General features: G+C 73.5%; 196 protein-coding genes and 5 pseudogenes. 85 read left to right on the top strand and 116 right to left on the bottom strand.

Annotation, left to right across the window (positions count from 1 at the left end):
* Positions 1–133, top strand: a pseudogene (locus tag ACZ5WG_RS04390) (IS481 family transposase); the annotation flags it as partial.
* A gap of 24 nt (positions 134–157) precedes the next feature.
* Here ACZ5WG_RS04390 and ACZ5WG_RS04395 read toward each other — a convergent pair.
* The 5 genes from ACZ5WG_RS04395 to ACZ5WG_RS04415 form a co-directional block, all read right to left on the bottom strand.
* The gene (locus tag ACZ5WG_RS04395) at positions 158–1444 is read right to left on the bottom strand and encodes an MFS transporter (protein WP_468720543.1); all 1287 of its coding nucleotides are present in this window, start codon (positions 1442–1444) and stop codon (positions 158–160) included.
* A 96-nt stretch (positions 1445–1540) separates the two neighbouring features.
* Positions 1541–3556, bottom strand: a complete 2016-nt coding sequence (locus tag ACZ5WG_RS04400) for a prolyl oligopeptidase family serine peptidase (RefSeq protein ID WP_468720545.1) — start codon at positions 3554–3556, stop codon at positions 1541–1543.
* A 79-nt stretch (positions 3557–3635) separates the two neighbouring features.
* The gene (locus ACZ5WG_RS04405; RefSeq protein ID WP_468720547.1) at positions 3636–5255 is read right to left on the bottom strand and encodes a glutamate synthase subunit beta; all 1620 of its coding nucleotides are present in this window, start codon (positions 5253–5255) and stop codon (positions 3636–3638) included.
* 44 nt (positions 5256–5299) lie between these two features.
* Entirely contained in the window at positions 5300–6163 is an 864-nt protein-coding gene (locus ACZ5WG_RS04410) for an alpha/beta fold hydrolase (RefSeq protein ID WP_468720549.1), read from the bottom strand.
* Between the two features lie 64 nt (positions 6164–6227).
* The gene (locus ACZ5WG_RS04415) at positions 6228–6707 is read right to left on the bottom strand and encodes a MarR family winged helix-turn-helix transcriptional regulator (RefSeq protein WP_468720551.1); all 480 of its coding nucleotides are present in this window, start codon (positions 6705–6707) and stop codon (positions 6228–6230) included.
* A gap of 59 nt (positions 6708–6766) precedes the next feature.
* On the opposite strand from ACZ5WG_RS04415, the gene ACZ5WG_RS04420 reads away from it, so the two are divergent.
* Complete coding sequence (locus tag ACZ5WG_RS04420) at positions 6767–7615, top strand: alpha/beta fold hydrolase (RefSeq protein ID WP_468720553.1); 849 nt, start codon at positions 6767–6769, stop codon at positions 7613–7615.
* Between the two features lie 12 nt (positions 7616–7627).
* On the opposite strand, the gene ACZ5WG_RS04425 is transcribed toward ACZ5WG_RS04420, so the two are convergent.
* Positions 7628–7915: a DUF6225 family protein gene (locus ACZ5WG_RS04425; RefSeq protein WP_468720555.1), complete on the bottom strand. Its 288-nt coding sequence runs from the start codon at positions 7913–7915 to the stop codon at positions 7628–7630.
* Positions 7916–7989: 74 nt separating this feature from the next.
* Positions 7990–8592 carry a TetR/AcrR family transcriptional regulator gene (locus tag ACZ5WG_RS04430; RefSeq protein ID WP_468720557.1) on the bottom strand — a complete coding sequence of 201 codons (603 nt, stop codon included), beginning with the start codon at positions 8590–8592 and terminating at the stop codon, positions 7990–7992.
* Positions 8593–8715: 123 nt separating this feature from the next.
* On the opposite strand from ACZ5WG_RS04430, the gene ACZ5WG_RS04435 reads away from it, so the two are divergent.
* Positions 8716–10131: an amidase gene (locus ACZ5WG_RS04435; protein WP_468720559.1), complete on the top strand. Its 1416-nt coding sequence runs from the start codon at positions 8716–8718 to the stop codon at positions 10129–10131.
* 58 nt (positions 10132–10189) lie between these two features.
* Here the strand turns inward: ACZ5WG_RS04435 and ACZ5WG_RS04440 are convergent, their stop codons facing one another.
* Positions 10190–11329, bottom strand: coding sequence for a S8 family peptidase (locus ACZ5WG_RS04440; RefSeq protein ID WP_468720560.1), 1140 nt, complete (start codon positions 11327–11329; stop codon positions 10190–10192).
* A gap of 277 nt (positions 11330–11606) precedes the next feature.
* Complete coding sequence (locus tag ACZ5WG_RS04445; protein WP_468720561.1) at positions 11607–12590, bottom strand: aldo/keto reductase; 984 nt, start codon at positions 12588–12590, stop codon at positions 11607–11609.
* A 98-nt stretch (positions 12591–12688) separates the two neighbouring features.
* Here ACZ5WG_RS04445 and ACZ5WG_RS04450 point away from each other — a divergent pair, with 98 nt between their 5' ends.
* A complete protein-coding gene (locus tag ACZ5WG_RS04450; RefSeq protein ID WP_468720562.1) occupies positions 12689–13276 on the top strand; it encodes a TetR/AcrR family transcriptional regulator in 588 nt (195 codons plus the stop codon).
* On the opposite strand, the pseudogene ACZ5WG_RS04455 reads toward ACZ5WG_RS04450, so the two are convergent.
* Positions 13273–14182: pseudogene (locus ACZ5WG_RS04455) on the bottom strand (IS5 family transposase). The gene ACZ5WG_RS04450 and the pseudogene ACZ5WG_RS04455 sit on opposite strands and share 4 nt — an antisense overlap.
* 92 nt (positions 14183–14274) lie before the next feature.
* Between ACZ5WG_RS04455 and ACZ5WG_RS04460 the strand changes: the two are divergent.
* On the top strand, positions 14275–14694 hold the full coding sequence (locus tag ACZ5WG_RS04460; protein ID WP_468720564.1) for a nuclear transport factor 2 family protein: 420 nt from the start codon (positions 14275–14277) through the stop codon (positions 14692–14694).
* Positions 14695–15074: 380 nt separating this feature from the next.
* Here the strand turns inward: ACZ5WG_RS04460 and ACZ5WG_RS04465 are convergent, their stop codons facing one another.
* A complete protein-coding gene (locus ACZ5WG_RS04465; RefSeq protein WP_468720566.1) occupies positions 15075–15665 on the bottom strand; it encodes a TetR/AcrR family transcriptional regulator in 591 nt (196 codons plus the stop codon).
* Positions 15666–15731: 66 nt separating this feature from the next.
* Between ACZ5WG_RS04465 and ACZ5WG_RS04470 the strand changes: the two genes are divergently transcribed.
* Positions 15732–16253, top strand: a complete 522-nt coding sequence (locus ACZ5WG_RS04470; protein ID WP_468720567.1) for a DUF3995 domain-containing protein — start codon at positions 15732–15734, stop codon at positions 16251–16253.
* A gap of 101 nt (positions 16254–16354) precedes the next feature.
* On the opposite strand, the gene ACZ5WG_RS04475 is transcribed toward ACZ5WG_RS04470, so the two are convergent.
* From ACZ5WG_RS04475 to ACZ5WG_RS04490, 4 genes are all read right to left on the bottom strand, one after another.
* Positions 16355–17998: an isovaleryl-CoA dehydrogenase gene (locus ACZ5WG_RS04475; protein WP_468720568.1), complete on the bottom strand. Its 1644-nt coding sequence runs from the start codon at positions 17996–17998 to the stop codon at positions 16355–16357.
* Positions 17982–18596: a TetR/AcrR family transcriptional regulator gene (locus ACZ5WG_RS04480; protein ID WP_468720569.1), complete on the bottom strand. Its 615-nt coding sequence runs from the start codon at positions 18594–18596 to the stop codon at positions 17982–17984. Before ACZ5WG_RS04480 ends, ACZ5WG_RS04475 begins: the two co-directional genes overlap by 17 nt.
* A 103-nt stretch (positions 18597–18699) precedes the next feature.
* On the bottom strand, positions 18700–20022 hold the full coding sequence (locus ACZ5WG_RS04485; protein ID WP_468720570.1) for a cytochrome P450: 1323 nt from the start codon (positions 20020–20022) through the stop codon (positions 18700–18702).
* A 134-nt stretch (positions 20023–20156) separates the two neighbouring features.
* A complete protein-coding gene (locus ACZ5WG_RS04490) occupies positions 20157–21626 on the bottom strand; it encodes an MFS transporter (protein ID WP_468720572.1) in 1470 nt (489 codons plus the stop codon).
* A gap of 100 nt (positions 21627–21726) precedes the next feature.
* Here ACZ5WG_RS04490 and ACZ5WG_RS04495 point away from each other — a divergent pair, with 100 nt between their 5' ends.
* A complete protein-coding gene (locus ACZ5WG_RS04495; protein ID WP_468720574.1) occupies positions 21727–22581 on the top strand; it encodes an MmyB family transcriptional regulator in 855 nt (284 codons plus the stop codon).
* A gap of 28 nt (positions 22582–22609) precedes the next feature.
* Here ACZ5WG_RS04495 and ACZ5WG_RS04500 read toward each other — a convergent pair whose 3' ends face one another.
* Positions 22610–24940 (bottom strand): HelD family protein, encoded by a 2331-nt coding sequence (locus ACZ5WG_RS04500; RefSeq protein ID WP_468721424.1) that lies wholly within the window; start codon positions 24938–24940, stop codon positions 22610–22612.
* 215 nt (positions 24941–25155) lie between these two features.
* On the opposite strand from ACZ5WG_RS04500, the gene ACZ5WG_RS04505 reads away from it, so the two are divergent.
* From ACZ5WG_RS04505 to ACZ5WG_RS04515, 3 genes are all read left to right on the top strand, one after another.
* Positions 25156–25347 (top strand): hypothetical protein, encoded by a 192-nt coding sequence (locus tag ACZ5WG_RS04505; RefSeq protein ID WP_053787543.1) that lies wholly within the window; start codon positions 25156–25158, stop codon positions 25345–25347.
* 216 nt (positions 25348–25563) lie between these two features.
* Complete coding sequence (locus tag ACZ5WG_RS04510; RefSeq protein WP_468720576.1) at positions 25564–26271, top strand: aspartate/glutamate racemase family protein; 708 nt, start codon at positions 25564–25566, stop codon at positions 26269–26271.
* Positions 26272–26299: 28 nt separating this feature from the next.
* The gene (locus ACZ5WG_RS04515; RefSeq protein WP_468720577.1) at positions 26300–27547 is read left to right on the top strand and encodes a low temperature requirement protein A; all 1248 of its coding nucleotides are present in this window, start codon (positions 26300–26302) and stop codon (positions 27545–27547) included.
* A gap of 16 nt (positions 27548–27563) precedes the next feature.
* Here ACZ5WG_RS04515 and ACZ5WG_RS04520 read toward each other — a convergent pair whose 3' ends face one another.
* Together ACZ5WG_RS04520 and ACZ5WG_RS04525 are read right to left on the bottom strand one after the other, a co-directional pair.
* Complete coding sequence (locus ACZ5WG_RS04520) at positions 27564–28355, bottom strand: SGNH/GDSL hydrolase family protein (RefSeq protein ID WP_468720579.1); 792 nt, start codon at positions 28353–28355, stop codon at positions 27564–27566.
* On the bottom strand, positions 28342–28911 hold the full coding sequence (locus tag ACZ5WG_RS04525; RefSeq protein ID WP_468720580.1) for a PadR family transcriptional regulator: 570 nt from the start codon (positions 28909–28911) through the stop codon (positions 28342–28344). The genes ACZ5WG_RS04520 and ACZ5WG_RS04525 overlap by 14 nt, the downstream gene beginning before the upstream one ends.
* 125 nt (positions 28912–29036) lie before the next feature.
* On the opposite strand from ACZ5WG_RS04525, the gene ACZ5WG_RS04530 reads away from it, so the two are divergent.
* The 3 genes from ACZ5WG_RS04530 to ACZ5WG_RS04540 are packed head-to-tail and all read left to right on the top strand — an operon-like array spanning position 29037 to position 30741.
* Positions 29037–29483, top strand: coding sequence for a nuclear transport factor 2 family protein (locus ACZ5WG_RS04530; RefSeq protein WP_468720582.1), 447 nt, complete (start codon positions 29037–29039; stop codon positions 29481–29483).
* Positions 29484–29527: 44 nt separating this feature from the next.
* Positions 29528–29866 (top strand): MazG-like family protein, encoded by a 339-nt coding sequence (locus tag ACZ5WG_RS04535; RefSeq protein ID WP_468720583.1) that lies wholly within the window; start codon positions 29528–29530, stop codon positions 29864–29866.
* The gene (locus tag ACZ5WG_RS04540; protein ID WP_468720584.1) at positions 29863–30741 is read left to right on the top strand and encodes an ATP-grasp domain-containing protein; all 879 of its coding nucleotides are present in this window, start codon (positions 29863–29865) and stop codon (positions 30739–30741) included. Before ACZ5WG_RS04535 ends, ACZ5WG_RS04540 begins: the two co-directional genes overlap by 4 nt.
* On the opposite strand, the gene ACZ5WG_RS04545 is transcribed toward ACZ5WG_RS04540, so the two are convergent.
* Entirely contained in the window at positions 30735–31775 is a 1041-nt protein-coding gene (locus tag ACZ5WG_RS04545; protein ID WP_468720585.1) for an endonuclease/exonuclease/phosphatase family protein, read from the bottom strand. The two genes, ACZ5WG_RS04540 and ACZ5WG_RS04545, sit on opposite strands and share 7 nt — an antisense overlap.
* 124 nt (positions 31776–31899) lie before the next feature.
* Positions 31900–33984 carry a SpoIIE family protein phosphatase gene (locus tag ACZ5WG_RS04550; RefSeq protein WP_468720586.1) on the bottom strand — a complete coding sequence of 695 codons (2085 nt, stop codon included), beginning with the start codon at positions 33982–33984 and terminating at the stop codon, positions 31900–31902.
* Positions 33985–34397: 413 nt separating this feature from the next.
* On the opposite strand from ACZ5WG_RS04550, the gene ACZ5WG_RS04555 reads away from it, so the two are divergent.
* From ACZ5WG_RS04555 to ACZ5WG_RS04570, 4 genes are all read left to right on the top strand, one after another.
* Positions 34398–34763, top strand: a complete 366-nt coding sequence (locus ACZ5WG_RS04555; RefSeq protein ID WP_383511678.1) for a hypothetical protein — start codon at positions 34398–34400, stop codon at positions 34761–34763.
* A gap of 176 nt (positions 34764–34939) precedes the next feature.
* Positions 34940–38815 (top strand): nSTAND1 domain-containing NTPase, encoded by a 3876-nt coding sequence (locus ACZ5WG_RS04560; protein ID WP_468720588.1) that lies wholly within the window; start codon positions 34940–34942, stop codon positions 38813–38815.
* 166 nt (positions 38816–38981) lie between these two features.
* Complete coding sequence (locus ACZ5WG_RS04565; RefSeq protein WP_468720590.1) at positions 38982–39824, top strand: NlpC/P60 family protein; 843 nt, start codon at positions 38982–38984, stop codon at positions 39822–39824.
* Positions 39825–39959: 135 nt separating this feature from the next.
* Entirely contained in the window at positions 39960–41228 is a 1269-nt protein-coding gene (locus ACZ5WG_RS04570) for a serine hydrolase domain-containing protein (RefSeq protein WP_468721425.1), read from the top strand.
* Positions 41229–41293: 65 nt separating this feature from the next.
* Here ACZ5WG_RS04570 and ACZ5WG_RS04575 read toward each other — a convergent pair whose 3' ends face one another.
* The 5 genes from ACZ5WG_RS04575 to ACZ5WG_RS04595 all read right to left on the bottom strand — a co-directional run bounded on the left by ACZ5WG_RS04575 (position 41294) and on the right by ACZ5WG_RS04595 (position 45529).
* The gene (locus tag ACZ5WG_RS04575) at positions 41294–42115 is read right to left on the bottom strand and encodes a hypothetical protein (RefSeq protein WP_468720591.1); all 822 of its coding nucleotides are present in this window, start codon (positions 42113–42115) and stop codon (positions 41294–41296) included.
* Complete coding sequence (locus ACZ5WG_RS04580; protein ID WP_468720592.1) at positions 42099–43025, bottom strand: RNA polymerase sigma factor; 927 nt, start codon at positions 43023–43025, stop codon at positions 42099–42101. Before ACZ5WG_RS04580 ends, ACZ5WG_RS04575 begins: the two co-directional genes overlap by 17 nt.
* The gene (locus tag ACZ5WG_RS04585; RefSeq protein ID WP_468720593.1) at positions 43022–43249 is read right to left on the bottom strand and encodes a hypothetical protein; all 228 of its coding nucleotides are present in this window, start codon (positions 43247–43249) and stop codon (positions 43022–43024) included. The genes ACZ5WG_RS04580 and ACZ5WG_RS04585 overlap by 4 nt, the downstream gene beginning before the upstream one ends.
* Before the next feature lie 170 nt (positions 43250–43419).
* On the bottom strand, positions 43420–44859 hold the full coding sequence (locus ACZ5WG_RS04590) for a sensor histidine kinase (protein WP_468720595.1): 1440 nt from the start codon (positions 44857–44859) through the stop codon (positions 43420–43422).
* Positions 44852–45529: a response regulator transcription factor gene (locus ACZ5WG_RS04595; protein ID WP_468720597.1), complete on the bottom strand. Its 678-nt coding sequence runs from the start codon at positions 45527–45529 to the stop codon at positions 44852–44854. Before ACZ5WG_RS04595 ends, ACZ5WG_RS04590 begins: the two co-directional genes overlap by 8 nt.
* 133 nt (positions 45530–45662) lie before the next feature.
* Between ACZ5WG_RS04595 and ACZ5WG_RS04600 the strand changes: the two genes are divergently transcribed.
* Entirely contained in the window at positions 45663–46301 is a 639-nt protein-coding gene (locus ACZ5WG_RS04600; protein WP_468720599.1) for a hypothetical protein, read from the top strand.
* An 80-nt stretch (positions 46302–46381) separates the two neighbouring features.
* Here ACZ5WG_RS04600 and ACZ5WG_RS04605 read toward each other — a convergent pair whose 3' ends face one another.
* Positions 46382–46858 carry an aldo/keto reductase gene (locus ACZ5WG_RS04605; RefSeq protein WP_468720600.1) on the bottom strand — a complete coding sequence of 159 codons (477 nt, stop codon included), beginning with the start codon at positions 46856–46858 and terminating at the stop codon, positions 46382–46384.
* On the opposite strand from ACZ5WG_RS04605, the gene ACZ5WG_RS04610 reads away from it, so the two are divergent.
* On the top strand, positions 46859–47524 hold the full coding sequence (locus ACZ5WG_RS04610) for a winged helix-turn-helix domain-containing protein (RefSeq protein WP_468720602.1): 666 nt from the start codon (positions 46859–46861) through the stop codon (positions 47522–47524).
* On the opposite strand, the gene cynS is transcribed toward ACZ5WG_RS04610, so the two are convergent.
* Together cynS and ACZ5WG_RS04620 are read right to left on the bottom strand one after the other, a co-directional pair.
* Positions 47521–47991: a cyanase gene (cynS, locus tag ACZ5WG_RS04615; protein ID WP_468720603.1), complete on the bottom strand. Its 471-nt coding sequence runs from the start codon at positions 47989–47991 to the stop codon at positions 47521–47523. The genes ACZ5WG_RS04610 and cynS overlap by 4 nt on opposite strands.
* Before the next feature lie 40 nt (positions 47992–48031).
* Positions 48032–48655: a carbonic anhydrase gene (locus ACZ5WG_RS04620; protein ID WP_468720604.1), complete on the bottom strand. Its 624-nt coding sequence runs from the start codon at positions 48653–48655 to the stop codon at positions 48032–48034.
* 124 nt (positions 48656–48779) lie between these two features.
* On the opposite strand from ACZ5WG_RS04620, the gene cynR reads away from it, so the two are divergent.
* Positions 48780–49667 carry a transcriptional regulator CynR gene (cynR, locus tag ACZ5WG_RS04625; protein ID WP_468720606.1) on the top strand — a complete coding sequence of 296 codons (888 nt, stop codon included), beginning with the start codon at positions 48780–48782 and terminating at the stop codon, positions 49665–49667.
* Positions 49668–49675: 8 nt separating this feature from the next.
* On the opposite strand, the gene ACZ5WG_RS04630 is transcribed toward cynR, so the two are convergent.
* Positions 49676–50374, bottom strand: coding sequence for a hemerythrin domain-containing protein (locus ACZ5WG_RS04630; RefSeq protein ID WP_468720607.1), 699 nt, complete (start codon positions 50372–50374; stop codon positions 49676–49678).
* Positions 50375–50491: 117 nt separating this feature from the next.
* Here ACZ5WG_RS04630 and ACZ5WG_RS04635 point away from each other — a divergent pair, with 117 nt between their 5' ends.
* Both ACZ5WG_RS04635 and ACZ5WG_RS04640 read left to right on the top strand, forming a co-directional pair.
* On the top strand, positions 50492–51235 hold the full coding sequence (locus tag ACZ5WG_RS04635; RefSeq protein ID WP_468720609.1) for an IclR family transcriptional regulator: 744 nt from the start codon (positions 50492–50494) through the stop codon (positions 51233–51235).
* Positions 51236–51338: 103 nt separating this feature from the next.
* Positions 51339–51665, top strand: a complete 327-nt coding sequence (locus ACZ5WG_RS04640) for a putative quinol monooxygenase (RefSeq protein WP_267001586.1) — start codon at positions 51339–51341, stop codon at positions 51663–51665.
* Positions 51666–51710: 45 nt separating this feature from the next.
* Here ACZ5WG_RS04640 and ACZ5WG_RS04645 read toward each other — a convergent pair whose 3' ends face one another.
* Both ACZ5WG_RS04645 and ACZ5WG_RS04650 read right to left on the bottom strand, forming a co-directional pair.
* Entirely contained in the window at positions 51711–53411 is a 1701-nt protein-coding gene (locus ACZ5WG_RS04645) for an AMP-binding protein (protein ID WP_468720610.1), read from the bottom strand.
* A gap of 78 nt (positions 53412–53489) precedes the next feature.
* Complete coding sequence (locus ACZ5WG_RS04650; protein WP_468720612.1) at positions 53490–55322, bottom strand: Ig-like domain-containing protein; 1833 nt, start codon at positions 55320–55322, stop codon at positions 53490–53492.
* A 388-nt stretch (positions 55323–55710) separates the two neighbouring features.
* On the opposite strand from ACZ5WG_RS04650, the gene ACZ5WG_RS04655 reads away from it, so the two are divergent.
* A complete protein-coding gene (locus ACZ5WG_RS04655) occupies positions 55711–57258 on the top strand; it encodes an alpha/beta hydrolase (protein WP_468720614.1) in 1548 nt (515 codons plus the stop codon).
* Positions 57259–57309: 51 nt separating this feature from the next.
* On the opposite strand, the gene ACZ5WG_RS04660 is transcribed toward ACZ5WG_RS04655, so the two are convergent.
* From ACZ5WG_RS04660 to ACZ5WG_RS04675, 4 genes are all read right to left on the bottom strand, one after another.
* On the bottom strand, positions 57310–58002 hold the full coding sequence (locus ACZ5WG_RS04660) for an RraA family protein (protein ID WP_468720616.1): 693 nt from the start codon (positions 58000–58002) through the stop codon (positions 57310–57312).
* 171 nt (positions 58003–58173) lie between these two features.
* Positions 58174–58422 (bottom strand): hypothetical protein, encoded by a 249-nt coding sequence (locus tag ACZ5WG_RS04665; protein ID WP_468720618.1) that lies wholly within the window; start codon positions 58420–58422, stop codon positions 58174–58176.
* Positions 58423–58501: 79 nt separating this feature from the next.
* A complete protein-coding gene (locus ACZ5WG_RS04670) occupies positions 58502–59725 on the bottom strand; it encodes a cytochrome P450 family protein (RefSeq protein ID WP_468720620.1) in 1224 nt (407 codons plus the stop codon).
* A gap of 62 nt (positions 59726–59787) precedes the next feature.
* Positions 59788–60900 carry an alpha/beta hydrolase gene (locus tag ACZ5WG_RS04675; protein ID WP_468720622.1) on the bottom strand — a complete coding sequence of 371 codons (1113 nt, stop codon included), beginning with the start codon at positions 60898–60900 and terminating at the stop codon, positions 59788–59790.
* A 315-nt stretch (positions 60901–61215) separates the two neighbouring features.
* Between ACZ5WG_RS04675 and ACZ5WG_RS04680 the strand changes: the two genes are divergently transcribed.
* Entirely contained in the window at positions 61216–61716 is a 501-nt protein-coding gene (locus tag ACZ5WG_RS04680; RefSeq protein WP_468720624.1) for a hypothetical protein, read from the top strand.
* 55 nt (positions 61717–61771) lie between these two features.
* Here the strand turns inward: ACZ5WG_RS04680 and ddaH are convergent, their stop codons facing one another.
* On the bottom strand, positions 61772–62608 hold the full coding sequence (gene ddaH, locus ACZ5WG_RS04685; RefSeq protein ID WP_468720626.1) for a dimethylargininase: 837 nt from the start codon (positions 62606–62608) through the stop codon (positions 61772–61774).
* A gap of 213 nt (positions 62609–62821) precedes the next feature.
* The gene (locus ACZ5WG_RS04690) at positions 62822–64429 is read right to left on the bottom strand and encodes a phospholipase D-like domain-containing protein (RefSeq protein ID WP_468720628.1); all 1608 of its coding nucleotides are present in this window, start codon (positions 64427–64429) and stop codon (positions 62822–62824) included.
* Positions 64430–64788: 359 nt separating this feature from the next.
* Here ACZ5WG_RS04690 and ACZ5WG_RS04695 point away from each other — a divergent pair, with 359 nt between their 5' ends.
* The gene (locus ACZ5WG_RS04695; RefSeq protein ID WP_468720630.1) at positions 64789–65430 is read left to right on the top strand and encodes an RDD family protein; all 642 of its coding nucleotides are present in this window, start codon (positions 64789–64791) and stop codon (positions 65428–65430) included.
* Positions 65431–65660: 230 nt separating this feature from the next.
* Positions 65661–66302 carry a MerR family transcriptional regulator gene (locus tag ACZ5WG_RS04700; RefSeq protein WP_468720632.1) on the top strand — a complete coding sequence of 214 codons (642 nt, stop codon included), beginning with the start codon at positions 65661–65663 and terminating at the stop codon, positions 66300–66302.
* 71 nt (positions 66303–66373) lie between these two features.
* Here the strand turns inward: ACZ5WG_RS04700 and ACZ5WG_RS04705 are convergent, their stop codons facing one another.
* Positions 66374–69040, bottom strand: a complete 2667-nt coding sequence (locus ACZ5WG_RS04705) for a DUF7824 domain-containing protein (protein ID WP_468720634.1) — start codon at positions 69038–69040, stop codon at positions 66374–66376.
* A 571-nt stretch (positions 69041–69611) separates the two neighbouring features.
* Between ACZ5WG_RS04705 and ACZ5WG_RS04710 the strand changes: the two genes are divergently transcribed.
* Positions 69612–71909 carry an alpha-N-acetylglucosaminidase gene (locus ACZ5WG_RS04710; protein ID WP_468720636.1) on the top strand — a complete coding sequence of 766 codons (2298 nt, stop codon included), beginning with the start codon at positions 69612–69614 and terminating at the stop codon, positions 71907–71909.
* 24 nt (positions 71910–71933) lie between these two features.
* Here the strand turns inward: ACZ5WG_RS04710 and ACZ5WG_RS04715 are convergent, their stop codons facing one another.
* Both ACZ5WG_RS04715 and ACZ5WG_RS04720 read right to left on the bottom strand, forming a co-directional pair.
* Entirely contained in the window at positions 71934–72887 is a 954-nt protein-coding gene (locus tag ACZ5WG_RS04715) for an MASE1 domain-containing protein (protein ID WP_468721427.1), read from the bottom strand.
* A gap of 45 nt (positions 72888–72932) precedes the next feature.
* The gene (locus ACZ5WG_RS04720) at positions 72933–73766 is read right to left on the bottom strand and encodes a PP2C family protein-serine/threonine phosphatase (RefSeq protein ID WP_468720638.1); all 834 of its coding nucleotides are present in this window, start codon (positions 73764–73766) and stop codon (positions 72933–72935) included.
* A gap of 232 nt (positions 73767–73998) precedes the next feature.
* On the opposite strand from ACZ5WG_RS04720, the gene ACZ5WG_RS04725 reads away from it, so the two are divergent.
* Positions 73999–74919, top strand: coding sequence for a MurR/RpiR family transcriptional regulator (locus ACZ5WG_RS04725; RefSeq protein ID WP_383511618.1), 921 nt, complete (start codon positions 73999–74001; stop codon positions 74917–74919).
* A 315-nt stretch (positions 74920–75234) separates the two neighbouring features.
* The gene (locus tag ACZ5WG_RS04730) at positions 75235–75606 is read left to right on the top strand and encodes a hypothetical protein (RefSeq protein WP_468720640.1); all 372 of its coding nucleotides are present in this window, start codon (positions 75235–75237) and stop codon (positions 75604–75606) included.
* Between the two features lie 16 nt (positions 75607–75622).
* On the opposite strand, the gene ACZ5WG_RS04735 is transcribed toward ACZ5WG_RS04730, so the two are convergent.
* The 3 genes from ACZ5WG_RS04735 to ACZ5WG_RS04745 are packed head-to-tail and all read right to left on the bottom strand — an operon-like array spanning position 75623 to position 81962.
* On the bottom strand, positions 75623–76699 hold the full coding sequence (locus ACZ5WG_RS04735) for a trypsin-like serine peptidase (protein WP_468720642.1): 1077 nt from the start codon (positions 76697–76699) through the stop codon (positions 75623–75625).
* Position 76700: 1 nt separating this feature from the next.
* Positions 76701–77855, bottom strand: a complete 1155-nt coding sequence (locus ACZ5WG_RS04740) for a trypsin-like peptidase domain-containing protein (protein ID WP_468720643.1) — start codon at positions 77853–77855, stop codon at positions 76701–76703.
* A gap of 6 nt (positions 77856–77861) precedes the next feature.
* Complete coding sequence (locus tag ACZ5WG_RS04745) at positions 77862–81962, bottom strand: hypothetical protein (protein WP_468720644.1); 4101 nt, start codon at positions 81960–81962, stop codon at positions 77862–77864.
* Positions 81963–82239: 277 nt separating this feature from the next.
* On the opposite strand from ACZ5WG_RS04745, the gene ACZ5WG_RS04750 reads away from it, so the two are divergent.
* The 3 genes from ACZ5WG_RS04750 (at position 82240) to ACZ5WG_RS04760 (ending at position 84610) form a co-directional block, all read left to right on the top strand.
* A complete protein-coding gene (locus tag ACZ5WG_RS04750; RefSeq protein ID WP_468720646.1) occupies positions 82240–83040 on the top strand; it encodes a caspase family protein in 801 nt (266 codons plus the stop codon).
* A gap of 95 nt (positions 83041–83135) precedes the next feature.
* Complete coding sequence (locus ACZ5WG_RS04755; protein WP_468720648.1) at positions 83136–83678, top strand: winged helix-turn-helix transcriptional regulator; 543 nt, start codon at positions 83136–83138, stop codon at positions 83676–83678.
* The gene (locus tag ACZ5WG_RS04760) at positions 83675–84610 is read left to right on the top strand and encodes a 2-dehydropantoate 2-reductase (RefSeq protein WP_468720650.1); all 936 of its coding nucleotides are present in this window, start codon (positions 83675–83677) and stop codon (positions 84608–84610) included. The genes ACZ5WG_RS04755 and ACZ5WG_RS04760 overlap by 4 nt, the downstream gene beginning before the upstream one ends.
* A gap of 113 nt (positions 84611–84723) precedes the next feature.
* Here ACZ5WG_RS04760 and ACZ5WG_RS04765 read toward each other — a convergent pair whose 3' ends face one another.
* On the bottom strand, positions 84724–85362 hold the full coding sequence (locus ACZ5WG_RS04765) for a response regulator transcription factor (RefSeq protein WP_468720651.1): 639 nt from the start codon (positions 85360–85362) through the stop codon (positions 84724–84726).
* Positions 85359–86453: a sensor histidine kinase gene (locus ACZ5WG_RS04770; RefSeq protein WP_468720653.1), complete on the bottom strand. Its 1095-nt coding sequence runs from the start codon at positions 86451–86453 to the stop codon at positions 85359–85361. Before ACZ5WG_RS04770 ends, ACZ5WG_RS04765 begins: the two co-directional genes overlap by 4 nt.
* A gap of 214 nt (positions 86454–86667) precedes the next feature.
* Between ACZ5WG_RS04770 and ACZ5WG_RS04775 the strand changes: the two genes are divergently transcribed.
* The 3 genes from ACZ5WG_RS04775 to ACZ5WG_RS04785 all read left to right on the top strand — a co-directional run bounded on the left by ACZ5WG_RS04775 (position 86668) and on the right by ACZ5WG_RS04785 (position 89437).
* Complete coding sequence (locus ACZ5WG_RS04775; RefSeq protein WP_468720655.1) at positions 86668–87960, top strand: tannase/feruloyl esterase family alpha/beta hydrolase; 1293 nt, start codon at positions 86668–86670, stop codon at positions 87958–87960.
* Between the two features lie 104 nt (positions 87961–88064).
* The gene (locus ACZ5WG_RS04780) at positions 88065–88256 is read left to right on the top strand and encodes a DUF5302 domain-containing protein (protein ID WP_362629783.1); all 192 of its coding nucleotides are present in this window, start codon (positions 88065–88067) and stop codon (positions 88254–88256) included.
* A gap of 296 nt (positions 88257–88552) precedes the next feature.
* Complete coding sequence (locus ACZ5WG_RS04785; RefSeq protein WP_468721428.1) at positions 88553–89437, top strand: glycoside hydrolase family 19 protein; 885 nt, start codon at positions 88553–88555, stop codon at positions 89435–89437.
* A 27-nt stretch (positions 89438–89464) separates the two neighbouring features.
* Here ACZ5WG_RS04785 and ACZ5WG_RS04790 read toward each other — a convergent pair whose 3' ends face one another.
* The 5 genes from ACZ5WG_RS04790 to ACZ5WG_RS04810 all read right to left on the bottom strand — a co-directional run bounded on the left by ACZ5WG_RS04790 (position 89465) and on the right by ACZ5WG_RS04810 (position 100256).
* On the bottom strand, positions 89465–92236 hold the full coding sequence (locus tag ACZ5WG_RS04790; protein ID WP_468720657.1) for a helix-turn-helix transcriptional regulator: 2772 nt from the start codon (positions 92234–92236) through the stop codon (positions 89465–89467).
* Positions 92237–92424: 188 nt separating this feature from the next.
* A complete protein-coding gene (locus ACZ5WG_RS04795) occupies positions 92425–94209 on the bottom strand; it encodes a S8 family peptidase (RefSeq protein WP_468721430.1) in 1785 nt (594 codons plus the stop codon).
* Positions 94210–94820: 611 nt separating this feature from the next.
* Positions 94821–98882 (bottom strand): nSTAND1 domain-containing NTPase, encoded by a 4062-nt coding sequence (locus ACZ5WG_RS04800; protein WP_468720658.1) that lies wholly within the window; start codon positions 98880–98882, stop codon positions 94821–94823.
* 74 nt (positions 98883–98956) lie between these two features.
* Positions 98957–99355: a CU044_2847 family protein gene (locus tag ACZ5WG_RS04805; protein ID WP_468721432.1), complete on the bottom strand. Its 399-nt coding sequence runs from the start codon at positions 99353–99355 to the stop codon at positions 98957–98959.
* Positions 99356–99509: 154 nt separating this feature from the next.
* Positions 99510–100256 carry a DUF1838 family protein gene (locus ACZ5WG_RS04810; RefSeq protein WP_468720660.1) on the bottom strand — a complete coding sequence of 249 codons (747 nt, stop codon included), beginning with the start codon at positions 100254–100256 and terminating at the stop codon, positions 99510–99512.
* A gap of 112 nt (positions 100257–100368) precedes the next feature.
* Between ACZ5WG_RS04810 and ACZ5WG_RS04815 the strand changes: the two genes are divergently transcribed.
* From ACZ5WG_RS04815 to ACZ5WG_RS04855, 9 genes are all read left to right on the top strand, one after another.
* Entirely contained in the window at positions 100369–101361 is a 993-nt protein-coding gene (locus ACZ5WG_RS04815; RefSeq protein ID WP_468720662.1) for a DUF1996 domain-containing protein, read from the top strand.
* A 99-nt stretch (positions 101362–101460) separates the two neighbouring features.
* Positions 101461–102057 (top strand): sigma-70 family RNA polymerase sigma factor, encoded by a 597-nt coding sequence (locus tag ACZ5WG_RS04820; RefSeq protein WP_030295723.1) that lies wholly within the window; start codon positions 101461–101463, stop codon positions 102055–102057.
* Positions 102054–102782, top strand: coding sequence for an anti-sigma factor family protein (locus ACZ5WG_RS04825; RefSeq protein WP_468720664.1), 729 nt, complete (start codon positions 102054–102056; stop codon positions 102780–102782). The genes ACZ5WG_RS04820 and ACZ5WG_RS04825 overlap by 4 nt, the downstream gene beginning before the upstream one ends.
* Positions 102783–102928: 146 nt before the next feature.
* Positions 102929–106300 (top strand): hypothetical protein, encoded by a 3372-nt coding sequence (locus ACZ5WG_RS04830; protein ID WP_468720666.1) that lies wholly within the window; start codon positions 102929–102931, stop codon positions 106298–106300.
* Between the two features lie 130 nt (positions 106301–106430).
* Entirely contained in the window at positions 106431–107393 is a 963-nt protein-coding gene (locus tag ACZ5WG_RS04835; protein WP_468720667.1) for an ATP-grasp domain-containing protein, read from the top strand.
* A complete protein-coding gene (locus tag ACZ5WG_RS04840) occupies positions 107390–108199 on the top strand; it encodes an ATP-grasp domain-containing protein (protein ID WP_468720669.1) in 810 nt (269 codons plus the stop codon). Before ACZ5WG_RS04835 ends, ACZ5WG_RS04840 begins: the two co-directional genes overlap by 4 nt.
* A gap of 339 nt (positions 108200–108538) precedes the next feature.
* Entirely contained in the window at positions 108539–109393 is an 855-nt protein-coding gene (locus ACZ5WG_RS04845; RefSeq protein WP_468720671.1) for a DMT family transporter, read from the top strand.
* Between the two features lie 55 nt (positions 109394–109448).
* Positions 109449–109901, top strand: a complete 453-nt coding sequence (locus ACZ5WG_RS04850; protein WP_468720672.1) for an alcohol dehydrogenase catalytic domain-containing protein — start codon at positions 109449–109451, stop codon at positions 109899–109901.
* Positions 109902–109984: 83 nt separating this feature from the next.
* Entirely contained in the window at positions 109985–110368 is a 384-nt protein-coding gene (locus tag ACZ5WG_RS04855) for a hypothetical protein (protein ID WP_468720674.1), read from the top strand.
* Positions 110369–110375: 7 nt separating this feature from the next.
* Here ACZ5WG_RS04855 and ACZ5WG_RS04860 read toward each other — a convergent pair whose 3' ends face one another.
* The 9 genes and pseudogenes from ACZ5WG_RS04860 to ACZ5WG_RS04900 form a co-directional block, all read right to left on the bottom strand.
* Positions 110376–111209 (bottom strand): PaaX family transcriptional regulator, encoded by an 834-nt coding sequence (locus ACZ5WG_RS04860; protein ID WP_468720675.1) that lies wholly within the window; start codon positions 111207–111209, stop codon positions 110376–110378.
* 60 nt (positions 111210–111269) lie between these two features.
* Positions 111270–111995: a maleate cis-trans isomerase family protein gene (locus ACZ5WG_RS04865; RefSeq protein ID WP_468721433.1), complete on the bottom strand. Its 726-nt coding sequence runs from the start codon at positions 111993–111995 to the stop codon at positions 111270–111272.
* A 91-nt stretch (positions 111996–112086) separates the two neighbouring features.
* Entirely contained in the window at positions 112087–112998 is a 912-nt protein-coding gene (locus ACZ5WG_RS04870) for a fumarylacetoacetate hydrolase family protein (RefSeq protein WP_468720677.1), read from the bottom strand.
* A gap of 17 nt (positions 112999–113015) precedes the next feature.
* The gene (locus ACZ5WG_RS04875) at positions 113016–114152 is read right to left on the bottom strand and encodes a cupin domain-containing protein (protein WP_468720679.1); all 1137 of its coding nucleotides are present in this window, start codon (positions 114150–114152) and stop codon (positions 113016–113018) included.
* Positions 114149–115183, bottom strand: coding sequence for a carbon-nitrogen hydrolase family protein (locus ACZ5WG_RS04880; RefSeq protein ID WP_468720681.1), 1035 nt, complete (start codon positions 115181–115183; stop codon positions 114149–114151). The genes ACZ5WG_RS04875 and ACZ5WG_RS04880 overlap by 4 nt, the downstream gene beginning before the upstream one ends.
* A gap of 10 nt (positions 115184–115193) precedes the next feature.
* On the bottom strand, positions 115194–117497 hold the full coding sequence (locus ACZ5WG_RS04885) for an oxidoreductase (RefSeq protein WP_468720683.1): 2304 nt from the start codon (positions 117495–117497) through the stop codon (positions 115194–115196).
* A 52-nt stretch (positions 117498–117549) separates the two neighbouring features.
* On the bottom strand, positions 117550–117972 hold the full coding sequence (locus ACZ5WG_RS04890; RefSeq protein WP_468721434.1) for an acyl-CoA thioesterase: 423 nt from the start codon (positions 117970–117972) through the stop codon (positions 117550–117552).
* A gap of 198 nt (positions 117973–118170) precedes the next feature.
* Positions 118171–119787 (bottom strand): annotated as a pseudogene (locus ACZ5WG_RS04895) (AMP-binding protein); the annotation flags it as partial.
* A gap of 129 nt (positions 119788–119916) precedes the next feature.
* On the bottom strand, positions 119917–120453 hold the full coding sequence (locus tag ACZ5WG_RS04900) for an ATP-binding protein (RefSeq protein ID WP_468720685.1): 537 nt from the start codon (positions 120451–120453) through the stop codon (positions 119917–119919).
* A gap of 245 nt (positions 120454–120698) precedes the next feature.
* Between ACZ5WG_RS04900 and ACZ5WG_RS04905 the strand changes: the two genes are divergently transcribed.
* Complete coding sequence (locus ACZ5WG_RS04905; RefSeq protein WP_468720686.1) at positions 120699–121661, top strand: alpha/beta hydrolase fold domain-containing protein; 963 nt, start codon at positions 120699–120701, stop codon at positions 121659–121661.
* Between the two features lie 94 nt (positions 121662–121755).
* Positions 121756–122475: a phosphatase PAP2 family protein gene (locus ACZ5WG_RS04910; RefSeq protein WP_468720688.1), complete on the top strand. Its 720-nt coding sequence runs from the start codon at positions 121756–121758 to the stop codon at positions 122473–122475.
* Here ACZ5WG_RS04910 and ACZ5WG_RS04915 read toward each other — a convergent pair.
* The 4 genes from ACZ5WG_RS04915 to ACZ5WG_RS04930 form a co-directional block, all read right to left on the bottom strand.
* Entirely contained in the window at positions 122472–122951 is a 480-nt protein-coding gene (locus ACZ5WG_RS04915; protein ID WP_468720689.1) for a hypothetical protein, read from the bottom strand. The two genes, ACZ5WG_RS04910 and ACZ5WG_RS04915, sit on opposite strands and share 4 nt — an antisense overlap.
* Positions 122952–123200: 249 nt before the next feature.
* Entirely contained in the window at positions 123201–124226 is a 1026-nt protein-coding gene (locus ACZ5WG_RS04920; RefSeq protein ID WP_468720690.1) for a LacI family DNA-binding transcriptional regulator, read from the bottom strand.
* A 59-nt stretch (positions 124227–124285) separates the two neighbouring features.
* Positions 124286–125830 carry a carboxylesterase/lipase family protein gene (locus ACZ5WG_RS04925; protein ID WP_468720692.1) on the bottom strand — a complete coding sequence of 515 codons (1545 nt, stop codon included), beginning with the start codon at positions 125828–125830 and terminating at the stop codon, positions 124286–124288.
* Positions 125831–125974: 144 nt separating this feature from the next.
* The gene (locus ACZ5WG_RS04930) at positions 125975–126706 is read right to left on the bottom strand and encodes a phosphatase PAP2 family protein (RefSeq protein WP_468720694.1); all 732 of its coding nucleotides are present in this window, start codon (positions 126704–126706) and stop codon (positions 125975–125977) included.
* 530 nt (positions 126707–127236) lie between these two features.
* Here ACZ5WG_RS04930 and ACZ5WG_RS04935 point away from each other — a divergent pair.
* The 3 genes from ACZ5WG_RS04935 to ACZ5WG_RS04945 all read left to right on the top strand — a co-directional run bounded on the left by ACZ5WG_RS04935 (position 127237) and on the right by ACZ5WG_RS04945 (position 131173).
* Positions 127237–128484: an MFS transporter gene (locus ACZ5WG_RS04935; protein WP_468720696.1), complete on the top strand. Its 1248-nt coding sequence runs from the start codon at positions 127237–127239 to the stop codon at positions 128482–128484.
* 155 nt (positions 128485–128639) lie between these two features.
* The gene (gene surE, locus ACZ5WG_RS04940) at positions 128640–129566 is read left to right on the top strand and encodes a 5'/3'-nucleotidase SurE (RefSeq protein WP_468720698.1); all 927 of its coding nucleotides are present in this window, start codon (positions 128640–128642) and stop codon (positions 129564–129566) included.
* On the top strand, positions 129563–131173 hold the full coding sequence (locus ACZ5WG_RS04945) for a carboxylesterase/lipase family protein (RefSeq protein ID WP_468720700.1): 1611 nt from the start codon (positions 129563–129565) through the stop codon (positions 131171–131173). The genes surE and ACZ5WG_RS04945 overlap by 4 nt, the downstream gene beginning before the upstream one ends.
* Before the next feature lie 84 nt (positions 131174–131257).
* Here ACZ5WG_RS04945 and ACZ5WG_RS04950 read toward each other — a convergent pair whose 3' ends face one another.
* Positions 131258–132328, bottom strand: a complete 1071-nt coding sequence (locus ACZ5WG_RS04950) for a DUF2330 domain-containing protein (RefSeq protein WP_468720702.1) — start codon at positions 132326–132328, stop codon at positions 131258–131260.
* A 200-nt stretch (positions 132329–132528) separates the two neighbouring features.
* On the opposite strand from ACZ5WG_RS04950, the gene ACZ5WG_RS04955 reads away from it, so the two are divergent.
* On the top strand, positions 132529–133008 hold the full coding sequence (locus ACZ5WG_RS04955; RefSeq protein WP_468720704.1) for a hypothetical protein: 480 nt from the start codon (positions 132529–132531) through the stop codon (positions 133006–133008).
* Here the strand turns inward: ACZ5WG_RS04955 and ACZ5WG_RS04960 are convergent.
* Genes ACZ5WG_RS04960 through ACZ5WG_RS04980 form a run of 5 tightly spaced genes read right to left on the bottom strand, consistent with a single transcriptional unit; the run spans position 132966 to position 137794 of the window.
* Positions 132966–133685: an HAD family hydrolase gene (locus tag ACZ5WG_RS04960; protein ID WP_468720705.1), complete on the bottom strand. Its 720-nt coding sequence runs from the start codon at positions 133683–133685 to the stop codon at positions 132966–132968. The genes ACZ5WG_RS04955 and ACZ5WG_RS04960 overlap by 43 nt on opposite strands.
* The gene (locus tag ACZ5WG_RS04965) at positions 133682–134788 is read right to left on the bottom strand and encodes an ABC transporter ATP-binding protein (protein ID WP_468720707.1); all 1107 of its coding nucleotides are present in this window, start codon (positions 134786–134788) and stop codon (positions 133682–133684) included. Before ACZ5WG_RS04965 ends, ACZ5WG_RS04960 begins: the two co-directional genes overlap by 4 nt.
* Positions 134789–134793: 5 nt before the next feature.
* Entirely contained in the window at positions 134794–135738 is a 945-nt protein-coding gene (locus tag ACZ5WG_RS04970) for an ABC transporter permease (protein WP_468720708.1), read from the bottom strand.
* Positions 135726–136634, bottom strand: a complete 909-nt coding sequence (locus tag ACZ5WG_RS04975; protein WP_468720710.1) for an ABC transporter permease — start codon at positions 136632–136634, stop codon at positions 135726–135728. Before ACZ5WG_RS04975 ends, ACZ5WG_RS04970 begins: the two co-directional genes overlap by 13 nt.
* Positions 136634–137794: an ABC transporter substrate-binding protein gene (locus ACZ5WG_RS04980; RefSeq protein WP_468720712.1), complete on the bottom strand. Its 1161-nt coding sequence runs from the start codon at positions 137792–137794 to the stop codon at positions 136634–136636. The genes ACZ5WG_RS04975 and ACZ5WG_RS04980 overlap by 1 nt, the downstream gene beginning before the upstream one ends.
* A gap of 243 nt (positions 137795–138037) precedes the next feature.
* Here ACZ5WG_RS04980 and ACZ5WG_RS04985 point away from each other — a divergent pair, with 243 nt between their 5' ends.
* Positions 138038–138784 carry a GntR family transcriptional regulator gene (locus ACZ5WG_RS04985; RefSeq protein ID WP_468720714.1) on the top strand — a complete coding sequence of 249 codons (747 nt, stop codon included), beginning with the start codon at positions 138038–138040 and terminating at the stop codon, positions 138782–138784.
* A gap of 4 nt (positions 138785–138788) precedes the next feature.
* Here the strand turns inward: ACZ5WG_RS04985 and ACZ5WG_RS04990 are convergent, their stop codons facing one another.
* Positions 138789–139700 (bottom strand): NAD-dependent epimerase/dehydratase family protein, encoded by a 912-nt coding sequence (locus ACZ5WG_RS04990; protein ID WP_468720715.1) that lies wholly within the window; start codon positions 139698–139700, stop codon positions 138789–138791.
* A gap of 71 nt (positions 139701–139771) precedes the next feature.
* Between ACZ5WG_RS04990 and ACZ5WG_RS04995 the strand changes: the two genes are divergently transcribed.
* On the top strand, positions 139772–140659 hold the full coding sequence (locus ACZ5WG_RS04995) for a LysR family transcriptional regulator (protein WP_468720717.1): 888 nt from the start codon (positions 139772–139774) through the stop codon (positions 140657–140659).
* A gap of 278 nt (positions 140660–140937) precedes the next feature.
* Here ACZ5WG_RS04995 and ACZ5WG_RS05000 read toward each other — a convergent pair whose 3' ends face one another.
* A complete protein-coding gene (locus ACZ5WG_RS05000) occupies positions 140938–141648 on the bottom strand; it encodes an ABC transporter ATP-binding protein (protein ID WP_468720719.1) in 711 nt (236 codons plus the stop codon).
* A gap of 180 nt (positions 141649–141828) precedes the next feature.
* Between ACZ5WG_RS05000 and ACZ5WG_RS05005 the strand changes: the two genes are divergently transcribed.
* From ACZ5WG_RS05005 to ACZ5WG_RS05020, 4 genes are all read left to right on the top strand, one after another.
* On the top strand, positions 141829–145125 hold the full coding sequence (locus ACZ5WG_RS05005; protein WP_468720721.1) for an FtsX-like permease family protein: 3297 nt from the start codon (positions 141829–141831) through the stop codon (positions 145123–145125).
* Positions 145122–147917 carry a hypothetical protein gene (locus tag ACZ5WG_RS05010; RefSeq protein WP_468720723.1) on the top strand — a complete coding sequence of 932 codons (2796 nt, stop codon included), beginning with the start codon at positions 145122–145124 and terminating at the stop codon, positions 147915–147917. Before ACZ5WG_RS05005 ends, ACZ5WG_RS05010 begins: the two co-directional genes overlap by 4 nt.
* Complete coding sequence (locus ACZ5WG_RS05015; protein ID WP_468720725.1) at positions 147914–148882, top strand: ABC transporter ATP-binding protein; 969 nt, start codon at positions 147914–147916, stop codon at positions 148880–148882. The genes ACZ5WG_RS05010 and ACZ5WG_RS05015 overlap by 4 nt, the downstream gene beginning before the upstream one ends.
* Positions 148883–148992: 110 nt before the next feature.
* Positions 148993–150507 (top strand): condensation domain-containing protein, encoded by a 1515-nt coding sequence (locus tag ACZ5WG_RS05020; protein ID WP_468720727.1) that lies wholly within the window; start codon positions 148993–148995, stop codon positions 150505–150507.
* A 19-nt stretch (positions 150508–150526) separates the two neighbouring features.
* Here the strand turns inward: ACZ5WG_RS05020 and ACZ5WG_RS05025 are convergent, their stop codons facing one another.
* Positions 150527–151747 carry an RNA polymerase sigma factor gene (locus ACZ5WG_RS05025; RefSeq protein WP_468721436.1) on the bottom strand — a complete coding sequence of 407 codons (1221 nt, stop codon included), beginning with the start codon at positions 151745–151747 and terminating at the stop codon, positions 150527–150529.
* A 112-nt stretch (positions 151748–151859) separates the two neighbouring features.
* Positions 151860–152219, bottom strand: a complete 360-nt coding sequence (locus ACZ5WG_RS05030) for a YciI family protein (RefSeq protein WP_383511513.1) — start codon at positions 152217–152219, stop codon at positions 151860–151862.
* 257 nt (positions 152220–152476) lie between these two features.
* Here ACZ5WG_RS05030 and ACZ5WG_RS05035 point away from each other — a divergent pair, with 257 nt between their 5' ends.
* On the top strand, positions 152477–152851 hold the full coding sequence (locus ACZ5WG_RS05035) for a DoxX family protein (protein WP_468720728.1): 375 nt from the start codon (positions 152477–152479) through the stop codon (positions 152849–152851).
* Positions 152852–152880: 29 nt separating this feature from the next.
* Here ACZ5WG_RS05035 and ACZ5WG_RS05040 read toward each other — a convergent pair whose 3' ends face one another.
* A complete protein-coding gene (locus tag ACZ5WG_RS05040) occupies positions 152881–153150 on the bottom strand; it encodes a hypothetical protein (protein ID WP_053790086.1) in 270 nt (89 codons plus the stop codon).
* An 11-nt stretch (positions 153151–153161) separates the two neighbouring features.
* The gene (locus tag ACZ5WG_RS05045) at positions 153162–153341 is read right to left on the bottom strand and encodes a hypothetical protein (protein ID WP_468720729.1); all 180 of its coding nucleotides are present in this window, start codon (positions 153339–153341) and stop codon (positions 153162–153164) included.
* Between the two features lie 180 nt (positions 153342–153521).
* Here ACZ5WG_RS05045 and ACZ5WG_RS05050 point away from each other — a divergent pair, with 180 nt between their 5' ends.
* The 3 genes from ACZ5WG_RS05050 (at position 153522) to ACZ5WG_RS05060 (ending at position 155393) form a co-directional block, all read left to right on the top strand.
* Positions 153522–153860 carry a thioredoxin family protein gene (locus ACZ5WG_RS05050; RefSeq protein ID WP_468720730.1) on the top strand — a complete coding sequence of 113 codons (339 nt, stop codon included), beginning with the start codon at positions 153522–153524 and terminating at the stop codon, positions 153858–153860.
* A 136-nt stretch (positions 153861–153996) separates the two neighbouring features.
* Entirely contained in the window at positions 153997–155184 is a 1188-nt protein-coding gene (locus ACZ5WG_RS05055; protein ID WP_468720731.1) for a cytochrome P450, read from the top strand.
* Between the two features lie 5 nt (positions 155185–155189).
* On the top strand, positions 155190–155393 hold the full coding sequence (locus ACZ5WG_RS05060) for a ferredoxin (protein WP_030295656.1): 204 nt from the start codon (positions 155190–155192) through the stop codon (positions 155391–155393).
* Between the two features lie 47 nt (positions 155394–155440).
* On the opposite strand, the gene ACZ5WG_RS05065 is transcribed toward ACZ5WG_RS05060, so the two are convergent.
* On the bottom strand, positions 155441–156439 hold the full coding sequence (locus ACZ5WG_RS05065; protein WP_468720732.1) for a BtrH N-terminal domain-containing protein: 999 nt from the start codon (positions 156437–156439) through the stop codon (positions 155441–155443).
* A 112-nt stretch (positions 156440–156551) separates the two neighbouring features.
* On the opposite strand from ACZ5WG_RS05065, the gene ACZ5WG_RS05070 reads away from it, so the two are divergent.
* Together ACZ5WG_RS05070 and ACZ5WG_RS05075 are read left to right on the top strand one after the other, a co-directional pair.
* Positions 156552–156905 (top strand): DUF1304 domain-containing protein, encoded by a 354-nt coding sequence (locus ACZ5WG_RS05070; RefSeq protein WP_468720734.1) that lies wholly within the window; start codon positions 156552–156554, stop codon positions 156903–156905.
* On the top strand, positions 156902–157492 hold the full coding sequence (locus ACZ5WG_RS05075) for a TetR/AcrR family transcriptional regulator (protein WP_468720735.1): 591 nt from the start codon (positions 156902–156904) through the stop codon (positions 157490–157492). Before ACZ5WG_RS05070 ends, ACZ5WG_RS05075 begins: the two co-directional genes overlap by 4 nt.
* Before the next feature lie 65 nt (positions 157493–157557).
* Here the strand turns inward: ACZ5WG_RS05075 and ACZ5WG_RS05080 are convergent, their stop codons facing one another.
* Together ACZ5WG_RS05080 and ACZ5WG_RS05085 are read right to left on the bottom strand one after the other, a co-directional pair.
* Positions 157558–157764 (bottom strand): cold-shock protein, encoded by a 207-nt coding sequence (locus ACZ5WG_RS05080; protein ID WP_468720736.1) that lies wholly within the window; start codon positions 157762–157764, stop codon positions 157558–157560.
* A 124-nt stretch (positions 157765–157888) separates the two neighbouring features.
* Complete coding sequence (locus ACZ5WG_RS05085) at positions 157889–158257, bottom strand: HGxxPAAW family protein (protein WP_468720738.1); 369 nt, start codon at positions 158255–158257, stop codon at positions 157889–157891.
* Positions 158258–158365: 108 nt separating this feature from the next.
* Between ACZ5WG_RS05085 and ACZ5WG_RS05090 the strand changes: the two genes are divergently transcribed.
* The gene (locus ACZ5WG_RS05090; RefSeq protein ID WP_468720739.1) at positions 158366–158875 is read left to right on the top strand and encodes a MarR family winged helix-turn-helix transcriptional regulator; all 510 of its coding nucleotides are present in this window, start codon (positions 158366–158368) and stop codon (positions 158873–158875) included.
* A gap of 62 nt (positions 158876–158937) precedes the next feature.
* A complete protein-coding gene (locus tag ACZ5WG_RS05095; RefSeq protein WP_468720740.1) occupies positions 158938–160437 on the top strand; it encodes a DEAD/DEAH box helicase in 1500 nt (499 codons plus the stop codon).
* A 79-nt stretch (positions 160438–160516) separates the two neighbouring features.
* Here ACZ5WG_RS05095 and ACZ5WG_RS05100 read toward each other — a convergent pair whose 3' ends face one another.
* The 7 genes from ACZ5WG_RS05100 to ACZ5WG_RS05130 form a co-directional block, all read right to left on the bottom strand.
* On the bottom strand, positions 160517–161461 hold the full coding sequence (locus ACZ5WG_RS05100; protein ID WP_468720742.1) for a class I SAM-dependent methyltransferase: 945 nt from the start codon (positions 161459–161461) through the stop codon (positions 160517–160519).
* A 195-nt stretch (positions 161462–161656) separates the two neighbouring features.
* Positions 161657–162184 (bottom strand): hypothetical protein, encoded by a 528-nt coding sequence (locus tag ACZ5WG_RS05105; RefSeq protein ID WP_468720744.1) that lies wholly within the window; start codon positions 162182–162184, stop codon positions 161657–161659.
* A 72-nt stretch (positions 162185–162256) separates the two neighbouring features.
* Positions 162257–162916, bottom strand: coding sequence for a GNAT family N-acetyltransferase (locus ACZ5WG_RS05110; RefSeq protein ID WP_468720746.1), 660 nt, complete (start codon positions 162914–162916; stop codon positions 162257–162259).
* A gap of 5 nt (positions 162917–162921) precedes the next feature.
* Positions 162922–163656, bottom strand: coding sequence for an SDR family oxidoreductase (locus ACZ5WG_RS05115; RefSeq protein ID WP_468720747.1), 735 nt, complete (start codon positions 163654–163656; stop codon positions 162922–162924).
* Between the two features lie 139 nt (positions 163657–163795).
* Positions 163796–164326: an SRPBCC family protein gene (locus tag ACZ5WG_RS05120; protein WP_468720748.1), complete on the bottom strand. Its 531-nt coding sequence runs from the start codon at positions 164324–164326 to the stop codon at positions 163796–163798.
* Between the two features lie 104 nt (positions 164327–164430).
* The gene (locus ACZ5WG_RS05125; protein WP_468720749.1) at positions 164431–165057 is read right to left on the bottom strand and encodes a hypothetical protein; all 627 of its coding nucleotides are present in this window, start codon (positions 165055–165057) and stop codon (positions 164431–164433) included.
* A gap of 41 nt (positions 165058–165098) precedes the next feature.
* Complete coding sequence (locus ACZ5WG_RS05130; RefSeq protein ID WP_468720751.1) at positions 165099–166112, bottom strand: NUDIX domain-containing protein; 1014 nt, start codon at positions 166110–166112, stop codon at positions 165099–165101.
* Between the two features lie 225 nt (positions 166113–166337).
* Between ACZ5WG_RS05130 and ACZ5WG_RS05135 the strand changes: the two genes are divergently transcribed.
* The 3 genes from ACZ5WG_RS05135 (at position 166338) to ACZ5WG_RS05145 (ending at position 168911) form a co-directional block, all read left to right on the top strand.
* Positions 166338–167582 (top strand): DUF418 domain-containing protein, encoded by a 1245-nt coding sequence (locus ACZ5WG_RS05135; RefSeq protein ID WP_468720753.1) that lies wholly within the window; start codon positions 166338–166340, stop codon positions 167580–167582.
* A 93-nt stretch (positions 167583–167675) separates the two neighbouring features.
* Complete coding sequence (locus ACZ5WG_RS05140; protein WP_468720755.1) at positions 167676–168119, top strand: hypothetical protein; 444 nt, start codon at positions 167676–167678, stop codon at positions 168117–168119.
* 141 nt (positions 168120–168260) lie between these two features.
* Positions 168261–168911, top strand: a complete 651-nt coding sequence (locus tag ACZ5WG_RS05145) for an NAD(P)-dependent oxidoreductase (protein WP_468720757.1) — start codon at positions 168261–168263, stop codon at positions 168909–168911.
* Here the strand turns inward: ACZ5WG_RS05145 and ACZ5WG_RS05150 are convergent.
* The gene (locus tag ACZ5WG_RS05150) at positions 168905–169876 is read right to left on the bottom strand and encodes a helix-turn-helix transcriptional regulator (RefSeq protein WP_468720759.1); all 972 of its coding nucleotides are present in this window, start codon (positions 169874–169876) and stop codon (positions 168905–168907) included. The two genes, ACZ5WG_RS05145 and ACZ5WG_RS05150, sit on opposite strands and share 7 nt — an antisense overlap.
* A 101-nt stretch (positions 169877–169977) precedes the next feature.
* On the opposite strand from ACZ5WG_RS05150, the gene ACZ5WG_RS05155 reads away from it, so the two are divergent.
* From ACZ5WG_RS05155 to ACZ5WG_RS05180, 6 genes and pseudogenes are all read left to right on the top strand, one after another.
* A complete protein-coding gene (locus ACZ5WG_RS05155; protein ID WP_468720761.1) occupies positions 169978–170601 on the top strand; it encodes a TIGR03086 family metal-binding protein in 624 nt (207 codons plus the stop codon).
* A 96-nt stretch (positions 170602–170697) separates the two neighbouring features.
* Positions 170698–172506, top strand: coding sequence for an RNA ligase family protein (locus ACZ5WG_RS05160; RefSeq protein ID WP_468721438.1), 1809 nt, complete (start codon positions 170698–170700; stop codon positions 172504–172506).
* Positions 172506–175484, top strand: a complete 2979-nt coding sequence (locus ACZ5WG_RS05165; RefSeq protein WP_468720763.1) for a poly(A) polymerase — start codon at positions 172506–172508, stop codon at positions 175482–175484. The genes ACZ5WG_RS05160 and ACZ5WG_RS05165 overlap by 1 nt, the downstream gene beginning before the upstream one ends.
* Before the next feature lie 325 nt (positions 175485–175809).
* Positions 175810–177966, top strand: a complete 2157-nt coding sequence (locus tag ACZ5WG_RS05170; protein WP_468720765.1) for a discoidin domain-containing protein — start codon at positions 175810–175812, stop codon at positions 177964–177966.
* Between the two features lie 188 nt (positions 177967–178154).
* Positions 178155–178886, top strand: a pseudogene (locus ACZ5WG_RS05175) (SPFH domain-containing protein); the annotation flags it as partial.
* Positions 178887–179009: 123 nt separating this feature from the next.
* Positions 179010–179786, top strand: a pseudogene (locus ACZ5WG_RS05180) (serine/threonine-protein kinase); the annotation flags it as partial.
* Here the strand turns inward: ACZ5WG_RS05180 and ACZ5WG_RS05185 are convergent.
* The 5 genes from ACZ5WG_RS05185 to ACZ5WG_RS05205 all read right to left on the bottom strand — a co-directional run bounded on the left by ACZ5WG_RS05185 (position 179770) and on the right by ACZ5WG_RS05205 (position 185369).
* The gene (locus ACZ5WG_RS05185; protein ID WP_468721440.1) at positions 179770–180687 is read right to left on the bottom strand and encodes an NADP-dependent oxidoreductase; all 918 of its coding nucleotides are present in this window, start codon (positions 180685–180687) and stop codon (positions 179770–179772) included. The pseudogene ACZ5WG_RS05180 and the gene ACZ5WG_RS05185 sit on opposite strands and share 17 nt — an antisense overlap.
* Before the next feature lie 128 nt (positions 180688–180815).
* Positions 180816–182159: a GH1 family beta-glucosidase gene (locus ACZ5WG_RS05190; protein ID WP_468721441.1), complete on the bottom strand. Its 1344-nt coding sequence runs from the start codon at positions 182157–182159 to the stop codon at positions 180816–180818.
* A gap of 64 nt (positions 182160–182223) precedes the next feature.
* Complete coding sequence (locus ACZ5WG_RS05195) at positions 182224–183090, bottom strand: carbohydrate ABC transporter permease (RefSeq protein ID WP_468720766.1); 867 nt, start codon at positions 183088–183090, stop codon at positions 182224–182226.
* Complete coding sequence (locus ACZ5WG_RS05200; protein ID WP_468720767.1) at positions 183083–184039, bottom strand: carbohydrate ABC transporter permease; 957 nt, start codon at positions 184037–184039, stop codon at positions 183083–183085. The genes ACZ5WG_RS05195 and ACZ5WG_RS05200 overlap by 8 nt, the downstream gene beginning before the upstream one ends.
* A gap of 10 nt (positions 184040–184049) precedes the next feature.
* On the bottom strand, positions 184050–185369 hold the full coding sequence (locus tag ACZ5WG_RS05205) for an ABC transporter substrate-binding protein (protein WP_468720768.1): 1320 nt from the start codon (positions 185367–185369) through the stop codon (positions 184050–184052).
* Positions 185370–185563: 194 nt separating this feature from the next.
* On the opposite strand from ACZ5WG_RS05205, the gene ACZ5WG_RS05210 reads away from it, so the two are divergent.
* Positions 185564–186874, top strand: a complete 1311-nt coding sequence (locus ACZ5WG_RS05210; RefSeq protein ID WP_468720769.1) for an ROK family transcriptional regulator — start codon at positions 185564–185566, stop codon at positions 186872–186874.
* Positions 186875–186877: 3 nt separating this feature from the next.
* Here the strand turns inward: ACZ5WG_RS05210 and ACZ5WG_RS05215 are convergent, their stop codons facing one another.
* Entirely contained in the window at positions 186878–187774 is an 897-nt protein-coding gene (locus tag ACZ5WG_RS05215; RefSeq protein ID WP_468720770.1) for a LysR family transcriptional regulator, read from the bottom strand.
* A 126-nt stretch (positions 187775–187900) separates the two neighbouring features.
* On the opposite strand from ACZ5WG_RS05215, the gene ACZ5WG_RS05220 reads away from it, so the two are divergent.
* Positions 187901–188638: an SDR family oxidoreductase gene (locus ACZ5WG_RS05220; protein WP_468720772.1), complete on the top strand. Its 738-nt coding sequence runs from the start codon at positions 187901–187903 to the stop codon at positions 188636–188638.
* A 124-nt stretch (positions 188639–188762) separates the two neighbouring features.
* Here ACZ5WG_RS05220 and ACZ5WG_RS05225 read toward each other — a convergent pair whose 3' ends face one another.
* The 4 genes from ACZ5WG_RS05225 to ACZ5WG_RS05240 form a co-directional block, all read right to left on the bottom strand.
* Complete coding sequence (locus ACZ5WG_RS05225) at positions 188763–189353, bottom strand: HD domain-containing protein (protein ID WP_468720773.1); 591 nt, start codon at positions 189351–189353, stop codon at positions 188763–188765.
* Between the two features lie 39 nt (positions 189354–189392).
* Positions 189393–190469, bottom strand: coding sequence for an RNA ligase (ATP) (locus tag ACZ5WG_RS05230; RefSeq protein WP_468720774.1), 1077 nt, complete (start codon positions 190467–190469; stop codon positions 189393–189395).
* 405 nt (positions 190470–190874) lie between these two features.
* Positions 190875–191609 (bottom strand): peptidoglycan-binding domain-containing protein, encoded by a 735-nt coding sequence (locus ACZ5WG_RS05235; RefSeq protein WP_468720776.1) that lies wholly within the window; start codon positions 191607–191609, stop codon positions 190875–190877.
* A gap of 343 nt (positions 191610–191952) precedes the next feature.
* Positions 191953–193185: an MFS transporter gene (locus tag ACZ5WG_RS05240; RefSeq protein ID WP_468720778.1), complete on the bottom strand. Its 1233-nt coding sequence runs from the start codon at positions 193183–193185 to the stop codon at positions 191953–191955.
* Positions 193186–193477: 292 nt separating this feature from the next.
* On the opposite strand from ACZ5WG_RS05240, the gene ACZ5WG_RS05245 reads away from it, so the two are divergent.
* Both ACZ5WG_RS05245 and ACZ5WG_RS05250 read left to right on the top strand, forming a co-directional pair.
* Positions 193478–193924, top strand: a complete 447-nt coding sequence (locus ACZ5WG_RS05245; RefSeq protein ID WP_468720779.1) for a hypothetical protein — start codon at positions 193478–193480, stop codon at positions 193922–193924.
* Between the two features lie 62 nt (positions 193925–193986).
* Positions 193987–194826 (top strand): MerR family transcriptional regulator, encoded by an 840-nt coding sequence (locus ACZ5WG_RS05250; protein WP_468720781.1) that lies wholly within the window; start codon positions 193987–193989, stop codon positions 194824–194826.
* Positions 194827–194862: 36 nt separating this feature from the next.
* Here the strand turns inward: ACZ5WG_RS05250 and ACZ5WG_RS05255 are convergent, their stop codons facing one another.
* The gene (locus ACZ5WG_RS05255) at positions 194863–195195 is read right to left on the bottom strand and encodes a hypothetical protein (RefSeq protein ID WP_468720782.1); all 333 of its coding nucleotides are present in this window, start codon (positions 195193–195195) and stop codon (positions 194863–194865) included.
* Positions 195196–195288: 93 nt separating this feature from the next.
* On the opposite strand from ACZ5WG_RS05255, the gene ACZ5WG_RS05260 reads away from it, so the two are divergent.
* Complete coding sequence (locus ACZ5WG_RS05260; protein ID WP_468720784.1) at positions 195289–195756, top strand: hypothetical protein; 468 nt, start codon at positions 195289–195291, stop codon at positions 195754–195756.
* Between the two features lie 201 nt (positions 195757–195957).
* Here ACZ5WG_RS05260 and ACZ5WG_RS05265 read toward each other — a convergent pair whose 3' ends face one another.
* Both ACZ5WG_RS05265 and ACZ5WG_RS05270 read right to left on the bottom strand, forming a co-directional pair.
* Positions 195958–197706, bottom strand: coding sequence for a hypothetical protein (locus ACZ5WG_RS05265; RefSeq protein ID WP_468720786.1), 1749 nt, complete (start codon positions 197704–197706; stop codon positions 195958–195960).
* Positions 197707–197831: 125 nt separating this feature from the next.
* Positions 197832–198812: a helix-turn-helix transcriptional regulator gene (locus ACZ5WG_RS05270; protein WP_468720787.1), complete on the bottom strand. Its 981-nt coding sequence runs from the start codon at positions 198810–198812 to the stop codon at positions 197832–197834.
* Positions 198813–198919: 107 nt separating this feature from the next.
* On the opposite strand from ACZ5WG_RS05270, the gene ACZ5WG_RS05275 reads away from it, so the two are divergent.
* Entirely contained in the window at positions 198920–199336 is a 417-nt protein-coding gene (locus tag ACZ5WG_RS05275) for a DUF3224 domain-containing protein (RefSeq protein WP_468720789.1), read from the top strand.
* 73 nt (positions 199337–199409) lie between these two features.
* On the opposite strand, the gene ACZ5WG_RS05280 is transcribed toward ACZ5WG_RS05275, so the two are convergent.
* A complete protein-coding gene (locus tag ACZ5WG_RS05280) occupies positions 199410–202142 on the bottom strand; it encodes a DNRLRE domain-containing protein (protein ID WP_468720791.1) in 2733 nt (910 codons plus the stop codon).
* A 173-nt stretch (positions 202143–202315) separates the two neighbouring features.
* On the opposite strand from ACZ5WG_RS05280, the gene ACZ5WG_RS05285 reads away from it, so the two are divergent.
* A complete protein-coding gene (locus tag ACZ5WG_RS05285; protein ID WP_468720793.1) occupies positions 202316–202993 on the top strand; it encodes an HAD family hydrolase in 678 nt (225 codons plus the stop codon).
* A gap of 26 nt (positions 202994–203019) precedes the next feature.
* Here the strand turns inward: ACZ5WG_RS05285 and ACZ5WG_RS05290 are convergent, their stop codons facing one another.
* A complete protein-coding gene (locus tag ACZ5WG_RS05290; RefSeq protein ID WP_468720795.1) occupies positions 203020–204930 on the bottom strand; it encodes a glycoside hydrolase family 5 protein in 1911 nt (636 codons plus the stop codon).
* Between the two features lie 287 nt (positions 204931–205217).
* Here ACZ5WG_RS05290 and ACZ5WG_RS05295 point away from each other — a divergent pair, with 287 nt between their 5' ends.
* From ACZ5WG_RS05295 to ACZ5WG_RS05305, 3 genes are all read left to right on the top strand, one after another.
* On the top strand, positions 205218–205520 hold the full coding sequence (locus ACZ5WG_RS05295; protein ID WP_030864982.1) for a hypothetical protein: 303 nt from the start codon (positions 205218–205220) through the stop codon (positions 205518–205520).
* Between the two features lie 224 nt (positions 205521–205744).
* Positions 205745–206206 carry a cyclic nucleotide-binding domain-containing protein gene (locus tag ACZ5WG_RS05300; protein ID WP_468720797.1) on the top strand — a complete coding sequence of 154 codons (462 nt, stop codon included), beginning with the start codon at positions 205745–205747 and terminating at the stop codon, positions 206204–206206.
* 237 nt (positions 206207–206443) lie between these two features.
* Positions 206444–206887 (top strand): subtilase-type protease inhibitor, encoded by a 444-nt coding sequence (locus ACZ5WG_RS05305; RefSeq protein WP_468720799.1) that lies wholly within the window; start codon positions 206444–206446, stop codon positions 206885–206887.
* 114 nt (positions 206888–207001) lie between these two features.
* Here ACZ5WG_RS05305 and ACZ5WG_RS05310 read toward each other — a convergent pair whose 3' ends face one another.
* Both ACZ5WG_RS05310 and ACZ5WG_RS05315 read right to left on the bottom strand, forming a co-directional pair.
* Positions 207002–207862, bottom strand: coding sequence for a GNAT family N-acetyltransferase (locus ACZ5WG_RS05310; RefSeq protein ID WP_468720801.1), 861 nt, complete (start codon positions 207860–207862; stop codon positions 207002–207004).
* Positions 207863–207894: 32 nt separating this feature from the next.
* Positions 207895–208320 carry a hypothetical protein gene (locus tag ACZ5WG_RS05315; protein ID WP_468720803.1) on the bottom strand — a complete coding sequence of 142 codons (426 nt, stop codon included), beginning with the start codon at positions 208318–208320 and terminating at the stop codon, positions 207895–207897.
* A 149-nt stretch (positions 208321–208469) separates the two neighbouring features.
* Between ACZ5WG_RS05315 and ACZ5WG_RS05320 the strand changes: the two genes are divergently transcribed.
* Positions 208470–209210 carry an SIR2 family NAD-dependent protein deacylase gene (locus ACZ5WG_RS05320; RefSeq protein WP_468720805.1) on the top strand — a complete coding sequence of 247 codons (741 nt, stop codon included), beginning with the start codon at positions 208470–208472 and terminating at the stop codon, positions 209208–209210.
* A 37-nt stretch (positions 209211–209247) separates the two neighbouring features.
* Here ACZ5WG_RS05320 and ACZ5WG_RS05325 read toward each other — a convergent pair whose 3' ends face one another.
* From ACZ5WG_RS05325 to ACZ5WG_RS05365, 9 genes are all read right to left on the bottom strand, one after another.
* A complete protein-coding gene (locus ACZ5WG_RS05325; protein WP_468720806.1) occupies positions 209248–209733 on the bottom strand; it encodes a VOC family protein in 486 nt (161 codons plus the stop codon).
* Between the two features lie 158 nt (positions 209734–209891).
* Positions 209892–213470: a bifunctional glycosyltransferase/CDP-glycerol:glycerophosphate glycerophosphotransferase gene (locus ACZ5WG_RS05330; RefSeq protein WP_468720808.1), complete on the bottom strand. Its 3579-nt coding sequence runs from the start codon at positions 213468–213470 to the stop codon at positions 209892–209894.
* A gap of 179 nt (positions 213471–213649) precedes the next feature.
* Positions 213650–214024, bottom strand: a complete 375-nt coding sequence (locus tag ACZ5WG_RS05335; protein ID WP_468720810.1) for a hypothetical protein — start codon at positions 214022–214024, stop codon at positions 213650–213652.
* A 94-nt stretch (positions 214025–214118) separates the two neighbouring features.
* The gene (locus ACZ5WG_RS05340; RefSeq protein ID WP_030295551.1) at positions 214119–214544 is read right to left on the bottom strand and encodes a roadblock/LC7 domain-containing protein; all 426 of its coding nucleotides are present in this window, start codon (positions 214542–214544) and stop codon (positions 214119–214121) included.
* Between the two features lie 80 nt (positions 214545–214624).
* The gene (locus ACZ5WG_RS05345; RefSeq protein WP_468720812.1) at positions 214625–215416 is read right to left on the bottom strand and encodes a transcriptional regulator; all 792 of its coding nucleotides are present in this window, start codon (positions 215414–215416) and stop codon (positions 214625–214627) included.
* A complete protein-coding gene (locus ACZ5WG_RS05350; RefSeq protein WP_468720814.1) occupies positions 215413–215817 on the bottom strand; it encodes a roadblock/LC7 domain-containing protein in 405 nt (134 codons plus the stop codon). Before ACZ5WG_RS05350 ends, ACZ5WG_RS05345 begins: the two co-directional genes overlap by 4 nt.
* A gap of 209 nt (positions 215818–216026) precedes the next feature.
* Entirely contained in the window at positions 216027–216269 is a 243-nt protein-coding gene (locus ACZ5WG_RS05355) for a helix-turn-helix domain-containing protein (RefSeq protein WP_266631971.1), read from the bottom strand.
* Positions 216270–216431: 162 nt separating this feature from the next.
* Positions 216432–217043 (bottom strand): DUF6461 domain-containing protein, encoded by a 612-nt coding sequence (locus ACZ5WG_RS05360; RefSeq protein ID WP_468721443.1) that lies wholly within the window; start codon positions 217041–217043, stop codon positions 216432–216434.
* Positions 217044–217095: 52 nt separating this feature from the next.
* Positions 217096–217668 carry a TetR/AcrR family transcriptional regulator gene (locus ACZ5WG_RS05365; RefSeq protein WP_468720816.1) on the bottom strand — a complete coding sequence of 191 codons (573 nt, stop codon included), beginning with the start codon at positions 217666–217668 and terminating at the stop codon, positions 217096–217098.
* Between the two features lie 139 nt (positions 217669–217807).
* On the opposite strand from ACZ5WG_RS05365, the gene ACZ5WG_RS05370 reads away from it, so the two are divergent.
* Positions 217808–219139, top strand: a complete 1332-nt coding sequence (locus ACZ5WG_RS05370; RefSeq protein ID WP_468720818.1) for a helix-turn-helix domain-containing protein — start codon at positions 217808–217810, stop codon at positions 219137–219139.
* A 2-nt stretch (positions 219140–219141) separates the two neighbouring features.
* Here the strand turns inward: ACZ5WG_RS05370 and ACZ5WG_RS05375 are convergent, their stop codons facing one another.
* The 4 genes from ACZ5WG_RS05375 to ACZ5WG_RS05390 all read right to left on the bottom strand — a co-directional run bounded on the left by ACZ5WG_RS05375 (position 219142) and on the right by ACZ5WG_RS05390 (position 225610).
* The gene (locus ACZ5WG_RS05375) at positions 219142–221094 is read right to left on the bottom strand and encodes an APC family permease (protein WP_468720819.1); all 1953 of its coding nucleotides are present in this window, start codon (positions 221092–221094) and stop codon (positions 219142–219144) included.
* Between the two features lie 51 nt (positions 221095–221145).
* Positions 221146–222684 (bottom strand): helix-turn-helix domain-containing protein, encoded by a 1539-nt coding sequence (locus ACZ5WG_RS05380; RefSeq protein WP_468720821.1) that lies wholly within the window; start codon positions 222682–222684, stop codon positions 221146–221148.
* Between the two features lie 230 nt (positions 222685–222914).
* Positions 222915–223370, bottom strand: coding sequence for a (2Fe-2S)-binding protein (locus tag ACZ5WG_RS05385; protein ID WP_468720823.1), 456 nt, complete (start codon positions 223368–223370; stop codon positions 222915–222917).
* Between the two features lie 29 nt (positions 223371–223399).
* The gene (locus ACZ5WG_RS05390; RefSeq protein ID WP_468720824.1) at positions 223400–225610 is read right to left on the bottom strand and encodes a xanthine dehydrogenase family protein molybdopterin-binding subunit; all 2211 of its coding nucleotides are present in this window, start codon (positions 225608–225610) and stop codon (positions 223400–223402) included.
* Between the last annotated feature and the right edge of the window lie 40 nt (positions 225611–225650).

The following is a 225650-nucleotide window of genomic DNA, read 5'->3' on the forward strand; positions in this document are numbered from 1 at the left end:
CCGCTCAGAACAGGAACGACGCGACGCCTTCCCCAGCTGGCTCCACACCTACAATCACCACCGCGGACACACCGCGCTCGCAGGCAAACCACCCGTCAGCCGCGTCCCCAACCTCACTGGGCAATACAGCTAGCCCGGCCGGCGGCGGCGGCCTGGCTCAGGCCGCCAGCTGGTCCGCGCGCTTCGCTTCGCGGCGCCGCAGCGCGTCCTCGTCCGTGTCCGCGTCGTACGTCACCAGCTTCGGCAGCAGTACGGACAGGGCCGCCACCGCCGCCACGCACATCAGGCCGCCGCTCCAGAACGCCGGCCGGGTGCCCGTCCAGCCCGCCACGCTGCCGGCGCGGACCTGGCCCAGCTGCGGGCCCACGCTGTACGACAGCACCTCGATGCCGGCCAGCCGCCCGCGCAGCTCCTCGGGGATGGTCTGGTTCCAGATCGTCGCCCGGCCCAGGCCGCTCAGCATGTCGCCGGCTCCGGCCACCGCAAGGCAGGCCAGCACGACCCAGATGTCGGTGAACCAGCCGGCCCCCGCGATCGCCGCGCCCCAGACCACGGCTCCGAACACCACGAAGAGGCCGTGCCGCCGCACCCGCGAGGTCCAGCCGCTGGTCATCCCGAGCACCAGGGAGCCCACGGCGCCCGCGGAGTACATCAGGCCCAGCGCCCACACCGCGTCGAGCTCGTCCGCGAGGAAGGGGAAGATCGTGTTCGGGAAGGCGAAGAACATCGCCGCGAGGTCCACCGCGTACGTGCCCAGCAGCACCGGCCGGCTCCACGCGTAGCGCGCCCCCTCGGCGATCCCGCGCAGCGACGGCCGTTCAGCGCCGGGCGACGGCGGCGCCGGGGTCAGCCGGGTGCACAGCACGACGGACAGCACGAAGCCGCAGACGGTGACGGCGTAGGCCGCCGGATAGCCGGCGTAGGCGACGACCAGTCCGGCGAGCGCCGGTCCGGCGATCGCGCCGATCTGGTAGCGCAGCGCGTTGAGCGCGGCGGCCGCGGTCTGCTGCTCGTGCGGCACGATCCGCGCCATCATCGAGTCCAGGGCCGGACGCTGCAGCCCGGCCAGTGCCGATACGCCGGCCGCGACCACGTACAGCGGCCACAGCAGTGGGTTCGGCAGCAGGGCGTTCACGAGCAGGACGAGGGCCAGCACCCCCAGACCGGCCTCGCTCAGCAGGATCATCCGGCGCCGGTCGATCGCGTCGGCGAGGGCCCCGCCGTACAGGCCGAAGACCACCAGCGGGACGAGCTCCACCGCTCCCATCGCGCCGACCGCGAGCGGCGAGTCCGTCAGGTGCTTGATCTGGAGGGGGAGGGCGATCATCGCCATGAAGGACGTGAAGAACGTGACGGCGCCCTGGAAGAAGAGCAGACGGAAATCGCGGCTGGAACGCCACGGGGCGAGGTCGGGAAGCAAGCGGGACGAACGGGTGGTACTCACAACGGATCATCGTGCGTGACCCGCTCGCGCCCGGGCAACGGATTTTCCCGGGCCCGGGCCCGGGCCCGGGCCCGGGCCCGGGCCCGTCGCATCACGTCACGTCGTTCCGGTTCCCAGGTGCTGCCACAGGAAGGTGTACGCGAGCGCGTGGTTGGCGGCGGCCTGTTCGTTGTCGCTGGCTCCGCCGTGACCGCCGCCGGTGTTCTCGTGGAACAGCACCCGGTGGCCCAGTTCCCGCAGCCGGGCGGCCGTCTTGCGGGCGTGGCCCGGGTGGACGCGGTCGTCGCGGGTGGAGGTCATCAGGAGCAGGGGCGGGTACGGCCGGTCCGCGGACAGGTTGTGGTACGGGGAGAGGGCTTCGAGGTGGGGCCGGTCGGCCTCGCTGTCGGGGTCCCCGTACTCGGCGACCCAGGACGCCCCGGCGAGCAGCCGGTGGTAGCGGAGCATGTCGAGCAGGGGCACCTTGGCGACGACCGCGCCGAACAGCTCCGGATAGCCGACGAGCATGGCGCCCATGAGCAGGCCGCCGTTGCTGGCGCCGGTGATGCCGAGCTGCCCGGGGGTGGTGATGCCCCGGGCGGTGAGGTCGGCGGCGACGGCGGCGAAGTCCTCGAAGGCCCGTACCCGGTTCGCGCCGAGGGCGGCCCGGTGCCAGGCGGGGCCGTACTCGGCGCCGCCGCGGATGTTGGCGACCGCGTACGTACCGCCGCGGGCCAGCCAGGCGCGGCCGGTGAGCGGGCTGTAGTACGGGGTCTGCTGGTCCCGGAAGCCGCCGTACCCGTAGAGCAGCGCGGGCCCCGGCCGGTCCCGGCCGGCCGGGCCGACGACGAAGTACGGGACCTGCGTGCCGTCGGCGGAGGTCGCGAAGAACTGCCGGACCGACAGGCCGCGGGCGTCGAAGCGGGCGGGGGCCTGCTTGAGCGGCTCGGTGTCGGCGCCGATGTGCCCGTACGTGAGCGTGGAGGGCTGCAGGAAGCCGTCGACGTTGAGGAAGTACTCGTCGCCGACGTCCGGGTCGGTGTCGGTGACGGTCGCCGAGGACAGCGCCGGCACGTCCGCCAGCGGCCGGCGGCTCCAGCCGTCCGGGCCGGGGGTGAGGACCTCGATGCGGGTCGCGACGTCGGCGAGCGTCTCCAGGATCAGGTGGTGGCGGGTCCAGCTGTGCCCGGCCAGCGCGGTGCGCTCGTCCGGCGCGAACAGCACGTGCGCGGTGCGGTCCCCGGCGAGGAACGCCTCGAAGCCGAAGGCGAGGAGCGAGCCGGCCGGATGCCCCAGCCACGGGGTCTTCGGGGTGACGATCAGCCACTGCCGGTACGCGTACTTCCCGGCGTCGTCCGGCACGTCGATCCTGACGAGCCGGTCGCCGTCGGCGAGGAGGTGGAGCTCGTCGTGGAAGAAGTCGGTGGAGCGGGAGACGAAGTCGCGCTCGTAGCCGGGGGTCGCGTCGTGCCATCCGGAGGCGGACACGTCCCCGGCCTCGGCTTCGAAGACGAGTTCGGCGTCCGCCGGGGCGGTGCCCCTGCGCCAGCGGCGGACCGTACGGGGATAGCCGGAGGCGGTCAGCGAGCCCGGTCCGAAGTCGGTGCCGAGGAAGACGGTGTCCTCGTCGATCCAGCCGATCCGGGTCTTCGCCTCCGCGACCTCGAAGCCGCCGTCGACGAAGGCGCGGTCCTCGAGGTCGAACTCGCGGACCACGACGGCGTCGGAGCCGTCCCGGGACAGCTGGACCAGTGCCCGCCGGTAGTCGGGGTGGCGCACCCGGGCGCCGGCCCACACCCACTCCTCGCCCTCCTGCGCGGCGAGGGCGTCGATGTCGAGGAGCACCTCCCAGGCGGGGTCGTCCTTGCGGTACTGCTCCAGCGTCGTACGCCGCCACACGCCCTTCGGGCGGTCCGCGTCCCGCCAGAAGTTGTAGAGGTGCGCCGCGCGGCGGACGGTGTACGGGATGCGGTCGGCGTCGTCGAGGGCCTCGCGCAGCTCGGCGCGCAGCGCGTCGAAGCGCGGGTCGCCGGTGAGCGCGGCGGCCGTCTCCGCGTTCCGCTCCTCCACCCAGGCCAGCGCGGCCTCGCCCTCGACGTCTTCGAGCCACAGGAAACGATCTTCAACAGTCACCCCATGATTGTGCAGCCCCGCGGGGCCGCCCGGAGCCGCGTCGGGCCAGGGGCCTCCGCCGGGGTCGTGGTGGGGCCCGTCATGCCGACAGCGGACGGTCGTGGGCGCCGACGGGGGCGGGCAGGGCCGTCGAGCCGGTGAGGTAGCGGTCCACGGCCGCGGCGGCCGCCCGGCCCTCCGCGATGGCCCACACCACCAGGGACTGTCCGCGCCCGGCGTCGCCCGCCACGAAGACCCCGTCGGGCCGGCGGCGGGAGGCCCGCTCCGGGGGCTTGCCCCACGCCGGCGGCACGCCCGGGGCCGGCGCCTCGGCCCACGGCGGCGTCCTGACGTGCGGGGCTGCCCCGCCCGGCGGGGATCCGTCCGGGGGCGACGGCGCCGGCTCGCCGAGGGCCGCGAAATCCGCGTCCCGCGCGAAGTTGCCCCGGCCGTCCCGGGTGAGCCCGAGCTGCTCGCCGAGCCCGCAGGCCCGCTCGGGCCCCGAGAAACCGAGCGCCAGCAGGACCAGCCCGGCCTCCAGCACCCGCTCGGTGCCCGGCATGGGCGTCCTCCCCGCGGGCTCGACCGCGGTCAGGTGCAGGGCGCGTACCCGGCCCTGCGCATCGCCCTCGAAGTGCATGGTCGCGCTGGAGAAGACCCGGGGATCGGTGCCGTGACGTCCGCGCGCCTCCTCGTGGGCATGGGAGATCCGGTACACCTGCGGGTGCACCAGCGGCCAGGGCTCGGCGTCGGTACGCTCCGGGCCGGGCTCGGGGCGGATGTCGAGCTGGATCACCGACAGGGCTCCCTGCCGCAGGGCGGTGCCCAGGCAGTCCGAGCCGGTGTCCCCGCCTCCGACGATCACCACGTGCCGGCCCTCGGCCGTGATCCCGGGCGCTGCCAGATCGCCCTCGCCGACCCGGTTGGCGCAGGTCAGGTAGTCCATGGCCTGGTGGATGCCGTGCAGCGCGCGGCCCGGCGCGGCCAGCTCCCGGCGCTCCGCGGCCCCGACGGCGACGACGACCGCGTCATGGCGCCGTCGTATTTCGGCCGCCGATGTCCGGCCGCCGATGTCCGCGTCCGTACGGAAGACGGTGCCCTCGGCCTGCATCTGGGCGATCCGCCGGTCCAGGTGCGCCTTCTCCATCTTGAACGCGGGGATGCCGTAGCGGAGCAGACCGCCGAGGCGGTCGTCCCGCTCGTACACGACGACGGTGTGCCCGGCCCGGGTCAGCTGCTGGGCCGTGGCGAGCCCGGCCGGGCCCGAGCCGATGACGGCGACGGTCTGCCCGCTCAGCCGGCCGGGCGGCGCCGGCGGGGTGTAACCGAGCTCCCAGGCCTGGTCGGCGATGGTCTGCTCGACGTTCTTGATGGTCACCGGGTCGGCGTTGATGGCCAGTACGCAGGCGTCTTCGCAGGGTGCCGGGCAGAGCCGGCCGGTGAACTCGGGGAAGTTGTTGGTGGCGTGCAGCCGCTCGGCCGCGGCCCGCCAGTCACCGTGCGCGGCGTACGCGTTCCACTCGGGGATGAGGTTGCCCAGCGGGCAGCCACCGTGGCAGAAGGGGACGCCGCAGTCCATGCAGCGGTTCGCCTGCTCGGACACCAGGGGCAGCAGCGTCTGCCCGGCGTGCACCTCGCGCCAGTCGCCGAGCCGCTGGTCCGCGGGGCGCGACGGGACGGGGTTCCGGGGGGTCCGGAGGAAGCCGTACGGGTCGGTCATACGCCGCCTCCCTGGTCACAGGCGGATACGGCGGTCAGACCAGGCTACGCCGGGTTCCGGACTGCCGTGGTGGCGAGGAACGCCGTGATGGCCGCCAGGAACCGCTCGGGGTCGTCGAGCCACGGGGCGTGACCGGCTCCGGGCTGGACGACGAGCCGGGCGTGCGGGAACAGACCGGCGTACTCGACGGCGGCGGGCCGCGGCAGCGATACGTCGAACTCGCCCGCGAGGACGAGCACGGGGGCGTCGAGCCCCGCGAGTGCCTTACGGGTGGTGTCGGGGTCGAAGGCGCCCTCGCCGGCGTAGGCGGCCGTGGCCTCGGCGTTCTTCTGGGCCTCGTCGGCGGCGTCGTAGGCGCGGGCCGCGTCGTCCCAGCGGCCGTGGAGGAAGGGGGCGATCGCCTGCCAGCTGTCGGCGGTGCCCCGGCCGGCGACGACGGCTTCGAGGGCGGCGTACGCGTCCGGGTACCAGGGCTCGCCCCGGCGCAGACGGGCGGTCTCGAGCCGGGACTCGCCGGTGATCGTGATGCCGACGGCCATGACGCTCGGGGTGAGCAGGACGAGCTTGCCGACGCGCTCCGGGTGGCGGCCGGCGTACAGCGCCGCAAGGTTCGCGCCGGCCGAGTGCGCGAGCAGGTCCATCCGGTCGAGGCCGAGGTGCGCGCGCAGGGCCTCGACGTCCTCGACCTGCCGGTCACAGCGGTAGGAGCCGGTGTCGGCGGGCACCTCCGAGCGGCCGGTGCCCCGGAGACCGAGCATGATCAGCTTCCGGTGCGCGGAGAGCCCGCCGAGCTCTCCGAGGTAGGCGGAGTCCCGCATCGGCCCGCCGGGGAGGCAGACGAGCGGGGGCCCGTCCCCGAAGACGTGGTAGGCGAGCAGCGTTCCGTCCGGGGCGGTGAAAGTAGGCATGGGCCCAGACCCTGTCAGCGCCCGCGGCACCCGGCAACCGGGTTTCCCCTGCACCCGGCCGTCTTCACCCGGGGGCGGGGCCCTGTTCCGCGCCGGCGGCCGCAACCGCAGCATGCAGGGCCGCAGCCAAGTAGCGCTGCACGACGTCCAGTTCGGCGGGCGTGAAGTCCTCGGCCGCATCGACCAGGCCGCCGATGAGCGGGCCGAAGAAGGACCGGCCGAGCTCGACCGCCTTCGGCTCCACCACCAACAGCACCCGGCGCCGGTCGCGTTCGTCGCGACTGCGGCGGACCAGGCCCAGCCGTTCGAGCCGGTCGAGCAGGGCCGTGGTGCCCGCCGAGTTGAGCCTCAGGGCCTCACCGAGCCGCCCCGGGGTGACGGCCTCACCCGCGCGGCCGGCGTCGAGCAGCCGGATCAGGGCCCGCAGGTCGGTCGGGTGCAGGCCGTTGCGCCCGGCGAACTCGCCGCCGCGCAGGTGGAGTTCCACCGTGACCGCCCGCAGGAGGTGGACCAGCCGCATGGCGGGGGTGTCGTCATCGCTCACTCGGCTAGTATCTCGCCGAGCGAGATAATTGGCCAACGAGACGATGCCCAGGGGCCACCGTGTCCGCATCCCGTCGATTCTTCGCCGCTTACGATGCGCTGCTCGCCCGCTGGCCGGCCGGCACCGCAGAGATCGACGTTCCGACCCCGTACGGCACGACCCGCGTCCATGCGTACGGGCCCGCCGAGGCCGCTCCGCTGCTCCTCCTGCACGGCGGCGGCTCCACCGGCGCCGTGTGGTTCGCCAACGCCGCGGCGCTCGGCGCGCACCACCGGGTGCTCGCCGTCGACATCCTCGGCGACGCCGGCCGCAGCGTGCGCGCGGGCCGCCCGCTGCGCACCACCGCCGACCTCATGGCCTGGCTGGACGCGCTCCTCGACGGCCTCGGCGCCCGGCGCGCCAGCCTGCTGGGCCATTCGTACGGTGCCTGGATCGCCCTGACGTACGCCCTGCACGCGGCGCAGCGGGTCGACCGGCTGGTGCTCCTCGACCCGACCCAGTGCTTCGCCGGCTACCGGCCCGGTTTCCTGCTGCGCTCACTGCCCGTGCTGGTGCGCCCGACGGCGGCGCGCGTGCTCGGCCATCTCGACCGCGAGACGGCCGGTACGGACACGGACCCGGGCTGGAAGCGGCTGTTCGCTTCGGCGGCCTCGGATTTCACGGACCGCAAGCTGATCGTCGGCCGCCGCCCGGACCTCGGGGCGCTCGCCGCCCCGCTGCTGGTCCTCCTCGCAGGCCGCAGCGGTGCCCACGATCCGCAGAAGGTCGCGGCCCGCGCCCGCGAGGCCGTACCGCACGCCCGGATCGAGGTGCTCCCGCACCTCAGCCACTACGCACTGCCCACGGCAGCGCCGGCCCGGACGAACCGCCTGATCTCCGAGTTCCTCACGGCCGCCGACCGGCCTTGAACCGGCCGGGGGTCAGTCCAGGTCGAGGTGGTAGGCCCCGGCCGCGGCGTCGGCGAACAGCGTGAACTGGATCCGGGGGCCCGGCTCGCCGCCGCGGCCGGCCTCTGCCTCGCCCTCGCCGTCGAGGTCCACCTCCACCGGCTCGGCGTCCACGAGGACGTACTCCCCGTAGCCCTCGAAGTCCCCGGGCCCGTCCGCGACACCGATGTGGATCGGCGTCTCGTCGGGCAGCGCTGCCAGTACCTCGCGGAGCCGGCCAGCGGTCCACACCTGCGGATTGTGATCGAACATGTCAGCCATGCCGTGACATTAGAGCGCAAAGGGTGCACCGCGGTCACGGCGCGCCGGAGGGTTTCCCGCATCCGCGACGACCGTCACCCGGAGTGCGTCCAGAGGCCGCCCAGGTGCGCGTGGAGGACGTCCTGCGCCTCGTACGGGGTGAGGTGGCCGATGAGGACGTGTGCGGTGAGGCCGTCCGCGAGGGCGAGGAGGGTACGGGCCTCGCGCTGCGGATCGAGGGGCACGGCGCGGCCCGCATCTTCCGCCGCCTCCGCGATGAGCCGCGTGAACGACTCCTGGAGGGCTGCGTAGTTCGCCTTCAGCGCCCCGGCGAGCGGCTCGCTGACCGCCGCCTGCGCGACGAAGGCCAGCCAGACCCGCGCCTCGGCCCGGTGCTCCTCCCGCAGCAGGGAGATCTCGGTGGCCGCATGGCCCAGGGCGGTGCCGGCCGACTGGGCCGGGCTCCTGACGAGCCGGGCCCGTACCCGCTCGCCGATGCGCTCGCCGACGTACCCGAGGGCGAAGACGAGCATCTCGTCCTTGGTGCGGAAGCACCGCTGCACGGCGCCCATCGACACCTCGGCCCGTGCGGCGACGTCGCGCAGGGTCACGCCTTCGAGCCCGCTTTCGTCGGCGAGGCTGCACACGGCCTCGGCGATGAGGCGGCGTCGGCCCTCGTGGTCCACCTGCCTGGGCATGCCCGGTCCCCTCCCACCCGCTTCTCTGTCGTACGGGCGAGTTTATTCGATGCGATCGCATCGGTTCCGGGCTATCGTTCCGATACAGTTGCATCGGAACGTGGAGGGGAGAGGGTTCACGCCATGCTGGATCCCTTGTGGCAGATGTCGGCCGCCGCGCAGGCGGAGGCGGTGCGCCGCGCGGACGTGTCGGCAGTGGAGCTGGTCGACAGCCACCTGGCGCGCATCGCGGAGGTCAACCCGCAGGTGAACGCGGTCACTCAGCTCTTGGCGGAGCGCGCACGCGCGGCCGCGGCGCACACCGACCGGCTGCGGGCCGAAGGTGCGGCGCTGGGGCCGCTCGCGGGTGTGCCGTTCACGGTGAAGGAGACCACCGCCGTCGAAGGCGTGCCGACCACCTTCGGCACCGCACGCTTCCGCGATCTGGTGGCCCCGGCCGACGCCCCTCCGGTTGCGCGGCTGCGCGCGGCGGGAGCCATCCCGATCGGGCACGGCAACGTACCGACCCTGATCCTGGCCGGGATGCACACCCGCAGCGAGCTGTTCGGCGACACGGTCAACCCGTGGGACCGCAGCCGGACCCCGGGCGGCAGCAGCGGGGGCGATGCGGTGGCCGTCGCCACGGGCATGGCGGCGCTCGGGCTCGGCAACGACTCGGGCGGATCGGTGCGCATCCCGGCCCAGTTCTGCGGCGTGGCGGGGCTGAAGCCGTCCACGGGCCGGTTCCCGGCGGACCACCGCGCATTCGGCCCGGACGACCCCGGCCCGGCCTCCCAGATGCTCGTCACCGACGGACCGCTGGCGCGGTCGGTGGGAGACCTGCGACTGGCGTACGAGGTGCTGGCCGGGACCGATCCGCGTGATCCGCGGGCCGTACCGGTGCCCCTCTACGGGGAGCCGCTGCCCGGGCCGGTGAAGGTCGCCGTGGTGGCGGACCCCGGCGGGCAGGGCGTCCACCAGGCGGTACGCGGGGCCGTGGAGGCCGCTGCCGGCGCACTGCGGGACGCCGGGTACGACGTACGCGAGGTGGCGGACGTACCGCGCATGGCCGAGGCGCTGGAGGCGTACGGCCGGATCACCGTGACCGAGTTCGCCCCGAGCTGGCCGGTGGTGCGCACGCTGCTCGGGCCGGGCGGGGACCGGTACATCGCGATGGCGATGGAGCAGACCCCGCCCGCGAGCGCGGACGAGCTCGTGAAGCTGATGGGCAGTTGGCTGAACATCCGCCGCTCATGGGCCGAATTCCTGGACGAGTACCCCCTGTTGCTCGGCCCGGTGTTCACCGAGCCGCCGGTCGAGCCGGGGCTGGAATCACGTGACAGGGCGGGCCGCGACCGGGTGGGGGCGGGCATGCGCCTGTGCAGCGTGACCAGCTTCGTGGGCGTGCCGGCCGTGGCCGTGCCGACGGGGGTGGCCGACGGGCTGCCGTGCGGGGTCCAGATCGTCGGGCGGGCGTTCCGGGAGGACCTGTGCCTGGACGCCGCGCAGGCGGTCGAGGACCGGCTCGGGGTCCTCACGCCCCTGGACCCGCGCGGGTGAGGCCGGGCCCGGCCCGGGGTGTCAGAGGCCTCCGGTGTGGAGCAGCCGGTTCGGGGTGTCAGAGGCCTCCGGTGTGGAGCAGCCGGTTCGGGGTCTCGGCCGGGACGCCGGTCAGGACGTCGCGTACGGCCTGCTCGGTGAGCCAGGTGCGGACCTGGGCGGGCGTCGCGGTGGGGTGTGCGGAGAGGTAGAGGGCCGCGACGCCGGTGACGTGCGGGGCGGCCCACGAGGTGGCGGTGGCGTCACTGGTGGCCGCGGAGCCGCCCGCGAGCGCGGAGGTGATCTTCTCGGCGGGGGCGTAGAGGTCCACGCAGCGGCCGTACCCGGAGCCGAATCCGCCCCCGTCGGTCCAGTGGCGGTCATCGGCGGTGGCTGCGGCCACGACGATCGCGCCGTGGGCGCCGGCCGGGGAGTGGCCGCAGGCGTCGTCGTTGAAGTTGCCGGCGGCGACGACCGTGGTGATCCCCGCCTCGATCATGTGCTGAACGGCGGTGTCGACGGCCGTGGAGCGGTTCTTGAGGTTGAGGGACATGTTCACCACGGCCGGGCGCTGGGCGTGGGCGGTCACCCATTCCACCGCCTTGACGACGGAGTCCTCCGGCGCGGTACCCGTGCTCGGGGAGGCGTCCTTGGTGTGCGGGCCACTGCCTTCCTCGCACGCGATGCCCTGGACGCGCACGATGCCCGCCTTCGGGGCGACGCCGTACGTGGCGCCGCCGATGATGCCCGCGACGAACGTGCCGTGACCCAGTCCGCCGCCGTCGAAGCAGTCACCGGCGTCCGGATCCCCGACGAAGTCGCCGCCGAGGGCCGCACGGCCGCCGAACTCCGCGTGCTTGACGTCGAGCCCGGTGTCGATCACGTAGACGTGCACGCCGTTGCCGTCGGCGCGCGAGGTGAACTTCCCGTCGAGCGGACGGGTGCGCTGGTCGAGGCGGTCGAGGTTCCACGGAACTCCGGTGCGGACGACGGGCTTCGCCGCTGCCGGGCCCGACGGCGCACCGGACGGCCGGGGACTGCCCGTCGGAACGCCGGTGGGCACCGTCGTACCGGACGGTGCGACGGACGGCGATGCGCCGCCGGCCCCCGCACCACCGCCCGACCCGGGCACCTCCTCCGGGGAACACGCCGAAACGCCCAGTGCCGCCAGTGCCACGACGGCTCCGAGCATCGCCCTTTTGCTGCGCCCGCGTCCCATGACCCACCCCTGTCGCCGTGCGGCACCGCGCCGCCGAGGACGGAGACGCCCGCCCCACCCCCACCGGTTGCCACCCGGCGCGATTCCGTTTCGGCAGTACCGGCCCGCCCCGGGGCCGGCAGTTGCAGCGGCCCGGGGCTCCGGCCGGTGGGCGGGATGCGGGATCCGGGATGCGGGATGCGGGATGCGGGGAGCACTCCGGATCACGGACACGCTCCCGCCCGACGGCGAGGGTCCCCCTGGCATCCGGGCCGCCGTCATCCCAGTCCCCGCAGGTTCACCCGTTCAGGGACTTCATCAGCTCGGGGGCGTAGCGGTCGCCCGAGACGACCCCGTGCGGGGCCACCGCGTCGATGGCGGCCAGGTCCGCGTCCGTGATCGTCACCGCGGTGGCGGCGATGTTCTCCTCCAGGTAGCGGCGGCGCTTCGTGCCCGGGATCGGCACCGCGCCCCGGCGCAGGGTCCAGGCCAGGGCCAGCTGCGAGGGGGTGACTCCCTTTTCCGCGGCGAGGCGGCGGACCCGGTCGACGACGGCCAGGTTGCGGTCGAAGTTCTCGCCCAGGAAGCGGGGGTCCGTACGGCGGAAGTCGTCCGCCGCGAAATCGTCCGGGGTGGTGATCGCGCCCGACAGGAAGCCGCGGCCGAGCGGCGAGTACGCGACGAGCCCGATGCCGAGATCGCGCAGGGTGTCGAGGACTCCGTCGTACTCGATGCCGCGCTCGAAGAGGCTGTACTCGGTCTGTACGGCGGCCAGCGGGTGCACGGCGTGCGCACGGGCGATGGTGGCGGGCGCGGCCTCGCACAGGCCGATGTGGCGGACCTTGCCGGCGGAGACGAGCTCGGCCATGGCCCCGACGCTCTCCTCGATCGGGACGTTCGGGTCGACGCGGTGCAGGTAGTACAGGTCGATGTGGTCGGTGCCGAGGTGGCGCAGGGAGCGGTCGGCCGAGCGGCGGATGTACTCGGGGGTCCCGTTGTAGCCGCGGAACGCGCCCTGGTCGGTGAACTCGACGCCCGTCTTCGTGGCGATCACGGCCGCGTCGCGGCGGCCGGCCAGCGCCTTGCCGAGGAGCTGTTCGTTCAGGAAGGGGCCGTAGCCCTCGGCCGTGTCGAGCAGCGTGACGCCCAGTTCCAGGGCGCGGTCGATGGTGGCCAGGGACTCGGTCTCGTCGGTGGCTCCGTAGTGGGCGCTCATGCCCATCAGGCCGAGGCCTTCGGCGCCGACCTCGAGTCCCTGACCGCCCAGTGCGCGAATCTCCATGGTGCTTCCTCCGTAAGTAACTAACTGGATAGGTTGACTATGCACCCCGCTCGCGCCGCATGTCAATAACCAGATAGTTACTTGCTAGGCTTCGCCCCATGGCACGGGATTCCAGCGCGACCAAGGCACGCCTGCTCGACGCGGCCTTCTCCGAATTCGCCGCGTACGGCATCGCCGGCGCGCGGGTCGACCGCATCGCCGAGGCTGCGCAGGCGAACAAGCGGCTCATCTACGTCTACTACGGCAACAAGGAGCAGCTTTTCGACGCCGTGCTCCGTCGGGCGCTGGAGACGGGTTCGGAGTCCGTCCCGTTCAGCGCCGACGACCTGCCGGGGTACGCGGGCGCCGTCTTCGACCACCTCGTCGCGCAGCCGTCCCTGATGCGGCTCGTGGTGTGGAAGCAGCTGGAGCGGCCCGGCGTCACGGACACGGAGGCGGAGTCCTACCGCGGCAAGATCGCGGTGGTGGAGGAGGCTCAGCAGGCGGGGCGCGTCGACGCCGCGCTGGACGCCGCGGATGTCCTCACGCTCGTGATGGGCCTGTCCCAGGCCTGGTTCGGCGCAGTGGGCGGGCCGGCTGCGGGCGGCTCGGGCACCGGCTGGGCGCCGGAGCGGCTGGCCCGGCACCGCGCGGCGGTGGTCGAGGCCGTACGCCGCATCACGGCGCCGCCGCGGGACCCGGCCTAGGGCCTGTCTGACAAATGATCTTGGGTGGGTGCACGGAGCCAGAGAATGAGTGAGGCGAGGTGGACTCCGGCTTTGTAGCGGTCGGCGAATTTGTCGAAGCGGGTGGCGATCGCGCGGAACTGTTTGAGGCGGTTGAAGCAGCGTTCGACCACATTGCGCGCCTTGTAGAGCTCTCGGTCGAAGGCCGGCGGCCTGCCACCGGTCTGTCCGCGCCGCAGGCGGTTGGCCTTCTGATCCGCCCGCTCCGCGATCACCGCCCGGATACCCCTGCGCCGCAGGGACTGGCGGATCGCCCGGGACGCATACGCCTTGTCCGCGATGACCGCGCCGGGCCTGCGGCGGGGTCGTCCGGCGCCGGCCCGGGGCACCCTCAGCCCCTCCGGGACGGCGTCGAAGACGGTGGAATCGTTGACGTTGCCGGATGTGACGACGACGCCAGGGGCAGGCCGCGGCCATCGCAGGCGAGATGGACCTTGGTGCTCAGCCCACCGCGGGACCGACCGAGCGCCTTGCCAGCCCTCGCGCGTGCCGGATCTTCCAGTTCGTCCCCCGCCGCCGCCCCCTTTTGCGGGCTCCGGCGGCGTGCTGGTGGGCTCGGTGGATCGTGGAGTCGACCGACACCGTCCACTCCACGGTTCCGACGGAGTCGTCCCGGACCTGGACCTGCTTGAGCAGGTCGGCCCAGGTGCCGTCCGCCTCCCAGCGGGCGAACCACTCATAGACCGTCTGCCACGGCCCATAGCGTTCCGGCAGGTCACGCCACGGCGCACCGGTCCGCAACCGCCACAACACCCCGTTGATCACCTGCCGGTGATCCCGCCACGGACGCCCTCGCCCATCAACACCCGGCAGCAGAGGCGCTATCCGCGCCCATGCCGCATCCGTCAGCTCACCACGACCCACCACAAGATCAATTATCGGCGGCGCCAGGGCCCGCCGCTGCTGAAGGCCGCCCGGCCGCCGAGGGCCCACCGGCCGCGACCGTGCATCATGTCGCCATGATCCAGAACGATCGGCACGCGCCCGAGGCGCTCCCGCAGCATCCGGACGTCACCGAGGCGATCGTCCGGGAGCGACGCCTCCACGACCCCTCCGTCCGCCTCTCCGGCCCCCTCGCCGAAGCCCTCTTCGACCCCGATTTCATCGAGGTCGGCGCCTCCGGGCGGCGGTGGACGCATGCGGAGATGGTCGCCGCCCTGCCCACGCTCCACGGCGGCGCCGAGAACAGCACCCCCATCACCGCAGAGCACTTCGAGGGTACGGTCCTCGCCCCCGGGATCGTTCACCTCACCTACGAGACCCGCATCGAGGACCGACAGGCCCGCCGTTCGTCGATCTGGCGCCGCGACGCCGCCGGGGAATTCCGGCTCTACTACCACCAGGCCACGCCGGTGCCGGACGGGACGGCCCGGCCGTAGGGTCCGCCCTGGGGCCTGTCTGCCCCTTCCCTTCGGGTCCGGCTCGCCCGGCCTGATCCGACGCGAATTGTCAGACAGGCCCTAGCGGGCCCATGCCCGTCGCGGCGGCCCCGGGTGCCGTCCGGAGCCGGCTCCGGATCGCGGTGGGCGGCCTTCGCGCGACCGGAGTCGGCCGGTGGGCCCGTCGGCGCGCCGTTCCACCGGAACTCCCCGCCCGGACGGGAGCCACCCCGGCCCCTGCGCACCGCCGACGGCCCCCGCCCCGCAACGAGTCCATCCGTGCAGTGGCGTTGCCCGACCGCGCGGTCGGCTCCGCCCCCGGGGGCGGAGGAACGCCGCGCGTACCCGGCCGTGCCGACGGCGGGGTGCTGCCGGGCGCCCTACGGGGCGGGCGCCTGCGGCGGTGTCAGGATCATGCCGATCAGGTGGTCGAGGGCCGCCTCCGCGCCCGGGGCTTCCGGCAGCGCCTCGGGGGCCGTGTCGGGGGCGGTCCGGCGCAGTTCCAGCCAGCCGAGGTAGGCGGCGTACCCGGCGAGGGCGCGGTGGCGGGACTCCTGCGCCCCGAAGCCCAGTCCCCCGAAGATCTCGGCCAGGAAGTCGAGCCGGGTCCGGGTGACCCGGGCGACGACCTCGGCGACCGCCGGGTGCGCGGTGTGCGCGACGAGGGCCGGTTCCAGCCCGGCGATCTCCTCGGTGCCGAGCGCGACCGCGAACAGTGCCCGCGCCCGCTTCCACGGATCGCCCTCCTGCCGGACAGCGGTGATGACCTCCGCGGTGGCGTGCCGCTCCCACGCCTCCAGGGCCGCCACGAGCAGCGCCTCCCGGTTCTCGAAGTGCCAGTAGAAACTGCCGCGCGAGACCGCGAGTTCGCGGGCCAGTACGTCCACCGCCACCGCAGACAGCCCGCCCCGGGCCAACGCGCGCAGCGCCGCCATCGTCCAGTCGTCCTTGGTGACTCTCCCCTTGGCCATGTTCCGTACAGTACTGTACGGAACATCCATACAGAGGTGTATGGAACTGGGGAGAGGGGTGACGGCATGAGCGCCATGACCAGAGGTGCCGGTACGGCGGAAGACGGGAACGCGGAGGTCCGTACGGAGCGGGCGGGGGCCTCGGTACGCGCTGCGGCGGCGGCCGCGGCCGGGGGGCTGCTCGCGGCGGGGGCCCTGCACGCGGTGTGGGTGTTCTCCCCGTGGCCGCTGGGCTCCCGGGCCGAATTCGCGGCCGTGGTGGTCGGCGTGGAGGAGGCACAGCTGCCGTCCGCGCCGCTGACGCTCGCCGTGGCGGGCCTGCTGGGCGCCGCCGCCGGGCTGGTGGTGACCGGCGCCCGGCCGACGGGCCGGTTCGGCCGGTCGCGGCCCGTGCGGGCCGGGCTGTGGGCGGTGTCCGGAGTACTGGCGGTACGCGGGCTCGGCGGTCTGGCGGCTTCGGGGCTCGGCCTGGGATCCGCGCCGCCCGAGTTCCGCCACTGGGACCTGCTGCTGTACTCCCCGCTGTGCGTCGCACTGGGCGGGCTCACCGGCTACGTGGCCCTGCGCACCCGGCGCCGTCGCACCTGACGGGGGACCGCCCCCGCCACGAACGGCCTGTGGGCAGAGCCTGCCACGTCCGGCAGGACCTGCCCGCGGCCCACACGGCAGCGCCGGTCAGCGCACCGGCCTCAGGCGGCCGACGCGGCCGTGGTCCTGGCTCGGGCGAGGATGGTTTCCGTGTCCACGCCCGTCGGGAGGGTGCCGTACGCACCGCCGTGCTCGCCGCCCAGGCGGGAGGCGCAGAAGGCCTCGGCCACCGCCCCCGGGGCGTGGCGCAGCAGCAGCGACGCCTGGAAGACCAGGGCCATCGTCTCCGTGAGCCGCCGGGCCCTGTACTCGGCTTCGACGGTGTCGGCCAGCTGCTTCTGGAGACCGGCCACCGCCGCGTCCAGATACCGGTCGGCGCCGGCCGCCCGACCGACCTCCTCGAAGAAGGCCTCGACCGTCTCGGGCTGCCGGGCCATGGCCCGCAGCGAGTCCAGGGCGGCGACGTTGCCGGAGCCCTCCCAGATCGACGACAGAGGGGCCTCCCGGTAGAGCCGCGGCATGCCGGAGTCCTCGATGTACCCGTTGCCGCCCAGGCATTCGAGGGCTTCGGCGGCATGCCCGGGGGCGCGCTTGCAGACCCAGTACTTGGTGACGGCCAGCCCCAGCCGGCGCAGCAGCGCCTCGTCCTGGTTGCCCTGGGCGACCCGGTCCGTGGCGCCCGCGAGGCGCAGGGCGACGGCGGTCGCCGCCTCGGATTCGAGGGCGAGGTCCGCGAGGACGTTGCGCATCAGGGGCTGGTCGATCAGCGCCTTGCCGAACGCCCGCCGGTGGGTGGCGTGGTGGACGGCGCGGATGACTCCGAGCCGCATGCCGGACGCCCCGCCGAGCACGCAGTCGAGGCGGGTCATGTTGACCATCTCGATGATGGTCGCGACGCCGCGCCCCTCCTCCCCCACCAGCCAGCCGAAGGCCTCGTCGTACTCGATCTCGGCGGAGGCGTTGGACCGGTTGCCGAGCTTGTCCTTGAGCCGCTGCAGCAGCAGGCGGTTCCGGCTGCCGTCCGGCAGCACCCGCGGCAGCAGGAAGCAGGTCAGCCCTCCCGGAGCCTGCGCCAGGGTCAGGAAGACGTCCGACATGGGCGCGGAGGTGAACCACTTGTGCCCGGTCAGCCGGTAAGTGCCGTCCGGGGCCGGGACCGCCGTCGTGGTGTTGGCGCGTACGTCGGAGCCGCCCTGCTTCTCGGTCATCGACATGCCCGCGATCAGGCCCTGCTTGGTGTCCGGCCGGCGGAGTCCGAAGTCGTACGTGCGGGAGGCGAGCAGCGGCTCCAGCCACCCGGCGAGGTCCGGGGTCGTGCGCAGCGCGGGTACCGCGGCGTAGGTCATGGACACCGGGCAGGAGTGGCCCGCCTCGACCTGGCCCCAGACGAGGAACTTCGCGGCCCGCGCGACATGCGCTCCGGCCCGGTCGTCCGCCCAGGGCGCGGCGTGCAGCCCGTGGGAGACGGCGGTGCCCATCAGCTCGTGCCAGTACGGGTGGAACTCCACCTCGTCGACGCGGTGGCCGTAGCGGTCGTGGGTGCGCAGCACCGGCGGGTTCTCGTTGACCACGCGGCCCCACTCCGCGGCCTGTTCGGTACCGGCGAGGGCGCCGAGGCGGTGGATCTCGGGTAGCGCCCATGCGGCGCCCTCGCGGGCGACCGCCTCCAGCAGTGCCGGGTCGGCGGCCGCGTCGTAACCGTGGTGCGGGGGCACCTGGTTGGTGACCTCATGCGTCTGCGGCATCGTGTCCTCCAAGGGCACGCAGGGTGAAGGTGATCAGGCCGGGGATGACGTCCCCGGGGGCCGCGTCCCCGTCGGCCAGCGGGCCGACGAGTGCTTCGGCGATTGCGCCGACCAGTGCGGCAGCAGTCAACTCGGGCGATTGCGGCGGGAGTTCTCCGGAGGCCACGCCCGCGGCGATCTGTTCGGCGTACACGTCGCGGAACGCCCGGCGGAAGACGAGGCGTTCGGTGTCGACGGCGGGGTCTGCGGGCTCCGCGAGCAGGGCGAAGGCCCGGCGCGGCGCCTGCAGCGCACGGTACGCGAAGGTCTCGACGGCGGCGGCCACCCGCTGCGCCGCGCCGCCCGGGCGGTCCGTCGCAGCGGCCACCGCCTCCAGCTCGCGGGCCACCAAGGTCCGGAAGAGGGCGGCGGCCAGCTCGGACTTCCCGGAGAACGACTGGTACACGCTGCCGGTGGAGATTCCGGCTTCGGCCGCGATCGCGGCGACCGAGCAGCCGCTGTAGCCCTCACGCGAGAGCAGGTGAACGGCGGCCTCGAGCACCTGGTCGCGCCGGGCGTCGAGGCGGGCCTGTACGGCTGGGGGGCGACGGTAGGGCATGGAAGAATTGAAGCACCGATTCACTGCTTCACGCCAGACCCGGCCGCCTCAGGGAGGAGGACAGCCGGGCGTCGCGGGCCGGGCGGGGTACGGAGGAGAGGCTCTACGAGGAGAGGGTCGCCGGGGTGGGGCCGTCGGGGCGGACGGTGATGCTGTACGCGGCCTTCGTGGGGACGGAGTGGAACGCCGGGACGTGGGCGGGCAGCAGGTGTTCGAGGAGGACGGTCGACTCGCGGAGGGCGAACTGCAGGCCGAGGCAGGCGCGCGGGCCGATGCCGAAGGGGAGATAGGCGCCGGGGTGGGTCGGGCGGCCGTCCGGGTTGGTGAAGCGACGGGGGTCGAAGTGCTCGGGGTCCGGCCACAGTTCGGGGTCGCGGTGCGTGAGGTACGGGCAGACCACCACGTCGGAGCCCGCTTCGACGGCGTAGCCGGCCAGGGTGTCCTCCTCGGCGGCGTACCGGGGCAGGATCCAGGCGGACGGGTAGAGCCGGAGGGTCTCGTGGACCAGGGCCTGGACGGCCCGGCGGCGTTCCGCCGAGCCCGGGGCGCCTGCGGCGAGGGCCTGTTCGCGGGCCGCAGGGTGGCGGTCGAGAAGCAGGTAGAGCCAGGTCAGGGTGGTGGCGGTGGTTTCGTGGCCGGCGACGAGCAGCGTGATCAGCTCGTCGCGGATCAGGCGGTCGGTGTACTCGGGGCGCTCGGCGGCCGCGCCGAGCAGGATGTGCAGGAGGCCCGGGCCGTCGGGCCCGGCATCGCCGCCGCGGGCCGCCCCGATGGCGTGGTGCGCGACGGCGTCGATCCTGGCGAGGTCCCCGGCGACGGCGTCCCGGGCGTCGCCGGCGTCGGCCGGCAGCGTCGGCAGGGCGGCCACCACGGTGGCCACGGAGTTCAGTTCGCGCTCGGTGGCGGCGTCGAGGGGATGCCCGGTGAGGGAGCGCCAGATGGTGTCCAGGGCGAAGCTGCGCATCTCCCGGCCGACGTCGAGCGTCTGCCCGGTCCGGGCGTACCCGGCCCAGCGCTCGGCGGTGACCCGGGCCGCCTCCGTGATCCGCTGCTCGTAGCGGCGCATCCCGGTACCGGTGAACTGGGACTGCAGCAGGCGCCGTTGGCGCTTCCAGGCTTCGCCGGTGGCGGCGAGCACGCCGTCACCGATCAGCAGGCGGGCGCGGTGGGAGCGCTTGACGTACCGGTCCGGGTGCAGGGCCAGCACGTGCTGGACCGCCTGGGGGTCGGTGACCAGGACGGTGGGGTCCGGGCCGAGGCGGAACGCGCCGACGCCGCCGAGCCGTTCGCGCACCACGGTCAGCAGATCGACCAGTTCGGCCCGGTCGGAGCGCCACTGCTCCACGAGGCCGGAATCCAGCTCGGGGACCGGCCGACCCGTGCGGGAGGCGTACGGGCGAGGGTCGAAGCCGGCTTCGGTGGCCACGGGTCTTCTCCTGTTCGACCGCTGGTCCTGGTCCCTGACGCAGTGTTGGCATCACGGACTGTACGCGAGCGGACGTGCCCCGTGACAGCCCGCCGCCGAAGCCGGCACCGGCCCGGCCCGGCCCGGCATACGGTTCAGCGCATGATCCGCGGCAGGCGCAGGCTCAGCAGCACCGTCAGAGCGACCATGCCGAGCTGCACCAGCAGCGTGACGGCGAGCGCGTCCCGCATGCCCATCGTCGGGGCGAGCGCCAGGAAGAGGCTGCCCAGGGTCGCGACGCCGAGGGCGAGCGCGGACTGCTGGGTGGTGATCATGACCCCGCCGCCCACACCGGCCCGGTCGGCCGGTACGTCCGAGAGCATCAGCCGCATCAGCACCGGCAGTTGGAGCCCCTGGCCGAGACCGGCGACGGCCACGCCCGGAGCGAGTGCGCCGATCCCGAGGTCCGGCCAGCCGCGCAGGAACGCGAGGAGGATCAGGGCGACGCCGACGGCCTGGAGGACGCCGCCCGCGGTGACGACCCGGCTGCCGAACCGGCCGACCAGCCGCGGCCCGGCGAGGGAAGCCGCGAAGAAGGCCAGCGCCATCGGCACGAGCGCGAGCCCCGCCGCCACCGGCCCCATGCTCAGGCCCTGCTGCAGCACCACCGCGATGACGAACATGAATCCGCTGAAGCCGATCGAGAACGGCACCACCAGGACCAGCCCCCGCCGCAGCGACTGCAGGCGCAGCAGGCTCGGCGGCACGAGCGGGGTGCGTCCGAGCCGGTCGGCGCGGCGCTCGGTCAGGTAGAAGGCCGTGGCGGCGAACGGGAAGACCGCGAGCGACACCCACGTCCACAGCGGCCAGCCGGCGGCCCGGCCCTCGGTCAGCGGCAGCAGCAGGGACATCAGGGACAGGCCGAGCAGCAGCGTCCCCGGGACGTCGACCGAGGCCGGGCGGTCCGAGCGGGTCTCCGGAACGGCCCGGACGGCGAGCACCAGCCCGAGGATCACCACCGGCACGTTGACCAGGAACACCGAGCGCCAGCCGGAGCCGGCGACGTCGGCGGCGACCAGGACGCCGCCCAGGATCTGCCCGGCGACCATGGACAGCCCGGCGGTGGCCCCGTACAGGCTCATCGCCCGCGCCCGGCGCGGGCCCTGCGTGGTGGCCTGGATGGTGGCCAGCACCTGCGGGAGCATCAGCGCGGCCGCCGCGCCCTGTGCCACGCGCGCCCCGACCAGGGTCCAGGCCGTGGGTGCGACGCCGCAGGCGAGCGAGGTGACGCCGAAGGCCGCCATGCCGATCAGGAAGAGCCGGCGCCGTCCGGCCATGTCGCCGAGGCGGCCGCCGAGGACGAGGAGGACGGCGTACGCGACGCCGTAGCCGCCGACGATCAGTTCCAGCGTGGCGGGGCCGGCCGCGAGGTCGCTGTCGATGGCGGGCAGCGCCACGTTGACGATGAAGAAGTCGATCAGGGGCAGGGCCGCGCCCAGCAGCACGGTGAACAGCCCGAGCGGGCCGATCGCCGCGGGGGCGGGCCCAGGGGCCGGACCGGAGGCCGGGCGGCCCGTCGGGGCGGACGGGGAGGGGCGGGGGGTGCGTACGGTTGCTTCACTCACACCGAAACGATCGCCCTCCACTCAGCCTGGTACCAGAGTCTCCTTATCCTGGTACCAGGAGTACCTGGCAACGGGATGGGCGGTGCGGCACCCTGGTTCCATGACCACTGTGGCCCCGGAAAGCGACGTACGCCGGCACGAGCTGGCCGAATTCCTGCGCAGCCGCCGGGAACGGATCACCCCCGAGCAGGTGGGGCTGCCGCGCGGGCGCCGCCGGCGCACCCCGGGGCTGCGCCGCGAGGAGGTCGCGCAGCTCTCCGCCGTCGGTGTCACCTGGTACACCTGGCTGGAGCAGGCCCGCGAGATCCAGGTCTCCCCGCAGGTCCTGGACGCGCTGGCGCGCGCCCTGCTGCTGGACTCCAGTGAGCGTATGCACCTGTTCGCGCTGGCCGGCAGCCTCGATCCGGCCCCGCACGCGCCGTGCCCGAGCGTGACCCCGGCACTGCGGGCGATGCTCGACCGGCTCGGGCCGATCCCGGCATGCATCCAGAACAGCCGGTACGACATCCTCGCGTACAACGCGACGTACGGACGGCTGCTGTGCGACCTGGACGCGCTGCCGCCCGAGGACCGCAACTGCCTGTGGCTGGCCTTCACCAACGCGGACTGGCGGGCCTCCTTCGTCGACGTCGGCGAGGTGAACCGCAACATCGCCGCGAAATTCCGGGCGGCCATGGCGGAGCACCTCGCCGAGCCGGCCTGGAAGGCCCTGCTGGCGCGGCTGGAGGCGGAGTCGGCGGAGTTCCGGGAGGTGTGGGCCCGGCACGAGGTGGTGGGCCAGGGCGGCAGGACGAAGTACATCCGCAATGCGCACGTCGGTCTGCTGCACCTGGAGCACACCAATCTGTGGCTCGGGCCGGCGGCGGGCCCCCGGCTGGTGACGATGGTGCCGGTCGACGAGGAGAGCCGCGCCCGCCTGGAGCAGCTGGAACACCTCGAGCCCGCCATGGCCTGAGGCACCCCGCCGGCCCCGGCGCCCGCGGCTACGGCTGCTCGGCCAGCCCCTCCGGCAGCCGGCCCGTGTGGACCACGCCGAGGGTCTGGGTGGCCCGGGTCAGGGCGACATAGAGGTCGCTCGGCTCGTGGTCCGCGGGCTCCACGACGATCACCGAGTCGAACTCCAGCCCCTTGGCCTGGCGCGGGTCCAGCAGGACGACGGTACGGGTCAGGTCCGGCTCCCCGCCCGCCCGTACGCCGGGCAGCCCGGCCGCCAGCGCCTCGTGGAGCGGACGCGGGGCGATCACGGCCAGCCGGCCGCCCCGGCCCTCGGCCGGGGCGCCGCTGCGCACCGCTTCCGAGACCGTGCGGGCGAGGTCGTCCGTCGCCCGCACCCAGGGCCGCTGCCCCGTGGAGCGCACCGAGCTCGGCGGCTCGAATCCGGGGTGGCGGGCCCGGAGCACGGCGGCCGCGACGTCCATGATCTCCGCGGGCGTACGGTAGTTGACGCCGAGGCGCACCAGCTCGAAGCGGTCCCCGACGTACGGGTCCAGGATCCGCTTCCACGATCCACAGCCGGCCTCGTCGCCGGTCTGGGCCGGGTCGCCCACCAGCGTCATGGAGCGGGTGGGGCAGCGCCGCATCAGCAACCGCCAGGCCATCTCGGACAGTTCCTGCGCCTCGTCCACGATGACGTGCCCGAAGGTCCAGGTGCGGTCGGCGGCGGCCCGCTCGGCCGCACTGCGGTGGTCGGCCTCCTCGTGCCGCTCCGCCATCCGCTCGGCGTCGATGATGTCGTGCGCGGCGAGGAACTCGTTCTCCATGTCCTCGAACTCGTAACTCTCGGACCCCTGCGACAGGTCCAGGACGCCCTGCGCGTACGCGATGCGCTCCTGCCGCTCCCGCTCCTCGGCGGCGCGCTGTGCGCTGTCGTCCACGCCGAGCAGCTCGGCGGCCTCGTCCAGCAGCGGGATGTCGGCGGGCGTCCAGTCGTCCGCCGTGCGCCGGATCAGCTCGGCTTCGTGGGCGGGGAGATGGGTGGGATCGGCGAGGAAGCCGGCGATCAGCTGCCGGGGCGTGAGGGGCGGCCAGAGGCCGTCGATCGCGGCGTGCACCTCGGCGCTGGTGGCGATCTCCTTGCCGAGCTGTGCGATGTCGTCGGGTCCCAGCAGGTTGGGGCCGCCGTACGGATCCGCGCCGAGCCGGTCGGCGAGCTGCTCCGTGAGTGCGTCGATGACGCGGAACGCGAAGTACGGGCGGGCCAGGTTGTGGGGCAGCCCGGTGGCGCGCGCCCGGTCCCGGGCCTCGTGCGCCATGGTCCGGTCCAGCAGCAGGGTGCCGTAGTCGTCGTGGTCGATCTCCACGGCCGGTTCCGGGAGCACCGCGCTGTCCTCGCCGCTGCCCGCGGGTACGGTCTCCGGCAGCGCCTGCCGGTCGCGTACGACGCGCGCGAGGACCTCGGCCATCTCCGCGCGGCCCTTCACGGCGGCGGCGCCGGGCCGGTCGGTTCCGGACGCCCGGACGCCGGGGAACAGCTCGCCGAGGGTGGCGAGCAGGACGCCGGTCTCGCCGAGGGCGGGCAGCACCTCGCCGATGTAGCCGAGGAACGCCGGGTTGGGGCCGACGATCAGCACGCCGCGCTTGGCGAGCAGCTCCCGGTGCTCGTAGAGGAGGTAGGCGGCCCGGTGCAGGGCGACGGCCGTCTTCCCGGTTCCCGGGCCGCCCTCCACCACGAGTACCCCGTGGTGGGGCGAGCGGATGATGTGGTCCTGCTCGGCCTGGATGGTCTGCACGATGTCGTGCATGCGGCCCGTGCGGGCGGCGTCGAGCGCGGCGAGCAGGACGGCGTCCGCGTCGGCCCCCTCGTGGCCCGTGCGCTCGGTGTCGGCGAGGTCGAGGATCTCGTCGTGGAGGGCGGTGACCTCCCGTCCGCGGGTGGTGATGTGGCGGCGTCGGCGCAGGCCCATGGGGAAGTGCCCGGTGGCGAGGTAGAACGGGCGTGCGACCTCGGCCCGCCAGTCGAGGACGAGGGGCGTGCGGTCGGCGTCGTCCTGCCTGATTCCGATACGGCCGATGTGGTGGTCCTCTCCGCCGGAGAACTCGAGCCGGCCGAAACACAGACCGTTCTCGCCCGCGTTCAGTGCGGAAAGCAGACCGGACTGCTCGGCGACGAGAACATCCCGCTCCAGGCGCGCCTGAAGCCCGCTCCCCGTCGCGGCCAGTGCCCGCTGGACGGCATGTTCGGCCTGGTCACGCAGGTCGTCGAGGCGCGCATAGAGCTCGTCGATGAATTGCTGCTCATTACGGAATTCCACGGTTGACAATTCCACTCCCGACCCGATATGATGTCCTCGTAAAGCTTCTTCACGCGCTGCCATCATCAGGGCGTGAAACATCAAATATACGCAGTCGAATACCCCGACCGTCAATTGGTCCCGGGGTATTTTTCGTTTTGCGGGGAGCTGCCGGTGTCGGGGGGATGCCCTGGCGCGGCGGACGGCCGCATGTCACCCGGACGGCTCACCCGTCAGGCTTTCGGCGCCGTGCACTGCTTTGGTGGACACAAGAGCTGTCCACCACATGGAGCACTCTCATGTATGAAATGCAGGTCGGTGAGGCGGCCACAGGGCCTGGCCTCGTATGGCACGTCGTCGCCCGTGACCGCCGGGCCACCCTGTGCGGCCGCCCCCTCCAGCCGGGCGGCAACGCCGAAACGGACCACCACTGCGGGCCATGCATGACGGCCTTCCAAAACGTCATGCGGGAAGGCTCCGCCGAGTCCTGACAGTGGGGGTGATCAACCGCCTACAACCACGCTTCCGCCGGCGGCGCCGGACCGATGGGAGGTCCACGCGCCGGCGGCGGAGGCATCTCCGGTGAACGCCTCGCCCCTGACATCCCAAAGCAATCCTTATGGATACGCAGCTCTGCTACGGTGTCTGCTTATGGATAGGGCGGCGCCGCAGCCGAAGGGCCGCCCGAGCTGCTCAGGGGTGCCGCCATGAAGACGATCGGACTGCTCGGAGGAATGAGCTGGGAGTCGACCGCCGAGTACTACCGGCTGTTGAACGAGCTCACCCGTGAGCGGCTCGGGGGGCTGCATTCGGCCCGCTGCGTGCTGTACTCGGTGGACTTCGCGGAGATCGAGCAGCTGCAGGCCGAGGGGCGGTGGGCGGAGGCCGGCGAGGTGCTGGCCGCAGCGGCCCAGCGGCTGGAAGCCGCCGGTGCGGACCTGGTGCTCATCTGCACGAACACCATGCACAAGGTCGCCGACCGCGTCCAGGCGGGCATCTCGGTCCCCCTGCTGCACCTCGCCGACGCCACCGCCGAAGCCGTGAAGGCGGCGGGCCTGAGCCGGGTCGGCCTCCTGGGAACCGCGTTCACGATGGAGCAGGACTTCTACCGTGGCCGACTCGCGGCGGGCGGACTCGAGGTGTGCGTCCCGGACGCCGGCGGGCGTGCGCTCGTGCACCGGGTGATCTACGAGGAGCTGTGCCTGGGCCTCGTCCGCGAGGAGTCGCGAGCCGCCTACCAGCAGGTCATCAAGGAACTCGTGGCCGCCGGCGCCCAGGGGATCATCCTGGGCTGCACCGAGATCGAGCTGCTCATCGACGCCGAGCACAGCCCCGTACCGGTCTTCCCCACCGCCCGGATCCACGCCGAAGCCGCCGTCGAGGCGGCGCTGTCGACCCCTCGGCCATCGGCTTGACGGCGACCGGTCCGCCGTGGGCCATACCGTGATCTCATACGAGGATGCCGGCCGCGAGGGCGGCGGCACGGACCCGGGCGGACCCATGGGCACACCTCAGACGGGCGCGAACGCGGACCCGGACGGCCACGCGACCGAAGGGCGCCATGCCGACTGGCTGGAACTCTTCTTCGACCTCGTCTTCGTCGCGCTCGCGGCCCAGCTCTCGCACCAGCTGCACGGCGATCCCGGCCTGCGCGACTTCGCCGTGTTCCTGGCGCTCTACTTCCCGCCCTGGTGGTTGTGGATCAACCTCACGGTCTCGGCGAACATCTTCGTGGACAACAGCCCACGCCGCCGGCTGCTCATGCTCTCCGCCATGCTCTGCATCGCCGTCATGGCCGCCTCCGTGCCCGAGGCCGACACGGACCGCGCGTCCGTCTACGCCCTCGGGTACGCCGGCACCCGGCTGGTGCTGCTCGGGCTGTGGTGGCCTGCCACCAAGTACCCCGAGCCCCTGCGCGTCCCGCGCTGGCGCCCCCTGACCTACTGCCTGGCGTCGGGCCTGCTGTGGGCCGCCTCCGCCACGGTACCCACACCCTGGCAGTACGTGGTCTGGGCCGTGCTCATCGCCGCCGAGATGGCGCTGCTCCTGATCGCGCGCGGCCACCGGATGCCCGCCCGCCTGGACACCGGGCACATCGTCGAGCGGGTCGGGCTGTTCGTCATCATCGTGCTCGGCGAATCCGTGATCGCGCTGGTGACCTCCGCCGACCACACCTGGACCCTGCAGGCCGGGGTCGTGGGCGTCCTCGGCTTCGTGCTGCTCGCCGCGCTCTGGTGGTCGTACTTCGACTTCGGCTCGACCTCGGCCGAGCTGATGCTCGGCAAGGCCGACGACCACCAGGCCTACCTCCTCGCCCGCGACATCGGCGGCTTCCTGCACTTCTTCGTGACCGCGGGCGTGCTGTGCATGGCCGCGGGCCTGGCCACCGCCGTCGAAGAGGCCGGCCACGCCCATCTGCCGGCCGGCGCGGTGTGGGCCCTGGCCGGCGGCCTGGCCCTCTACCACGCGGCCCACGCCTGCATCGCGCTGCGCTACGGCCGCCCGCCGGGCTCCGTCGCCGTCTGGGCCGTTCCGGGCATCTGCATCCCGCTGCTCGTCGTCTGGGGCGCCGGTCAGCTCACGCCGTGGCTGGTCGTCCTGCTGCTGGCCGCCGAGGCGATCGTGCACCTGCTGTACGCGCGCAAGATGCTGCGCCACCGCCTCGCGGCGGCAGCCACCCCCGTGCCGTAACCCCCGCCGAAGCGCCCTATGCCAGGCCGGTCGCCGGCTCCACGGGGAGGAGGTCCGGGCGCTTGGCGGTACGGGCGTCGCCGGAGGAGCGGCCGCTCAGGCGGCGGCCCAGCCAGGGCCCCAGGAACGCGGCGGCCCAGCGCAGTTCGGCGAGGACCGTGGGCGGGGCCGCCCGGTCCGGGGGCAGCGGGTGCGTCCAGGAGTCGTCGCTGCCCGGCAGGCCGAGGGCGTGGGCGAGGGAGGCGGCGATCCGCTGGTGTCCGAGCGGGCTGGCATGCAGCCGGTCGGCGCTCCACAGGCGGGGGTCGGTGACCACGGGATGGTGCCCCGTCTCGACGACGACCACGCCGTGGCGGCCGGCGGCCCCGCGGATCCGGTCGTTGAGGGCGCTCACCCGCGGGGTGAGCGGGCGGGCGAGCGGGGTGATCCGCGCGAGGTCCGGGAAGGTCACCGTGGCGACGCGGGCGCCCTGGGCGGTGAGCGCCCCGAACATCGCCTCGAGGTGGCCGGCGACCTCGTCGGCGTCGAACCGCGGCCGCAGCATGTCGTTGACCCCGGCGACCACGGTGGCCAGGTCCGGGCGCAGGGCAAGGGCCGGTGCGAGCTGCTCGGCGCGGACCTGCCCGGCGAGGCGCCCGCGGACGGCAAGGTTGGCGTACCGCAGGCCGGGAGTGTGGAGCGCGAGGTGCTCGGCGAGACGGTCGGCCAGCCCGCGCAGCCCGGTCGTGTCGTCGCCGTCGCCGACGCCCTCGGTCTGACTGTCGCCCAGGGCGACGTAACGCAGGTACTGCTGCTCAGCGCCCGGCACGTGCCGCCTCCCGCTCCCGCAGGACCGCGATCGTACGCGCGCACCAGTCGCGGTTGCCCCGCTCGAAGGCGAGGCCGCGCAGGCAGGTCAGATAGGGGCCGACGCGGTCGCCGTGCAGCAGGAAGTCCTCCTCGGTGCGGTCGCCGCGCATCGTGCGCAGCAGACCGGTGAACAGGTCGGCCTTGGCCTGGGCGAAGGCGGCGCGCTCGGTGAGCTGCGCGATGAGCGTCTCGGTGTCGACGTGGTCGGCGGCCTGGACCTTGACGACCAGGTCGTCGCGGATGGAGGAGGGCTTGGCGGCGGAGGCGGTGAACAGCTCCAGCTCGGCGAGGCCGGCGCCGGTGACGGTGAACAGTCGCTTGTTGGGCCGGGTGTCCTGGACCACTTCCCGGCCCGTGATCAGCCCGTCCTTCTCCAGCCGGGTCAGCTCCGCGTAGAGCTGCTGCGGGAGCGCGTGCCAGAAGTTGGCCACACCGAGGTCGAACGCCTTGGCCAGTTGGTACCCGCTCAGCTCCTCGTCCAGCAGCGCCGCCAGTACGGCGTGGCGCAAAGCCATCGGATCGCCTCCTCCTCGCCCCTGTTTCCTTCGTGGCCCCTGTCCACGGACACCCTCGGCATGATACTCAAGAAACTGACTAATCATATTGATGAGTAGATACAGCCGAGCATCAGGGAGAAGCCGTGACCGCAGCAGACCGCTTCCGCGCCGCCGTCGACAACCGTGACGCCGCCGCCCTGGAGGCCCTGTTCACCGAGGACGTCCGCCTGTACAGCCCCGTGAAGTTCACGCCGTTCGAGGGCCGGCCGATGGTGCTGGGGCTCTTCGGGGTGCTGCTGCGCACCTTCGAGGACTTCCGCTACGTCGGGCAGTACGCCGGCACCGCCGAGACGAGCGTGGACGGCACGGTGTCCCCGTCGGAAGTCCTGCTCTTCCGAGCGACGGTGAACGGCAGGGCGATCCACGGCATCGACCTGCTGCACTACGCCGACGACGGCCGGATCAAGGAGTTCACCGTGATGGTGAGGCCCCAGTCCGCGGTGCACGCCCTGGGCGAGGCCGTACTCGCCGGCCTGGTCGCCGACGGCCTGGCCCCGGCCCCGGCCGAGGGGACGCCCACTCGCCCTTAGGCTCGCCGGGCAGCCAACTCCCGTACGCACACCCGGAGGAACCGGTGGACATCCGCTCGGCCCAGCAGCTCGCCTGGGACAACAAGCTCGCGAAGGGCTTCAACACCACCGACGTGGCACTGGAGTTCGGGCTGCTGACGGCCGAGGTCGGGGAGGCGTTCACCGCCTGGCGCAAGAAGCTGCCCGACTTCGGGGAGGAGCTCGCGGACGTGGTCCTGTACGTCGCGGCCCTCGCCGAGATGAACGGCATCGACCTGGAGTCCGAGGTGGAGCGGAAGCTGGCCAAGAACCGCGACCGCGTCTACGTCCGCGACGAGCGGGGCGTCCTGCACCGTATCGAGGCCCCGGGCGGAGCGGGCGACGAGGCGAGGAGCCACCGGTGACCGCCGCGACGCGAGTGGCGCTGGCCACCTCGGCCATGGGACTGGCCTTCGACGCGGACCTGCCGCTGATGCTCGAAGCGCTGCGCGCCCGCGGGGTCGACGCCGTGGCGGCGCCCTGGGACGCCGCCGGCTTCGAATGGTCGCAGTGCGCCGCCGTGGTCATCAGGTCCACCTGGGACTACGCCGAGCGGTGGCCGGAGTACCTGGCCTGGGCGGACGCGGTGCAGGATGCGACGCGGCTCGACAATCCGGCCGGGCTCGTGCGCTGGAACACCGACAAGCGGTACCTCGGGGAGCTCGCCGGCCGTGGCGTGCCCGTCGTGCCGACCCGGTTCATCGCACCCGGCGAGGCCCTCGCGCTGCCCGAGCACGGCCAGTTCGTCGTCAAACCGGCCGTCTCGGCCGGCGCGCGCGACACCGCGCGGTACGCGGAGCACCATCACGATCTGGCGGCCGGGCACGTCGCGGCGCTGCACGCCGCCGGATCCACCGCGATGGTGCAGCCGTACCTGTCCCGGATCGACGAGGGCGAGCGGGCGCTCGTCTTCCTCGGCGGCGTCTTCAGCCACGCGATGCGCAAGGGCCCGGTGCTGACCGACGTCGGGGTCGTCGACAACGAGCGCGTGCCGCATCCGAACCTGGTGCCGCACCGGCCGTCCGCGGCGGAACTGGCCCTGGCCGGGGCGGCGCTGGCCGCCGTTCCCGGTGCGGAGGACCTGCTGTTCGCGCGGGTCGACATCGCGACGGCGGACGACGGTACGCCGGTCCTGATGGAGGTGGAGCTCGTGGAGCCCAACCTCTTCATGGCCCACAGCGAGCACGGGCTACGGCGCTTCGCGGACCTCGTCCACGAGCGCGCCGCAGCTGATCACTGACGCGCGTCGGAGTCCGGCCCGGAGCCGTGCCACCTGATGCGGGCGGCGACGGGGAGGTGGTCGCTTCCCGTCGCGGGCAGCGCCCGGATCCGGGTGACGGTCGCCGCGCGGGTCATGACCTGGTCGATCCGGGCCACCGGCAGCGCCGCGGGCCAGCTGAAGGCGAAGTCCCGGCTGGGCGGGTCCATCTGCGCGGCGACCGGATCCAGCCCGCGGTCGTCCACCGTGCTGTTGAGGTCCCCGAGCAGGATCAGCGGGTCCGTCCGCTCCGCGGCGAGCGCGGCGCCGAGCAGGGCGGCGCTCTCGTCCCGCCGTACGGAGCCGAACCCGTGCGTCGGGCCGAGGCGCACCGAGGGCAGGTGCGCGACGTACACGGCGACTTCGCCGTTCGGCGTACGGGCGGTGGCCCGCAGTCCGCGGTTCCAGCCCTCCCCCACGCCGGTCGGCCGGATGTCCACCGGCCGCACCTGCGACAGCGGGTGCTTCGACCAGAGGCCGACCGTGCCCTCCACCGCGTGGTACGGATACTCCGGCGCGAGCTCCGCCCCGAACGCCGGCGCGGCGGCCGGCGTCAGCTCCTCCAGGGCGATGAGATCGGCCCGGGTCCCGGCCAGGGCGCGCGCGGTGCCCGCCGGATCGGGGTTCTCGTCGCTGACGTTGTGCTGGACCGCGAGGAGGTCGGGGGCCCGGTCGTCGCCGGGGAGCAGGAAAGCGCCGAAGAGGCCGAGCCAGGCGGCTGCGGGCAGCAGCACTGCGCAGGCGGCCACGGCCGAGCGGCGCAGCAGCGTCAGGGCCAGCAGGACCGGGACGGCCAGGCCGAGCCAGGGGAGGAACGTCTCCAGCAGGCTGCCGGGACGGCCCGCCGTATCGGGCACCGCGCCGTGGAAGACCAGCAGGCAGGCGACGAGGACCGAGAGCCCGGTGAGCACCCGCCCCCGCCCGCGCCACGACCCCTGCCACGACCCCTGCCACCGCCACGGCCACCGCCGTGACCACTGCTTCCCCACGCGCCCTGCTCCCGATCGGCTCGGCATCCCCCCGCATCGTGGCCACTCGCACGACGTCGCACCGTACGACGACGCCGCGCGCGGTGATCCGGTTCCCGCGGCCCTCCGGAACCGGAGCGCCGCCACTCCTTGGCCTGCGCGGGGCGGGCCGTCACCCGGCCGCCGAGCGGCCGGGAACCGCGCTGACCCGGGCCAGGACGAGGACCGTGTCGTCGGTCGCCGTGTCGGGCAGCAGGTTCCCGAGGATGCGGTCGGCCGCCTCCTCCAGCGAGCCCAGGGGCGCGCGCAGCTGCTCGCGCAGCGCGTCCACGCCGGTGTCGATGTCCTGGCCGCGGGCCTCGACGAGGCCGTCGGTGTACAGGGCCACGGTGGCGCCCTCCGGGAGCTCGATCTCGACCGACCGGTACGGTACGCCGCCCACGCCGAGCGGCACCCCGAGCACGTCGCCGACGGTGTGCACCGTCCCGTCCGGGTGGCGTACCAGGGGTGGGAGGTGGCCGGCGTTGGCGATGCGGGCGCGGCCGGTGTGCGGGTCGTAGAGCAGGTACAGGCAGGTCGCCCACTCGATGCCGGCCTCCTGGGCGCAGACGTCGAGTTCTTCGAGCAGCGCTGCGGGCTCCGCGGTGTGCCGGGCGAGCGTCTTCGCGGTGATCCGCAGCCGGCCCATGGCCGCGGCGGCGGGCACGCCGTGTCCCATCACGTCGCCGACGACGAGGGCGACCCGGTCGCCGGACAGGGCGATCGCGTCGTACCAGTCGCCGCCGACCTCGGTGACCCTGCTGCCGGGCAGGTAGCGGTGGCTGATGTCCACGTACGGGCCGCCGGCGGGGGCGCTGGGCAGCAGGGCGCGCTGGAGGGTGAGGGCGATGTCCTGGACCCTGCCGTACAGCCGGGCGTTGTCCAGGCACAGCGCGGCCCGGGAGGCCAGTTCACCGGCGAGGCCGAGGTCCTCTTCGGCGAAGGCCGGGCGGGCGGCGGAGCGGCCGAACATGCTGATGCCCTGCACCGTGCCGCGGGCGATGAGCGGTGCCATGAGGATGCAGGTCAGCCCGCTCTCCAGCAGCAGTCGCGCGCGCTGCTGGTGCACGACGGTCCGGGTCGTGAAGTCCTCGTCGACCGTGAAGCAGAGCGGGCGGCCCGTGCTCAGCATCTGGTGGATGTTGGAGCCCGGCGGGTACGTGACCTTCTCCAGGCCGCTCACGAGTTCGACGGCGGGCTCGGGGAGGGTGGTACCGGAGGCGATCCGGCGGGTGGTCACCGGCAGCGCCGGGTCGAAAGCCTCGGTCTCGTCCATCCACTCCACGAGTTCGACGACGGAGGCGTCGCAGAAGTCCGGGATCACCGAGTCGACCAGCTCCTGTGCGGTGACGTGCAGGTCCAGGGTGGTGCCGATGCGTGCCGAGGCCCGGTCGAGCAGGGCGAGGCGCTGGCGGGCGGCCGTCGCCTCCAGGATGGCCTGCTCCCGGTCGGTCACGTCCAGCAGCAGTCCGCCCGCGCCGCGCCGGGTGTCCCCCGCGCCGCTGAGCGGGAAGAAGCTGACCGAGCGCACCTGGTCGCGGTCGGGGTGGCCCGGTGTGCGCAGCCCGACGAGGGTGCCGATCACCGTCCGGCCCTCCTGGGCCACGGACCGCAGCATGCGCTGGTACTCCCCGCCGTCGGAGGTGATCATGATGTCCGCCATCCGGCGGCCCAGGTGCTCCTCGAGCGGGACCCCGTCCATGTCGGCCAGCGCCTGGTTGAGGTGGACGTAGCGCAGCTCCTCGTCCAGCATGACCAGGCCGATCGGGCAGGTCTCGAAGAGGGAGTCGAGGAAGGACAGGTTGGTCTTCACCCGGTCCAGCTCGTCGCCCCTGCTCGCCAGGCCCATGACCACGGAGCCGCCCGTGGAGCCGGTCATCGGGAAGACCCGGAAGCCGCAGTTGAACACGGAGCCGTCCCGGTGCAGGGCCGGCATCCGTACCCGCCAGTAGCCCAGGGCCCGGGCGCGCTCCACGAGCTGCGCGGCCCCACCGGGACCGTCGCCGGGGGCCGGCTCGGGGAAGAGGACCGCCGCGGGCCGCGACAGCACCGCAGGGGCCTCGTGGCCGAAGAGGTTCTGGGCGCCGGGGCCCCAGTAGCAGACCCGGTCCTCGTCGTCGATGCCGAAGACGGCCACCACCACTTGTTCCAGCAGGGACCCCGGTTCGGACCGAATCGGGCCGGGACCGTCCGCGCCCCCCAGCCGGTCCGATGGCATCGGCAGGCCCCCTTCTGCGCACGGCTCGCACGCGTGGCTGACCGAGCACGCGTGGCGGACACGGGCGCTCCCCTCAATTCTGCCCGCCATCGGGAAGGAGGACATCACGGCGCCGCACGGGAGCGGGCCGGTCGCCCCCGGTGACACCGGCCGCAGGCCTACGCGGGTGCGGGTGCCGCGCGGGTGCGGGTGGGCGGGGCCCCGGGCAGCATCGTGTCCGGGAGGGACGCCCATGACGCACACCGAACCCCGCTCTCCCGAGTTGACCACGGTCTCGCGACCGGGCAGGTCACAGGCGGTTTCCCGGTGGGGCCGCCGATGGGCAACAGGCAACCCGTCGACCCCCGCGGGCAGCCGGGCAAGGCTGATGGCGTCAGCACGTCAGCACCGAGGCAACCCAACAGGGGGACAAGATGCGCAAGATGATCCGCGGCGCCGCCGCGCTCGCCACCGCCGCCGCGGCCGTCGTGGCACTGGGCGGCGCGGCCGACGCCAAGCCTGCCGACGACTGGGCCGGCTGTCCGTACGGGGCGGTCTGCATCTACCCGCAGAACCAGAACCCAGCCGTCAAGCCGAGCCAGATCTTCTACAGCTACGGAGCCCACAACCTGAGCAACCAGTTCGGCAACCACTGGGTCCTCAACAACCAGTACGGCGGAGCCACCGCCAGCCTGTGCACCGGCTACAACGGCGTCGGCTGCGGGTCCCGCATCGCCGAGGGGACGGGCGTCTACGCCGACCTCGGCCCGATCAACTCCATCACCCTCAACCGGCCGTAACCGAGCGGCTGTTCACACATCCTTCCGGATCCGCCGGCCGCGGCGGCTCCGGAAGGCCGCTGTGCTGCGCGTTTTTGCGCCACGCCGGGCGGAACGCGTGCTCCGCCGTCCGACCCCCGCGGTAGCCTGGGACCTTCCATCTCACAACCTGGGCGCGCTGTGCCATGGGGGATGCCGTGGGGGACCCGGACCGCGGACGGAACACCGACCACCAGCACGATTCACCCGAAGCCACCGAGGCCGTCGAGGCCACCGACGGCTCCGGCACGTCCTTTCCCGCCCGGTTGAGGCAGCTGCGGGTGCAGCGCGGCCTGTCGCTGGCCGACCTGGCCCGCAGCACGCACTACAGCAAGGGCTACCTGAGCAAGATCGAGACCGGCGCCAAGCGGGTCACCCGCGATGTCGCGCTGCGCTGCGACCAGGTACTGGAGGCCGGCGGCGCCCTGTTACGGCTGGTCCCGGAGGCGGAAGTCCCCAGGGCCCGGGCGGGATCGGGCACGGGGGGCGGCGCCGACGGTCCGGCCGGGCCTCAGTCGGCCGGCCAGTGCCCCTACCGCGGCCTCGCCGCCTTCACCTCGCGGGACGCGGCCTGGTTCTTCGGCCGCGACCTGGTGACCGCCGCCCTGGTCGAGCGGGTCTTCGAACGGATCGGCAGCGGCCCGCTGATGCTCGTCGGCCGGTCGGGCGCAGGCAAGTCGTCCCTGCTCAGCGCGGGTCTCGTACCGGCCCTGCGGCGCACCGGCGGATTCCCGATGGCGGGCGCCGACGGCTGGCCGGTCGTACGGTTCACACCGACCGCGCATCCGCTCCAGGAGCTGCTGGACCGCACCTCGAAGGTGCTCGGCGGCGATCTCGGCCTCACCGTACGGGAGCTGCGGGACCGGCCGGAACGGCTGCTCGAGGCCGTCGACGACCTGGCGGGCGGCACCGCGGCACCATCCCGGGGGCGCCGGCTCCCCACCGTCCGGCCGGTATTGCTCGTCGACCAGTTCGAGGAACTTTTCACCCTCTGCCCCGACGAGGACGAGCGGCGCGGCTTCGTCCGCGTCCTGTGCGCCCTGGCCGCACCGGGGCCGGGGCCGGCGGCGCACGACCCGGCCGTGGTGGTGCTCGGAGTCCGGGCCGACTTCTCCGGCAACTGCCTGGACCTTCCCGAACTGGCCCCGGTCTTCACCGACGGGCTGTTCGTCCTCCCCCCGATGTCCGTGGCCGAGCTGCGCGAGTCGATCACTCGCCCGGCGGAGCTGGCCGGGCTCACGCTCGAGGCGGGTCTGGTCCCCCTGCTGCTGCGCGACGCGGGCCTGCGGGAGGAGCCCGGGACGCCGGCCCCGGCGGGCGGGCCGGGGGACACGCCGTCCGGTGCGCTGCCGCTGGTGTCCCACGCGCTGATGGCCACCTGGCAGCGGCGCGAGGGGGCCACCCTGACCGTGGCGGGCTACGAGGACACGGGCGGGATCCGGGGCGCGGTCGCGCACACGGCCGAAAGCGCGTTCGCCCGCCTGTACCCGGCCGAGCAGCGGACGATCCGCCGCATCCTGGTGGCGCTGGTCCATGTCGCCGAGGGCACGGGGGCGACGCGGCGGCGGACGGACCGGACCGCGCTGATGGAGCAGCTGGCCGACGCGGACCGGGCCGCGGCGGCCCTCGACGCGTTCGTCCGGGCCCGGCTGATCACGATGGACAGCGACACCGTGGAAATCACCCACGAGGCCCTGCTGCACGCCTGGCCGCGGCTGCGCGGCTGGATCCACGCCGACCGGGACGGGCTGCTGGTCCACCGTCAACTGGCCCAGGCCGCCGAGGAGTGGGAGCGCGAGGGCCGCGATCCGTCCGTCCTGTACCGCGGGACCCGGCTGGAGAGCGCCCGTGCCTGGGCCGACGAGCTCGACGGAAGGAGCCGGCTCAGCCCCCGGGAGGCGGCCTTCCTGCGCGCGAGCCAGGCCGCGGACGACGCCCGGCGCACGCAGGCGAGGCGCCAGGTCCGGCTCCAGCAGCGGATGCTGGCCATGCTGGTCGGCCTGCTGGCCCTGGCCCTGACGGCCGGGGCGCTGGCGTACCAGCAGCGGGCGGGCGCGCTCGGCCAGGAGCGCATCGCCCGTTCGCAGGCCCTCGCCGTGCAGTCCACCTCCCTCGCCGCCGGTCAGCCCGAGGCCTCGATGCGGCTCGCCGAGGAGGCGTACCGCACCGAGGCGACGCCCCAGGCGCGGGGCGCGCTGCTGAGCACGCAGGCCCAGCCGTTCCTCGCCCGCCTGGGCGGGCACAGCGGCCCGGTCAACGCGGTGGCCTTCGCCCCGGGGAACCGGCTGCTGGCGACCGCCGGTTCCGACGGGAAGGTGCTGCTGCGGCGGGTCTCGGACCGGCGGACGACGGTGACCCTGACCGTGCCTGGCCGGGTGCGCGCGGTCGCCTTCGGCCCCGACGGCCGCACCCTCGCGGCGACGTCCACGGACGGTCCGGTACGGCTGTGGGACACGGAGGGACACGAGCTCGCGGTGCTCCCCGCGCAGACGGCGGACGCCCGTGCCGTGGCCTTCGCGCCCGACGGGCACACGCTCGCCGTGGCGGGCGCCGACGGGACGGTCCGGCTGTGGGATCCCGCGGGCGGTGGTGCGGCGGCGGTGCTGGCCGGCCACACGGGGAGGGTCAACGCCCTGGCGTACGCGCCGGACGGCAGGACGCTGGTGTCGGCGGGCGTCGACCAGACCGTGCGGCTGTGGGATCCGGTGGCGGCCCGTCAGCTCGCCGTCCTCGAGGGACACACCGGTGAGGTGCTGGGCGTGGCGTTCGCGCCGGACGGGCGGACGGTGGCCTCCGGGGGCGTCGACCGGACCGTGCGGCTGTGGGACGTGGCCGAAGGCCGTACGACGACGGCGCTGACGGGCCACAACGACGACATCAACGCGGTCGCCTACACCCCGGACGGCGCCACGGTCGTCAGCGCGAGCGGCGACGGCACCACCCGGCTGTGGGACGTGCGCAGCGGCCGGCTCACCTCGACGCTGGCCGGACACACCGACTACGTGCTCGCGGTCGCGGTGGACTCGGGCGGCACGATGCTCGCCACCGCGGCCTTCGACCAGTCGGTGGTGCTGTGGGACCTGCGCGGCCCGGTCCTGACCTCGCGCCCGTTCACGGAGATCTGGCACGCCGCGTACGGCCCGGACGGGAAGCTGCTGGCCACGGCCGACGCCGATCACACGGTGCTGCTGTGGGACGTGGCCGGGCGGCGGGTGGTCGCGACGTTCGCGGGCCACACCGAGACGGTGTTCTCGGTGGCCTTCTCCCCCAACGGGAAGCTCCTGGCGTCGGCGGGCTCCGACGGGACGGTCCGGCTGTGGGACGTGGCCTCGCGTACGGCCCTGGGCACGCTGGCCGGTCACAGCGGGACGGTGTTCGCGGTGGCCTTCTCCCCCGACGGGAGGCTCCTGGCGTCGGCCGGTTCCGACCGTACGGTGCGGCTGTGGGACGTGGCCTCCCGTACGGCCCTGGGCGCGCTCACGGGCCATACCGACTTCGCGAACGACGTGGTGTTCAGCCCGGACGGCCACACCCTGGCGAGCGCCGGCGACGATCTGACGGTACGTCTGTGGGACGTGCCCGGGCGGCGGCCGCTGGCCACGCTCACCGGTCACGCGGGTGCGGTACGGGCCGTCGCCTTCAGCCCGGACGGGCGGACGCTGGCGAGCAGCGGCAACGACGGCACCGTACGGCTGTGGGACGCCCGGCGGTTCGAGGCCGGGGCCGTGCTGGCGGGCCACACCGGCTCCGCCCGCGCCGTCGCGTTCTCCCCCGACGGCCGGACGCTGGCCAGCAGCGGCAACGACCGTACGGTGCGGCTGTGGGACGTGGCCGGGCGGCGGCTGTGGGCCGCCCTGACGGGTCACACCAGCGCGGTGTGGGGCGTGGTCTTCTCGCCCGACGGACGGACGGTGGCCAGCAGCAGCAACGACGGCACGGTGCGGCTGTGGAACCCGGACCTCCGGGCCCGGCTCGCGGAGATCTGCCGGCTGCACGCGGGCGACGGCGCCGCGCGGTGCGCCGAAGAGCCCTGACCGGCGGGGGTTTCCCGGGGGTTTCCCGTTGCCCGTCCGGGTGGTGTGCCGCCGGGACCTCGACGCGGGGAGGCCGCAGCCCGCAGGCTCGTTCCGGCTGCGGCACACGCCAACGGCCTCCCCCGCCACAGCGCTTCCCCACGGCAACGAGAATCGAGGATCCCGCATGCTTCGCCGGTCCGGTCTCATCGGCACACTCATCGCACTCCTGGTCTGCCTCCTGTGGCCCCCTGCCTCGGCCGCAGCCGCCGACAACTCGTGCCGGGTCCTGGCCCCGGGGGCGTCCGCCGCCGCCGAGCGGGCCGTCGGCGCCGCCTGCGCACAAGTCACCGCCGACGTCTGGTACACGTGGGGCGGCGGCCACGGTCCGCAGCCCGGGGCCACGTACGGGCAGGTGGACCCTACAGATCCGGCCAGCGAGCACGATCCCGAGCGGCTCGGCTTCGACTGCTCGGGACTGGTCCGCCACGCCTACGCCGAGGCCACCGGGTCGGACATCCTGAACGGGGTCGCCGGCGCCCAGTACTACACGCACCACGCGGCCGGCCGCTTCAGCGCGGCCCAGGGTCTGGCCCCGCTGCTCCCCGGCGACCTGCTGGTGTGGGGCACCTCCCGGGACCTGCACCACATCGCGATCTACCTGGGCGCCGGCAAGATGGCGGAGGCCCGGCAGTCCGGTACGAAACTGATGGTCAGCGACGTCCGGCTGAACGACGGCTACTACGGGGCGGTGCGGATCGACCCGGGTCCGGTGACCGGGCACGTGTTCCGGACCTGGGGCACCGGTGTCTGGACCAAGGCCCAGCCGTCCACCGCGGCCGCGCGTGTCTACGCCTTCCCGGGGCCGACGACGATCCGCGTCGAGTGCCAGAAGCACGCGGAGAAGGTCACCTCCGACGGCTACACCAACGACGCCTGGTCCTACCTGCCCGACTACAAGGCATGGGTCACCAACATCTACATCCAGGGGCCGGCGTGGCTGGAAAACGTCCCTGCCTGCACGTTCTGAGGCGGCCCGCAGTCGGTCCGCACCCGTCCGGCACGTACGATCGCAGGCCGCGGCCTTGATCACCGCCCGGGGGCGGCGAGTCCACGAACGCGAAACCCTTCCCGTCACTCTGCAGTTGAGGAACAACACGTGCGCCTGCCTCTCGACCGACGCCTGACTCTCAGTGCCACCCTGCTCGCCGTGCTCGCCGGTGTGGTGCCCGCGACCGCCGCCGAGGCAGCGGCGACCCCGTTCTCCGGCCAGGCGGCGCAGACCGCCGCGCCCGCGCCGGTGCCCGATCTCGAGGCCGTGACGCAGGCGTTGAAGAACACCACCGCGGTCGGTGCCCCCGGCGCCATGGTCCGCATCACCGGTTCCGGTGCGCCGCTGACCAGTGCGGTGGGTGTGCAGGACCGGACCACCGGTGCGGCCATGGACCTCAAGGGCCGCTTCCGCATCGGCAGCGTCACCAAGACGTTCTCCAGCGTCGTCCTGCTCCAGCTGGTGGACGAGGGGAAGCTGAGCCTGGACGCCCCGGTCAACCAGTACCTGCCCGGCCTGCTGCCCGACGACCGGATCACGGTGCGTCATCTGCTCACCCACCGCAGCGGGCTGGCCGACTACACGAACGCCATGTTCGACAAGACCGTGCCCGGCTTCGAGGCCGTCCGGAACAAGGTCTTCACCTACCAGGAGCTGGTCCAGCTCTCGCTGCGCGAACCGCGCACGACCGAGCCGGGCGTCTCGTACAAGTACTCCAACACCAACTTCGTGGTCGTCGGCATGCTCATCGAGAAGGCCACCGGGAACGGCGTGGCCAAGGAGTACGAGCGCCGCATCATCAAGCCGCTGAAGCTGAAGAACACCTCGTACGTGCACCCCTCGACCGCGATCAAGGGTGCGCACCTGCACGGCTACCTCCACCCGGACGAGGCCGGGGCGCCGCTGGTCGACTCCACCGAGCAGACGGTGTCCTGGGCACAGTCCGCGGGTGCGATGATCTCGAGCGCCGCCGATCTGAACACCTTCATGTCGGCGCTGCTCGGCGGCAAGCTGCTGGCGCCGCGCATGCTCGACGGCATGCTCACCATGACCCCGACGGACGCCACGAACACCCGGTTCTACGGACTGGGCCTGCGTCGCTACGACCTGTCGTGCGGTACCTCGGTGTACGGGCACACGGGCACGGTCCAGGGCTTCTACACGTACGCCTTCGCCACCCGCGACGGCAAGCGCAGCCTCGCGGCGGTGGCGAACACCTCGAACAAGGGTGAGGCGAACACGGCCCTGGGCGGCACGCTCGAGGGCGCGTTCTGCGGGAAGAAGGCGCCTGCGGCCCCCAAGGCCCAGCGCAGCTTCGCGCTGATCCCGGACCTGACGGCGGCCCCGGCCGAGCAGGACCTCCCGGAGCACGGCTCGCGCTGACCCCGGCAGCCGGTGCCGCTCGGCGGTCCCCTGCCGAGCGGCACCTCTGTTCCGGGCGGTGACGATCAGGTGGCCCGGAGCCTGGGCGGGAGCCGGGGCGAGGTGCGGCGGCCGGGTCGCGCCGGGCGGACGGCGGCCGTCAGGGCACGGATCCGGTCGGTGAAGTCCGGGTCCGGCAGCGGGAGTTCGAGATCGTCGTCGACGTAGCTGACGGCGGCCGAGACGTACTCCATGACGGCCATGACCGTGCTCGAGCCGCGCTTCGGCCCGCCTCCGCTGGGCCGCAGCGCCCGCAGGACGCGCAGGGTGGTGGGCAGGCTCGCATCGGCCGAGAGGTTCCGCTCCGCCCCGTCGAAGACCACGGTGGCGGCGTCCGGCCCGTCCGGCGCGTCCGCCGCGCCGGGCGCATCCGTCGTATCCGGTGAATCCGCCGCGTGCCGGGCGGCGGACGGGGTCGACTGGCGCCGCCACCAGACGGCTTCGTGGTTCTCGCCGAGCGCGAGGTGGTGGAGGTACAGGCAGTACGAGGCGATCGAGTCTCCGGCGCCGGCGGCGTACTGCCACCAGAAGCGGGCGGAGTCCTCGGCGTCGGTGAGCAGCAGGATGCAGCCCAGGACGCGCGCACCGGAGGGCTGGGGCAGCTTGTTCGTGAGGAAGTCGCCCAGCTCGGCGACGGCGGCTCCGGTGACGGCCGTTTCGCACAGCGCCTGGAGGTCGCGCGCGGCTCCCCGCATATCCTTTCTGTGCGGTTCGCCCGCCGCCGCGCCGGAGGCCCGTGCGCCCGCCCGGTGGTGCGGTTCGCCGCCGGTGTCCGCGATGTCGGCGGGGGCGTGCGAGGCGTCGTGGAGACGGGCTCGGGCCAGCAGTTGGTCAATGGTCGAGGTCACCGGAGACCTCCTCTTCGGTGGTGGTGTCCGGGTACAGGGCGGCGTGCAGGTTGCGCTTGGCGTGCCGTGCGGTGGACCGCACGGCGGCGAGGGAGACGCCCAGTTCGTCCGCCGCCCGGTCGTCCTCCAGCCCGCACAGGTACAGCAGGACGATGACGTCCCGCTGGAGCGGGGCCAGTTCTCCGACGGCCCGGAACAGGGCCATGGACTCCGCGACCTGGCCGACCGGGTCCGGGGCGAGGTCCAGGGCCATCGTGTCGAAGGCGGCTTCGACGAGGGAGGGGCGGCCGTTGTCCTTCGGCGCGCGTTCGAGCACGGTCTGGCGCAGGATCGGCCACGCGAACCGCTCGGGGTTCTCGCTGGCGAGTGCGTCGTGCCACAGCATCAGCAGCAGGGTGAACACGTCGTCGACGGCATTGCGGACGAGGCCGGGGCGGCGCAGGAACGCCGAGGCGTAGCAGGTGTAGTGCGGGTGGTGCATCTGCCGGAAGGCCAAGTAGTCCAGGGGGACCGAGGCGGCCCGGGTGCGGTGGCGGGCGCCGCCCTCGTGGAGGCAGTCCTTGATCCACGAGGTGCGTTTGCCGAGATCCCGCGCGGCAAGCACCCAGCGGAGCCGCATCGTGTCGTACGGCACGCCGGGCCGGTCCAGCGCGAGGAGCACCGTACGGACGAAGACCCAGCGGGGATAGCGGCCGACGGCCCGCAGCAGTTCGGAGATGTGCCCCTTGGGCCGGCCGGTGCGCGCCTGGAGCTCGTCCAGGGTCACTCCCCTGCCGTGGATGGCGTCGCGCAGCGGTTCCAGCCAGGCGCGGTGCGCCGCTCCGGTGCCCTCGGCGATGGGACCCAGCGGGCGGCCCGGTTTGCCGCGCCCGCCCTGGGGGACGTCCTGGGGTGCCGAGTGGAGGTTCATCCGCGCGGCTCCTCGTCCCGGTCGGGCACCTGCACGGAGGGCCGCTCGCGGCGGCTCTCCGCGGGTCCCGTGCCCGCCTGCACGATCTGCTGCACGCCCAGCGCGACCGACGGGATGAGTGCGGTGATGGCTGCGACGGGCTGTCCCGCCACCACCATCACCACACTGAATGCGAAGATCGCTAAGAGCGCCACCACGGTGACGATCATCCGGTTGTTCTTCATCGCGCCGTCCTCTGGCTGTGTGCGCCATGGTTGATGTCTGTCCGGGATTCCGGCTCCTGGCGTTGCCGGCGCCCCCCTTCAAGAGCCGAGGGCAAGCATGGAGTGAACAGAGTTGGACAGGTGCGAAAAAAGCAGAACGGGGAACAATCAGAACCGGATACGGGCCCGCTTCAGGCGGAGTCCAGAGGAAGGCGGGCCACCAGCCGTGCGCCGGCCGGGGCGTCCTCGACCGTGAGGGAGCCGCCCAGCCGGGTGGCGATGTCGCGGGCTATGGCCAGGCCGAGGCCCGTGCCTCCCTCGTCGCGGCTGCGGGCGTCGTCGAGGCGGGTGAACCGCTCGAAGACCCGCTCCCGGTCGGCGGCCGGGATGCCCGGCCCGTCGTCGCGCACCTCCAGCACGGCGGTACGCCGGGCCGCGTCGATCCGCAGGAGGAGCCGGACCCGCCGGTCGGCGTGGCGCTGGGCGTTGTCCAGCAGGTTGGTGACGAGCCGGGAGAGCCACAGCGTGCTGCCGCGCACGGTGGCCTCGGGAGCGATGTCCATGTCGACGGGGATCCGGTCCCGCCTGCGCGAGCGGGCCGCCTCGCGGGCGACGTCCGCGAGGTCGACGGCTGCTGCCGGGGGCGGTTCCCCGGTGTCCAGGCGGGCCAGCAGGAGAAGGTCGGCGGCGAGGTCCTGGAGCCGTACGGTGTCCTCCAGGGCCCCGCTGACCAGTTCGCCCCACAGCGCCGGATCGGGGTGGGCCTGGGCTACCTCCAGCTGGGTGCGGAGCACCGTGATCGGGCTGCGCAGCTCGTGCGAGGCGTCGGCGATGAACCGGCGCTGGCGGATCCCGGCGGCTTCCAGCCGGTCCAGCGTGGTGTTCATGGTGACGGCGAGCCGGGCGATCTCGTCCTGGCTGCGCGGTACGGGCACCCGGCGGTGCAGGTCGCGGTCGCTGATCTCGGCGACCTCGGCGCGGATCGCCTCGACGGGGCGCAGCGCCCAGCCGGTCACGCGCCAGGTGACCAGCGCGACGGTGAGCACGAGCAGCGGTACCCCGACGGCCAGCGCGCCGGTGATGACGTCGTCGGCGGCGTCGGCCTGCCGCAGCGAGGTCCCCGCGTAGACGGTGACCAGTCCCTCCCCGGTGACGGTGGTGACCTGGACGACGCGATGGCGGCGGTCGCCGCGGGCCGGGCCCTCCTTCCAAGTGCCGCGGACCGTGCCGGGTTTGCCCGGGCGGGCCGGGGAGAGGGCGGGGCGGCCGGCGAGGTTGGGGCTCGCCGCCAGGACGCGGCCGTCGGCGTCGACGACCTGCAGGAAGTCGGTGTCCCGCCCGGGTGTCAGTACGGTGTCGAGGCGGCCCGCGGCCGCGAGCCCGGCGGTGGAGAGGGCCTGCCGTTCGGCATCGGCCTGGGCGCCCCGCATCAGGTTGCCGTCCAGCATCCCGAGCAGGGCGAAGGAGGCCGCGCCGAGCGCGAGGGCCACCACCGTGGAGGCGCCGAGCGTGGCCCGCGCGCGGACGGAGCTGGGGCGCAGGCGCCGCGCGGTGTCTCGGATCCGGCGGAGGGTGCGTGGGCGGCCTCCGCCGGGGGACGGGGCGGCGGCGCGGTTCACCGGTTCAGCCACCGTCGGCCGCCAGCCGGTAGCCCGCGCCGCGGACGGTCTCCACGGCGGCCCGGCCGAAGGGAGCGTCGATCTTCCGGCGCAGGGCGCTGACGTGGACCTCGACGACGTTCAGGTCGCCCTCGTAGGCGGAGTCCCAGACGTGCTCCAGTATCTCCCGCTTGGGTACGACCTCACCGGCCCGCCGGGCCAGGTACACGAGGACCGCGAACTCGCGCGAGGTCAGCCGGGCTTCGGTACCGGCGCGCGTGCACCGCTGCCCGGCCGGGTCGATCACCAGGTCGCCGAACTCCATGACCTGCGGGCTGCGGCGGCCGGTACGCCGGATGAGGGCACGCAGCCGGGCGACCAGGACCACGTAGGAGAAGGGCTTGGAGAGGAAGTCGTCGGCGCCGGTGTCGAGGGCCTCGGCCTCGTCGTACTCGCCGTCCTTGGCGGTGAGCATCAGGATTCCCGACTCGCAGCCGCTCGCGCGCAGCCGGGCGCAGACCCGGTAGCCGTTGAGCCCGGGCAGCATGATGTCGAGCACGATGGCGTCGTAGTCGTGCTCGCCGGCCAGCCACAGGCCCTGCGGGCCGTCGTGGGCGACGTCCACGGAGAAGCCCTCGGCCTGCAGACCCCGCTGCAGGGCCGCGGCGAGCCGCCGTTCGTCCTCGACCACCAGTACGCGCATGGGGACAAGGTTCTCAGGTCGCTCCGGCGGCTTGCTGAAGAGGTCTTCAGGTGGCTTCAGCGGGGCTTCAGCATCCGGCGCGCAGGATCTGCCGAGCCGGGCAGGGTGCTCGGAGAACGCGAGGAGCATGCCGATGACTCAGTCCAGTCCCCAGCCCCCCGAGCCGCCCGCGGCCCCGGGCGAGGCCAAGGCCGACGCGACCGCGACCGGTACGGCGGCCGGTCGCCGCGGCCGGCTGGTCCGGCTGGCCCGTGAGGGGCGTACGCGATGGGTCGCCCTCGGGCTGGTCGTCCTGATCGGCGGCGGGGCGGCAGCGGTGGCGGCTGCCGAGCACGGCCACCGGGAGCACATGCGGGACGGCTTCGTCGCCAAGGTCCGCGAGCACGGCCGTGCGGGGAAGCCGGCTGAGGGCCCGATGGGCCCGAAGCTGCACAAGGGCGCCGAGCCGGAGGTCGTCGACGGCGACCGCGGCCTCCCGGGCCGTGGACCGGGATCCCGCGGTCCGGGAGGCCGGGTGGACGGGTCCGCCAAGGGCGCCCCGGTGCCGTTGCCCGCGCTGTCGGCGGCCCAGGCCGTCGAGAAGGCGACGGCCGCCGTGGAGGGCGGCAAGCTCGAGTCGCTGCGCGCCGTCGCGCAGCAGGGCGGCGGCAGCGCCTGGCTCGCCGTGGTCCTCGGTCCCGACGGGGTCCGGCACGCCGTGACCCTGGCCGGCGCCGACGGCACGGTCACCGGCAACACCGTTGCCGGAAAGGGACCGCTCGGTCCCCGCTGACCGGGCAACCGGCCGTCCGTTCCGCCCCGGCGGGACGGACGGCGATCCGGCGGTCGCTCTGCCCCGGCGGGTGTCCGCCGTCACGCTCCCTCGGAGTGCAGCGAGTCCAGCACGGCGAGGTCCTCGGCACGGAGGCGCAGGGCGCCGGCGGCCACGTTGGCGGTGAGGTGGTCCGGGTTGCCGGTTCCGGGGATGGCCAGGACGTGCGCTCCGCGGTGCAGGGTCCAGGCCGGCCGGATCTCGGCGGGGCCCACCCCGTGGGCGCGGGCCACGGCGAGCACCTGCGGGTGTTCGGCGCCGCTCGTGCCCGCTTCGCGTCCCGTACCGGCGATCGAGTAGAACGGCACGAACGCCACGCCCTGCTCGCCGCAGGTGCGCAGGAACGCCTCCTGCTCGGGCCGGGCGCCGAGCCCGTACAGGTTCTGTACGCAGACCACCGGCGCGATGGCCCGGACCTCGGCGACCCCGCGCCCGCCGGACCGGCCCCCGCCCTGACGGCGGAGCTGGCCGGGCTCCTGGCCGCTCCCGCCGACCCGGTCCGCCGCAACCTCGACCACTTGCGCTACCACCAGGGCCCGCTCGGCCCCCGGGCACGGGCCCGGCACACGGACCCGCAGGCCCGGCTGCCCCGGCTGGCGGAGGAGCTCGAGGCGTACTGGAAGCTCGCGCTCGCCCCGTACTGGGCCCGGATCCGCTCGGTGCTGGAGGCCGATGTCTTCCACCGGGCCCGGCAGGCGGCCGAGCAGGGCGCCGGCCACGTCATCAACGAGCTGCACAGCGCGGTGCAGTGGGACGACAACGCCCTGCGGCTGGTGCGCCGGACCCGGCCCCTGTCCCGGGAGACGGCGGGCCGGGGGCTGCTGCTGGTTCCCTCGGCCTTCCTCGGGCCCGGCCTGCTGACCCGGATGACGCCGCCGGATCCGCCGCAGCTCGCCTATCCGGCGCGCGGGGTGGGCGCGCTGTGGGCGTCGCGGCCGCCGACCGGGAAGTCCGAGGCCCTTGCCGCCGTGCTCGGCCGTTCGCGGACCCTGCTGCTGACCGAGCTCGAGGCGCCCGCCTCCACCACCGAGCTGGCCCGCCGTACGGGGCTCTCGGCGGCCGGGGTGTCCCGGAACCTGACCGCGCTCCGCGACGCGGGCCTGGTCAGCGCGCACCGGGCGGGCCGCTCGGTGCTGTACGCCCGCACCGCGGTGGCCGAGACGCTCCTCGGCTCCTGCGCCTAGAACGGCTTGGTGGGGAGGTACTTGCCGTCGAGGGTGATGACGGCGCGCTCGCCGCCTTCGGGGTCCGCGACCTTCCTGACGTCCAGCTTGAAGTTGATCGCACTGATGATGCCGTCGCCGAACTGCTCGTGGACCAGGGCCTTGAGGGTGGTGCCGTACACCTGCAGCATCTCGTGGAAGCGGTAGACGGTCGGGTCGGCCGGGATGCCGCCGGGGATCGAGCCCCGGGTCGGGATGGTCTGCAGGAGCAGCGCGGCCTCGGCGTCGAGGCCCAGCAGCTCGGCGACGGCCTCCGCGGAGGCGGCCGGCAGGGGGTGCTGGCCCAGCACCGCGGCGGTGACGAAGGCGACCGACAGGCCGGCCGCGTCGGCGATCTGCTGCCAGGTGAGGTCCTTGCGGATCTTGGCCGCGACGGCGGCGTTGGCCAGGGCCTGACGGGCGGCGGGGTCGAACTGGGCGTGGATCACGGTAGGTTCCCTTTCAGGGTGGAGTGGCGGGAGGGGCGGATCAGGCCGCGAGGGCGGCGGACCGGCCGGTGGCGGGGTCGATCCGCTCGACCGTCCCGGTGGGGATGTCGTAGACCCAGCCGTGCAGGGTGACGGCGTCCGCGGCCAGGGCGCGGGCGACCGCGGGGTGCGTGGCGAGGTTCGCGAGCTGCGCGGCGACGTTGTTCCGGATCAGGACCTCGACCTCGCCTCGCGGCGCCCCGGTGGGCGCCGCGTGGCGCAGCCAGCCGGCGATGGCGGGCAGGTCCGCGAGGTCCTGGCCGGCCGCGAGCGCGGTCATGGCGCCACAGGCGGAGTGTCCGCAGACCACGATGTCGCGGACGCCCAGGACGGCGAGCGCGTACTCGATGCTGGCAGCGACCCCGTCGGTGCCGTTGGCGCCGTCGGCGCCGTCGGCGCCGTCGCCGGCGGCCGCATGAGCCGGTACGAGGTTGCCGGCGGTCCGGATGACGAACAGCTCGCCCGGCTCCCGCTGGGTGATCAGCTCCGGGACGACGCGGGCGTCGGAGCAGCTGATGAAGAGCGTCTGCGGCCGGTGGGTGGTCGCCAGGCGGGCGAAGAGCTCCGCCTTGGCCGGGAAGACGTCCTGCTGAAAGTGCGCGACGCCCTCGGCGAGGTCTTGCACGGTCACTCCCTTCGGTGGTGCCTGCCCTGGTCGGGCTGACGAGATCCACCCTGCATGACCTGTACCTATAGTGTCCAAGACGCAATATTCATGATCGTTATTGGTGCGATCTATAGTGGTGCTCATGCCTCTGGAACTGCGCCATCTCCGCTATCTGCTGGCCGTGGCCGAACACGGCAGCTTCACCCGCGCCGCCGAGGAGCTGCACATCTCGCAGCCCACGCTGTCACAGCAGATCAAGCAGCTGGAGCGGACCGTGGGGAGCCGGCTGCTGGACCGTACGGGGCGCGCCGTACGCCTGACCGACGCGGGCGCGACATTCCTCCCGTACGCGCGCCGCGCACTCCAGGACCTGGCCGCCGCCGAGCGGGCCGTCCTGGACGTGGCGGACCTCTCCCGCGGCAGCCTGCGCCTCGCCATGACGCCGACGTTCACCGCGTACCTGCTGGGCCCGCTGGCCGCGGAACTCCATGCCCGGCACCCCGGAATCACCCTGAACGTCAAGGAGATGACGCAGGGTCGGCTGGAGTCGGCGCTGCTGGCCGATGCCGTGGACCTGGGGATCGCCTTCCAGGGCGCGCACCTGCCCGGCGTCGGCGCCACCGACCTGTTCACCGAGTCCCTCGGCCTGGTGGTCGGCCCGGCCCACCCGCACGCCGGCCGTACCGAGCCCCTGCCGGTGCCGGAACTCGCCGCGTGCCCGCTCGCGCTGCTCAGCGGCGACTTCGCGACCCGGGCCCACATCGACGCGTACTTCCACCGGCACCGGGTCGAACCGCCGATCGCGGTGGAGGCCAACTCCATCAGCGCCCTCACCGAGATCGTCCGGCGCACCGGGCTCGCCACGGTGCTCCCCGACGCCGTCACCCGCGACCACACCCCGCTGTACCCCGTCCCCCTCGCCCCCGCTCTCCCCGCGCGGACCGTGGTCCTCCTGCGCCGGGAGAGCGCGTACGAGAGCGCCGCCTCCCGCGCCTTCACCTCGCTGGCCCGGCAGTGGGCCGACGGCTGAAACCGTGGTCAGGCCGCGAATACCAGCGCCACTTCGGCGGCGTACGCCCGTAGCAGGGGTTCCAGGATGGCCGGGTCCTCGGCGGGGCCGGGCAGCAGACGGCGGGCCTCGTCCTCGGTGGCGTGACTCAGCAGCCACGCGCGGGCCCACGCCGGGTCCGCGGAACGGTCGGCGCTGCGGATGCGCGCCTCCGCGGCGGCGTAAGCTGCGCCGGGCACCCGGGCGGCGATGACCGGGAACACGTGCTGCTCCTCGGCTTCGATGTGCTCGGCCAGCAGATCCCGCTGGTCGGCGAGGAGCCCGGCCAACCGCCGGGCGTGGCGGCCGGGCTCGGCGGCGAAGCGGTCCGCGGCCGCGTCGCAGGCGGCCTGGAGCGCGTCGAGCGCCTCGTGGTCGTGGAGGAAGCGCACGATGCCGGCCACCGCGTCGGCCGCGTCGGGCACGGCGTCCAGCACCACCGGCCACAGGATCTCGTCCTCGCCGCGGTGGTGGCCGCGTACGACGGAGTGGTAGCGGTGCACGTACCGGGCGACGGCCTCCGCCCGCGCGGGCCCGGCCGGTTCCGCGGCCGCGGCGAGAGCGGCGAGCAGCCGGGCGAGGCGCTCGATGTCGGCCAGGATCGCGCGGTGGGCGAGCCGGATGCCGGTGAGGTCCGCAGCCGCCGCAGGGTCGTACCGCCTCGCGGGGGTGCCGTGTTCGCTGTCCATACGCACCACTGTGCGCGCCCCCTCTCTGCGTACGGTCAACGTTCGATGAACGCCGCCCGCGAGGACACGCCGTAGGGTCGAGGGATCCGTGCCGTCACCACCTCGGGAGAACCCGCCATGCCGTCCACCGGTCCGCAGTCCGTCGACCGCGCGCTGGCGATCCTCGACGCCGTCGCCGACGCGGCCGGGCCGGTCAGCGCCAAGGCGCTGGCACGCCGGACGGAGTGCTCCCTGTCCACCGCCTACCACCTGCTGGCCCCGCTGACCGAACGCGGGTACCTCGCCCGCACCGCGCAGGGATACGTGCTGGGACCGCGCGTTCCCGGGCTGCACCGGAGCCTCCTGCGGCAGCTGGAGCCCGCGCCGCGCATGGCCGATCTGCTGACCCGGCTGCGCCGCGCCACCGGCGCCGAGGCGTACCACACCGCCTACCGGGGCGGCCTGATCACCGTCCTCGACACCACCGCCCCGGTCACGGACGCGGCGAACCCGTTCACCCCCGGGCGGGAGACCCGGGCGCACGCCACCGCACACGGCAAGGCCCTGCTCGCCGAGCTGCCCCGGCCGTTGCGGCGTCGGTACCTGGCCGAGCACGGAATGGCCCGGCTGACCCGGGCCACCATCACCAGCGCCGAGCTGCTGGAGGCGGAGCTGTCCCGGGTCCGTGGGCAGGGCTTCGCCCTCTCCGTCGGGGAGGCCGATCCCTCGTACACCTGCCTGGCCGTCGCCCTGCCGCGCGGGCGCGGCGACGACGGCGACGCGGTGCACGCCCTGTCGGTGTCGCTGCCGACCGGGGAGTTCCGGCGGCGCCCGCAGGAGATCCGCACCGCGCTCGCGCAGGCCGTGGCGGACTGCGTCTGACGGCCGACCGGCGGGCGCCGGGGCGCGCCGGGATTTCCGACCCTGCCGGAAATACGGCGCGATGGGGATGCGCGGCCCGCGGCGGCCTGCCAGGCTGGTCGGCATGATCTTCATCGCCGTCAGGTTCGACGTCCGTCCGGAGCACAGCGACAACTGGCTCACCCTCGTCGACGAGTTCACCCGGGCCACCCGCAACGAGCCGGGCAACCTCTTCTACGACTGGTCGCGCAGCGTCGACGACCCCAACAAGTACACGCTGCTGGAAGCCTTCACCGACGCCGAGGCGGGCGCCGCGCACGTCGCGTCCGACCACTTCAAGGCCGGAATGGAGACCCTCGCGGGCGCCATCGCCGGCACGCCGGAGATCATCCACGTCGAGGTGCCCGGCCAGGGCTGGAGCGCCATGGCCGAGCTGTCCCCCCGTAACTGAACCGCGCCGGCCGGCCCGGCCGCCGAGCCGCCTCCCCGAGGCCGCTCAGGAGGAGAGTTCCAGCAGCCGGGCCGCCGCCTCACGCATCTCGACCTTGCGGATCTTCCCGGTCACCGTCATCGGGAACTCGTCCACGACGTGCACGTACCGCGGAATCTTGAAATGGGCCAGCCGGCCCTCGCAGAAGGCGCGGACGGCGGCCGCGGTCAGCGGCTCCGCTCCCCCGCGCATCCGCAGCCACGCCATCAGCTCCTCCCCGTACTTGGGGTCCGGGACGCCGATGACCTGGACGTCCAGCACGTCCGGATGGGCGTGGAGGAACTCCTCGATCTCCCGCGGGTACACGTTCTCCCCGCCGCGGATCACCATGTCCTTGATGCGGCCGGTGATGCTCAGATAGCCGTCCTCGTCCATCACCGCCAGGTCGCCGGTGTGCATCCAGCGCGCCGCGTCGACGGCTTCGGCGGTGCGCTCCGGCTCGCCCCAGTAGCCGAGCATCACCGAGTAGCCGCGGGTGCACAGCTCCCCCGGCTCGCCGCGGGGCACGGTCCGCCCGGACTGCGGATCGACCACCTTGACCTCCAGGTGCGGTCCGACGCGGCCGACGGTGGACACCCGGCGCTCGACCGAGTCGTCGGCGCGGGTCTGCGTCGAGACCGGCGAGGTCTCCGTCATCCCGTAGCAGATGGAGACCTCGCGCATGCCCATCCGGTCGATGACCTCCTTCATCACCTCGACGGGGCAGGGCGAGCCCGCCATGATCCCCGTACGCAGGCTGGACAGGTCGTACGCGGCGAATCCCGGTGCGGCCAGCTCGGCGATGAACATCGTGGGCACCCCGTACAGGGAGGTGCACGACTCCGCCTCGACCGCGGCGAGGGTGGCCTCCGGGTCGAACGACGGCGCCGGGATGACCATCGCCGCACCGTGGCTGGTGCAGGCGAGATTGCCCATGACCATGCCGAAGCAGTGGTAGAACGGCACCGGGATGCAGACCCGGTCCTGCTCGGTGTAGTGGCACAACTCGCCGACGAAGAAGCCGTTGTTGAGGATGTTGTGGTGCGACAGGGTCGCACCCTTGGGGAAGCCGGTGGTTCCCGAGGTGTACTGGATGTTGACCGGGTCGTCCGGGCTCAGTTCGGCCCCCGCGCGTACGAGATCGGCCGGGTCGCCCCGGCGGCCCTGCTCGAGCAGGGCCGTCCACCGCGGTCCGTCCAGCAGGACCGTGAACTCCAGCTCCGGGCAGTGCGGAGCCACCTCCTCGATCATCCCGGCGTAGTCGGAGGTCTTGAAGCGCTCCGCCGCGACGAGCAGCCGGATCCCGGACTGCCGCAGGACGTACTCCAACTCGTGCGAGCGGTAAGCCGGGTTGACGGTGACGAGGATCGCCCCGATCTTCGCGGTGGCGTACTGCACCAGCGTCCACTCGGCGCGGTTCGGGGCCCAGATGCCGACCCGGTCCCCCTTCGCGATGCCCAGGTCCAGCAGGCCCAGCGCGAGGGCGTCGACATCGGCGGCGAGCTCCGCGTACGTCCACCTGCGCCCGGCGGCGAGGTCGACGAGGGCGTCGCGCTCGGGGAACCGGCGGACGGTGCGGTCCAGGTTCTCGCCGATCGTGTCACCCAGCAGCGGCACTTCGAAGACCCCGGATGCATAACTCGACGACGCGGTGCTCGACGCGGCAGACACACGTACCTCCTGGACTCGGTGGCGAGGCGGGGCCCGGCGGGCCGGCGCCCTCCTCATGATCCTCTCCGGCCGGAACCCCGGCCACCCTCGCGGCGCCGTTCCCCCGAAGGGTGTCCCCCGTTCCGTCTTCTGTGTTCAGCGCAGGCAGCCGACGATCCTGACGGAGGTTTCCGCGCTGCCGGTGAGTCCGCCCGCCGGATCGGTGGCGCTGAACACCAGCTTGTACGTTCCGTCGGGCAGCAGGGGGACGAGGAAGCGGCCCGACGCTCCCGCGCCCAGGGTCACGGGCCCGTTCGGCCCGTTGATCCGCCAGCTCGTGTACTGCGGGTCGGTGACGGGCTGGTTGCCCGGCCGGGTCCGGGCCGTCCCGGCGAACGACTCCTCGCAGCCGCGCCGCAGTTGTCCGCCGGCGGCGGGCTGCTGGATGCTCACCGTCGGGGCCTGCGGCTGCTGCCGGGTCGGCGAACTGCCCTGCGACGGGGTGGCCGGCCGGCTCGGGCCGCCCGTCGTCGGGGTCCCCGGGCTGTTGGGGCTGCCGGGCGTGGGAGACGTACCGGGCGGGGCGGTCGGGCTCGTCGTGGGCGAGGCGCCGGGGGTCGGGGCGGAGGCCGAGGGCGACGCGGAGCCCGGGCCGCCCGTCGGGCCCGGCAGCGGGTCGAGTGCGTGCGGCGGTTCCGGCCTGGTGACGGCGGGCGGCGAAGGGGCCTTGGCGGGCTCGGTGGGCTTGGCGTCGATCGTGGCGCAGACCGCGCTGGAGACCAGCTCCTGGCTGTCCGGCACCGGCGACACGCGCAGTGCCTGGTCGTCCGGACCTCGGCCGTGCGTGTCGAAGTAGCCGTTGCCGGTGAGCGTCTCGCGGTCGCTGTGCTCGATCCAGACCGAGTTGTGGTAGTCGAGACCGGCCTTCTGCTGGTTCCTGCCGGTGACGTGCCATGCCTTCACCTTGTGGCCCGAGGGCTCACCGGCCGCCGGCGCGTCGGTCGGCGCGTACAGCCAGCCGTCGCCGAAGAAGCGTGTCGGAGCCTCCGCGGCGCCCTTCTCGTTGTCGGCAGGGAACTGGAAGCCGCCGCCGACCACCAGCTTCCCCTTCGGACAGGACACGGCCATGTCCGCGCTGCCGCCCGCGGCCACCGCCACCTTCACGGTGGCCACGGACACGCTCTTCAGCCGGACGCAGATCGGACGGACGGCGACCGCGTAGTTCGACTCCGGTGGCTGCGGGTCCTCGATCCGGGTCTGGCGCACGATGTTCTCGGACGAACGGAGCGGGAACACGCCGGTGCTCAGCCGGGTGCCCGGGTTGAGCGCGACCCGGGGCACGGGCTTGGTGACGCCGGCCCCCGACGACTTCGTGGTCAGGCTGTCGAGCGGGACCGGCGCGACGGCGCGGCCCGACACGGTGCGGCCCGCCCGGAACTCGATGCCCACCGGGGTGAAGTCGCCGGAACACGAGGGCCAGGCGGTGGCCTGCTCGGCCGCGTCCGCGAACGGCCCATCGGTCGTGAGGTCGTGGATGATCGCACCGCCGGTGGCGGTCACCTTGTTGCCCCGGTCGTGGAATGCGTGCGCCTGCTCGGTCCAGTCGACTCCGCCCAGGAAATCCGGTTTCGCGTTGATGCACAGGGCGTACGAGGTGAGCGTGGCGGGCGTGTCGTCCGGGTTGTACGCGGCCGCCAGCCACGCGTCGCCCACGAAGAGACTGCTCGTGGCGAAGCCGGTGCCGGTGATCGCGTACCCGCCGCCGAGCGCCTTCTCGTGCGCCTGGCACGGGGCGACCGCGGCCTGCTCGCCGCGCGCAGCGACCGACACCGAGACACTGCGCTGAACGACCGCCAGCTGCGGTCCGCCGCCCACCGCCCACACACCGACCCCCACCGCGCCGGACACCACCAGGGCGCCTGCGGCCGCCACGGCGGCCGTCTTGGCGGTGATCGCACCGCCCAGCTTCGCGAGAACTCCAGAGCCCATCGTCGATGCCCTCCCCCGCCGTACGGCCCGAACCGCCCCGCAGCTACGGGGCGTGGGCAATGTAGCGCTGCGTGCGATACACGTCACAGGGGCGTGAAGTATCGGTTCTGCTACGGACTCCGCGCACGGTGTCGGCCCGCCGACGCCGACCGCTCGCCGGTGGGATACCCGAAGCGGCCGAGGGCAGCACGGCGCAGACGATGGCCTGCCGGATCGCGGACGCCCTCTCCCCCGGCCACCCGCTGGAGAAGCAGCGCGGGCACCCGGCCGAGACCGGGAGGGGGTGGCACTACTGCCACCCCCGATGCGGATGGCAGTGGTATCGAGGAGCGGGGGGCCGGGGCGGGACGATCAAGGGGACCTGCCGGACCCCAGGGGGAGTTCAGACATGCACGTGTTCAAGAAGCCTGCCCGATGGCTCGCGGCCGCCGCCTGCGGGCTGCTCGCCGCAGCCGTCCTGCCCGTCGGCCACGCGAGCGCCGCGCCCGCGGGAGCGGGCGGCGGAGCTCCGGGCGGCGGGAGCCCGCGGACGCCTGACCGGTATCTGCACCAGCAGCTCGACTGGCAGCCCTGTCCGGGCGGTTCACTGGAGTGCGCCGCGATGTCCGTCCCCCGGGACTGGTACCACCCCGACTCCGGACCGGACCTGACGATCGCGGTCTCCCGTCACCGCGCGGCCGATCCGGCGAAGCGCCGGGGCGTGCTCATGATGGCGGCCGGCGGCCCCGGGGCCTCGGGGCTCCCCCGGCCGGCCCGGCTCGCCTCGTACAGCCCGAAGCTGGCCGACGCGTACGACATCGTCGGCTTCGACCAGCGCGGTGTGGGCGCGAGTACGAAGGTCGTCTGCGCGGACCAGGACAAGGTCGACGCCATGTTCGGCGGCGCCGATCTGCGCGACCGGTCGGCGGCCGCCGTCCGGCAGACCCTGGACCGCGCCCGGGACTTCGTACAGGACTGCAAGCGCAACTCGGGCGGACTGCTGCCGTACATCACCACGGATCAGGCCGTGCACGACATGGACCTGTACCGGGAGCTGCTCGGGGCGGAGAGGATCTCGTACTACGGGCCCTCGTACGCCAGCTTCCTCGGGGCGTACTACGCGACCGAGTTCCCCCGTCGCGTGGAACGGGTCGTCCTCGACAGCAACATCGACTTCACCGGGGACTGGCAGTCCTTCCTCACGGGGCAGCCGATGAGTTTCCAGCGCCGGTTCGAGCAGGACTTCCTGCCGTGGCTCGCGAAGAACGACGCCACGTACCACCAGGGGCGCACCCCCGAGGAGGCGCAGGCCTCGTACGAGCGGCTGCGGGCCGCGCTGCACGACCGGCCGCTGGACGTCGAGGGGACCGTCATCACGCCCAACCACCTGGACGCGGCGGCCACGAGCGCCCTGTACAACGCCGACCAGTTCGCGGACCTCGCCTCGCTCCTCGGCTTCCTGGAACATCCGGAGCAGGCACCGGCGGAGACGAGGAAGGCCGTCGCCGGGCGGCTGAAGCACGTCATGGGCGCCGACTTCGTCGCCGACTACTTCGCGGTCACCTGCGGCGACACCCCGTGGAACCGCGACAGCCGGTACTGGGTGAAGGAGAGCGCCGAAGCCACGCGGACCCACCCCCTCGCCGGTGCACGGGAGTTGACGTTCGCGGGGGTCTGCGCGAACTGGCCGCGTTCCAAGGCGCCGCGCATCAAGGTCACCGGCGAGGGGCTGCCGCCGGTGCTGATGCTCAACTCGAAGAACGACCCGGCGACGTACTACGAGGCCGCCGTACGCGCCCACCGGGGGCTGGCGGGATCGCGCCTGGTCACCGTCGAGGGCGGCGACCACGTGCAGTTCCAGAACCGCAACGCGTGCGTCGACGCCCACGTCGAGGGCTATCTGCTGGACGGCACCCTGCCGGCCGGCGACACCACGTGCCCGGCGGCACGGCGGTGATCCGCGCAGCCGGGTGACCGGCCCGTCCGCGCAGCGGGTCCGGCGGCGCCGTCACTCCTCGATGGCGCCGCCGGTCCGGCGCAGGTGCCGGCGGAAGGTGTACGAGGGGTCGGCCTCGCGCAGCACCAGGTAGTCGGCGAACGCCGTCTGGCTGCGCAGGGTGTCGCCCGAGCGGATCCGGCGGGCCTGTTCGCGCTCGGTCTCCCGGATCCGGAGCGCGGTGTCCAGCACCTCCTCCACCCGGTCGGCGGCGACGAACAGCACACCGTCCGCGTCGCCGAAGACGAAGTCCCAGCCGCCCACCAGATGCGGCCCGAACCGGGCGGTGACCAGCGCCTCGGGCTCGCGTTCGTCCAGCCGTACCGGCCCGGGCGGGTGGCTTCCGTAGCTGAACACGGGCAGGCCGATCTCGGCCAGCTCGGGCGTGTCGCGGTGCAGCCCCCACACCACGAGGCCCGCCACGCCCGCCGTCTCGGCCTCGAGCACGGCGAGGTCGCCCACGCAGGCCTCGTCCGACCGGCCGCCGTTGTCGATGACCAGGACGTCGCCCGGCTCGGCGGATCCGTACGCCTCCAGGAACACGTCGACGCTGCCGTAGTGGCGCACCGGGAGCGCGCGTCCCGCGAGCCGGTGCTCCGGCAGTACCGCGCGGATGCCCGGCGGTGCGACGCGCAGCGGCACGCCGGTGCGGACGCAGGCATCGGCCACGAGCGGCGTGGACAGGTCGGTGAAGGCCTTCAGCATGCCGTCTCCCCTTCTTTCCCGGATCTACCGAACGGACGGCTCGGGTCAGCCACCACCTCCATGGTGCCTTCCCGGCCGGCCGGGGCGCCGGGTTCGGGGTGCGGCGTCGCGGGATGTCTGTGTTGCTGGATGTCGGTGTCAGGGAAATGCCGGTGTCAGGGGATGTCGGTGTCAGGGGATGTCGGTGTCCGAGGGCTCCGCCTCGTAGGTGTGCGGCTCGTCGCCCTGCCATTCGACGAGCGCCGAGCTGCCGAGGACCACCTCGTCGGGGTCGGATACGCCGGCCCGGCGCAGGAACTCGATCACGTCGGCGTCGTTGAAGGCCGTGCCGAGGACCGTGTCCTGCCCGTCGGCGCGCAGCGAGACCCGGCGGCCGCCGGCGGGGGCGACCGGGTGGACGAGGATCGGCGCATGGTGCATGGGCCCAGCCTCCGCCGGGACGGGCGGGGCCGCATCCGGACGACGCGGCCCCGTCCGCCGTCCGGACACCCCCGAGGCCTCAGAGGTCCGCGGTGACCGGCAGAGCACGCAGGGCATGGAAGCGGAACGTACTCGTCCAGGGGAGCTCCGCCACCGGACGGGCCGGCCGGAGCCCGGGCAGCCGTTCGAGGAGCGCGCCCAGCGCGAGCGTGATCTGCAGGCGGGCCAGCGGCGCGCCGAGACAGTAGTGCAGCCCGTGGCCGAGCGCGAGGTGGGCCTTGTCCTCCCGGTCGATGTCGAAGCGGTCGGGGTCCGGGTAGCGGGCCGGGTCGCGGTGTGCCGAGGCCAGGCAGAACAGGACCGTGTCGCCGGCCGGGATGCGGACGCCGCCGATCTCCACCGGCTCGGTCGGGAAGCGGCGGATCGCCGTCTGGTTGGGGCCCGCGTACCGCAGCAGCTCCTCGACGGCTTCGGGGAGCCGGGCGGGGTCGGCGCGCAGGGCGGCGAGCTGGTCCGGGTGGGTGAGCAGGGTCAGGACCCCGGCGGAGACGACGTGCTGGACGGTCTCGCTGCCGGCCATGAGGATCAGGAACGAGAGCGAGACCAGCTCGTCCTCGGTGAGGCGCTCCTCCTCGTCGCGCGCCGCGATCAGGCTCGACAGCATGTCGTCGCCGGGGCGGGCGCGCCGCTGCGCCACCAGGTCGACGAGGAACCGGTGGACGTGGCCGATGGCCGCCACGAGGTCCTCCTTCGAGCGCGGGGCGAGCATGGTGGCGACCCAGTCGGAGAACCGGTCCTGGTCGGGGGCGGGTACGTGCAGCAGTGCCCCGATGGTCCGCAGCGGGAGCGGTTTGGCGAACTCGGCGACCAGGTCCGCCTCGCCGGAGCGGGCGATCCTGTCGGCGAGCCGGGTGGTCAGCTCGTCGACGGAGTCCTGGACGCCGGCGCGCAGCAGCTCGACGTGCCGGGCGGTGAAGCCCTTCGACACGAGGCGGCGCAGCCGCAGGTGGTCCTCCGGGTCGATGTTGAGGAGGTTGCGGTCGAGGGCCGGCGGGAGGGAGAAGCCGCTGAACCCGGTCGTCGAATGGCGCTTGTTGACGGAGAGGCGCGGGTCGGCGAGCCCGGCCCGTACGTCCGACGCGTGGGTGACCAGCCAGACCGGGGAGCCGTCGGGCAGGGCGACGCGGTGCACCGGCCCGGTGGCCCGCAGGCGCGCGTAGACGGCGTGGGGGTCGCGTGCGAACGAGGCGTCGAACGGGCACGGGAGGGGTGGCGTGGTGGTGGTTGCTGCGTTCCGGGTCATGCCCTGTCCTGTTTCCTTGTCTGATCGTGATGGCCGGTGGCGGGGCCGGTGCGCGCCGGAGGTCACTCGGCACCGATGCGGCCGCCGAGCCACTGCATCGCGGGCGGGATCTCCCGCCGCCACGTGTTGAAGCCGTGCCCGCCGTGGTCGAGGGTGATCGACGAGACGCGCGCCGGCGCCTTCACCTTCTCGATGAACTTCTGCGTCGGCTTGTAGTTCCCCTCGCCCTGCTGTGAGGTCGCCACCAGGAACGAGGACTTGCCCTGCGGCAGGTTGTCCAGGCTCCACAGCAGGTCGGATCGTTTCTCCTCGGCGGTGTTCCCGTGGAACAGATCGCCCGAATCCGCGTCTATCTCCGGTTTGTAGTCCGCCGACAGACCCACCCCCGCCGCATAGCTCTCCGGGTGCTGCAGCGCGACCTTCAGCGCGCAGTAACCCCCCGTGGAATCCCCCATGATGGCCCAGCTCGAGGGCGAGGTGCCGACGCGGTAGGCGCCGGAGATCGCCTTGGGCAGGTCCGTACCGAAGAAGGTCTCGCTGAGCGGGCCGCCCGGCACGTCGATGCACTGCGTGTTGCGGGTCGGCACCACCGAGGGCTGCATCATGACCATGATCATCGGTGGCATCTTCTTCTGCTTGGCGAGCTTCCACGCCGTCTTCGGGTAGTCCAGCCCCTTGAGCAGGTTATCCGCCATCCCCGGGAATCCGGTGAGCACGACGGTGGCCGGGAACTTCCTGTTCTCGTTCCCCTTCTGGAAGTACTCCGGCGGCAGGTACACGTACGCCTGGACTGCGGCCCTGGACCGCTCGCCCTGCACCGTGACCTTCTCGATCTCGCCGCCCACGTGCGGTGTTCCACCGCCCGGCACGTCCGTCGGCCGCCGTCCGAGGAGCCGCACCCCCGAGCCTGCGGTCGCGTCCTCACCCATGGAGGGCATCGGCCGTTCCACGCCGGCCAGGTCCGCCCAGGAACCGTAGAGCAGGAAGGTCCGGTTGGCCGTGAGACCGATCGAGGCGAGCAGCAGCACCTGCAGCACCAGTACCACACCGACCCGGCCGAACACGGGCCGCCGGCCCCGGCCGCCGAGGCGTGGCCACAGCCACACGGCGGACGCGAAGGCCAGCACCGTGGCGAGTAAGACGGTGATCAGAAGCGTGCTGCTTGTCAGACTCACGGATCAGGGGAACTCTCTGCGTGGTGTCGGCACGGACCGGCAGGTCCGGCGGCGCCGCCGGTGCGTGCGCACAGGGCTAGAGAGCAACCGGAGCCGATCCGTTCCACCCCGTTCCCGGGGACCGGAGCCATCCAGCCAATCTCTTGACATGGGCCTGACATTTCAAGGTCCCTGTGGGACCTTCCCCGGCGTGTCTCGAAAGCTCTCTCCCCCGGCCATGACGGAAACCGCCCCCGACGGCCGGGTGCACGCCGGCGAGGCCCCCCAAGGCCCCGCTTCACACCCCACGAGGACGTGGCGAAGAGGAGCGACAGGATGAAGATCTCGACATGGCCGGGCGTGACCGCCCTGGCAGCAGCAGTGATCGTCGGCGGAGCGACGTCGGCGACGGCCCTCGGCCCCACGGCCGACCAGCGGCTCGACGGCGTCATCGTCGTTGCCGGCAACACCTGTACGTGGACCAACGCGCACACCAGCGCCGATCCCCCGAGCGCACTGAGCGTCGACCGCACCACCGTCAACACACCGGGCGGCAACCTCGGCTGCAACGGCAGCATCACGGCCGGCCTCAACAACAACCCGGCGTTCACCTTCGACGACGCCGCAGGCCTCGCCAAGACCGACGCCATCGACATCACCGGCAAGCAGAGCTTCATATCCTGCCGTTACAAGGCCACGAACATCACGTGGAACCGTGACGGCGCCACCCGCAAGTACGTCAACCAGGCCTTCACCGCGACCAAGACCTCGGGCAGCTTCCTGTGCCCCGGCTCGGTCACGACGGCGGCCGGCGACGCCTCGATGCTCTTCCACTGATCCCGCACCCGCCGCAGCCCCGCCCGGGGCTGCGGCACACCGGTTTCGACGCGGGTCAGGGCCGGATCTCGAGGGTGCAGCACTTGACGCTGCCGCCGCCCTTGAGGAGTTCGGACAGGTCCATGCCGATGGGGTGGAAGCCGCGCTCGCGCAGCCGGCCGGCCAGCCCCTCGGCCGCCTCGGGAAGCACCACGTTCAGGCCGTCGCTGACGGCGTTCAGCCCGAATACTGCGGCGTCCTCGGCGGATACGAGCAGCGCGTCGGGGAAGAGCGTCTCCAGGAGGGCGCGGCTGCCGGGGGCGAAGGCCTCCGGGTGGTACATGATCTCGTCACCGTCGAGGACGGCGAGCGCCGTGTCGAGGTGGTAGTAGCGCGGGTCGACCAGCTCCAGGCTGATGACGGGCCGCCCGAACAACGCCTCCGCCTCCTGATGGCTGCGCTGGTCGCTGCGGAAGCCGTAGCCGGCCAGGACGAAGCCGGCGGTGACCAGGAAGTCGCCCTCCCCCTCGTTGACGTACTCCGGGTCGTGCAGCTCGGTGAAGCCGTGCTCGCGGAACCAGTCCAGGTACGCCGGCCCCTCGGGGATCCGCTCGGCGTTGCGGAAGCGGGCGCCGAGCACGCGGCCGTCGACGACGGTGGCCCCGTTGGCGGCGTACACCATGTCGGGCAGGCCCGGCACCGGCTCGATCAGCTCGACGGTGTGCCCGAGCTCGCGGTACAGCTCGCGCAACCGCTCCCACTGGAGGACGGCGAGGTCGGCGTCGACCGGCTTCTCCGGGTCCATCCAGGGGTTGATCGCGTAGACCACCTCGAAGTGGGAGGGGCGGCACATCAGGTACCGGCGCAGGCGCTTCTGGCGCTGCCGGGCGGAGGGGATCGGGGCAGAGTTCATGGTCGCTCCCGGGCGGGGGCCAACGGTGGTGGCCGGTGTGAGGGGCGGGCTTTCGAGCTGAGCCTGCGGGCCCCGGGCGAACGGCAGGTGAAGGCGGCACGGCCGGCGGGCGCGCAGTGAACGAGCTCCACCCGCCGGCGCCGCGCAGCCGCCCCGGCCGCCCCTGCGCCCCCGGCAGCTGCCGCCGGGGGCGGAGGGGCCATGTCCGGTGGATCAGGCCGGGCAGATGCCGCGTTCGTGGTCGACCGTGGCCGTCGCGCTGGAGTACTGCCACTGCGGGGTCAGGAGCCGGGCGTCGAGCTGCCCGGCCGCCGTCGGGCTCTCCACCACGTAGCCGAAGTCCTGGAGCCAGGACGGGTAGAGGTTCTTGGAGCCGATGTAGAAGGCCGAGCCGTCCACGGAGACCACCTTGTGGTGCTGCGCGTACGGGTGGCCGTCCGCCCACGTCGGGCTCTGCGCGCTGCGGAACGTGGCCAGCTGGAGGTTCGAGCACATCGCGGCCTTGGCCGTGCGCCGGTCGCCGGTCAGCAGGGCGAGGCGGCCCTGGAGGATGTCGCTGATCTCCGAGAGTGACTTGATCTGCGAGTAGCCTCCGCTGCCCACGGCTCCGCGGTTGGCGGGGTCGCTGACGACGATGCGGACCTTCACACCGGCGGCCATCCGCGCGGCGAGGGCGTCGTAGACGCGGATGTCGTAGCGGGGCAGCGGCGGGCAGGTCGCGTTGACGTCCTGCTGGGAGATCTCGACGTGCCGGTTCGCACTGGAGATCAGCGTCCGCAGGGCGCTCTCCTCCGGGTTGACCGTGTCGTAGTCGCGGTCGGCGTTGGTGTTGTCGTGCAGGCCGACGACGCACTTGGTGTCGGGTGCGCTCGGCAGGGTGGGCCGGAAGGCCGAGGCCGGGTCGTTGCGCTTGATTCCGACGCCGAGTCCGCCGACGGCGATCGCCGGTACGTTGCCCGGGCCCGCCGGGGGTACGGCCGGGGGCGTGGCGGGAGCGGCGTCCTCCGCCAGTGTGGGCATGCACCCGGCGCCGTTGGACGAGGCGAACCAGACGCTGGCGATGTTCCCCTTGTTCCGGCAGGTCCAGGACCACAGCTCGTCCAGGTAGCGGCCGGCGGACGCGGCGGCGGGCCCGCGCAGGGCGAGGTCGACGTCGGCGACCGGGTGGGCGGTCTCCAGGTAGTCGCCCTTCCAGCTGTTGATGCCGCCGGTGATCACGGACCGGCCGTCGACCACGAGGAGCTTGGAATGGTTCCACGAGAACGCCGTCTTCGAGGTCGTCATCGAGGCGACGTTCAGGTCGATGCTGCGGGCGTCCGCGCCGAGCCTGGCGACGAGCTCGTCACGGTACTTCGACGGCATCACGTTCAGGTGGTAGAGCGGCGCGGCACCGACCAGGACGCGCACCTTGAGCTTGTTCCCGCGCGCGGCCGAGGACTTGAGACCCGCCACGACGGCGTCCTGGAACGCGCCGTCGGGTAATGGTGCGAGAGTCGATATGTCGACGGTCTGCGTCGCCTGGGAGATGTTCTCCGTCATCTTCGAGAGGAGCCGCTCGGTTCCCGGCCGTGCAGCACAGGTGTCGTCGCCCCAGCAGCCCGGGGTCTGCAGCAGCCAGTCGGCGCCGCCGGGAGTCGAGGCGTCGAGGATGTTGCCTCCGGTGCGTTCCCACACGTGGCCTTCGAGGCCGGGGGAAACCTGGCGGAGCGTCTGCTCCACCGCATCGAGGTGGGGCGCCGGGGTGGCGGCGGGCCCGGAGCCGGCCGCAGCAGCGGCCGAGGCCGGACCGGCGGTGAACAGGGCCAGCAGGACCGCGGACACCGCCCAGCGGGTGGCGGGAGCTGGCGGGCGGGGAAGGGAATGGCGGTGCAATGTGACTTCCTTGCAGGAGGGATCGCCGTCGCCGCGTGGGGGCGACCGGCCAGATCAACTCGCGGAAGTTACCACCGGGTCGGAAGCGCCCGGAATTCCCGCTCGTCGGATTCGGCCACGTCGGCGCGGCAGCCGGCGCAGGGCTCACCGCCCGTACCGAACTGGCCGGATTGGACAAGTGGTCGATGGAACGACCACGATGATGCGCGCTAGATCGCGGCCGCTCAGGGGGGCAAAACCGCCCATATGGTGATGTTCCTCCGATCGTTGCGCTACGTCCCCGTTTCCGACACCGGAGAGTTTCCGCCATGAGCTTCGGCGACCCGAACAACCCGTACGGCCAGCAGCCCCCGCAGGGTCAGCCCGGTTACCCGCAGCAGGCCCCCCAGGGTGTGCCGCCGCAGTACGGCTACCCGCAGCAGCCGCCGCAGGGCGTCCCCCCGCAGTACGGCTACCCGCAGCAGACCCCGCCGCCGTACGGCGCGTACCCGCCGCCCGGGATGCCCGGCATGCCCGGCGCCGGTATGCCGCCGCTCGCCCACTGGGGCCAGCGCTTCGGCGCGTACCTGCTCGACCTCCTGATCATCGCGGGTCCGATGTACGCGCTGGGGTTCATCGACCTCGCCAGCAGCGACAACCCGGCCACGGCCGAGCCCGGCATCTTCTTCACGATCGGCGTGCTGTACGCGATCGGCATGGCCGTCTTCCAGCTGTACAAGGAGGGCTCCACCGGTCAGACGATCGGCAAGAAGGTCCTCGGCATCAGCGTGCGCCGCGAGGCCGACGGCAACACCCTCGGCTTCGGCATGGCGTTCGTCCGCAAGCTGGCCCACGCGCTCGACAGCCTCGCCTGCTACGTCGGCTGGCTGTGGCCGCTGTGGGACGAGAAGAAGCAGACCTTCGCCGACAAGGTGTGCAGCACCGTCGTCATCACGGTCCCCAAGGGCTGAGGCCGCCCCTCTCCCCTTCTCCCCCACTCCCGGCCCGGCAGCGGAGCTCCCTCCGCTGCCGGGCCGGTGCGTTTGCGGCGCCGATGAGCAGCACGGCGGCCCCGCCCTCGACGGCTGCGGTGGCGTGGCCCGGTTCCGGCTTGGCGAACACGCTTCCGCCAGAGGGCTGGTTGGATGGCGACGCTGTCCGAGAACGGGATCGCGGCACTCGCCGAGGAAGGGCACACGAGATGCGGCTGGCAGAGCTGAGCGAGCGGAGCGGCGTCTCCACCTCGACCATCAAGTACTACCTGCGGGAAGGGCTGTTGCCGCCCGGACGGAGGATCAGCGCGACGACGGCCGCGTACGACGAGGGCCACCTGCGCCGGCTGCGGCTGATCCGCGCGCTGCTCCAGGTCGGCAGGATCCCGGTGGCGACGGCCCGGGAGGTGCTCCGCCACATCGACGACGACTCCCTCGGCCGGACGATCCGCCTCGGCGCCGCCCTGTGGGCGCTGCCGCACGGGCCCGAACCGGATGAGGGGGACGAGGCGGTGGCGGCCGCGCGCCGGGAGGTGGGCCGGCTGCTCGACATGCTGGGCTGGACGACCGCCCGGGAGCTCGGCGCCCTCTCGCCCGTCCACCGGTCGCTGGTGGTGGCGGTTGCCTCGCTCATCCGGCTCGGCTATCCCTGGCGGGCCGAACTGATGGCCCCTTACGCCGAGTTGATGCACCAGGCGGCGGTCCGCGACCTGGATTTCGTGGAGACGCATCCCTCCGAGGCCGAGAAGGTCGAGACCGCCGTGGCGGCGACCGTGCTGTTCCAGCCGGTGATGAAGGCGCTGCACCGGCTGGCCCAGGAGGAGGAGTCGTTCCGGCGGTACGGCCTGTGAGCCGGGGCGGGCTCACGGCTCACAGCCTGTGCACCGGGCCCGTCCCGCCCCGGCCCCTCCCGGCCGGCCCGCTACGAAGCCGCCGCCAGAGCCGCCCTCAACCGCCGGGCCTGCGTGACGAGTTGCGAGGAGCCGGTCCGCGCGGCGGCCTCGGCCAGCCCCGCCGGGGCGGGACCGCGCGCACCGCAGCGCTCCACACAGTCCGCGGCCACCGCCAGGAGCTCGCCCGTGCCCCGCGCGGCGGCACCCCCCGCCAGCAGCGGCGGCAGCGCCTCCGCGAGCACCGCCCAGGTCGTGGCGTACGCACCGGTTACGGCGGCCGCACGCGCCGCCTCGGCCAGCCGGCTGGGCTTCACCGTGCCCAGACCGAGCAGTTCGGCCAGATCCCGCCCGACCCTCGGGGCATCCAGCTCACCGCGGGCCGCGAGGAGCAGCAGTGCGTCCACGGCCGCGCGGCGGTCCTCGGCATGGCCCGCGCCGAGACCGGTCGCCACCGCGAGGTGCAGCGCGGGGCCCGCCGGTCCGCCCAGCTCCGCCAGCCGCGGCAGCGGCGCTCCCGCGCCGCGCTCCCGCGCCGTGGCGCCGGCGGTCACCTCGGGCAGCAGCCAGGCGGCCTGCGTCTCGCGGTCCTCGGGCAGGACGGCCTGCTGGACGAGGCCGCCCTCGCACGCGCGGGAGCAGCTGCGGCCCGGCTCGGCCAGTGCCAGGTCCAGCCTGCGGAACACCGCCGGGAACTCCTGCCGGACGACGCACCGTTCCCGGGGCTCGAGCACGATCTGCCGGGCCGCCGCCGGGGGCCGGTCCCACCAGAGGTGGCCGGCCCGCAGGTCCGGTGCCGCCGCCGGGACCGTCACGCGGCGCAGCACCGCGGGCGGTTCGCCCGCACCCGTGAGCCAGGCCGCCAGCCGCTCGCCCTCGGGGGTGCCGAGCGCGGCTGCCGCAGGCGCGGCCCCGGGGTCGCGCCGTACGCGCAGCAGCGCCTGGGCGAAGTCGGCAGGGGCGGGCTCCGCGCCGGTCCGCCGGTACGCGGCGAGCCGTACGACGAGCTCTTCGGGCTCCAGGGAGCCCGTCTCCCAGGTCGGGGTGGCGAGCAGGAAGGGCAGCGGGTCGGTGAGGGCGCGGTACGCGGCCTCCGCCACCCGGGAGGCCGTCACGGCGCTCAGCGCGGCGTGGACGCAGTCCGGCCGGCAGCCGTCGCCGCGCGGGCCCCGCTCCGGTCGCAGGTCGTACGCGCGGACCCGGCCGAGCACCGCGGCCGCCATCGGCTCCAGCCCGGACAGCCGCTCCGGATCCACCGGCCGACCGCCTCCGGGATGCCACCAGCGGCCGCCGAGGACCGGGCGCAGGGCTTCGGCCAGGGCGGCGCGGTCGTGGTGGGCGTGCCGGACGAGGCCGTCGAGGGCGGACTCGAACGCGGCGGCGCCCTGCTCCCCGCAGGTGACGGAGGCCGCCACCAGGTCGGCGGTCCCGGCGAGCGTCGGGGGTCCGGCGGCGAGGCGGCGGCGTACCGGCGCCGGGGGCAGGACCTCCTCGTACGCCGGCTCCGCGCAGCGGCCGCCCGCGGACCCGAGCAGTTCCGCGGCGGCGCGCCGGTGGACGGGGCTCAACGCGTCGGCGTGGAGGGCGAGTTCCCGGCGCAGCTCCCGGTCGCCGGGCCGCAGGTGCCGGACGAGCAGCCCGAGGGCGCGTTCCTGCAGAGCGGTGTCCTCGTGCCCGAAGACGCCGGCGACGGTGGGCAGCACTGCGTGCCGGGCGGCCGGCTCGCGCCGTAAGGCCTGCCCCAGGAGAACCAGTTGGGCGCGCACGAGCTTCTTCTCCGGCCGGCGGAGCACGCCACACGACATCTGCGCGAGCTGCTGCGCCGGCAGCTCGCCCGCCCCGGACAGCCGGGCGAGCACCTGCTGGGCGTGCCCGGCGAGCGGCGACGGCCCGTCGGCGGCCAGCGCGATCCAGTCGGCCGTGCGCTCCCGCTCCTCGGCCGGGGTGAGTTCGAGGCGTTCCAGCATGGCGAGGAAGAACTTCAGCTGGTTCTGCCGGCCGCCGCGCAGCAGGCGGGCGACGCAGCCGTCGACCAGGACCCGACGCTCGACGATCCCCTCCTGCGCCAGCGCGGCCAGCTCGGACGGCCAGTGGTTCGGGGCCGTCGGATCGCTGCACCAGTGGAGTGCCTCGGGGGATTCGGCCGTGACGAAGAGCTGGGGCACCAGCTCGCGTGCGTACGGATCCTGACGCAGGACGATCGACAGCGGGCTGTGCGTGGAGCGGGCACGGTCCATCGTGAAGATGGACCGGACCCAGCCGTGCACGAACGCGTCGGTGGTGGGGACGGGGCAGCCGGCGACCCGGACCAGCTCCCGGATCAGCGGATAGTCCGCCTCGGCGGTCGCGGGGCGGTCGGCGAGGCGGTGGGCGAGGTCGCCGAGCCAGCCGGGGTCGCGGTCGCTGAACAGGTCGAGCAGCAGGCCGGTGGGTAACTGCTGCCCGTCGCGAAGATCGGGCGCGCCGATCCAGGAGGCCGCGGCGGCAGCGCCGGTGTGGCAGCCGGCGCCCGCGACGAGCAGGCCGGAGCGGATGCCGTCGCGCTCCTGCCAGTGGTTCCAGTCCCAGCCGCGTATCTCGCGGCGCAGATCGGCGAGTCGGGCGAGCAGCTCCCGGCGCTCGGGCGGCGCGAGCGGCTTGAGCAGGCGGGGGATCAGGTCGGTGCGGCCTTCGCGGACCGCCTCGAGTATCGGGTTCATCGGGCTCCTCCGGTGACGGGTCCTGGGGTGGTGACGGCCTCGCGCTGCGCCGTGCCGTGGGCTGCGCTGCGCCGTGCGGACGGCGGTGCATGCGGGCGTGCTTGCGTGGGTGCTGATGAGTGCGTGCCGGTGGGCGTGCACGGGACTCGGCGGCCACGGTAATCCGGCCCGCTCGCGGCAGGTGCCGGCCCAGGCCCCCGGCTGGCCGATTCCCGGTCCCGGCGGCGGTGTTCGCCCGGGGACCACGGCGGCGGTGGCGTCCGGGTCCGCGGCGGCCGCGCGCCCCCGGCGAGCAGGGCGCGGACGCCGAGCAGCCGGGGTGGTGGCGGTCGGCGCGCCGGTAAATCGTAAGGCAGCTGCACGGGATGCGCCCGGCGGTGGCTCAGCGGCCCCACTTCCCCGAGGCCGATCAGCCCGTCATCCGTCGCCCGCTTCCCGGCCGGCTCACTCCCCCGGCGGTATCCCTCCGAGGGGCCGCCCGGTCGCGCCGGCGACGGCCCGTCACCTCGTCGCCCCCGGTGACGTTATGGGGCTGCCGCCCTGCGGGGCCACCGAATCGGGAGGACCTCCGATGCCACGATCCGACCGGCTCCGGCCGTCACGCCGCCCCGGGCTCCCGGCCCTCCTCGTGGTGCTGGTCCTCGCGGCCGCCCCGGGCGGGGCCGCCGCGCTGCCCGTCACCCCGTCGGTGGAACCCGCCCCGGCGGCCGCATCCGCCCCGCCCACGCCGCCCGCCCCGGTCTCCGGCCCGGTACACGCCGGTGTCCCCGCCGCCCGGGCCGCGCTGCGGCGGCTGCTGCCCCGGCACGCCGGCCAGTTCACCCTCCTGCCCGGTCCCCGCAGCGCCGACGGCCAGGACAGCTTCACGGTGTCCGGCCGAGCCGGGGCCGTCGTCGTCCGGGGCAGTACGCCGGCCACCGTGCTGACCGGGGTCGGCTGGTACCTGCGGCGCGTCGCACACGTGGACATCGGCTGGCCGGGCGACAGCCTGGGCGCCCTCCCGGACGTCCTGCCCGGTCTCCCGCAACCGGTCACCCGCAGCGCCCTGGTGCGCCACCGGTACGCCCTCAACGACACCGACGACGGATACGCGGGCGCGTACCGCACGTGGGAGGAGCGCCGGCGGCAGATCGACCTGCTCGCCCTGCACGGCATCAACGAGGTGCTGGTCCAGGTCGGCGCGGAATACCCGTACTACGCAGCCCTCCAGCGGTACGGGTACACCGCGGCGGAACTGCGCGCATGGATCCCGGGCCCCGCGCACCAGAGCTGGTGGCTGCTGCAGAATCTGAGCGGGTTCGGGGGTCCGGTCGACGAGCAGCTGATCGAGGAGCGGGCGGCGCTCGGCGGGCGGGTCGCCGACGAACTGCGCGCCCTCGGCATGACCCCGGTCCTGCCCGGCTTCTTCGGCACGGTGCCGCCCGGCTTCGCCGGCCGCAACCCCGGCGCCCGGGTACGTCCCCAGGGCACCTGGGAAGGGTTCACCCGGCCCGACTGGCTGGATCCCGCCGGGCCCGTGTTCGCCGCCCTCGCGGCCGACTACTACGCGGCGCAGCGCGCCCGGTTCGGCGACAGCGCGATGTACCGGATGAGCCCGCTGCACGAGGGCGGGAGGGTGGCGTCGGTCGACGTGAAGGCGGCCGCGGGCGCCGTGCAGAAGGCCCTCGACACGGCCCGTCCGGGAGCCGTCTGGGCCGTGCTGGGCTGGCAGGAGGATCCAACGAGGGAACTGCTCGCCGGAGTGGACACCTCCCGGATGCTGATCGTGGACGGGATGTCCGAGCGCTACGAGGAGCCGGACCGCGAGACGTCCTGGGCGCACACCCCGTACGCGCTGGGCACGATCCACAACTTCGGCGGGCACACGACGGTCGGCGCCAACACCTCTGTCTGGATCGAGCGGTTCGGCTCGTGGCGGGCCAAGCCGGACAGTGCGCTGACCGGCATCGCGTACATGCCGGAGGCGGCCGGGAGCGACCCGGCGGCGTTCGAGCTGTTCACCGATCTCGCCTGGGAGCCCGGGCCGATCGACCAGCAGGCGTGGTTCGCCGCGTACGCGCGCAGCCGTTACGGCGGCGCGGACGCGTACGCGGAGGCCGCGTGGGAAGCGCTGCGGCGCGGTCCCTACAGCACCGGGACGGACTCCGCGCAGCCCCAGGACGGCCTGTTCACGGCCCGCCCGAGCCTGACGGCGAACAAGGCGAGCACCTGGTCGCCCGGGGGGATGCGCTATCCGGCTGCGTCGGTGCGCAGCGCGCTGGACGCGCTGCTCAAGGTCGCGCCCCGGCTGCGCCGTTCGAGTGCGTACCGCTACGACCTGGTGGACACCGCGCGTCAGGCCCTCGCCAACCATGCGCGGGTGCTGCTGCCGCAGATCAGGGCCGCCTACCGGACGGGGGACCTGGGCCGGTTCCGCCTCCTGGTGGAGGAGTGGCAGCGCGACGAGCGGCTGCTGGCGGCCGTCACCGGATCCGACCGGAACTTCCTGTTCGGCCGGTGGACTGCCGACGCCCGGTCCTGGGGGGTGAACGACGCGGAGCGCGACCGCTACGCGTACGACGTCCGCTCCCTGGTGACCACGTGGGGCACGCGTACCACCAGCGAGCCGCCGTTCTCGCTGCACGACTACGCGAACCGCGAATGGGCGGGGCTGCTGGAGGAGTTCTACGCGCCGCGCTGGGCCCGGTACTTCGCCTCGCTGGACCGGGCCCTGGTCTCGGGTGAGGCGCCGGAGGCGGTCGACTGGTACGCCGTCGAGGAGGCCTGGGCGCGCGGTACGAGCTCCCCTCCGACGGAGCCGAGCGGGGATCCGTACGCACTCGCACGCGCCGTCGCGGACGCGCTGCCACCCGCGGACGCACGGACCTGAGGCCTCCGGTCAGCCGGACACCGCTCAGTCGCCCGGCCTGCGGGGGGCGAGCCGGTCGACGACCTCGGCCAGGTCGTCGCACACCTGCTCGATCTTCAGGCGGATGTTGTTCTGTTCGGTGACCATCGCGGACAGCAGGAGCGCGGTCAGGGCCGCCGAGCCGTTGAGCGCCTGGAGGTTGACCATGATCTCGAAGAGGGTGTGGTCGGCGAAGGGTCCGGCGCGATCGGTCGCCGCCCAGATCACCACGACGGACATGACCAGGACGCACGGCGCGCTGCCGGCCAGCTGGAAGCGCACGGCCGCCCAGATCAGCAGCGGGAAGACGAGGAAGAGCAGCGACAGGGAGCTGTGGGAGGCCATGAAGGCGCCGAGCCCGATGGCAACGGTGAGCGCCACCGCCTCGGCGACGCGGTACGCATCATCCGGCATCCGGACCGCGGGCAGGACGAGCAGCACCGGGGTCACCACGAGCACCCCCATCGCATCGCCGGCCCACCAAGCCGACCACACCGGCCAGAATCCGCTCGGCGCCAGGTTGCCGGTGGCCACCAGTACCCCGGCGCCGAGGGACGCGCTGATCAGCATCGGCACGAGCCCGCCCAGGAAGACCAGGGCCAGGCCGTCCCGCAGCCGGTCGATCTCGGTGCGGAAGCCCACCCGGCGCAGCAGCAGGTACGCGCACAGCGGTGCGAGGGTGTTGCCCAGGACGATCCCGACGTCGGCGGGCTGGAAGCTGCTGAGGTGTTCGATGGAGAGGTACGTTCCCAGGGCGATCCCCGGCCAGATCCGCGGGCCGAACCACAGCAGGGCGGCGACCGCGATGCCCGTGGGCGGCCAAAGGGCCGTGACCACCGCGCCCTCCAGGACCACGCGCAGCAGCAGGCCGATCCGTGCTGAGGCGTAGTAGGCGGCGGTGACGGCGAGGATCCCGAGAAGAGTTCCCGCGATCCGTCGCCATTCCTCGGTGCGCACCACAGCATCAGACAACAGCCGCCGCCTCCGGGCGGAGCGTGACACGCGCTACCGGCGCGGGGGTCCTGCCGCGTCGTGGCTGAGGACGAGCACCGCCGCGTCGTCCGCATGGCCGGTGGAGTCGGCCACCTTCATGATCTCGGCGGCGATCTCGTCGGGATCGGCGCCCGCCGCCTCCCGGACCACCCGGACCACGCGGTCCAGCCCGACGTCGATCGGGAACGACGGCCCTTCGACGACGCCGTCGGTGAGCAGGACGATGGAGCCCGCCTGGTCCAGCCGGCGCCGGGTCACCGCGTATCCCGCCCCCGGCTCCACCCCCAGCGGCAGGCCGCCCTCGTCGTCGGTGATGCCGTACCGGCCGTCGACCGTGGCCCAGACGGAGGGCACGTGGCCGGCCCGGGCGCTCTCGAGCTCCCAGGTCCCGGGGTCGAAGCGGAGCAGGGTGCAGGTCGCGAAGAGTTCGCAGTCCAGGGCCAGCAGTACGTCGTTGGCCCGGCTCAGCACCTCCCCCGGGTCCTCGACGACGGCGGACACCGCGCGCAGGCCGACGCGGACCTGCCCCATGAAGGCGGCGGCCTCGACATCGTGGCCCTGGACGTCGCCGATGGAGAAGGCGAGGGCGCCTTCGGGCAGCGGGAAGCCGTCGTACCAGTCGCCGCCGATGTCCAGGCCGTGCCGGGCGGGCACGTAGCGGGCAGCGCTGCGCAGCCCGGGCAGGGCGGGCAGCGCGGCCGGCAGCATCTCCCGCTGCAGGGCCTCGGCGAGCTCCACCCGGGCCTGCTGCATCTCCGCCCCGGCGCGCGCCCTGGCGGTGAGCCGGCCCAGCGTGGTCAGCAGGTCGTCGGCGCTCACCGACTTCGGGGGACGGCGCGGGGTCATGGACCGCTCCCGGGTGCATCCATACGTCCCGTCCCTGCTCTCGGCTCTCGGCTCCCGCCGCGCGCGGTGCGCACGCTGCGCCGCAGACCCGAGCACATCATATTTCCGGCCTCCGGAGGCCGCGACAGATGCGGCCCGCACACCCCGGGACCGGGCCCGGCGGCTGCAGGTCGGCCGACCACAGGGCGTGAGCTATGTTTGAAGACGAGTGACATGAGAGGGAGGCCCATCGGTGTCATCGGGGCAGCAGGCACGCGCACAGGCGGCTGCGATCACGCCGAGTGGGCAGGCGCCGCCGGTCCATGAGCGCGCCCCCGGCGACCGGGTGCGCGCCCTCTTCGACGGCCATCGGCTGTCCCCCGGGCAGCGGCGGATCGCCCAGTACCTGATCGACCACCTCACCGAGGCCGCGTTCCTGTCGATCACCGAGCTCGCGGAGCGGGTGGGCGTCAGCCAGCCGTCGGTGACACGTTTCGCCACCTCCCTCGGGTTCAGCGGCTACCCGGCCCTGCGCGACGCCCTGCAGCCGATGGCGCTGAGCGCGGTCGCGGGTTCCCCGGAGACCCGCGAGCAGTTCCGCCGCAACGAGCTGCAGGCGGCCGTGGACGCCGAGATCCTGAACCTGGAGAACGTACGGCGGCTGCTCGCCGACACCGACCAGGTGCTGGACATCGGCCGTGAGCTGGCCCGCTCGGTGCCGCTCACGGTCCTGGGCCTGCGGATCTCGGTCTCGCTCGCGGAGTACTTCGCCTACGCGGCACGGCGCATCCACCCCGATGTCCGGCTGGTGACACGTGGAGGCAGTGTCGCCTACGACGCCCTGCTCCAGTCCCGCGAGGCCGGCGGGACCTGGGCGCTGGCCTTCGCCATGCCCCGGCATGCCAAGGAGACCCTCGCGGCGCTCCGGGCTGCCCGCAGCGCCGGGCTGAAGATCGCTCTGATCACCGACACCACGCTGGGTCCGCTGGTGGACGAGGCGGACGTGGCGCTGACCGCCGGAACCGGGGCGCGGCTGGTGTTCGACTCGTACGCGGCGCCGGGGATGCTGTCCGCGGCCCTGCTGCAGGCGATGGCCGACGCGGATCCCGAGCGGACGCAGGCGCGGCTCGAAGGGTACGAGCAGGTCGCCGACCAGCACGGATTCTTCCTGTAAGACCGATTTTCAACCGGTACGAGGCAGTCCACTTTTACGCCATCCGCAGGTATGTAATTTTTCATTCTCTTGTTTACTCGACGGTATATATGTTTACTGAGCAGCGCGCCGGATCCACCAGACGCCAAGGAGAGCGACCCCACGCCCTCCCAGAACGGGCACCCGCGCGGGACGCTCCTCCTCACGTTCCGCCTCGGTGCCGGTTCCCGGCACTGGGATCCACCAGAGCGCTTGTGGCGGCCTCGGTCAACCCCTGGGCCGAGGCCGCCCACCAACCTCTCGATCAGAGTTCGACACCATTCGGAAGCGACGAGAATGCGCCAGACGGCCTCTACCACGCTCAGCCCGGACTGGCCTTGTCAGGTCAAGGCCCCCGGTACCCACGACTGGGAACGCACGGCCATGCGCTGGCTGCGGGACCTGCTCCCGGCCCGCTACGGCAGCTACTCGACGCTGACCCGCAGCCCCGTCCTCCTCACCCGGCACGCCCAGCTCCAGCTCCAGCACGAGATGCGCGCGGTCCGGGTCGCCCTGGAGACCAGCCGCGCCGAACTGCCTTCGATGGGCGTGGCCGAGTCCGTCATCGAGAACTCGATCCGGATGTACGCCGTCGAACTCCAGCAGCTGGGCCGGCTCTCCCGCGCGGTGCGCCTGGTCGGCGACGCGCTGCGCGTCCCTTCGAGCTGACGCGCCGGTCGCCGCGTCACACCCAGTTGACCTGCGCACGGTTCAGCAGGGGGTCGTCCACCAGCTCCCACAGCGGGACCGCGTAGTTCCCGAAGCCGTAGCGGCCTCCGTAGTGAAGGCCGAGGACGCGGTGGTCGACCAGGTCGAAGACCGGCGAGCCGCTGTTGCCGCCCAGCGTGGAGCAGTCGTGCTTCACCGTGAGCTCGCCGGGAACCAGCCCCGTCGTCGTACCGGGCTGGAGGCGCTTCACGTTGTAGACGTCCATGAAGATGCGGCGCATGGCCTCCGGTTCGTTGCGGCGGCCGTCCTCCGCCGGGTACCCGATCACGTACACCGGCCGGCCGGGCACGTCGGCGGGCGGATCGGCCGCCACCGCCACCGGGGTCGCCGGAGCCCGGCCGCCACGGGTGCTGTCGATGCGGAGCAGCGCCATGTCGACGTCGGGGTGGATGCCCACGACCTCGGTGACCGCGAACTCCAGCGAGCCGTCGCCGGGAACGGCGGCCAGCTCCTCGGCCAGGTCCAGCCGCGCGCTCATGCCCGGCCGGAACGTCCAGCCCGCTCCGTCGCCCGTGGCGAACTCGACGGCCACATGGCGGTTCGTCATCACGACGTCGGGGCCGACGAGGAACGCGGTGCCGAGCCAGTCCAGACTGGCGTGTCCCGTGACCTCCACCCGGCCCACGCGGGCGATGGACTCCCGGATGGCGGCCCGCTGGCCCTCGAGCACCACCCAGTCGCCCTGCGGGGAGGGGAAGTCCTGGCCCTGGATCAGCAGGGCCGGCCGGCCTTCGAGGAGGACGATGGCCTCGACGCCGAAGTACTCGTCGTCGTCGACCTCGTCGGCCCGCCCGGCGGCGAGCTTCTCCAGCCCGCTGACGCCCGCGTTCAGCACCCTCGCCCGCTCGCGGCGGGCGAACTCGCCGATCTGCCCGGCCGGGGCCCGGTCCGCCGGGAGGCTCTCCGAGGACTCGAGGATCTCCGCGGCCTCGTCCGCCTTCAGTCCCCGGCGCACTCGTTCGGCGACCTCGCGCAGGTCCCGGAAGACCTGCTCGGGGCGGGTCGCCACCGGTGAGCTTCCGCTGCCGCCCATCTCATGCCTCCTCCGGCCGGCCCTGCTGCGCCGGCGCCGACTGCGCCGCCGTGATCTCGTCGTGGACCTCTGGGCTGTGCTCCCGCAGGTGGCGCATGACGCTGCTCATCTGGGTGCCGACGTTGACGAACGCGGTGGTCTTGCCCTGGAAGTTGACGTCCTCGACGCGCCGCGTCCCGCGGTGGAGTGCGACCACCTGCCAGTCGTCGGTGAAGACGGGTGATCCGGAGGAGCCGCCCCGGGTGTCGGTGAAGTAGCGCACGTCGTTTTCGTTCGCCTCGTAGACGAGGTTGTTGCGCAGCGCGACCCGCTTGGGCTGGCCGCCCGGGTGCTGGATGATGTTGACCGCCACCGGCTCCCCCGCGACCGTCAACGGCTCGGTGGCCACCCGCAGAGCGGCCCGCGGCGGCTGGCCGGTGAGCCGCAGGACCGCGTAGTCGAGGGCCTCGTCCCAGGCGACCAGGCCGCTGGCGGCCACCTCCTCGGTCTCCGTGTCGTCCGCGCCGTAGTCGAAGCGCGAACGGGAGTTCTGCGCCTGCAGCTGCAGGTCCGCGGGATCCACGACGGCGCGGTCGGTGGCACTGCGGGTCCGGGCGTTCACCACGTGGTGATTGGTGACGAGCAGGTCCGGGGCGATGAGCCAGCCCGTCCCCGAGTGCGGGAAGCCGTTCGGCTGGAGCGGGGCACCGGCCTGGTACGGCAGGACCTTGATCCGGGCGACGGCCCTGCCCGCCTCCTCGCCGCCGCGCAGGAATTCGAAGGGCACCGTGTCGTCCCGGTGGATGATCTCTTCCTTGGTCTCCCCGGCGGGAAGCCCGGCCGGCACGTCGGGTTCACCGGCGGCGTCGCGCGCCACTTCGTCCAGGGCCTTCTGGAAGACGGCGAGCGGACCGGCCTCCACGGTCTGGGCGACGGCGTTGCGCAGCCAGATCTCCAGCGGGACCGAGCCGTCGACCAGCCGCTCCACGCGGTTCATCTCGTTCAGGTCCGAGTGCACCTGCATGCCGGGGGCTGCGATCAGCGGCAGCGTGCCCCGGTACTTGGGCATGATGCCGTCGAGGAGCAGCCGCCGTACCGACGGATCGGCGAGCCCGGCCTCCAGCGAGGCGTCGACCAGCCGGACGATTTCCTCGGAGGGGAGATACGCGTCGCTCATACGGGTTCAGGCCGCTCGCGGGCCGTTCCTTTCGGCTGTTTCGGCTGTGCGGGCCGGCGCCGACGGCGCAGGGCCGGGGGTACCCGCACGCATGGCGGCCGCCACGCCGGAGACGAGTGCGCCGCTGTGGTCGTGGAGCACGAGGAGCCGCTGGGCGAGCGCGTCCAGGGTGCCCCGGTCTCGGGCCTCGCGGAGCATTTCGGCCATGGAGGGCGGCGGCGGGGGCGGGGGCAGCTGCTGTTGCACGGGCCGGGCCGGTACGGGGCCGACGGCGTTCTGGAGGATCTTCGCGAGGGCGAACCCCAGCTCGGGCTGGTCCGCCAGCACCCGCACGATCGTGTCCGCGAGCGCGTCCAGGGCCCCGTCGTCGGTGTCCGGCAGTCCCACGACGTCCAGGGTGTGGCCGAGCGCGGCCGGATCGTGCCGGGACACCTCGGCCGCGACGGCCCGGACCAGGACCGGCTGCTCGGCCAGCGCCTCGTCGGGCAGCTGCCGCAGCTGCCGGGCCAGGCGACGGTCGACGTCCGAGTCGCCTTCGCGCGAGGCGGCCAGCCGGGCCCGGGCCAGCGTGGCTACCATGGCGTCGAAGTCACGGCCGAGGCCGGTCGCGATGTCCTCCGCCTCGACGAGGTCGCGTTCGGCCTCCGCCGCGTCGCCGTCCTCCTCCGCGAGGCGTGCGGAGAGCAGCAGCAGATCCAGCTGCGCATCGACGTCGCCCGCCTCCTCCGCGCGGTCGACGGCCTCCTGCGCCGTGTTCCTGGCCTCCGTACGGCGTCCGCTGCGGGCCAGGGTCTCGACGAGCAACGGGTCGAGGGGGCTGCCCGGTGTCCAGGGGCGGCGTTCGGCGAGCCGGGCGGCGGCCTCGTCGGTGTAGCCCTGCGCCAGCATGTCCTCGATCTCGCGTGCGGCGTTGCGCTCCCAGTCCTCCTGGTCGGCGTCGTGCAGTGTCTCCTCGGGGATGTGTCCGCCGAGGCGGCCGGTCAGGAAGGCGGCCGACCGGGACGTCATGTCCTGGTCCGAGTGTTCGAGGTAGCGCTCGACGCCGGGCTCCCAGCGCTGCTCCACGGAGCGGGGGTTCTCGTTCAGGCGCAGCCGGTGGTAGATCTCCTCGGCGCGGGCCTCGATCCCCTCGCGGGCCGCGTAGTACTCCACCGCGCGCTGCCCGACCGTACGCATCATGTCGGTGCGTGCGGTGTCCGACAGGCGCAGCATGATGGCCCGCAGGTCGGAGCGGTGCCGCAGGGCAGTGGGGCCGGCCGGCTCCATCAGGTCGAGCCGGGCCAGCCGTCCGAAGAGGCGGCGCGCCTGCTCCGGGGAGTCCACGTCCAGTCCGCACGCCGGGGCGAGGACCTCCCCGATGAGCTCGGGGGTGATGGTGCGCAGCGCCAGGCCGGCCTGGGCGAGGCCGCGTGCCTGCACGTCGGCGATGTGGTTGAGGATGCGGTCGTACAGGATCCCCTGGACGAGCATCTGGTCGACCTTGCGGTAGAAGTACCGGCGCCGGGCGGGCAGGCTCTCGACCAGCTCGCCGAGCGAACCGGCCTCCTGGCCGGCGAGCACGGCCGCCTGCGCGGCCAGCTTCAGGCTGAGCGGGTGGCCGCCGACCCGCTCGGCCAGGGCCCGGGCCACGCCCTCGCCGTCGATCCCGCTGGACATGAGGAGGTCCACGGCGGCGTCCGGTTCGAGGTCGCCGAGCGCGATCGTCTTCGGTTCCACGGCCTGCGCCGGGTGGTGGACGCCGGCCCGTCCGGCGACGATGAACCGCAGCCGCGGATACCCCTCGTGGAGGACCGACCAGATGGCCCACATGCGGCCGAGTACGGGGTTCGCGCGGTACTGGGCCTCCTCGAACGAGTCGATCACGATCACCAGCGGCGGGCCGCCCTCCGCGCCGCCGCCCGCACCCGCCACCGCCTGGACGAGGCATGCGCCGACCCGGCGGACGAGGTCCGTCTCGCGGGCGCGCGCCCGGCTGTGGAACTGTTCGGCGGCTCCGCGCCCGGCTCCCGAGCGGGTGGTGGAGAGCTGGTACAGCTCGTCGACGGTGTTCTGCTCCTCCCGCTGGGTGCGGGCGGTCTCCTCGCACTCGCCGGCCAGTGCGTCGAACGCGGTGCGGTGCTCGGGGTACTGGATGCCGAGCTGCCGGGCGATGTCGGCCACCAGCGTGACCGGCTCGTGGATCGAGAGCGTGGACCGCTCGAAGTCGACGTAGGCGAAGGGGAAGTCGAAGGGGAGGTCGAGGAGGAACCTGGCGAGCAGGGTGCTCTTCCCCATGCCGCCCAGCCCGTGGATGAGCAAGGGGGGGTCCTTGACGAGTTCCCTGACGGGTTCGTGGACGGAACCGGCCCCGTCGGGCGGCGGGGCCGCGGGCTCGGGGGCCGGGTACAGCCCGACGTACGCCCGCAGCTCGTCCAGCTCGGCGGCGCGCCCGCAGAACCTGTCCCTGACCAGGCGTTCGAGCGGCTCGCGCAGTCTGGCGCGCTCCAGCAGCTGCTGGACGTGCTCGGGGTCCGGTATCCCGGTCGCGTGCGGGATCTGCCCGAGCCACAGCACCGCCTGGAGGATGTCGGCGAGCCCCTCGACATCCTGCTCCCCCAGGGCCGGGGGCGCACCGGAGAGGTAGCCGAGCGCGAACCGCTCCGGTCCGGGGCCCTCGGGGACCTGGCCGAGGTTGGCCTCCAGGCCGAGGCGCGCGGCCTCCGGTCCGGCCAGGCCGCGCAGTGCCGTCTCGCGGACCTCCTGCTTGAGGACCCAGCTGGTCCGGGGCTGCGTGCGCAGGCACGTGCAGTCGTGGACGAGTTCCAGCGCCGCCCGGCCGCTGCTCTCCCCCTCGCCCGGCAGCCGCAGCTGCGCGGGATCGAACTCGGTGAGCAGGCTTGCGGCCTCCCGGTACGCCCTGCGGCGGTCCGGGACGGTGGGCTGGGGCTCGCCCTCCGGGGCGAGCAGTTCCCCGTGCAACCGGGCGGCGAAGTCCTCGCCGGACCGCAGCGAGAGGTAGAGGCGTACCGTCCGTTCGGACGCCGTGCAGATCTTCCGCATGTAGCTGTCGTCCCCCGGACGCTGCGCCGCGTCGAGAATCGTCGCGACGGCCACGTCGGTCAGTGCTTCGATCCCGGCCGTGTCCGGCGGCCCGGCCGTGTCCCCCGGCTCGGGCGTCTGGGCGAAGAAGGTTCGGAAGAAGATCTGCAGATCCTCGGGACCGGCGATCCGCGCCGTGTCCCGGCACTCGTTCTTGCGGACGTCGTAGGGCAGCTGGCGCATCGCCGACCCGTAGCCCAGCAGCACGAGCCGGGGCACGGTCTCCTCCTGCACCGGGGTGTACTCGTAGATGGCCAGGGCCAGCTGGCCGATGCAGTCCCAGACGTCGGAGTTGGCGTCGAGCTTGTCGCACTCGTCGAGGACGAGCCAGAACCGCTCGTCCGCGGCCGTGGCGCGGCTGACGATCCGGTGGACGGCCTCGTCGACCCACGGCAGTGGATCGTTCAACTGTGTCGTGTTCAACGGTGAGATGTCAGGGTCCCGGTCCCCGACGAACTCGGCCAGCCGCCGGACCAGCTGGGCGGCGGTCGAGGTGCGCGACAGCGTCACCCGCACCGGGCGGAATCCGCGGTGCTGGCCGAGGTGCCGGATCAGGTTGTAGGTGTACGAGCGCCCGCTGTCTGCTTCGCCGTCGACCACCAGCACGGTCTTCTCGGGGTCGGCGAGGAATTCCCGCAGGCGCGCCCGCAGGTCGGCGCGGTCGATGAACACCTCGGTGCCGTTCTTGAGCACGCCGGCGAGGAAGTGGTCCGGGGCTTCGGAGTGCACGTTCGCGTCCTCGAGCAGCCTGGCCCGGAACCTTTCGGCCTCTTTGCCGTCCGGCAGGGAGCTCAGCTGGTCGAGGCTGACCAGGACCTCGAGCAGGCGGAGCTGCACCGGGATGTCCTTGCGCGAGGCGCGGACCAGCGTGACGGCGTTCTGCCCGGCCTTGTTGGTCAGCGCGAGGCCGGCGATGAATTCCGGGGGAAACCCGTTCTGGGCGAGCCTGTCATGCGGGTCCGGAGTGTCGAGAAGGTAGTCGGACACCCATGTGGTGACGAGGCCCCATTCCGTTTCGGTGAGCGGCATACCGCACCTACCCGGCCGCCCTTGACGGGCAGCAGACGGATTGATTGCTACTTGTCATGGTTTCACTCGGTCTGTTCGGTGGCAACACGGCCGGTCGCCGGGTGACCGCCGGCCGACCGCGCGGGGCCACGGGCATCGCGGGCGTTGCTCCGGCCGCCGCGCCCGATCGGGCGTCACTGCGCGCCGCGCGGTTCGGCGGGCCCTCTGCCGCGGAACCCATGCCCGAGGTGTCGCCCCATCCGGTGCCACCGTGCACACCGCATCCGAGGAGGACCTCATGCCCGCAGGCGTGTCCATCCACGTAGGACTCAACAACGTCGACCCCCGCAAGTACGGCGGCTGGGACGGACAGCTCATGGCGTGCGAGAACGACGCCCGCGACATGGCCGAACTGGCCCGCGGCGCCGGGTTCGACGACACCGTGATCCTGTCGAAGGACGCCACCGTCGACACCGTCACCACCGCACTGCGCAAGGCGGCCGGGAAGCTCGGGGGCGGGGACATCCTGCTCCTCACCTACTCGGGCCACGGCGGCCAGATGCCCGACAGCGACGGCGACGAGCCGGACGAGCTCGACGAGACCCTCGTGTTCTACGACCGCCAGTTCCTCGACGACGAGCTGCACCGGGAGTTCCAGCAGTTCCACAAGGACGTCCGGATCATCACCTTCCTCGACTGCTGCCACAGTGGCACCGCCACCGAACTGACCGACACCCCTGCCCAGGGGGATGCGGTCCGCCTCATGCCGGTACTGAAGCAGCAGCAGATCTTCGAGCGGGACAAGGCGTTCTTCCAGGAGCTCCAGCGCGAGCTGCGGAGTACGAACGGCGACGGCGGGGAACCCGGCGTCGTGCTCATCTCCGCCTGCCAGGACGACCAGGTCGCCCTGGACGGCCGCGTCAACGGCAAGTTCACCGAGACCCTGCTCCGGGTCTGGAACGGCGGGGAGTTCAGCGGCGACTACGAGGCCTTCCACCACGACATCAAGAAGCGCATGCCCGCCACCCAGATCCCGAACTTCTTCACGACGGGCAGCCCCGACAGCCGGTTCCTCGGCCAGAAGCCCTTCACCATCTGAGCCGATCGACCCGACGGGGCCCGGCGCCACCGGGAGGGGCATCGCCAGGTGGCAAAATCAGTTCGGTCACCGAACTGATTTGCTACGGTGGGCCGATGACGCTCCCTCGCGACTACCGCGGTCAGTCCTGCTCCCTCTCCCGCGCCATGGAGGTGGTCGGCGAGCGCTGGACCCTGCTGATCGTGCGGGACGCCTTCTTCGGGGTCCGGCGGTTCGGGGACTTCGCCGCCCACCTCGGCATCCCGCGCGCGGTCCTCACCGACCGGCTCGCCGGTCTCACCGGGGCCGGGGTGCTGGTCCGCGTACCCGGTGACGGCCGGCGCGAGGTGTACGCCCTCACGGACAAGGGGGTCCGCCTCTGGCCGGCCGTCCGCGCGCTGTCCCTCTGGGGCGAGGAGCACCGGCCCGCACCCGGCGGGCCGCGCCGGGTCTTCCTGCACGCCGTCGACGACGCCCCGGTCGCCGTCGACGGGCGCTGCACGGGCTGCCACGCACCCGTCGAGGTCGCCGAGCTCCTCGTGGCACCCGGGCCCGGACTGCCGCAACCTTCCGCCGATGACGATCCCGTCACCGCGGCCCTGCACCGACCGCACCGGCTCCTGCAGCCGCTGCCCCTCACGAAAGGCTCTCCCGTATGAGAATCCTGACAGTCGGCGCCGGCGCAGCAGGCGGCTGGTTCGGCGCCCGCCTCGCCCACGCCGGGCAGGACGTCACGTTCCTGGTCCGCCCGGAGCGGGCCGTCGCGCTGCGTGAGCGCGGGCTGCGCGTCACGGGCCTCGGCGAAGACCTGACCCTCACCCCGCAGTTGGTGACCGCCGACACGCTGTCGCACCCGTACGACCTCGTCCTGCTCTCGGTGAAGTCCACGGCGCTCGACCGCGCCGCGAAGGACCTGGCTCCGGCGGTCGGCCCGCGGACCGCGATCGTGCCGCTGCTCAACGGCATGGCCCATCTCGACCACCTCATAGGCCGCTTCGGCAGCGCGCCGGTCCTGGGTGGCGTGGCCAAGGTGGTCACCACCCTGAACGATCACGGGGACATCGTGCGCATGGCCCCGCCGTCCACCCTGGTCACCGGCGAACTCGACGGCCGGGCCTCCGCCCGCGTGGACGCCGTGCGCGCCCTGCTGACCGGGGCGGGCATCGACAGCCCCGGCATCCCTGACGTCGTCGCCTCCATGTGGCACAAGTGGGTCTTCATCACCACCCTGGCGGCCGTCACCTGCCTGGCGCGCGGCTCCGTCGGCGAGGTCTGCGCCCTTCCCGGCGGCTCCGGTCTCGGGCCGGCCGTACTCGCGGAGGCGGCGGCCGTCTCCGCTGCCGCGGGCCATCCCGTACCGGAGGCCGAACTCGCCTTCACCACCCGGACGGTGACCACGTCCGGCTCCCCGCTCACCCCGTCGATGTACCGGGACCTGATCGCCGGTCGTCCCACGGAGGTCGAGCACGTCTTCGCCGACCTGGTCGCCCGGGCCCGCGCGCTCGCCGTACCCACCCCGCTGCTGGACCTCGCCACGCTGCAACTGCGGGTGCACCAGCAGCGCGCGGTGCAGACCCAGGACGGTGGGTGACCTCCGGCGCGGTCCGTCGTTGAACACTGCGGTCAAGCGAAGTGCACCAGCGAAGTCCCGGGTCTCCCCGCGAGGCCCGGGACTTCGTGTGCCGCCCCCCCTGCCGCTCCGGCTCAGATGAGGCCGTTGTCCCTGGCGTAGAGGGCGGCCTGGGTGCGGTCGCGCAGGCCCAGTCGGCTCAGGACGCGGGAGATGTGGTTCTTGACGGTGCCCTCGCTGAGGTAGAGGCGGGAGGCGATCTCCTTGTTCGTGGCCCCGGCCGAGATGAGGCGGAGCACTTCCGTCTCCCGGGGCGTGAGCAGCTCGGGGGCCGGGAGCCCGGCCGCCAGGTTGGCAATGACCGTCTGGTCGAACTGGGCGACCCCCGCGTGGGCGAGACGTACGGCCCGGGCCAGCTCGGCGGCGGGCAGGTTCTTCAGGAGGTAGCCGACCGCGCCGGCATTCAGCGCCCGGGTGACGTACTCGTCGTCGTTGAACGTCGTCAGCATCACGATCTTGCATGCGGGCAGGCTGCGGCGGAGCAGCCCCGTGGCTGCCACGCCGTCGATCCCGGGCATCCGGACGTCCATCAGCACCACGTCGGGGCGGCAGGCCGGGGCCGTTTCGGCGGCCTCGGCGCCATCGCGGGCGCTGCCCGCGACCTCGATGCCCGGCTGGATGCCCAGGAGTGCGGTGATGCCCTCCCTGACGAGGTCCTGGTCATCGACGACGAAGACCCGTACGTTCGCATTCTCGATCGCCTCATCGCTCACCACGGGACCCCGACCGTGAGGACCGTGCCGCCGGCCGAGCTGTCGATGGCCACGGTGCCCTCGGCGAGACGGACCCGTTCACGCAGTCCCGTCAGTCCGAAGCCCTCGTCGGCCGCGTCGAATCCTCTGCCGTTGTCGACCACTTGGAGACGGGCTCCGCGCTCGTCGTAGACGACGTTCACCCCGATCTCGGTGGCGCCGGAATGCCGGCAGGCGTTGGTCAGCCCCTCCTGCGCGGCCCGGTACAGCACCAGCAGCGGCCTGCGTTCGGCGCCCGACATCTCCAGGGTGATCCGGCGGCTCCCGCCGTCCAGGTGATGGACGAGGTCGGCGAGCGCCCGGGAGAGGCCGACCGGCTCGGACTCCGCCTCGGGCCCCAGGGTGCGCACGGATGCCCGTACCTCGTCCAGCGCGCGGTTCGCCGACCAGCGGGCGTGCGACACCGCCTGCGCCGAAGCCTGCGGATCGAGCGAGGCGAACGCCTCGGCCTTCTCCAACTGGATTCCGATCGCAGTCAGATGGTGGCCCAGGCTGTCGTGGATTTCGCGGGCCAGCCGGTTGCGTTCACGGGCCGCCGACAGCTCCGCGACCTGCGTGAGGGTGCCCTCCAGCCGGGCGCGGGCCTGCTGCTCGCGGACGGCCACCGCGGCCATGGCGAGGGCCAGGACGACCCCGAGGGCGAACATCAGCAGGTCCGAGATGTACTCGGCCCGCACCTGCCAGTGCGGCACCCACAGGGTGAACGCGCCCGCCAGCGCCGCCACGCAGCCCACGCCGAGCCCGATGGCGACCGCGGACCCGTACGCGAAGAACGCCAGGAACGGCAGGAGGACGAACAGGATGCGCGACAGCCCGGACTGGTCGAGGGCCGCGACCGCGCAGAGCAGCACCACCCTGAGGGCGAACACCGCGCCCGGCGCGATCCGGAGCTCCCGCCACTCGCGCCGGTCCAGGGCGATCAAGGCGCCGAGCAGAGCCGCGTATCCGGCGGTCCGGGCGCCCGGGCCCGGGCCGATCAGGGCGTAGTAGACGCCACCGAGCAGTACGGCGCCGTACAGGACGGCGGGTATCCAGGGAACGGGCCGCGACACCGGGCCTCCTCAAGGGCTGGGCTCATGAAGGCTCGAAGGCTCTCTTGACGTGCAGCGTACGCGGCCGGTGTCCCGATCCCGTATTCGCTCCGAGAGCCCGTGCAGGGATTGGCCGAAGGTCATGTGACCTCTGGTCGAGCCGATCGGGCCGTCTCTCACTTACCCACGGTGACCTGCGGTTTCTAGATTTCGAGGCGTCACGTTCCCCATCGAGATGAGTGTCGTGCTTCGCCAACTCGCCATCGCCCCACTGCTGCTCGCAACTGCCCTGACCGTTCCGGCGGCCACCGACCACCACGGAGACCGCTGCTCCGGCGTACGGGTCCCGGGAGCCGAGTACGCGGTCTCCGCCTGCTTGACCGACCTGACGACCACGGGAACCACCAAGACCGGGCACACCGATCCGGATGACTGGAAGGGGCTGGTGGCGGCGGACAACGTCGCGCCGTCCGGGGTCCCCGGGGTCCAGATCGACGGCTACTTCCCCGACACCTCCCGCACCAACACCAATCACCGCTGGAACCACGACAGCCAGTTCGTCATCCGGCTGCCCAAGAACTGGAACGGCGGGCTCGTCGTGGCCGGCCCGCCCGGGACCCGTGAGCAGTACGCCAACGACCCGATCATCAGCGACCAGGTGCTCGCCAAGGGCTATGCCTACGCCGCGACGGACAAGGGCAACACCGGCGACGAGCTCTACAAGGACGGCGACCGCCCCGGCGACGCGATCATGGAGTGGCACCGCCGGGTGGCGGAGCTCACCGTGGCGGCGAAGCGGGTCACCGACCAGCACTACGGGCGCACGCCGCGCGTCACGTACGCCGCCGGGCTCTCCGCGGGCGGGTACCTGGTCCGCTGGCAGCTGGAGCACCACCCGGAGCTCTACACGGGCGGCATCGACTGGAACGCGCTCACCTTCACCAAACAGGGCAGCCTGCTCACGACGCTCCCGCCGGCGCTGCGCGCCTACCCCCGCCTCGCCAAGGGCGACCCGTCCGCACACGACGAGATCGTCGCGGCCGGCTACCCGGCGGGCTCGGAAAAGCAGTGGGGCTACCACCACACCTACCAGTGGGACCTCCTCCAGCGCGTGGTCCGCGAGGAGCTCGACCCCGGCTACGACGGCGCCCAGCAGGGCGGCACCCCGCTCTGCCCGGCGGGAACCGGTCCCGGCTGCGACACGGACTACGACTACGCCTCGCGCCCGGAGGCGGTACACCGGGCGGTCGAGCGGATCTCGCTGACCGGGAAGATCCAGCGCCCGCTGATCAGCATCCAGGGCACTCTCGACGCGCTGACCCCGCCGGTCACGTTCGGTGACGTGTACGACCGGATGGTCACCGACGCCGGACGCGCGTCGCTGCACCGCTACGTCCACGTCGACGGCGGCGCGCACACCGACGGGCTGATCGTGCTCGACAAGGATCGGCTGAAGCCGATGCTGCCGTCCTTCGTCGCGGCGTTCGGCGAGCTGGAGGCCTGGGCCCGCCCCACCACCCGCCCCTGACCCGCACCAGGCGGCCCGGCTCGGCCCTGGGAACCGAACCCGCTGGTCAGGGGGGACGGAGGGTGACAGACTGAAACGGCTTCAGGTCAACCCAGGAGGACAACATGGCAGAAGAGTCGGACACCCCGCAGGGCGAATCGGCGGCCGAGGAGGCCAAGCGCAAGTTCCGGGAGGCCCTTGAGCGCAACGCCCGCAGTGCCCATGCACAGCAGGCTCACCAGAGCCGGGCGAAGATCCAGGGCGCCAGCGGTGGCGCCGGTGGCAAGAACAAGAAGACCCGCCGCAAAACGGGCTGACCTGCCGCGGTCTCCACGGCGATGCCCTGAAGATGTCGGACAAGGGGGCCGCCTCCAGCTCACAGAGCCGGGGGCGGCCCCCTTTGCGCACTGAGCCACTCGGGTGACAGGCAGGGCCCGTACACACCATGGCGTGTACGGGCCCTGCCCGTTTGCCCGAACACGATAAAAGCTGGTCTAGACCTTGACAGGTCCAGACCAGTTTCGCTTCAGTGGCGGTACTTGCCCCCCACGGCAACTCCCCCCACTGAAGGAGCAGTTACGTGATACGTGCGCTTCGCCGCCGCGCCCTCGCCCTGGCCGCCGCCGCGGCCGCCACCTTCGGCCTCGCAGTCGCCCTGCCCGCCTCCTCCGCCTCCGCGGCCCCGGCCTGCGTCACCCCGTGGGCCTCGTCCGCCGTCTACACCAACGGCATGAGCGCCTCCTACAGCGGGCACAACTGGCAGGCCAAGTGGTGGACCCAGGGCGAGACGCCCGGCACCACCGGGCAGTGGGGCGTCTGGTCCGACCTCGGCGCCTGCGGCGGTGGCGGCGGCCAGGACCCGAACCCCGGCAACCCGTCCGGATTCGTGGTCTCCGAGGCCCAGTTCAACCAGATGTTCCCGAACCGGAATTCCTTCTACACCTACAACGGCCTGGTCTCGGCCCTGTCGGCGTACCCCGCCTTCGCCAACACCGGTGACGACACCGTCAAGCGGCGCGAGGCGGCCGCGTTCCTGGCGAACGTCTCGCACGAGACGGGCGGGCTCGTGTACATCGTCGAGCAGAACACCGCCAACTACCCCCACTACTGCGACGCGAGCCAGCCCTACGGCTGTCCCGCCGGACAGGCCGCCTACTACGGCCGCGGCCCGATCCAGCTCAGCTGGAACTTCAACTACAAGGCGGCCGGCGACGCGCTCGGCATCAACCTGCTCGCCAACCCGTACCTCGTGGAGCAGGATCCGGCCATCGCCATGAAGACGGCCCTGTGGTACTGGAACACCCAGAACGGCCCGGGCACCATGACCGCCCACGCCGCGATGGTCAACGGAGCCGGCTTCGGCGAGACGATCCGCTCCATCAACGGCTCCCTGGAGTGCAACGGCGGCAACCCCGCCCAGGTCCAGAGCCGGATCAACGCGTACCAGGGCTTCACGCAGATCCTGGGCGTGACACCGGGCAACAACCTCGGCTGCTGACCGGTCCGGCCACCGCTCCGCGCTCCCTCAGCGGGTGCGCAGGGTGGTGGCCAGCTGGGCTCTGGAGCGTACGTCGAGCTTCTGGTAGATCCGGGTCAGCCGGGCCTCGACCGTCTTGACGCTGACGAAGAGCTTCGCGGCCGCCTCCTGGTTGCTGGCACCGTCGGCGACGAGCAGGGCGAGCCGAGTCTCCGCCTCCGTCAGGGCGGCCAGCGCCACGGCCGTGCCGCCCTCGGCCGGGGCCGGTTCCCGGTGCTCGGCGGCGAGCTCCGCCCAGGGGTTCGCGCCGGCCGCGGCGAACACCTCGGCCGCCGCCCGCAGCGCGGCGCGGGCGGGTGCGCGCCGGCGGCGGCGCCGTTCCACCCGGGCCAGGGCGAGCAGCGTACGGCCGCGCTCCACCGGGAGCTGGAGCGCGCCGAACCGGTCCGCCGTGGCCTGCAGCAGCTGCACGGCGGCCTCGGCATCGCCGTGCGCGGACAGGCACAGCCCGCGGGCCCGGTCGAGCGCGGCCACCACCGTGGTGCGCCCGAGGCCGAGGGCGACCGTGCGGACGGCGCCGAGCAGGTCCGCGGCCTCGTCGGGTGCGTCCGCGGCCACCAGGGCCTCGGCCAGCTCTCCGTGCCAGCGCAGGATCGAGGGGTCGACGACCTGCTGGGCCGCCTCCAGTTCGGCCACCCGGCGCAGCGTGGCCACGGCCTTCGCGGCCTCCCCCGTCGCCAGCTCGGTCAGGCCGAGCGCGTACAGGCTCCGCGAGAGGAACACCTGGTCGTGCTCCTCCTCCGAGGCCTGGATGCCGCGCCGGGCGTATCCGGCGGCGCGGGCGAAGCTGCCGCCCATGGCCTCGGCCATCGCGGCGGCGTACCAGGCGGGGCCCGGTGAGAGGCCCGCCTCGATGGTCAGTTCCAGGGCGCGGCGGGCGTGCGCGGACGCGACCGCGCACCGGCCGCGCCGCAGTTCGACCTCGGTGAGGCTGCGCAGCACCTCGAAGACGTCCTCCGCGGATCCGGTGCGCCGGACGGCGGGCAGCAGGACGAGCAGCTGGCGCCGGGCGTCGGCGAGGCGGTCGTCGAAGAGGGCGTGCCGGACGGCGAGGTACTGCGGCGCGTTGCGCATGCCGAGCGGTACCTCGGGGGCGGGCAGGGCCAGGGCCTCGGCGAGGATGTCCTCGGCGTCCCGGTCCCCGAGGATGCGGCCCATGCGGGCCCGTACGGTCAGTGCCATGGCCTCGGCGACCTGGTCGCCGCCCTTCGCAGCGAGTGCGCCGGCCTCGGCGGCCGCGTCGCGGGAGCGGACCGGATCGCCGTCGCTGAGGTTGTACTTCGTGGCGATGCGCAGCTGCACGGCCGCCTGGAGGGCGGGGTCTCCGGCAGCGTCGTCCATGGCGTACGCGAACGTTTCGTCGAGCGCGGCGAGGGCCTGTCCCGCGGCGTCGATCACGGCGAGCCGGGCCCGTACCCGGTCGGCGGGCGAGGCGTCGCGGGCCAGCACGGCGCGGGTGGCACGGCGTGCGAGATCGGCGCGGCCGGCCCAGCCGGCGTCCTCGGCGGCGGCGACGAGGCGGGCCAGTTCGTCCCCGGGCCGGTTGGTCGGCGTACGTTCGGCCGCGAGCAGGCCGAGCTCGGCGGCCAGGGCGCGCTTGCCTTGTCTCCGGCAGGCCGCGGCGGCCTCGGTGATCTCGGCGGCGAGCCATTCGTCGGGGGTGTCCACGGCCAGCGCACGGTGCCGTACGGCCTGGACGGGGTCGTCGACGGCGGCGGCGAGCGCGGCGTGTCCGGCGGCGCGCTCGGGCCAGCCCGCGTCGGCGGCCAGGGCCATGGGCAGGGCGCCGGCGGTGAAGGCGACGGCGCCGTCCTCCCCGACGGTGACCAGCGCGGCCCGCTCCGCCTCGGCGAGTTCGGCCTCGGCGTCGGGCCGGCCGGCCCGGCGCAGCAGGGCGGTCGTCGGGCGGGCCGCGAGGGCGGCGAGCAGCAGGGTGCGGCGGGCCCGGGCCGGGGCTTCGGCGAGGAGCCGGCGGGCGACCTCGCGGGCCTGGCCGGACAGGGGCAGGGGGTCGGCGTGGTGGGCGCTGGCGTCGCGGGCCTCGGCGGCTTCGGCGAGGGAGTGGCCGAGGGCGAGGGCGAGGCGGGGGTTTCCGCCGCTGGCCTGGTGGATGCGGCCGGCGAGGCGGGCGGGGAGGCCGTGGCGGGCGAGGAGTTCGGCCACCTCGTCGGCGCCGAGCGGGGGGACCCGGATCTCGGGGGTGCCGGGGCCGCACAGGGGGCCTCCGACGGGGGCGCCGCCCTGGACGCACTCGGCCACGAGGACCCGTACGCGGGGCGGGGTCAGGCGCAGGGCGAAACGCAGCAGATCGGTGCTTTCCGCGTCCAGCCACTGGGCGTTGTCGAGGACGAGCAGGACGGGGGTGCGGGCGGCGAGGGTGCGGAGCACCTCGACGACGGCGAGGCGCAGCGCGACGTGGTCGCGGCCGGCCCGGGGGGCGTCGGCCTCGCGGCGCAGGAGGGCGATGGCGGTGCGCTGGGGGCCGGAGAGCCGTTCCAGTGCGGCGCAGGGCACGGAGGCGAGGAGGGCGGCGGCGGAGGCCTCCGGAATCCACTGGTCCGCGGCGTCGGGGGCGAGGCGGAGCACGGTCTCGTGGCGGGTCGCGGCCGCAGCCGCGACCGCGCCGACCGCCTCCGTCTTGCCCGCGCCGGCGGGTCCGGTGAGGAGCGCCCGCCCGTGCGTGGTCAGCGCGCGTTCGACCGCCTTGATCAGTTCACCGTGTCCGACGGTCGTGTCAGCGTTCCCCGTCGCCGCCACCACGCACAGCCACCAGCCTCTCGGTCCCCACTCTGTGCCTTGCCTGTGAGAGGCGACAATACGAGGTCGGATGCCGGGTGGACACGGATTGTGACGCAGAATTCAGTCAGCTGTCAGGAAACGGCTGCGGACCTGCCGATACGAGGTGTATCAGCAGGTCCGCGGGCTCAATGGTCCGTACTATCGGGCCTTCAGAAGCCGAGGCTCCAGGCGTCGATGAAGCCGGTGTCGCCACCGGCGTTGTCGTTGACGCGGAGCTTCCAGGTGCCGTTGGCGACCTCCGAGGAGGCGTTCACGGTGTACTGCTGGTTGATGTTATCGGTGCCGCCGCCGGCCCGGTTGTGCAGCGTGTAGACGCTGCCGTCCGGGGCGACCAGGTCGACCTTCAGGTCACCGATGTAGGTGTGCACGATGTTCACGTTGACCTTGAGGGCGGCCGGGGCGTTGCCCGCCACGCCGGTGACCGTGATCGGGCTCTCCACGGTCGTGTTGTCGCCGATGTTCACGTTCGTGGTGTTCTCGAAGCCCGGGGTGGTCGGCGAGGTCACGGCGTTCACGGTGGCGGCAGCGTCGGCGAGACCGGCGCCGCAGCCGCCGGTGCAGGTGCCGGCGAGCGGACGGGCGTTGGCCTTGATGGCCGACTCGACCTGCGCCGGGGTCAGCGAGGGCTTGGCGGCGACGACGAGCGCGGCGAGGCCCGCGATGTGCGGGGCGGCCATGCTGGTGCCCTGGTAGGGCTTGTAGATCTCCGAGCCCGGGGTGGTGGCGCCACTGTTCAGGGTGGAGAGGATGCCGTTCTCGGGGGTGGTGACGGTGCCGGGCGTGTCGGTGGCGCGGCGGGTCTCACCGCCCGGCGCGGCGATGTCGACCTTGGTGCCGTAGTTCGAGTAGAACGAGCGGTCACCGGTGCGGTTGGTCGCGGCCACGGAGACCACGTTGTTGCAGCTGGCGGGCGAGAAGCCGGCCGCGTCCGCGTTGCTGTTGCCGGCGGCGACCACGACCGTGGTGCCGCGGGCGACGGCCGCGTTGATCGCGTTCTGGTAGGACGCGGTGCAGGCGCCGGAGCCGCCGAGGCTCATGTTGATGACCTTGGCGGGGGTGGCGTTCGCCGGGATGCCCGCGACGGAGCCGCCGGAGGCCCAGGTGATGGCGTCGACGATGTCGGAGGTGGTGCCGCCGCACTTGCCGAGCACGCGGACGGGCTGGATCTTCGCGTTGTACGCGATGCCCGCGACGCCCTTGGCGTTGTTGGTGGCGGCGGCGATGGTGCCCGCGACGTGGGTGCCGTGCCAGGAGGAGCCGCTGGCCGGGGAGCCGGTGCCGCACTCGTTCGCCGCACTCCAGTCGCCCTGGTCGGCCGGGTCGTTGTCGCGGCCGTTGCCGTCGCGGGCGCCGGTGGAGTCGCTGATGAAGTCGTAGCCGGCGACGATGTTCGGGGCCACGTCGGAGTGGGCCACGTAGCCGGTGTCGATCACGGCGACGGTGACGCCGGAGCCGGTGGTCTTGTCCCAGGCTGCCGGAACGTTCATGCCGGCGGTGGGCTCGAAGAGGTCCCACTGCTTGGCGTACTCGGTGTCGTTCGGGGTGGCCATCGCGTAGGCGCGGGAGTCCGTCTCCACGTACGCGACGTCCGGGTCGGCACGGAACTGGGCCATCACGTCGGCCGCCTCGGCGGGAGCGACGGAGCCGCCGAGGTTGACGAGAGCGGCACCGGTGCCGAGGCGGCGGTCGAACTTCGCCTTCTTGTTGCCGGCCTTCTTGCCCTTGGCGGTGGCGTCGTCGGCCGCGGCCTTGTTGGAACTGGCCTCGGTGGCCGAGGACTTGTAGCCGACGATCAGGTTCTGCACCGGCGCGGCGGCGGGGGAAGCGGGCGCGCCCGCAGCCGGGAGGGTGGAGGCGGCCGGGGCCGGCGCGGGCTCCGCACCGGTCAGGGCCACGGAAGCGGTGGCGGAGCCGGCGAGCAGGGTGACGGACATCGCCACCACGGATATGAGCCTGCGTCTCGTTGCGTGCACGGTGTTCCCTTTCGCGGGCCGTTTCCGGGCAAGCCGGAGCGGGCGGTTCGAGCTGTGTGGGAGGTGAACCGGCGGCTACGGGGCCGGGGACGGGTTGGTCACGCCCGTCCCGGCCACCGCTGCTCGCCGCGTTGCCCCGGCCGCTTCGGCGGGGCAGGGGCAACGGCGGTGCGGGCGATCCTCCCGGCCGTACGGCTTCACACCATGTGGGGTTGGCGCGGGGTCCGTTCGGGGCGGGAAAGATCGCCGGTGGGCAGACAGTAGGCAACGCGAGGATGAACCCGATACCGGGAAAACCCTTGTCCACCCCCCTGACGCCCCCCTACACCTCCCCGGGACCCTACCTCCCGCCCCTCCAAGCCCTCCTGCGGGGGTGTCCCGTACGGCGCGGGCCGACCGCACGTCGAGGCGGCCTCCAGCGGCAGCCGGAGAGCCGGTGCAGGGCAAAACCGAACATGTCACCCGAACTCGGACAGGACCCCCGCCCACAGCGCAGCACGGCCTGTCCCGGGCTACGGGTCAGGCCGTGCAGGGCTGCGTTCGCTCAGGGTCCTGTGCGCCGCGACGCGGCCTCAGCGGGTCGGGCACACGCGGCCGACCGACTTGCGTTCGTCTTCGGTGAGGTTCCGGTTGACGGACCGGCAGATCTCCTTGATCGATGCATCGGGATCGCGGACGACCCACAACCGCACCGTTCTGTCTTTGCTGCCACTGGCGAGGGTGCCGGAGCTGAACGTCACCGAGCGCACCACGGCGGTGTGGCCGGGCAGCCTGCTGCGGACCTTGCGCGTGGCCACGTGCCACAACCACACGTCCGAGTCGTCGCTGCCGGTGGCAAGCGTTTGGCCGTCCCTGCTGAACGCCACCGCGTGCACCGGGTACGTGGAGCGCGGCAGGGTGCTGCGATGCCTGCCGGTGTCCCCGTCCCACAACTTCACGGTGCCGTCGAGGCTGCCCGTGGCCAGGGTGCGCCCATCGGGGCTGAACGCCACCGAGCCCACCTCATCGGTGTGGCCGGACGGCGTTCTGAGGAGCTTGCCGGTCTTCACGTCCCACAACCGCACCGAGCCGTCGGTGCTGCCGGTGGCCAGGGTGTGCCCGTCGGGGCGGAACGCCACCGAGCTCACCGGCTTGACGGTGCGGTCGGACAGCTTTCTGAGGAACTTGCCCGTCTTCCCGTCCCACAACCGCACGGTCTTGTCGTCACTGCCGCTGGCGAGGATGCCGTCCCTGCTGAACGCCACCGAGCGCACCGCCCCGGTATGCCCCGGCAGCGCGCGGGCCGTGACCGTGTCCAGGTCCCACAACCGCACCGTCCTGTCGTCACCGCCACTGGCGAGGGTGCGCCCGTCCGGGCCGAACGCCACCGCCCGCACCGGGTCGCCGAGGCCGGGCAGCGTTCTGCGGAGCCTGCCGGTCTTCCCGTCCCACAACCGCACGGTCTTGTCGTCGCTGCCGCTGGCGAGTTCACTCCCGTCCGGACTGAACGCGACCGACCACACCGCGCCGGTGTGACCGGACAGCGGGGGGCGGCTCATGTCCGTGTCCGTGTCCCACAGACGCACCGTCTTGTCGTCACCGCCGCTGGCGAGCGTGCCGTCCCGGCTGAACGCCACCGACCACACCCCGTCGCCGTGGCCGGACAGCGGCGGGCGACTCGTACCTGCGCGCACATCCCACAACCGCACCGTGCGGTCGGAGTTGCCTGTGGCCAGAGTGTGCCCGTCCGGGCTGAACGCCACCGACCACACCCCGTCGCCGTGGCCGGACAGCGGCGGGCGACTCGTACCTGCCTCCACGTCCCAGAACCGCACGGTGCCGTCGAGGCTGCCTGTTGCGAGGGTGCGCCCGTCGGGGCTGAACGCCACCGACTCCACCGCTCTCGTGTGGCCGGACAGCGTACGCGCCGTACCCGCCTCCACATCCCACAACCGCACCATGCCGTCCTCCCCGCCACTGGCGAGCACGCCGTCACGGCCGAACGCGACCGAGGCCACCGGTTCGGTGTGGCCGGACAGCGTACGCGCCGTACCCGCCTCCACATCCCACAACCGCACCGTCCCGTCCTCCCCGCCACTGGCGAGCGCGCCGTCGGGACCGAACGCCACCGACCGGACCGCGCCGGTATGGCCGGGCAGTGTTGTGCGGAACTCGCCGGTCTTGGCATCCCACAACCGCACCGTCCTGTCACCACTGCCGGTGGCGAGCGTGCGCCCGTCCGCGCTGAACGCCACCGAGCGCACCACGCCGCCGTGGCCGGACAGCGGGGGGCTACTCGTGCCTGCGTCCACATCCCACAACCGCACCGTCCTGTCGGTACTGCCGGTGGCGAGTGTGTGCCCGTCGGGGCTGAACGCCACCGACCACACCGGTCCGGTGTGGTCGGACAGGCGGCGCCGCAGCGGGAGGGCGGCGGCAGCGTCCAGACTCTTGATCGATTCGATGGTGGGCTTCGTGCGGTACGCCTTGATGGCCAGCAATGCGGCGAGGTCCGGGTTTGCGCTGATGAGCGTGTCGGACTGCGCGGCGAGCTCGCGGGAGCGGGCCGTATTGCGCTGGACTTCGGCCGTCCGCCACTCCCAGAAGGCTACGCCCGCGGCGACGAGCGCCATGGCGAGCAGGACGGAAAGGAACCCGATGGTGATCTTGCTGCGCCGGATGACGGCCAGCTGGCGCTGCTGGCTCGCCGTGAGGAAGTCCCAGATGTCGCGCGGCAGGCGGCGTTGCTGCTGCCACTCGAGGCCTTCGGCGAGTGCCGTTCCCCCGAGGAGGTCCCCCGGATCGCTCCGCTTCTTCCAGCGTTCCTGCCGTTCGCGGGTGCCCTCGAGCCAGTCCTGGAAGCGGTGGTCCTGGCTGACCCAGTCGCGCAGCGTGCCCCAGTCCTGGATGAGTGCGTCGTGGACCAGTTCGGCGACCGGCGGGCCGGCTTGTTCGTCGGCGTCGCCGGGGGTGCGGGGCGTGTGCCTGGTGATGATGCGGTAGCCGGTGAGGGCCTCCAGTACCTCGTCGAAGGCCTCGCCGGCGTCGGGGCCGGCGTGGGGGTCGGCCGCCAGGTCGCGCAGGTCGTGCAGGGAGACCTGCGCGCGGATGGCGGGAATGTGGTGGGCGGGGTCGGCCGGCCGCACCAGAGAGGTCAGGATCCGCTGCGCGATGAGCCGGTGGTCGGGAGGCAACTGGTTGAGGGCCGCCTCGCACCACGTGGTGATGCTGCCCCTGACTCCGCCGATGCGCCGGTACGCCTCGTGCGTGAGGTATCCGTCCTGGCGCCTCTGCCACAGCTGGCTGAGCGTCAGCTCCAGCAGGGGGAGCGCGGTGACGGGTGCCTCGCGGGTCGCAGCGCCCTCGGGCGCGATGTCCAGGACGTCGCTGATGATCTCCTCGGGCAGCCCCTGCTGGAAATGGGCTCCCAGGTCCTCGGCCGGCTTGGTGATGATGTCGTGCAGGTCTTCCTGGCTCAGCGCGCTCGGTACGTTGAGGAGCCCCGGCATCGCCGCCTCCACGATCCGGGCCAGGGCCGCCAGCTGGGGGTAGAAGTCGTCACGCATGACCAGGATCACGCTGAGCTCGGCGTGCGACTTCACCGCTTCGGCGATCTGGTCCGTCGCGGCCTGGCGGTGTGCGCGCTGCCCGCCGTTTCCGGACGGAGCGAGCAGCTCTTCGAACTGGTCGATGACCAGGACGACGCGCTCGTACACGGGTTCGGCCTCGAGTCTGCGGGTGACGGCTGCGGCGATCCCGTCGGTGGCGGCACCCGGAAGCCCGGCGCGCTCGATCTCGAGCAGCAGGTTCTGCCGCGGCCGGGCGATGACCTGCAGCCAACGGTCACTGCCGGGCAGTCCACCGTGCGCCAGCACGGGCAGGACGCCGGCTTCGACCAAGGAGGACTTGCCCGAACCGGTGGGGCCGAGCAGCAGGGTCACCCGCCGCTGCCGGGCGAGGCTCGCGATGACCTGCCGTACGGCGTCCTTCCGGCCCTCGAACCAGTGGGCCTGCTCTGCGGTGAACGGCTCCAGCCCCTGGTAGGGGCACACGTCCTGCTCCACCAGATCGGGCCATACCTCGCGCAGGACCCGTACGGGGGTGACGTAGGCGATGCCCAGCCCCCGCGCGTACTCGTCCGGGGCGGTGATCTCGGTGAGCATGCCGATGACCAGGCCGGTCTTGGTGTCGAGGACCGGCCCGCCGCTGAACCCGGTGGTCAGGTCGTTGGCGCCGGTCAGCTGGAGCCGCTCGCTCCGGCCCTCGATGGCCGGCAGCCAGTTGCCGGCCCGGCCGTAGCCCCAGTGTCCGCCCGGCGGGGCCTGGGCGGGGAACCCGAACGAGCGCACCTCGTGGCCCTCGCTGCCTGCGGCAGAGCCCAACGCAAGCGGCTCCACGTCCGGCAGGGTGCTGCTCAGGCGGATGACGGCCACGTCCTCGTGCTCCGGGTCCCGCCACGGCTCCTGGAGGACCTGTCCCTCGACCCGAGGCGCGCCGGCCGCGCGCGGGAAGACCAGCTGTACGCTCCCGCCGGGCCCGGATCCGGCCCCGGTGACGACATGCGCGCAGGTGACCAGGACGTCCCCGGCCACCAGGAAGCCCGCGCCGGCCACCTCGCCGCCGACGGCGAGGATCTGGGCCACGGCGGGCGGCATTCCCGCTCCCGGGGTGTGGCCGCCGTCCGGCCCCCCGGCGGGATCCGGCCCCCCGGCAGTGCTGTCCACCCGGGTCAGCCCGCGCTGCCGTCCGGGCCCGGACGGGCGGCGGCGGACGCCTTCCATGCCACGGTCACGTTCAAGTGGCATCCGGCACCGGTCTTGGTGATCACGGCCCCGGCCTCGAACGCGAGGTCGACACCGAATCCGACGACGATCTCGTCGGGCCGCGCCTTGCGCAGTTGCTCGAGCGTGGCGCGGACCGTCTCCGTGATCGGAACCAGAGCCTCTTGCAGCGTCTCCGGCAGGTCGTGGATGGCTTCGCTGAGGCGACCGGCCTTCACCGGCCCCTCCAACGCCTCCGATCCGGCCGGGGCCTCGATCAGAAGACTGCCCCCACCGTCCAAGGGAATCCGAGCCAGAGGTGCCACAACTCCTCCTCCACCCGCACGTGTAGGGCTGAGGCCGCTCATGGCCGCGAACGGGACGGCGATGGCGTCGGGGGCCGGCGGCACATGCGATCGACCGATCGACGCGCGCACGAGCCCGCTGCCGGGTCCTGACCATCATCGTCAGAACCGGCCGCGTGCCGCATCCCGGGCTGCGCCGTACGGGGCCGAATGCCCGTCAGGGCCGAGGCTGCGGTTCGTGGTGCCTGCGGAAGTAGGTCCAGCTGGTCTCGTTGGGTTCGGTCCACTTCTCCGGGGCGTGCGCGTACTCGGGGTGGTGTGCGGCGATGTGGGCACGGGTGCGTTCCGGCACCTGCGCGTAGGAGGCGAGCTTGCGGCCCCGGCAGTGGAAGGTGAGGCCGCCCGGGCTCTGGCCCTGTTCCATCCAGGGGAGCCACGGGGACATCCGCATCCAGGACATGGTGCACGGGACACCGGGCTCGTCGGTGGTCAGCACCGAGCGCGGCGCGAAGAACTGGAAGAGCTCCAGCGCCCTGTACGTGTCGTCGGCGGAGTTCAGCGGGTACTCGGCGACCGGCAGGGGCGAGGGGTAGGCGAGCGGGATCTCCAGGCTGAAGCAGACCTGGTCCCCGAGCTCGGTCAAGGGGACGGGGAACGGCCGCAGCCGCAGGTTGGCCGGATCGTTCCAGATGTGGATCACCGGCTTGCCCTCCCAGGTGTCCAGGATCTCCCGGGTCTGCGGATCCAGGTAGAACGCGGCCTCCCTGGTGAGCAGTTGGAAGCCACCGGTCTCCGGGTCCTCGACGAGGCGGGCGACGTTGACGCCTTCGAAGCCGAAGAGGCGCCGGTACGGCTGGTCCGGGGCCCAGGAGTGGACGTCCCCGGACCACCAGAAGGTCACCTCGGCGCCGTCGAGCGAGGCGCGGGTGCGGGCGAACGCGTTCAGGAGCTCAGCGGGTGTCATGCCGCGTACTGTGCGCGGTCGCCCGCCGGCTCGGCAAGCTCCCCGGCGGCGTCCCGGCCGACATGCGGATGCCAGGTTGACGCTGCGGCCCGCACCGGCAACGGTGACCCACATGGGGAACGAACGCCGACTGCTCACACTGCTCGTCTGCCTGGTGCTCGGCATCGGGCTGACCGCAGCCGTGCTGGGCGCTGCCCGGGTGGCGAGCCCGGACGGGACGCCGCATTCCGGGATGAACTCCCGTGACTACGTGGACATACAGGACGTACCGGCCGGACCCCGCGAACCGTCGGCCGGGCCCGGTGCCTCGACGGGCACCGTGACGGTGGACTGCGGACGCAACGAGGAGCGCCACTACAACGAGGACAACCTGGTGGTGTCGCCGGGACTGCGCTCGGGCGCCCACCACACCCACGCGTACGTGGGGAACCTGTCCACGGACGCGATGTCGACAGACGCCTCCCTGGCCGCCGCCGCGACCAGCTGCCGCGGCGGCGACCGGTCCACGTACTACTGGCCCGTCCTGCGCCGGCTGGACCGGGCGGGCAGCCACCCGCACGAGAGCTCCGCCGGGCACGGCAACTCGGGCGAGATCCTGCCCGAGGCGGCGGTCTCCGTGGAGTTCCGCGGCAGCCCGGTGGGCCAGGTCGTGCCGATGCCGCGCTTCCTGCGCGCGATGACCGGCGACGCGGTGGCGTACACCGCCGCGAGCGACGCCGACGTCCGGGCCCGCTGGGGCTGTTCCGGCTCCCCCGACCGGTTCACCACGCGCTACCCGCGCTGCCCCGCCGGCGAACGCCTCACCCGTACGCTCGTCTTCCCCAGCTGCTGGAACGGACTGGACACCGAGAGCCCGGGCCACCGGTCGCACCTGGCCTTCCCCGCGGCCAACGGCGTCTGCCCGCAGGGCACCTTCGCCGTGCCGCAGCTGCGCATCTCCCTCGCGTACGAGGTGCCGCCGGGCGTGCCGGTCGCCGTCGACTCCTTCCCCGAGCAGCGGCACAGCCCGAAGACGGACCACGCGATGTTCGTGGACGCCATGACGGACGGGCAGATGGCCGCGGTCGTCGACTGCCTCAACGAGGGGCTCGGCTGCCGCACGTGAGAGCCACCCCGTCGAAGTGACGGGGGTCACATGAACCAGGCCCCGGCGGCAGGCGTGTTCTGTCCGCACCAGATGGGCGAGGAAGACGGAGAGGGTGAGATGGCCGGACCACTGTGGCCCCGCACGCGGCGGGGCTCGACCGACGAGGCTTTGATCAGGTCGGTCTACGAGGAGCACGGCCACGCCCTGCTCGCCTACGCCACCCGGCTGACCGGCGACCGGGCCACGGCCGAGGACGTCGTCCAGGAGACCCTCATCCGGGCCTGGCGGCATTCCGAGGTCCTGGTCAACGGAAAGGGTTCGGTGCGCGGCTGGCTGCTGACGGTGGCCCGCAACATCATCACCGACCGCTACCGGGCCAAGGCCGCCCGCCCCGCGGAGGTTTCCGGGGCCGCAGCCACTCCCCCGGTCGAGCTGGACCACGCCGATTCCGTGGTGGACACGATGACCGTGCTGGGTGCGCTCGACCAGCTGTCCCCGGAGCACCGGGACGTGCTGAAGGAGTTGTACTACCGCCAGCTCAGCGTGGCCGAGGCGGCCGACAGCCTCGGCATCCCGGCGGGCACGGTCAAATCACGCGCGCACTACGCGCTCAAGGCGCTGCGCGAGGTGTTCCGACAAGGCAGTACCAAGGAGGGCAATCGAATGGGCAGGCCGCCCCAGCAGCCCGCCGGACTGCGTGAGGTGGTGGCATGAACCGGCAGCGGCACGAGGAGGAACTGCTCGGCCCGTACGTTCTCGGCGTCTTGGAGGCGGAGGACGTCCGCCGGGTCGAAGAGCACATGAGCGGCTGCGTGCAATGCCGTGAGGAGGTGGCCGCGTTGCGCGAGATGGAAGCGGCATTGGGCGAGGTGCCTGCGGAGGCCTTCCTCGACGGACCGCCGCAGGGCGGTGATCTGCTGCTCCAGCGCACACTGCGGCAGATGCGCAACGAGGCGGCGGGCGAGCGGCGCCGACGGTGGAGCGTCGCGGGACTGGCCGCGGCGGCCTCGCTGGCCGCCGTGTTCTGGGCCGGGGCGCAGCTGGGCTCCGCGGACGGCGGGCCGGTCGCCCAGCCGCTGCCGCCCTCGCCGACGGTCACGGCGCAGCCGTCACCGCCGGTGGCGGGTACGAAGGTGGCCTCGGCGACCGACCCGGGCACCAACGCGCGGATGACCGTGCAGGTCACGCCCGCCGCCAAGTGGGTACGGGTGCACGCGGCCGTGGCGGGGATCGCGCCGGGCGAGCGCTGCGTACTGATCGTCGTCGGGAAGGACGGCAAGCGCACCTCCGCGGGCAGCTGGGTCGTCGGCAGCCAGAACGGCGAGGGCAAGGGCGCCTCGCTGGACGGCTCTGCGGCGGTGGATCCGGCCAACGTCAAGGAGGTCGTGGTCGAGAACGAATCGGGCAGGCGGTTCGTGTCCGTGCCCATGCCGGTGTAATCCGGCGGCCCCCCAACAAGGGGAGACGAGGGGAGACGAGGGGAGGGGAGCCCGGGCGGCCGAGTGACGGCCGCCCGGGCTCCTCGCCGTACGCAGCCGCCGGGAAACCGTTTCTCCTCGTCGGCCCCGGTGGGCACACTGAACCCATGCCCCGCTCAGTCGAACGCCTGCTCGCCGACCTCGATCCCCTCCCGTACGCCGACCGGCTGCGGCTGCTCGCCACCACCGCCCGGGACCTCGCCCGCAGTGGCGAACTGCCCGGCGTACTGGCCGACCTGGCCGGCCGGGGCCGGTACGAGCGGCGGCTGGCCGCGCTGGCGGCCCTGGCGGGGCGCCAGACCGAGTACCTGGCGCAGCGGCTCGCCGACCCGGACCCGGTGGTGCGGTCCTTCGCCCACCGGGCCGTGCGCACGCTGCCCGTGCCGGACGCGGCGATCGAGGCGGCGTACGACGACGCCTCCGCCGAGATCCGCCGCGAGCTGACGCAAGCCGTGTTCCGGGGTTCCCGCCGGGCGCTCGCGCAGCGGCTGACGCCCGTCATGCGGACCCAGTGGGGCGACGGCGAGGCCGCCTCCCTGCTCCCTGCCTGCGGGCCGGAGTTCGTCTCCCGGCTGCTGCCGGAACTGGCCCACGCCGTCACCCACTGGTCCCGGCTGGGGCGCTGCCATCCCGGCCCGGTGCTGGACCAGGCGGCGAGCGAACTGGCGGAGCTGCCGGAGGGCCTGCGCGCGAGCTGGTGGGAACGTCAGGCTCCGGGTCTGGCCGCGGCCCTGCCCGCCGACCCGGAGCGCGTGCTCGGCCTCCTGGAGCAGTACGGGCCGGGCCGGCTGCCCCGGCCCCTGGCGGACCGGGCCGGCGATCTGATCGCCGCGGACGCCGAGCGGTTCGTGTGCTGGCTGACCGCCCCCGACCGGGCGGACGGGTACCAGGAGCACCTCCTTCCGCCGTCCCGTCTGCGGCAGCTCGTCCGCGCCGATCCGCCGTCCCTGCCCGCCCTCGGCCGCCGCTGGGCGGGGCGTCCCGCGTACCTGGCCGCGCTGTTGAAGGCGCTGCCTCCGGGCCGGCGCTCGGCGTTCCACGACGCGGCCACCGAGCACGTCCCCGCCCCGGACGGGACGGTCCCCGACGAGGTGCTGGCCGTGCTCCCGCGCGAGCGCCGCCAGGCCGTGGCGCGGCGCCACGCCGACCGCGCACGCCGGGAGGCGTGGGCGCCCGACCGGCTCCTCGAAGTGGTCGCGCACCTTCCGGTCGACGAGGCCCGGCCGGAACTCCTCGCCGGGACGCGGAGCTCCGACGCCGACACCCGTCGGGTGGCCTGGGCCCGGCTCGTCGAGAACGCGGTCCACGCGCGCGATGCCGAAGCGCTGGGCGAAGTACTCGAACTGATGGCGCGGCGGCTGCGCAACGACCGCGACCCCGTGCGCTCGTCCGCGCTGACGGCGCTGGCCCGGGTACCGGTGCCACTGCTGACCGCCGAGGCGTCGGTCGCCTGCCTGGACCGGATCGCCGTGGACGCCGTCGGGGCACGCGACTGCTCCGGTTCGACGTACTGGGCCCTGGAGCGCCTGGTGTTCGCGGTTCTGGGGGACCCGGCTCCCCCTTCCGCGCTGCTCGACTGGGCGCTGCGCACCCTCCACGAGCTCATCATGCGGACCGGCCGCCTCGTACACGCCCCGTACGGGAGCGCGCTGCCGCCCGGCCGGGCGCAGCAGATCCTCGAAGTCCTGCTTCCCTGGCTCGACGTACGCGCGGCCAAGGGTGAGTACGAGCCGCTGCTCGGGCTCGCGAGCCACCTGGGAGACCGCGGCCACCGCATGCCGGAGCTCCAGCGAAGGCTCGAAGAGGCCCGGCAGCGGTGCACCGACGCGTTGTTCCCGCAGTTCGCCCGGATCTGGCTCGCGGACCAGGCGACGCGCGGCGAGCGGGTGGCCGTGCTGCTGGAGCAGGAGCCGTCGGCGGTCGCCCTGGAGCCCGTACTGGACGTGCTGTCGGCGCACCGCACCGATCTGCTGGACTCGGTGCTCGCCGCGCGGCCGCCGTACGGCCGGTTCCTGCGCGAGGGGTCCGTACGGCCGCTCCCCCGGTTCGGCCGGGCGGACCGGTGGGTGCCCCGCCAGCAGGAGGAGGCGGCCTGGCTGGCCGAGGTCGCCGTCGGCGACGAATCCATGGCGCTGCACCAGCGGGCGGACGTCCTCGGCGGCGCGGCGCGGATACCCGACCACGGGCTGGAACTCGTACGACGGCACGCGCGCTCGGCGGAGACCCGGCTCGCGGAGACCGCGCTGGCCGCAGCGGCCCGGACGGTGGAGCCGGCGCTGGTCCTGCCCGAACTGCTGGCGCACGCGGGCGACGACCACGCCCGGGTCGCGGTGTACGCCGCCGGGCGGGCCGCGGCGGGGACCTCGCCGACCCGGCTCGCGGAGCTGCTGGACGGGCTGTTGGCCGCGCCCTCGGGCGTCAAGGTGACCAGCCGCAAGGAGGCTGCCCGGCTGACCGCGCGGTTCCTGCCGCCCCGCCGGGCCGCGGCGCTGCTGGGGCGCATCGCCGGCGACGCCGACAGCCATCCCGACGTGGTGACCGCCGTCGTGGGCCTCGCGGTCGGACTCCTGGGGACCGGGGAGGTCTGGCCCCTGCTGGAGACGGCCGCGGCGACCGGAACGCAGGAGGCCGGGGCGGTGATCGCGGGTACCCCGGCGCTCTGGGTGGCGCCGCAGCACCGGCCGCGCTTCGCCCGGCTGGTGGCGCTGCTCGCCGCCTCGCCGCACCGCTCAGTGGCCGGTCAGGCCATCGCGGAGCTGCCGGACTGGATCGCCTACGCGCCGGAGGCCGCGGACCCCGTACGGCTGGCGGTCTGCGACCTGTCGCCGAACCCCGGCTGGAAGGCCGCGGCGACGGCGCTGGAGAAGATCGCCGGTTCGGGGCTGCCGCACCCCGTCGGCGGCGGCGAACCCGGGAGCCAGTTCTACCGCACCGTGGACGAGCTGTTGGCCGTCGTACGGTCCGGTGACGACCCGGAGGCGGAGGCCGAGCGCGATCTGCCGGCCCTCCAAAGGGTGCGGTTCCTGAGCCAGATCGTCTCGGCGGAGCACCGGGAGCTGCGCGCGGCCCTGGTGCGGCAGCTCGCCGGTGAACCTGCCCTGGCCACGGCCCGCGTGGCGCTGCTGCGGCGTTCGGTCGACCTGCGCGCGGACCTGCCGGAGCTGCGGGCGGCCCTGGACGCCCTCGTGGCGGCCCATGAGGGCCGGCCCGGGCTGGCCGCGTCGACGGCGGGCTCGCTGCGTGACGGGAACTGGCACGGTGACCGGGTCGGGGACCCCGCCGTGGTGCTGGAGGCCGTGCGCGGCCTCGCGGCGGACGGCGCCCCGGTTCCGGGGATGTTCGCCGTCGCGCTCACCTCGGCGATGGGCAGGCGTTGCGGCTGGCCCGTCCAGTGGCGCGCGCTGTTGCGGGAGCTGAGGCGGCATGCGCAGCCGGAGGTACGGGACGCGGCACTGGTGGCCACCACGCACCGCGAATGACCGGCGGCCGGAGGCCGGAAGGCCCGCGTCCCCATCCGGACCGATCATCACATTGCGGTCCATGACATCCTGTGACGTCACAACTCGCCGGACGGGATCGGCGGACGTCCGGGGAATATGGGGAAGGTCGATGAGGCTCTGCTTCCTGGTGGAGGAGCACTACCGCCACGACGGCATGCCGAACGAGGTGATCCGGCAGCTCACCGCATGGGGACACCAGGTGGACGTGGTGCGGCCGGGCGGCTCGTTGCTGCGGATGACCGAGGTCGTGGCCTCGGGCACGCACGACGCCTGGGTGCTCAAGACGGTTTCGGGCGGGCCGGGGCTGACCCTGCTCGAGGCCGCGGCCGCGGCCGGGATGACCACGGTCAACGACGCCCGCTCGATCCGGGGCGTCCGCGACAAGGCACTGGCCGCCGCCATCGGCCGGACCCGGGGGCTTCCGATGCCCCCGACGTACGCCGTGGCGCAGCCCGAACTGCTGCGGGAGATACCGGCGGCGGAGTACCCGCTCGTCGTCAAGCCCGCGGACGGCAGCTCCGGGCGGGCCGTGCACCTGGTGTCCTCGCCCGCGGAGCTCGAGGGGGTCCTCGCCGGGCTGGCGGACGAGCACATGCTCATCGCCCAGCCGTACGTGCCCAACTCGGGCACCGACATCAAGGTGTACGCGGTCGGCGGGGAGCTGTTCGCCACCGAGCGCTGCTCGCCCCTGCACCCGGATCCGGCGGTGCGGGAGCGGCGCGTACCGCTGTCGGCCGAGGTGGCGGCGATCGCCGCGCAGGTGGGGGCGGTCTACGGGCTCGACCTGTACGGGGTCGACGTGCTGCTGGGGCCGGACGGGCCCGTGGTGGTGGACGTGAACGACTTCCCGAGCTTCCGTCAGGTCCCGGACGCGGCGGCCCGGGTGGCCCGGGCCGTACTGGGGCTGGCGCGGACGGGCAGCCCGGCGGCAGCGGCGGCAGCCGTGTGCCGGCCGCGGGCGCCGCACGCACTGCCCGTCCCGATCCCGGTGCAGGGGTCTCCCGTACAGGCGTCCGCGGTGCAGGCACCCCAGGTGCAGGCCCCCGCGCGGGCCGGCGAGGCCGTCCTGTGAGGGTCTGCCTGGTCACGCCGGAGCCCGGCCATCCACTGCTGGCCGCCGCGGCGGCGCTGCTCGAAGCCGCCGGGCACCGGGTGGAGTCGCTGCATCCGGGTGCGGTGGGCGAAGCCCCCGCGGACCTGGCCGACGTATACCTGCTGAAGTCGAGGACACCGCAGGGGCTGGACTTCGCGCGGGAACTGGAGCGGCGCGGGGCCCCGGTGCTGAACTCCGCGGCGGCGACCGCGCTCTGCCAGGACCGCGCCCGGATGGCGGAGCTCGCCCTGCGCGCCGGTCTGCCGTTCGCGGGCACCCGTACGTACGACTCCCTCGCGGCCTGGGCCGCGGGTGAGCCGCTCGGCGCCTCGCCCCTGGTGGTCAAGAGCCGGCACAGCCGCAGGCACGACCTGGTCGCCCGGGTCGACGACCGGGCCCGGCTGCGCGAGCTGGCGGCCGCCTGGCCGCAGGAACCCGTCGTGGTCCAGGAGTTCGCGCCCAACAGCGGCTGGGACCACAAGCTGTGGGCGGTCGGGGACCGGGTCTTCGCCGCCCTGCGGCGCTCCGAGCTCGCACCGCAGGGCCGGGGTCCGACCCGGCCGCTCGCCCTGACCGAACTCCCGCCCGGCTGGGCGGACCTGGTCCGCAGGACCGGCGAGGTGTTCGCGCTCGACGTCTACGGGGTCGACCTCATCGACACCGGCGACGGCACCCCGCTCATCGTGGACGTCAACGCCTTCCCCGGCATCCGGGGCCAGGCCGGCGCACCGGAGGCGCTGGCGTCGCTGGCCCTGGCCCGGGCCGCCCGCCGGCACGGCTGCTAAGGGCTGTCCCGTAATCCCCGGCGGGCGCACGACGCCGGCTGCGGCACCTCACCGCCTTGTCGGAACGCCCGGTTACACCCGGTATGAGGACACTCCTCCGCCTCGCGATGCACCGCATCCGACGCCGCGCGCCGATCCACCAGGGATTACCGGACAGCCCCTTAGGGCGGCGCACCGCTCCCGCCGGCCGATCGGCGGCGGCCTCCCGCCGGACGGAGCCGCAGTTGCCCTCGCTGCCGCCGCTGCGGCCGCAGCGGATTCCCGGGCGGGCGGGGGAATCCGCCCCGTCGTGGTGTGTCGGCGGGCCGGGGGTGCGGCGGGCGCCGTGAGGATCGGCGGATGGGCGTCGTACTGCCGGTCTTCTTCGCGCTGTTCGCGGCGTTCAGCAATGCGCTGGCCACCGTGCTGCAGCGGCGTGCCGCGCTCACCGTGCCGCAGAGCAGGGGTTTCCGGTTCGGCCTGATCCTCGATCTGCTGAAGCGGCCCGTGTGGATCGCCGGGATCCTGGCCGTGATCGCGGCCGGGGTGGGGCAGGCCGTGGCGCTGGCCACCGGCGCGCTGGTCCTCGTACAGCCGCTGTTCGTACTGGAGCTGCCGCTCGCGCTGCTCATCGCCTCGCTGGTGGCCCGGCGGCGGCTGCCGGGTGCCCTGTGGCTGGCCGTGGCGGGGGTGGTGGCCGGGCTCGGGGTGGCGCTGGCCGCGGCCTCCCCCACCGGGAACCGGACGCACGTCCCGATCGACCGGTGGATCCCCGCCCTCGCCGTGTGCGCAGCCGTCGTCGCGGCCCTGGCGGTGGCCGGGCTGCGCAGGCCGCCGGGGCGCGCCCGGGCCGGCTGCCTCGGGGCGGCCACCGCCGTCTGCTACGCGCTGACGGCCGCCCTGATGAAGCACTCCGTGTACGTCCTGACCGAGGGCGGCATCGGGGCGTTCCTGACCACGTGGCAGACCTACGCCTTCGGAGCGACCGGCATCTGCGCCCTGCTGCTGCTCGAACACGCCATGCAGGGCGGGCCGCTGGTCGCCTCGCAGCCCGCGCTGACCCTGGGCGATGCGGGCATCAGCGTCGCGCTGGGCGTGGTCCTGTACGAGGAACACCTGCGGGCGGGGTGGTGGGTGCTCCCCCAACTGCTGGGCGTGGCGCTGATCTGTGCGGGGGTCTTCGCCCTCGCTCGGGCCGGTACGGGTGCTCCCTGACGCCGACGGCGGGTGCGGGATAGCGTTCCGGGCAGTCGACTGGAGGGCGGTTCCCGTGCGCGCGGTGGTGTTCGAGCAGTTCGGGCGGCCGGCCGAGGTCCGCGAGGTGCCCGATCCGAGTCCCTCCCCGGGCGGGGTCGTGGTGCGCGTCGAGGCGACGGGGCTGTGCCGCAGCGACTGGCACGGGTGGATGGGGCACGATCCGGACGTCGTGCTGCCGCACGTGCCCGGGCACGAACTCGCAGGTGTGGTGGAGGCGGTGGGCTCCACGATTCTGCCGATGGAGCGGGTGATCGGCTGGGAGTTGGAGATCCTCGGCAGCCACGGCATGGCCGCCCACGCGTACCCGCCGATGATGGAGCTGGTCCGGTCCGGGGCGCTGCGGCCCGACCTGCTGGTCACCTCCACGATCACGCTCGACGCGGCCCCGGCCGCCCTCGCGGCGATGGGCACGGCGCCCGGGCGCGGGGTGACCCTCATCCGGCCGGGAGCATCTGCGCAGGTCTGAGCTACGATCACCGCGCACTGACCAGATCGTGTTCCACGAGGTGGCCGGTGGGCGTCAGCCCTCACGGCAGGGTGTCGACGTCCATGACCGCGCTGCTGGCCGGCGGCCTGCTGCCCGGCGGTTGTTCCGGCGGTGCGTCCCCGGCTCCGGAGAAGTCCGGTTCGCCGACGCCGAGCGCAAGCCACTCGGCCGTGGGCTCGCCCTCGCCCACCACTGCGGCGCCGACGCCCACGCCCGCGGCCGCCTCCGCGGAGCCGGACGAGACCCCGGACCCGGCGGCCGCCCCCGGCGCCCGGCCGAAGGCCACCACCCCGCGCACCCCATCGATCCCGCAGAACCCGAACCGCGGGCCCCATCCGCCCCCGGCGCCGCCCCGGCCCACCCTGACGCCCGACTGGACGCCGTGGAAGCCCGACCCGGACGACCCGTCGATCCCGACGTCCACCATCCCGGCGCTGCCCTGGTAGGGCTTGGTCAGGGAGTGCCCTCCTCCAGCCCGGTGACCTCTCGGACGTGGCGCAGGCTGGGCTCCAGCAGGACCGCGTGGAGCTGCTGGAAGACCTGGCGGGCGGCCACCGCGTTCCAGCCGGCCGGCAGGAGTTCGGTCGGCAGGCCCGGATCGAGGTACGGCAGGCGGCGCCACTGCGTGAGCAGCGGCACGTAGTGGCGGAACGCCTCGGCCGGGCCGAGCTCCCCCTCCGCCGCGAGGCGCTCGGCGACGGGGGCGTAGGTGTCGGTGAAGGCCGCGTACTGCGTCTGGATCGCCGGGAAGTCCCACCACTCGCTCACCGTCTGCGCCAGGTCGCTGAAGGCCGCGTAGTCGGCGGCGAACAGGTGCACGTACTCGCTGAGCCCGAGCCGCACGAGCATGCCGCGGGCGTCTTCGAGCAGCCGCCCCGGGGCCAGCCACACGCCCGGGGCGATGTTGCCGAAGCCGAGCCAGGTCAGCCGGGTGCGCAGCTGGTAGCGGTGGGAGCGCTCGGACTCCGGTACGGAGAACACCGCCATGGCCCAGCCGTCCGCCAGGTCGGCGGGTTCGAGGCTGGCGAAGATGCGGCGGTCGCCCTCGTCGAAGACGGGGTGCACGGCCGGGCTGAGCCGGTAGCCGGTGGCACCCCGGCGTTCCGGTTCGAGGACGCCGCGCTTCTTGAGCCGCGAGATCGCCGACCGCACCGCCGGGCCGTCAACGTCCAGCTCGCCCATCAGCGTGATCAGGTCCGCGATGGAGATCCAGCCGCCGAGGCGGCGCAGGAACGCTCCGTAGACCGTGTTGATCAACGAGCTGGGCCTGAGGGGACTGTCCGACATGATCACCTTCCGTTGTACGCGGTCGCGATCATATCGAGCCCGCCCCGGGCCTGACGGGGACTACTGCGGCAGCGGCGCCTCCGCATACGCGCCGGAGAGCAGGTGTCCCGCCCCCGGGGCCACCGCGGGCAGGTCGAGGGCGCGCAGCATCTGGTGGGCGGTGCACACGGCCGCCGACACCACCGGCTTGCCCAGGAGCTGTTCGGCCTCCTCGATGGCGCCCAGGGAGGGCATCTGCACGCAGGCGGAGAGCACGACCGCGTCGGCGTCCGCGTACTCCAGCGCGCGGGCGAGGCCGGGCAGCCTGGCCGGGTCGTGGGCGGCCACGTCGAGGTTGTCCGGGATTTCGAGGGCCTCGTAGTCGAGGACCTCGATGCCCTCATGGGTGAGGTAGTCCACGACGGTCCGCGTGAGCGGGCGCATGTACGGGGCGAGCAGGGCGATCTTGCGGGCGCCGATGGTGTGCAGTCCGTGGACGAGGGCGCCCGCGCTGGTGACGACGGGTGCGGGGGCGCCGTTCTCGACCGTACGGGTGTGCAGCCGCTGCTCCGAGGTGCGGTGGTAGCCGAGGCCCATGCTCATGATCGCCACGAGGCAGGCGTAGCCGAGCACGTCGACGCGGGCGTCGGACAGTTCCACGGCGCAGCGGTCGGAGTCGGCGTCCATGGCCTTGAGCTGTTCCGGCGTCACATGGGTCATGCGCATCCGGCTGGAGTGGAAGGTGAACCTCTCGTCGGGCACGACCGCCTGGCGGGCGCGCAGGATGGCGGGGACCTCGGTCTCCATGGTCACGTTCGAGCTCGGCACGATCTGGCCGATGCGGTAGGTGCGGGGCGGCACGGGCACTCCTCGGTGGTACGGGGCGGGGAGGGGCGGGTCAGCGGGCGTCGACGACGGGGTTGGCCAGGGTGCCGATGCGCTCGACGGTCGCCTCGACCGTGTCACCCGGAACCAGGAACTCCGGCGGCACCATGCCGGCGCCGACGCCGGAGGGCGATCCCGTGGCGATGACGTCGCCGGGCTCCAGGGTCACGCCGGAGCTGATGTCGGCGATGAGGCGGGCGATCGGGAACAGCATGTGCCGCGTGTTCGACTTCTGCTTGGTGACGCCGTTGACGCGCAGCGAGAGGTCCAGGGCCATGGGGTCGGGGATCTCGTCCGCGGTGACCACCACCGGGCCGAAGGGCGCGTACGAGTCCTGCCCCTTGGAGAAGAACCACTGGCCGGAGCGTCGCTGGTCGCGGGCGCTGATGTCGTTCACGATGCTGTAGCCGAAGATGTGGTCGTACGCGTCCTCCTCGCTCACCCGGAACGCGGTGCGGCCGATGACGACGGCCAGCTCGCACTCCCAGTCGAGCTGCTGGGTGAGGTCGCCGTTGTGCAGGATCGGCGCGCCGGGGCCGGTGACGGCGGTGGCGGGCTTGCTGAACAGCACGGGGCGGGGCGGGAGTTCCTTGTCGGTGTCCAGGCTGCGGCTGGATTCCTCGACGTGCTCGACGTAGTTGAGGCCCACCCCGATGATCTTGCCGGGGCGCAGCGGGGCGGCCGGGGTGACGTCTTCGAGCCGGTGGACGGCCCCGGCCGGGCGGGCGGCGGGATCGGCGTCGAGGAGGCGCCGGGCGGCTTCCCGGGCTGCGGGTCCGGCCTGGACGAAGGAGAGCAGGTCGTGCGGGAGGTCCACGCCGGCGTGGCCGGCCAGGACGGCGAGGTCGAGGACGAGGCCGTCGGCCTCGGCGCCGAGGCGCGGCGCGCCGTCGCCGGCGCCGGTGGTGAAGGTGAGCAGACGCATGGTGGGGCTCCTCGGGGTCAGGCGGTGGCGATCGGGGCGGCAGCCGGCACGGGCTGGTGGCCGTCGTTGTCCGGGTACGCCTCTTCGCGGTGGAAGCCGAGCGAGCGCATCACGGGGAAGTCGTTGAAGGAGAACAGGCAGGCGTCCTCGGCGGGATCGAGGTTGTGGTGCTCGTGCCAGGCCCAGGAGGGGACGCAGAAGATGTCGCCCTGGCGCCACTCGAAGCGCTGCCCGGCGATGACCGAGACCCCGTGCCCCTTGGCCGCCGTGTAGATCACCGAGCCGGTGTGCCGGTGGGCGCGGGTGGCCTGCCCGGGGCGCAGCAGCTGCATGTGGGCGCCCATCGTGGGCATCACCGGGCCGCCCGTGACCGGGTTGGTGTACTCGGCGATGACCCCGTCGTAGGGGGAGCCCTCGCTCGCCTTGGCCAGGCCCAGCAGGGCCTCGTACGTCGGCTCCCAGGGGTAGGCGAGCAGCGGCGAGTAGGGCCTGCTCCACCGCTCCGAGCCGTACGGGAGCAGGTTCGCGCTGTACTGGAGCACGGAGGAGTTGACCACCTTCCCGGGCGTCTGGTGGAGCTCGGGGTGGACTTCGTAGAACCCGGCGTCGAGGGCGTTGACGAGCGGGATGTCGAGTCCGTCCTGCCAGATGACGGGGGCGTCCTCGGCGTCGTTGCCGTGCTCGTGCCAGGTGCCGTTGGGGGTGATCGCGAAATCGCGCGGGCCGACCTTCAGTTTCTGGCCGTCGACGATGGTCCAGGCGCCGGTGCCCTCGTGGACGAAGCGCAGCGCGGCGGCCTGGTGGCGGTGGGCTGTCATGGCCTCGCCCGGTCCCATGATCTGGAGCCCGGTGTAGAGGAGCCCGGCGGCGGCGCTGACGTCCTTGCGGCCGGGGTTGACGAGCATCACGACGCGGCGGCCGGCGTCGTCGGCCTTGACCAGGCCGAGGGCCTTGTGGACGAGGGGCCGCAGCTCCTCGTACCGCCAGAGCACGGGAACGGACCTGGGCTGCGGGTACCAGGGCTCGATGTCGTTGGCGACGGTCCACAGGGCTCCGGCGTCCAGGGCGTCGAGTTCGCCGTAGTACGCGGTGAGTTCGGGGGTGTCGGAGACCCGGGCGCGGCCGAGCATGGTGTCGTCCTGCTCGATGGTCATGCGTCCTCCTCAGCGGTGGTGGTCAGGGGACCCGCGGGCGGCGCGGTGAAGCTCACCGGCAGGCGGGGGCGGTTGTCGACTTCGAGGCGGAAGATGTCGAAGCGGTTGTAGTGGCCGGTGATGTCGTGCATCTGCTTGGGCTGGATGCACCGGCCGAGGTCGATCTCGCCGTAGACGATGCCCTCGTCGTCGACGAGGGGTTCGGTGACCGGGCGGCCGTCGGGGCCGAAGATCCCGGACAGGGCGCTGCGGGGCCGCTGGAACAGGGCGCGAAGGTCCTCGTCGTCCCCGGCGAGCAGGTCGACGATCTCCGGGGAGACGGTGGAGCAGGCGACGACGGAGAAGACCTTGCCCTCGAAGCTGTGGGCGGCGGTGCGGACGGCGATGGCTTCGGCCATGTCGTAGTCGGCCGGGGCCACGGGCAGGGCGATGTAGCAGGAGGCGTGGACCAGTTCGCCCTGCGCGAGGAGCGTGAAGCGGGCCAGCGTGTTGGTGTTCTCGCCGCAGGCGAGGGCGCCGAGCGGGCCGACGGGGGTGGGGTGGACGCGCAGCGAGCTGCCGTCGCCCCCGGTCCACGTGAGCTTCTCGGCCCAGGTGGGCACCAGCTTGCGGTGCACACCGAGGAGTGCGCCGTCGGGTCCGATGGTGAGCAGGGTGTTGTAGAGGACGCCGAGGCTGTGCGCGGCGCGCTCGTTGACGCCGATGACGAGGACGACCCCGTACTGGCGGGCCGCCGCGCGCAGGGTGTCGACGTACGGGCCGGGGATGTCGACCGAGGCGCGCTGCAGGCGCTCGAACCAGGGCGAGCCCTGGACCGGGTTCATCGTCCAGTTCCAGTACGGGTAGCCGGGGACGAACACCTCGGGGAAGACGACGAGTTCGGCGCCGTTGGCGGCCGCCTCGGCGATCAGCGCGACCGCCTTGTCGACGGTGGCCGCGGGGTCCAGGTAGACGGGCGAGGCCTGGACGGCCGCCGCCGTGAAGCGGGGCAGGTGGTGCAGGGGCGGGCGGTTCGGGGGCAGGGTCTCCATCGGGGTCTCCTCAGTTGGCCGGCGCGGCGGCGGCGAGGCGCGGCAGCCAGCGCTGGTGCACCGGCGCGGCGGGCTGCCGCAGCAGCTCCAGGCGCGGCGGGACCCGGTCGGTGCGGGCGGCGGGCGGTCTGCCGCTGCCCGCCTTCCAGGAGGGCGCCCACGGGGCGGCGGGCCCGTGGTAGCCCTGGGCGGCCGCGGCGTGCAGGGTCCAGAGCGGGTCGTGCAGCTGGGCGCGGCCCACCCCGCAGAGGTCGGCCCGGCCGGCCAGGATGATCGAGTTCACGTCGTCGTACGTGGAGATCGCGCCCACGGCGATGGTGGGGACGCCGGTGGCGTTGCGGATCAGGTCGGCGTACGGGGTCTGGTAACTGCGGCCGTAGCGGGGCCGCTCGTGGGCCACCACCTCGCCGGTGGAGACGTCGATCCCGTCGGCGCCGGCCTCGGCGAGGGCGCGGGCGATGGCCACGGCGTCGTCCTCGCTCAGGCCGCCCTCGGCCCAGTCGGCCGCGGAGATCCGGACGAGCAGGGCCTTGCCTGCGGGCCACACCGCCCGTACGGCGTCCAGCACTTCCAGCGGGAAGCGCAACCGCCCGGCGAGGCCGCCGCCGTACGCGTCGGTGCGCAGGTTGGTCAGCGGCGAGAGGAACCCGGACAGCAACTGGCCGTGTCCGTACTGGAGTTCCAGCACGTCGAAGCCTGCCCGGTCGGCTCGCCGGGCCGCGCGGACGAAGTCCCGTACGAGGACGTCCATATCGGCCCGGGTCGCCTCGCGCGGGACCGGGCTGCGCTCGTCCCAGGCCACGGCGGACGCGGCGACCGGCGGACCGTCCCCGGTACCGGCTCGGCGGCCGGCATGGGTGAGCTGGATGCCGAGGCAGGTGTCGGACTGACCGTGGACGAAGTCGGTGATCCGCCGCCAGGCGGCTTCCTGTTCGTCGGTGTAGAGGCCCGGGCAGCCGGGGGTGTCCCGGCCTTCGGCGCTGACGGCGGTCATCCCGGCGAGCACCAGGCCGGAGCCGCCGAGCGCCCGGGTGCTGAGGTGGACGAGGTCGAAGTCCCCCGGAATGCCGTCGCGGGCCGTGCCGAGGGCGGTGGGCGGCACCACGACCCGGTTGCGCAGGAGCAGCCCGCCGAGCGGGAAGGGACGGAACATCGGGGGCACGGGAGCGGAGGAGTTGACGGCGGTGGTGAACTCCTCGTCGCGCACGCGCAGGTTGTCGTAGGTGACGCGGCGACTGCGGGTCAGCAGGTTGAAGGCGAACTGGGGCGGTTCCTGGCCCGTGTAGCGGCCGATGTTCTCGAACCACTCGAGGCTGGCCTGGGCGGCGCGCTGGGTCGATTCCACGACCGGGCGGCGCTCGCCCTCGTACGCGGCGAGCGCGCCGGGCACGTCCGGGTGCTCGTGCAGGCAGGCCGCCAGGGCGAGGGCGTCCTCCATGGCCAGCTTGGTGCCGGAGCCGATGGAGAAGTGGGCCGTGTGGGCGGCGTCCCCGAGGAGGACGACGTTCTCGTGCCGCCAGGTGCGGTTGCGCACCGTGGTGAAGCGAAGCCACTTGGAGTTGTTGGGCAGGAGCCGGTGCCCGTCCAGATGGCCGGCGAGTATCTCCTCGCAGCGGCGGATGCTGTCCGTGTCGCTGGTGCCGGGCGGGTGGTCGCGGTCCGCGAACTCCGCGAAGCCCGCACGCCGCCAGGCGGCCTCGTCCATCTCCACGATGAACGTGGAGCGCGTGGAGTCGTAGGGGTAGGCGTGCACCTGGAGGGTGCCGAAGTCCCGCTCCTCGACGAGGAAGGTGAAGGCCTCGAAGACCTTGTCCGTGCCGAGCCACATGTAGCGGCCGGAGCGTTCGTCCAGGTCGGGCCCGAAGGTGTCCGCGTAGGCGGCGCGGGTGGCCGACCGTACGCCGTCGCAGGCGACGACGAGGTCGTACGTGGCAGCCAGCTCGGCGGCGGGCGGGGCCTGCGTGCGGTAGCGGACGTCCACCGTGAGGGCGGCGCAGCGCTCCTGGAGGATCCGCAGCAGCTGCCGGCGGCCGAGGGCGGCGAAGCCGTGGCCGCCGGAGGTGAGGGTCCGGCGTCGGTAGGTCACGTCGATGTCGCTCCAGCGGGCGAACTCGGCCGACATGGCCGCATAGATCTCGGGGTCGGCCTGCGCGATGCCGTCGAGGGTCTCGTCGGAGAAGACGACCCCGAAACCGAACGTGTCGTCGGGGGCGTTGCGCTCCCAGACGGTGACGTCCCAGTGGGGGGAGAGCTGCTTGGCCAAGGCTGCGAAGTACAGCCCGCCGGGCCCTCCTCCGATGACTGCTACGCGCACGGCGTACCTCCTCGTGGTTCCGGAACAACATATGGTGCAGATTTAGCGACCGTCAACAATGCTCAATATCTCTCGTGAGGAGTTCCGGTGCCTGCGGGCCCGACTTCGTCAGCACCTCGCGTACGTCGGCGGGCCAGGGCGTGGTCCCGGTGGCGCGGGAGGCGGAGTGGGCGATGACCATCCGCCCGGCGGCGGCCTCCACGTCCCCCTCGCCGTGGACCGTGAACACGTAGTGCAGCGAGCTGGCGCCGACCTTGGCGACGCTCAGCTCGACGCGCACGGCCTCGCCGAACCAGAGCCGGGCGCGGTAGTCGGCCTCGAAGTGGACGCGCGGGGTGCTGCCGAAGAGGTGGGCCAGGCCCAGGCGGCGCAGCAGCACGGCCTCGGCCGCCTCGACCCACCGCACCACGGTGGAGTGGTGGTAGTGCCCGGCGGCGTCGGTGTCGGGCCATTCGACGCGGCGCTCGATGACCACGCTGGGCAGGTGCGGAACGAGGGCCTCGGGGCAGCCCGCGGCGCAGCCGCCGTCGGCCCCGGTCCCGGCTTCGACCGGGACCGGGGCGGGGGCCGGGGCCGGGGCCGGTGCCGGGACCGGGGCTGCGGCGGCCTGGGCGGCTTGGGCGGCTTGGGCGGCTTGGGCGGCGCCGTGATCCGGCAGCCGGGCGGCGGAGCGGGCCCATTCGCGCAGTTCGCCGCGCTGGAGCTTCCCGTTGCCGGTGCGCGGAAGCCGTGCGACGAACTCGACGGCACGCGGGTACTTGTACGGGGCGATGGCCCCCTTGACGTGGGCCTGCAGCTCACGGACCGTCGCCTCGTCCGCCGGGACACCGGCGGCGAGCACGACGTACGCCTTGACCAGCATGCCGCGCCGGTCGTCGGGGGCGCCGACGACCCCGCATTCCTCGACGTACGGATGGGCGGCGAGGGCCTTCTCGACCTCCGGGCCCGCGATGTTGTAGCCGGAGGAGACGATCATGTCGTCGCTGCGGGCCACGTACCAGAAATAGCCGTCGGCATCGCGGACGTAGGTGTCGCCGGTGATGTTCCAGCCGTTCCTGACGTACGCCGTCTGGCGCGGATCTGCGAGATAGCGGCAGCCGGTGGGTCCGGTGACCGCCAGCAGGCCGGGCTGCCCGTCGGGGACTGGGTCGCCGTTCCGGTCCACCACGGCGGCGCGGTAGCCGGGTACGGGCCGGCCCGTGGCACCGGGCCGGATGTCCCCGTCGGCCGCGGAGATGAAGACGTGCAGCATCTCGGTGGCGCCGATGCCGTCGATGATGCGCAGTCCGGTGGCGGCGTGGAACTCCTCCCACACGGCGGCGGGCAGCGCCTCTCCGGCGGACACGCAGCGGCGCAGCCCGGCCAGTTGGCCCACAGCGCCGGCGGCCATGATCGCGCGGTAGGCGGTGGGCGCGGTGAACAGGACGGTCACGCCGTGCTGGGCGACGAGGTCCGCCAGCTGCTGCGGCCCCGCCTGCTCGATCAGCAGGGTCGCGGCCCCGACGTGCAGCGGGAAGACCACGAGCCCGCCGAGGCCGAAGGTGAAGGCCAGCGGCGGCGTACCCGTGAAGACGTCGTCGGGGCGGGGTTTCAGCACGTGCCGGGAGAAGGTGTCGGCATTGGCGAGCACGTCGCGGTGGAAGTGCAGGGTCGCCTTGGGGCGCCCGGTCGTACCGGAGGTGAAGGCGATCAGCGCCACATCGTCCGCGGCGGTGGGGACGGTGGCGAACACGCCGCTCTTGGCCGCGCAGCGCGCGGTCAGGTCCATGACCCCGGGGCCGCCGTAGGCGAGAACCGGCAGTTCGGCGGGGCCTTGGCCGGCGGCCGCGGCGAGCTCGTCGACATAGCGGTGGTCGCACACGGCGACGGTGGGGCGGCTGATCTCGCAGAGCTCGGCGAGCTCGGCGGCGCGCAGCAGCGGCATCGTCGTGACGGCGACGCCGCCGGCCTTGAGGACGCCGAACCAGGCGGCGACGAGCCAGGGATTGTTGGGGGCGCGCAGCAGAACGCGGTTGCCGGGAACGAGGCCGAAGTCCTCGGTGAGGACCTGGGCGACCTGGTTGGCGCGCTGCTGGAGTTCGCCGTAGGTCCAGCGCTCGGTCGGGGTCAGCAGACAGGTGCGGTCGGGGCCCCAGCGCTCGACGGGTTCGTCGAGCAGGCGTCCGGCGCAGTTGAGGCGGTCGGGGTAGGCCAACTCCGGGAGATCGAAGTGGAGTTCGGGCCAGAGGGGGAAGGCCGGCAGCCGGTCCCTGCAGAAGGGGTCGGCGTGGGCGGAAGGGGAGAGCTCCATGGGGCGGCACCTCAATCAGGGAGCAGCGGGGGAGATGCGGAGCAAGTTATCTCGACAATTTTGCGTCCGTCAACATTGCTCGATATTTCGGTGACCGCGGGGCGGCTTCCGGACCGCCCGCGCACCGCTTCAGGCGGCCGGCGCGACCGGCAGGCACACCCGCACAGAAGTTCCGAACTCACCGGCCACGAACGAGAGTTCGCCGCCCGCCTCGGTCGCGAGCAGCTGGACGATCAGCAGCCCGCGGCCACTTTCGGCATCCAGGTCGACCTCGGCGGCGGGATGGCACAGCCGGGGCAGCCGGGCCCCCTGGTCGGCGACCTCCAGTCGCAGCCATCCCCCGCCGAAGGCCACCCCGACCCGCATCCGCCCGGTGGCAGTGGCGGCATGCAGGACGACGTTCCCGGCGAGTTCGCTGACGGCCAGCAGCAGAACGTCCACCGCCTCGGCGGCGATGCGCCAGTCCTCCAGCACGGCCCGGACGCGGGCCCGCACCACCGGGACGGCGACCGCGCTCGGCTCGAGCGCCCAGTGGGCGAAGCTGCGGACCCGGGCCGGGGCCGGAGCCGGAGCCCGGGCCGGGGCCGGAGCCGAGGCGCCGGCGGGCTGCGCAGGGACGGCGGCGACCGAGGCGGCCCCGGCAGGAAGGGTGGCGGTGGTGAACATGACGTACTCCCGGAGGGGGAATGCGACGCCGCCGTGAGTGTCTCGTGTAACTACCGGGGAACTCAGGTGCCCGATGGGCTTGTGGTCAGCGGAAACGCGTCGCTAGAGTCGTGATTACACGTGTAACACGCTATGCCTCCCCGGTGCCCCGCGCAAGCATTTCGGACAAACGTTACGAAGCCTGGGCCGCCCGCACCGGGACCCGCCGGCCTCCGAGGCCGCACACCGAATGGGATGAGCCGTAAATGACGCAGTCTCCCCCGGCCGAGTTCGACATCGCCGACATGACCTGGCCGCCCCCGCCGTTCCAGCAGCCCGTACCGCCCGTGACCGGCGCGGACGGCATACGCCGCTTCGACGGGATCACGTACGCGACCACCCCCGGCTACCGCCCCCGCCTCCTGGACGTACAACTCCCCGCGGGCGAAGGCCCCTTCCCGGCGGTCGTCTGGATCCACGGGGGCGGCTGGCTGGACGGCGACCGCCGCTACCCGCCGCCGACCGTGCCCGCCGCCCTGCTGCACGGCGCGGTCCTCGGCGCAGGGCTCGCGCTCGTCTCCGTCGACTACCGGCACAGCCTCGAGGCCCCGTTCCCCGCGCAGCTGCACGACGTCAAGGCAGCGATCCGCTACGTCCGGCGCTTCGCCGCCCCCCTCGGCATCGACCCGGACCGGATCGGCGTCTGGGGCGAGTCGGCGGGCGGTCACCTGGCCGCGCTGGCCGGCCTCGTCCGCCCCGGCAGCACGGACACCGGAACGCTGGCGGCGCTGGAGGGGGCCCACGGCGTCGGCTCCGGTGACACCGGTGTCCTGGCCGTCGTCGACTGGTACGGGGTCTCCGACCTGGTCTCCCTGGCCGGCCACCCGCTGCCGATGCCGACCGGCGCCGAATTCCCCAACCCCTACGAAGCCCTGCTCGGCGTTCCGGTGGCCGAGCAGGCGGAGCCGGCCCGGGTGGCGAGCCCGGTCACGTACGCCGTCGCGGGCTCGAACCCGCCGCCGTTCCTGCTGGTGCACGGGACCCGCGACGGGCTCGTCCCGTACAGCCAGAGCGAGGCCCTCGCCGAGGCGCTGACGGGCGCGGGAGGCGAGGTGGCGCTGCAGCCCGTGGAGGGCGCCGACCACATCTTCCTCGGCTCCCCCGACATCCCCGCGATCGTCGCGGAGAGCGTCGCGTTCCTGGCCCGGCACCTGGGTGCGGGGGCCTGAACCCCGCCCCGTCCCGGACACACCGCTTTGCAGACCGGTCCCACCGTGGGGGCGCGGCCCGGCCGCGCCCCCACGCGTACGTCGAAAGGCAGCCATGACCCGGCACACACTCACTTCGGCCCGCCCCACCGCGGCCCCGCCTAAGGCGGCGGACCTGCGCCGCCGCCCCGGCACCCTGCTGCTGGCCGTGCTGCTGCTCGGCCTGACCGCAGCACTGGCCCTCACCGTCCGTACGGACGTCGCGAACCCGCCGTTCCAGGGCGCGGACGACCGGTGGCTGCGCTGGATGGGCGGCCCGCACGACGGTCTCCCTGCGGCCCCCGCGGCCGTCCTCGACTGGTTCGGCGGCCCGCTGGGCGTCGTCGTGCCGCTCGGGATGCTGGTCTTCCTGCTCGTCCGCAGGCGCTGGACTTCGGCGGGCTTCCTGCTCGGGGTCTACCTCGTGGGCAGCATGCTGGTGGTCCAGGGGCTCAAGCACCTGGTGGACCGCCCCCGCCCGGCGCACCCGCTGGTCCGCGTCGACCACGGTTCCTTCCCGTCGGGGCACGCGGCGGGGGCGGCACTGCTCGTCGTGCTGGTCGGCGTCCTGCTGGTCCCTGCGGCCCGGCGAAGGGCCTGGTGGGCCGGTGGCGCGGTGTTCACCCTGGCCATGATGTGGAGCCGCACCTGGTTCCATGCCCACTGGCTCAGCGACACGGTGGCGGGTGCGGCGGCCGGCGCGGGGGCGGCACTGCTGGCGTGGTGGGCCTTCACCCCCGCCCTCGCCCGGGAGCACGACCGACGGCAGCGATCGGCCCCCGCGCGATCGGCCTAGTCCGAGGCGCGGCCTTCTCCCGCCATGAACCGCCAGACCAGGGCGTGGCCCAGGACGATCAGTCCGATCAGCATCAGGGCTTCGGCCTGGATGGGGCGCAGGCCGATGTGGCGGGCGAGTTCGGGGAAGGCGCCGACGACGGCGATCAGGACGTAGAGCAGTGCGGCGCCGGCCTGCTGCCAGGCGACGAAGTGGTCACCGCGGGAGCGGGCCAGCAGCCGCAGGGTGCACACGCAGCCGACCACGGCGAGGGCGATGAAGGCCACCCGCCAGATCTGTGGTTGCTCGGTGCCGCCGACCTGCGCGAAGAGGCCCATCAGGGCGGGCAGCAGGAAGGAGAGGTAGATCCCGCCGACGACGCGCCGCAGGGCAGGGTCGCGCATCCAGTCCGAGTGGCTCTGGACGACGTTCCACCACAGGCCGACCAGGGTGAAGCAGGTGGCGGAGAAGAGGGCGTAGAACGTGCTGACATCCATGGACGACAAGGATGGCAGCCGGCCCGGGCGCGATGGGCGCCACACGCCCTGCGGCCGCTCCGCCCCCGCCGGGACGGCCCAGTCGGCCACTTGTGCATCCTGCTCGGCCGACGTCCTGCGCTGCCTGCACCCGGGGCCGGTCGTGTGTCGTCCCGCAGGGCATCGGACCCTGCTGCCGAGCACGGGTGACGTGGCGTGCGCCCGCGACGACTCCCGGCCCGGTCCGGCCACCACCGGTCGAGCGGTTCCTCAGGAGGTCTCGCGGTGGACGAGGAGGGCCTCGATAGCAGGGAGCGGGGGCGTCTTCCCCGTCTCGATCAGCTCGTGGAGGGCGTCGGCGACGCCGGCTGCCGACGGCAGGTCCAGGCGGACCGTCGTGAGGGGCGGCTGCTGGAGGGAGGCGAGGACCAGGTCGTCGGAGCCGACGATCGCGACCTCGTCCGGTACGGCGATGCCCTCGGCCCGCAGGGCGTGCAGGAGCAGCGCCGCGTACTCGTCGTTGTACGCGAAGACGGCGTCCAGGCCCAGGCTCGGCCAGCGCCGGGCGAGGTCGATCGCGGACTCCCTGGTGTACGCGAGCTCGACGGGGGTCACCGTCGCCATGTGCCGGGCCGCGACCGACTCGGCCCCGGCGAGGCGCGGGCCGGCGAGGGTGCCGAGGCCGCGTTCCCGGGGCATGACCACGCCGATCCTGCTCCGGCCCCGGGCGATGAGGTGCTCGGCCGCGGTGGCGCCGATGTCCGCGTGGTCGAAGCCGATGGTGTGGACGCCCTCCACCGGGCGGGCGGCGAAGGCCAGCAGGCCGCGCACGCCGGCGCGGCTCAGCAGCTCGGCGGCCTGGGCGGTGAAGCGGTCGCCGTCGAGGGCGATGACGGCCGCCGGGCGCAGTTCGGCCCAGGCCCGGGCGGCGTCGAGGGGGTCGGCGAAGCGGCCCGCGTGCAGGACGGCCGTGTAGCCGTGGCGGTCGAGCTCGCTGTGGAGGTCGTCGACCCAGTCGCTGACGAGGCGGCCGATCGCGGAGACCGAGGCGGGCATCAGGACGAGGTTGCTGCGGCCGGCCCGCAGGGACCGGGCTGCGGCGTGCGGTACGTAACCGAGCTGCCGGGCGGCGTCGAGCACCCGCGTACGGGTGCCCTCGCTGACGCGGTGGCCGGGGGTGTCGTTCAGGACGAACGACACGGTGGCGCGTGACACCCCGGCCAGCCGGGCCACGTCGGCGCTGGTGATCGACACGGGCGACGCAGGGGTGCTCGTCTCCCTGGGCTCCTTGGGCATGGTCCTCGGTGCTCCCTTGGGTCGGCCTACACCTCTCCCCTCAGGTTACACGAGTTAGATCATTGGCCCCTGCGGGTTTCGTGCAGGCGGCGCGAGGGCCCTGCGAGATCGTCGAGGGCGGTGACGACGGAGTCGAAGCGCATCGTGGTCCGCGACTGCGCGCCGTACCGGTGCCACTGCGGCATGCCGGGGTGGTTGGGGTCGCCGGTGCGGACGAAGGCGATCCAGGCCCGGTGCATGGTCTGCGCGAGGCCGTCGCGGACGGCGGGGGCGAGCCCGGCGAGGAAGGGTGCGTGCGACCACTGCTCGAAGTTGTCGAATACGAAGGGGAGTTCGAGGCAGTGCGCGGCGCCGAGCCGGCCCTCGTACGCGGGGGTGGGGAGGTCGAACTGGTAGGCCCAGACGGGGTGCTCCGAACCGGCCCTGGCCTCGGCCAGGGCGACGGAGGGAACCCGGAAGAGCTCGTCCGTGATCAGGTCCATGAGGACGCCGGCCGGACCGGCGCCGGGGCGGGCCGTCTCGTACGCGGCGTAGACCTCGGGGGCGGCCTCGGCCCCGAAGGTCTCCGCGATCCGGTCGGTCACCTGTTCCCGGGTGGCGGTCGCGTACCCCTCGTCGAGGCCGAAGCCGAAGTTGGCCTCCTCGCGGGTCCAGCCGATCATGACGTCGATGCAGGCCGCGGCCCCGTGCAGCAGAGCCTGCGCCGGATGGCGCTCGAGCGTTTCCCCGTCGACGACGGGCAGGAACGGCGTCGGCCAGTAGCCCCACCGCATCGTGCGGGCGAACAGACCGCCGGCCGCGCCGATCAGGGCCGGCCAGGGCAGTGCGCGCAGCTCCTGCGCGGTCTTGGCACCGGCCAGCTCCCGATAGGCCTCGGTGCGTTCCCGGTACGCGCCGGGGCCGGGGAGGTCGAGCCCGAACGGCGGGCTCTGCAGGATCACCCGGCGGATCAGGCCGGCGGCCTGCGGGTGGCCTGCGAGGGCCGCGGTGGAGACGGCGCCGCCGGACTGGCCGGCGACGGTGATGTGGTCGGGGTCGCCGCCGAAGGAGGCGATGTTCGCCTTCACCCACTGCAGGGCGGCGAGCTGGTCGGAGAGCCAGGGGTTGGCCACCTCGTCGCTCTCGTCGCCACCCTCCGGGGGGAGGTAACCGAGCGGTCCGATGCGGTAGTTGATGCCGACGAACACCAGGTCGCCGTCCCGCGCGAAGGTCTCGCCGCCGTAGCCGGGCAGCGAGCCCGATCCGGAGACGAAGCCGCCGCCGTGGATCCACACCAGTACCGGACGGCGGGCGTCGTCCGCCGCGGGCGTCCAGACGTTGAGGGTGAGGCAGTCCTCGCCGAAGGGCGGTGACCCGTGGCCGCCGAGGACCGGGTCGCCGCCTTCGACGTACATCTGCGGGGCGCTGGGGCCGTCGGCGCTCGCGTCGCGCGTGCCGCTCCAGCCGGGATGCGGCCGGGCGGGCCGCCAGCGCAGATCGCCGACGGGGGGTGCGGCGTACGGGACCGCCCGGAAGACGGAGAGCCCGTCTTCGATCGCGCCGCGCAGTCGGCCTGCGGGCAGGTCGACCACGGGGGGCGGGGTGCGGTTCTCGGTGTGTGCCATGGGGGCCCTTCCTTCGTCGCTCCGGGGGCCGGCGGCGCGGTGGACGCACGCCGGCCCCGAACACGAGAATATGGCGCCGATTGGACGACCGTCAATGATTCTCGATATGTCGTTGGCCTGCGACTCCTGCGACTCCTGCGACCCTCACAGCCACAGGCTGTCGGCCGCGACCCGCTCGGCCTCGATCCGCAGCAGCGGCGCGAACGCCCTCCACAGCAGCATGACGCTGCCGGCGCCGGCCAGCGCCCCGGCGAAGGTGTCACTGAGCCACTGCGCGTGCAGCCAGGTCCGGCTGCCCATCATGGCGAGGACGTACAGCGCCGCGAACAGCCACCACCAGCGGCGCGCCCGCGGGGGGAACACCAGGACGGCGGCCACGAACACCAGCGTCACGGCACTGAACACCTGGCCGGAGGGGAACGAGCCGTCATTGACCAGGACCCACGGATGCGGCGGGCGGGGCCGGTCGACGAGCTGCTTGAGCGGGAGCACCAGGAGGACGTTCGCCACGACGCCGGCAGCGAAGGCGAACAGCCCCGACCGCCAGCGCCCGTAGACGCAGAGGCAGCCGATCAGACCGAGCGGCAGAACCATGCCGAGCGGGCCGCCGAGCCGGTCGAAGACGGTGGCGAGGCCGGTGAGGGCGTCGGCCCGCGAGCCGTTCATCGATGCGGCCCAGCTGTCGTCGAGCCCCTGGAAGACGGGGCGTTCGCCGACCGAGACCAGGAGGCCGATCAGCAGCGACCCGAGCAGGAGGACGGCCCCGACGGCGACCGCATGGCGGGGCGGGGCCGCCGGGAGGTGGTGCCGGGGAGCGGGGATCAGGGGCGGGGATGCGCGGTGCCCGGACCGGGGCACGGCGGAGGAACGTGGCATGACAGGCCTTTCACGGTGATCTCCCCAGGCGGTGGGGGCACGCGGAGAGCAGGCACAAGTGGTGGAGGACTTCACGGGGCCGAAGGCCGGGGAGAGCCGGGGGCCCGGGACCGGGGACGCCGGCCGCGGGCTCTTGCGGTGAGCGGCGACTGAAGTCGTCGCGATGCGGCACGGAGTATTGCGGATGCGTGACCACCGCCACAAGCGCAAGAGGGATTCCGGACACAACACCCCTGCTCAGTGGCCTTGAGGTGATGGTTACACGTCCTCGCAGAGTTACCCATCGGTCGGTCACGATCCGCACATCGCCACGTCACAACCTCTAGCGACGCCCAGAAATGGGTGCTACACAGTGTCCAAGCGCCGAAGGTGACACGTGTAACAACATCATGTGAACCGCAGTCGCCCGCCGAGCCTTCCCCAGGCGGCAGCACCTCGCCGCAGCCCCCGCACGGTGCACCCCTCTCCCCCACGGGCCCCCGCGCCGAGCCTCCCCACCCTCTTCTCGCCCCGTCCCCCGAGGAGTCGTCATGGCCCAGAACGAACTGATCGATTCGCCCGCCCCTGCGGATCCCGAACCTCCCCGCCAGCGCGCGCTCCTGCCCCTGCTGCTGGTCGCGAACTCCGCCCTCATGGCGGTCTACATGGGCGTCGGTTCGATCCTGCTGCCCACCCAGGTCGCGGCGATCGACCCCGACGACAAGGTCGCCGTACTCGGTGTGATCGGCGGGATCAGCGCGGTCTTCGCGACCGCCTTCAACCCGATCGCCGGCGCCCTCTCCGACCGCAGCGGCCGTCGCAACCCGTGGATCCTCGGCGGCGCCTTCGGCTCGCTCGCCGCCCTGGCGTTCCTCGGTTACGCGACCATCGCACTGCTCGTCGGCATCGGCTGGTGCCTCGTACAGGCGACCATGAACGTCTACCAGGCCGCGGTCACCGCGATCGTCCCCGACCGGGTGCCCGTCGCCCGGCGCGGTACGGCGTCCGCGCTGGTCGGGCTGGGCCTGCCGATCGGCGGCACGGTCGGGGTGCTGATCGCCTCCGCGACCGCGGAGCACCTGCGCACCGGGTACCTGGTCTTCGGCGCGATCGTCGCCGCCTCCGCACTGCTGCTCACCCTCCTGTGCCGGGATGTCCCGCGCACCGGTCCTGCCCCGGCCGCCGTCCCCAAGCGGGCCCAACTCGCCGCGTTCCTTTCGGCGTTGGCGAACCACGACTTCCGGTGGGCGTTCATCGGCCGGGCCCTGATGGTCCTCGGCTACTTCTCGGTCGTCGGCTACCAGCTGTACATCCTGGACGACCACATCAGCCTGCCCGCCGGGCTGACCCCGCCCGCAGCGATGGCGGTCCTCACCCCCGTGTCGATGGTCGCGATGGCCGTCTCGACCGTGGTGGGCGGGATGCTGTCCGACCGGTGGGACCGCCGCAAGGTGTTCGTCGGCGTCTCGGCCGCCCTCGCCGGGCTCGTCATGGTGGTCCCGGTGGTCAGCCCCACCTGGACCGGCATGCTCGTCTTCAGCGCGCTCAACGGGCTCGCGTTCGGCTGCTTCATGGCCGTCGACACCGCGCTGGTCACCCTGGTCCTGCCCCGGGCCGAGGACGCCGCCCGCGATATGGGCGTCCTCAACATCGCGAACGCCGGGCCGCAGATCATCGCCCCGTTCGTCGCCTCGGCCGTGGTGACCGCCCTCGGCGGATACACCCCGCTCTTCCTCGTCGGCGGAGCCCTCTCGCTGATCGGCGCACTCGCCATCCTCCCGATCCGCAGCGTGCGCTGATCCCCGGGCCGCCGCTGCCGCATCGCGGCGGCCCGGCTCGAACTCCGGCGGGCGCATGCCGAGGGTCGTGCGCCCGCCGGTCCTGCACCACACCCTCCTCGCACCACCCGTACCGCACCCTCGCCTCCCTTCCCTCCCTTTTCAAGGAGTTCCCTGTGAGACGCAAGCGAGTTCTGCCGCCGGCCGTGTTCATCGTGTGCACCGCAGCCCTCGCGGGTACGGCGCCCGCGGTCGCCTCGCCGCAGACCGCGCCCGCAGCGAGTACGGCGGCGCCCGCGGCCCCGCTGCGGATCCTGCTCACGAACGACGACGGCTACAACGCGCCCGGCATCCGCAAGGCGTTCGAGCGGCTGACCGCCGCCGGGCACGACGTCACCATCGTCGCCCCGCTCACCAACCAGAGCGGCACCGGCACGAAGATGATGAGCGCCCCGACCATCGCGGTGAAACACCCCGAGCCGAAGGTGTGGGCCGTGGACGGCACACCCGGCGACTCCGTCGCCTTCGGCCTCTCCGAGGTCTTCGCGGGACGCGCCCCCGACCTGGTGGTCTCCGGCACCAACTTCGGCCCGAACCTGGCCGGTCTCGCCACCCACTCCGGTACGGTCGGCGGCGCCGTCGCCGCCCTCGAGAGCGGCGTCCCGGCGATCGCGCTGAGCACCGGCGGCCTGGCCGTTCCCGATCCGACCGCCACCGTCAACGCGATGGGCCCCACCGTCGACTTCGCGGTGAAGCTGATCGACCGGCTGCGCAGCCGGGCAGGGTCGGGGCCGCTGCTGCCGAAGGGCGTCGGTCTGAACGTCAACCACCCGATCGTCGGCGCGGACGGCAAGGGCACCGCGGCCGGTGTGGCGGCGACCTTCCAGGACCCGCAGGCCCCGCTCCAGGCGGACTTCACCGATTCCGGGGACGGCACCTGGAAGGTGACCGTACAGGTCCGCCAGCAGCCGGCCGCCAAGGGCGGTGACGTGGAGGCGGTGAGCGCCGGCAAGATCGCCGTGAGCCCGATGAGCGCCGACTGGAACACCGGGCCGGCCGACTTCGCGGTCACCTCGGCCCTCATCGCCGGGCTCCGCCCATGAGGCGACCGCGTACGGCACGGTCGCTGCTCGCTGCCGCCTGCGCGCTGGCGGCCCTGCTGACCCCGGCGCTCCCGGCAGCGGCGGCCACGGCGGCTTCGTCCGGCGGGTCTGCGCGCCCGCAGGCCATCGTCGCGCAGGGCGTGCTGCGCGGGCAGGACCATGACGGCGACGGCGCCGGCGCCCAGGAGTTCCTCGGCGTCCCCTACGCCGCTCCCCCGGTCGGGGACGCGCGGCTGCGCGCGCCGCAGCAGCCACGCCGGTGGACCGGGGTCCGGGAGGCGGTCCGACAGGCCCCGGCGTGCCTGCAGTTCTCGCCGTTCGGGCTGAGTGATCCGCAGGCCGTCAGCGAGGACTGCCTGTACCTCGACGTGTACCGGCCCCGCACGGCCCGTGCCGGAGCCCGGCTACCGGTGATCGTGTGGATGCACGGGGGTGCGTACAGCCAGGGCACGGGCACGCAGTTCGGCGGCCGTACCATGGCCGATCTCACCGGCAGTGTCGTGGTCAGCATCAACTACCGGCTGGGGCAGCTCGGTTATCTCGGGCTGCCCGAGCTCGCCGGGGAGAATGCGCAGCGCTCCGGCTCCTTCGGGCTGATGGACCAGATGGCGGCGCTGCGCTGGACCCGGGAGAACATCGCGGCGTTCGGCGGCAACCCCGGCAACGTCACGGTCTCCGGGCAGTCGGCGGGCAGCGGTTCCGTCTGCGCGCTGCTGGCTGCGCCGTCGGCGGCCGGGCTGTTCCACCGGGCGGTGCTGCAGAGCGGGCCGTGCACGCTGCTGCGTCCGCCGGACGGCGCGCGGGCCGAGGCGCAGGCGCGGGCCTTCGCCACGGCCGCGGGGTGTACGGATCCGGCGGCGCTGGCCGGTTGCCTGCGGGCGGCTTCCGGGGCGGCGCTGGTCGAGGCGGCCCGTACGGTGCCCACCTCGGGTCCCGCGTCCGGTGACGGGCTGCTGCCGGTCGATCCGGCGACGGCCATCGGGAGCGGGGACTGGAACAAGGTGCCGGTGCTGATCGGGAGCACCCGGTCCGAGGCGCGCCTGTTCGTGGCGCTGACCCAGCCGTACCTGACGCAGGAGCAGTACACCGCGCAGGTCCTGGCGGGGTACGGGGCGGCCGGTCCGGAGGTGCTCGCCCGGTATCCCGTGTCGGCGTACGGGTCCCCGTACCTGGCGCTTTCGGCGGTCACGACGGACTCGACGTTCGCCTGCCAGACGGCGTGGACGGCGCAGCTGTTCGCCTCGCAAGTACCCACGTATTTCTATGAGTTCGATGATCCGAACTCGCCGACGCTGGCCGGGGCGCAGGTGCCCGGTCTCGACGAGTCGAATGCGCACAGTGCGGAGCTGGCCTATCTGCACGACTTCACCATGGGCGACCGGCCGCTGACCCCGGAGCAGGTCGCGCTCGCGACACGGATGAAGCGCTACTGGGGTGCGTTCGCGCGCCACGGCGTCCCGGCGGTGCCCGGGCAGACGGCGTGGCCGGCGACCGGGGCCACCGGCACGGTGCTCACCCTCAACCCCGCGGCGACGCGGACCGGTACCTCGTTCGGGTCGGACCACCAGTGCGCGTTCTGGCGGACGCAGCCGCCCCGGCCGGTGTAGTCCGGGCGAGCGCAGTGGTACGGGGGCGGCCGCGGCCCGGGATCCCGACGATCCCGGTGCCGCGGCCGCGCCGTGCCGCTCAGGTCAGGCGCTCGTGCTGCGGGACCTGCGGCGGCGCAGGGTGAAAGTGCCCGCCGCGAGGGCGACGAGGACGGCCCCGACGGTCAGCAGCCAGGCCGGGATGCCGCCGACGGTGAGCAGTTCCCCGGTGTAGATCACCTTGCGGTACGGGGTGTCGGCGGCGGTGGCGCGCAGCTCGTGGTCGCCGTCGATGCGGCCCGGCTCCGGGAACTCCTGGTCGATCGCCGTCAGGAACGCCGGCTTGCCGCCGGTGAGCGTGGCGAGGCCGTCCTCCGGGGTGACCGTGCCGGCGAAGGTGACCTTCGGCTTGGCGCCGCCGATCGGGGAGGCCGGCTCCATGCGGTGGTCGGCCAGGATGTACAGCCCGAGGGACTGCGGGGTCTTGGCCAGCCGGGACAGCCGCATCGGATAGATCAGCCGGTCGCTCTCGAAGCGGATCTTCAGCGGGTCGAGGGTTCCCGTCAGGGTCTTGCCCTGCTGCCGGGGGGCGAGGCGTACGGCGACGTACTCCCACTTCTGGTCGACGTACGGCTTCAGCTCGGCGGCGAGGCCCTCGGGCAGCTTGAAGCCGTTGGCCTCCAGCCAGTTGCGCAGTGCGTCGGGGTCGGTCGCGGTGAGGCGTGCGACGTCGAAGTCGCCGAGCTGTTCACGGCCGACGACTCCGACCGAGGGGTCGCCCGCGCCGGGCGGCCGGGCTCCCACGGAGTCGCCCGTATTGGATGAGAACGGCCAGTCCCGGTCGCGCGGCCAGAAGTAGCTGCGGGTCTTGAACTCGGGCCGGGTCAGCCAGGTCAGCTGCCGGAACATCTCCCCGTCGCCCAGCTCCACCGTGGCCCGCCGGGGTACCGGCATGATCCAGGCCGCTCGCGGGGCGTCCCCGCGGACGACGAACCGCATCACGATCTGTTCCGTACGGCCGTCGAAGCGCACGACGGACGTCTCACGTTCGACGCCGATCCGGGCGTAGCCCTCGGGGATCATCGCTCCGCAGCCGCAGGCGTACGCCGGGCTGATCAGCGATCCCAGCTGCGTCGCGAGCAGGGCCAGCAGCAGGGCGGCAATTCTTCGTTTCATCCACACGGGGTCTCAGACGTGGGCCCCCGTGATCCGGTTCCGGCCATGATCCGGGACTCGGTCCGGGACTCGGTCCGGAGCCCAGGTCCGAAGCCCGGTCCGGGGCTCGCTCCGGGCCCCGCTGCCGCCCCTGGTCACGGGGCCGTTCCGACTGGCGGAACCCCCTGGTCAGGCTGGTTCCCGATCCCCATACTGCTCGCATGAGAGGGACGGACAAGCCGCGCAGCAGCCCCTTGGTGCCCGACGCGGTGGGGGCGGAGATCGCCCGGCACGACTGGGAGACCATCACGTGCGGCTGCGGCCGCAGCGCGGGGCATCTCGTGGACACCTTGTGGGCGGCCGCCGAGGGGCATCCGGCCGCCTTCCGCGCCCTGGAGGGCCACGCCTTCCTGTCCGGGCACCTGCACCCGCCCGCTCCGGCGGTGTGCGGGGTGCTGATGGCCGTCTGGTCGGCGGGCCCGCCACGGCTGGCCACCCGCGAGGCGCTGCTGTGGACGCTGCTGTCCCTGCTCGGCTCCGAGGACGACGGGTCGGCGTACGAGGCCGGGCTGTACGGGCAGTGCGCGGCGTTCGTCCGTGCCGGCCTGCCCTCGCTGCGCCGCGCGGCGGCCGCCGCCGCGGGCTCCGTGTCGGCCGCCTACGTGGACGGCGTCGTGGAGCTGCTCGGTCTGGCTTCCTGACGGTCCTGCCGCGGAACACCGGTGGTAGCGGTGAGGCAGCGCCGCAGCAGCTCCGGAGTTACCTCCTCCAGGGACTGCGCGAAGGTCCGTACGGGCGAGGCCGGCACCTCCAGCAGCGACGGGACCACCAGCACCCCGCACCCGGCGGCCTCCGCGGAGGCCGCCCCGTCGGGCGAGTCCTCCACCGCCACGCAGTCCTGCACCGCGGCGCCGAACCGCTCGGCGGCCGCCCGGTACGGGTCCGGGTGCGGCTTCGTCCGGTCCGTGTCGTCGGCGGACAGGGTGAACGCGAACGGGACATGGGCCAGCGAACCGCCGACGACCGAGTCGACGACCAGCCGCGGCGAGGCGCTGACCAGGGCGAAGGGCACGCCCTCCGCCTCGAGCGCGGTCAGCAGCCGCTGGGCGCCGGGCCGCATCGGCGCCCCGGCCTCCACCCGGCCGAAGAAGTCCGCGGTCAGCGCCTGCGCCACCTCGGACGGGTCTCCCCCTCCGGAGACCCGTACGAGGTGGGCGGCGGTGTCCTCGACGGCGCGCCCGACGACCTCGGGGGCGTCCACGCCGGTGAGTTGGTGGCCGAGGCCCTGCGCGACCTGCTCGGTGGTGCGCCACCACAGCACCTCGGTGTCGACCAGGGTCCCGTCCATGTCGAACAGGACGGCCGCGAGGCCGCTCACGCGGACCGGGCCACGACGAGCACCGGACGCTCGGCCAGGCCGACGGCGGCCCGCGCACCCGGCGCCAGCTCGCCCGCGTCCCGCGAGGGCAGGTCCGCCTTGGCCGAGGTGCCGCCGGGCAGTTCGAGGTGGAGCCGGGTCACCGCGCCGAAGAAGGACGCGGAGACCACGGTGGCCGTGCCCTCGGGGTCGGCGGTCGCGGTGACGTTCTCCGGCCGGACCAGCACCTCCACCTCCCGCGTCGCCGTCGGGACCGGGCCGTCGACGGGCAGCCGGGAGCCGGCCACCTCCACCAGGCCGGAGTCGGTGAGCTGCCCGGGCAGCCGGTTCATCGTGCCGACGAACTCGGCGACGAACGGCGTCGCGGGGCGCTCGTACAGCTCGGCCGGGGCCGCGCACTGCTCGAGGCGGCCGGCGTTCAGGACGGCGACCCGGTCGGCCATCGACAGCGCCTCCTCCTGGTCGTGCGTGACGAACACGGTGGTGATGCCGAGGGAGAGCTGGAGCCGGCGGATCTCGTCGCGCAGGTTGGCCCGTACCTTGGCGTCGAGCGCGGAGAGCGGCTCGTCGAGCAGCAGCACGCGCGGGCGCAGCGCCAGGGCGCGGGCGAGTGCGACGCGCTGCTGCTGGCCACCCGACATCTGGTGCGGGTAGCGGTCCCCGTGGTCCGGCAGGCCGACCAGGTCGAGGAGTTCGGCGGCCCGCTCGCGGCGCTGGGCCGCCCCGACCTTGCGTACGCGCAGGCCGAAGGCCACGTTGTCGCGGGCGCTGAGGTTCGGGAAGAGGCTGTACGACTGGAACACCATCCCGGCGTCGCGCCGGTTGGCCGGTACGCGGGTGATGTCCTCGCCGTCGACCAGTACTTCACCGGAGTCGGGCTGTTCGAAGCCCGCGACCACGCGCAGGGCGGTGGTCTTTCCGCAGCCCGACGGGCCGAGCAGGGCGACGAGTTCGCCCGGCTCGATGGTCAGGTCGAGCCCGTCGAGGGCGACGGTGGAGCCGAACGCCCGCCGCAGGCCGCGGAATTCGACACGTGCGCCCGCGGAGGTCGCGCGTTCGTCAGAGCCCTCGGACTGCCTGGCCGCGGGAAGGGTGGTGGACATGGGGGTCAGGACTCCTTGCGGGAGGTGGGGGACGTACTGGGGGCGGAGGACGCCGTGGCGGGATTGGTCCCGGCCCGCGAGAGGACGAGCAGCAGCAGCCAGGTGATGAGCAGGCTGAGGATGGAGACGGCGACCGACATCCGGGCGTGGGCTCCGGAGATCGTGACGATCCACACGGCGAAGGGCCGGAAGCCCAGCAGGGAGGCGATGGTGAACTCGCCGAGGACCAGGGCCAGTGTGAGGAAGGCGGCTCCGGCGAGCGAGGACCGCAGGTTGGGCAGCAGCACGCGCAGGACCACGTACGGCCAGCTCGCGCCGCAGCTGCGGGCGGCCTCGACCAGTGTCGGCACGTCGATGGCGCGCAGTCCCGCGTCGAGCGAGCGGTAGACGAAGGGCAGCGCCAGCACGGTGTACGCGAGGACCAGGACGACGGGGAACTGCTCGTTCTGCACGGCCAGGAAGGTCTGGTAGAAGGGCGTCCGCGACAGGTGCTCGGGGCCCCAGCGCAGCACGGTGGTGATACCGGTGACCAGGGCGATCGGCGGGACCACCAGCGGCAGCATGCACATCACCTCCACGACCGGGCGCAGCCGGGGCGAGCCGAGCCGTACGGCGACCAGTGCGGGCACGGCGAGCAGCAGCGACAGCGCGATGGTGGCGGCGGCCAGTCCGAGGGAGAGCAGCATGCTCTCGGTGAACCCGTCGGCGGAGAGCAGCTGGGTGTACGCCTCGAAGCTGATGCCCTGGCCGGGCACGTGCACGGTGAAGACGAAGGAGGCGATGAGCGGGACGAGGAAGTACGCGCCCGCCAGCAGGAGCACGGCTGCGCGCCAGACCCGGGGACGGGGGCGGCGGCGCGGCCGGGAGGCCGGGACCTGCTCTGTGGAGCCGGCGGGGGCCGCCCCGGTGTCCGGGGCGGTCGGTGCGGGCGTCGGGGTCATCGCAGCCATCGGGCGCTCCGTCGCTGGAGGGGCAGGTAGACCGCCATGACGAGGCCGGCGATCAGGATCATGTCGAGGCCGAGGGCGAGCGCCACGTTCTCCTGTCCGGTCAGGACGTTGCCGGACAGCGCGTCGGCGATCTTCAGCGTGACCAGCGGTACGGAGCCGCCGACGAGGGCCGCGGCCGTGGCGTGCGCGGCGAACGCGGTGCCGAAGAGCAGCACGAATCCGCCGAGCAGCGAGGGCGCCAAGACGGGCAGTCCGACGTGGCGCCAGAACTGCCATCCGGTGGCCCCGTTGTTCTGGGCGGCTTCGCGCCACTGCGGGCGCAGCCCGTCCAGCGCCGGGGCGATCACGAGCACCATGAGCGGGATCAGGAAGTACAGGTAGACCACGGCGAGGCCGGTGAAGGAGTACAGGCTCCAGCCGAGGCTCGTGAGGTCGGCGAGCTGGGTGACGACTCCGGAGATGCCGACGGTGGCGATGAACGCGAACGCGAGGGGCACGCCGCCGAAGTTGGCGAGGACGCCGGAGGCGGTCAGCGTGGCACTGCGCAGGGTCCGGGACCGGGAGGTGACCACGGCCTGGGCGATCAGGACCCCGAGCACGCCGCCCACGGCCGCGGTGAGGGCGGAGAGCTGCACGCTGCCGATGAGCGAGCCGAGGTAGGGACCCTGGAGCGAGCGCGCGAGGTGCTCGCCGGTCAGCCGGGTGGCGCCGCTCGACGGGTCGGTCCGGGTGACCGCGCCGAAGGCGATGGCGCCGAGCGGGACGCCGAAGCAGAGCCCGGTGAAGACGAGGAGCGGGAGGGCGGCGAGCCAGGTGCGCGGGCCGCGCCGCCGGCGGCGGCTGGTGCTGCCGCCGGCGGTGCCCTCCGAGTGGGAGGCGGGGGTGGAGGGGGACATCAGGAGAGGGCCTTGTCCCACTTCTCGGCGAGGGTGGCCTTGGCCTTGTCCAGCTCCGCGGAGGCGGGGAAGGCCGGGGTGCCCTGGATCTGCGGGAGCTTGGCGGCGGCGTCCTTGTCGACGGTGCCGTCCTGGGTCATGACCGGGAGCAGGACCGGGCGGGCGTGGCCCTTCAGCCACAGGTTCTGGCCCTCGGCGCTGTACAGGTACTCCATCCACAGGCGGGCGGCCGCCGGGTTGGGGGCTTCCTTGTTGATGGCCTGCGAGTAGTACTGGGCGTAGACGCCGTCGGTGGGAACGGCGACCTTCCAGTCGACGCCCTTGCCCTTGAACTGCTCGGCGTAGCCGGCGTTCAGGTAGTCCCAGTCGATGGAGATGGGCGTCTCGCCCTTCTCGACGGTGGCCGGGGTGGACTCGACCGGGATGAAGTTCCCGCTCTTGCGCAGCTGCCCGAAGAAGTCGATGCCGGGCTGGATGTCCGCGAAGGAGCCCTTGTTGGCGAGGGCGGCCGCGTAGACGCCGCCGAAGGCCGAACCGGACTTGGTCGGGTTGCCGTTGAGGGCGACCTTGCCCTTGTACTCGGGCTTCAGCAGGTCCGCGAAGGTCGTCGGGCAGTTCGGGATCTTGGCCGCGTCGCAGCCGATGGAGATGTAGCCGCCGTAGTCGTTGTACCAGCGGCCGTCGGCGTCCTTCTGGCCGGCCGGGATCTTGTCCCAGGCGGTGACCTTGTACGGGGCGAACAGGTTCTCGCCGGCTCCGCTGCGCGCGAAGGCGATGCCGAGGTCCATGACGTCGGGGGCGCGCTTCTGGCCCTTGCGGGACTTCACTGCGGCGATCTCGTCGGAGCTGGAGGCGTCCGGGTTCTCGCTGTTGACCTTGATCTTGTACTTGGCCTCGAAGGCCTTGATGATCTCGCCGTAGTTCGCCCAGTCCGGCGGCAGCGCGATGACGTTGAGCTGGCCTTCCTTCTGGGCGGCCGCGACGAGGGCGTCCATGCCGCCGAGGTCGGCGAGCGAGGCGGCGGCGCCCGGCTGGACCTTGGACTTGCCGTCGGCAGCACCGGCGGCCTGGTCCGGAGCGGCGCCACACGCGCTGAGCGTGGTGAGGACGGCGGCGCTGAGCAGTACGGCTGCACCACGGCGGGCGGAGGAACTGAGCACGGTCTCTCCCGGAGACGGGTTCCTGACGGGGGTCTACTTGTCTGAACAAGTTGACCCCAGTTCGCCCGGCCTCCCTGTACGGACGGTGAACGGAGGCTGGACCGCGGGGCACGGCTCGACGAAGAGACGAGAATGACCGAAAGAAGCCGTGACATGAGAGGTGTAATGATCTTCGAGGCCTAGGCCGGCGGGCACTTCGGGATACCGTCGTCGGCAGGTTCGACAGCAAGGGGGCGGCACGGAATGGGCACGGTCCGGTATCTGGAGATCGCCGAGGCACTGCGTACGGCGATCCTGTCCGGCGAGTACGCGGTGGGCGCCCAGCTGCCCTCGGAGAGCGATCTGGCCGCACGCTGGTCCGCCTCGCGCGGGACCGTCCGGCAGGCGGTGGCCACGCTCGCCGCGGAGGGGCTGATCGGTTCCCGGCAGGGCGCCCGGAGGATCGTTCTGCGCCAGGAGCGCCGGCACAGCTTCGGCGAACTGAACAGCTTCGCCCAGTGGGCCGAGGGGCTCGGCCAGGAGGTGTCCAGCCGCTTCCTCTCCCGGACCCGCCGGCCGGCCACCGCCGAGGAGGCGGAGCGGCTCGCGCTCGCGCCGGGCACCGCCATCCTGTACGTGGTGCGGCTGCGGCTCCTCGACGGGGAGCCCACCATGGTGGAGCGGACCGCCTACGCCGACTGGGTCGCGGCCGCGGTCGAGGCGATGGCGGACGACGTCCGCTCGGTGATGGACGCCCTCGCGAACGACTCCGGAATCGTCGCCCACTACGGCGAGCACCTCATCGACGCCCTTCCGGCCGGCAGCGAGGACGCCCGGCTCCTGGAGATCCGGCGCGGGAGCCCGCTGCTGCGCCAGAGGCATGTTTCCGCCACCGCAACCGGCCGCCCGATCGAGTGGACGGACGACCGCTACCGCGCGGGCAGCGTCACGTTCAGTGTGAGCAACTCGGCAGTAGCCACACCCTTGGAGCGCCGTACGGGCGACGGGTGAGCGGTCAGCGGGCCGCCTCGGCGAGCTCCTCGGTGATCGCTCCGGGCAGCCAGTCCGCAACGCGGCCGAATCCGAAACCCAGGCCGGCGGCCCGGCTGTTGTCCAGGGCGTAGGCGCGGTCGAAGGAGAACGGCGAGGCGGGGGCGCCCTGTTCGACGACATGGTGGCGCGCGGGCCGGCCGACCCGGTCGGCGACGAGCCCGCACAGCCCGAGGACGTCGAGCGCTTCGTGGGAGGCGGCGTCGACCGCGCCGGTGAAGGACTGCCCGGCCGCCCACTGCAGGAAGCGGGCGATCTCCCGGTGGTGGATGAAGGAGGTGGCGTACGGGGCTGCGTGGACGTCCACAGGGGTTCCGGCGGCGATCCGCCCGACGTAGTGCGCGAGACGCCCGGTGAACTCCTCCCGGCCGCCGCCGAGGACGTGCGCGGTCCGTACGGCGGCGAAGCCGAAGGGCGCGGGGCCGCGGGCATGGGGATCGCCACCCTCGGGGCCGCCGGTCTCCAGGACGCCGGTTTCCGGGCCGCCGGTCTCCGGTGCACCGAGGAAGACGGCCTCGGCGTGCCGCTTGCCCTCTGCGTAGGCGCGGGCCTCGGGGGTGGGCGGCGCGGGGTCGTACACCTCCATCGTGGAGGTCATCACGTACCGCGCGGTCCGGCCCGCGAAGACCCGGCGGGCGACGGCGGCCTGCAGCGGCGTGTAGCAGACCTGGTCGACGACGGTGTCGAAGGTGCGCGCTCCCAGGGCGGCGAGCAACTGCGCCGCGTCGTCGCGGTCGGCGACGAGACGGCTCACGCCGGGCGGCGGGGCGGCGGAGCCGCGGTTGAGGACGGTGACCTCGTCGCCCGCATCGCGCAGGAGGGTGACCAGGTGCTTTCCGAAGTACCGGCTTCCGCCGATCACGAGAATCTTCTGCATGGCTTCGACTTTGCCGCTGTATCGTCCCCAGCAGAACCGATCACCTGCTGAACGGGTATGAAGGAAAACTGATGATCGATGTGCAGCGGCTGCGCATCCTGCGCGCCGTCGCCGAACACGGCAGCTTCAACAAGGCGGCCGGGGCACTGCGGCTGACCCCGTCGGCCGTCTCCCAGCACATCGCCCTGCTGGAGCGGAGCCTGGGCCACCCGGTGGCGGTGCGCAGCACCCGCGGGGTCACCCTGACCGAGCCCGGGCGGCTGCTGGTGGAGGCGGCGGAGACGATCTCCGCCGAGCTGGACCAGGTCCGCCACGAGATCGACCGGCTGACGGCGCAGCGGCCCCGGCTGACGGTCGCCACGTTCACCAGCGGCGGCCGTCATCTGCTGCCCGCAGCGCTGGCCCGGTTCGTGGCCGCGCACCCCGATGTCGAGCTGACCGTACGGGAGGCCGAACCGGAGGACGCGGTGCCGTTGGTGCGCAGTGGCGGCGCCGACCTCGCCCTGACCTATCACTTCGACGGTCCGCTGCCGCTGCGGGACGGGCTCCGCTGGACGCCGCTGATGGACGATCCGCTGTGGCTGGTGCTGCCGCGCGAGCACCGGCTCGCCGACCGCGCCTCTCTCGGCCTCGCCGAACTGGCCGCCGACCGCTGGGTGCTCGGCTGTCTGAAGACGGAGGCGTTCCTGCGCCGGTACGCGGGGCTCGCCGGCTTCGACCTCCGGGTGGCGGCCTCCACCACCGACTACTTCTTCGCGCAGACCCTGGTCGCCGCGGGTGTCGGGGTCGCGCTGATCCCGCACGTGTCGCTGTCCCCCGCGGCCTCGCTCGCGGTCGTACGGGTCGAACCGCCGCGCCCCGCCCGCCACATCGGGGTGGTCACCCCGCGCCGGCGGCGCCCGCACCCGTACGCGGAGGCGCTGACGGCTGCTCTGGCCGAGGCGGCGGTGGAGCGGTGAGCGGGCCCCTCGCGCGTGCGGCCCCGGACCCGGACGACGCACGGCTTGCCGAGGACCCGATTCCGGCGGTCCGGTCCGAGGTGGCCGGGAACCCCGCGACCGGCGAACCCCTGCTCCGCGCCCGGCGGCGGTCACGGCGGCCGTGCAGGCGTGCTGAGCGACAGTGCGGCGGGGCATCATCGGTGTCCCCCTCGCGAACCGGTGCCGGTCGGCACCTCCGGAACGCGTAGCCCGCCCGCAGCAGTTCCGCGCGCCCTGATGCGGGCTCGGCCCGCCGCTCAGGCGCCCGGTCCGTCGACGATCCGGCCGTCGCGCAACTCCACCACGCGGTCGGCGAGTTCGATGAGGTTCTGGTCGTGGGTGGCGACCAGGACGGTGACGCCCTCGCTGCGCACCACCGCGCGCAGCAGCTGCATGATCGAGCGGCCGGTCTCGGAGTCGAGCTGGCCGGTTGGCTCGTCCGCGATGATCAGCGCGGGCTCGTTGGCCAGGGCGCGGGCGACGGCGACCCGCTGCTGCTGGCCGCCGGACAGCTCGCCGGGGCGCTGGTCCATGTGGCCGGCCAGCCCCACCAGGGCCAGCAGGGTACGGGCGCGCTCCTCGCGCTGCTGCGCCGGCACCTTGCGCATCCGCATCGGGATGCCGACGTTCTCGAGGGCGGTCAGTACGGGGATCAGCCCGAAGGACTGGAAGACGAAGCCGATCCGGTCGCGGCGCAGGGCGAGCAGTGCGGCCTCGTCCAGCCCGGCGAGATCGGTGCCGTCGAGCGTGACCGTGCCGCCGGTCGGGGTGTCGAGGCCGCCGACCAGATTGAGCACGGTGGTCTTGCCGGAGCCGGAGCGGCCCTTGAGCGCGGTGAGTTCGCCGCGGCGAATCTCGAACGACACCCCGCGCAGCGCGTGGACGGCCCGGGGTCCGCTGCCGAAGCTCCGGTGGAGGTCCTGTACCGCCACCATGGCTGCTGACGTGCCGTTCTGATGCTGCGTCATGGTCTGGATCCCCCTGGAATCGGCCCGGCGGACACCGTCTGACATCCCGCCCTTTCGAATTTGCTCATCCGTCACATCATTCGCGCAAGTCCCTTCCGGTCTCTTCCACTCTGCATTCGAATCTGACAGCATCGTCCGCTATCCGGTACCGACGGTCCGGATGGGGGAGGAAAACGGCACATGCTCGGCTTCGTCGTGCGCCGGCTCAGAGGGCGGCTGCCGCTCGCCGCCGCCGTACTGCTGACCGTACTGATCACTACCACCGTGCTGACCGCACTGCTCGCGTTCAACCGCAGCGTGGGCGAGGCCGGGCTACGCCGGGCGCTCCAGGCACCGGGCCAGACCCGGACCACCGTCCTGGTCACCGGCGAGCATCCGGCGGCCGCGCGCGGCAATGACGACGAGGCCGTACGGGCCTTCTCCGACGAGGTGTTCGGCCGGCTGCCGGTCACCGTCGAGAGCGTGGCGCGCAGCCGCTCGTACGGGCTGCCCGGCGTACGCGCCCCCGGCCGGGACGCCGACCTGACCCTGCTCGCGGCCCTCGCACGGGACCGCGTACGCCTGGTCTCCGGGCAGTGGCCCGAGCCGGCCGCCACGCCGGGCGGCCGGGTGCAGGCGGCCGTCCCGCAGGCGGCCCTGACCCGGCTCGGGCTGGCGCAGAGCGCGCTCCCCGCCGAAGTGCGCCTCGACGACCGGTACGGCGGCGCCCCGCTCACCGTGGTGATCACGGGCGTGTACCGCGCGGCCGACCCCGACGCCGCGTACTGGCGGCTCGACCCGCTCGGCGGCCGGGAGTTCCAGGTCGGCGGTTTCACCACGTACGGACCGCTGCTCGTGGACGACACCGTCTTCGGCGCCGGCGGGCTCGTGCAGAACAGCCGCGACTCCCTCCTCACCGCCGACTTCGCCACCGCCCGTGTCGCCGAGGCCCGGGCGATCCGGGCCCGCGCCGCCGGTGCGGCGGAGGTCCTCGCCGGCGCCTCGGGGCTCCGTGCCAAGACCGAACTGCCGCAGCTGCTCGGCGAACTGGATTCCGGGCTGCTCGTCGCCCGGTCCACGCTGCTGGTCGGCGCACTGCAGCTCACCCTCCTGGCCGCCGCCGCACTGCTGCTCGTCTCCCACCTCCTGACGGGCCGGCAGGAGACCGAGCGCCTGCTGCTCGCCGCACGCGGGGCCTCCCGGCGCCGCCTCGGAGCCCTCACCGCGGCGGAAGGCCTGCTGCTCGCGCTGCCGGCCGCCGTCCTCGCTCCTCTGCTCACCCCTCCGCTGCTGCGGCTGCTCGCCGGTTTCGGCCCGCTGTCACGGGTGCCGCTGGACAGCTCCGGGACCTGGCTGCTGTGGCCGGTCGCGGCGGGCTGCGCCCTCGCCTGTGTCCTGCTGACCGCACTGCCCGCCGTACTGCGCGGTGCGGCGGCCGCGGCCCTGCGCCGTACGCGCGGCCGGCAGCTGCTCACCTCGCGCGCCACCCGTTCCGGGGCGGACCTGGCGCTGGTGGCGCTGGCCGTCCTCGCCTACCAGCAGCTGTCCCGGTACAACGACGCCGGGCACGGGGCGGGCCGGCCCGGGGGCTCCGGCGCGTCCGGCGCCCTGGGCATCGACCCCGTGCTGGTCGCCGCGCCGAGCCTCGCGCTGTGCGCCGGCACCCTGCTGGTGCTGCGAGTGCTGCCGTTCGCCGCCGCCCGGCTGGGCGGGCGGCTGGCGGCGCGCGGGCGCGGCCTCGGCCCGGCGCTGGTCGGCTGGCAGCTCGCCCGGCGGCCCGGTCGCTCCACCGGGCCGGTGCTGCTCCTCGTCCTCGCCGTCTCGAGCGGGGTCCTGGCCCTCGGCCAGCACAGCGCGTGGTCCTCCTCCCAGCGCGACCAGGCCGAGTTCGCCACCGCGGGCGGGCTGCGGATCTCCGGCGCCGACCTGTCGGCCATGGGCCAGGGCGGCCGGTACTCGGCGCTGCCCGGCGGCGAGCGGGTGATCCCGGTGATCCGCGAGCAGCAGGAACTGGTGGGCGGTACTCCCGCGGAGTTGCTCGCGCTGGACGCCAAGGCCGTGGCGGAACGGGTACCGCTGCGAACCGATCTGCGGGACGGGCGCCCGATGGCCGAACTGTTCGCCCCGCTCGCCGCCGACGCGGGCACCCCGGGTACGAGCGGCGCCCCGGGCACGAGCGGCATCGCGCTGCCCGGCGCACCCGTACGGATCGACGTCGACGTGACGCTGCACGGGCAGCAAGGCGGCAACCCCGGCATCTCGCTGCTGCTGCGCGACCGGTTCGGCCTCACCTTCCGGACACCGGCGATGGCGATCCCCGCCGACGGCGAGGCCACCCTCTCCGCGCATCTGGGCGCCCTGACCGACGCCCCCATCGGGTCGGCCGCCGCTCCGCTGACCCTCGTCGGCATGACGGTCGGATACTCCGCCCTGATGCCGGAACCCGGGGAGTTCCGGCCGTCCGCCGGAGAGCTGGCCGTCCGCCGGATCTCCGTCTCCGACACGGCGGTCGGCGCAGCCGTCCCCCTCCCCCCGTCCGCGCCGGCCGGCTGGAAGCTGTCGGCGCCGGCCTTCAAGGACGGAGCCGCCGCCGTGCAGTTGCCCGGCGCCACCGACGGCTCGGAGCTGCTGCGGATGAGCTACCGCGGCGGGCCCGACGCCCTGGGCGGCGTCAGCGTCACGCTGACCCCGGCCGGCCTGCCGCCGGCCGCCCGCGAGCTCCCCGGCGTCGCCACGCCCGGCTACCTCGGCGCCGTGGGAGCGAAGGTGGGCGATACGATCCCCGTCCGGTTCGGCGACTCGACCCTGCGGGTCCGGGTGACCGCGGCCGTGAGTTCCCTGCCCGTGGCCGGAGACACCGCGCTGGCCGTCGATCTGGCCGCCCTGGGCCGGCTGTTCGCGGCCGAGAACGGGCGGGCGCTCCCACCGCCCACCGAATGGTGGCTCCCGGCGGCCTCCGCCGACGATCCGCGCCCCGCCCGGGCGGCCGCCGAACTGCGCTCCGGCGCCGGCCTGCAGAAGGTACAGCTGCGCGAGGAGGTGGCCGCCGAACTGCTCGACGATCCGCTGAGCGCGGGCCCGCAGAGCGCGCTGGCCGCCCTCGCCGTCGCGTGTGCCGTCCTGGCCGCGATCGGCTTCGCAGCCTCGTCCGCGGCCGCCGCGCGCGAGCGGACCCGGGAGTTCACCGTGCTGTCGGCGCTCGGTGCGCCCCGGCGGAGCCTGGCCCGCACGGCGGCCGCCGAGAGTCTGGTCCTGGTCGGCCTCGGCACTGCCGTGGGTGTGGGGCTGGGCGCCGCGATCGTGCACCTGGTCGTGCCGCTGATGGTGCTGACACCGGCCGGCCGCCGGCCGGTGCCGCCGGTCGTGGTGGATCTGCCGGACGGCCGGACGCTGCTGCTGGCCGTCGCGATCGCCGTGCTGCCGCTGCTGTCGGCCCTGGCCGGCGGCCGACGTGACCGAGATGTGGCCGCCCGGCTGCGGTACGTGGAGGAGATATGACCAGCCCGGCCACGCCGGACGCCGGCACGGCACCCGAGTCCCCGCCCGGCACCGCGCCCGGCGCCCGGCCCGGCACCCCGCCCGGGTCCGGCATCCGCCCGGCGCCCTGGGTGCGTACCCGGCTGCGTGCGGCGCCCCTGACCGCCCTGCTCGCCGCCGCGCTGGCCTTCGTCACCGTGCTTCTGTCGGCCGCCCTGCCGCGCGCCATGGACCGCGGCGCCGATCAGGGGCTGCGCTCCTTCCTGCACGACCGCGGCGCGAGCGCGGCGAGCGTGCTGGTCACCTCCCCCGCGCAGGACGGGCCGCAGAGCCCGGAGGGCCTGGACACGGCGCTGGCCGCCCTGCTCGCCCGGACCGGCCCCGGATACGGCATCGCGCCGAGCGGGCCGGTGTACGGCGCCCGGGGCGTCAAGCCGCGCTCCCTCGACAATCCCGGACTGGCCCGCCCCGAGGGCGTCTCGCCGATTCTCCAGCTGATGCACGTACACGGGGCCGAGGAGCACGTACGCCTCGTGGAGGGGCGCTGGCCGGGCGGCGGGACCTCCGACGGCCCGGTCCCCGTCGCGCTGCCGCAACAGACTGCCCAGACCCTCGGTGTGAAGGTCGGCACGGTACTGCGGGGCTCCTCCGGCACATCCGACGGCATGAGTGCCGAGGTGGTCGGCCTCTACGCCGCGCACGACGAGGCGGACGTCTTCTGGACCGACCTGCCCTGCCCCACGCACGCCTGCCAGCGGTACACCCGCAAGGCGCTGCCGGAGATGTACTGGGAGGCCGCCGCCCTCGTCGGGCCGGACGCGCTCGGCCGGCTCGGCGCGTGGGGCGGGCAGGCCGAGGAGTTCTGGCGGCTCCCGGTGGACACGGACGCGCTCCGGGCCGACCAACTGACCACCGTCGGGCACCGGATCGCGGCGTATACGGCCGGCCGGACCGCCACCGACCTGGCGCAGGCCACCGGCCGGCCCAGGCTGCGGATCAGTTCCGGGCTGCCCGCGCTGTTCACCCAGGCCCGGGCCCGGGAGGCGGCTGCCGCGCCGCTGGCCGCGATCGGCCCGGCGGGGGTCGCCGGGGTGGCCGTGGTGGTGTTCTGTCTGGCCGGCGCGCTCACCGGGGACCGGCGCGAGGCCGAGCTGCGGCTGCTGCACGCCCGCGGCGGGTCCCGCCGCGGCATCCTGCTCCGCCTGCTCGGCGAGGGCACGGTCACCGTCCTGCCGGCCGCCGCGCTGGCGACCGTGCTGGCCGTACTGCTGCTGCCGGCCCCGCGGTGGACGGCCACCCTGCTCGCCGCATCGGCCGCCACGCTGTTCGCGCTGCTCGCCTTCCCCGTACGGGCCGCCGTGGTGCTGTCCGCACGGCGCGGCCCGCGCCCTGGGCGCCGGCTGGCCGGCGAGCTGCTCGTCCTCGTCGCGACCGCCGCGGCCGTGTTCGAGGTCCGGCTGCGCGGGGTCGCCCCGGCCGGGGCGGGCGTGGATCCGCTGCTGGTCGCCGCCCCGCTGCTGCTCGCCCTGTGCGGCGGCCTGGTCCTGGCACGGCTCGCACCCGCCCTCGTCGGAGCCCTGGCCTGGCTCGCCGGACGGCGGTCCGGGCTGATCGGCTTCCTCGGGCTGGCCCGGGCCGCGCGCGGCACCGGCGGCCGGCGCCGCCCCTCGGTACTGCCGGTGGTCGCCCTGCTGCTCGCGATCACCACGGGCGGCTTCGGGGCCGCCGTCCTCGCCACCGTGGACAGCGCCAGGACCGAGGCGGCACGGTTGAACGTGGGCGGCGACGTGCAGGTCACCCCGCCGTACGGGGAGATCCTGCCGGAGTCCTTCCTCGAGGCCGCCGCCGCACTGCCCGGGGTACGGCTGTCCGTACCCGTGTGGACGGACGACGACGCGTTCGTCTTCGGCACCGAGCAGGGTTCCACCAAGGTGCGGGTGGTCGTCGCCGATCCGGTGACGTACGCGAAGCTGGCCCGGGCCGTGGGGTGGGGCGAGTTCGACCCGGCCCGGCTGGCGGGCGGCGGGGCCGGAGCTCCCGTACCCGCCCTGTTCAGTCGCGACTTCGCCCGGCTGGCCGGCTCCGGCCCGCACGAGCTCCGCCTCGACAACGCCGGATCGTTGCCGGTGAAGGGGGCGGGAGTGGTCGAGGGCACGCCCGCCCTGCCGGGCGTCGGCGGCTCCTTCCTCGTCCTGCCGGCCGGCCCGGCCACGGCGGCGGTCGCCCAGACGACCCACGCGACCCGGTGGTTCGCCCTCGGCTCCCCGGACAAGGCCGCGCTGGACGAGCTGGTCCGCGCCGCGCCCCGGAGCCCCACCTTCGATGGCTGGGCCGTGCACACCAGCGCCGAGGAGAACGCCAGGCTGGCGCGCGACCCCTTGGGACGCGCGGCGGCCCGGCTCTTCTGGGCGTCGGTGGCCGGCGCGGGGGGCCTCGCCCTGCTCGCCGTCCTGCTCACCATGGTCCGGGCCGCACCCGAACGGGCCGCGCTGCTCGCGCGGTTGCGGACCATGGGCCTGCGTCCCCGGCAGGGCGTGGCGTTGATCCTGACCGAGGCGCTGCCCCAGACCCTGGCCGCCGCGCTGGGCGGTGCGCTGGTCGCGGCGGCCGCCGTGGCCCTGCTGGGGCCGGCCGTGGACCTGTCCGCGCTGGTCGGCTCGCGTGCGCACACCGGCGTACGGCCGGCCGTGTGGCCGGTGCTGGCACAGGCCCTGATCCTGGCCGGCCTGGTCGCGGCGGCCGTGCTCGCCGAGGCGGCCGTGACCGGGCGGCGCCAGATCACCACCGAGTTGAGAGCGGGAGAGCAGCGTTGAACAGCGACCAGCCGACCTACGAAGAGCTGCGCCGGCAGGCCCTGGCCGCCGCCGAGCCCCGGAGCATCGGGGCGGACACGGCCATCGCCTGCGACCGCCTGGTCCGGATCTTCAGCAGCGACGGCATCGAGGTACAGGCCCTGCAGGGGCTGGAACTGACCGTCGCCCAGGGCGATCTGGTGGCCCTCGTGGGTGCCTCCGGCAGCGGCAAGTCCACCCTGCTCAACATCCTGGCGGGCCTGGACGTGCCCACCGCGGGCACCGCGAGCGTCGGCGGCTACAACCTGCTGGAGATGTCCGCGAAGGACACCCTGCGCTACCGCCGCGAGGCGGTGGGCTTCGTCTGGCAGCAGACCGCCCGCAACCTCCTGCCGTTCCTGACGGCAGCTCAGAACATTGCGGTGCCACTGCAGTTGAACGGGCGTACGGGGCGTGGTGCGGCGAAACGCCATGCCGCCCGGGTCGCGGAGCTCCTCGAAGCCCTCGGGATCGGCCACCTCGCCCACCGCCGCCCCGCCCAGCTGTCCGGCGGCGAGCAGCAGCGCGTGGCCGTCGCCGTCGCGATGGCCAACAACCCGCCGGTCCTCCTCGCGGACGAGCCCACCGGCGAGCTCGACTCCGAGACCGGCGCCGCGATCTTCGAGGCGTTCCGCACCGTGAACAGGGAGCTCGGCGCCACGGTCGTCATCGTGACGCACGACCCGCTCGTCGCGGGCGAGGTCCGCCGTACGGTGGCCATCCGCGACGGCCGCACCAGCAGCGAGGTGCTGCGCCGCACGGTCACGGACGAGCACGGCGCGGAGTCGGTGAGCGAGCGCGAGTACGTGATGCTGGACCGGACCGGCCGCGTGCAGCTCCCGTACAAGTTCCTGGAGGCCCTGGGCATGGAACACCGCGTGGCGGTCGACCTGGCTCCGGACCACATCGAGATCCGCCCCGACTCCGCGCAGGACCCGGAGGCCTGAGCCGGCTCAGGCGCACTGCCACGACCGGTGGACGAACTGGTGGGCGTCACTTCCGTGGGGCGGGTGTCGTTAGGGGTCGGGGTTGACTCTGGGGGCGAAGGGATGACGGAATGCGGCAGTTTCCTCTGGAGATGCACCACATGGCACCCGGACGGGTCGTCGAGTGGCGGTTGCGGTCCACGGCCGGGGCGGCGGCGGACGCCGACGGCGCGGGCGACGCCCCGGGGGGTGCAGCGAGCGATGCGGCGGGCAGGAGAGCTTCGTTCAACCAGGACAAGCACTTCACCGTCGCCGAGGAGAGCCGCGGCGCCGACGATCCCGTGGCGTCCTGGGTCGCGGTCACCTTCGAGGTCGCGGGTGCGCTCGACGAACAGGCCCTGACCCGGGCCCTGCTGGCCTTCGTACGCCGGCACGAGGTGCTGCGGTGCGAGTTCCGGCGCCTCGCGGGCGAATTGGCGTGCGAGCCGATCGACGCGGGCGAACTCGCCCTCGACACCGCTCCCGTGGCCGCCTTCGACTCCTCCGAGGCCCTGCGCGGCTTCCTCGCCGAGCGGTTCACGCGCAGCATCGACACCCTCTCCTGGCCGCTGTTCACGATGGGCGCCGTCCTGCGCGAGGACTCGGCGACCGTCTACCTGGCCTTCGACCACATCGTCTGCGACGGCCTGTCGATGCCGATCGTCGTCCAGGAGGTGCAGAACGCGTACGAGGCGCTGCTTCGCGGCGAGGACATCGATCTGCCGCCCGCGCCGAGCTACCTCGACTTCGCCGAGGAGCAGCGCCGCCGCTACCTCTCCATCGACGCCGACGACGAACGCCTCGGCTACTGGAAGTCGTTCATGGCACGCGGCGGCGGCGAGTTCTTCCCCCGGTTCCCGCTCGAACTCGGCGTGGAGCCGGACCGGATGTACCCGATCGTCAACGAGGCCTCGACGCTGCTGGACGCCGGCGAGGCCGAGGTGTTCGAGAAGGCCTGCCGGGCCGTCGACGGCAAGCCGTTCATGGGGGTTCTCGCCGCGGTGGCGGTCTGTCTGCGCGAGGCCGGCGGGCCGGGCGTGTACCGGGGCTTCATGCCGCTGAGCGAGCGCGGCCGGGGCGGCTGGGCGAACTCGGTGGGCTGGTTCGTCAACACCCTGCCCATCGAGTTCGACGCCTCGCCCGGCCGGGACTTCGCCCAGGTCATCGCGGCGGTCCGGACCGGGTTCGGCGAGATGATGGAACACATCGACGTGCCGTTCGTCCGGGCCTGGCAGCTGCTGGCGCCCACCGAGTTCGCCGCCCGTTCGTGGCCGTACCCGGTGAACTTCTTCTCGTACATCGACGTCCGCAAGTGTCCCGGCGCGGATCGGCACGAGGACTGGCGGCCGACCTCACACGTGTGGTCGGCGCGCGCCAACGGCGCCTGCTCATGGTTCCAGCGGGACGCCGACGGCCTGCACATGAACTCGCTCTACGTGGACACCGCCGCCGCACGCCGCACCATGGACGACTTCCAGGAGGCGCTGCGTCAGACGGTCCGGGAGATCGCCCGGCACGGCGCGTTCCGCCGGCCGATCGCGCTGACCTCGCCGCGCCGCGCCGTCGGCACCCCGCTCGACGCGGCCCCGTACGCCCGCCGCTCCTGACGACGTCGGCCGCCCGTGTTCACGCGCGGGCGGCACGCCCCAGCAGCAGCGCCCGTTCCCGTGCATTGCGCGTGAGCGAGGCGGCGCGCTCGAACTCCGCCCGGGCCTCCTCCCTGCGGCCCAGCCGCTCCAGCAGGTCGCCCCGTACGCTCGGCAGCAGGTGGTAGGCGCGCAGGGCCGGTTCCTCGGCCAGGGCGTCGACCAGCGGGAGCGCCGCTTCCGGGCCTTCCGCCATCGAGACGGCGACCGCCCGGTTGAGTTCCACGACCGGTGACGGGACCAGCTCGACGAGCCGTCCGTAGAGGGTGGCGATCGTCGCCCAGTCCGTGTCCTCGTAGCGGACCGCCTCCGCGTGGCAGCCGGCGATCGCCGCCTGGACGGAGTACGGGCCGCTCCCCGCGTGCTGCATCGCCAGGGCGCCGCGGCGGATCAGCATCCGGTTCCACTTGGCCCGGTTCTGGTCGGCGAGCAGCACGGGCTCGCCGTCGGGGCCGGTGCGGGCGGAGATCCGGGAGGCCTGGAACTCCAGCAGCGCCGCCAGTCCGTGCACCTCGGGCTCCTTGGGCATCAGGGCGGCCAGCACCCGGGCCAGGCGGAGGGCGTCCTCGCACAGGGCGGGGCGGACGAGGTCGTCGCCGGCGGTTGCCGAATAGCCCTCGTTGAAGATCAGGTAGATGACCTCGAGGACCGAGGCGAGCCGCTCTTCGCGGTCGGCTCCGTACGGGACCTCGAAGGGCACGTCCGCCTTGGCGAGCGCCCGCTTCGCCCGGACGATGCGCTGGGCGACGGCCGGCTCCGAGGCCAGGAAGGCGCGGGCGATCTCCTGCGTGGTCAGTCCGCCCATCAGGCGCAGGGTGAGCGCGATCCGGGCCTCGGTGGCCAGGACGGGATGGCAGGCGGTGAAGATCAGCCGCAGCAGGTCGTCGTCGATGTCGTCCGGGGCCGACGGCTCGGCGGGCGGCGGTACGTCCTCCAGGGTCCGGCCGACCTCGGCGAGCTTGCGGGCGTACGTCTCCTTGCGGCGGACGAGGTCGATCGCGCGGTGTTTGGCGGTGGCCGTGAGCCAGGCGCCCGGCCTGTCCGGGACACCCGACTCCGGCCACTGTTCCAGGGCGGCGACCAGCGCGTCCTGGGCGATCTCCTCGGCGATGCCGAGGTCGCGCACGATGCGCGCGACACCGGCGATGATCCGCGCCGACTCGATCCGGAACACCGCTTCGACCGCCTGGGTCGCACTCACTGCCGTCACGGCCACCCATCAGAGCAGCCGTGACGGGGCAGGGCAAACGCGGCGCGGCTCGCGGCGCGGTCGCGGCGCTGCTCGCGGGTGGCCGGCTCGCGGTCGCCGCGCGTCAGCCCCCGTCGATCTGGCGCAGCTCGGCGCCGACCGTCCACTCCACGGGGTGGATCTCCAGGAACCGCTTGGTCCACTCCAGCGCCTCGGCCTTGTCCTTGGCCTGCAGGATGGCGTAGCCGCCGACGACCTCCTTGGTCTCGGTGAAGGGCCCGTCGGTGTAGCTCAGCTTGCCGCCGGACCAGGTCACCCGGGTCCCCTCTGAGGTCGGGAGCAGCCCGGCGGTGTCCAGCATCACCCCGGCCTTGGTGATCTCCTCCATCAGTGCGCCCATCCGCTGCCCGAACTCGGGCGGGAACTCGGTGTCGGCGGGAAGGGCCTGCTCGTCGATACGGATCATGGAAAGGAAACGCGGCACGGTGACTCCTCGGTCGGTCGGGCGGGGACTTCCCCCGCCTCTCACTCCTGCGTCGAACGGGAGACGCCCGGATCGACAGCTCCCCGGAAATTCTTCAAAGAATCTTCCGGACGCCGCTCAGCTCCGGCAGCGACACTCCGCACCCGGGACCGGTGCCCCACTTTCCGTCTTGCCGCGGGGTTGTCGGGTGGATCAGGCCCCAGCCGCTCCTACCCACAAGTAGGATCGCGGCCTCCGGCCCTTCGAGAGGACATTCGATGCCGCGCACCCCTTCTTCCCCTCTGCTGCTCGCCGGCCTCCTGGCCGCTGCGGGCGTTGCGCACGCGGTCGCGCCGAAGCAGTTCGACGCGACCATCCCGAGCTCTCTGCCCGGCACCCCGCGGCAGTGGACGTACGCGAGCGGCGCGGCCGAGCTGGCGCTCGCCGCCGGTGTCGCCCATCCGCGGACCCGCCGGGTCGCGGCGCTGGCCGCGGCGGCGTTCTTCGTCGGGGTGTTCCCCGCGAACGTGAAGATGGCCGTCGACGCCCGCCGCCGCTCCCCCGCCGTGCAGGCCGTGACGATCGCCCGGCTGCCGCTTCAGCTCCCGCTGGTCCTGTGGGCCCGGAACGTGAGCCGGGGCGCCGCCGGCTGACGCCCCGCCACCGGGATCACCGGCCGGGGTCAACGGCTGTCGCCCGACCAGTCCCAGTGGTCCGGGTCGGCCGCGCGGCGGCGGTAGTGGGCGCGGCCACCGGCTCCGTAGCGCCCTATCTCGGTGGGGAGCCGGGCCTCTTCGGCGAGTTGGGGCGGGCTCCAGCCCGTGATGTCCAGGAGGAGCCCGTCGAGGGGGCCGCCCACGAGTTCGCCGTAGACATGGCCGGGGCGCGGGCCGGGGTCGGGATCGTCGTGGTCGGCGCCGTAGACCCGGCGCCGGAGCATCCTGTCGTCCATACCGCCCAGCTTCACAGGCACCACTGACAACGAGCCCGGCGCTGGCGGGAGCCGGCCAGCTGCCGGACGGGGACGAAGCCCGTACGGGGGACGGCCTGCGGGTCGGCCTGCCAGGCGACGAAGTGCAGGCCCGCGTCCGGCGTCCCGTCGGGGCCCAGGCCGTCCTGGTGCGGCCGGCGGCGCCTCGGCATCGTCGCGCCGTCGTCGGTGCGCGGCGCGGCCGGCCGTCGGCGGTGCCGTCGAGCCGGCCCATCAGGTTCCGGTGGGTTCCGGACACGGAACCGGGCCCGGACCGGGACCCGGCGGCCGCAACCGCGATGATGGGTCCGACCGCCCACGGTCACTCGGCACACGGAGCAGGAGCAGCACGCATGGCACGTCGGGTACACCAGCCGCTGGAGAACCAGGAGTTCGACTTCATCCTCGGCATGACGGAGGGGCCGGTTCTCGCCTACTTCATCGGGACCTGGCCCAAGGCCCTGGAGGCCTGCCGGGCGATGGACGCGCTCGTGGCCGAGACGGCCGAGGAGTACGGCACGCGGCTGACGGCCGTCCGCACCGACATGACCCGCTGCCCCGGGCCGACCAGGCGCTTCGGCGTGGCCGCCGCGCCCACCGTCGTCCTCGTCAAGGACGGCGAGGCGGTGGCGAGCCGGGCCGGCGCGATGAACCGCGCGGAGCTCCGGGAGTTCCTGGACGCCCACCTCTGAGCGGCTGGGCGGCCACCCGGCCGGGCGGGCCAAAGTGGGCTATCTGGCCGAAACTGGCATAGGTCAGATAGGTGCCTAGGGCATGTAATGGGTTCCGGTGAGACGGACACACAGAACCATGCTTACGAGGTGCTGCATGTCAGAGACCGTTGCCTTCCCTCAGGACCGAAACTGCCCCTACCACCCGCCGGCCGCCTACCAACCCCTCCGCGAGGGCCGGCCGCTCTCCCGGGTCACCCTTTTCGACGGCCGCTCGGTCTGGGTGGTCACCGGGCACGCCGAGGCGCGCGCCCTGCTCTCCGACGGACGACTGTCGGCCGACCGGCAGAACGAGTCCTTCCCCGCCCCCACGAAGCGGTTCAAGGGCCTGCAGAACCGCCGCACGGCCCTGCTCGGCGTCGACGACCCCGTGCACAACACCCAGCGCCGGATGCTCATCCCGAGCTTCACCCTGAAGCGGACGGCGGCCCTGCGGCCGGCGATCCGGCAGACCGTGGACCGGCTGATCGACGACATGATCGCCAGGGGGCCGGAGGCCGAGCTGGTCAGCGCCTTCGCCCTGCCCGTGCCGTCGATGGTGATCTGCGCCCTGCTCGGAGTCCCGTACGAGGACCACGAGTTCTTCGAGGCGCAGTCCCGGCGGCTGCTTCGCGGACCGGAGCTCGCCGACGTGGAGGACGCGCGGTCCCGGATCAACGGATACCTGGCCGGTCTGATCGAACACAAGCGGACGAACCGGGGCGACGGGCTGCTGGACGAGCTCGTAGAGCGGCGCCTGGAGACCGGTGAGACCGACATCGACGAGCTGGTCTCGCTGGCGGCGATCCTGCTGATCGCGGGCCACGAGACCACGGCGAACATGATCTCGCTCGGTACGTTCACCCTGTTGCGACACCCGGAGCAGCTGGCCGAGCTGCGCGCCGACCCCTCGCTGATCTCGGTGGCCGTGGAGGAGCTGATGCGCTTCCTGTCCATCGCGGACGGGATGCTGCGGGTGGCGACGGAGGACATCGAGATCGGCGGGGTGACGGTCCGTGCGGACGACGGGGTGATCTTCTCCACCTCCGTCATCAACCGGGACGCGGCGGTGTTCGAGGAGCCCGACGCGCTGGACTGGCACCGGCCCGCCCGGCACCACGTCGGGTTCGGCTTCGGCGTCCACCAGTGCCTCGGGCAGAACCTGGCCCGCGCCGAGATGGAGATCGCCCTGGGGACGCTGTTCGCGCGGCTGCCGGGGCTCCGGCTGGCGGCCGAACCGGACCGGATCCCGTTCCGGCCCGGCGACACCATCCAGGGCATGGTCGAACTCCCCGTGGCATGGTGAGAGGCATGTCGCCACAGCGCATCGACATCGACACGGCCGTCTGCATCGGCGCCGGGCAGTGCGCCCTGACCGCCCCTGACGTGTTCACCCAGGACGACGACGGCTTCAGCCAGTTGCTCCCGGGCCGGGAGGACGGCAACGGCAGCCCGCTGCTGCGCGAGGCCGCCCGCGCCTGCCCGGTCGCCGCCATCCGGATCCAGGAGGAGTAACCGGCGCAGGCGGAGCAGCGCAACCCCTTCGCGGGGGCCCGTACGGCTCAGAGCAGGGCGACGGCCCGGCGCTCCAGGTCCAGCGAGCGGTCCACCAGGCCGGCGCACGCGTCGAAGAGGTCCCGCCGCCGCCCGGCGTCGGAGTCGGGGTCGGCCGTACGGGCCAGGCCCGCCAGCTCCGACCAGTGCCGGGCGGAGTCCCGCAGGAGCGAGGCCGCCGCCGGCCGCCCGGCGAGGTCGAGGAAGTCGGCGTACAGCGGCCGGGTGGCGCCGGGGGCGGTCCACTCCTGCTCCAGGCAGGCGTACAGCCGCCCGGTGCCCACCCGGAACGCCTCCGGGCTGGCGAACCGCCGCTCCCAGCCCGTCTTGGTACTGGTGTCCCGCAGCTGCGTGGCGAACTTCGCCATGCCGGAGAAGCCGAAGTTGACGTCGAACTGGTTGCCGAGCACCGGCCCGGTGAGCCGGGCGGCGGTGGTGGCGACGGCCTCGTCGAGGTCCGGTTCGGCGGTGGCCGGCCCGGTGGGCACCACCATCTGGTGGTGGCCCTTGCGGTGCCCCGTCCAGGCGGCGCCGAACTCCTCCCGGCCGATCCGGTACGGGACGCCGGCCCCGTCCTCGACGTACAGGGTCTCGCCCTCGGCGCCCTCGTAGCCCGCCACGACCACGGTGTACGGATCCGCGCCCGCCATCTCCGGAACACCTTCGTGCCAGGGCAGCCGGGACCGGTCGACCGTGCAGAACACCGGACGCCCTTCGTCGAGGGCGGCGCACACCCGCCCCCAGCGGGGTTTGGCGCTGCGCGTGGCCTCGTACGGGACGTGCAGCCGGCCCAGAGCCGTCTGCACCCAGGGCTGGGGGTGGGCCTGGGCGACGATCGTCGGCATCGGCGGGTGGCCCGCGTACTCGAAGACGAAGTACATGAAGCCGATCCCGCCCGCGAGGCCCGCGACCAGCACCTCGTCGTGGACGCTCCCGAGGGCGTGGCGGATGAGCGAGGCCTCACGGTGGCGGCCGGTGCCGAAGTCCGAATAGACGAGGGGGGTCATGCGGTCAGCGTAGCCGCGCCCGTTCGGGTGACCGCACACCCGACTTCCTGTACAGTTGTCCAGGAAGTCGCCCGCCGGCGCCTGCCCAACAGCCCGCGAAACGGAGGTGGCCGTGCACACGGTCGCTCAGGTCCTCATCGGTGTCGTCGCCGCACTGCACGTGTACTTCCTGGTCCTGGAGATGTTCCTGTGGCAGCGTCCGCCCGGCCGGGCCCTGTCCGGGTTCGACGAGGACCTCGCCCGCCGCACCGCACCGCTCGCCGCCAACCAGGGCCTCTACAACGGCTTCCTGGCCGCCGGCCTGGTCTGGTCGCTGGTCATCGACTCGCTCGCCACGCAGATCTTCTTCCTCGCCTGCGTGATCGTCGCCGGGGTGTACGGGGCCGCGACCGCCAATCGCCGCATCCTGATCGCCCAGGCCCTGCCCGGCGCGCTCGCCCTGGGCGCGGCGCTGCTGGCCGCGTGAGCCCCGTGAGCCCCGAGGACCCGCGGACCGCCCGCACCAAGGCCCGGCTGCGCGAGAGCCTGCTCGCCGAGTGCGCGGACCGGCCGCTCGGCGAGGTCAGCGTCTCGGCGGTGGTCCGCCGGGCCGGGGTCGGCCGCGCCACGTTCTACCTGCACTACGAGGACCTCCCGGCGCTGGCCGTCGACGCGTGCGCCGATGTGGTGCACGCGGCGGTCGACGCCCTGCACGCCTGGCAGACGGAGCCCGGAGCGCGGGCCCCGGTCCGGCCCCCGGCCGCGCTCGCCGGCTTCCTCACCGACGCCGCCGGGCATGCGGACCTCTACCGCACCCTGCTCCTGCCGGGCGGCGGCGGCCCGCTCGGCGAGCGGCTCCACCGGGAGCTGCGCGCCCGCGCGCGCGCCGAACGGACGGCGGCCGGCGCCCCGCACGCCGACCTGGTGGCCTCGGCGGTGGCCGCCACCTTCACCGGGATCCTCGCCGACTGGCTGCACGACAGCGTTCCGGGCTCCCCGGCGGAGCTGGCGGACCACGTCTGGCCGCTACTGCTGGCCCTGCACCGCGCGGGCTCCGGGCCGCCCGCCCCATGACAGCCATGAGCCCCGCCGGACCGACCGGCGGGGCTCACGTCACGGGCTGGGCTCGTGAAATGGCGTCACCGAAGGGGATTCACATTCTCCGCCTGCGGGCCTTTGGGGCCCTGGGTGACGTCGTACTCGACCTTCTCGTTCTCCTGAAGCTCCTTGAAGCCGGTGCCCTGGATGGCGGAGAAGTGCACGAACACGTCGGGGCCGCCGTCGTCCTGCTGGATGAAGCCGAACCCCTTCTCCGAGTTGAACCACTTCACGATGCCTGTTGCCATCAGTACGGATCCTTCTCAACGTTCCACGCGGACCGCACGTGCGGTGCAGCCGTCTCCATCCTGCCCGCCCGTCCCGCACGCCACACCCCAGGCGCGGCCAACCGGGGACGTATCGAACTTTCGTTCACACACCGCCGTCCACCGCGGGTGACAGCTCGGCGGGCAAGGGCCGAGGGGCTGCCGCGGCGGCGCGCCGCGGTCCGCTCACCCGGCAGCCCAGGCACCGCTCATGCCCGGTCCGGGCGACGGTGTCCCGGGTGCGCCAGTCCCAGTCGGCGCGGGGGCGGGGGCCGCTGGGCTTGCCCCAGCCGGCGAGGTGCAGGACCCAGGTGACGACTCCGGCCGCGGCGACGAGGCCGAGGCCGAGCCAGATGCCGGGGGTCCAGGCCGCGCACACGGCAACCCCGGCTCCGGTGCAGCCGAGCAGGGCCAGGGCGGTGCCGGTCCAGCCGGCGACGGTGTGGCCGAGGTCGACGTCTCCGTGCGCGCTCATGATTCTCCCCAGACGGACGGGCGGCAGTAGGCTCGAAGGGCGAGATGCCTTAGTGAGCAAGATAAGCATCTCACGAGCTAAGTTACTTAGATGCTAAGGAGTATCTGCGTGCAGGGCAAGTCCCGCCCCGCGGCCACGCCCGCGGAGGCGCTGTCGCGCATGGACCGGTACGTCGCGCTCGGTCTCATCGGCCAGCAGGAAGTGGCTCAGCTGCTGGGGCTGAACGTCACCGACCTGACCTGCCTGGGTCACATCCTGGGAGCCGGGGACACCCCGCTGGGCGCGGGCGACCTCGCCGAGCTGACGAACCTGACCACCGGGGCCGTCACCGGGGTGCTCAACCGTCTGGAGCGGGCCGGATACGCCCGCCGGCAGCCGGATCCCGCGGACCGGCGCCGGGTGCGCGTGGTCGCCGACCCGGCGGCCGCCGCCCGGGTCTTCGCGGTGTACGAGCCCTTCTACGCCCGGCTCGGCGCGGTGTTCGCCGAGTACTCCCCCGACGAGATCGCCGTCATCGCCGACTGGTTCTCGCGGGCGACGGCCGAGATGACCACCCACCTCGCCGAGGTGCGGTCCGGGCAGCTCGGCGCCGTGGCTCCCGGTCCCGTGACTCCGTAGTCCCGTGACGCCACGGCCCCGATGGTAAAATTTCTCTTTTCACGTCTCACGGAAGGTTCTGCATGAGGAACCCGTCAGCTCACGGGCGTTTCGGCATCAAGGCCGGAGCCAAGGCAGGCCCCAAGGGCGGTGCGAAGTCCGGCGGCAAGACTCCCCGGACCGCCCCCCTGCAGGGCGAGTTCGCGATGCCGAAGACGGTCGAGCCGGCGCTGCCGCCGGTGGGGGCGTTCTCCGAGCTCGACCTGCCCCGTGAGCTGGTGAAGACGATGACCGACCTGGGGGTGACGGAGCCCTTCCCCATCCAGGCGGCCACGCTCCCCAACTCCCTGGCCGGCCGGGACATCCTCGGCCGCGGGCGGACCGGCTCCGGCAAGACCCTGGCCTTCGGCCTGGCCCTGCTGGCGCGCACCGCGGGCCGCAAGGCCGACCCGAAGCGTCCGCTGGCGCTGGTCCTCGTACCGACGCGCGAGCTGGCGCAGCAGGTGACCGAGGCGCTGACGCCGTACGCACAGGCCCTGGACCTGCGGATGGCCACGGTGGTCGGCGGGCTGTCGATCGGCAGGCAGGTGAGCGCGCTGCGCACCGGCGCCGAGGTCGTGGTGGCCACCCCCGGGCGCCTCAGCGACCTGGTCGGGCGGCGCGACGTCCACCTGGAGCGGGTGAAGATCACCGTCCTCGACGAGGCCGACCAGATGTGCGACATGGGCTTCATGCCGCAGGTCACCGAGATCCTGGACCAGGTGCACCACGCCGGGCAGCGGATGCTGTTCTCGGCCACCCTGGACCGCAATGTGGACCAGCTCGTGCGGAGCTACCTGAAGGACCCGGTCTCCCACTCCGTCGATCCGTCGGCGGCCTCGGTGACCACGATGGACCACCACGTGCTGCACATCCACTCCGCCGACAAGTACTCGGCCGCCACCGAGATCGCGGCGCGCGAGGGCCGGGTGCTGATGTTCCTGGACACCAAGCACGGCGTGGACCAGTTCGTGAAGCACCTGCGGGCCATGGGCGTACGGGCTGAGGGGCTGCACAGCGGCAAGTCGCAGCCGCAGCGCACGCGCACGCTCGCCCAGTTCAAGACCGGGGCCGTCACGGTCCTCGTCGCGACGAACGTCGCCGCGCGCGGCATCCACATCGACGACCTCGACCTCGTCGTGAACGTGGACCCGCCGGCCGACCACAAGGACTATCTGCACCGGGGCGGCCGTACCGCCCGCGCCGGCGAGTCCGGCAAGGTCGTCACCCTGGTCACCCCGAACCAGCGCCGGGACATGGTCCGGCTGATGGCCGAGGCCAAGATCCGGCCGACCACCACCCAGGTCCGCTCCGGCGAGGCCGCGCTGAGCCGGATCACCGGGGCCAAGCCCCCGTCCGGGGTGCCGCTGGCGGGCGCCGAACCGACCGACGCCAAGGGCCGGCCCTCGGGCTCGGACCTCGGCTTCCGCGGGATCGGCACCCGCCCGGGCCGGCCCGGTGCGGGCAAGGAGTCCCGCAAGACCGCGGAGGCCCGGCAGCTCGCCGAGGCGCGCCGCGCGGCCCGAGTCCGCCGGGGCGGCTGAGACCCGACGCCCACGGTGCCGGCCCCCGGATGCGGGGACCGGCACCGTACGTGCATGCGCGTGCGGGCGGCGCGACCGGTCAGCCGCGGCGGCGGCGCCGCCAGGCCACGATCGCGCGGGTGACGACCGGCGGGAGCAGGTCCTTGGCCAGCCTGCGCCAGGCGGTGCCGGCCCGCGGCCGGGGTCCGGGCTGGTGCGCGGGCGGCGCGGGCGCCACGACGGGCTCGGGCGCCGGTCGCAGCGGCGCGGGGGGCGCCGGCGGGACGGCCCCTTCGTCCCCGATGCGGACCAGGGACTGGCCGGCCACGGCGTCCACTCCGTGCCACAGGTCCGTTCGGCCCTCCAGCCACGTGAGCAGCGCCGACCGGTAGGGAGCCGGGTCGTCCCAGGTCGCGTACAGCTTCGACGCGGACACGGCGATCAGGTGCAGCTCGCCGGTGGCCACCGCGCCCCAGACGGCGGCGGCGACGCCGGGGCAGTGTTCGGAGCGGTAGTCGTCGAAGACGACCACGGCGCCCGGAGCCGCCACCACGCGCGAGGACGCGATGTCCTGGACGACGTGCTCGTAGAGGTGCGAGGCGTCGATGTGGATGAAGCGGCAGCTCGCCGGGCGCACCCGGTCGGCGACCACGAAGGTCGGTGCCTGGATGACCGTGGGCAGGGCCTCGCGGAAGGCCAGGTAGTTCGTCTCGAACCCGCGGCGGGTGAGCGTGGGGTACGAGTCCTGCATCTCCGCGAGGTTGGAGTCGTCCGGCGCGGGCGAGTCGAAGAGGTCGCAGACGGTGAACTCCTCGCCCTCCCGCAGGTACCCCCCGAGGAAGATCGCGCTCTTCCCCATGAAAGCGCCGAGCTCGAGAAGATCGCCCGGTTTTTCCCCTTCATCGCTCTGGCGCGTCAGGAACCAGTCGAACAGCACCTGGTCATAGTCCGAGAACCAACCCTTGACCTGGCTGTACTCGGTCGGAGCGGGCAGGACCGGCTCGCCGTCGGGGGTGGTGACGGGAGCTTGGGAAACGTGCGACACGGAGAGCAGCCTCCAGTGAAACGGCATCGGATCAACGCTGATACCCGGCCAGGTAGGCAGACCATAAACCCCCGAACAGCCGTGTGACGAGACTCCTGTGCGGAGCGGACAAATCCGCTGGGGCTGTTTTCCCATCTTGCTCCTGATTGCCCCTTTCTTCCCAGCTGTATCCGGGGGCGGGGCGGGCTCGCGGCCTCAGCCCGTGATGTTGCGGCGGTGCAGGCGCTGGGCGGCAGTGTTGCGCACGCGGCGCGTGCGGGCCGTGGCGGCGAGCAGGTCGAGGGCCTCGTACGAGGGCAGTGACTGGGCGGCGGTGCGCTGGCACCAGTCGGAGGCGGCGGTGAGCTCGGCCGGCGACCAGGGCTCGCCGTCGGCGATCGCCTTGAGCAGGGTCCACTCGCGCAGCCGGCGGGCCGGGAAGGCACGGGCGCCGATCGCGGTGCCCATGGCCCGGGCCCAGCCGGGGAATCCTGCGTCGGTCAGCAGGTGGGCGGCGCGGCGGTCGAGGTGGGTGACCACCGCACTCTCGGCCATCACCGGGTCACGATCGCGCAGCACGGCGGCCACGGCGGCCGCCTCGGCCCCGGCCGTCGTACCGGCCGCGGCGGCCAGGGCGTCGAGGTGGCGGGCGTAGCGCCAGTGGTCGGGCGCCGTGGTGGTCGCGCTCTCGGCGCGGTGCGCCGTGCCGCCCCCCTCGCGTATCTGGTTCTCACTTCTCCCCATGCCGCCCATTCCACACGACGGCCGTGAACGACCGGTGCGCAGGGGTGCTTCAGCCCGCGCCCGGGTCGCCGTTCACCGCGGCTCCTGCTGCACCTGCGGCAGCAACAGGGCCTCGGAGCCCACCGGGCGGAACCCGGCGGCCTGGAAGGCGCGGATGCTGCGGGCGTTGCCCGCGGCCTGCTGGGACCAGACCGGGCCGCCGTCGGGGACGAGATGGCGGGCGGCGCGGGCCAGCTCCCGGCCCAGACCCCGGTGGCGGACGGCCTCGTCCACCTCGATCGCCGTCTCCCAGCGCCCGGCCACGCCGCGGCCGAGGACGAGCACTCCCCCGTCGGCCGCCCAGACCCGCACGTCCTCGCGGCGCCGCAGCGCCCGGCGCACCCGCGGGTGGTCGGGATCGGCGATCTCCCGCAGCTCCAGCGGCGGGTCGCCGGGCAGCGCCGCGGCGACGGTGAGCAGGTCGACGGTGTCGGTGGTACGGCCGGTGCGGTCGAGCAGGGCGGCGAGGAAGCGCGGGTGCATGGTGGCCGCGAGGCCGTCGCACTCGAGGGCGCCGAGGGCGGAGTGCACCCAGTGCGGGTCCTCGTCGGTGAACACCACGGAGTGCGCGGTGAACGCGATGACGCCGGCGTCGCGCGGGCTCGGCTGCGGGACCACGGTCGTGCCGCCGTCGGGCGGCGGGAACCGCCCGACGGCCGCCGCGTCCAGGATCTCCTCGAGGGTGTGGCCCACGCCCGTCAGACCTGCTCGAAACGGAAGGACTTGATGAAGCAGTCGCGGGGCTGGCCGATGGCGAAGAAGATGCAGTCCACCAGCGACTGGGCGGTGAGCGGGTCCTTCGCCGTGCGCGGGGCGCTCTCCCACTCCGGGGACAGCGGATCGTGGTTGTCGAAGTCCGGCGGGTAGAGGGAGATGACGCGGACGCCCCGGTCGCGCAGCCGGCGCGAGAGGATCTCGGTGAAACCGGCCTGGGCAGACTTGGCGGCGTAGAACGCGTCGTGCGCGTCGGAGCGGTGGTTTCCGGTTTCGCCGCAGCCGGAGACCATCGTCACGATATCCGGCTTGTCCGAGTTCAGCAGCAGCGGGAGCAAGGCCTTGGTGACGAGGACGGTGCCGGTGGCGCCCGAGGCGAGGGTGTCGACCACGTCCGCGTCGGATGCGGAGAGCAGGTCCGTGCCGTGCTGGTAGCGGGAGCCGTTGTTCACGAGTACGTCGATGCGGTCGGTGCGGGCGGCCACCGCGGCGGCGAACTCCCGTACGGAGGCCGGGTCCGTGAGGTCGCACGCGAAGGCGTGGACCCGGTCGGCGGCGTGGCCCTGCGCGAGGATCTCCGCGCGGACGCGTTCGGCGGCTTCGAGGGTGCGCGCGGAGAGGTGGACCTCGGCGCCCCGGGCGGCGAACCGGAGGGCGAGGGTACGCCCGAAGTCGCGGCCGGCGGCGGTGATGACGACGCGGTGGTGTTCGAGGGTCATGTCAACGCTCCTGATTCCCTGGTCGTTACACATGATCTCAGGTGCGCCGTACGGCTGTTCGGGCAGGGCGGGGCGGCGGGGCAGGCACGGCGGGGCGGGCGGACCGGCGCCGGCACGGGCCCCGCCGGTGCGCCCGGGCTCAGCCCCCGTGGCTCTCGTACCCGCCACGCCCCTGGTCCGGGTCGTGCCCCGGTTCGGGCAGCGGAGCCCCGGTCTCCAGCAGGGTCTTGAGGCTGGAGGCGAGCATCGGCCAGGCGCGGCTGCACATGCCGATCAGGTTGCCGCCGGGTTCGAAGCCCTCGTGGAGGATGGTCAGCCGCGCGAGCGTGTCCCCGACGGGTTCGATCTCGTACGTCACCTTCGTACGCCGCTCCTGAGCCAGCGCGGCCCGCAGCTCCTCGGCGATCCCGACCGAGGCCGCCCACTGCGGGGTGAAGGTGTGCCAGGTGTACGAGAGCCGCCGGTTCGGGACGCAGTCGAGGACCACCTGCTCGGGATCACTGGTCCGGGCCCCGCGCTCCACCCAGTCCATCCTCGATCCCACCGCCCAGTCGGTCTCGAAGCTCAGCCCCCAGTACCGCCGGGTGAAGGCGGGCTCGGTGAGGGCCTGCCAGACCCGGTCGGGATCGGCCTGGACGTACAGGGTGTAGGTGATCGCGCTGTCGCTCATCCCCCCATGCTGCGGGACCGGAACCCGCGGACCCCGGATTTCCCAGGTCGCGGCGGGGGCGGCCGCGCTGGGCCGCCCATCCCGTGATCCCCCGCCGGGGCCGGTCAGTAGACGTGCAACGCGACCGCGCAGAGCCCGCGCCCCGCCGCGGCGGCGGACCGCCAGACGCGGAGGGGACCGTCGGTGACGTGTTCTTCGCGGGCGCCGTAGTCCAGCCAGTCCCGGTCGGCGACGCGGGCCCGTTCCCCGGGGGTGAAGGCCAGCGCCCGCTCCACGCCCGCCAGCGTCCGGCGCACCCCGGCCGCGGTGAGGAGCACGTTGCCGCACCAGCCGGGCAGCAAGGCGGCCCGCGCCGGGCCGATGGCGTGGAACAGGGCGGCGACCGCGTAGTCCTTGCGGTGCACGGAGACGAACATGTCCGCCGGGTCCGGCTCGGGCTCCCAGAGGTCCTGCATGACATGGAACTCGGGGTCGGTGATGCCGTTGCAGAGGTCGTCGACGTGCTCGCCGGGGCGGGTCAGGTTCCAGAACGAGTCGATGGCATCACCGTGTGCCCGGTCGGTGTACCAGGTGCGGTGGTCCGGCAGCGGGGCGCTCTGCCAGGCCTCCCAGCGGAGGCGGGCCGCCGGGTTCGTACGGTCGGCTTCGAGGGCCGGCGCCAGGCGGGGCCCGAGCTCCGCGATGACGGGGTCGGGGTGACTGCTGATCGACCAGACGCTGGTGAATCCCATGCCGATCACGCTACGGGGCACCACTGACGGGCCCGGTGGCATCACCAGCGGGTACCCCGTTCGGGGAGTTCCGTCAGGGGGGTGCGAGGTGGGCGCGGGAGGGAGAGGCGGGCGCGGGCCTCGTGGACCGCGGCGAGTTCGGCGTGGCCGGCCGGGCCCCAGTCGGCGAGTTCACGGACCTGCTCGGGGGTGGCCAGCAGGCGCGCGTACGCCGGGTCCGCGGCCGGGGGCAGAAAGCCGAGGCGGGCCGCGGTACGGGGATGGGCGGCCTCGTCGGCGTACCGGTAGCCGAGCGGGGTGGAGCCCGTCGTCGGGGGCGGGAGCTGGGCGGCGCCGGTGGTGCGGCAGACCAGGATCAGGACACGGCCGTCGGGGGCGAACAGCCAGGCCGAGGGCTCCCGTACGGGCAGCGCGGCAGGTACCGGGCCGGGATGCCAGGTGCCGTGGTGCGGGGTGCGGCGGGTGCGCAGGACCCCCAGCCGGTCCAGGGCGGTCGGCGCGACGGGGCGGCCGCCCTCCAGCAGGGCCGGGCCGCCGCCGTTGATGCGGGCGCGCAGCGCCGACAGGGCGCGGCGGGCGTCGCCCGGGTCCATCAGGGCGGGCAGGTCGGCCGGTTCGGCGAAGTGGACGCCGGTGATCTCCTGGGCGGGGAGGCGGATCTCATCGATCCGGTCCGGGGTCCAGGTGCCGCCGTCGTACACGTAGAGGATCTCCCCCGGGAAGCGCATCTCGGGCGGGAAGCCGGGGGTGTCCGCCGGGATCCAGTCCACGGCGAGGCCGTTCGGGTAGCTGCCGTCGACGCCGAGTTCCTCCCGCATCTCACGGGCCGCGGCGGCCGACGGGGCCTCGCCCGCGTCCACCGCGCCGCCGGGCAGCATCCGGTCGGCGCGGTAGTCGACGCTCTGGACCAGGACCCGGCCGTCGGCGTCGGTGACCAGGACGACGGCGCCGGTCCAGAGCGCGGCCCGCGAAGCCCCGTACTCCTGCGGGGTCATCCACGTGCCCGGCCCGCCGCCGTCCTCGTCGGTCACGGCCTCGTCGGTCAGCTGCGGCATCGGAACTCCGTTCACCGTGGATGGACCCTCTTCCCGTGCAACAGCCCGCACGGCCTGCGGGTTACGCCGGTCGCGCCACTCCGGCCACTGACCGCCGCTTTGCCGCCCCTATACCTCCTTATTACCTTGTTACGCCTTCGTTGCTACGTTCGCGTCGCGGACTGGCGGCCTGAAAACCGCCGGTCCGACCACGTCACCGGACCGACGCCGAGGGTGGACAAAGCCATGCGACGCGCTTCCCGTACCGACTCGGGCACGGGCACCGGCACCGGCAGCGGCAGCGGCAGCGGCTCCGGACGTCTTGCCGCCGTCGACGCCGTGCGCGGACTCGCCGTCCTCGGCATGTTCGCCGTACACGTCGGCCCGGGCCCGCGCCCCGAGGGCGCCGGCTACCTGCTCGTCGCGGCCGACGGCCGGGCACCCGCGCTGTTCACCCTCCTCGCCGGCTTCTCGCTCGCCCTCGCCCGGCGCAGCCGGCTCCCCGCGGAACAGCCGGACGGCTGGGCCCTCCGTTACCGCCCGCTGCTGATCCGCTGTGCGGTCCTGGCCGGGCTGGGCCTGCTGCTGGCCTCGCTGTGGCCGGGGATCCTGGTCATCCTGGCCTTCTTCGCCGTCTACTTCCTCGCCGCCGAGCCGTTCACCCGGCTGTCCACCCCCGTGCTCAGCGCCGTCGCCGGCGTCTGCGTGGTGGCGGGTCCGCTGCTTTCGTTCCTGCTCGGCCCGGTGTTCGGGTACGAGGCCTCGGGGCGCGGCGCGGTTCCCGAACTGACCGCTCTGGCCGGCCGGGACGGGCTGGGCCGGGTGCTGTGCGAGCTGCTGCTCACCGGCGCGTATCCGCTCGCCACGTACTTCCCGTACGTCCTGGCCGGACTGGCCCTCGGCCGGCTGTGCGATCTGCGGGAGCGCCGCGTCGCCCGGCGGATGGTCCTCTGGGGCGCGGCCGCCGCGGCCGTGGGCTACGGCACCGCCTGGGTGGCCGCCCATGTGCTCGGCGGCCGGGAGCGGCTGCTCGACGCGGTCGCGGCCCGCCATCCGGAAGCCCTCGGTGCGGCCGATCCCGTACGGGAAGTGCTGCGCGGGCAGTTCGGAGCCGTGCCCAGCACCTCCTGGGACTGGCTGCTGGTGGCCGATCCTTACAGCCAGACGCCGCTCGAGACGATCGGCAACGCAGGGGTGGGCTGCGCGCTCATCGGGCTGTTCGTGCTCGCCGCGCGCAGCCGGGCCGGCGCGCGGCTGCTGCGGCCGTTGACCGCCCTCGGGGCGATGGCGCTGAGCGCGTACGTCCTGCATGCACTGGCGCTGGCCGGGCCGGCCCACGGGGCCGCGTCCTGGGCTGCGCTGGCCGGCTTCGCGGGTGTGGCGCTGTCGGCGGCCTGGGCCTGGCAGCGGTTCTGGGCGGACAGCCCACTGCGGCGGGGCCCGCTGGAACACCTGCTCCGGCTGGCCGCGCACGGACGCCCGGCCGCGTAGCCGGGCCCGCGCAGCGCCCTGACTCGTGTGGGTGACGGTGCGTAGGTTCCACCGGCTGCCGTACGGCAGGGTGGGCGGATGCAGTTACGCCGGATGGCTCTGCCCCTGCCCCTGCCTCTGCCCCTGATCCTCGCCGCGCTGGCGCTGACCGCCGGGTGCGTGACCGTACGGCCGGACGTGCCTGCGGAACCGGATCCGGCGGTGGACCGGACCGCGGCCCGGGGAACGGCGGTCGAGGCCCTGCCGTTGGGCCGGCTGCCGGCGTCGGAACCCCCGTCGCCCCCGCCGGCGGCCGAGGCCGAGCCGGAACCTCCCGCGCAGCCCGAGGAGGACCGGCCGCCGCAGCACCGGACCGGCGATCGCGCGCCCGTTCGGCCGGCGCGGCCCGTGCGCCCCGCCCCGGCGCCAAAGCCCCGCAAGCGGCCGCCCGTACGGCCGAAACCCCAGCCCGCGCCGCCGCGCACGTACGACATGGCACCCCTGTGCGAGGCGGCCAGGGGGACGGTCTCCCCGTCGATCGTCGCCCTGTGTCGGTAGCCGCTCCACTCGGGCCCGGATCGGGGCGGATCATCCGAGTGGCCCCGGCCCGGCTGCCGGGTGTCGGCGGGCCGGTTCGCTTGGATGGGCGGCGCGGGTCCGACCGGAGGCCCGTACCGCCTCCACCCCCAGGGAGTCGCCATGGCGAAGATCGCCCTGTTCGGCGCGACCGGCACCATCGGAGCCCTTGTGCTGCGCGAAGCACTCGGGCGCGGCCACGACGTCACGGCGGTGGTGCGCGACCCCGCGAAGCTCGCGGATTCCGGCGCCGAGGTGCTGCTGGGCGACGTCCTCGACCCGCACTCGGTCGCCGAGGCGGCCGCCGGCCGGGACGTGGTCGTCAGCGCGATCGGCCCCGGGTCCGGGGATCCGGGCGTGCTCGTCACCGCCGCCAAGTCCCTGATCGGCGGCGTCTGCACGCTCGGCCCGGACACCCCGCGGCCCCGTGTGATCACCGTGGGCGGGGCGGGCTCGCTGCGTACCCCGCAGGGACCGCTGGTCTGGGACGCAACGGGTGTCCCGGAGGGGGTCCGGGCCGTCATGCGCGCCCACGGGGAGGCACTGGACTTCCTGCGCACCGTGCCCGTGGAGGAGGTGCGCTGGACCTGCCTGAGCCCCGCCGCGCAGATCGGTCCGGGTGAGCGCACGGGCACGTACCGGCTGTCCCTCGACGATCTGGTCGTGGACGAGGACGGCCGCAGCCACATCTCGGCCGAGGACTACGCCGTGGCGCTGGTCGACGAGATCGAGCGCGACGCGCATGCGGGCCGGCGGTTCACCATCGGCTACTGACCGGGCGGCGCGTCGCGCGCGTCCCCGGCGTACAGCACGGTGAGTTCGGCGCCGATCCGGGCCAGCCACTGCCGTACCTCCGGCGGCTCCAGGACCTCGACCCCGGCTCCCAGCCCGGCCAGGTGGCCGGCCAGGGCCTTGGGGGCCGGGCCGTCGACCCACACCTCGGTCCAGCCGTCGGGCAGCGGGCCGCCGACGCGTACCCGGCCGCCGAGGAACCGTTGCAGCAGGGCCAGCGCGTCGGGGTGGACGCGGGCCCGCGCGGTCACCGCGTACATACCGTCCTGGAAGGCCCCGGACAGCTCCCGCCAGGCCGTGGCCAGGTCGAAGCCGGGCGGCCGGACCACGGGTTCGCCGGTCGGCTCGACGGAGCGGACCCGGCTGAGCCGGAAGGTGCGCAGGCCGTTCTCCGTACCCGCGACCAGATAGTCGACCCCCGCCTTGGCGACGAGCCCGAGGGGGTCGACCGTACGCTCGCCGGCCGGTTTGCCGACGCCCGCGTACCCGAGGCGGACGCGGATCCCGTCCACGACGGCGCCCTGGAGCGCGGAGCGGTGGGCGGCATCGGCGGTGACGGCGTTGCGGGACCAGTCCGTCGCGTCGACGACTCCGGCGCGGGTGGCGGCCTCGGCTTCCGCCCGCAGGGTGGACGGCAGGGCCCGGACCAGCTTGCGCAGGGTGGTGCGCAGTTCGGGGGTGGCCGCCAGCGGGCCGGTGACGAGGAACAGCGCCCGGATCTCGTCGGCGGTCAGCCCGGTGAGGTTGGTCCGGGCGCCGCCGACGAGGGACCAGCCGCCACCGCGGCCCCGCTGCGAGTAGACGGGGATGCCGGACGCGGCCAGCGCCTCCAGATCGCGGCGGGCGGTGCGCTGGGACACCTCCAGTTCGGCGGCCACCTCGGGGACGGTGACGCGGCCGCGCTCCTGGAGGAACAGCAGGGTCGCCACCAGCCGGTCGGCTCTCATGTCCTTCTTCCCTTCCTGCGCCCCGGGCGATTTCGCCGGTCCGCTCATTCTCCTCGGGAAACTGGCCAGAAGGTGGCCAGTTTGGCTTCCAGGATGAACTCATGACCGAGATCACGCAGCTCACCGAAACCCCGTCCGCCTCCACCGCCTCCACCGCCTCCGACCCGCGACTCGACCTCGCCGCGGCCGTCCAGCTGGCGGGCCGCACCCTTGCCGCCGTCCGGCCCGACCAGTACAACGCCCCCACCCCCTGCGACGAGTTCGATGTCCGGCGGCTCTCGAGCCACCTCGTCGCCGTCGTCCGCCGGATCGCGGTGATCGGGCGCGGCGAGGACCCGTTCAGCGTCCCCTCCTTCGCCGACGAGCTCGCCGACGGCGCGTGGGCGGCGGCCTGGGAGCCGGGCGCTCGCGAGGTCGCCGAGGTGTGGGCGGACCCGGCCGTGCTCGGCCGGCAGCTGCGCCTGCCGATGGGCGTCCTGCCGGGCGCGGCCGCCGCGGCCGTCTACACGCACGAACTCACCGTGCACACCTGGGACCTGGCGAGGGCGACCGGGCAGCACCCGGAATGGGACGCGGCCCTGATCGAGCGGGTGATCGCCGTCGTACGCAACGCACTGCCGGCCGAAACCCGGGGCGGGCGGATTCCGTTCGCCGAGGTCGTGGCCGTGGACGCCGGTGCGCCGGCCATCGACCGGCTGGTGGCCTGGGCCGGGCGGCGGCCCTGACGGACCGGGCGACCCCGCGCGTGGGTTATTGATTGGATGCCCCGGCTCCGTATACCTAGAGTGACGACGCACCACGTCGTCGAGCAGGAGCCGGTCATGCGCACCCACTACCCCCGTACGCCGCATCTGCCCTGGTCCCCCGGGGCAGCGGCGGACGACGTGCGCGCCTCCGGGTTCCCGGGGCTGGCCGGGCGCGAGGTCGTCGTCACCGAGAAGCTCGACGGGGAGAACACCACCCTGTACGCGGACGGCCTGCACGCGCGCTCGCTGGACTCGGGCCACCACCCTTCGCGGGCCTGGGTCAAGGGCCTCCAGAGCCGGATCGGCGCCGGCATACCGGCCGGGTGGCGGGTGTGCGGGGAGAACCTGTACGCCCGCCACTCGATCCCCTACGAGGACCTGGACAGCTGGTTCTACGGTTTCTCGGTGTGGGACGGCGAGCACTGCCTGGACTGGGACCGGACCGTGAGCTTCCTGCACGGCCTCGGGGTGCCCACCCCGCGCGTGCTCTGGCGGGGCGTCTTCGACGAGCGCGTGCTGCGCAAGCTGCGGCTCGACACCGCACGGCAAGAGGGCTACGTCGTACGGACGGTGGCCGGCTTCGCGCGTGCGGACTTCGGGCGGTCCGTCGCCAAGTGGGTGCGCGTCGGCCATGTGCAGACGGACACCCACTGGATGTACGCGCAGGTGGTGCCGAACGGGCTCGGTCCGCAGGCCCCGCTGTGGGCGGTGCGCTCGGGCTCCGAGCCCGATGCGGCGGAGCTGGCGGCCGCCCTCGGCCTGGATCCCGCACCCTTTGCCGCACCTTTTGCCGCACCCGATGCCGCCGTCGCGCCGGTCGTCGCCGAGGTGGCGGGCCGGCTCGACGCGTCGGGCCGCACCGGTGAGGACCGGCTGGCCGGCGTACTGGCCGCCGTACTGCACCGCGCACCGCGGGCCCGGATCGGGGCGCGGCTGGCGGCGGGGCCGCTCGGGATGCCGCTCGCCCGGCGGGTCGCCGACCTGGTCGGGCTGTACCCGTCGCTGCAGCGGCCGTTCCCGGACGAGGGGCGGCGGGCCGGGCTGGTCCGGATGGCCGTCGCCGCCGATCTCGGGGTGCTGCACGCCCTCGCCGGTGCGGCGGCCGCGGGGGATGCCGGGGCACGGGAGTGCGTGGAGTGGTCCGCGCTGTACGCAGAGGAGGCGGGGCTGCTCGGCCCCGATCCGCTGGGCCCGCTGCGCACCGGGCTGCGGGAGGCCCTCGGCGGGCTCGGGGCGGACGCGGCGGACCGGTGCTGGGCGGAGGCCCGGGAGGCGTTCGCGCGGGGCGGGATCTCCACCGCCGAGGAGGCGGTGGCCGCAACCTGGCGGTGGCGCGAAGGCGGCTTCCCGCGGCTGGTCCAGCTGTGCGGGCCCTCGGGCAGCGGGAAGAGCACGTACGCCCGGAGCCTGCCGGGCGTGGCCGCGTACATCAGTCTCGACGATCTGCGCGCCGCCCGGGGTTCCCGCGCCGACCAGCGGGCCAATGCGGACGTGCTGCGCGAGGGCCTGGACCGGCTGGACGCTGCGCTGGCCGCCGCAGCGGGCACCGGCGGCACGGTGGTGTGGGACGCCACCTCCCTGACGGAGCAGCAGCGGGGCCTGGCCGGCGCGGTGGCGCAGCGCCGCGACGCGCTGGTCACCCAGGTCGTGGTCCTGGTCGAGGAGGCGGAGCTGGTCCGGCGCAACGCCGTCCGCCCCCACCCCGTGCCGCCGCAGGTGCTGACCACCCAGCTGCACCGGTTCGGCCCGCCGTACCCCGGACACGGGCCGGGGCACCGCACCTGGTACGTCGGGGCGGGCGGGACCGTGGACGACACGGCGGGAACCATCGGGGCGACCGCAGTGACAGCGGCAGTTGCCGCGGCGGTGGGCGAGGACGGCTGATGCGTACCAGTGAGGAGCTCTACCACCAGGTCCGCTGGGACCCCCGGTTCGATCCGGCGCGCTTCGTGTTCGGGCTGCACCAGCGCGGGGCGCCGCCGAAGCGGATCCCGCTGCACTCCTTCGTGCCCGGCGGCGACATCCCCTGGCACCGGGTGCTGTTCGTCGAGGCGGACGGCGAGCTCGTCTGGGACCGGGCGAGCGGCGTGGACCGGATCGACTCCACCGAGGCCGGGCGGATCCGCGAACCGCGGTTGCTGCGCGCCCCGTTCTTCACCTCCCGGACCCCGCACGCGTGGGATCCGGCGGACGGCGGCGCCTGGCGGCCGGCCGAGGTGACGTCCGGCGGGTCCGCGTCGTCCGGCCCGGCCGGCGGCCCGGGGCCGCAGCAGGTGCGGCTGCTGACCTGGAACACCCTGTGGGACCGGTACGACGCCCCGCGCATCGACACCGCCCGGCGCAGGCCGATGCTGCTGGCCGACCTGGCGGGCGCCGACGCCGATGTGATCGCCCTCCAGGAGGTCGAACCCGCACTGCTCGGCATGCTGCTGGCGGAGCCGTGGGTGCGGGCCGGATACACGGTGGGCACCGATCCGCGCGGCAAGGACGTCGCCGCCAGCGGGTTGCTGGTGCTGAGCCGGCTGCCCGTGCGGGAGGCGGGGTTGCACCTGCTGGGGCCGCACAAGGCGGTCGCCGCGGTGACGGCGGACACGGCGGGCGGCCCCCTCGTGGTGGCCTGCGTCCATCTGACGAGCGATCACACGGAGAACGGCGCCGGGCGGCGGAGCGTCGAACTGGCCCGGATCTCCGAGGGTTTGAGCGGCATCGAGGCGGATGTGGTGCTGCTCGGCGACTTCAACGACGGCCGCTCCGGCCCGGAGGGGCCGGCGGCCGCACTCGGCCTGCGGGACACCTGGAGCGAGGTGCACGGGCCGCAGGACGCCACGCCGACCTTCGATCCGGTGGCCAATCCGCTGGCCGCGGTGGGCTCGCTGTCGGGGCGGGCCGCCCGACTGGACCGGGTCCTGCTGCGCTCGGCGGGGGCGCGGGTGCGCGAAGCCGTCCTGCGGGGCGACGTCCCGGGCCCTGAGGGGTTGTTCATCTCCGACCACTTCGGGGTCGAGGCGGTGCTGGACTTCGCCGGGCGGGACGCCGGGCGCGCGGGGCTCGACGTACGGGCGACCGCGCGGACGGCGGTGGCTTGGCTGCCGCCGCACGATCCGGCGGTCGAGGAGCTGCGCCGGGGGCACGACCCGGCGGTCCACCGCTGGCCGGCGCACGTGAACCTGCTGTTCGGCTTCGTACCGGAGTCCTCGTTCGAGGAGGCGCTGCCCCTGGTGGCCGAAGTGGCCGCGCAGACGCAGCCGTTCACGGCCCGGGTGGCCGGGGTGCACAGCTTCGGGCACCGGGAGGACGCCACGGTGTGGCTGGACCCGGCGGCGGCCGGCGACGCGCCCTGGCAGCAGCTGCGGCGGGGGCTCGCCGAGCGGTTCCCGGGGTGCCGTGGGCACGACGGCTTCACACCGCACCTGACGCTGGGGCGCAGCCGGGATCCGCAGCGGGCGGTGGCCGAGTTCGCCGCGCGGCTCGGCGGATCCGGAACGGGGACGTCGGCCCGGGTCGGGGAGCTCGCGGTGTTGTCCCGGCGCGGGGACGGGCCGATGCAGGTGCGGGCGACGGTGGAACTCGGCACCGGCAGGTGGCGGTGGGCGCAGGAACCGGGGCCTGGACCGGAACCGAAGACCGGACCGGGACGGAAAGCCGGACCGGGACCGAAGACCGGACCGGGACCGAAAGCCGACCCGGAAGCAGCATCCGCACGTGACGCGGAAGCCGAGTCCCTCACCGCCCGGATCGCGGAGGCGCTCGGCGACGGCGTGCTGCACCTCGCCGGATCCCGCCGCATGGGCTGCGCCCTGCCCGGGGCCGACCTCGACCTGGTCGCGGCCCTGCCGGGCACGGTCGGCATCGCGGAGGTAAGGGAGCGGGTGGCGGCAGCCCTCCCGGAGGCCGAGGGACTGCGGGAGGTGAAGGGCGCAAGGGTCCCCGGGCTGCGGCTGCGTACGGCCGGACTGGATGTGGACCTGGTGGTCGTCGCCACGGGCGCGGTGGACCCGGCGCAGGCGGTGGAACGCCGGGCCGAACTCGGCGAGGCGGCCGCGGTCGCGCTGAGCGCGGTGAGCGACGCCGATGCGGTACGGGACTTCGCGGGCTCCGAGCGGCATGCGGCGTTCGTCCGGCTGGCCCGGGAGGTGAAGGCGTGGGCCCGCGCCCGGGGGCTGGATTCGGCGCCGTTCGGCGGACTGCCGGGGGTGGCCTGGGCGGTACTGGCGGCGCGTACGGTCCACGAGGCCGCCGACCTGTCGCCCGCGGCCCTGCTCCGGGAGTTCTTCGGGACCTGGGCGGCCTGGGACTGGCGCGAGCCGGTCGCCCTGACGCCCGCGGCTCCGGACCCGCACGCGCACCCGCACCCGCACCCGCACCCGGCCACTCACCCCGACCCGGACCCCGTCACCGTCCTCACTCCCTCAGCACCGGCCCGCAGCTGCACCTCCCAGGTCGGCCCGGGGCTGCGCGACCTGCTCGGCCGGGAGCTGTACCGGACGTGGGAACTCCTGGAGGCGGAGCCCCACCCCCGGGTCCTGCCCCTCGACACCCCGCCGCTGCACCGCCGGCACGCTGCCTGGGCCGTGGTGACCGTACGGGCGGACGAGCCGCGGGAGTTCGAGGAGTACCTGGGCCGGGCGCGGGGCCGGATGCGCGCCCTGCTCGGTGTGCTGGCGGAGGCCGGGGTCCGGGATGCGCACGCCTGGCCGCGGCCCTTCGCGGTCTCCCCCGCCTCGGCCCGGTATGCGGTCGGGCTCGGCGCGAGCCCGCCGGATGCGGCCGCTCTCGCCGCGCTCGCGGGGCGCTGGTCCGCCGGCCTGACGGGCATTGAGGTCGCCTGGGCTGAGTGCGGGGCGGTTCCGCCGCTCGGCTGATGCATACCCTCCCTGTCGACAAGTAACGAACGCAGGGCGGCACTCACCCTCCGGCCCGGATCACTCTCCGAAGACGGCCGAGCTCTGCCCCGCCCAGCGGGCGCGGCGGGACAGAGCGGCCTGAAGTCTCAGTAGAGTCCTGACACATTTTTTCGTCAACACTTTTCACAAGGATTAAGGAAACTCCGAGTTCACAGGCCTCATGGGCAATTGACATCCCCTCAGGCCTTCATTTCATGAACGCGAAAACCCTTGACGGTCCTCATGGCGGGCAGTTCACTCACGCTTCGATCCCCCCGGATCCACGAAGTCAGGAGAGCCCCCCATGCCCCGCCTCTCGGACCATCCACCGCGACTGACGGTCGCGGCTCTCGCCGCCGCGCTGATCGCCGCCCTCCTCGTACTGCTGCCGGGTGGCACCGCCCAGGCCGCGCCCGTCCTCCTCTCCCAGGGCAGACCCGCCACCGCCTCCAGCCAGGAGAACGGCGGCACCCCCGCCTCCGCCGCCGTCGACGGCGACAACGCCACCCGCTGGTCGAGCCAGTTCGCCGACCCGCAGTGGATACAGGTCGACCTCGGTGGCCCCGCACAGGTCAGCCAGGTGGTGCTGCGCTGGGAGACCGCGTACGCGACGGCGTACCGGATCGAGCTGTCCGACGACGGCACGCACTGGAGCACCGCATATTCCACGACCACCGCCACCGGTGGGGTCCGGACCCACGACATCACCGGCACCGCCCGCTACGTCCGCGTATACGGCACCCAGCGCGCCACCCAGTGGGGCTACTCCCTCTACGAGTTCCAGGTCTTCGGCACCACCGACGCAGGCCCCGCCCTCCCCGGCGGCGGCGACCTCGGGCCCAACGTGATCGTCTTCGACCCGTCCACCCCCGGCATCCAGGCCAGGCTCGACGAGGTCTTCCGGCAGCAGGAGTCGGCCCAGTTCGGCACCGGCCGCTACCAGTTCCTGTTCAAACCGGGCACGTACAACGGCCTCAACGCCCAGATCGGCTTCTACACCTCCATCTCGGGGCTGGGCCTCAGCCCCGACGACACCACCATCAACGGTGACGTGACCGTCGACGCCGGCTGGTTCGGCGGCAACGCCACCCAGAACTTCTGGCGTTCGGCCGAGAACCTCGCGCTCAACCCGGTGAACGGCACCGACCGCTGGGCCGTCTCCCAGGCCGCGCCCTTCCGCCGCATGCACGTCAAGGGCGGCCTGAACCTCGCCCCCGACGGCTTCGGCTGGGCCTCCGGCGGCTACATCGCCGACTCGAAGATCGACGGGCAGGTCGGCAACTACTCGCAGCAGCAGTGGTACACGCGGGACAGCTCGATCGGCGGCTGGGGCAACGGCGTCTGGAACCAGGTCTTCTCCGGGGTCCAGGGCGCGCCGGCCCAGTCCTTCCCGAACCCGCCGTACACCACGCTCGACACCACGCCGGTCTCCCGGGAGAAGCCCTTCCTCTACCTCGACGGGACCGAGTACAAGGTCTTCGTCCCGGCGAAGCGGGTGAACGCCCGCGGCACCTCCTGGGGCAACGGCGCACCACAGGGCACCTCGATCCCGCTGAGCCGGTTCTACGTGGTCAAGCCGGGCACGACCGCCGCGACGATGAACCAGGCGCTGGCCCAGGGCCTGCACCTGCTCTTCACGCCCGGCGTCTACCACGTCGACCAGACCATCCGGGTGAACCGCGCGGACACGGTCGTCCTGGGCCTCGGCCTGGCGACGATCGTGCCGGACAACGGGGTGACGGCGATGAAGGTCGCCGACGTCGACGGGGTGAGGCTCGCCGGGTTCCTGATCGACGCCGGTCCGGTCAAGTCGCCGAGCCTGCTGGAGGTCGGCCCGGCCGGGACGACCACGGACCACGGCGCCGACCCGACGACCGTGCAGGACGTGTTCGTCCGGGTCGGTGGCGCCGGCGCCGGCAAGACGGACGTCGGCATGGTGATCAACAACCACGACACGATCGTCGACCACACCTGGATCTGGCGTGCCGACCACGGCGACGGGGTGGGCTGGGAGACCAACCGCGCCGACTACGGGTTCCGGGTGAACGGTGACGACGTCCTGGCCACCGGGCTGTTCGTCGAGCACTTCAACAAGTACGACGTGGAGTGGAACGGCGAGCGCGGCCGCACGGTGTTCTTCCAGAACGAGAAGGCGTACGACGCCCCGAACCAGGCGGCGGTCCAGAACGGCACGACCAAGGGCTACGCGGCCTACAAGGTGGCCGACTCGGTGACCACGCACGAGGGCTGGGGGCTGGGCAGCTACTGCTTCTACAACGTGGACCCGACGATCCGTCAGGACCACGGCTTCCAGGCGCCGGTGAAGCCGGGCGTGCGGTTCCACGACCTGCTCGTCGTCTCGCTCGGCGGCAAGGGCCAGTACGAGCACGTCATCAACACCACGGGCGCACCCACCTCGGGTACGTCGACGACCCCGTCCACGGTCGTCTCCTTCCCCTGATCCACCACCGGCCTCCGAAAGCGCGGGGCGGCCGCCCGGCCGCCCCGCGCTTCCCGATCACGGGCCTACATCGCCCAATCAGTGTGCGCAGCAACGGAGTTCTGTCAGAATTCGCTTCCGGCAGAGCGTGCGCGCGCGAGGGGCGGAAGCACTTGTCAGCAGAACTTCCCGGAACCAGCTTGTCAGAAGTGATTCTGTGGGTGGCGGCGGCCCTGCTCCTGACCGGCCTGGTCATCGTGGCGATCAAGACGGTCCAGGTGATCCCGCAGGCCAGCGCCGCCATCGTCGAACGCTTCGGCCGCTACACGCGCACCCTCAACGCGGGCCCCAACATCGTCGTCCCGTTCATCGACAAGATCCGCAACCGCATCGACCTGCGCGAGCAGGTCGTGCCGTACCCGCCGCAGCCGGTCATCACCCAGGACAACCTGGTCGTCAACATCGACACGGTCATCTACTACCAGGTGACCGACGCCCGCGCCGCGACGTACGAGGTCGCCAGCTACATCCAGGCCGTCGAGCAGCTCACCGTCACCACCCTGCGCAACATCATCGGCGGCATGGACCTCGAGCGGACCCTGACCTCCCGCGAGGAGATCAACGCGGCCCTGCGCGGAGTCCTCGACGAGGCCACCGGCAAGTGGGGCATCCGCGTCAACCGCGTCGAGCTCAAGGCGATCGAGCCGCCGGCCTCCATCCAGGACTCGATGGAGAAGCAGATGCGCGCCGACCGGGACAAGCGCGCCGCGATCCTCCAGGCCGAAGGCGTCCGGCAGTCCGAGATCCTGCGCGCCGAGGGTGAGAAGCAGTCCTCCATCCTGCGCGCCCAGGGTGAGGCCAAGGCCGCGGCCCTGCTCGCCGAGGGTGAGGTGGCCGTCGCGGAGGTACTCCGGCGCGGCGCGCGGGCGGTGCCCGCCGGGGTTTCCGTACGGCCCGTGCGGCACGATCCGCTGCTGCCGGACGACCCCCGCAGAGTCGGCCGCTACCGGCTCACCGCCCGGCTGGGCGAGGGCGGGATGGGAACGGTCTACCTGGGGCTGTCGCCGGGTGAACGGCGGGTGGCGGTTAAGGTCGTACGGGCGGACCTGGCGGCGGATCCGGGTTTCCGCAAACGGTTCGCGCGGGAGATCGACTCCGTGCGCCGGGTGGGCGGCTTCCACACGGCGCAGGTGGTGGACGCATCGGCCGAGGAACAACAGCCCTGGCTGGTGACGGAGTACATTCCGGGCCCGTCCCTGGCCGCCGTCCTGCGGGAGCACGGGGCCCTGCCCGCCCGGACCCTGCGCACCCTGGCGCTGGGGGTGGCCGAGGCGCTGGAGGGGATCCACGCCTGCGGGATCGTCCACCGCGATCTGAAACCCGGCAACATCATCATCGCGGAGACGGGTGCGCGGGTGATCGACTTCGGCATCGCGCGAGCGGTGGACGCCACCGCCCTGACCCGGGCGGACCACCTGGTCGGCACCCGGGGCTTCCTCGCCCCGGAGCAGCTGACGGGAGCCCCGCTCACCCCGGCCGTCGACGCGTACGCGTTCGGGATGGTGCTGGGCCACGCGTGCGGGGCCGCGCCGTTCCAGCAGGGAGCGGAACTGGAGCCCGCCCTGCGGCTGCTGCCCGCGGACCTGTCGGCGATCGTGACGGCCTGCCTCTCCCCCGACCCGGCCGCCCGGCCGACCCCGGCGCAGATCCTGGCGCGCCTCGGCGGCGGGGACGAGAAACCGGCCGGGGACTGGCTGCCCCCGGCCGTACGGACGATGGTGGACCTGCACAACATGCCGACCGCCGCGGCGGACCGAGAGGGTCTCAGACCTCCAGAATGATCTTTCCGGCGGCGCGTCCGGTCTGGCTGAACTCGAAGGCCGCTGCCAGCTGCGACAGCGGGAAGGTCTTGGCGACGGTGACCGAGAGCTGCCCGCTTTCGGCGAGTCGGCCCAGTTCGGCCAGGCCCTCGGCGTCGGGCCGCACCCACATCCACTGGCCGCCCGCACCGAGCACGGTGTGGTCGGCGATGGAGGCGTGCCGGCCGCCGTTCGCCAGGACCGCCTGGGTGACGTCGAGGACGCCGCCGACGAAGTCCGCGGCGACGGTGATCCCGTCCGGGGCGAGCGCCCGCACCCGGTCGACCAGGCCGTCCCCGTACTCCACCGGCTCGCAGCCGAGGTCGCGCAGCCGGTCGTGGTTGCGCGGCGAGGCGGTGCCGATGACCCGGGCGCCGAGCGCGCGGGCGATCTGCACACCGAAGGAGCCGACGCCGCCCGCGGCCCCGTGGATGAGGACGGTGTCGCCCTTGCCGGTGGCGAGCCGGGTGAGCAGCTGGTAGGCCGTGAGCCCGGCCAGCGGCAGGCCGGCCGCCTCGTGCCAGCTGAGCGAGGCGGGCTTGGCCGCCGCGGCGCGGACGGGCACGCTGACGTACTCGGCGAAGGTCCCTCCGTGCACGTAGTCCTTGCGGGCGTACGCCATGACCTCGTCGCCGACCGAGAACTCGGGTGTGTCGATGCCGACCCGCTCGACCGTGCCGGCGACGTCCCAGCCGGGGACGACGGGGTACATGACGTCCATCAGGGCGTCGAGCCCACCCGCCATGATCTTCCAGTCGATGGGGTTGACCGAGGCGCACTTGACCCGGACGAGGAGCTCGCCGGGGGCGAGCTTGGGCATCGGCAGCCGGGTCTCGGTGAGCACCTCCGTCCCGCCGTACGTCTCGTACGCCATCGCCCGCATGGTGTCCTCGGACATCTACCCGACCTCTCCGTGAGCTGATGGAAGCACTCGTTCCCCATCCCATCACGAAAGGCCGGGCCCGCCCCGAGAAGCCGGGCGGGCCCGGCGCGGCGCGGGGGCCCGCGGTCTCACAGCGCCCGGTGCGCGGCGATCACCTCGGCGTAGCGGCGGCCGCTGGTCTTGATCGTGCGGCGCTGGGTGGCGTAGTCGACGCGGACGAGGCCGAAGCGTTTGTCGTAGCCGTAGGCCCACTCGAAGTTGTCCAGCAGGGACCAGGCGTAGTACCCCGCCACCGGCGCGCCGCGGCGGGCGGCGCGGGCGCAGGCCGCCAGATGCCCGGTCAGGTACGCGGCCCGCTCGGGGTCGTGGACGCTGCCGTCGGCGGCGACGGTGTCGTGGTACGAGGAGCCGTTCTCGGTGACGTGGATGCGCCGGGCCCCGTACTCCTCGGTCAGCCTCACGAGCAGGGTCTCGAGGCCGTTCGCGTCGACCTCCCAGTCCATGCCGGTGCGCGGGCGGCCGGGCCGGTCGATCTGGCGGGCGTACGGGGCGGGGCCGGCCGGGTCGGCGGTCACGGTCTGCGGGAAGTAGTAGTTGAGGCCGCTCCAGTCGAGCGGGGCGGCGATGGCGGCCGCGTCGCCGGGGCGTTCGGGGAGGTCGACGGCGTAGACCTCGCGCATGTCGGCGGGGAAGCCGCGGCCGTGGACGGGGTCGAGCCACCAGCGGTTTACGTGGCCGTCCATACGGAGGGCTGCCGCCCGGTCGGCATCGCCGTCGGTGGCGGGATCGACGGTGGAGAGGTTGTTGACGATGCCGATCTGCGCGCCGGGGGTGGCCGCGCGGACGGCCTGGGTGGCGAGGCCGTGGCCGAGCAGCAGGTGGTAGGAGGCGCGGACGGCGGCGGTCAGGTCCCTCCAGCCGGGGGCCATCCGGCCCTCAAGGTGGCCGATCCACGCCGAGCACAGGGGTTCGTTGAGCGTGGCCCACTGGGTGACGCGGTCGCCGAGGCGGGCGGCGACGAGGCCCGCGTACGCGGCGAAGTGTTCGGCGGTCGCCCGCTCGGGCCAGCCCCCGCGGTCCTGGAGGGCCTGGGGCAGGTCCCAGTGGTAGAGGGTGACGGAGGGGGTGATCCCGGCCGCGAGCAGCCCGTCGACGAGCCGGTCGTAGAACGCGAGGCCCTTGGGGTTCGCGGGGCCGTCGCCGTCGGGGACCACGCGCGGCCATGCGACGGACATCCGGTAGGCGTTGGTGCCGAGCTCCCGCATCAGGGCGATGTCCTCGCGCCAGCGGTGGTAGTGGTCGCAGGCGGTGTCGCCGGTGTGGCCGCCGTCGACGGCGCCGGGGGTGTGGGAGAAGGTGTCCCAGATGGAGGGGGCGCGGCCGTCCTCGTGCACCGCACCCTCGATCTGGTAGGCGGAGGTCGCGGTGCCCCAGGCGAAGTCGCGGGGCAGGGCGGCGAGGTCGATGGACACCGAGTCGCGGGCGGTGCCGGAACGGGTTTCGGAAAGGGTCACGTGACGGCTCCTGCCGAAAGGGTCATTTGACGGCTCCCGCCGTGAGGCCGGCCACCAAGTACCGCTGCAGCAGCAGGAATCCGGCGACGACGGGGATGCTGACGACGAGCGAGGCGGCCATGATCTGGTTCCAGTAGACGTCGTTCTGCGTGGAGTAGCCCTGCAGGCCGACGGCGAGGGTGCGGGTGGTGTCGTTCGTCATGACGGAGGCGAAGAGCACCTCGCCCCAGGCGGTCATGAAGGCGTACACGGCGACGGCGACGATGCCGGGGACGGCGGCCGGGACCACGACCCGCAGCAGCGCACCGAGGGGGCCGCAGCCGTCGACGGTGGCGGCCTCGTCGAGGTCGCGGGGCACCGAGTCGAAGTAGCCGATGAGCATCCAGATGGAGAAGGGGAGGGAGAAGGTCAGGTACGTCAGGATCAGCGCGCCGCGGGAGCCGTACAGGGCGATCCCCGTGGCGTTGCCGATGTTCACGAAGATCAGGAACAGCGGGAGGAGGAAGAGGATCCCGGGGAACATCTGGGTGGAGAGCACGGTGACGGTGAACAGGCGTTTGCCGCGGAAGCGGTGGCGGCTGACCGCGTAGGCCGCGAAGACGGCGATGACGACGGAGGCGACGGTGGCCGCGCCCGCCACGATCAGGGAGTTCACGAAGTACCGGGCGAGCGGGACGGTGTGCCAGATGTCGATGTAGGGGCGGACGGTGAGCCCGCTGGGGATCCAGCGGAATCGGCCTGCGACGTCCTGGAGCGGTTTGAGCGAGGTGGTGACCATCACGTAGACGGGCAGCAGGACGAAGCCGGTGAGCAGGGTGAGGAAGACGGCGCGGACCACCCGGAAGGAGGCGGGCGGGGCCAGCGGCGACGATCGGCGGCGGTCAGGCACGCTCGTTCCTCCGTCCGCGTGTCGTGGCGAGCAGGTAGCCGGCGGTGACGAGCAGCAGGAAGAGCAGCAGCAGGACGGACATCGCCGATCCGGTGCCGAAGTTCCAGGTGACGAAGCTGGATTGGTAGATGTGGAGGGAGATCAGGTCGGCTGCCCCGGGGGCGGATCTGCCGAACAGTACGAACGGTGTGTTGAAGTCGTTGAAGGTCCACAGGAACAGCACCAGGATCAGCACCTGGTTGACCGCGCCGACGGAGGGCAGGGTGATCCGGCGGATCTGCTGCCAGACGCCGGCGCCGTCCAGCGCGGCGGCCTCGTACAGCTCCGCGGGGATGTTCTGCAGGGCGGCCATCACGATGAGGAAGGCGAAGGGCCAGCCCTTCCAGACGGAGACGGTCAGCAGGGCCCAGAAGCTGTTGTCGCCCAGCAGCCAGAAGGTGTGCTCGGCGCCGCCCAGGCCGAGCTGGTCGTGGAGGACGTGGTTCACCAGGCCGTTGTCCCGCTGGAACATGAACGCCCAGGTGATGACCGCCGCGTACACGGGCAGGGCGTACGGGACCAGGAACAGGGCGCGCAGGATGCCGCGGCCGCGGAAGTTCTCCTGCATGAACACCGCCGTCGCGGTGCCCAGCAGCCAGCACAGGCCGACGGAGAGCAGGGTGAACAGGCAGGTGGTGAAGAAGGAGCGCAGGAGGGCCTCGCCGACGGGCCGGTTGACGTCGACGGCGAGTTCGTAGTTGGCCAGTCCCGTCCAGGGGGCGCGGGACCAGTCGCGGATGAAGAACTGGGTCAGCTGCCGGAAGCTCATCAGGATGCCCATCACCATGGGGAGGAGGTGGATGAGCAGTTCGAGGAGCAGGGCGGGCAGGAGCAGGAGGTAGGGCAGGGCGCTGCGGCGCAGTCGGGCGGTCTTGGGGCTCATACGGCCCTTGGGGCTCTTGGGGCTCATCGGGCCGGACTCAGCTCGCCATCTGCTGCTGGGCCTTGGTGAGTTTGGCCTTGACCGACTCGGTGGTGACCGGGCGGCCCGCTGCCGCGTCGGCGAAGAGCTCCTTGACGGCGGTGCCGACGGCGGTCTCGAACTGCGACTCCTGCGGGACCTGCGGCAGCGGGGCGGCGCTGGTGCCCAGGGTGGTGCGGAGCACGGTCAGGTCGTCAGCGGCGAAGGCGGGGTCGTTCTGGGCGGCCTTGACCGGCGGGATGGAGCCGTAGGCCTTGTTGAGGATCCTCTGCTCCTCGTCGCCGGTCATGAACTTCACGAACTTGAGGGAGCCGTCGATGTTGTCGGTGTTCTTGAAGACGGCCAGGTTGATGCCGGCGACCATGGAGTTGGTGTTGCGACCGGCGCCGGGCACGCCGCCGGCGGGAACCGGGACCGGGGCCACGCCCCAGTCGCCCTCCTTCATGCCGTGGCTCTTGAAGGAGGAGGCGGCGCTCTGCCACAGGACCATGGCGGTCTTGCCGTTGGCGAAGTCCTGGAGGGACTGGTTCTGGGCGTACTCGGCGTTGCCCGGCGCGATGATCTCGTCCTTGGCCATCAGGTCGACGTACTGCTTGACGGCGTCGACGGCGCCCGGGGAATCGAAGGTGGGTTTGCCGGCCGCGTCGAAGAAGTCCGCACCGTGCTGTCTGGCGAGGACGAAGACCTGGTGGATGTTGTTGGCCAGGTTGCCCCCTTCGGCGCCGAGCGCCCACTTGCCGTCCTTGGACAGGCTCCGGCCGATCGTGACCATCTCGTCCCAGGTGGCCGGGGGCTTCGCTATGCCCGCCTCCTGGAACATCTTCTTGTTGTAGTAGAGCGCGTACGACATCGAGTAGAGCGGGACGGCGGCCGGGTCCTGGCCGGCGGCGCCCGCCGAGCCGATGGCCGACTCCACGAAGCGGTCCTTGCCCCCGATGGCGTCGAAGTTCCTGCCGTCCCACGGGAGCAGGGCCCCGGTGGCCTGGAGGGAGGCGGACCAGGTGTTGCCGATGTTGAGGACGTCGGGGCCCTGGCCGGAGGCGGTGGCGGCGAGGATCCGGTTGAGCAGGTCGGACCAGGGCACGACTTCGAGCTTGACCTTGATGCCGGTCTGCTCCTCGAACTTCTTCAGCTCCGGGCCGAGGGTCGCCTGGTCCGCCGCGAGGTCGGGGCCCTGATTGGAGGCCCAGTACGTGAGCTCACCGGGGGCGGTGTTGGAGCCGCCGCGGTTGTCCGCGGTGCCGCCGCCGCAGGCGGTGGCCGTGGCGGCGAGCAGGCAGGCGGTGACGGCGGCAGCGGCGGCTCGGGTTCTGCGCATGGCGGATCGGCCCCTTTCGGCAGGGTCGGGGGAAGGCCGGCGGGTGTCTCGGCTCGGGCGCCTCCAGGACGCCCAACGCATCAAGGCCTTAATTCAGGACGTGAGTTAAGCCTCGTGAAAGGGTCGCGTCAAGAGGTCCTGCACGGGTATGTTGCGAGCGACGACAGGGCGAACGGCAGGACGGAAGGAGCCAGATGACCACAGGGCGTGGCGGCCGTACGGTGCGGGACCTGCGGCGCGGCAACCGCAGCGCCGTGCTCCAGCGGCTGTACTTCGGCGGGCCGATGAGCCGTCAGGAACTCGGACCCGCCACCGGGCTGAGCTCCGGTTCCGTCAGCAACGTGGTCGGCGAACTCGTCGCGGACGGGCTCCTGGAGGAGGCCGGCGTCGTCGACTCGGACGGCGGCCGGCCGCGCACCCTGCTGCGCGTGGCGCCCGGCAGCGCCCACATGATCGGGGTCGACGTCGGCGAAACCCGGGTCCGCGTCGAGCTGTTCGACCTCGCCCTCACCGAACTGGCCCGCACCGAGCTGCCGTTGCAGCCGCGCGGCTGCTACGACGTCGGCCCGATCGTGGACCACGTCCGGACCGGGATAGCCGCCGTCCTCGCCGAGGCCGGGGTCGGGACCGAGCGGCTGCTGGGCGTGGGCGTCGGCGTCCCCGGCATAGTGGACCGCGAGGCGCCGGGCGGAGCGGTGGTGCACGGGCAGACCATCGGCTGGGACGCGGTGCCGCTGGAGGCGCTGCTGCGCGCCACCGGGGCCCTGCCGGACGAGGTCCCGTACATCATCGACAACGGCGCACGTACGCTCGGCCAGGCCGAGATGTGGTTCGGGGCGGGGCGCGGGGCCCGGGAGGCCGTCGTCGTCCTGTTCGGCTCGGGCGTCGGCGCCAGCCTGATCACGGACGGCTCGCCCGACGGGGGTACGACGGAGGGCACCCCGCTGGAGTGGGGGCACCTCACGGTGTCGGTACGGGGACGGCGCTGCCGGTGCGGGGCACTGGGCTGCCTCGAGGCGTACACGGGTGCCGAGTCCCTGCTGGCGCGCTGGGCGGAGCGGGGCGGGGGCACCGGAGACGCCGTTGACGAGGAAGAGGCTCTGTCGGCCCTGCTGGCGGCGGCGGTCGCGGCGGATCCGGTGGCCCTGGAGGTCCTGGAGGAGACCGCGGAGTACCTGGGCGCGGGCCTGTCGGACGTCATCAACCTGTTCCGGCCGGAACGCATCCTGATCGGCGGCTGGGCGGGCCTGCTGCTGGGCCCGCACATCCTGCCCGCCGTACGGGAGCACGCGACCCGGTACTCCCTGCGGCATCCCGCCGACCGGGTCACCATCGGCCTGGGCTCCCTGGGCCCGGACGCGGTCACGGTCGGGGCGGCGACGCTCCCGCTGTCGGCGTTCTTCGCCACGGGCGGCCGCCGCACGCCCCCGCAGCCGCAGACCGAACCGCCGGGCTGGCGCACGGCCCTCGAGGTCCGCGGCGAATCCGCGGCCCGCCGGGGCTGAGCCTCAGACGGCGCCGGCGCCCGCACCGCCCGCACCCGGGTCCGTGTGCTCGGCGAGGGTGTCCAGGAAGGCCGTGGTGAGCGGGTCGGGGTGCGGGCGCGTGTAGGCGGCCAGCATCCGGCGCACCGGCGGTTCGGGACGCAGTACCCGGCCCGCGAAGCCGGACGGCAGGACGCTCTCGGGGACCAGGGCCGGGCCCAGCCCGGTGGCGGCCAACAGCGGTGCTGCGGCAGTCTGTTCGGTCCGTACGGCGGCGCGCGGCCGGAAGCCGGCCGCCGCACAGGCCTGGTCCACCACCTCGGCCAGGCCGTTGCCGGGGGCGTAGTGCACCCAGGAGCGGTCCGCCAGGTCCGCGAGGTGCACCCGCTCCGGCGCCGGGTCGTCGGCGGGGGCGGCCACCACGAACTCCTCCTCCCCCAACTCCCGTACGGGACCGTCCCATACGCGCGGTGCCGGGCCGACGGCGAGGTCGGCGCTGCCCGCGGCCATGGCGGCGAGCAGCGCGTCGGTGTGCGGGAACTCCCTCAGCCGGATGCGCACCTGCGGATGCCGCTCGTGCCAGGTGCGCAGCACCGGGAGGAGGATCCCGAGGGTGATCGAGTAGACCGCGGCGACCTGGATCTCGCCACCCTCCAGGCCGACGGCGCGACGGGCGGCGGTGCGGGCCCGTTCGGCGTCGGCGAGCGCCGCGCGGGCGTGCGGGAGCATCGCGCGGCCCATCGGGGTCAGCCGGACCGCCCGCGGGAGCCGCTCCAGCAACGGGCCGCCCGCATCCCGCTCCAGCGCGCGGACCTGGTGCGACAGGGCGGGCTGGGAGACGTGCAGCAGCTCGGCGGCGCGGGTGAAGGAGCCGGTGTCGACGACGGTGACCAGATACTCGAGCTGCCGCAGGGTAGTCATGAGCAAATGTTATGGCAGCAGTAGAAAGCAAGTCTTGGACGTATGGGCTCCGGCCGAAGGAGAGTCGAGTCGTACCCGGCGGCCGTCCTCGGCACGCTCCGGAACTCACACGACACAGGACCTCCGATGCCCACATCAGCTCTCTTCCAGGACTCCCTCGACGGCAAGCGGCTCGTCGTCGTCGGCGCCGGCTCGCACATCGGGCGCACGCTGGCCCGTACGGCATCGGCGGCCGGCGCCGAACTGATCCTCGCCGGGCCCGACGCGGACCGGCTGGCAGCGACCGCGAACGCCCTGCCCGCACCCGCCCGCATCCAGCCGACCGACCTCACCGACGAGGACTCGGTCGCCGCCCTCGCCGAAGCGGTGGGCCCGGTCGACCACATCATCTCGACAGCCGCCGTCCCGGCCAACGGGCCCGTCTCCGGCCTCGTCCTCGCCGACGTCCAGCGGGCGTTCGCCGCCAAGGTGTTCGGCCCGCTGCTGCTCGCCAAGCACCTGGCCGGGCGGATGAACGAGGGCGGCTCCCTCACGTTCTTCTCCGGCGTCGCGGCCTGGCGGCCCGCCCCGGAGCGGGTGGTCATGGCCACCACCAACGGCGCCCTGTCCTTCCTGGTGGAGGCGCTCGCCGTCGAGCTGGCGCCCCTGCGGGTCAACGCAGTCTCCCCCGGCATCATCGACTCCGGGGCCTGGGACCGACTCGGCGCGGACAAGGAGGCGTTCCTGAGCGGCGTCGCCGGCCGCAACCCCGCCCGCAGGACGGGCACCCCCGACGACGTGGTGCGCTCGGTGCTGTACGCGATCGGCAATCCGTTCGTCACCGGGACGGTGCTGCACGTGGACGGAGGTGCGCGCCTTGTCTGACACCCCTGGTGCGCCGGGCGGCGAGCCGACCGGCTCCGGCTTCGAGGGCCGGCCGTCCGCGCTGCGTGCGGAGTTCGAGGCGGGCGCCGTCAACGGGCGCCCTCCGGCGTGAACAGCGGACATGTCAGACCGGAAAGGCGGCCTGGAAGGCCAGCCGCAGATCGGCACCGTCGGCTATCCGGCCGAGCAGCTCGTCCAGTTCGAGGAACACAGCCCACGGCTCGGCGCCCGCGGCCTCCGCGATCCGGCCGACCAGGAGGTCCTCCAGTCCGGGCACGCGCTTGCCCTTCCACACCTTGTCGGCGGTGCTCACCAGCAGCTCCTCGACGCTGATGCCGGGCGCCGCCCAGCCGGCATGGGTGGCGGCGAAGCGGGCCTGCTCCTCGGTGAAGCCGTGCGCGAGGAGCAGTTCCCGCCCGGCCGCCTCGTGCGCGGAGCCGGGTCCGCTGAGCTCGGCGGTGTGGACGGCCTTGCCCACGTCGTGCGTGGCCGCGCCGAAGAGCACGGCCTCACGCGCGAAGGGCAGGCCGGGGCAGTACGCGGCCAGCCAGTCGGCGAGCTGGCCCGCCACCTCGTGGACGAGCCGCAGGTGCGCCGCCAGCCGGGGCGGCGCAGCCAGCTCACGCAGCAACGCGGCCACGCCGGGCGGCAACGCGCGCAGCGGAGGTTCCGCCTGGGTCTCGAGGGCCCGGGACAGCGCATCGGAATCGGCCATCGGGTCAGCGTAACCGGGGCCCCGCAGCGTGCGCCCGGGTCACTCGTACTCCGTGCCTCCCTTGCGGGTGAGGTAGGCCGGGCTGACCGCCTTCGCGATCGCGCGGCCGCCGACCACCGGGCTGTAGCGTTCCGCCGCCGGACGGATCACGACGCCCTCGCGCAGGTGCACGGCCCGGCCGGACACCGTCTCCCGGCCGCTGGCCAGTTCCAGGACCGCGTCCAGCTCGTACGGGCCCTCGAACAGCCGGGGTACGAGCGGCAGCTCGCCGTCCGGGAGCAGCTCGTGCGGGTCCAGCCAGCGCACCTGCCCGTCGATCTCCGCCGACACGTCGAAGACGGCGTACCCCGGCCCCGCGGCGGCCGTACGCGCGTCGGTTCCGTACCCGAGGTCCTGGACGCCCGCGCCGTACACCTCGCCGAAGACGCCGATCCGGGTCGCGCCCAGCCGGGCGGCCAGCTTCGCCGCGACCTCCGGGACGCCGTGGCCGCGTACGGCCCGCCAGTAGAGGTTGCGGTCCTCCTCCTTGAGCGCCAGCCCCTTGGACCCGAAGCCCTTGGAGGAGACCAGCACGCGCTCGCCGTCCGCGACGTACGTCAGCAGGCAGGCGGTACCGTGCAGTTTCTCGGTGAGGACCACCGGCTCGCCGGGCTCGAAGATGTGCGGGTAGCGCTGGAGGTTCTCGATGTCCACCCACGGCAGCAGGTCGGGCGCGGCCTCCACCTCGCCGTTCATGGTCGTCGGCACGGGCGGCGCCCATTTGGTGATCCCGAGGAGCTCGGCGAAGTCCGTACCCTCCTCGGCCGCCTGCGCCAGGTCCACGTCGGACAGCGCACGCGGCCGGCACACCAGCCCTTGCGACAACTCACCGCGCAGCCGGACCGCCTTGACCCGGTCCGCGGAACCGCCGGCGAGGCGGCCGGTCAAGCCGAGCTCCTCGATCAGCTCGGCGGGCAGCACGGCCTGTTCGGGTATGTAGACGGCGAACTCACCGCTGCGGTAGGCACCCTTGGCGACGACGGCTCGGTAGAGGCCGACTTGGGCCAGCTCCAGCGCGTCGGCGTTCGGATGCTCGTGGACGGTCAGCTCTTCGGCTGTGACTCGCAGGGTCGACATGTGCGCAACTCCTCGGATGTGACGGCGTCGTGTGCCGTGGCGTCGTGTGCGACGGCGTCCACTCTGCGGCCCGGCATTTTTGCTGGTCCAGCCGATATCACGGTGTTAGCCTGACCCGCCCGCCGCCCCGGCGGCCCGTCCCGCCGGCGCATGGCTGCTGTCCCCGGACGCCTCGTACACGACGGGCGCCGTCCTAAGCGTCTCCGGCGGCCGCTGAGCCTGGTCTCCGGGCTCGACCGGGGCCGGGGTGCCGGAAGGCCGGCGCTGCCCGCGCCCCCGGCGAGGGGCGCCGGGCGGTGACCTCCGTCGACGGCGGCGCCGTCGTCACGGGTCTGCGGCGACAACGCGGCCCACGCCCTGACCGCCACGGGCACCGAGGACGGCCGGTGCGCCGGCCCCGGTGGGTCAGCCTCCGAAGGCGGCCCGGGTGGCCGGGCCGTAGACGCCCGGTTGGTCGCCCTTGATGTCGCGGTCGCGCTGGAGCTGGGCGACCCCGCGCTTGGTCTGGCCGTCGTAGACGCCGGTGACGTCGACGTACGTGAACCCCTGGGCGTAGAGCCGCTCCTGCAGGGCGCTCACCTCGGGCCCGCGGTCGCCCATCCGCAGCGTCCCGGAAGGCCCCGTGGGCTGCCCGGCCGAGGCGCTCGGCGGGGGCGTCGGCTTCGGCGTCCGGCTCGCGGACGGGCCGGCCGACGCCGATGCGGAGGCCGAGGGCGCTGAGGCCCGTACGGACCCTCCGGGCGAGGGGTCGTCACCTGCGCCGGGGCTGCCCGCCGGGAGCATCGGTACGGACAGGTCCGGCGGCGCCACGGCCCGCTCGGGCCGCGGCTCGGGGCCGCTCAGCAGGAACACCAGTCCGCCGGCCGCGCCGAGGGCGAGCAGGGCGAGGACCGCCAGCGGGAGCGGGCTGCCGCGGTCCCGCCGGCCGGCGCGGGCATCGGCGGCGCCAGTGGCCTCGGCGGCCCGCCCGGGCTCGTCCTCACGCCGGGCCTCGGGCGCGCGGAAGGAGACGGGGAGGGGTCCGGTGTGCGGCCAGGCGGGCGTCGTCGCCCGGTACGACCGCTCGGAGGGAACGACGTACGGGCGTAGGAGCCGGCGGTCCTCGGGGACGCTTCCGCTCTCATCGGGATGGTGGGACACGGTTGTCTCCCGGCAGGGGTGGGGACCGGCGCGGCGGTGCGGTGTCGGCCCCCACCCGGCCGGTCAGGCCCTGCGCCGCCGCGCGACCAGGACCATGCCCGCAGGGGGTGTCTTGAGGTCAAGCGAAGAGCGGACCGATACGAACATATGAGATATCTCCGAAGTGCAGCTCATGCGGTGGTTCTTGAGTGCTTGATCGGCGCACTCTTTCCCCCCGGGACGGCCCGGGTCAAGCCGGGTGTCCGAACTGCCCCATCCGTCCGGTCCAGGTCGTCTCTTTCGGATCTTGCCGGTCAAGCCGGCACCGGACGACGCGGGTCAGGCAAGATCCGGAAGAGACGGCCTAGCCCTCGGCCGCGGTAGCCCTCGGCATCCGGACCGTGACGGTGAGGCTGACCGTGACCGCGGCCACGAGCATCAGCGCGGCCCCGGTGAGCGGGGCCGCCGGGGCGCCGATCCCGTCGACCGCGAACCCGCCCGCCAGGGCGCCCGCCGCGATGGCCAGGTTGAACATGGCCACCATCAGCGAGGTGGCGGCCTCGGCCGCGCCCGGCGCCGCCTTGATCATCCAGCTCTGCAGGCTCACGGAGACACCCCCGTACGCGAGCCCCCAGGCGATCAGCAGCGCGGTCCCGGCGGCCGCACCCGGCAGGGTGGCGATCAGCCCGAGGACCACGGTCAGCGCGGTGCTGATCACCAGGACCGCACGGTAGGCATCGCGCGTCCCGGCCAGGAAGTTGCCCGCGACGCCGGCCACCCCGTAGCCCAGGAGCAGGGTGCTCACGTACGCGGCGTCGATGCCGGAGACGTCCTGCAGGACGGGCCGTACGAAGGTGTAGGCGGCGAACTGCCCGGTCACCACCAGGAAGGTGACGATCACCCCGGCCCGGACCCCGCGGTTCCCGCGCAGCAGGGCGGGCAGTTCACGGAAGGTGACGTCCCGGGTCGGCGGCAGCGGGGGCAGCAGCAGGAGCAGCGCGGCCAGCGCGAGGAGGCCGAGGAAGCCGACCGCGCCGAAGGCGGCCCGCCAGCCGCCCAGTTCGCCGAGCAGCGTACCGGCGGGGACGCCGAGCACGGAGGCGGTGGGGACGCCGCCGAAGACGAGCGCGGTGGCCCGGCCGGCGTGGCGCTCCGGGACGAGCCGTACGGCGAGCCCGCCCGCCAGCGCCCAGAAGCCGCCGACGCCGACCCCGACGAGCAGGCGCGCGGCCAGCAGCACGGCGAAGCCCGGGGCGACGGCGGCGGCGAGGTTGGCGGCCGCCATCAGGGCGATCAGTACGCACAGCACGAGCCGCCGGTCGAGCCGGCCGGCGCCGACGGTGACGAGCGGGGCGCAGAGTCCGGCGACGAGCCCCGGCACGGTCACCATCAGCCCGGCGGTGCCGTCGGACACCCCGAGGGCGTCCCCGATGGGGGTGAGTAGGCCGACGGGCAGCAGCTCGGAGGTGATCAGGCAGAAGATGGCGAGCGCGACGGCGAGGACGGCCGCCCAGCCCTTCCAGGGCGCGGGGTGGACGGTGGGCGGGAGGGGGTCGGGAGTCGGTGCGGGCTTGCCGGGCGCGTCGGCTGCGGTCATGGATCGGTACTCCGTACGGTCCGTCGGGATGTGGGGGCAGGGCAGCGCGGCGCACCGGGGGTCGCGCCTCCCCGGCACTCGCACTGTCGTTCCCGTCCTCCGGCAGACTACGGAATTTCCCGGTCCGGGCAATCGTTTCGGCAGCCGGGCCGGGGCAGGGAGCGACGCCGGACGCCCCTGGTGAAGCCGGGGCCGGCTGCGCGACCGACTCCGGGGCCGTGCTTCCGGGCCTCGTCACCCGGACGCGTGAGCGCGGGAACCGGCCGGCCGTGCCGTACGGCATGGTGGTCGGATGCAGTTACGCCGGGCCCTGCCCCTGTCCCTCGTCGCGCTGCTCGCGAGCGCCGGCTGCGTCTCCGTCGGCCCGGACGCGGATCCGGCCCCGGCGCCGGGCACCTCGGCGCCGCTGGACGCGCGGGATCCGGCCGATGCATCGCCCCCGAAGGGTGGTCCCGAGCCGGCCCCGCCCGTCCCCGAGTCCCGGCCCCTGCCGCTGGGACAGCTCCCGCCGCCGGACGAGGAGCCGGCCCCGCAGCGTCCGCAGGCCGGGGCCGCCCGGCCGCCCGCCGCGCGCAGCGCGAAGCCGCCGGCCGCGCCGCGCCGGGCGCACCCGCCCGCGCCGCCGCGCGGCCCGCGGCAGGCGGCGCCGCTGCCCCGGCCGGACGAGCTGTGCGCGGCCGCCGAGGGCACCGTACCGCCGTCCATCGTGGACCTGTGCATCCGGCAGTATGGCCGCTGACCAGCAGATATCGCTCAGGACTTGACCCTCCCCCCGTGTCAGGGCCTGCACTGGAAGGCGTCATGTTCACCATCGGAGACTTCGCCAAACACGGCCGGGTATCGGTCCGCATGCTGCGCCACTACGACGCCATCGGACTACTGCGCCCCGCGCGTGTCGACCCCGCCAGCGGCTACCGCTACTACGAGGCCGGACAGCTCGCCCGTCTCAACCGTGTCATCGCGCTCAAGGAGCTCGGCTTCAGCCTGGACCAGGTGGGGTCGATCCTCGACGAGCGGGTGGGCGCGGAGGAGTTGCGCGGCATGCTGCGGCTGCGCCGGGCGGAACTGGAGTCGGCCATGGCCGCAGCGGCGGCCCGGCTGACCCAGGTCGAGGCGAGGCTCCGGACCATCGAGAGCGAGGGATCCATGTCCACCGTCGACATCGTCGTGAAGAGCCTCCCGCCCGTCCGGCTCGTCGAACTGACCGGGGTCGCGGCAAGCTACCAGCCGCAGGACATCGGGCCGGTCATCGGCCCGCTGTACGACGAGCTCTGCCGCCGGATCGAGGCCGCCGGGGTGGTCCCGACCGGCCCGGGGACCGCGTACTACGAGGACGCGCCGGGGGCCGAGGCCGGAGCCGTCCTCGTCCACGCCGGGCTGCCGGTGGGGGCCTCGGTCCGCGCCGGGGATCTCGGGGGCGCGGTCCGGGTGGTCGAGCTGCCGGGGGTCGAGCGGGCCGCGACCGTGGTGCACCGCGGCTCGATGGACCGGGTCCTGCCCACCGCCCAGGCGCTCGCGCGGTGGATCGACGCGAACGGCCACCGCTCGGCGGGGTACGCGCGTGAGCTGACCCTCGCCTGCCCGGAGGACCGGGACCAGTGGGTCACGGAACTCCAGGAGCCGCTCGCGCCCGCCGTGTAGGCCGTGTCGTCAACGTACCGTCCGGCCGGCGGACGGTCAGGCGGCGCGGTCCCGGGGGACGGCGGCGGGGCGGCGGCGGTTGCGGACCGAGGCGCAGCGGCGGGCCGTGTCCCGGCGGGCGGTGCGCAGCCGGCGCATCGTGACGTGGCCGCGCCGCCGCCACTCGGCCCGGGGCAGTCCCGCCCGCTGGCCGCCGCCGGTGATGAGGGCGTTGACGGGGGTGTGCGGGTCGGCGGCCATGCCCTTGGCCACCAGGACACCGACCACCAACGGGACCAGGGCCACGGCCAGGGCTGAGCCGGCGGTGGTCACGTGCTGCAGGCGGCGCGGGCGGGGCGCGGTGCGGGCGGCGACGGCGTCGAAGGTCATGCCGCTATTCGATCAGTGGCAGGGGTCCGGGGAATCGGGGCGGATACTCAGGTAGTTGGGTGTGAGGTACTCAGACCGGAGGGAGGGTGGTGGGTGGTGACGGCACCCGGGCAGGGCTTCGAGCCCGCGACCGGCGACGGACCGCAGCGGCCCGCCACGGCAGCGCGGGCGGCAGAGGTCCGCACGGCGTACGAGGGCCTGCTGCAGATCCGCCGCCTGGTGAACGGCCCGGCGGGGACGGCGGTTCCCGCCCCGTGGGAGCTGCGGCAGATGCCGCGCGCGGTGGCCCTCGTACTGGAGGCGGCGGGCATCACGCCGTCGGCGGTGGACGCGGAGGGCCGGCGTACGCGGACGGGGTACCGGGTGGCGCCCGACCCGTCCGAGTCCGGGGACGCACGGGTCGAGGTGACCTGGGCCGGCCCGCCGGGCGGTGGCGCGGCCGGGGCGGAGCAGGAGCGCCTGACGGCCTGTGCGGCCGCGCTGGAGCCCCTGGGCTGGGGCTGCCTGCTCTACCGGGGCCCGCGCCGACGCCGCTTCCTCGAGGTGGAACCCCCGCGCTGACCGGCCCGGCGCGTACCGCGCCCCATGTCCGACGGGCCGCTGCCGGTACTGCCCGCGCCGGGGAGACGGCCCTCGTTCCGGCCGGTCCCGAACAGCACGCGGTCGGCGCGGAGTACCGGCCGGGGGCAGCAGGTCCTGCTGCAGGGTGAGCAGGAGCGGGTCGATCCCTTCGCCGCGGGCCCGGGCGAACGCGCGGGCACCCTAACCCCGGCCGGGCAGGGCCTCGCCGATCCGGCGCAGGGCCTCGCGGGCGGCCGCGGCCACGCGCTCGTCGCCCCGCGTGTCCAGGTCGGAGCAGCCGGTGTAGAGCGCAACGCGGACCCGTCTCCCGGCCACCGCACGCAGGGCGGGGACGGCCGGTGCGGCGGCCGCGCCCATGTCCCCCAGGACCCTGCAGGCGTACGGGCCGTACAACTCGCCGTCCAGCGCGCGCGGCAGGATCTCGAGGGCGAGGGCCTCTGCGGCCTCCCCCTCGTGCCGCCACAAGGCGGCGGCCCACTTCGGGTGCAAGACGCCTGCGGAGTCCACGGCCTCCCACAGGTACGCGACGTGCTGCGGCTCCAGTCCGCCGTGCTCGGCGAACCACTCCGGCAGGTCCGCGGCCAGGCTCGCGCTCCGCCGCCACGCGGGCAGCCGCGCGAACAGGCGCTCCGCCCGGCGCCGTTCCCCGGTGATCCGGATCAGAGCCATCTCCACATGCCCGTCGAAGCGTGTGCTGCGGCCCCCGGCGAGACCTTCGAGCAGCGGCACCGCAGCGGCCGCCCCCGGGCCGATCTCGCCGAGGGCGAGTACGGCCCGGGTCCGCAGCCATCCGGCGTCGTCCGCGCCGAGCAGGCGCAGCAGCTGCGGTACGGCGACCGCCGAGGCGGCCCCGCACACCCGCAGCACGCCCACGGCGGCCGCCGCGTGGCGGTCCGCCGCGCCCTCGCGCCGGTCGAGGAACTCCGCGGCCGCCGCCACGAGCGGGCCGACGTCGGCGCCCGCCCCGGCGAGGCCTGCCGCGGCCTCCCCGACCACCTCCGCCGTCCTGCCCTCGGCGACGAGCCGGCACAGCTGCGGCAGCGCCCGTACGTCCCCGATCCGGGCAAGTGCCGGGGCTGCCGCGTCGGGCAGTTCGTCCAGCAGCCCGGCGAGTTCGCCGGCGCAGAGCCGGGTGGTCTCCAGCGGACTCCCCAGCACCGCGGCGGCGGCCGCCCGTACCCCGGGGTCGGCCGCGGCGTCCAGCAGCGGCCGCAGGTGCGGGACGAGAGCTTCCGGAGCCGCCCGCCATTCCCGCAGGGCCACTTGCGCCATGTCGACCGCGGCGCGCTGCGCCACCGCGGTGTCCCGCGCGGCCAGCAGCCCGACGTGCTCGTAGCAGGTGTTCTCGTCGCCGGACCGGGCCGCCAGGCCCCATACCGTGCCCGCTCCCCAGCTCACCCGGCCGCCTGGACCGCCGAGCCGTGCGCCGGCCGCGTCGAGGTCCGCGAGCACGGCGTCGGTGTCGGGCCGCCGCGCGGCCCTCAGCCGGATCGCCGGGTCGCTGTCGGCCGCCAGCAGCTGCAGTTCCGGCTCGCCCGGCCGTACGAGCAGGGCCTCGGCCAGCGCCAGCCGGGCCACGGGGTCCCGTTCCTGCCCCGCGCCGGTCAGCAGTTCCACGGCCTGCCGGCGATCCGCCTCGGCCAGCAGCCAGGCGGCGGCCCGGCGCACCGGCTCGTCGGGATCCCGCAGCCGGGCCACCGCGGCGGCTGCCGCTTCGGGCCACGGGTCGTGGACGGACCCGCTCAGCCCGGTCACGATCTCCAGCAGGAGGAGGCGTACGTCGGCCCGCCCGTCGGCGGCCGCGTCGAGCAGCCGGACGGCCACCGGTCCGGTGCGGTCCGCCAGGACGGCATCGAAGATCGCGCGCCGCACGACACCGCAGGCCGCGCTCGCGGGATCGCGGCGGGCCTCCCGGATCCAGGTCTCCACACAGTCGGCCGGTCCGTGGACCGGCGGTTCGGGCCTCACAGGCCCGGGCGCAGTACGCCCTTTCGCGTCATCGTCATCGTCATGTCGTGATCATCACCGCTCGGCGGGCCGGGACGCAAACCGTTTCAGCCGTACCGCTCGGCCAGCGCGGCGACCGTGTCCGCGAGGGCCCGCCGTAGCTCGGGCGGGCCGAGGACTTCGGCCTCGGTGCCCAGCCGGAGCAGGTCGCCGACGGCGACGGCCTCGGATTCGACGTCGAGGTCGACGCGGATCCAGCCGTCCGGGTCCGCGGGGTCCGCCGGGCCGGCGCCGGCCAGCGCCCGTACGCCGGCCGAGCCGAACTGCATCGGCAGCAGCCGGCGGCCGCGCGGGGACAGCAGCAGCCGGGCGGTCCCCTGCCGGGTCGCCTCCTCCATCCGGCGGGCGGACTCGGCCCAGTACGCGGCCAGTTCGAAGCCGGCCGGACGCTCGAAGCCCTCCTGCGCGGTGTCCACGGCGAGGAACCGCGAGACCCGGTAGCTGCGCACGCGCCCGTCGGCGGCCCGCGCCACCAGGTACCAGATACCGCCCTTGAGGACGAGGCCGAGGGGGTGCAGCGGACGCCCGGCCCGCTCCTCGCCGCTCCAGCGGCGGTAGTGGGTGAGCAGTACGCGCTGGTCCCAGACCGCCTGGGCGATCTGCGCGAGGTGCGGGACGGGGTCGGCGTCGCGGAACCAGGCCGGGGCGTCCAGGTGGAAGCGGTCCTGGAGCCGGCGGGCCCGGTCGGCGAGTGCGGCGGGCAGCGCGGCCTGGAGCTTGAGCTGGGCGGCGGCCAGATCGGCGCCGAGGCCCAGCTCCTGCGCGGGGCCGGGCGCACCGGCGAGGAAGAGGGAGCCGGCCTGGGCATCGGTGAGGCCGGTGAGCCGGGTGCGGTAGCCGTCCATGAGCCGGTAGCCGCCGGCCGGACCGCGGTCGGCATGGACCGGAACCCCGGAGGCACCGAGGGCTTCGACGTCCCGGTAGACGGTACGGACCGACACCTCGAGCTCGGCGGCCAGTTCGGGTGCGGTCATCCGGCCGCGGTTCTGCAGCAGGAGGAGCAGGGAGAGGAGCCGGTCGGCGCGCATGGGCCCATTGTGTCCGGGATACCTGACAGAGGATGTCAGGTATCCCGGAGAGGCTGTTCTCGCGCCGGGGGACCGAGCCCGCCCGGCCGTGAACCAGGAGGTCCGCCATGTCCGCCCGTACCACCGCCCGTACCACCGGCAGTTTCACGTTCGCCGACTGGCAGGAGCAGCCGATCGGTTCGGCCGGCTCCACCCCGCGCCTCGCCCGCTCCACGGTCGTCAACTCCTTCGCGGGCGGGATCGAGGCCGGGGCGACCGACGCCGGCTACACGTTCACGTACACCGGGGAGGGCTCCGGCTCCTACACCGGCATGGAGCTGCTGTCGGGCACCGTCGACGGCCGCCAGGGCACGTTCGTCATGGAGCAGCGCGGCACGTTCGACGCCGCCGGCACCCGGTGCACGTTCGAGGTCGTCCCGGGCTCCGCGACGGGCGAGCTGGCCGGGCTGTCGGGCTCCGGCTCGTTCACGTACCGCCACGGCGACACCTCCGTCCCGTACGAGTTCACCTACACGGTGGCCTAGCCGCAGCGGCGCGTCCGTACGACCGAGAGGGCGCGGACCGTTGCGGTCCGCGCCCCCTCGGCAGCGGTCGTACCTAGGGCGCGCCGAAGGTCAGCGTCAGCTGCGGCGTGCCTTCGTTGGCCGTCGCCTCGGAGGACCACAGCCACAGCGCATCCGTACCGGGGCTGGTCAGAGCCAGGCCGTAGCTCGTGCCGAGGGCGCCCGCGAGGGCGGCCGTGGACAGGCCGGTGGTGTGCACCGCCGAGCCGTCCGGGACCCCGGCGAAGCTGCCGAGGGCCGGAGTGCCGGTGGCGGGGCGGTTGTTGTAGGTGGTCCCGGCCTCGGTCCAGCTGCCGGTGACCGGGAGCACGGAGACGGTGTCCGCCGTACCGGCTCCGCTCATCGTGCTGGTCTTCACGCTGAGGGCGGCCGACTTGAGCACGGTGCCCGCGGGTGCGGCGGGCAGGTTGAAGCGCAGGTGGCTCGTGTACAGCGAGGTGCCCCGCACGGCGAGCGAGGACGAGGTCCCGTAATTCGTGTCCGGGGCTCCCGCGTTGACGTACGTGTCCTCGGCGGCCTGCACCTGGACGACCGAGTCGGCCGGGGCGGTGGCCAGGGCGTAGTGGTTCTGCACCTGCGCCGCGCTCAGGACGCTCGGGTAGACGGCGGTCTCGTCGAGCTGGCCCGCCCAGAACTCGCTGGTCGGGCGGTCGGGCCAGCCGCCGAGGCTGTCGCCGCCGGCGTGCCAGTAGCCGGCGTAGTTCTCGTGCGTGGTGACGCCGAGGGTGCCCTTCTGCGCGCCGTCCACGTAGAGGACCATGCCGCCCGGGCCCTGGGTGGCGACGACGTGGTGCCACTTGTTGTCGTTGTACGCGGCGCCGGTGGCGACGGTGCGTGTGGCGCCGGTGTAGACGCCGAAGACGATGCGCCCGTCATTGGTCATGTAGAGGTGCTTGTCGTACTGGTTGCTGCCGCGCACCTGATTGCTGCCGAAGCCGAGGAGCTTGCCGCCCCGGGTGGTGTTCGTCTTGAACCAGGTCTCGATGGTGTAGCTGCTGCCGATGTTCTGGCGGAGGTCCCCGTACACCCGGGTGTCGGTGCCGTTGAAGCCGATCGACGTGCTCGCGCCCGAGACCGCGCCGGGCGTCTGGCGCAGGGCGGGGGCGTTCAGGTGGACGCCGTTCTGGTTGCCGCTGCCCGAGGAGTCGGCGACGTTCGGCAGGGCCGACTCGTCGTAGCGCCAGAACAGCTGGGCGCCGTCCGTACGGACCTGGTTCGGGTACGCGTCGACCGAGGTCGGGACGGTCACGTTCGCGGTCGCCGACAGGGCGCTGGTGTTGCCGGCCGCGTCGGTGGCCGTCACCCGGTACGTGTACGACTGGCCCGCGGTGACGGTGGTGTCGGTCCAGGAGGCCTGCTGACGCTTGAAGAACAGCGAGTCGGCTGTGACCGTGGCGATCGGCGTGGCCGCGCCGTTGCGGTAGACGCGGTACGTCAGCGCGCTGTCGTCCAGATCGAGGCTGGTGCGCCAGCGCACCTGCACCTCGCCGGGCTTGAAGCTCGCCGCGGTCGCCACGGGGACGGTGGGCGCACCCGTGTCCCCGGTGGACGCGAACCGGGTCAGGCTCTGCTGCGCGGCCCCGTTGACGGTGGTGAACTCGCCGCCGACCCACAGGTACTGGACGCCGCCCTTGGAGCCGACCGCCATCACCCGCGGACCGATGCCCTCGCCGATGCCGTCGTTGGTGTCGGGGGCCCAGCCCAGTTTGCCGACGCTGGTGGTCGGCTGCGCGAGCAGGTGGTGGCGCTGGCCGTCCGGGTACTCGCCCACGCTGGAGCAGTCGTGCGCGTGCGAGGCGCTGTACAGCACGTTCTGGTACGGGAGCACGGCCTGCGTGGCGCCGAGGCAGGTGTCGCGCCAACGCTGGTTGAAATCGCTCAGGTTGAGCGCGATCCGGCCGTCGAAGACGCCGCCGCCGGTGCCTTCGTTGGCGGTGTAGAAGCCGGTCGCGTCGGTCGCGATGTCCTTGACGACGGAGTTGGTCTCGATGAAGCCGGGGTACGTCTTGGTGAGCGCGCCGCTGGTGGCGTCGACGACGGCCAGCGCGTGCGTGTTCGTACCGTTGACGGTGAAGAAGTCGCCGCCGAGGACGACGTTGTTGCCGTCGGGGGTGACTTCCAGGGCGCGGCCCGGCTCGTCGGCGTCGGCCGTGAAGGGCCGCAGCGCGCCGTCGGTCGAGTCGACGGCGGCGAAGCGCTCGCGCTGCTGGCCTGCGACGGATAGGAAGTCACCGCCCGCGTAGACGGTGTCGTTCGTGACGGCCAGGGCGCGCACGGTGGCCGCGAAGGCCGGCCGGAAGGAGGCCTTGACGGTGCAGGTCGCCACGTCGATGGCGGCGAGGCTGGAGACCGGGGTGCCGTTGACGGCCCCGAAGTAGCCGCCCGCGTACAGGGTCTTCTTGTCCGGCGAGAGGGTGAGGGCGCGGACGGTGGCGGTGCCGCCGCCGACCGTGAAGGAGAGGGTGCAGGAGGTCGGGGCGCCGGTCGCGGCGTCGAGTGCGGCGAAGTTCACCGCCGGCTGCTCGCTGCCGCCGGCGCCGTCGGGAGGACGTACGGCGGAGAACGTGCCGCCGACGAACACCGTGCCGCCCGCCTCGGCGAGGGCCCAGACGACGCCGTTCGGCTGCCAGGTGGACAGCGCGTCGGCGGTGAAGGCCACGGGCGGGGTGATGGCCGCCGCCTGCGGGACGAGGCCGAGGCCCATCCCTGCGCCGGTGCCGGCCAGGGACAGGACGAGAGCGGCCGCCAGCCCTCTGGATCTACGCATGAGCCCCCCAGTTCGGTTCACTGTGCGGTGGTGGCCGAAAACAGCCGTACAGCCGTTCGCGACCGTGCGTACGGGCGCACCCTAGGCCCCTTTGGGCACGCGTTCAGCACACTTGACGCATCGGATGCCGAACTGCCGGATCCAGGCCCTCCCGGCCCGCCTATCCTTCCCTCATGATCACTTCCACTGAGCCGTTCGAACTCGTCATATTCGACTGCGACGGGGTCCTCGTCGACACCGAGCGGATCGCGACCCGTGTGAACGTCGCCCTCGGCGCGGAATTCGGCTGGCCGCTCACCGAGGACGAGGCGATCAGCCTGTTCATCGGCCGCTCCAGCGCCTCGAACCGGGAGCTGGTCGCCGGCCGCCTCGGCGCGGAGGCCGCCCGGGAGTGGGAGGAGCGCTTCGCGCAGATGCACACGGAAGCGGTGGACGCCGGGCTCACCCCGGTCGACGGCCTGCCCGAGGCGCTCGCCGCGATCACCCTGGCGACCTGCGTCGCCTCCAGCGGGAGCCACGAGAAGATGCGGCACACCCTCGGCCGCACCGGCCTCTACGAGCGCTTCGCGGGCCGCATCCACAGCGCCACCGAGGTCGCCCGCGGCAAGCCCGCCCCGGACGTCTTCCTGTACGCCGCGCAGCGCATGGGCGTCGACCCCTCGGCCTGCGCGGTGGTCGAGGACAGCCGCCCGGGCGTCGAGGCGGCCCGCGCGGCCGGCATGCGTTCCTTCGGCTACGCGGGCGGCCTGACGCCGGCGTCCCACCTCGCCGGCCCGGGCACGGTCGTCTTCACCGACATGCGCGACCTCCCGGCCCTGCTCGCCGGCGCCGTTGCCGACGGCGCCCGCTGACGTCGTCGACCTCGTGGACGGTCGGGTCAGGCGGACGGCAGCGGGCGGCACAGGAGCGCCGCCGGGCCTGGGCGGGAGGCCGCGCGGGTGGTGAACGCGATGCCCGCCGCGTACTCGGTGGGCAGGCACTGGCCCTTGTAGTCGCCGTACGCGTACTCACCCCCGGGGGCGCCCGGCGGGCGGTTGTCGCCGCGGTCGAACCAGAGCGTGCGCCCGCCCGCGGGGAGGGCCGTGCGGGACGGCGCGCACAGGGCCGCCGAGACCCGCTCGCCCCGCAGGCTGTACCCGATCAGGAACTGGCCGGACGGGCACTGGAACTTCGTGTACCCGGTCGCCCAGTCGCCGCCCGCCGGAACGTACGCCTCGTCGCGGACCACGGTGTGCCCGCCCGTCGGGGCCCGCAGGTCGGAGGTGGCGCACAGGCCGCGGCCGCCCGCGTGCCCGAGTCCGGCCAGGCGGGCGCCGTCGGGGCAGACCGCCTTGCGGGCCCCGCTGTCCCAGTCGCCGGCGGCCCGTGTGCGCAGCGAGGCGTTGTGGTCGCGGTGGTCGGTGGTCAGCTGGTACCAGGCGGGGGTGGCGGGCACCTGCCCGGTGCGCCCGGCGGTGGCGGCGAGGGCGGTCCACGGCTGCGTACGCCAGTCGGCCGCGTCCAGTACGCCGGACCGGCGGCCGGAGGAGTCGTAGCGGAGCATCGCCCAGGTGTCGCCGCCGGGTGCGCCCTGGGCGGTGGTGCTCCAGCCGACGAGCGGCCAGTACGCGAAGTCGGCGTCGGCGGCGCCCAGATATCCGGTGAAGTTCTGGAACCAGGCGCGCGGAAGGGCGCCCGTCTCGTCGGCGCCGATGCCGAACTCGCTGATCCAGACGGGGGCGGTGAAGTGGGTGCCGGTCTCGGCGGATACGAAGAAGGCCTGGTCGTAGAGGGTCTGTTCGAGCTGTGCCCGGCTCATGTCCTGGTAGCGGAGGTCGTGGGTCTCGCCCATGCCGGTCGCTCCGCTGTGCCGGGGGCCGGTGTACCCGTAGAAGTGGGCCGAGTACACGAGCTTGCCGGACACCACGAGCGTGTGGGACAGGGTGCGCACGGGGGTGAGGGTGGGACGGCCGTGCGGGAAGCCGTCCACGGGGATGCCGGTCCAGTTGATGCCTTCGACCACGATGAGCAGGTTCGGGTTGGCCTCGGCGAGGATCCGGTCGCCGGCCTCCTGGGCGGCCGCCTGCCAGTCGTGGCCGTCGCCGAGGCCCCAGTTGGGGTCGTCGAGGAAGTCGCGGCGGACCTCGTTGTAGAGGTCGGCGCCGACCACACGCGGGTTGTCGCGGTAGCGTCCGGCCAGGAACACCCAGTCGTCGGCCCACTGGGCGGTGGACCGGCCGCTGTTCCAGCGCTCGTTGCCGTCGAGCCCGCAGCACCAGCGGGTGGTGACGGTGTGGTTGTTGAGGATGACGGCGAAACCGGCGTCGGTGAGCGCCGCGACGACGGCGTCGTAGACCTGGAGCGGGGTACGGCCGCGCAGCGCCGGGTTGGCGGCGACGGCCGCGTCCGGGACGGGGGCGGTGGTGCGGAGCATCTCGTTGGAGAAGGGCAGCCGGATGCTGTTGAGGCCGAGGGCCCGGAAGTCGGCCAGCAGGGTGGGCAGCGGCACCCGGTCGAGTCCGAGCGGGATGCCGTGGGAGTCCTGGCCGCTGTGGTGGGTGGCGGGGTCGTTCCGGTCGCCGGAGCCGCCCCAGGAGCCCTGGGCTCCGTCCCAGTTGCCGGAGCGCAGGCGGAACCGGTTGCCGTTCGCGTCGACGATGTAGCGGCCGCGGGTGGACAGCGGCGGGGTCCACGCCTCCCCCGCGGGCGCGGTCGGCGCGGCCACGGCGGGCACCGGTGCGGCCACCGCCGGCAGGACTCCCACCAGCAGCAGGAGGGCGGCGAGCAGCGGGCGGACGAGGCTCTTCATGTGGCTCCTGCCGGGGTCGGGCCGTCCGGGGCCGTCCGGGCAACGGACGGATGCCGCGGACAAGTTACCGGCCGGTCGCCGACCAGGGAACCCAAAGGAGCGCCGGCTTTCCGGCCGCCGCCCCGCCGACGGCGACCGCGACGCCGGCCGCAAGGCCGGGCCGCGGTGTGCCTCGTGGTGCGGGCCGGCCCCTTACGTGCGGTCACCCTGGCGAAACCGCCCCGCGCGGGGCCCTCAGCGCCTACCGTGCCCCTGAGGGGCCGGGAACGCACGGGAGGGTGGGGCAGATGGACGAAGAAGAGGACCTGCGGCTGGCGAGGATGACGCCGGAGATCTCCCGCCGCACCCTCACCATGCTGCGCGGTCTCGCCGGACTCGAGCCACCGGAGCAGGTTCCCGAGGACGCGATGATCGTCGCCGACGCGATCCTGGCCGAGCACGGCACCGACGGGCTGCGCGTCCTGGTCATGACCCTGGCGGCCTGGGCCACGGCGCAGATCGAGAACGTCGCCGAGCTGAGCCGGCGCAGCCACGAGGCGGTCCTCGACGCGATGGAGCTGGCCTGCCTGGAGGCGAACGCCGAGGAATGACCCTGCGGCCGGGACCCCGCTCAGGGAGCACGCGGAGGGGCCGCCCGGGCGGAGCGCGCCGTGCCCGCCCCCGGAGGGAAGTCGGGAAGTCGTCGGCGATGCCCGCGTCCGGCGCGTGCAGGGCCGCCCGTGGGGTACCGGACAACCGGGTGATGCGCCGCGCCCGCATTCGTCCGGGCGTCGGCGACACTGGGGGTAGTGGGGGGCCCTGATCGGAGGCCGTCGTGAGCACACCTTCCCCCATCCGAATCGCCGCCGTCCTCTCCACCGAACACCGCGGACGGCTGATGTCACAGGCCCGCGAGGTCAACTTCCCCGAAGGCGCGACGATCTTCGAGGAGGGCGGCCGCACCGAGTCCTTCTGGATCGTGCGATCCGGCACGGTGACGCTCCAGATCCCCCTGCCCGGCCGCCGGCCCGCCCCCGTCGAGAACCTCGGACCCGGTGAACTGGTGGGCTGGTCCTGGCTCTTCCCGCCGTACGTGTGGCAGCTGAGCGCCGAGGCGATGACTCCCGTGCGCTCGTACGAGTTCGACGCGACCGCCGTACGGATGCTCATGGACGCCGACCCCGCCTTCGGCTCCGCCGTCGGCCACTGGGTCGGACGCGTGCTCGCGCTCCGGCTCCAGCAGACCCGCACCCGGCTCATCGACCTCTACGCCCCGCGCATCGCAACGAGCCTCTAGGACGCCGAAACCGCCCCCCGGGGGCCGGTCCCGACCCGCCCCCGGAATGTTTCAGCGCGTGTGTTCGGCCGATTCGGCGACCGGCTCCCCCACAGGTCAGCACCCCCCACGCGGCTGCGGTCTGCATACATTCGCTTACGATCGGTGACGAGAAATGGGGGTACGAACGGGCGTTCACGGTCCGTGTCGGCAAGACTCCTGTCCGCTATCCGAAGCAACCACTCAAGGGAGTTCGAAATGCGGTCCATCGCAAAGGGTCTCGGCCTCGGTTCCGCCGCCATGGCGCTCACCGCTCTCACGGCCCTGGCCTGGCCCGGAGCTGCCGACGCCGCACCGTCCGGTGCGGAGAGCCTGTACGCGCCGTCCGCCCTCGTCCTGAGCATCACGGCCGGGGAGGACACCACGTACGGCACGGTGCTGCGCGCGGTGACGCTCGTCTGTGCGCCGACTCCGGGCGGGACACACCCGGCCCCGGCCGCCGCGTGTGCCGAACTGCGTGCGAACGCACACGAGTTGGACGCGGTCGCGGCACCGGGTGCCGGCGTCGACTGCACCAGGGAGTGGAACCCGATGACGGTCACCGCAGTCGGGGTGTGGCAGGGCCGCCGGCTGAACTACTCGTACACCTTCGGCAACCCCTGCGGGCTGCGGCACACCAGCGGCGCCCTGTTCGGCTTCTGACCCGGCACGACGCGACCGGCCGGGCGGCGTCGTGCGACCGCCGTCCGGCATCCCGCCTCGCACCCCGCGTCCCGCCGGGCCGTCAGTCCGCCGGGCCGTCAGTCCGTCGGCCCGTCAGCCCAGTTCGAGGCTCGTCACCCCGTACATCCCGGCCAGCTCGACCTCCGGGGCAGGGCCGGTGTACATCCGGGCGGCCTCGAAGGAGGGGACCAGCCCCAGACCGGCCAGCAGGGTGGTGGCCGCCGGATTGGCGTCGGGCACGTCCACGGCGACCGCCCCGTCGGCGCTGTGCTCCGCGAGCCGGTGCAGCAGGGCGGCCGCGATGCCCGGGGTGGAGGCGTACAGCGGACCGATCCGGGAGGCCCCGCTGCACGGGCGGATCACGCCGAGGCCCTCGATCCGCCCGTCACGGACGGCGGCGAGGGCGGTGCGGCCGGGCAAGCCGGTCCAGGCGGACAGGAAGGCGTCGCGCGACGCGGGGAAGAACCGGCGGTCGTAGGCGGCCAGTTGCCCGAAGGGGAGCGAGGCGGCGTCGACCACCCCGACCCCGGCCCCGGCCGCGCCCGTGTCGGCGCCGTTCACCCGTGGGACGCCCTCGTACCGGACGTTGTTCCAGGCCGAACGGAACCCGGACTTGCGGTAGTTGTCCTGTTGGTCGACCACCCCGTCCAGGCCGACGAGCCGCCCGTCGAGCCGCTCCATCCCGGCGTGCCACAGCCGGATCCCGTAACCCTGCCCGCGGACGGCCGGGCGGGCGATGTAGAAGCCGATGAACCCGAAGGCGGACCCGTACCGCACGGCCGAGATACAGGCGACCGGTTCGCCGTCGATCCGGCCGACGAGGAAACCGGCCGGATCGGCCACCGCGAAGGCGAACCGGTCGGAGTCGCCCGGGTTCCACCCTTCCTCGTCGGCCCAGGTACGGATCATTTCCATGTCGGCGGCGCTCGCGCCGGTGATCTCGAATCCCGTCATGTCCGGTGTTGTACCAGACGGCGTACGGGTGGTCAGCCCGCGCAGATCACGTCGTCCAGCTTGATCGGCCGGGAGTCGAGCCGCACGTACGCCGTGAACGTGTCGGTGCTGTCCGCGTTCCAGTGGGTGGTGACGGTGGCCCAGCCGACACCGGCCGACTGGGCGACGGTGACCGCGCCGATGGCGATGTCCCAGGGCTCGTTCTGGGTGCAGAGCAGAACGTCGGAGTCCGGGATGTGTGCCTGCTTGTCCTTGAGCTGCTGCGAGACACGCTGGTCGCGGTCGTGCGGGGAAGGGCCGTGGTGGCCGTAGAAGGAAGCGAGGAAGGTGCTGATCTCGGCGGCGCTGTGCCGGTGGCGGACGGAGACCGGGGCGGGGTCGGCGACGGCGGTGGTCGGGGCCGGCAGCGCGAGCAAGGGCAGCAGCAGGGCACCGAGGCTGTACGGCATGATCTTCATGCCGGATGTGTAACCACCGCGGGTCTTCGCGGGCAGGGGTGGACCGCGTATCTCACTCCAGTGGGGGGCGGGATTCACCGCAGAAACGACCCTCCCGGACCAAACTAATCCAGTCGCGCGCCCGTACCGGCCGTACGTAGGGTCGGGGCATGGGGAAGCCGCTTGTCGCAGTGTTCAGTGGGGCCGGGATGTCCACCGATTCCGGGATTCCGGACTACCGGGGGCCGCAGGGGTTGTGGCGCCGGGACCCGGAGGCCGAGAAGCTCGTGACGTACGAGTACTACATGGCGGATCCGGAGATCCGGCGCCGCTCCTGGCAGATGCGCGCGGAGGTCGGCTCCCTCGGGGCACGGCCGAATGCCGCGCATCTGGCCGTGGCCGCGCTGGAGCGCGGCGGCACCCCGGTACGGGTGATCACGCAGAACGTGGACGGGCTGCACCAGCTCGCCGGGATGCCACCGCGCAAGGTGTTCGAGCTGCACGGAACCGCGCGGGCGGTGGTCTGCACGGCCTGCCACGCCCGGTCGGGGATGGACGAGGCGCTGGCCCGGGTCGCCGCCGGTGAGCCGGATCCGGCCTGTCTGGCCTGCGGCGGGATCCTCAAGTCGGCGACCGTGATGTTCGGCGAACGGCTCGACCCCGAGGTGCTGCAGCAGGCCGTGGCCGTGGCCAAGGGCGCTCAGGTGTTCATCTCCGTCGGGACCACGCTCCAGGTGCAGCCCGCCGCCTCGCTGGCCGGGATGGCCGCCGAGGCGGGGGCCCGCCTGATCATCGTGAACGCCGAGGAGACCCCGTACGACCCGCTCGCCGACGAGGTGATCCGCGAGCCGATCGGGACGGCCCTCCCGGCCCTGCTGGCCCGGATCGGCGACCTCGGCCCGGCCGCCTGAGCGGCCTCCCCGAGGCCGCTCGGACACCGGAGCTCCGTTACACCGCGTCGGCCGCCCGGCGCATTTCCGCCACGTCCAGCTTCTTCATCTTCATCATGGCCGCGGTGGCGCGGGCGGCCCGCCCCGGGTCCTGGTCGCTGATCAGGTCGATGGCGCCGGGCGGGATGACCTGCCAGGACACCCCGAACTTGTCCTTGACCCAGCCGCAGGCGGACTCCTGGCCGCCGTCCTTCGTCAGCTCGTCGTAGTAGTAGTCCGACTCCGCCTCGTCGCCGCAGTGGATCTGGAACGAGATCGCCTCGGTGAAGGGGAACTGGGGACCGCCGTTGAGGCCGATGAACTTCTGGCCGTTGATCTCGAACTCGACGACCATCACGTCACCGGCCCGGCCCGGCCCCGCCTCGTTGTAGTAGCCGGTCCGCCCGATCTTCCCGTCCTTGAAGACGGACACGTAGTAGTCGGCGGCGGCCTCCGCGTCGCCGTCGAACCACAGACACGTGGTGAATCCGTTGCTGCTGCTCATGACTGCCTCCAGGCGGGTGCGTGGTCGAGTCCGTGCGGTGGGGCACCGTCTCGCTCCTATACAGACCGGCCCCGGGCCCGAAATTCATCGGTGGGCCCGGGGCCGGTCCGTAACGCGTCCTCAATGCACTCCTACGGCTCACACCGCAGGCCTACGGCTCACACCGCGGGCTTGGCCGCCATGCCGAGCATCCGGTCGACGACGCGCTCGGCGGCGCCGCCGTCGTCCAGGTCGCAGAACTCGGCGCGGAACGCGGCCCGCGCCTCCTTGTACTCGGCCCCGACCGCGTCCGCGCCCCGCACGGCCTCGATCAGGCTCGCCGAGTCCGCCAGCAGCGGGCCGGGGGCCTTCTCGGCCAGGTCGAAGTTGAAGCCGCGCAGCGTGGTCCGGTAGTGCTCCATGTCGTACGTGAAGAGCAGGATCGGCCGGTCGGTGAGCGCGAAGTCGAACAGCGCCGAGGAGTAGTCCGACACCAGCACGTCGGCGACGAGCAGCAGGTCCGTCGCGTCGGGCCAGCGGGACACGTCCACGACGAAGCCGTCGCGCACGTTGTCCCGGACCTGCTCGGTGACGTGGTGGTGGCCGCGGACCAGCAGGACGTGGTCCTCGCCGAGCTCGCGCCGCGCGGCGTCCAGGTCGATCTGCAGGTCGAGCTTGTAGCCGCCCGACCAGCCCTCGCGGTTCTCGCGCCAGGTCGGCATGTAGAGGACGACCTTCTTGCCCTCGGGCAGGCCGAGCCGGCGGCGGACCTCCGCGATCCGCTGCGCGTCGGGCTTGACGAGGGCGTCCGTACGCGGGCTGCCGGACTCGATGACCTCGCCCTTGTAGCCGAGGGCGCGCTTGAGGAGGGGCGTCGCGTACGAGCTCGGGGAGGCGAGCAGCGACCACTGGGCGCTGTCGTGCTCCAGCCCCTCGAGGATCTCGGGGCTCGTGTAGTAGTCGTGGATGAAGTCGTGGCCGATCTCCTTGATCGGCGTCCCGTGCCAGGTCTGGACGACGATCTGGCCGGCGCGGCGCTGGAAGCGCTGCGGCACGTTGTCGTTCACGACGTAGAAGCGGGCCCGGGCCAGGACCTCCCAGGCTTCGACGCTGTCGTACTGCACGGCGCGGGCGGTCGCGGGGACCTCGGCGCGGCCGTCGCGGACGAGCCAGACGTGGTCCAGCTTCTCGCCGCGGCGCAGCAGCTCCTCGTGGATGGCCCGGGGCGAGTCGCCCGCGCCGTTCCCCTGGAACGTGTCGTAGACGACGACGTCCTTTACCGGCAGGGCGCGCTGCGCCGGATAGGTCTCGTACCGGGTGACGCGCTGGGCGTACCGGGAGCGGTCGTGCGGGCTGAGCAGCGGGTCGGAAACGACCACCATGCGGTCGTAGAAGCGGGCCTCGACCCGCATCCGGCGTCCCTCAACGGTGAGGGCGTGCGGCCCCGCGTGCAGGGCGGTGGGCGCGAACTGCACCGGGGCTCCGCGGTCGACGCCGAGCAGGCCCGCCGTGGTGCCGCCCTGGGCGAGCGGGCGCAGGGTGGGCCACCAGCGGCCGTTCGGCAGCGTGGTGCGGGCGGCGTAGGCCTCGGGGAGCACGGGCTCGAAGGAGGACTCGAAGCGGTCGCCGTCGCGGGTGACGGGGTAGCTGAACTCGGTGCCGTGCGCGTTGTGCAGGACCAGCTCGTACGGCTCGTCGGTCGGGGCGACGAAGCGGCCCTTCAGGGTGAGGGTGCCGTCCTGGGTGGCGACCGAGTCGACCAGCGGCGGCGAGGGCTGCACCGAGAGGGTCAGGTGTCCGGTGTTGCCGCGCTTGGCGAAGACGGAGCGGCCGGTGTCCCCGCCGGTGAGGGGTACGACCAGGCCGGCGAAGCCGCCGCGCTCGTCGTGCACGAGACGGTGGTCGGAGCCGTTGGCGCCGACGACGCTCAGGCTCCACGGCTCGGGGGTCCACTCGCCGGGCTCGCACGCGGCGTCCGGTACGGCGGCCAGATCGGCCAGCGGTACGCGCACGGTGAACGGGATCCGCCCGGCGCTGCCGGCGGCGGTCTCGAGCGGGAAGGTGAGGACGGTGCCGGTGGAGACGTGCTCGGCGCGCAGGGTTGCGTCGGCGCCGACCTCGGCGGCGAGCTCGCCGGCCACCTCGACGGCGTCGTCACCGGCCGCGCGGACGTCCAGGGCGCGGGCCCGGACGACCTCCACCTGGATGGTGAGGGCACCGGTGGCGTTCGGGACGATGCGGACGTCCGGGGCCACCCAGTGGGCGGGCGGGTTCTGGCCGGTGTCGGACTCGCCGCCCTTGAGGCGGGCGCGGTGCAGGCCGCCGGCGCCGGTGACGGCGATGGACGTGGTCCATATGCCGTCGTTCCACTTGCCACCCGACTGGAAGACGGTGGGGTCGACGACGGCGGTGAAGCCGGCCCAGTCGGCGTGGCGCAGTGCGAGGTGCGGGGAGTTCACGGTGGCCATCGGGGAGGCGACCGTACGGGCGCTGACGACGGTGCGGCGGCGCTTGCCCCCCTCGCGGAAGACCAGCACCTTGCGCGAGCCGAGGCGGCTCTCCGCGCCGAGGTGGCCGGGCAGCGCGTAGCCGCGCAGCAGCAGCTTCCCGTCGCTCCAGACGGCCTGCTCGAGGCGGCTGACGACGCGGCGCTCGCGCGGGCCGAGGGTGAGGATCTTGGCGGGGACCGGCGGACGGCCGTGCAGGAAGGGGTAGTCGGCCTGCGGGCGGGCCAGCCCCTTGACGGGGACGCTGTAGGAGTAGTCACTCTGGTGCTGCGTGAGGGCGATGAAGTCCTCGACGCGGCCTTCGCGGGCCAGGTACGCCTTGAGGCGGTCGGCGACGGTCAGGGCGGACCAGGGACCGGTGCCGATCTCGCGGACGAGCCCGCCGACCTCCTTGACGAAGGCGGCCCGGAAGTCGGCTCCGCCCTCACCGACGTACTTGTAGATGAGCGGGAGCTCCTCGCTCAGCACGTTGTAGTCGTAGTCGCGCAGGTAGCGGACGTACTTGGCGCCCTCCTTGGCCTTGAGGGCCTCGCGGACCAGGCGGACGGAGGTGACGCGGTCGATCAGGGAGACCGGGTCGGTGGAGCGCTGGGTGATCGAGCGCTCGCCGGTCTCGCGGACGCGCCAGTGGTAGACGCAGTCGCTGATGATGTCGACGCTGGACGCGAAGTAGTGCGCGGGGATGCTGACGGGGGCGTCCTCGTAGAGGATGCCCTCCGGGTACTGGAAGCCGTGCTCGTCCCAGAAGCTGCGCCGGTAGACCTTGTTCCACGCGGTGCGGTCGGTGACCAGCGCCGGGAACTTGGAGATGTGGGTCTTCAGCTGGGTCTTGGCGAAGGCGGCCCGGTGGCCCCAGGACTGCTGCATGCCGACGGAGCGGAAACGCTTCACGTTGCCGCCGGCGAAGTCCGAGCCGGTCTCGTCGAGGGCGGCGATCAGGCGCTCGTAGGCGTAGTCCGGCATCGTGTCGTCACTGTCGACGAAGGCCAGGTACTCGCTGTCCTTGGACGCGTGGCGGGCGCCGACGTTGCGGGCGGCACCGAGTCCGGCGTTGTCCTGCATGACGACCCGGAAGCGCTTGTCCCGTGCGGCGAAGGCCTTGGCGATGACGGCGCTGGTGTCGGTGGACCCGTCGTCGACGAGGACGCACTCGAAGTCGTCGAACGTCTGGGCGGCAATGGACTCCAGGCACTCGTCGAGGTAGAGCTCGACGTTGTAGACGGGGACGACGATGCTCAGGCGCGGGGGCATGGGTGGCGGGTTCTCCAGCGTTTTAAGCTATTTCGATGATCAGGTGATGACAGCATCCTACTCGGTAACGGGATGATAAAGTCCCCCCATCATGGACATATAGCCCTTGTCCCCCGGGGCGGACGGCAAAGAATTCAGCCGCCCGCCACCTCAGCGTCGGGGTCGGACCGAACGTCTGCTCAGACTTCGAGCTCGGCCTCGATCTTCTTGAGCTGGTGCCGGGCCATCGCGAGGTTGGCCCTGCCACGGTCGAGCGCGAGGTAGAGGAAGAACCCCTTGGACCCGCGGCCCTTCAGCAGGCGGATGAGGTGGTACTGGCTGCCGAGGGTGATCAGGATGTCCTCGATCTCCTCCTTGAGGCCGAGCATGTCCATGGTGCGGACCTTGGCGCGGACCACGTCGGTGTTGCCCGCCGCGGCCACCTGGAGGTCGAGCTCCTTGCTGCCGCCGATGGTGCCGAGGGCCATGCCGCTGTCGTAGTCGACCAGGGCGGCGCCGATCGCGCCGTCGATGGTGGCGGTGCATTCCTTGAGTGCGGTCTCCACGTTGGCCATGAGTGGCCCTCCTCTTTCTTCTACCGTTTCTACGGTGTCTGCGGTTTCTGCGGTCTGTCGGTGATGGGTACGGGGTGTGGTGCGGCAGCGCGGCTCAGGCCGACGGGATCTCGGGGCCGCGGCGCCCGAGGACGTGGTCGATGAGCTCCGCTATCCGCAGGCTGGAGCGGCGGGCCTCCAGATGGAGCCGGCCGACGTTGACGCGGGGCTCCGCGATCAGGGTGAGGACGGCTGCGTCCCCGGCCGCGTAGGTGGCCACGTATCCGTGTTCGCCGCGTATCAGCAGCTCGCGGAATCCGCCCTGTCCGGTGCAGTCGCTGAGCCGCTGGGCCACTCCGAGGGCGGCCGCGGTCAGTGCCGCGACGGACTCCACCTCGGTGGCGGCGCTGTCCTGCGCGAGGACCAGGCCGTCGGCGCTGCCGGCGAGGGCGCCGGTGAGCTGGGGGACCCGGGCGCGCAGCCTGCGGAGCTCGGCGAGTATGTCGGCTTCGGCCTCGGGGGGCACCATCGCCGTGCTCATGTCGGCCTTTCTCCTTTCGGGCTGCCTTCGCTCGGAGCGGTCGGCGCGCTCGGAGCGCAGAGCCGGTCGCAGCGGGAGCCTCACAGGCTTGCCTCCAGTGCGTCGCGTAACCGGCGAAGCAGCGCCACGTCCGGGGATTGGGTCTGGGTCATCCAGTCGGGCAGGGGTGTTTCGACCGGTGTCAGGACCGGCGCGTGCGGGGTCTCGACCAGTCCGGCCGCCGCGAGGCGCCGTACGTCGAGCAGTGTGTGGAACGCCGGCCGGCCCAGCACCCACGCGAGGTCCGCGGGGGTACGTACGCCGTCCGCCTGGGCCAGCAGGATCCGCTGGCGCGCGGTGACGGTCTGCCCGGGGGCGGCGGCCCGCGGCACCACGGGGGAGGTGTCCAGCAGCGGGTACGGCCACACGGCGTCGAGCAGCTCCCGCCGGCGCCGGGTCTCCCGCTCGACGGCGGCGGCCGGGACCGAGCGGACGGAGCCGATCCAGTGGGTGGCCCCGCGGCGGAAGCGGGAGGGGCCGGTGCCCGGGGACAGGGCGAAGAAGGCTGCGTCGAATATCGCGGCGAGATGGCAGATCTCCAGTTCGCCGCCGGCGAGGCCCCCGCTGTCCACGAGGAACCGGGCGACCTGGCGGCGGGCGCCGGCCCGGTCCACCGCCTCGCGCCAGCGCTCGGGGGCGAGACCGCCGCCGGTGGTGAGGAGTACGTCGAGGCCGGGCGTGGCCGGGCTCTCGGCGTGCACGATGCGGCCGTCCTCCAGGAAGAGGGTGCCGCGGTCGCGGAGCAGGGCGCCGGTGGCGCGCTCGGCGGCGAGCCGGGTGAGCAGGGGGGAGACGGCGACGGCGGCGAGGCCGCCCACCTGGGTGCCGGTCATCTGAGGACCAGCTCCTCGGCGAGGGCGCGGAGTCTGTGCCGGGCGAGGGCGAGGTTGCCGTCGGTGCGGTCCAGCCACAGGTGGAGGAAGACGCTGCTGTCGAAGCTGGTCTCGACGAAGCGGAGGACGTGGTAGCCGGTCCGGGTGGTGACGATCAGGTCCTCGACGGGCTGGCCCGCGGGCTCACCCTCGGCGGAGTCCGGGGCCGGCTGGGCGAAGGACTCGTACTCGGCGGCCGCCCGGGCCAGCTCGGCGGTCTCGGCGGCGGTGGTCTCGTGGTCGCCGACCGGCGAGTCCCCGGCGGTGCCGAGGGCCAGTCCGCTGCTCCAGTCGACCAGCGCGGCCCCCCGCGCACCAGGCAGGGCCATGGCTTCGAGCAGGCATTCGTCGATCCCGGGCACGCGGGCTCCCCTCCCGGCCAGACGTGCGAAGTGCACGGTCTACGGCGCGACAGGAGGGAACTTACTCACGTTCCACAGCACGGAAGGGGCTTCTGGCATTTTCCGCTGGAACATGCACAGAACCACGCGACAGCTTGGCCGGAACCCGTCGACTTCTGATCACGAATGTTGATCACCGTCGGCGATCCCGCACAAGGGCGCACGGGGGCTCACGAAGCAAGCGGAAGATGGTCCGCGAGCCGGAACGCGCCGCCCTCGCGCTCCACGTATCCCTCGTGGGTGAGGGTGCGCAGCAGGTGGTACACGGTGGGCAGCGGAATGCCGGTGACCCGCGCGAGCCGTTTCGCCGTCGCGCCGCCCTCGGCGTACATCGCCTCGACCAGGCGCAGCGCGCGCTGCACGGAACCGATCAGGGTGGGTGCGCTGTCCTTCTGGCTGCCGTCGGTGCCCATGAATACTCCCCCTGCTCCGGTACGAGTCCTGGCACCCCCATAAAAGTCGCTTACCGCCCGCAATCCCAGCTGACTCGCGCACTTCCGGGCATAAGATCACCACGCTTCGGGTCCGTTCCCCCCACACCCGCGCAAAACTCCGCACTCCGGCCCGGCCGCGGGCTATTGGGTGCAGGTCACGAAGGCCGGCAGGGGGGTGTCTTCGATCAGGTGGCGGGGCAAGGACAGGGCGAAGCGGTGTTCGAGGACGGCGAGGGTGCGGCGGTCGCGGTCCGCGCAGGGTTCGTCCTCGGGGCGGGCGTGGGTGCCCTCCGGGGCGAGGATCCCCGCCGCGACCAGTTCCGGGAGCAGGAAGTCCGGCCGGTGGCCGCCGCGCCAGCCCTCCTCGCCGAGGCCGAAGCAGCACACGATCTCACCGTCCCGTGCGTAGGCGAACTGCTTGGGCGGGTGGTCCGGCTGCGGGTCGAGGTGGACGGCCTCGACGCCGGACCGGGAGACCTCGGCCAGCCGCTCCGCCCCGGCCGGCATGCCGTGCTCGACGGCGAAGGACCAGCCGCCCCAGCTGCCGACGCGGGCCACGCCGTCGCCGTCCATGGTCTCGGTCACCATGCTCCAGGCGTCCGTCGCGCCCAGCGGGCCGGGCCGGATGCCCGGCAGTGCGCCGAGGCGCAGCGCGAGTTCGCCGGGTGCTATGCCCCGGGCGAAGGTGAGGCCGGCGTACCAGCCGTCCCAGTCCGCCAGCCACTGGATGCCGCCGCCCGAGCCCCCGGTCATCTCCACGGTCCCCTCCGCGCTTCGTGCCGGCACTCCCCCACCGGCACGATAGTCAGTGCGCGGGGCGCTCCGGGAGGAGGCGCTCGACCATCGTCTCGATGAGCCCCTCCACCGGATACGGCTCGAGCAGCGCCGGCGCGGTCAGGTCGTCCACGATCAGGCCGAGCACCGCCAGGTGCAGCAGCACCACGCTCCGCCGGTCCCCCGGCAGCCCGGCCCCCCGGTGCCGGGCCGCGTCCGCCTCCAGCTCGGCCTCCTGGAACGCGGCGAGCTCCGCCTGGAGTTCGGGGCGCCAGATGCCCTCCAGCCGCAGTTCCAGCACGGCGATGTGCACGCTGCGCTCCCGCCGCACCCGCTCCAGGAGCTGCCCGAGCAGCGCCTCGGCGTCCAGCGGGCCCGCCAGGTCCGCCTGGTCCGCCGGGGCGGGGATCAGCCGCTCCCGGGTGCGGTGCAGGATCTGTACGAGCAACTGGGCCCGGTCGGCGAAGTAGTTCGAGGCGGTGCCCGTCGGTACGCCCGCCTCGGCGTCCACCGCGCGCAGGGTCAGGCCCCGCGAGCCCCCGCGCGCCAGGACTTCGATCGCGGCGTCGAGCAGCGCGGCGCGGCGCTCCGGGTTCTGGCGCATGGGCGGTCCCCTGCCGGTGTCCGGGGGTGCGGAGCACGGCACGGTGGCCACTCCGCATGCAGTGATTCGGACACGCTAGCGGATGCGGCACGGTCCGGGCCCTCCCCTGCGACCCCTCCCACGTGTCACTCTGCCCGTCATGGAGCGGATCATCGAGGAGATACGAGAGGACCTGTCCCGCCGCATCGCGGCGACGGCGGACCGGCTCGCCGACCGGACGCTGGCCGAGGACCCCGCGTACGCCGCCCTGCTCGGCCGGGCCGAGCTGCGCGAGCGGATCCACCACAACCTGCGGCAGGCGGTCGAGGGCCTGGTCCTCGGCATCCGCGGGCTGCCCGTGGAGCTCGCCGACGCGCGGGCCACCGGTACGCTCCGCGCCGAACAGGGCCTGCCGCTCGCCTCGCTGCTGCGCACCTACCGGCGCGGCGGCCGGCTGGTGTGGCAGGCCCTCAACGAGGCCGTGGCCGCGCACGACCCGGCGGCGCTGCCCCGGCTGCTGCCGGCCGCGGCCGTGCTGTGGGACGTACTGGACCAGCTGACGGACGCGGTGGCCGACGCGTACCGCCGTACGGAGGCCGCCCGCTGGGACCGCGACCGGGAGCGCCGGGCGGCCCTCCTGGACGCACTGCTCGACGGCGCGGGTCCGTCCGACGGGCCCGCGGTCTCGGAGGCGGCGGCCCAGCTCGGGCTGCCCGAGCGCGGCCGGTTCGCGGTCGTCGTACTCGGCTCGGGCGGCTCCGGCTCGGGCGGCTCCGGCTCGGGCGGCTCCGGCGGCACCAGCGCGTCCGGCGGCTCCGGCGGCACCGGCGGCTCAGGCGGCCTCGGCGGCTTCGTCGATCCGGGCGGCCCCGGCCGGCTCTGCGCCGAACCGGCCGCGAGCGCCCTGCGCGTGCTGTGGCGGATCCGCGCCGACGGCGAGACCGGCCTGGTGGAGCTGGGCCACCATCCGCTGGAGTCCGTACGGGAACTGCTCGGCCCGCTCAGAGCCCGGTCCGGGGTCAGTCCGGTCGTGGAGAGCCCCGGCGACCTGGCCCGGGCACGCTGGCTGGCCGCGCTGGCGCTGCGCACCGTCCCGGCGTCCGGCGGTCCGTGCACCGCGCTGCTGGACGAGCGGCTGCCGACGGCGCTGGTCGCCTCCCAGGCCGAACTCGCGGGCCGGCTGCGGCAGGTGGTGCTGGGGCCGGTGCTGGCGCTGCCCGCGGAGGACCGCCGGGTGCTGCTGAACACACTGGGCACCTGGCTGACCTGCCAGGGCTCGACGACGTACGCCGCCCAGCGGCTGTACTGCCACCGCAACACCGTCTCGAACCGGCTGCGGCGCCTCGAGCAGCTGACCGGCCGCACGCTGTCCGACCCGGCGCACGTGGTGGAGCTGGCGCTGGCCCATGCGGCGGTGCTCCAGCGGGCCGCGGGCGAGCCGGCCGCACCGGGACCGAAGCCGGCCGGTCGCGCGCCGCGCCGCAGGAACTGACCTCAGGCCCTCGTCGACTCCGCAGGCTCCTGCGGCGGCGCCGGCCGGGCCGACTCGAGCAGGTACGGTACGTCGATCACCGCGACGCCCGGCGTGAACAACAGCCTCGCCTTCAGCCGGAACGCGTTCTGGTTGTGCAGGGGCTGCTCCCACCAGTGCCCGACCACGTACTCGGGGATCACCACGGACAGGATGTCCGTCCCCTCGGCGGCGGCCAGCTCCTGGATGTGCGCGAGCACCGGCCCGACGACCTCGCGGTACGGGGAGTGCAGGATCTTCAGCGGGACGCCCGGGTCGTGCTCCGCCCACGCCTCGCGCAGCCGGCGCGCGTCCTCCTCGTCGGCGGCGACGGTGACGGCCGTCAGGGTGTCCGGCCGCAGCGCCTGTGCGTAGCCGAGTGCCTTCAGCGTCGGGGCGTGCACGTTGGCGACCAGCACCAGCACGTGGTGGCGGGCGGGTTTGCGCGGTTTGACCCCGGGGGCGACGGCGACCTGGGCGGAAACCCGGTCGTAGTGCCTGCGGACCCCTTTCATGCCGAGGAACAGCAGCGGCATCGCGATGACGACCAGCCAGGCGCCGTGCGTGAACTTGGTGGTCAGGACGATGATCAGGACCACGGCGGTCAGCGTGGCGCCGACCGCGTTGATCGCCAGCCTCCGGTGGATGTGGATCCGCTCCGCCTTGGGCGTGGCCGGGGAGGCGAGCTCCCGCCGCCAGTGCCGGACCATGCCCGTCTGGGAGAGGGTGAAGGAGACGAAGACGCCGATGATGTAGAGCTGGATGAGGCGGGTCAGCTGGGCGTCGAAGGAGACGATGAGGGCCACGGCGGTGAGCGCGAGCAGCACGATGCCGTTGGAGTAGACGAGCCGGTCGCCGCGGTTGAAGAGCTGGCGCGGTGCGTACCGGTCCTTGGCCAGGATCGAGGCGAGCATCGGGAAGCCGTTGAAGGCGGTGTTCGCGGCGAGGATCAGTACGCCCGCGGTGACGGCCTGGAGCAGATAGAAGAGGAAGTGCCAGTTCCCGAAGGTGGCACGGCCGATCTGGGCGAGCGCGGTGGACATCGGTGTGCCGGGCGGCAGGCCCAGTTCCGTCGGGTCGGCGGCGACGTGCACCTCGTACACCATGGCCAGGATGGTGATGCCGAGGAACATGGTCACCGACAGGAAGCCCATCACGGCCAGGGTGTTGGCGGCGTTGCGGCTCTTGGGCTTCTGGAAGGCGGGTACGCCGTTGCTGATCGCCTCGACACCGGTGAGGGCCGTACAGCCGGAGGCGAAGGCCCGCATCGCGAGGAGCACCAGGCCCAGGCCGGTGAACGTGCCCTCGGCGGTGATCGGGAGGTCGGCGGACTCGGCCCGGATGGTCTCGCCGGTCGCGATCCGGACGGCCGCCACGGCGAACATGACGTAGATGACGAGGACGAACCCGTAGGTCGGAATGGCGAAGATGCGTCCCGACTCCCGTACGCCGCGCAGGTTCATCAGCACCAGCAGCACCACGAACCCCACCGACAGGCCGACTTCATGGTCGCTGAGGGCGGGGATCGCGGAGGTGATGGCGTCCACGCCGGAGACCACGGAGACGGCGACGGTCATGACGTAGTCGACGAGCAGCGCGCTGGCGGCGGTCAGGGCGGCGGTCTGGCCGAGGTTCTCGGAGCTGACGATGTACGCGCCGCCGCCGCCCGGATAGGCGTAACAGGTCTGCCGGTAGGAGGCGACGACCACGAACATCAGGAAGACGATGGCGGCGGCCGCGTACCAGGTGAGGTGGAGCAGCGCGACACCGCCGAGGGCGAGGATCAGCAGGATCTCCTCGGTGGCGTAGGCCACCGAGGAGAGCGGGTCGCTGCAGAAGATCGGCAGCGCGAGCCGTTTGGGCAGCAGGGTCTCGCCCAGTCGCGCGGTGTCGAGCGGTTCACCCACCAGCACGCGCTTGAGATTGATACGCCTCATCCCGGCATGATCGTGCATATTTCATGCACTTTGTCCCTCATTGGGGCTGTGTCATGCCGCGAACCCGGCCAGTTCCTCGGCCCGGTGAGCCAGCCACAGGTCGTAGCGGGCGCTCGGCGAGCGCAGCAGCGAGCGCTCCAGCAGCGCCTCGATCCGGGTCAGCCGCTTGCGCGTGCCCGGCACCGAAATGCCCAGCGCGGCCGCCGCCGGGACCAGGTGCGCGTCGTGGCGCAGCCAGGCCCGTACGGTCTCCCGGGCGCCGGGCGGAGCGTCCCGCCCGGTCAGGGGTGCCAGATGCGCACGGGCCCAGGCCGCCAGGTCGGGGTGGCTCAGTACGCCGTCCAGATCGGCCGGAGCGCCGGCCGCGCCGCCCGGCGAAGCCCCGGCGCCGCCGCCCGCACCGCCCGGGGTCAGCCGCAGCGCGAGCGAGAGCGCCGCCTGCTCGGGGAGCCGCCCGAGGTCCACGCCGAGCACCGACTCGATCAGCCGCAGCCGGGTGGCCAGGGTGTTGCGGTGGATCTTCAGCAGCCGCGTCGCGTGCGAGCAGAAGTTCAGCCAGGCATGGGCGGTGGCCCGCAGCTCTTGTGCGCCGGGGTCCTGGGGGCGCCGGGGCACGTACGTGTGCAGGGGCGCGAGCAGGGCCTCGGCCCAGCCGGTCCCGGCCGCGTGGGCGGCCAGCTCCAGCTCCGGCCCGGGGCCGAAACGGGCGTGCCGCCCGCCGCGGCCGCGGGCGACGGCAAGGGCGTGGAAGGCCTGGGTGTAGGCGGCCGGGGCCTCGCGCAGCCGCAGTTCCGCGCTGACCCCGACCGTGCAGTCGCGGGCCACCGCCACCAGCGCCTCGGCCAGCGGATCGTGCTCGGCCGAGGTCGCCGCGAGGTCGCCGGGAACCAGGACGAGGAGGTGGCGCACGTACACCGGGCAGCGCACGATCCAGGCCCGGCCGTCCGTCAGCTCCTCGCAGAGCCGGGCCACCTCGCCGCGCTCCCCGGCCCGGCACTCCACGACGTACATCCGCATCGGCTCGGGCAGCGACGGGCAGAGCGCCTCGGCGATCTGGCGCGCGGTGGAGAGCCGGCCGTTCATCAGCAGGTGCAGGACGGCCTCGCGGGCCCGCGATTCGGCGAGTTCGGCCCGCTCCTCGCGGCGCTCGGCCTCCTCGGCGCGCAGGACCAGGGCCAGCACGGCGGCGGCGTCCGCGAGCAGCGCGGATGCTCCCGGGTGGTGCGACAGGTCCAGTACGGCGGCCAGCGCGCGGCTCCCGTCCAGCGCGAACAGCAGCGCGGCCGAGCGCTCGCCGTGCAGGACGGCCGAGCGCACACCCCGGGCGCGCAGCTCCGCGGCCCCGCGGACGGCGATCTCCGGACCCGCGGCTCCGTCGGCGTCCACCACGCCGGTCCAGCCGCCCAGCCGGGCGGCGAGCCACTGCAGCACCGCGGCCGAACCGCCCGAGTGGGCGAGCCGGTGCAGCTTGAGGACGTCCTCGGACCGGGTACGGGACCGGTCCGCGGGCGGGGGCGCCGCATCGGGCGCCGGCGGGACGGGCAGATGAGAAATGGCAGGTTCCTTATCGTCCGGGTCGCGCCGCTGCATTCTCCCCCGGCTACCGCCGGGAGGCACCCTCAGTGGCTCCGCCGCCGGCGCACACTGTGCGCAGTGATACCCGATGCACCTGCTCACTGGGCACGGCGGACCCTGCGAACCGGCCGCCGCCCGCCTAGGTTTGACCACGAGCGGTCGGGCCCCGGCATCGACGGGGGAGTCGCCGGGGTCCCTCTCGCTCCGACCGGATCGCCCGCGCCCGGTCGCTCACGTCCGGTCGCTCACATCCGGGCGGCGGCGCTGCGGATGGCCTCCCGGATGCGGAAGTAGGTGCCGCAGCGGCAGATGTTGGCGATGGCGTCGATGTCCTCGTCCGTGGGCGTGCTGGTGCGCTTCAGGAGGGCGACGGCGGCCATGATCTGGCCGGGCTGGCAGAAACCGCACTGGGCGACGTCCTGTTCGAGCCAGGCCTCCTGCACGGGGTGCAGCTCGTCCCCGTTCGCCAATCCCTCGATGGTGGTCACCGTCTTGCCGGCGCACGCGGCGACGGGCACCACGCACGGGCGGATGTCCGCCCCGTCGAGATGGCTGGTGCAGGCCTTGCAGACGTCCACGCCGCAGCCGTACTTGGGGCCGCGCACGCCCAGCATGTCGCGGAGCACCCACAGCAGGGGCAGATCGTCGGGCGCGTCCACGGTGACGCTCTGCCCGTTGACGGTGAAGGTGTGCGAGGGCACGGCGGACTCTCCTGAACTGACGGGCTGTTCTAGCGGGGGTACGGGGTGAAGTCGACGTCGAAGTCGAGGGGGAAGCTGCGCGGCTTGTTGCCGGTGGCCCGGGCCCAGGCATTGGCGATGGCGCCCACCGCGGCGGGTACGCCGAGCTCGCCCGCGCCGCCCGGCTCCTCCCCGGTGGCCGGCAGCACGAAGACCCGTACGTCATGCGGGGTGTCGCGCTGCCGGGCCCAGTGGAACTGGCTGTAACTGCCCTCCAGCGGCAACCCCTTGTCCAGGTGCAGGCCGGCCTTCAGAGTGGTGGAGATCGCGTCGGTGAGGCCGCCGATCATCTGGGCCTCCAGTCCGCGCGGGTTGACGGGCAGGCCCACGTCGACCGCGATGACGGCCTTGGTGACGCGGACGTGCTCCGGGTCGCGGGCGTCGATCTCGACCAGGCAGGCGGTGCGGGACTTGTACTCGTCGTGGAAGGCGATGCCCTGCGCGCAGCCCGCCGGCATCGGCCGTCCCCACTCCCCCTCCGTCGCCGCCTTGTCGAGTACGGCGCGCTGGGCGTCGGTCTTCAGGAAGGTGCGCCGGAACTGGTACGGGTCCTTGCCGGTCCGCGCCGCGAGTTCGTCGACCACGATCTCCTCGGCGCCCCGGGTGTTGGCGGAGTACACCGAGCGCCAGGAGCCGGTCGGGATGCCGGTGGGCACCTCGCTGAGCCCGTGCGTGGTGAGCCCGAAGTGGTAGGGGGACTTGATCGTGGTGTGGAACAGGGTCTGCGCCAGGGTCGCGTTGCCGATACCGAGCGGCAGGCTGGCGGCGGTGGCGGTGATGATCTCGCCGAGGCCGTGGCGGAAGTCGGTCTCGGCGGCGGCCACCCGGTGCTCGAAGCTGAGTACCTCGCCCAGCAGATGGGTGGCGCGGATCTTGTGGTGGGTGGCGGGGCGCATCCGGCCGTGCCGGGTGTCGTCGACGCGGGTCCACATCAGCCGGACGGGACGGCGGCAGGCCTTGGAGACCCGGGCAGCCTCCAGGGCCGCGTCGAAGAAGAGCCGCCGCCCGAAGGAGCCGCCGGCCTGGACCACGTGCACGGTGACCTTGTCGAGCGGCAGGCCGAGATCGGCGGCGATGGTCTCGCGGGCCACGATCGGGGACTTGAGCCCGGACCAGATCTCAGCGCGGTCGTCCCGTACGTCGGCCACGGCGGAGTTGGTCTCCATGGGCGCATGGCTGACGAAGGCGAAGTCGAACTCGGCGTCCACGTACGGGGTGAGGAGCGGCGGAACCAGCAGCGGCGGGGTGGCGGCGCGCAGCTTGGCGCGGACCTGCGCGTCGGAGAGCTGGTCGGCGGGGCCGGGGCCCCAGGTGACCTGGAGGGCGGCCTTGGCGTCGAGGGCCTGGCCGAAGGTCTCGGCCACGACGGCGACCCCCGTCGGGACGGTGACCACGTGCAGGACGCCGGGCATGGCGCGGACGGCGGCGAGGTTGGCGACGGCCCTGACGCCGCCTCCGAGGGAGGGCGGGCGGCGCACCACGCAGGGCTTGGCGCCGGGCACGTCGAGGTCGAGGGTGTACTGCTGGGCGCCGGTCACCATGGCGCGGGCGTCGATCCGGCCGGTGGGCCTGCCGACGAGGGAGTGCTTCGCCGCCTTCTTCGGGGTTGCGCCGAGGACGATCAGGGCGGGGTCGGCGGCGGCCGCGGAGAGGCTGCCGTAGTCGGCGGTGCGTCCGTCGGGGGCCCGTACGGCGCCGTTCACGGTGGTCAGCGAGGACGCGGCGAGGCCCCACCGGCGGGCGGCCGCCGCGACCAGGCGGGCCCGGGCGGTGGCAGCGGCCTGCCGGACCGGCCCGTAGAGGGAGCGGATGGAGTTGGAGCTTCCGGTGAGCTGGTTGAACAGCAGCTCGGGCCTCGCGTCGTCCAGTTCCACGCGGACGGCGGCCAGCGGCGCGTCGAGCTCCTCCGCTACGAGCATGGCCGCGGCGGTGGTGAGCCCCTGGCCGACCTCCTCGCGCGGCAGCCGGAAGCGGATGGTCCCGTCCGCCTCCACGGAGAGCGCCAGCAGGGCGGAGGTGGGCGCGCCGGCCAGGATGAACAGGTCGCCGAGGTCCACCAGATCGGCCGGGGCGGGCAGGCTCGGGACCACGGCGTGGGCGGGCTGCGGGGCGAGGACGTCGGCCCCGGCCCGGGTGACGAGGGCGAGCGTCGGCGCCGCGACGAGGTACGTGAGGAAGGAGCGGCGGCTCTGCCCGGTCATGTTGCTGTGTCCCCAACTCCTGCGCGGGCCCGCGTGCGCG

Source organism: Streptomyces sp. NPDC032745, assembly GCF_055579465.1.

Bases quoted from the DNA above. Each gene is read 5' to 3' on its own strand.
- ACZ5WG_RS04405 (WP_468720547.1), bottom strand. From the start codon at position 5,255: ATGACCGACCCGTACGGCTTCCTCCGGACCCCCCGGAACCCCGTCCCG.
- ACZ5WG_RS04410 (WP_468720549.1), bottom strand. From the start codon at position 6,163: ATGCCTACTTTCACCGCCCCGGACGGAACGCTGCTCGCCTACCACGTC.
- ACZ5WG_RS04425 (WP_468720555.1), bottom strand. From the start codon at position 7,915: ATGGCTGACATGTTCGATCACAATCCGCAGGTGTGGACCGCTGGCCGG.
- ACZ5WG_RS04430 (WP_468720557.1), bottom strand. From the start codon at position 8,592: ATGCCCAGGCAGGTGGACCACGAGGGCCGACGCCGCCTCATCGCCGAG.
- ACZ5WG_RS04435 (WP_468720559.1), top strand. From the start codon at position 8,716: ATGCTGGATCCCTTGTGGCAGATGTCGGCCGCCGCGCAGGCGGAGGCG.
- ACZ5WG_RS04440 (WP_468720560.1), bottom strand. From the start codon at position 11,329: ATGGGACGCGGGCGCAGCAAAAGGGCGATGCTCGGAGCCGTCGTGGCA.
- ACZ5WG_RS04445 (WP_468720561.1), bottom strand. From the start codon at position 12,590: ATGGAGATTCGCGCACTGGGCGGTCAGGGACTCGAGGTCGGCGCCGAA.
- ACZ5WG_RS04450 (WP_468720562.1), top strand. From the start codon at position 12,689: ATGGCACGGGATTCCAGCGCGACCAAGGCACGCCTGCTCGACGCGGCC.
- ACZ5WG_RS04460 (WP_468720564.1), top strand. From the start codon at position 14,275: ATGATCCAGAACGATCGGCACGCGCCCGAGGCGCTCCCGCAGCATCCG.
- ACZ5WG_RS04465 (WP_468720566.1), bottom strand. From the start codon at position 15,665: ATGGCCAAGGGGAGAGTCACCAAGGACGACTGGACGATGGCGGCGCTG.
- ACZ5WG_RS04470 (WP_468720567.1), top strand. From the start codon at position 15,732: ATGAGCGCCATGACCAGAGGTGCCGGTACGGCGGAAGACGGGAACGCG.
- ACZ5WG_RS04475 (WP_468720568.1), bottom strand. From the start codon at position 17,998: ATGCCGCAGACGCATGAGGTCACCAACCAGGTGCCCCCGCACCACGGT.
- ACZ5WG_RS04480 (WP_468720569.1), bottom strand. From the start codon at position 18,596: ATGCCCTACCGTCGCCCCCCAGCCGTACAGGCCCGCCTCGACGCCCGG.
- ACZ5WG_RS04495 (WP_468720574.1), top strand. From the start codon at position 21,727: ATGACCACTGTGGCCCCGGAAAGCGACGTACGCCGGCACGAGCTGGCC.
- ACZ5WG_RS04500 (WP_468721424.1), bottom strand. From the start codon at position 24,940: ATGGCAGCGCGTGAAGAAGCTTTACGAGGACATCATATCGGGTCGGGA.
- ACZ5WG_RS04505 (WP_053787543.1), top strand. From the start codon at position 25,156: ATGTATGAAATGCAGGTCGGTGAGGCGGCCACAGGGCCTGGCCTCGTA.
- ACZ5WG_RS04510 (WP_468720576.1), top strand. From the start codon at position 25,564: ATGAAGACGATCGGACTGCTCGGAGGAATGAGCTGGGAGTCGACCGCC.
- ACZ5WG_RS04525 (WP_468720580.1), bottom strand. From the start codon at position 28,911: ATGGCTTTGCGCCACGCCGTACTGGCGGCGCTGCTGGACGAGGAGCTG.
- ACZ5WG_RS04545 (WP_468720585.1), bottom strand. From the start codon at position 31,775: ATGCCGAGCCGATCGGGAGCAGGGCGCGTGGGGAAGCAGTGGTCACGG.
- ACZ5WG_RS04550 (WP_468720586.1), bottom strand. From the start codon at position 33,984: ATGCCATCGGACCGGCTGGGGGGCGCGGACGGTCCCGGCCCGATTCGG.
- ACZ5WG_RS04555 (WP_383511678.1), top strand. From the start codon at position 34,398: ATGCGCAAGATGATCCGCGGCGCCGCCGCGCTCGCCACCGCCGCCGCG.
- ACZ5WG_RS04565 (WP_468720590.1), top strand. From the start codon at position 38,982: ATGCTTCGCCGGTCCGGTCTCATCGGCACACTCATCGCACTCCTGGTC.
- ACZ5WG_RS04580 (WP_468720592.1), bottom strand. From the start codon at position 43,025: ATGAACCTCCACTCGGCACCCCAGGACGTCCCCCAGGGCGGGCGCGGC.
- ACZ5WG_RS04585 (WP_468720593.1), bottom strand. From the start codon at position 43,249: ATGAAGAACAACCGGATGATCGTCACCGTGGTGGCGCTCTTAGCGATC.
- ACZ5WG_RS04595 (WP_468720597.1), bottom strand. From the start codon at position 45,529: ATGCGCGTACTGGTGGTCGAGGACGAACGGCGGCTCGCCGCGGCCCTG.
- ACZ5WG_RS04600 (WP_468720599.1), top strand. From the start codon at position 45,663: ATGACTCAGTCCAGTCCCCAGCCCCCCGAGCCGCCCGCGGCCCCGGGC.
- cynR (WP_468720606.1), top strand. From the start codon at position 48,780: ATGCCTCTGGAACTGCGCCATCTCCGCTATCTGCTGGCCGTGGCCGAA.
- ACZ5WG_RS04630 (WP_468720607.1), bottom strand. From the start codon at position 50,374: ATGGACAGCGAACACGGCACCCCCGCGAGGCGGTACGACCCTGCGGCG.
- ACZ5WG_RS04635 (WP_468720609.1), top strand. From the start codon at position 50,492: ATGCCGTCCACCGGTCCGCAGTCCGTCGACCGCGCGCTGGCGATCCTC.
- ACZ5WG_RS04640 (WP_267001586.1), top strand. From the start codon at position 51,339: ATGATCTTCATCGCCGTCAGGTTCGACGTCCGTCCGGAGCACAGCGAC.
- ACZ5WG_RS04645 (WP_468720610.1), bottom strand. From the start codon at position 53,411: ATGAGGAGGGCGCCGGCCCGCCGGGCCCCGCCTCGCCACCGAGTCCAG.
- ACZ5WG_RS04650 (WP_468720612.1), bottom strand. From the start codon at position 55,322: ATGGGCTCTGGAGTTCTCGCGAAGCTGGGCGGTGCGATCACCGCCAAG.
- ACZ5WG_RS04655 (WP_468720614.1), top strand. From the start codon at position 55,711: ATGCACGTGTTCAAGAAGCCTGCCCGATGGCTCGCGGCCGCCGCCTGC.
- ACZ5WG_RS04660 (WP_468720616.1), bottom strand. From the start codon at position 58,002: ATGCTGAAGGCCTTCACCGACCTGTCCACGCCGCTCGTGGCCGATGCC.
- ACZ5WG_RS04665 (WP_468720618.1), bottom strand. From the start codon at position 58,422: ATGCACCATGCGCCGATCCTCGTCCACCCGGTCGCCCCCGCCGGCGGC.
- ACZ5WG_RS04670 (WP_468720620.1), bottom strand. From the start codon at position 59,725: ATGACCCGGAACGCAGCAACCACCACCACGCCACCCCTCCCGTGCCCG.
- ACZ5WG_RS04680 (WP_468720624.1), top strand. From the start codon at position 61,216: ATGAAGATCTCGACATGGCCGGGCGTGACCGCCCTGGCAGCAGCAGTG.
- ddaH (WP_468720626.1), bottom strand. From the start codon at position 62,608: ATGAACTCTGCCCCGATCCCCTCCGCCCGGCAGCGCCAGAAGCGCCTG.
- ACZ5WG_RS04695 (WP_468720630.1), top strand. From the start codon at position 64,789: ATGAGCTTCGGCGACCCGAACAACCCGTACGGCCAGCAGCCCCCGCAG.
- ACZ5WG_RS04700 (WP_468720632.1), top strand. From the start codon at position 65,661: ATGCGGCTGGCAGAGCTGAGCGAGCGGAGCGGCGTCTCCACCTCGACC.
- ACZ5WG_RS04705 (WP_468720634.1), bottom strand. From the start codon at position 69,040: ATGAACCCGATACTCGAGGCGGTCCGCGAAGGCCGCACCGACCTGATC.
- ACZ5WG_RS04710 (WP_468720636.1), top strand. From the start codon at position 69,612: ATGCCACGATCCGACCGGCTCCGGCCGTCACGCCGCCCCGGGCTCCCG.
- ACZ5WG_RS04720 (WP_468720638.1), bottom strand. From the start codon at position 73,766: ATGACCCCGCGCCGTCCCCCGAAGTCGGTGAGCGCCGACGACCTGCTG.
- ACZ5WG_RS04730 (WP_468720640.1), top strand. From the start codon at position 75,235: ATGCGCCAGACGGCCTCTACCACGCTCAGCCCGGACTGGCCTTGTCAG.
- ACZ5WG_RS04735 (WP_468720642.1), bottom strand. From the start codon at position 76,699: ATGGGCGGCAGCGGAAGCTCACCGGTGGCGACCCGCCCCGAGCAGGTC.
- ACZ5WG_RS04740 (WP_468720643.1), bottom strand. From the start codon at position 77,855: ATGAGCGACGCGTATCTCCCCTCCGAGGAAATCGTCCGGCTGGTCGAC.
- ACZ5WG_RS04745 (WP_468720644.1), bottom strand. From the start codon at position 81,962: ATGCCGCTCACCGAAACGGAATGGGGCCTCGTCACCACATGGGTGTCC.
- ACZ5WG_RS04750 (WP_468720646.1), top strand. From the start codon at position 82,240: ATGCCCGCAGGCGTGTCCATCCACGTAGGACTCAACAACGTCGACCCC.
- ACZ5WG_RS04755 (WP_468720648.1), top strand. From the start codon at position 83,136: ATGACGCTCCCTCGCGACTACCGCGGTCAGTCCTGCTCCCTCTCCCGC.
- ACZ5WG_RS04760 (WP_468720650.1), top strand. From the start codon at position 83,675: ATGAGAATCCTGACAGTCGGCGCCGGCGCAGCAGGCGGCTGGTTCGGC.
- ACZ5WG_RS04775 (WP_468720655.1), top strand. From the start codon at position 86,668: ATGAGTGTCGTGCTTCGCCAACTCGCCATCGCCCCACTGCTGCTCGCA.
- ACZ5WG_RS04780 (WP_362629783.1), top strand. From the start codon at position 88,065: ATGGCAGAAGAGTCGGACACCCCGCAGGGCGAATCGGCGGCCGAGGAG.
- ACZ5WG_RS04795 (WP_468721430.1), bottom strand. From the start codon at position 94,209: ATGTCCGTCACCCTGCTCGCCGGCTCCGCCACCGCTTCCGTGGCCCTG.
- ACZ5WG_RS04800 (WP_468720658.1), bottom strand. From the start codon at position 98,882: ATGCCGCCCGCCGTGGCCCAGATCCTCGCCGTCGGCGGCGAGGTGGCC.
- ACZ5WG_RS04805 (WP_468721432.1), bottom strand. From the start codon at position 99,355: ATGAGCGGCCTCAGCCCTACACGTGCGGGTGGAGGAGGAGTTGTGGCA.
- ACZ5WG_RS04810 (WP_468720660.1), bottom strand. From the start codon at position 100,256: ATGACACCCGCTGAGCTCCTGAACGCGTTCGCCCGCACCCGCGCCTCG.
- ACZ5WG_RS04815 (WP_468720662.1), top strand. From the start codon at position 100,369: ATGGGGAACGAACGCCGACTGCTCACACTGCTCGTCTGCCTGGTGCTC.
- ACZ5WG_RS04820 (WP_030295723.1), top strand. From the start codon at position 101,461: ATGGCCGGACCACTGTGGCCCCGCACGCGGCGGGGCTCGACCGACGAG.
- ACZ5WG_RS04825 (WP_468720664.1), top strand. From the start codon at position 102,054: ATGAACCGGCAGCGGCACGAGGAGGAACTGCTCGGCCCGTACGTTCTC.
- ACZ5WG_RS04830 (WP_468720666.1), top strand. From the start codon at position 102,929: ATGCCCCGCTCAGTCGAACGCCTGCTCGCCGACCTCGATCCCCTCCCG.
- ACZ5WG_RS04835 (WP_468720667.1), top strand. From the start codon at position 106,431: ATGAGGCTCTGCTTCCTGGTGGAGGAGCACTACCGCCACGACGGCATG.
- ACZ5WG_RS04845 (WP_468720671.1), top strand. From the start codon at position 108,539: ATGGGCGTCGTACTGCCGGTCTTCTTCGCGCTGTTCGCGGCGTTCAGC.
- ACZ5WG_RS04855 (WP_468720674.1), top strand. From the start codon at position 109,985: ATGACCGCGCTGCTGGCCGGCGGCCTGCTGCCCGGCGGTTGTTCCGGC.
- ACZ5WG_RS04860 (WP_468720675.1), bottom strand. From the start codon at position 111,209: ATGTCGGACAGTCCCCTCAGGCCCAGCTCGTTGATCAACACGGTCTAC.
- ACZ5WG_RS04865 (WP_468721433.1), bottom strand. From the start codon at position 111,995: ATGGAGACCGAGGTCCCCGCCATCCTGCGCGCCCGCCAGGCGGTCGTG.
- ACZ5WG_RS04870 (WP_468720677.1), bottom strand. From the start codon at position 112,998: ATGCGTCTGCTCACCTTCACCACCGGCGCCGGCGACGGCGCGCCGCGC.
- ACZ5WG_RS04875 (WP_468720679.1), bottom strand. From the start codon at position 114,152: ATGACCATCGAGCAGGACGACACCATGCTCGGCCGCGCCCGGGTCTCC.
- ACZ5WG_RS04880 (WP_468720681.1), bottom strand. From the start codon at position 115,183: ATGGAGACCCTGCCCCCGAACCGCCCGCCCCTGCACCACCTGCCCCGC.
- ACZ5WG_RS04900 (WP_468720685.1), bottom strand. From the start codon at position 120,453: ATGTTCACCACCGCCACCCTTCCTGCCGGGGCCGCCTCGGTCGCCGCC.
- ACZ5WG_RS04905 (WP_468720686.1), top strand. From the start codon at position 120,699: ATGACGCAGTCTCCCCCGGCCGAGTTCGACATCGCCGACATGACCTGG.
- ACZ5WG_RS04910 (WP_468720688.1), top strand. From the start codon at position 121,756: ATGACCCGGCACACACTCACTTCGGCCCGCCCCACCGCGGCCCCGCCT.
- ACZ5WG_RS04915 (WP_468720689.1), bottom strand. From the start codon at position 122,951: ATGGATGTCAGCACGTTCTACGCCCTCTTCTCCGCCACCTGCTTCACC.
- ACZ5WG_RS04920 (WP_468720690.1), bottom strand. From the start codon at position 124,226: ATGCCCAAGGAGCCCAGGGAGACGAGCACCCCTGCGTCGCCCGTGTCG.
- ACZ5WG_RS04925 (WP_468720692.1), bottom strand. From the start codon at position 125,830: ATGGCACACACCGAGAACCGCACCCCGCCCCCCGTGGTCGACCTGCCC.
- ACZ5WG_RS04930 (WP_468720694.1), bottom strand. From the start codon at position 126,706: ATGCCACGTTCCTCCGCCGTGCCCCGGTCCGGGCACCGCGCATCCCCG.
- ACZ5WG_RS04935 (WP_468720696.1), top strand. From the start codon at position 127,237: ATGGCCCAGAACGAACTGATCGATTCGCCCGCCCCTGCGGATCCCGAA.
- ACZ5WG_RS04945 (WP_468720700.1), top strand. From the start codon at position 129,563: ATGAGGCGACCGCGTACGGCACGGTCGCTGCTCGCTGCCGCCTGCGCG.
- ACZ5WG_RS04950 (WP_468720702.1), bottom strand. From the start codon at position 132,328: ATGAAACGAAGAATTGCCGCCCTGCTGCTGGCCCTGCTCGCGACGCAG.
- ACZ5WG_RS04955 (WP_468720704.1), top strand. From the start codon at position 132,529: ATGAGAGGGACGGACAAGCCGCGCAGCAGCCCCTTGGTGCCCGACGCG.
- ACZ5WG_RS04965 (WP_468720707.1), bottom strand. From the start codon at position 134,788: ATGTCCACCACCCTTCCCGCGGCCAGGCAGTCCGAGGGCTCTGACGAA.
- ACZ5WG_RS04970 (WP_468720708.1), bottom strand. From the start codon at position 135,738: ATGGCTGCGATGACCCCGACGCCCGCACCGACCGCCCCGGACACCGGG.
- ACZ5WG_RS04975 (WP_468720710.1), bottom strand. From the start codon at position 136,634: ATGTCCCCCTCCACCCCCGCCTCCCACTCGGAGGGCACCGCCGGCGGC.
- ACZ5WG_RS04985 (WP_468720714.1), top strand. From the start codon at position 138,038: ATGGGCACGGTCCGGTATCTGGAGATCGCCGAGGCACTGCGTACGGCG.
- ACZ5WG_RS04990 (WP_468720715.1), bottom strand. From the start codon at position 139,700: ATGCAGAAGATTCTCGTGATCGGCGGAAGCCGGTACTTCGGAAAGCAC.
- ACZ5WG_RS04995 (WP_468720717.1), top strand. From the start codon at position 139,772: ATGATCGATGTGCAGCGGCTGCGCATCCTGCGCGCCGTCGCCGAACAC.
- ACZ5WG_RS05000 (WP_468720719.1), bottom strand. From the start codon at position 141,648: ATGACGCAGCATCAGAACGGCACGTCAGCAGCCATGGTGGCGGTACAG.
- ACZ5WG_RS05005 (WP_468720721.1), top strand. From the start codon at position 141,829: ATGCTCGGCTTCGTCGTGCGCCGGCTCAGAGGGCGGCTGCCGCTCGCC.
- ACZ5WG_RS05010 (WP_468720723.1), top strand. From the start codon at position 145,122: ATGACCAGCCCGGCCACGCCGGACGCCGGCACGGCACCCGAGTCCCCG.
- ACZ5WG_RS05020 (WP_468720727.1), top strand. From the start codon at position 148,993: ATGCGGCAGTTTCCTCTGGAGATGCACCACATGGCACCCGGACGGGTC.
- ACZ5WG_RS05035 (WP_468720728.1), top strand. From the start codon at position 152,477: ATGCCGCGCACCCCTTCTTCCCCTCTGCTGCTCGCCGGCCTCCTGGCC.
- ACZ5WG_RS05040 (WP_053790086.1), bottom strand. From the start codon at position 153,150: ATGGACGACAGGATGCTCCGGCGCCGGGTCTACGGCGCCGACCACGAC.
- ACZ5WG_RS05045 (WP_468720729.1), bottom strand. From the start codon at position 153,341: ATGCCGAGGCGCCGCCGGCCGCACCAGGACGGCCTGGGCCCCGACGGG.
- ACZ5WG_RS05050 (WP_468720730.1), top strand. From the start codon at position 153,522: ATGGCACGTCGGGTACACCAGCCGCTGGAGAACCAGGAGTTCGACTTC.
- ACZ5WG_RS05055 (WP_468720731.1), top strand. From the start codon at position 153,997: ATGTCAGAGACCGTTGCCTTCCCTCAGGACCGAAACTGCCCCTACCAC.
- ACZ5WG_RS05060 (WP_030295656.1), top strand. From the start codon at position 155,190: ATGTCGCCACAGCGCATCGACATCGACACGGCCGTCTGCATCGGCGCC.
- ACZ5WG_RS05065 (WP_468720732.1), bottom strand. From the start codon at position 156,439: ATGACCCCCCTCGTCTATTCGGACTTCGGCACCGGCCGCCACCGTGAG.
- ACZ5WG_RS05080 (WP_468720736.1), bottom strand. From the start codon at position 157,764: ATGGCAACAGGCATCGTGAAGTGGTTCAACTCGGAGAAGGGGTTCGGC.
- ACZ5WG_RS05085 (WP_468720738.1), bottom strand. From the start codon at position 158,257: ATGAGCGCGCACGGAGACGTCGACCTCGGCCACACCGTCGCCGGCTGG.
- ACZ5WG_RS05095 (WP_468720740.1), top strand. From the start codon at position 158,938: ATGAGGAACCCGTCAGCTCACGGGCGTTTCGGCATCAAGGCCGGAGCC.
- ACZ5WG_RS05105 (WP_468720744.1), bottom strand. From the start codon at position 162,184: ATGGGGAGAAGTGAGAACCAGATACGCGAGGGGGGCGGCACGGCGCAC.
- ACZ5WG_RS05115 (WP_468720747.1), bottom strand. From the start codon at position 163,656: ATGACCCTCGAACACCACCGCGTCGTCATCACCGCCGCCGGCCGCGAC.
- ACZ5WG_RS05120 (WP_468720748.1), bottom strand. From the start codon at position 164,326: ATGAGCGACAGCGCGATCACCTACACCCTGTACGTCCAGGCCGATCCC.
- ACZ5WG_RS05125 (WP_468720749.1), bottom strand. From the start codon at position 165,057: ATGGGATTCACCAGCGTCTGGTCGATCAGCAGTCACCCCGACCCCGTC.
- ACZ5WG_RS05130 (WP_468720751.1), bottom strand. From the start codon at position 166,112: ATGCCGCAGCTGACCGACGAGGCCGTGACCGACGAGGACGGCGGCGGG.
- ACZ5WG_RS05135 (WP_468720753.1), top strand. From the start codon at position 166,338: ATGCGACGCGCTTCCCGTACCGACTCGGGCACGGGCACCGGCACCGGC.
- ACZ5WG_RS05140 (WP_468720755.1), top strand. From the start codon at position 167,676: ATGGCTCTGCCCCTGCCCCTGCCTCTGCCCCTGATCCTCGCCGCGCTG.
- ACZ5WG_RS05145 (WP_468720757.1), top strand. From the start codon at position 168,261: ATGGCGAAGATCGCCCTGTTCGGCGCGACCGGCACCATCGGAGCCCTT.
- ACZ5WG_RS05150 (WP_468720759.1), bottom strand. From the start codon at position 169,876: ATGAGAGCCGACCGGCTGGTGGCGACCCTGCTGTTCCTCCAGGAGCGC.
- ACZ5WG_RS05155 (WP_468720761.1), top strand. From the start codon at position 169,978: ATGACCGAGATCACGCAGCTCACCGAAACCCCGTCCGCCTCCACCGCC.
- ACZ5WG_RS05160 (WP_468721438.1), top strand. From the start codon at position 170,698: ATGCGCACCCACTACCCCCGTACGCCGCATCTGCCCTGGTCCCCCGGG.
- ACZ5WG_RS05165 (WP_468720763.1), top strand. From the start codon at position 172,506: ATGCGTACCAGTGAGGAGCTCTACCACCAGGTCCGCTGGGACCCCCGG.
- ACZ5WG_RS05170 (WP_468720765.1), top strand. From the start codon at position 175,810: ATGCCCCGCCTCTCGGACCATCCACCGCGACTGACGGTCGCGGCTCTC.
- ACZ5WG_RS05185 (WP_468721440.1), bottom strand. From the start codon at position 180,687: ATGCGGGCGATGGCGTACGAGACGTACGGCGGGACGGAGGTGCTCACC.
- ACZ5WG_RS05200 (WP_468720767.1), bottom strand. From the start codon at position 184,039: ATGAGCCCCAAGAGCCCCAAGGGCCGTATGAGCCCCAAGACCGCCCGA.
- ACZ5WG_RS05205 (WP_468720768.1), bottom strand. From the start codon at position 185,369: ATGCGCAGAACCCGAGCCGCCGCTGCCGCCGTCACCGCCTGCCTGCTC.
- ACZ5WG_RS05210 (WP_468720769.1), top strand. From the start codon at position 185,564: ATGACCACAGGGCGTGGCGGCCGTACGGTGCGGGACCTGCGGCGCGGC.
- ACZ5WG_RS05215 (WP_468720770.1), bottom strand. From the start codon at position 187,774: ATGACTACCCTGCGGCAGCTCGAGTATCTGGTCACCGTCGTCGACACC.
- ACZ5WG_RS05220 (WP_468720772.1), top strand. From the start codon at position 187,901: ATGCCCACATCAGCTCTCTTCCAGGACTCCCTCGACGGCAAGCGGCTC.
- ACZ5WG_RS05225 (WP_468720773.1), bottom strand. From the start codon at position 189,353: ATGGCCGATTCCGATGCGCTGTCCCGGGCCCTCGAGACCCAGGCGGAA.
- ACZ5WG_RS05230 (WP_468720774.1), bottom strand. From the start codon at position 190,469: ATGTCGACCCTGCGAGTCACAGCCGAAGAGCTGACCGTCCACGAGCAT.
- ACZ5WG_RS05240 (WP_468720778.1), bottom strand. From the start codon at position 193,185: ATGACCGCAGCCGACGCGCCCGGCAAGCCCGCACCGACTCCCGACCCC.
- ACZ5WG_RS05245 (WP_468720779.1), top strand. From the start codon at position 193,478: ATGCAGTTACGCCGGGCCCTGCCCCTGTCCCTCGTCGCGCTGCTCGCG.
- ACZ5WG_RS05250 (WP_468720781.1), top strand. From the start codon at position 193,987: ATGTTCACCATCGGAGACTTCGCCAAACACGGCCGGGTATCGGTCCGC.
- ACZ5WG_RS05255 (WP_468720782.1), bottom strand. From the start codon at position 195,195: ATGACCTTCGACGCCGTCGCCGCCCGCACCGCGCCCCGCCCGCGCCGC.
- ACZ5WG_RS05270 (WP_468720787.1), bottom strand. From the start codon at position 198,812: ATGCGCGCCGACCGGCTCCTCTCCCTGCTCCTCCTGCTGCAGAACCGC.
- ACZ5WG_RS05275 (WP_468720789.1), top strand. From the start codon at position 198,920: ATGTCCGCCCGTACCACCGCCCGTACCACCGGCAGTTTCACGTTCGCC.
- ACZ5WG_RS05280 (WP_468720791.1), bottom strand. From the start codon at position 202,142: ATGCGTAGATCCAGAGGGCTGGCGGCCGCTCTCGTCCTGTCCCTGGCC.
- ACZ5WG_RS05285 (WP_468720793.1), top strand. From the start codon at position 202,316: ATGATCACTTCCACTGAGCCGTTCGAACTCGTCATATTCGACTGCGAC.
- ACZ5WG_RS05290 (WP_468720795.1), bottom strand. From the start codon at position 204,930: ATGAAGAGCCTCGTCCGCCCGCTGCTCGCCGCCCTCCTGCTGCTGGTG.
- ACZ5WG_RS05295 (WP_030864982.1), top strand. From the start codon at position 205,218: ATGGACGAAGAAGAGGACCTGCGGCTGGCGAGGATGACGCCGGAGATC.
- ACZ5WG_RS05305 (WP_468720799.1), top strand. From the start codon at position 206,444: ATGCGGTCCATCGCAAAGGGTCTCGGCCTCGGTTCCGCCGCCATGGCG.
- ACZ5WG_RS05310 (WP_468720801.1), bottom strand. From the start codon at position 207,862: ATGACGGGATTCGAGATCACCGGCGCGAGCGCCGCCGACATGGAAATG.
- ACZ5WG_RS05315 (WP_468720803.1), bottom strand. From the start codon at position 208,320: ATGAAGATCATGCCGTACAGCCTCGGTGCCCTGCTGCTGCCCTTGCTC.
- ACZ5WG_RS05320 (WP_468720805.1), top strand. From the start codon at position 208,470: ATGGGGAAGCCGCTTGTCGCAGTGTTCAGTGGGGCCGGGATGTCCACC.
- ACZ5WG_RS05325 (WP_468720806.1), bottom strand. From the start codon at position 209,733: ATGAGCAGCAGCAACGGATTCACCACGTGTCTGTGGTTCGACGGCGAC.
- ACZ5WG_RS05330 (WP_468720808.1), bottom strand. From the start codon at position 213,470: ATGCCCCCGCGCCTGAGCATCGTCGTCCCCGTCTACAACGTCGAGCTC.
- ACZ5WG_RS05335 (WP_468720810.1), bottom strand. From the start codon at position 214,024: ATGGCCAACGTGGAGACCGCACTCAAGGAATGCACCGCCACCATCGAC.
- ACZ5WG_RS05340 (WP_030295551.1), bottom strand. From the start codon at position 214,544: ATGAGCACGGCGATGGTGCCCCCCGAGGCCGAAGCCGACATACTCGCC.
- ACZ5WG_RS05345 (WP_468720812.1), bottom strand. From the start codon at position 215,416: ATGACCGGCACCCAGGTGGGCGGCCTCGCCGCCGTCGCCGTCTCCCCC.
- ACZ5WG_RS05355 (WP_266631971.1), bottom strand. From the start codon at position 216,269: ATGGGCACCGACGGCAGCCAGAAGGACAGCGCACCCACCCTGATCGGT.
- ACZ5WG_RS05360 (WP_468721443.1), bottom strand. From the start codon at position 217,043: ATGACCGGGGGCTCGGGCGGCGGCATCCAGTGGCTGGCGGACTGGGAC.
- ACZ5WG_RS05365 (WP_468720816.1), bottom strand. From the start codon at position 217,668: ATGCGCCAGAACCCGGAGCGCCGCGCCGCGCTGCTCGACGCCGCGATC.
- ACZ5WG_RS05370 (WP_468720818.1), top strand. From the start codon at position 217,808: ATGGAGCGGATCATCGAGGAGATACGAGAGGACCTGTCCCGCCGCATC.
- ACZ5WG_RS05375 (WP_468720819.1), bottom strand. From the start codon at position 221,094: ATGAGGCGTATCAATCTCAAGCGCGTGCTGGTGGGTGAACCGCTCGAC.
- ACZ5WG_RS05380 (WP_468720821.1), bottom strand. From the start codon at position 222,684: ATGCAGCGGCGCGACCCGGACGATAAGGAACCTGCCATTTCTCATCTG.
- ACZ5WG_RS05390 (WP_468720824.1), bottom strand. From the start codon at position 225,610: ATGACCGGGCAGAGCCGCCGCTCCTTCCTCACGTACCTCGTCGCGGCG.